The sequence below is a fragment of the Rhizobium rhizogenes NBRC 13257 genome (genome assembly GCF_000696095.1).
Classification (GTDB): domain Bacteria; phylum Pseudomonadota; class Alphaproteobacteria; order Rhizobiales; family Rhizobiaceae; genus Rhizobium; species Rhizobium rhizogenes.
In genome coordinates, this window is record NZ_BAYX01000003.1 from 230,687 (window position 1) to 461,372 (window position 230,686).

Sequence of the window (230,686 nt, forward strand, 5' to 3'; positions counted from 1 at the left end):
CCAGCGCCGACACGGCTTCATCGCAGACGATGAAGCTTGGCTCGACGGCCAGCGCACGCGCAATGCCGATGCGCTGGCGCTGCCCGCCGGAAAATTCGTGCGGCCGTCGGTCGAGGAAGCTCGGATCCAGTCCGACGAGATTGACGAGCTCGATCAAGCGCGGCACGCGGGCAGGTCCCTTGTGCAGTCCATGCGCATCGAGTGCTTCCGATAGAACCGCGCGGATGGTTTTGCGCGGATCGAGGCTGGCATAGGGATCCTGGAAGATGATCTGCATCTCCTTGCGCAGATCGCGCAGCCGGGCAGGCGAGACCGTGTTCAGATCCTGTCCGTTGAAGCGCATCACGTCGCTCTTGGATTCGATCAGTCGCAGGATGGCACGGCCGATCGTGCTCTTGCCGGAGCCGCTTTCGCCGACGAGGCCCAGCACCTCTCCGGGTGCAACGCTGAAACTGACATCGTGCAAAATCTTCAACGTCCGCTTGGAGAAGAGACCGCCTGGCCCGAGAGGGTAGCTCTTCTTGAGATTCTGAACGTCGAGAAGTGGAGCGGGGTTCATGCGGCCTCCGTCTGGGGGTTCTGCAGGCCGACAGGCGCCTCCGGCGCGCGCAGACAACGCACGGCGCGCTCGCTATCGGCGCTGGGATAGAGCGTTGGCCGGATTTCGGCGCATGCGGATATTGCGATCGGACAGCGGTCACGGAAGGCACAGCCCGAGGGGCGGGCGGAGGGCAGGGGCGGTGTGCCGGAAATCGCCGGAAGCCGGTCACCTCCAGTGGAATGCAGCCCTTCATGGGAAGAGGGCATGCTTTCAATCAGCGCGCGCGTGTAGGGATGATGCGGATCGTACAGGATCTGGTCGGCAGGGCCTTCTTCAACGATCTGGCCCGAATACATGACCGCTACGCGGTCCGCGATGTCGGCGACAATCCCGAGATTGTGGCTGATGAACAGCAGGCTGAGGCCACTCCGCTGATCCTGCCGCAGGCTGTGTAGCAGTTCGATGATCTCGGCCTGAATCGTTACGTCGAGCGCGGTCGTTGGCTCGTCGGCAATCAGAAGGCGCGGCTCGCAGGTCAGAGCCATGCCGATCATGACACGCTGGCGCATGCCGCCCGACATCTGATCTGGGTAGCTGTCGATCCGTCGTTCAGCGTCATTCATGCCCACCCGCTTCAGCAGTTCAATCGCATGCTTGCGGGCGTCGGCTTTGGACATCGGGCGGTGCGCGAGAATGGCCTCGACCATCTGGTCGCTGATCTTGTGGATCGGATTGAGCGAAGTCATCGGCTCTTGAAAGATCATGGCAATGTCATTGCCGCGGATCTCCTCGAGCGTGCGGGCATCCACAAAGCCCAGGTTAACCACATCGCCGGTTTTGCGGCGCAGTTGCAGCGTGCCCGACGCCTGCCGGATGGCTCCGGGCAGGAGACCCATCAGCGCAAGCGAAGATAGGGATTTCCCCGAACCGCTTTCGCCGACAAGTGCCGTACATTGATTGGCGCGCAAGGTCAGCGAGACGTCTTCGATCACAGCAACAGGCGTTTCAAACCGGGAGGTCTCAAGCCGCAGATTGCTGATCACGGCGACAATATCGGGATCGCGTATCGCCGGCGAGTCTGCGAGGGCCAGTGGCACCGAGACCTCATCCATGCAGCTGCTGGCGGCCCCCTTCGGGTCCAGCGTATCGCGCAGGCGGTCGCAGAAGAAGTTGATCGCATAAATCGTCAGCACCAATGCAGTGCAGGGTATCATGATGCCGATTGGATCCTGGTTCATGAACTGGCGAGCACCGCGGATCATCTGACCCCAGGACGGTGCGGGTGGCACCACGCCGAGGCCGAGGAATGAAAGGCCGCTTTCGATGGTAATCGCCGCGGCAGCCGTCAGCGAATACTGGACCGATACGGGGCCGGCGATGTTCGGCAGGATAGTGCCAAGCACGATACGGTATGACGGCGTGCCAAGCGCGCGCGAGGCCTCGACAAAATCGAGCGAGGTGACGCGCAGCGCTTCGGAAAAGGCGATGCGCGCAAATGTCGGAAAATAGAGTACGGACAGCACTGCCACCAAGGTGCCGGCACCGGGGCCGAACAGGGTAACGACCAGCAGTGCCAACAGGATCGGCGGGAAGCATAGGACGATGTCGGACAGCCGGGTCGTCACGAACTCCGATGGACCACGGAAATAGGCACCGATCAGGCCGAAAAGCGTGCCGACGATGCAGGCGATCGTGGTGGCGACAAAGGCGACGGTCAACGAGACCTGTCCGCCGTAAAGCACCCGGGCCAGCCGGTCACGGCCGAATTCGTCACGTCCCAACCAGTGTGTGAGATCCGGAGCGGCAAGACGGTAGCGTACGCCGATCTTGATGGGATCTTCCGCGGTGATCAGCGGGGCGGCGAACGGGATGATGATCAACGCAGCAAGAAGGACGCTGGGCATGATCATGCGCTTGGGAAAACGGGGGATTGAAATCATTGCAGGCGGATCCTCGGATCAAGCAGCGAGGATAGGATATCGATCACCATATTGATGCCGATGAAGATGGCGGCGACCGTCAAGATGATGGCGCGAACGGTGGGATAATCCCGCTGTTCGACCGCCGAAACGAGCAGGCCGCTGAGCCCTGGCCAGTTGTAGACGAATTCGACGAGGACGGTGGATCCGAGAAGAATACCAAGCTGTAGGCCGACTACGGTGATGATCGGTCCGAGCGCGTTGTAAAGAATGTGACGACGGACCACCCGTTTGCGGCGCAGGCCCTTTGCCACGGCAGTGCGGACCCAGTCATGACCACGCATTTCCAGAACGCTTACGCGCGTCATGCGAAAGACAATTGTGGCCAGGTGCAGGCCGACGGTCAGCGAAGGCAGTACCAGCATCTGCAGGTGTTGGAGAGGATCGCTTGGGAACACGACATAGCCGCCGGCTGGTAACCAACCCAGCAACTGCGCAAAGAAATAGATGAACAGGGTGCCGACGACGAAACCCGGCACGGAGGTAAGCAGTGCATTCACGGCCGAGGTCGCAATATCGAACTTGCCGCCAGCCCGCAAACCCGCCGCTGTGCCCGCCGGAATTGCCAGCATCAGTGCAAGGATGGCGCCCACAACGATGATCTCCAGCGTACGTGGCAGGCGCAGGGCGATGGCAGAGGAAATCGAGCCGTTGTCCACGATCGATGTACCGAAATCCAGCCGCGCGGTATTGTAGATAAAGGTCGCGTATTGGACCATGACGGGCTTATCCAAGCCCATATTGGAGCGGAGATTGGCAATGGCCTCCGGGGTCGCCGAGCCGCCGCCTGTCGATAGCAGCAGTTCCGCCGGATCGCCCGGCACAATGATCAAAAGCGAGAAAATGATTGTACCGATAACCAGCAGCATGGCAGCAGCGGCTGCTATGCGACGAGAGATGAAGGCCAGCATTCAGCACTCCTTATGCGAGTTTCGTTTCGTCGAGCGCGTAGCCTGATGAACCGCTGAGAAACCCGGGCAGCTGTTCGAACCCTTCGACCGATTGCTTCATGGCATAGGCCTGGATCCGCCAGTTCAGTGGAACCTGCGGCACCTCTTCGTAATAGGCGACCACGAGCTGCTGATAGATCGTCTTGCGCTTGGCTTGGTCGACTTCGTTGCGGCCCTGTTCCAAGAGCCCGTCGATGCGGGCGCTCTTGAAGCCGAAGGATTGCAGATAGGAGGGGTTGCCCGAGTACAACAGCGACCAGAGCGCATCGGGGTCGTTGTAGTTGCCCGACGTGCCGTGAACGGCAATGTTGTATTTGCCTTCCTTGCCCGCTGTGACGCGTGTGCCCCAATCGGGAAGGTCCAGCGTGGCATTGATGCCGATCGCGGCGAGATAGGCCTGAACTACGGATGCCGTATCCTGATGCATTCCGTAAGTGGCGGTTGCCAGCAGGCGGCACTCAAAGCCGTTCGGATATCCGGCCTCTGCCAACAATGCCTTGGCTTTCTCGACATCATATTTCCATTCATGCGCCGGATCGGCGAGATCGAATGGCGATCCCTGCGGGTTCGGCAGGCCGTAAAGCGGCACACCGCGTCCGGCAAACGCGGCATCAACGACATCCTGTCGTTCGATGGCATAGCCCACCGCCTGGCGCACCTTGGCATTGGCAAAAGGACCGTCGGTGACATTGAACAGCAGGAACATGAACGGCCCCAGCGTGGTCTTCATCTTCAGCGTTTTAGAAGCCTCGACCGCATCGAACTGTGTCCAGGGAAGATATTCGATCAGATCGACGTCGCCCGCCTCGAGTGCTGCATAACGAAGGTTCTCATCGGCATAGGCAATGAAGCGGATGCCGTCGACCTCGGGCTGATCCGCCATATAGAAGCCCTTGAAACGCGACAGCTCGATATAAACTCCTTTTTCGCTGGCCTTCATCGTAAACGGCCCGGCGCCGATCATCGCGCTTTCGGTACTCTTCTTCGAGATCACCGGGCAGCAATAGCTGGCCATCAGATCAAGGAAGATGGCGCTTGGCGCCTTCAGCGTGACCTGCACGGTCTTGTCATCCAAAGCGTTCACGGCCGCGATAATCTTCAGATCACTCTTCAGATAGGCGGTAGAGCCCTCCTTGGTAATCTCGTTCAGCGAATAGATCACATCGGTAGCGGTTACCGGACTACCGTCATGGAAGACGGCGTTCTGGCGCAATTTGAAGACGGCAGTGGTCGGATTGCTCCATGTCACGCTTTCGGCGAGCTCGGTGACCAGCTTGCCGGCCGCATCGTAGCCCATCAGTCCGCGAAACAGCATCAGTTTGACGGTATTGGCAGCGCCGCCCGTGTTGTCGAAAGGCTTGATGGTCGGCGGGAAGGTGGAGAGGCCGAATTTCAACACAGTGCCGGGTGTCTGGGCATGGGTGCCCTGCGGCAACGTAAGCGCGACAATACCTGCGCCCAGGCTGACCAGTACCCTGCGTCTCGTCGTTTTGCAGTTCAGGGAATCGGAAGGTGTCACAGTTGCCTCGAAATTGTTGGAGGGAAAGTGCGGCTTCGTTCTGTGTTGGACAGTCCAGCTTCGTTGAGGTTCGCTGTCCAATCGAAAATATTTTTATGGCATATAGATTTCTTTGCCATTCAAAGGGTGGATGGGAGCGCCTGAAAATTAGGCGATTGATTTATATGCACAAATCATAGCCAGCGGCGCATGGCCGGCAAGCGAAAGAGGTCGGCGGTCGTTTGCCGGAACCAACAAATTTCTTCTTGAATGAAGCTGGAAAACTCTAGCCTCCGCTGGTCCAGAAACCGGGGCGGTCACTCCTCTTGGGCATACGCTCTCTGGCAGGAGCGGGGCCATCCGGTTTCGTCCACCCTCGTCGCCGCTGCATGGCATGCATCCCCTCATAAGGCGGGGCTCATGGCCCGACTCATGCCGGCAACACTCGTCGCGCAAGCGGCGCAAAGAAACAGAATTGAATCAGAAGGACTGCAGACGGAGAAAAGACAATGAAGCGGTATTGAGCGGACAGGATTTGATCGATGTCGACATGAGTCAGGCGAAGTGGTTTCGCCCGGGCTTTGCTCCAATGGGTCGGTTTCAGCCGACTTCGCATGGGGACATTGGTTAAGCCGAGATTGGAGGGCGCCATCTCGCAAATGGTTTCCACAACCCGCGACCAACGTTGTGCGGCGTCTTCAGTGTGTGATCGCCGTTACCAGCCAGTCGTTATCGCGAAGGGGGGCCAGCATCGCGCGCGCATCGTCCAGTGCCTTGCTTTCGTTGAGCAGGCTCCATGATGCCTTGGGAGGTTCGAGGGCTAGCCTGTCGAGTTTGACGCTCAACTTTTGTGCCGTGCCCGGAGGGGTCCAGCCGCCCGTGTGGCGGAATCCACCGGGTTCCATCCGGTTGGCAGAGCCGGCATAGTCATGCAGCATTGTTTCAATCGGCTGTCCATGGATGAGAGAGTCGATTTCTTCGGGCGACCAGCCAAGCGCCGGGAGATGCGTTTCCAGCCGATGATGATTTGTATCGTTGCTGGCGCTCAATGTGGGCAGGGGGGCGAAGTTTCCGGCGAACACCACCAAGGCGGCAAGTCCGGGACTGATGAATTGCGGTTGCAGCCAGGACTGTGCGGCGCCTTCCGGGCCGAGATAAAAGGCTGCGTGAATGTCTTCGCGCCCAGCCAGTGCCGCATACCGGGCGACGGCCATGGCCGACAACTTTTCCCGGTCACCGATCTCCCATGCCGCCAACAGGTCCGAAACCTCCCGCTTCAAGGCTGGCGTGATGGCGCAACGAAAAGCGTGATGAAGCACTGCCATGTCGAATTCTCCCGTGAAAAGCCGCCGGACCAGGGGCCGGCGGCGAAAGAAAATATTATGATTTTCTGAAGTTAAGTCTACTGAGCGGTGCAATTTCCCAGAGTACCGTTGATGACGGTAACACCAGAGCCGGCCCTGGTGGCGAGGATCCGGAAACCTGCGGCTGCCACTCTACTGGCTGCAGCATTTGTCGTATCGTCTACTATTTGGGCTCTTGCGATGCTCCAGTGGCCAGGCTGGATGCTGTCGAAGGTGATATTCCAGGGGAAAGGCCTTGGGTGATCGAGGGGATTCGGACTGACCGGGGTGGGGATACCGGCATTGCCCACTGGAACCTGGGTGCCGACCAGCGGACCGATCAGCTCGCCAAGGTATACCTTGACGAAGCACTGGGCTGCGGGCGTTGCTGTACGCGCGGCATCATCGTTTGGATTGTGGAAGAATGAGAGCGTCGGTGGGGTTCCGCTGACACCGAAGCTCGCCAAAGTCCAATCGACAACTCCCGTTCCGGGATTGGCATTAACGCTGCGATAGACGGAATAAGCGTTCGCCGCACTTGCAGTGCCAAGCGCAACCAAGGCGACAAATGTCGCAGCAAGGATGCGGCTGCGTAGTTTGGTAATTTGCATAGCGGTTCTCCTTTTCACGATAGGGGGATGAACGTTCCCCGCGGCATACGGGGAGCGCTGACCGGCGACGCATGTCGCCGGACCTGCTAGGCGGTGAGCGAATTCGCGCCGTCCGCCGTGTCTGTGAGTGTTCGGGGAGGCGCGTTGAGGTCGCCTCCGGGCATTCAAGCGAAAGGCGCGTCGGCGCCCCGCACCATGGTCTTGCGCAGGATGTTCCCGGCGTCGGGGTGAGGTGCTGCTCGAGAGGATGAGGGTCCGGGCTGTCCGCCGCCCTGGTGGGGGGCGGCGGACATCATGTGGCTCATGCGGGTGAAGGGGTGTTGGGGCGGCGCTTCACCCGCATGGCCACACGAGGCTTATTCGAGTTCAACGCTCCACTTGCCGTTCGATTCGAGTTCGACGTCGCAGATGGTGTAGCCGCCGGTGAAGTCGCAGCCAGCGGCTGTCTTGCTCGACTGCGTGAAGTTCATGACGTTGCCTGGCGTATACAAACCGGTCTGGACGTAATATTTGAGGACCGGCTGGCAATCGGTATAGTTGCTCGGATTTGCGTGTACGAAGTTGGAGAGTACGATGCCGCCGTTGACGGAGACCGCTGAGCCGATGTTGTAGTAGGGCGGAGAGTCGGCGATCGGCGTTTCGATGCGGAAGGAGCCCGCCTGCACACCTTCCAGATGTTTCGGTCTGGAAAGACCAAGCGGAGCGACAGATGCTTCCGTCCAGTTGTTCGGCGAACTGCCTTTCGCCTTCGGAGTAAGATCGATGGGACGGCTGGCGGATGCAAAGCCGGAGGCGGCCCCGACTTGCGGCAGCGAGTGCGTCTGCTGGATGCCGGCATAATATTGCATGTTGACCTGGAAGGTCAGGATTGCGCCGGTATCATCATAGTTGCCGAGAGACAGTGAATAGAGGCTGTTCGAATAGACCGGCCCACCGCCGGAATAGATAGCCGGCTCCTGGAAGAAATAGAAATTCTGCGTCTGTTTCTGGTAGTTCTTCACGTTGATGGTCAGCAATGTAGACATGGTCAACAATCCTTTGCGTTGAGAGTGAAGCAAGGGTTCCGGCCGCGGCGAAAGCTGTGCTGATCTGGCTTTCCTGTGCCGGCGCCGTGACCAAAACCCTGATTAGGAAGATCTTTTGTATTGCCTTCTTAATCAACCTAAAGCTGTTGACTTGAGGTTGATAAACGCATTGGAATTACGCTCAGCGTAATGACTGTTCCGGAGGGATGGCTTCAAGCAGGTCGAGGAGGCGGGATCGGATCGTCGCGGGCCGGCTGCGCAGCGCGAGCACCCATTGCAGTTCGGTGGCGGAGATCGTGCTATCCCGGTGCCAGTCTATGGTACCGCGCCCGAGCAGGAGCCAGTCGAGCGAGACGTCGAGCACGCGGGCCAGTGCGGAGACGCTTTCCAAAGAGGTATGACCGCCATTCTGCCAGCGTGAGACGGCAGCGACTGACACATTAAGCTCGGCGGCGAGGGCATGCACTTTCCGGATCTTGCGTTGAGAGATCGCCTGTCGAATACGTCTGCCGCGAGCGGGGTCGTGAGCCATATAAATTCTTCCTATGGTTGGGTTTGGAACAGCCCAGCCATAGGGAATTTTAGATATATCAAATATTAGATGATGCTTATGGTTAGTGGAGGGAAAACAGTCTGGCGCAAGCCCTTTCTCTGCCCGCTATGACGACGTCAAACTGTCGATTTTTGATCCGTGCTGCAACACAGGAGGGTCGTGTGAAGATGCGCCTTGAGGCGGGGACGAGCGGCAATACTGCGCTGTCTTCGCGACCGCGAATCGAAATGGTCCTGTTTGGGTTCATGCGACTTGATCGCGCGGCCAAGGCGAACCTGCCACAAGTGGAAACGGGCCATAAGACCCGTTGATCAAAGACCCAGCAGATGATGCTTGGCGACCGTCGTGACTTCGCGCGTCAGGTCAACCAGCCGATCAGCGGCAAGGCGGTTCATCTGCCAATAGAGGAGGACGTCCAATGGCGTTTCCGGGATGAGCTCGACCAGCCGGCCGGACGCCAGGTGCTCACGCACGAGGGCCGCCGGGTTCATGCCCCATCCCATGCCGGAAAGGCTGGCTGCGACGAACCCTTGCGTCGACGGCAGCCAATGCGCCGGAGGGCTCAGATCTTCCCCGAACACCTGACGCATCCACCGGCTCTGGAGCCTGTCTTTTTGGTTGAAGGTCAGCGCGGGCGCTTTGCCAATGGCCTGTGCCGTGACACCCTGCGGGAAATGCCGGGCAATGAAATCCGGGCTTGCCGTTGCATGATAGCGCAGCGCACCGAGAGACATGCGCCGGCAGCCCGAAACCGGCTTTTCCAGACTGGTGACCGCGGCGACCACCTGACCCCGCCGCAGCCATTCGGCGGTATGGTCCTCGTCATCGATCGCGATGTTCAGCAGATATGGCGAGCGGTTGGCGAAGTTCGACATGGCCGTCAGGAACCATGTTCCGAGACTGTCGGCATTGGTCGCGATGTGCAGCGTCACCCTCGGTTCGGGTTCTGTCGGATCGACAAGGGAGGGTAAATGCCCGAATAGCTCGATTTCGAGCATGCCGACATTTTCCATGTGCCGGCAGAGCCATTCTCCCTTCTCGGTCGCGATGCAGGGATTGCCCCGTACGATCAGAACGATGCCGAGGCGCTCCTCGAGCTGTTTCACGCGTTGCGAGACGGCTGAGGGCGTCACATTGAGAAGGCCTGCGGCCTTCTCGAAGCTGCCTGTTTGAACGACCGTCGAAACGGCGCGGAGAGCGGAATAGTCGAGCATGGATTAGTTTTTCTTAATTGGGATTAGCAGCATTAATTACCCTAAACAAGCGACATGCGATAGCGGACAACTCACGATATCCAGGGAGCGTTCGAGGCATGAATTTTCCGGTTTTTGGGACAGGCCTGATGATGGGACTAAGCCTCATCGTCGCGATCGGTGCACAGAACGCCTTCGTGCTCCGCCAGGGGCTGCGCAATGAGCATATATTCGCCGTCTGCTTCGCCTGTGCATTGTCGGATGCCGTGCTGATCACGCTGGGCGTGAGCAGTTTCCGGCAGATCGCCGCCTTGCTGCCCTGGCTCGATCCGGTCATGCGCTATGGAGGAGCAGCGTTCCTGATCTGGTACGGAGCGAAAAGCCTCTATTCCGCTTTTCGCTCGTCAGGTGCTTTGGGGGTTCAGGACGCGGGTGCATCGAACTTTCGGGCGACCCTCCTCACCTGCCTTGCTCTCACCTGGCTCAATCCGCATGTCTACCTCGATACGGTCATGCTGCTCGGTACGATCTCGACGCGCTTTCCGGGATATGAGGTCTCCTTCGCGGCGGGCGCTGTAACCGGCTCGTTTCTGTTCTTCTTCTCGCTCGGCTATGGCGCGATCTGGCTGCGGCCGATCTTTTCGAGGCCGGCATCCTGGCGGATTCTGGAAACGGTCATCACGCTGACAATGTGGATGATTGCCCTGAATCTGTTGAGACAGACGTAACCGCATTCTGTGGTGGGCCTGTAACAGGACGGCGCGGCGTCAGCAGCCCGTCGTAAATTCTCCCTATAATTATCCGGCTAATTAGATTCGCCCGCCGATGAGCAGAGGTTTTTGCGCGAAGCCAGGAAATCGATGAAGGTGCGGACCTTGGCGGAAAGGTACTTTCTGCTGGGATAAACGGCGTGGAGGGTCGCGCTGAATTTGACGGCATCGGGCAAGACCAATTCCAGCCGGCCTTCGGCAATGTCGGTTTGCGTCATCCATACAGGCAGAAAGACAAGCCCCATGCCCTCAAGCGCCGCCAGATGCAGCATGATCTCGTTTTCACTTTGCATGACGGGGCGGAAGTTCACCGTCTCCGGCCCCTGCGGCCCCTTGAACGTCAAGCTGCCGCTCGCGTTTATGCCGCTATAAAGCAGCAGCGAGTGGCCATTGAGATCGGTCAGTGCGACCGGACGGCCGGTGCGCGACAGATAGGCGGGAGCCCCGACAAGATGAAAGCCGACCTCCATCAATGGGCGTGCGATAAGGCTGGGGTCTAGCCGCTCGGGTGTCGTCGCCCGTAGGGCAAGATCGAAGCCTTCATCCACGAGATTGACGATCCGGCCGCTGAGATCCATGTCGAAGCGCACATCAGGATAGCGCTGATGATACTCAGCAATCGTGCGGGCTATGAGCGTATTTGCAATCCAAACGGGAGCGCTGAATTTCAAGATCCCGCGCGGCATGACCGTGACGTTGCTGACGGCGGCTTCCACTTCGTCCAGCCCGTCGAGCATTTGCCTGGCTTGATTGAAATAGAGCATGCCGGTTTCGGTGATGCTGACATGGCGGCTGGTTCGGTTCAGCAGCCGGGTTCCGAGGCGGCTTTCCAGGTGCATCACATGCTTGCTCGCCATCGCCGGCGAGAGACCAAGACGATCCGCCGCAGCCGTGAAGCTCTTAAGCTCCGCCACCGTACAGAAGACCCGAAGGCTCGTTAACGTATCCATCGATCATCAACATATAGGAAATGTTCCTTCAATGTAAGGCGCATTGATCAACTTGTGTGAAAGGCTCAGTTTCGACGGACGAGAAGGAAAAACCTTCCTATCGGTTTTGCACCCGCTGCTTCGCAAGGATAGACTATGACGACCGAACTCCGCCTTCCGACCTATTTCGTCAGTCATGGCGGCGGTCCCTGGCCGTATATCACCGACGACTTCCGCCGTAATTTCGACAGGCTAGAGCAATCGCTGATCGAGATGCGGGCGGAGCTCGACAACGCACCCAAGGCGATCCTCGTGGTCTCGGGTCATTGGGAGGAGCCGGGCTTCACCATCTCATCCGGTGCCAGACCGGGTATGGTCTACGACTATCACGGTTTCCCGGAGTACCTCTATCAGATCAAATATGACGCGCCCGGTTCGCCCGCGCTTGCAAAGCGCGTGCTGGATCTTCTGCAGGCACGCGGTTTCGATGCCGGACTTGATCCGGCCCGCGGCTTTGACCACGGCACGTTCAGCATCATGAAGCCGCTCTATCCGGATGAGAATATTCCGGTCGTTCAGCTCTCACTGGATGCCAGCTACGATCCAGCGCTGCACCTTGAGGCCGGGCGCGCTCTGGCGCCGCTGCGTGACGAGGGCGTGCTGATCATCGGCAGCGGCCTCAGCTATCACAACCTGCGGGAAATGCGGGGCAGCAGCGGCCATGAGCCTTCCCGCCAATTCGACGCCTGGCTCCAGCAGACGCTGGTTCACTCCTTGCCGCATGAGCGGGCCGAGCGGCTGCTGGAATGGGAGAAAGCTCCCTTCGCCCGTGCCGCGCATCCACAGGAAGATCATCTCATCCCGCTGATGGTGGCGGTGGGTGCCGCCCGGGACGAACCCGGCGCCGTGACCTATCACCAGACTGACTTCGCGGGCGGGCTCACCGCATCCAGCTTCCGCTTCGGCAATGCGCCCGGAGCGCCTCTATCCAAAGGAGGAACCCAATGAGCGACACGACGTCGAGGCCGATTGTCTACTTCAAGAACAACTGCCCCTTCTGCCTGAAGGTGAAGCTGTTCCTGCTCGAAGCCGGCATGATGGACGATGTGGAGATCCGTGAATTCGAGCCGGGATCGAAGCAGGAGAAAGAGATTCGCGCCGAACTCGACACTCGCCTCGAGAAGGTGAGTTTCCCTTCAGCCCAGCTCGAACCCGGTCGCTATATCGCTGAGTCCGACGACATCATCGCGTTTCTGGCCGCTAGGTCGGGCCGAGAGCCCGCCAGCATGCCGGTGCTTAACAACTATGTTGAAGGCGCGCTCAAGCCAATGCTGAAGCTCTGGAAAGAGAATCTCGAGCTTAAAGCTGCCGCCGCCTGATCACCCGAACAGCCATCCAGGAGAAATACCATGCCCAACACGGCCAAATGGACGCCCCATATCCTCGCCATCTTGCGGATCGTGACCGCGCTGCTGTTCCTTGAACATGCGACGATGAAATTCTTCCAGTTCCCGGCGGCGATCCCGGGCGTGCCCTATCCGCTGCCCGCCATCATGCTGGTCGCCGGCGCAATCGAGATCGTGACCGGATTGTTGATGACGGTCGGATACTACGCCCGCATTGCAGCCTTCGTCGCCGCAGGCGAAATGGCCGCCGCCTATTGGATGGCCCATGCGCCACAGAGCTTCTGGCCGGCGCTCAATATGGGCGAGCCCGCCATCATGTTCTGCTTCATCTTCCTTTATCTCGCCTTTGCTGGTGCGGGCAGCTGGGCGCTCGATAATGTCTGGCGCCCGTCCACGAAAGAGGTGTCGCTCGCCAAAGGCGCGTGACCTTCAATCAATGCGCTCCCCTAGCCCGGGAAGAGAAATAGTCCCCGTCAAACCGATCAAACACACTCCCTGATGGGAGCCTTTAAAGGACGCCTCGATGAAACTGCTGCACATTGATTCCAGTGTTCTCGGTGATAACTCCGTCAGCCGCATTCTCTCGGCCGAGATCGTCGCCCGCCAGAAGGCACTGCACCCTTCGATCGATGTCATCTATCGCGATCTGGCCTTGGATGTTGCAAGCCACCTTTCGGGCGGTCACATCGCTGCCCGGCACGGTGCACCGATAGAAGAACAGGGCCTGCGTGGAGACATTGCCAAAGGCGACGAATATCTGACCGAGCTGCTCGGTGCCGATATCATTGTCATCGGAGCCCCGATGTATAATTTTTCGGTCTCTTCTCAATTGAAGGTTTGGATCGACCGTATCGTCGTCGCGGGTCGCACATTCACGTACAACGATACCGGCGAGGTTCGGGCCCTGGTCTCTCCGTCGAAGAAGATCTTCATTGCTTCCACACGCGGCAGTGCCTATGCGCCGGGCTCGCCTTATGCCGCATTTGAACATCATGAAAGCTACCTCAAGGGCGTTTTTGCCTTTCTCGGCCTGCATGATGTGACCATCGTTCGGGCAGAAGGCCTGGCATTCGGCCCTGAAGCCAGAGATGCGGCTATTTCCCAGGCTCGCGGCGAGATTTCGTCAATCTCTGCCTAGGCATCCGAGCCCGGCAATCATCGTCAAGCACGAAAATTCCCACGCAAATAGGCTGCCCCAACCGGGCAGCCTATTTGCATTCCTCTCTCGCCGAACAAGGGACAGACTTCAATTTTCGACGGATATGTTCTCAATTATGCACCGGAATTGATTCTATCCGGTATTCTGATCGAACCCGCCGACGACCCACGATAAGGACATGTGATGCAAGGAATAACGATCGCGCTGGCGCTTTTGGCCATGGTGGTGGTCAGCGGGACGGTGACCCGGATTCTGCCGATTGCGGTGCCTTTGCCGCTGATCCAGATCGGACTGGGGATGCTGGTCGCCGTCGTGACGGGCCGGGCGGTCGAGCTGGATCCGTCGATCTTCTTCCTGCTCTTCCTGCCTCCCGTGCTGTTTCTGGATGGCTGGCGCATCCCGAAGGAGGGACTGCTGCACGACAAGGGCATCATTCTCGAACTGGCGCTCGGCCTTGTGCTTTTCACCGTTCTCGGGGTCGGCATCTTCATTCACTGGATGATCCCATCTGTGCCGCTGCCCGTCGCTTTCGCGCTGGCGGCAATCCTGTCGCCCACCGATCCCATTGCCGTTTCGGCGATATCGGCGCGCGTTCCGATCCCGAAGCGATTGATGCACATCCTGGAAGGTGAATCTCTCCTCAATGACGCATCGGGCCTTGTCTGCATGCGTTTCGCCGTGGCTGCGGCGGTGACGGGAGCCTTCTCCGTCGGCGAGGCAGTCACCACATTTCTGTGGCTTGCACTGGGCGGGATCGCCATTGGTGTCGGTCTGACATGGGCCGTCACGCGCACGCGCGACCTTGTTTCCCGCAAACTCGGAGAGGACACCGGCTCCCATATCCTGATCAGCCTGCTGATCCCGTTCTGTGCCTATCTCGCCGCTGAGCATTTTCATTGTTCGGGCATTCTAGCTGCTGTCGCCGCCGGGATCACCATGAGCTTTGTCGAACGTCGCGGTCGGGCGCTCGCCATTACACGGGTCAGAACACAAACCGTCTGGGATACGGTCCAGTTCGCGATGAACGGCATGGTCTTCGTGCTTCTTGGACAGCAGTTTCCAAACATCGCTTCCAGCGCGGCGAAAGTCGTGCGCGAGACCGGTCACGGTCATCCGATCTGGCTGGTCATCTACGTCGCGGCCATCACGGCGGCGCTTGTGATCATGCGGCTGAGCTGGGTCTGGATTTCCCTTCGCTTCACGCTTTTTCGCGCGGCAAGGCGAGGGGAGACCATAAGGACACCGAGCTGGAGGCTCGTGGTTGCGACATCGCTTGCCGGCGTTCGCGGCGCGATTACCCTTGCTGGTATCCTGACGCTGCCTTTGGCACTGGACGACGGCAGCGCCTTTCCGGCGCGCGAGCTTGCGATCTTCCTTGCCGCAGGTGTCATCATCACCTCGCTGGTCCTGGCGAGCGTCTTTCTTCCCTTTCTGCTGAAGAATCTCGATCTGCCCCCCGAGCCGACACATCGGCAGGAGGAGGACGCGGCACGGATCGCAGCGGCAGAGGCGGCCATCAAGGCGATCCAGGCGGCCCAGCACCGAATGGGCGAAGGGCGGAGCGATGCCGATTTTTACTCGGAAGTCGGGGCAAGGCTCATGGAATTTTATCGCGAACGCATCGACGGGCGTTCCAAGACGGGCGATGAGGCCGAGCAAGTGCAGCGAATGGAGGATATCGAACGCGCCCTTCGGCTATCGGGGCTTCGTGCCGAACGCGATGCGATTTTTGGGATGGCCCGCGCGCGAAAACTTCCCGAGGCGACAGCCAAGACACTGGTTCGCGAAATAGATCTGCTCGAGGCACGTTTGGTATCCAGCACGTAGTTGCTTTCGGCCGGGTACTCACCGTCGCCTATGCCGCTTACAACGTGTTTGCTCTGCCCGTTGACCCGGTTCGGATACCCCAGGAATTTATCGCATCGCCAGCCCGTCCGTTGGCAAGATCGAACTCGTTGATCATCAGGCCGGGCAGAAAGAATGCATTGTGCGCCTGAGCCGCAAAGTTGCTCTCATAGTGTGAAGGGGTGAGCGCATAGGTGGCGAAGAGGCCGACGCTCCGGCCGCGGAAGTCCGTCCGCTCGAGAAAGCTCATGATGGGTGTTGCAACGGTATTCCACCACACCGGGCCTCCGACGAGGATCAGATCATAATCCGATACGTCAGGGGGATCGCCGAGCAACGCGGGAAGCGTACCGGTTTCAAGCTCGTATCTCGATCGCTCCGCCGCCTTGCGGATGTCGGAGGGGTAGGGGTCTGCCATTCTGATCTCGAAAAGCTGCGCGCCAACATGCGCCCGGAGCTTTTCCGCAACCGATCTGGTGTTCCCCGTATAGGAATAGTAGGCAAGCAGTATCCTGGGGGGGTCTGCTGCGAAGCTCCAGCTTGGAACGATCGCCATAGCGGCCATCGAGGTGAGCATAGTACGGCGAGAAAGCTGCATGCCCTTACTTCCTTTTCAGAGGCTCGTTGCGAGCGGCCGGCTCATCTCAATATTTTTTCAACATGAACCGCATCGATTGAACGTCGTTGAACACCTGCTCATGCCCTTGCGGATTGTGGCTCGCGATGAAGATGTGAGGGCATCGTCTCGTTGAGGAGCAGGGCGAGATTCGCGGGATCGCTTTCACCTTCGTCCGCAAATCTCATGAGTTCCCGCGCGGCGATGATCGCGGGTTGGTCGGAAAGCCTCAGATCGTGGTGGGAGCAGAAGTCTTCCAGCACTTTGCGCAATATTGCGATCTGCGATAGCTCGATGGCCAATTTCTTATCCTCCTGTTGGTTTCGACATTGCCGAACGTGCAGTGAATTTCGAACCGGAAGATAGGCCAAGCATGTCGCAGCTTTGTGCCGAAGATGTAGACGCATGTCGCGGAGCACGATGCGGCTCGGCCAAGGCACGAAGACAGGCTCATCTTGACAATGCCCGGGCCAACGCAGTGCCAAGCCCCACGTTTTTCAGGAGCTCTGCTCCGCTTTGGCCCTTGTCGTCACGGCGCGGGGCTCTTGCTGCGTCGCAGCATCGGAGCGCGCGTTAATTGCCATAAAGTTGCGACAGCTTGTTACAAATTGGCCCGTGCCGGGCACATCCCTGCGACAGCCGCCGTGTAGTTTGCCGCCTCCAAAGTCCCCAAGACGTCGACGGAGTTGAGCACGATGGTTCCGACCTCATACCCTTTGAAATGCAAAGTATCGGCCACGCGATCTAAGGGCGAGCCGACCGGCGGTCACTGCCGGCGCGACCGCTGATCGCCATCCCCGCCCATCAGATATGGAGTTCCATATGCGTATGCTATTCGTCCGCTTGGCTGCCGCTTCTATAACAACCTTGAGCCTGACCGCGTGCGAACGGGGCGAGGCTTCCGCTCCGCAGACCCCACCGCCGCCAGCCGTCGGCTTCATCACGGTTTCCCCCGAGGCGCTGCCGATGACCACGGAGCTTCCCGGCCGGGTGACCGCCACGAGAGTGGCAGAGGTCAGGCCGCGCGTTTCGGGGATCGTCACCGAACAGGTCTTTCAACAGGGCGCGACGGTAAGCCAGGGAGACGTGCTCTATAGAATCGACCCGGCGCCCTTCAAGGCCCAGGTCGACAGCGCCGAAGCCACTCTGCGCAGGGCACAGGCGACGCATCTGGATGCGAGGCAGACCGCCGAGCGGCAGGAACAGCTCCGCAAGTCGAATGTCACCAGCCGGCAGGATTATGATTCCGCCGTCGCCCGGCTGGCGCAGGCCGATGCGGATGTCGCCGTCGCAGAGGCAGGGCTCGTCTCGGCCAAGCTGAACCTGCAATATTCCGATGTGACGGCGCCGATCTCCGGCCGGATCGGGCGCGCCATGATCACCGAGGGTGCGCTGGTCTCGGCCAACGGCTCCGAGAACCTGGCGACGATCCAGCAACTGAACCCGATCTATGCCGACTTTACGCAACCCGCTGCCGATCTCATCCGTCTCCGTAAGGCGTTCGCCAATGGGAGCCTGACCGCGGGGTCCAACGAGGCCCGCGTCGGGTTACGCCTTGATGACGGGACGGAATACCCGCATCCCGGACGGCTGCTGTTCTCGGAGGCGGCCGTCGATGCGACCACCGGGCAAGTCACTCTTCGGGGCGAGTTTCCCAATCCCGACGGCGAACTGCTGCCCGGCATGTATGTACGCGTCGAGGTCGCGCAGGGAACCCGAAACGCAGGCCTTGCGGTCCCGCAACAGGCTGTCCAAAGGGACGCGGCCGGCAATGCAAGCCTTCTCGTCATCGCGAATGAAAACAAGCTTGAGCAGCGCAGCGTTGCGGTCGGCCGCGCGGTCGGCCAGCGCTGGATCATAGATCAGGGCATTCAAGCCGGAGACCGCGTCGTTGTCGACGGCTTCCAGCGGGCGCGCGCCGGCGCGACGGTAGCACCTCAGCCCTGGAGCGATTCCACCGTCGCCGCCGCCAAACCGACAGCGGAAACGGCCGAGCGTGCGGCCGTCCAAGCCAATTTGCCCCTGCAAAGATAAGGTGCCTCCATGGCCAATTTCTTCATCGACCGCCCGATCTTTGCCTGGGTCGTGGCAATTTTCATCACGCTTGCGGGCATCCTCACCCTGCCGCTCATGCCGATCGCGCGCTATCCGCAGGTCGCGCCGCCGCAGATCACGGTTTCGACGAACTACCCCGGCGCCACGCCGGAAGACATCTACCAGTCGGTCACCCGTCCCATTGAGGAGGAGCTGAACGGCGTTCCGGGGCTGCTCTATTTCGAATCCGTGTCGGAAGCGTCCGGCCGCATCGCGCTCAACGTCACCTTCGAGACGGGAACGAATGTCGGCGAGGCGCAGGTCGAGGTGCAGAACCGTATTGCCCGTGTCGAGCCGCGCCTGCCGAGCGCGGTGACGCAGCAGGGCATCAGGGTGGATCGTGCGGGAACCTCGTTCCTGATGATGGTCGTGCTACGCTCGGAGGATGGCAGGACGGACGCGGTCGGTCTCGGAGACTATCTGAGCAGAAACGTCATCGGCGAGCTGCGGCGCGTTCCGGGCGTCGGCAACGCTCAGCTCTTCGCCACGCAGCGCTCCATGCGCGTCTGGATGGACCCGGACAGGATGCTCGGCCTCAACCTGACGGCGGCCGATATCACCAATGCAATCACCGCGCAGAATGCCCAGGTCACGGCGGGGCGGGTCGGCGCCAGCCCGAATTTGCCCGGCCAGCAGACATCGGCCATCGTCAACGTCCAGGGGCAGTTGCGGTCGCCGCAGGAATTCGACGAGATCATTCTTCGCGCCAATCCAGACGGTTCCACGGTGCGGCTGCGCGATGTCGCGCGGGTCGAAGTCGGCGGAGAGAATTATAATTTTGCAAGCCGTCTCAACGGTCAGCCAAGCGCGAATGTCGGCATTCAGTTGACGCCGACCGGCAATGCGCTTGCCACGGCCGAGCAGGTCCGCGCGACCATGGAGGACCTCTCCCGTTATTTCCCGCCTGGCCTCAGCTACGAAGTGTCCTACGACACCACGCCTTTCGTCGAAGTTTCCATCGAAAAAGTCGTGCACACGCTGCTGGAGGCGATCGTCCTCGTCTTCATCGTCATGTTCCTCTTCCTGCAGAACATCCGCTACACCATCATTCCGACGCTCGTCGTCCCGGTCGCGCTTCTCGGCGCGTGCGCGGTGATGTACGCCGCCGGCTTCTCGATCAACGTGCTCACCATGTTTGCCATGGTGTTGGCGATCGGCATTCTCGTCGATGACGCGATCGTCGTGGTCGAGAATGTCGAGCGCATCATGGCCGAGGAAAAATTGTCGCCGAAGGAGGCGACGAAGAAGGCGATGTCGCAGATCACCGGGGCGATCATCGGCATTACCCTTGTCCTGACGGCGGTCTTCATTCCGATGGCGTTTTTCCCCGGCGCCGTCGGGGTCATCTACCAGCAGTTCAGCTTGACCATGGTGGTCTCCATCCTATTCTCGGGCCTGCTGGCGCTGACCTTCACGCCGGCGCTCTGCGCATCCTTCCTCAAACCCGTCTCCCACGGGCATGAACGCAAGACTTTCTTCTTCCGCGGGTTCAATCGCGGTTTCGACAGCCTGACGCGACGATATTCGGTCGGCGTCGGGGCAACGGTCAGACGCGCCGGCCGTTTCATGCTCATCTATGTTGCCCTGCTCGGCGGACTTGGATGGGCTTACCTGCAATTGCCGAACTCGTTTCTGCCGAACGAGGACCAGGGCTACCTGATCGCCGAACTGCAGGCGCCTGCCGAAGCAAGCACCGACAGGACGCGCGAGGCGATCAGGCAGATGGAAGGCATCCTTATGGAGGAAAGCGCCATCAGGAATGTCGTCGCCGTCTCGGGCTTTTCCTATTCTGGTTCTGGGCAAAATGCCGGTCTTGCCTTCATCACGCTGAAGGATTGGAGCGAGCGCGGCCCGAGCGATTCCGCCGCCGCGATCGCCGCGCGGGTGAATGCAAAATTTGCCGCGATTCGCGATGCCTCGGTGCGCGCGCTCTCGCCGCCGCCGATCCAGGGGCTCGGCACTTCGAACGGATTTGCCTATCGCCTTCAGGATCGATCAGGCGCGGGGCAGGCGGCGCTTGCCGCGGCCTCGGCGCAGTTGCTGAACGCAGCCCGGGCAAGTCCCGTGCTTGCCGGGGTGCGTGTCGAAGGCCTGCCGGATGCCGCGCAGATCAACCTGATGATCGACCGGGAAAAGGCAAATGCCTTCGGCGTCGGCTTCAGCGACATCAACGCCACGCTGTCGGCGAACTTCGGGTCTTCCTATATCAACGATTATCCGAATGCCGGCCGTATGCAGCGTGTGACCGTGCAAGCGGATGCCGTGCAGCGCATGCAGACCCAGGACCTGCTGAGGCTGAACGTCAGGAACAGTCACGGCAGCATGGTTCCGCTGTCCGCCTTCGCATCGATCGACTGGGTTCGCGGCCCATCGCAGGTGGTCGGCTACAATGGCTATCCCTCGATCCGTATCGGCGGGCAGGCGGCGGCTGGGTATTCCTCGGGAGACGCCATCGCCGAAATGAGGCGGCTGTCGCAGCAATTGCCGGCGGGCTTCGGCTTCGAATGGACCGGGCAATCCTTCCAGGAAATCCAGTCGGGATCGCAGGCGCCTTTCCTGATCGGCCTCAGCATTCTCTTCGTCTTCCTGCTGCTGGCGGCCCTCTACGAAAGCTGGTCGATCCCCCTGTCGGTCATGCTTGTCGTACCGCTCGGCGTGCTCGGCTCGGTCCTGGCGGTGATGCTGCGCGGGCTGCCGAACGATATCTATTTCCTCGTTGGTCTTATCGCCATCATCGGCCTTTCGGCCAAGAACGCCATCCTCATCGTCGAATTCGCAAAGGATCTCGTCGCCGAAGGACGCTCGGTGCGGGAGGCTGCGATCGAGGCTGCACGGATGAGGTTCCGGCCGATCCTGATGACCTCGCTTGCCTTCACACTGGGTGTCGTGCCGTTGGCGATCGCGACGGGCGCAAGTGCGGCAAGCCAGAACGCCATCGGAACCGGAGTGCTCGGCGGCATGATTTCCGCAACCTTGCTCGCAATCTTCTTCGTCCCGGTGTTCTTCGCCTTCGTCGTCGGCTTCCTCCGCAAGCCGGAGAAGAGTCCGCATCCGCGTGAACCGGAGCTTACCAACGCGGTCGGTTCCGGCATTCACGAAACTTGATGGCAATGCTTATCGAGTAGCGGCGTCCGTTCCGGTTGGAACGGACGCCGCAACCGGGCGGTCATTGTGAAACTTTGATACACTTTTTTCGATGCGGACGGGCCTGAGCTTTTGTAAAGTGGCTCAACATGGTGGAAACTGTATATGCAAAAAGCTGCGCATATCGCTGTCGTCGATGACCACGCGGATATAAGAAACCTTGTCGGCCAGTATCTTGAGCAGCAGGGCTACCGGGTAAGCGTGGCCGACAGCGGCGTGGCACTCAGACGGATTCTGGAGCGCAGTGCAGTCGATCTCGTCGTTCTCGACGTCATGATGCCGGGCGAGGATGGTCTTTCCGTATGCCGTCACCTGCGAGCGACGATGGATGTTCCGATCATATTCCTCACGGCGATGACCGAGGATACCGACCGCATCATCGGTCTCGAACTCGGCGCCGACGATTATCTCGTGAAGCCATTCAATCCACGCGAGCTGCTGGCGCGGATCAGGGCCGTCCTGCGCCGGGCAAACAGCGTGCCGCAGCAGCAGCGGGAAACGCTGAAAAAGGCAAAGGTCGTCCGCGTCGGGCACTGGCGCGTCAACATGGGGCGGCAGGAACTTTCCGGAGATGATGGCGTCGGCATTCCGCTCAGCACCGCGGAGTTCAGGCTTTTGAGAGTGTTCCTCGAACGTCCGGGCCTCGTTCTAAGCCGCGAGCAGCTTCTCGACCTGACCGTCGGCAGGACGGCCGATATTTTCGACAGAAGCATCGACAATCAGGTGAGCCGGCTGCGCAAGAAGATTGAGCCGGACCCGAAAAATCCGTCGGTCATCAAGACGCATTGGGGTGGCGGTTACAGCCTGTCGGTGGATGTGGGGTTCGAATGATCTACTGGTGGAGGAGAAGCCTTGCCGCGCAGTTCATAGGGTTCACGCTGCTTGCACTCGTGGTCTCGCAGGCCCTGACATTCGTGATCTCCTGGGACGAGCGAACCAAGGCGCTGCATGCGGCCATGAAAAGCGAGTTCTTCAGCCGGTGCGCCTCGGTCACGCGGCTGATGGAATCCGTGCCCGAGCCGCTACGCAACCAGGCTCTTTTCGCCAGTGAGACCAACTATTCCCGCTTCTGGCTCTCAACGGACGAGCCGACCGATGCCAAGGCGTGGCGTGCCCGCGCGGCGACGGAGCTGACCCGCCCGATTGAAAATTTCATCGATCTCACCGGAAAGTATGGTGTTCGCTCGAACCCCAAAGCAGGCAGCCTGATGTCCAAAGAGGTGATCGCGGCAGATGCGTCCATCAGATGGACCACGCCGCCGCCGGTTCTATGGAACTCGCCGCAACCTGCCAAGTTCGTCTACTTCGGCGATCACAACGGGTATGGGCTGGCGATCAAACTTGGAGATGGCGTCTGGCTGAACACGGCCTTCTACAAGCCCGACATCGACCAGTGGTGGAGTTTGAAATCACTCACTTCGCTGGCGATGACCGCACTTATCCTGTCGCTGATCGGGGTGTTCATCGCTAGCCGCATCGCCCGCCCGCTGAGACGTCTCGCGCTTTCGGCGGAAGCTTTGGGTAGGGGTGAAAACCTCCCGCCTCTGCCTGAAAACGGTCCCGACGACATCAGGCGCACCGCCGAGGCATTCAATAAAATGCAGGAGCGTCTTCATCGCTTTGTCGATGACCGCACCAGGATGCTGGCGGCGATCGGCCACGATCTCAGGACACCGCTGACCTCGCTGCGGCTCAGGACCGAATTCGTCAAGGACGCCGACATCCAGCAGAAGATGCTGTCGACGATCGACGAGCTTCAAAGCATGACCGAAGCCGCCATTTCCTTTGCGCGGGGAGAGTCCACGGCGGAGGAAACACGCGCCATAGAGCTCGAGGCGCTGGTCGGCAGCATCTGCGACGATCTTGCCGATCTCGGCCTGCCGGTGGAATATATCGAGGGGCCGAAGACGACCTACCGGTGCCGGCCGGATGGGCTGCGCCGCGCGGTGCGCAACCTAACCGAAAATGCGGCGCGCTATGGCGGCCACGCGAAAGTCTATATCCTTCATTCAGCCGCCACCATCGACATCGTCGTGGAAGACAATGGTCCGGGCATTCCCGAGAGCATGCGGGAGAAAGTGTTCGCGCCCTTCTTCCGCCTGGAGGCGTCCCGAAGCAGGGACACGGGCGGCGTTGGGCTGGGTCTGTCGATCGCCCGCGCCATTGCACGGCAGCACGGCGGCGATATTCAGCTCACTCCCAACGATCCCGGTCTCAAGGCGGTCATTTCCTTGCCACAGGAAGGCCAGGTGGAAACACCTGCAAGGGCGAGCAGGCGAAAGAGGCGTACACGCTCATTCAAACTGGCAGGTCAGGAAGGTTAGGCGCAAGCGCGCAAGTGCTTCTTGAGGGATGGCTCGCTTTGCCGGTATCTGATCATTGATCGGCCGCATGGATGTGGGTCGCGGCGATCCATTCCAGGGTTCGGGCTTCGGGATCGGCGTTCAGCGTGATGTCGGTCACGACGGCAGCGCTGTCGGCGCCGTTCTCGTACACGCCCGCGATGCGATCCAGGTTCAGGCCGCCGATGGCGACGAGCGGCAGTCCTCCGATCCGGTCCTTCCATTCGCGCAGACGGTCGAGGCCCTGTGGCGCCCATGGCATTTTCTTGAGGATGGTCGGATAGACCGGGCCGAGCGCGATATAGTCCGGGCTGGCGGCAAGGGCTGTCGCGAGTTCGGCCTCGTCATGCGTCGAAAGCCCGAGCTTCAGGCCCGCTTTGCGAATGGCGTTGAGATCAGCGACGGCCAGATCCTCCTGTCCGAGATGGATGAAGTCGCACCCTTCTTCGATGGCAAGCTGCCAGTAGTCATTGACGATGAGCTGGCATTGATGTGCCGCGCAGATCGCCTTTGCCCTTTGGATTTCGGCACGGATCTCCGACGGCGTGCGATCCTTGATGCGCAGTTGCACCAGCTTGACGCCGAGCGGCACCAGCCGGGCGATCCAGTCGGCGCTGTCGACGATGAGGTAGAAGGGGTCGAGCCTCATGCGAAGACTGCCTTTCCAATCACCGGTGTCGATGGCACCGCCATGTCACGCGGCTCCAGCATGCCAGCGGTAAAGGCCAGCCGGCCCGCATCGATCGCCTTGGCGAAGGCGCCGGCCATGGCGGCTGGGTCGCGGGCGCCGGCAACGGCGGTGTTCAAGAGCACCGCATCGAAGCCGAGCTCCATGACCGTCGTTGCGTGCGATGGCCGGCCGATACCGGCATCGACGATCAGCGGCACATCGGGGAAATGCGCCCGCATGGCCCGAAGAGCAGACAGATTGAGTGGCCCGGCCGCGCTGCCGATCGGCGCGCACCAGGGCATCAGGACCTTGCAACCCGCGTCCAGCAGCCTCTCGGCCACCACCAGATCGTCGGTCGTATAGGGAAAGACCTCGAACCCTTCGCTGGCGAGAATGCGTGCGGCTTCCACGAGCCCGAAGACATCCGGTTGTAGCGTGTCGTGATTGCCGATCACTTCGAGCTTGATCCAGTTGGTCTGGAACACCTCGCGTGCCATCTTGGCCGTCAGCACGGCTTCGGAAACCCCATGGCAGCCGGCGGTATTGGGAAGGACGCGGACGCCGAGTGTGCGGATCATCTCGAAGAACGCGCCGCCATTGCGCCCGCCGGCGGTCTCGCGGCGCAGCGACACCGTTACGATCTCTGTTGCCGATTGTCTGACGGCCTCAGCGAGAATAGCGGGAGAGGGGTAGCGGGCGGTGCCCAATAGAAGGCGCGACGCGACTTCGGTTCCATAGAGAGCAAGCATGGGTCAGCCTCCTTGCATCGGGGTCAGAATTTCGATCCTGTCATTGTCATTGAGGGCGTGGTCGGCGCGATCCTCGCGATGAACGAGTTCGCCGTTGACGGCGGTCGCAAGCCAGTCGCCCTCATAGTCCAGCGTGACCAGCAGCTCGGAAAGCGTCTTAACGGTGATGGTCTGGGGCTCGCCATTGACGATCAGTCTCATGGGAAAGGCGCTCCTATGGTGGTTCGGGAAAAGACAAGATTAGCGGCCTCAGCGGCCATGGCCGGCGCCAGCAGGAAGCCATGGCGATAAAGACCATTGAGGACGATCGCATTCCCCTCTCGCCTCACGCCCGGAAAATTATCGGGGAAGGCCGGGCGGATACCGGCGCCGGTTTCAACGACGGTGGCATCCGCAAACGCCGGATGCAGCGCATAGGCGGCGTTCAGCAATTCCATCAACGAGCGCGCCGCGATTGGCCCGTCGAACTCGGTCTCGATCATCGTTGCGCCGACCATGAAAAGGCCGTTGCCGCGAGGCACGATATAGACGGGAATACGCGGATGCAGCAGGCGAATGGGCCGCGCGAGCACAACCTCGCTGGTCTGGAGGTAGAGCATTTCGCCTCGCACGCCGCGCAGGTCTGGAGTTTGGGCGAGACGCGCGCCGCCTGTGCAGTCGACAATGTCGTCGAAACTCTGATCGGTCGGATGCTCGCTGACGAAGGTAACGCCCTGTGCGGCAAGTTTTTCTTGCAGCGCTCGCAACACTCGTCGCGGATCGAGATGAGCTTCGCGCGCAAAGAACAGGCCCTGCCGGAAGCGTCCGGCAAGCGCCGGTTCCAGCGCGGCTATGGCTTCTTCTTCCAGCCATTCATAACCCGTCGTGCGGCCGGCGAAGCGCTTCAGCTCGCCGTGATCGCGCGCCATCGCCACCACCAGCGTTCCATTTCTGTGTACCTCACCAGGCAGGATGGCGTCCCAGCGCTCGCTGGCGTCGAGGCCGCGTGAGAGCACGGCTTCCTCGGCGCTTTCACGCTCGCACCAGGGCGCCAGCATCCCGCCCGCAAGCCAGGATGCGGCGCGACCGAATTCTGAGCGAGGGTCGAAGACGGTCACCTCCGCACCACGGCCATGGAGCTCATGTGCGACCATGAGGCCGGCGACGCCGGCCCCTTTGACAAGGATACGCATCTCAGCCGGCCGAGGGCTCGATGGTATCGAGCGGCATATAGAGATCGCCACCCTCGCGGTATTTTGCCGCCATCGCCTCCAGACCTTCCTTCTGCGCCTCGGCGCGGATGTCGTGCGAGATCCGCATGGAGCAGAATTTCGGGCCGCACATGGAGCAGAAATGGGCGACCTTGTGTGCCTCCTTCGGCAGCGTCTCATCGTGGAAGCTGCGGGCGGTTTCCGGGTCCAGCGAGAGATTGAACTGATCCTCCCAGCGGAATTCGAAGCGGGCGCGCGACAGGGCGTCGTCGCGCAGCTGTGCGGCCGGATGCCCCTTGCCAAGATCGGCGGCATGGGCGGCGATCTTGTAGGTGATGACACCGGTCTTGACGTCGTTGCGATCCGGAAGACCCAGATGCTCCTTCGGCGTGACGTAGCAGAGCATGGCCGTTCCGAACCAGCCGATCATGGCAGCACCAATGCCGGAGGTGATGTGATCGTAGCCGGGTGCGATATCCGTTGTCAGCGGCCCGAGTGTATAGAAGGGTGCCTCGCCACAGACGGCGAGTTGCTTATCCATGTTCTCCTTGATCTTGTGCATCGGCACATGGCCGGGGCCTTCGATCATCACCTGGCAATCCTTAGCCCAGGCGATCTTGGTCAATTCGCCCAGCGTCTCCAACTCGGCAAACTGGGCCGCATCATTGGCATCTGCAATCGAGCCGGGACGCAGGCCGTCGCCGAGCGAGAAGGAGACGTCATAGGCGCGGCAGATGTCGCAGATCTCTTCGAAATGCTCGTAGAGGAAGCTCTCGCGATGATGATGGAGACACCACTTGGCCATGATCGAGCCACCGCGCGAGACGATGCCGGTGACGCGGTTGACGGTGAGCGGGATGTAGTGGAGCCGCACGCCGGCATGGATGGTGAAATAGTCGACGCCCTGTTCGGCCTGCTCGATCAGCGTGTCGCGGTAGACCTCCCAGGTCAGGTTCTCGGCAATGCCCTCGACCTTCTCCAGCGCCTGATAGAGCGGCACGGTGCCAATCGGCAACGGAGAATTGCGGATGATCCATTCGCGGATATTGTGGATGTTGCGGCCGGTCGAAAGGTCCATGACGGTATCGGCACCCCAGCGCGCCGCCCAGACCATTTTCTCGACCTCTTCGGCCATCGACGAGGTGACGGCCGAGTTGCCGATATTGGCGTTGATCTTCACCAGGAAATTCCGGCCAATGATCATCGGCTCTGCTTCCGGGTGGTTGATATTGGCGGGGATGATCGCGCGTCCCGCGGCCACTTCCTGGCGGACGAATTCTGCGGTCACATGATCCGGAATATGGGCTCCGAAGCTTTCGCCGTCGCGCACTATGGCCTCCGCCTGCGCCTTGCGGCCGAGGTTTTCGCGGATGGCGATGAATTCCATCTCTGGCGTGATGATGCCGGCGCGCGCATAGGCGAGCTGGGTGACGGCCTTGCCATCCTTGGCGCGCAACGGCTGGCGCAGCGTCGGGAATTCGGGTGTCAGCCTTTCGCCGCTGGCAAAGCCATTGTCTTCAGGGCGCACATGACGCCCCTGATAGGCTTCGACGTCGCCACGGGCGAGTACCCAGTCGCGACGGAGATCGGGAAGGCCCTGCTCGATGCGGATATCGGCACCCTCGATCGTGTAGGGGCCGGAAGAATCGTAGACGATGACGGGCGGCTCGCCCGATGTCGGGTGGAGGCCGATTTCGCGCATCGGCACGCGGATGTCGGGATGGATGTCTCCGGGAATGTAGATTTTCCGGGATGCCGGCAAGGGGCCGGTGGTGACTGTCGGGGTGATATTCTTTGCGGCGATATTCATGGTTTGAGGCTCCAAGTTGCGATTGGAGACCCAGTCCTCAGCCGGAATGATGAAAAGACGCCGGCTCAGGATTCCACGCGTGAATCCACAAGCCTTTCGAGCGCTTGCACCGTCCCTACGCCAGTATGAACTGGATCAGGTTCAACGGGTCACTGCGCCACAATCGGCAAAGCCGTATTGTCCAGCAGTATCTCAGCCCCTTGCCGGGACCCCCCTGGTGAATGTCTTGAAGGCTATGCCCTCGGTTCGGGTAATGTCAACCCTGCAAGCGAAGTGATAATTCCATGGCTTGGCCGCGAGGCGGTCCGGCCAAGTGGCATGGCTATGTTTTCGGCGCGCTCGTCGTTTCGCGGGTCACGAGTTCGAAGCCGACATTCAGGCGGGTCTCCATCGGTTGCCCGGTGGTGCCGTCCGGCTCCAGGATCGCAAGCAGCAATTCCCCGGTTTTCCGGCCGATCATTGCGGCATCGACGCGGATGGTCGACAGTGCCGGCACACACTGGTGGGCGATGTCGAAATCGCCGAAGCCGAGAATGGAAAGGTCGTCCGGCACGGCGATCTTGCGGCGATGACATTCCATCAGCGCGCCGACTGCGGATATGTCGGAAACCGCAAAGACGGCCTGAACGTCGGGCGCTTTTTTGAGAAGCGTGCTCAGCGCCTCCGCTCCGTGATCGTAGGACGAGGGCGCGGCATTCTGGCGAACGATGAAGTCGTCGGAGAGATCTGCCTCCCGAAGGGCCGAGGCAAATCCGAGCAGGCGACTTTCGCCTCGAAAATCGGTGGCGTCCGCGGTGACCGCCGATCCGATGGCACCGATGCGGCGATGGCCGAGGGAGATGAGATGCCGGGCCGCCAGGCGCCCGACCTCGTAGTTGGAAAAGCCGACCGCATGGTCGACCGGGTGTTCCGACACGTCCCAGATTTCCACGATCGGAATGCCCGCCCGCAACAGCATCTCGTTGGTCGCCTTGGTGTGGACCGCGCTGGCGATGACGATGGCGTCCGGACGTCGCGCCAGCATGGCGCGAACGATGCGTTCTTCTTCGGTCAGGCTGTACATGGTGTAGCCGATCAGAAGCTGGTAGTCGGCGGCGCGCAGCGCACCCGCAAGGCCCTGTGCGGTGTCGGCGAAGTTGGCGTTGGTCAGCGTCGGCAGGATCGCAGTGATGAAGTTGGTCCGACGCGAGGAAAGTGAGCTGGCGGTCCGGTCCGGCACATAGCCGAGCTGCTCGATCGCCGTCATCACGCGATTGCGCGTCGGCTCGGCGACCAGCGTTGGATCGGCCAGCACGCGCGAAACGGTCATCTTCGAAACGCCGGCAAGCCGCGAGACGTCGCTCATGGTCGCCTTGCGGGATATGTCTGAAGGATGCGCCACGGTTTCCCCTGTTTCTGGCTCACGCAATCCGCTGGTAGACGAGATGGTAGAACCGGCCGTCGCACATGCTCATCATCTCGTCGGTAATGGCGCGACCCTCCAGGCGAACGGGCGAGGCGAGCGCCTCTTCCACGGCTTCCATCGACGGATAATCGATTTCCTGGACCATGATGATCGGCGCGGCTCCGGGGTCGCCGCGCCCGGTTCGCATCACACGCACGGCCTGGGCATTCGGCATGCGCTTCCACACGGGTAACAGCTTTTCCTCGACGATGCGAAAGAATTCCTCTTCGCGGCCGGCATGGATTGCGCCCTCGAAAATCGCGGAGCGAGTGAACATGAATTTTCCTCCCTTAAAGCTCTGTCTGAACTGCTGCGTCTGATCCGACTTGCAATGATACCGGTAACATGCTCTATTGCAACTACCAACCGAAAAGGTGCGAACTGGATCGGGAGCGGTGGAGGAATGCAAGCATTATCGTTTTGAATTCCGTGGGAGCGGATTAATAGGCCCAAGGCTGCTGGCTTTGGCAGAGCAATTTTCCCATCCATTTTTCCTATGTTACCGCAAACATAGGTGCCGCGAATGGGGTAGTGGTTTCCACCGCGAAGGCTCCGGGGAGTGGGTAGCGGCGGAGTGTGACAAAGCACCAGATGGAGGAGTATCATGAACATTTCGAAATCCCTGCGTGGGATCATGGCGGCAGTCGGCATTGTGGCCGCGGGGCTGCTCGCGACGACACAGGCGCATGCGACGACGCTGAACGACATCGTCTCGCGCGGCAAGGTCCGCATTGGCGTCCTGACCGGTGCTCCGCCGATGGGCATGGTCGATGAAAAAGGCAATCCGGCCGGCTATGACGTCGACGTCGCCAATCTGATCGCCGGCTACCTTTCGCTGCCGGTAGAGCTGGTTCCGCTGACGCCGCCGTCGCGTATTCCGGCACTGCAGACCGGCAAGGTGGACTTCCTCGTCGCAACGCTTGCGCCGACCGGCGAGCGGGCGAAGACGGTGATGTTCACTCAGCCCTATAGCGCCTTCAACATGGACATCATTTCCGGTCCCGACCAGAAATTCACCCAGCTGTCCGATCTCCAAGGCAAGCGCGTTGCGGTGAACCGTGGTTCGTCGCAGGAAACGGCGCTGCGCAAGGCGGCGGTTCCCGGTCTCGAAATCGTTGTCTATGAGGACGATTCCACCAGCGCGCAGGCGCTGATCGCCGGCCAGACCGACGCGGCGGCCGTGCCGTCCACGGTTGGTGAGGCGATCATCAAGCAGCGCCCGGATGCGGGTCTGCAGGTCGGCTTCACTTTCTTCCAGCAGGGCAACTCCATGGCGACGAAGATCGATGATTTCGAACTGCGCCAGTGGCTGAATACCGCGATCTATCTCATGAAGGTCTCCGGTGATCTCGACAAGATCTCGATGAAGTGGACCGGCCGGCCGATGGCGCAGCTTCCGTCCTTCTGATCGGGTTTGTGCCCGTGCCCGCCGGCGGAACATTCGCCGGCGGGTCGCGAAACCTCAATGAGGTCCTTTCCATGTCCTATACGTTTCAATTCAGCGCGCTCGCGCAATATCAGGGTGAGTTCCTGAGCGGTCTGTGGCTGACCATCAGGCTTTCGGTTCTCTCCATCATCCTTGGCTCCGCCTTCGGCATCGTGCTTGCCTCTCTGCGCTCCGTCCGGGGCAAGTGGGTGCGGTTTCTGGTCGACGCCTATGTCGAGGTTATCCGCAACACGCCCTTTCTGGTCCAGCTTTTCATCGTCTATTTCGGTCTGCCGGGTATTGGCCTGAGGGTTGGTGCCGATACGGCGGCGCTGATCGGCATGACCATCAATCTCGCCGCCTATTCGACGGAAATCATTCGGGCGGGCATCGAGGCGGTGCACAAATCCCAGATCGAGGCGGGCGAGGCGCTTGGCTTCACGCGGTTCCAGATCTATCGCCATGTCATCATCGTGCCGGCCGTCGCCAAGGTCTATCCGGCGCTGTGCAGCCAGTTCGTGCTGATGATGCTGGCATCGAGCATCTGCTCGGCGATCTCGACCCATGAACTGGCCGCCTCGGCCGCCTTCGTGGAATCGCAGACCTACCGGTCCTTCGAAGTCTATATCGTCGTCACACTGATGTATCTGGCGCTGGCGCTTGTGCTGCGCGCCGGTCTCGCGCTCGTCGGAATGTGGCTCTTCGGCCGCCGCGTCGCACGCCGCACGATCACGGCCCTGCCGGAGGCACAGGCATGACACTCAGAACATTCGGCATCAATGAATTCACCTTCCTACTGCAATCGCTGCAATGGACCGTCGTTCTGACGATCATTGCGCTGATCGGCGGCGGGCTCCTGGGCTTTGCCGTCGCGCTCGCCCGCACCTCGTCGATCAAGGCCGTGCGTATCGCCGCCGGCACCTATATCCAGGTGATCCAGGGCATTCCGGTCCTGATGATCCTCTTCCTGTCCTATTACGGGCTGAGCCTTGCCGGCTTCGAACTGCCGCCGCTGATTGCCGCGGGTGCGTCGATGACGATCTATGCGTCTGGTTATCTGGCGGAGATCTGGCGAGGCTGTATCCAGGCCGTGCCCAAGCAGCAATGGGAGGCGTCAGAATCGCTCGCCATGACCCGGTTGCAGCAATATCGTTACGTCATCCTGCCGCAGGCGGTGCGGATTTCCCTGCCGCCGACCGTGGGCTTTGCTGTGCAGGTGGTCAAGAATACCTCGATCACCTCGATCATCGGCTTCGTCGAACTCGCCCGTGCCGGGCAACTCATCAACAATGCGACGTTCCAGCCGTTCCGCGTCTTCATCGCCGTGGCGGCTCTCTATTTCGTCGTCTGCTACCCATTGTCCCAGCTGTCGCGTTGGCTGGAAAGGAGGCTTCATGCCAAAAGTAATCGTTGAAAATGTTCACAAGAGCTTCGGTGCGCTCGAGGTTCTCAAAGGCGTGTCGCTGAGTGTTGGGCGTGGCGAGGTCTTCGCGCTGATCGGCCGTTCCGGCTCCGGAAAGAGCACGTTGCTTCGCTGCATGAACGGGCTGGAGAAGATCAATTCGGGCCGGATCGAGATTGCTGGCCATGCGCTCGGCGGCGATGCCAAGTCGCTCAGGGATCTCAGAACCGATGTCGGCATCGTCTTCCAGAGCTATAATCTGTTTCCGCACCTGACGGTCGGCGAAAACATCATGCTGGCGCCGCGCATCGTCAAGGACGTCAAGAAGGCGCAGACCCGCGAGATCGCCCGCGAAGTGCTGCAGCTCGTCGGCCTGTCGGAGAAGTTCGATGCCTATCCGGATCAGCTCTCCGGCGGCCAGCAGCAGCGCGTGGCCATCGCCCGCTCGCTTGCCATGCGGCCGAAGGTGATGCTCTTCGACGAGGTGACCTCCGCGCTCGACCCGGAACTGACCGAGGAAGTGCTGCTGGTCATGGAGCGACTGGCGCGCGACGGCATGACGATGATCCTCGTCACCCACGAGATGAGCTTTGCCCGGCGCGTCGCGACCCAAACCATTTTCATGCACAAGGGCACGATCTGGGAGCAGGGACCGTCGGCGGAGCTGTTCGCCAACCCGCAAACGCCGGAACTGCGCCAGTTCGTGAAATCTGACGTGAAATGACCCTCGTTCAAAGTTTGAGTTGATCCATGACCGTAGACATCCTGCAGCTCTGCCCACTGACGCCCTTTCTTGAGGCGGAGTTGGCCAAACGATTTGCCGTCCACCGCCTCTTCGAGATGGAGGACAAGGCAGGCTTCCTTGCGGCCAATGGTGATAGCATTCGCGCCGCCGTCACCGGCGGTCACCTCGGTATTCCCGCCGATCTGGCCGCCGTTCTTCCCAAACTCGAAATCGTCGCGATCAACGGCGTCGGCTTCGACAAGGTCGATCTGGCCGAGGCGAAGCGGCGGGGCATTCGTGTCTCCAACACGCCGGATGTACTGACGGCCGATGTCGCGGACCTGGCGCTTGGGCTGATCCTTGCCTTTGGTCGGCAATTGCCGCGTGCCGATGCCTATGTCCGGGCAGGCAAGTGGCTTTCGGCCGATATGGGGCTTTCGACGCGGGTCGCCGGCCGCCGCTACGGCATTTTCGGGCTCGGCCGTATCGGCATGGCGATTGCGAGGCGCCTCGAAGGTTTCGACGCCCGCATTTCCTACTCGGCCCGCTCGAAGCGGGATGTGCCCTACGACTATCATGAGACGCTCGCAGCGCTCGCTGCAAATTGCGATGTCCTCATTCTCGCGGCCGCCGCCACCGCCGAAACCAGGCATGTCGTCAACGCCGAAGTGCTCGATGCCCTCGGGCCGAACGGCACGCTCGTCAACGTGGCACGCGGCTCACTGGTCGATGAGCGGGCGCTGATCGTCGCCTTGCGGGGCCGGCGGATCGGCGGCGCGGCGCTTGATGTTTTCGAGGATGAGCCGCGCGTGCCGGAGGAGCTGTTCGGCATGGACAATGTGCTTCTGGCACCGCACCTCGGCAGCGCCACGCATGAGACCCGGCGGGCAATGGCCGATCTGGTGCTTGCCAATCTCGACGCCCATTTCGCCGGAACGCCGCTGCCGACAGCTGTCGTCTGAAGAGCTGAAGCTGGATATCAATGGAGAAAAGATGAGCGGACGCAACGTCGCTCAGTAGATCTGTGACCTTATCAGGGATTGAATTTCTTCAGCCATTCCAGCGTTGCCGGAACCAGATGGCTGTCGATCGTCTGCGGCCCGGTAAAGGCGTTGAAAACGTGATCCATGTCGAAAACGTCCAGACGTTCCTCGCCATTGTGATAGTCGAGAAGGACCTGGCCGGATGCCGGCTGGGGCGTGACCGTCGTATCCTTGCTGCCGACAATGACTTGCAGTGGGCCGGGATAATGCGCGATCGCCGCGATCGTGCTGGTGGTCGGCATTTCCTTGAAGAAGGACGCCTTCAGTGTGGTATCGACGCCCCAGGGCAACCTAGCGGTGATCTCCGTGTCCGGCGGGCTGGTCAATCCTTTCGCGACATTATCCGCGCCGAGGACGTTGCCGTAGGTGTAAAGCGGCGTCACCACCGGCGCCCATAAGGTCACGGACTTGACCTCCGGGCGCGCCCTCGCCACATGGGCGCCCACGAGGCCGCCCTGGCTCCAGCCGAGGATCGAGATCTTGGAGCCATCGACCTTGTCGCTGGCCTTCAGCCAATCCACTGCCGCGATGCCATCCTTGATCTGGCGGGAGAAGGTGGTATCCGCCCATTTGCCATCGCTCTCCCCGGATCCACGGAAGTCGATCCGCAGGCTTGCATAGCCGCTTTCGGCAAGAAGCCGGGCGCTGCGCGAAAAGACGCCGTCCTTGGTGTCCTTGATCGGCAGTTCGTCGCGCGAGCCACCAAAGCCGTGGAACATGACAACGACGGGCGCTTTGGGGTTGCTGTCGATCGTCGACAGAGTGCCGATTACCTTTTGCCCGTCGACGCTGAACGAAACCTTCGTCTCTGCGGCGGACGCGAAACTGGAGATAGCCGCCACGGCCAGACACACGAGCCCAAATTTGCTCGCCTTCGTCATTCCAAACATCTTAAATCCTCAACGGCCACGGTGTTGCAAATACCGATGAAGACTAGAGAAAAAGGCAGTGCGGTCAAGGACAGGCCGGGGTGTTGTTACGCCGCAGTCCCACCCGTCACTTGGCGGCTTTTCCGGCTCTCATGCAGTAGCCAGTCGCGGAATGCGATGACGCTGTGCTTTTGCGACTTGCGCTCCGAATAGACGGCCCAATAGGATTCGCTGGAGCGAACCGGCTTTCCGAGCGGCAAATGTAATTCGCCGCTCTCCAGTTCCCGCTCGACATATTGCACCGGCACCACTGCAAGCCCGAGACCGCTGACGGCGGCGTTGATCAGCATCTCGCTATGGGCAAAGCGGACCCCCTGGATGGCGCCGCTATAGCTCAGATTGGCGGCCCGCAGCCAGTTGAGCCAGAGGCTCGGCCTGCTGGCATTCTGAAGCGTGGGAAACCGGGCGAAATCGAGCCAGTCGAGCTTCGTCGTCGTCGGGATCAGCTTCGGGGAGGCGACGACGGCAAGCTCCTCGGGAAACAGCAAGGAGGCGCGTGCATTCCGCCAGGAGCCGACACCTCGCAGGATGGCGATATCGATCCGGCTATGGTCGAAATCCAGCTTGGGATCGACCAGCATGATCTCGATCGGCATATCGGGATTTCCCTGTACGAAGCCTTCGAGCCGGGGTGCGAGCCATCGTGCCGCAAGTGTGGGATAGGCGCCGATCATCAGCGATGCATCTGCCTTGCGCCCGCGCACGACATCAATGGAGACCTCCTCAAGTTTGTTGAGCGTCTGTTCGATCTCTTGGAAATATTTGACCCCCGGATCGGTCAGCACCAGCCGCGATCCGGAGCGCTCGAAGAGCCGGACGCCGAGATAGTGCTCCAAACTATGAACCTGACGGCTGACGCCGCTCTGGGTGATGGCAAGTTCCTCCCCTGCCTTCGTAAAGCTCATGTGGCGAGCCGCGGCCTCGAACGCCTGCAGGGCTGATAATGAAGGAAGGAAGCGACGCATGTTTCATTGGCTCGCAGAATTTCATCATGACAAATAGTCATGACGAACCTATTTTTTCAAGTTTTACATTCCGTAGCCCCATCCGTCATTAATGGTCGGTTGAATATGCAACGTGAGGGCTGAATGCTCGCGGCAAAGGCAAGGCTTCGCCAGCCGGAAATCTCGACTGACGGAAAAGCAGACGGGATGAGAACCGCCTTGTAGCCACGACAAGGCTTGCTCGCATCGGGACGACAACGACCACAAAAAGATAGAGGGGAATTTTATGATTACGCGTAGAGCATTTGGAAAACTCATTGGCGCAACTGCAATCGGAGCTTCGGCCGGTTTGGCTTCACTTCCGGCACGCGCGCAGACGGCAAGCTCGCTTGAGCGCGTCAAGGCTTCGGGCGTGCTGCGCATAGGCGGCATCGCCGATGGCGCGCCATATTATCAAAAGGGCCTGGCCGACGGGCAATGGCGCGGATTCTACGTCGATATCTGCCAGAAGCTGGCCGATGACCTCGGTCTGAAGCTGTCGATCCTCGAGACCACCTGGGGTAACTCCGTCCTCGATCTGCAGGCGGACAAGAGCGATGTGTTCTTCGGCCTGAACCCGACGCCAGAGCGCCAGAAGGTCATCGATTTTTCCGGCCCGGTGTTCAAGAACTCCTTCACCTTGATTGCCAAGAAATCGGTCACGGCGAAGACCTGGGATGAGTTCAACAACCCGGAAATGCGAATTGGCGTTGATGCCGGATCGTCGCATGACGCAGCTGTGACCCGTCACGCGCCCAATGCTCAGATTTCGCGTCTGAAGACTGCAAGCGACGTGACCGCTGCCCTTCAGGCCGGCCGCATCGACGCTCAGTGCCTCGTCATGGTCCTGGCGCTGACGCTGCGGGCTAAGAATCCCGCAATCGGCGAACTCGTCGTCCCGACCCCCGTGGATTTCACCACATCGAATGCCGGCTTCCGTCGGGAAGAAGATCAGTCCTGGCGTCAGCTCGTCGATCACTGGATTAGCGAGCACCGGGATAATGGCTTCATCAAAGCAGCAATCATCCGCAACATGGCACTGGTGGGCGTGACGGAAAGTAGTTTCCCGGCCGGATTCGAAATCTGACGCGTTACCATCGCGGCCCGCAGGGCATATCTCTGCGTGCTCCTTATTCTAAACGCGGGATTTCTCCATGTACGAATGGGATTTTTCCATACTCTGGGGCTACCGGTGGGTGCTGCTTCAGGGGCTCGGCGTCACGGTCGGCTTCACAGTTGCGATCGTCGTAGGCGGGCTGCTGATCGGCCTGGTGGCTGCGATGTGTCTTCTGTCACGCTTCCGGCTGGCAAGAGGCGTCTCGCTCGCCTTCATCGAGGTTTTTCGCTGTACTCCGATCCTCGTCCAGCTCATCTGGTTTTACTACGCGCTGCCGATCCTTGCCGGGATCGAGATGACGCCGATAACGGCCTCGTTGCTTGGCTTGTCGTGCTACGGCGGTTCGTTCTATGCCGAGATTATCCGCGGCGGCATCGTCTCCATCGATCTGGGTCAGTCGGAAGCGGCAGCGGCTCTCGGAATGACGCCCGGGCTCGCCATGCGGCGTATCATCCTGCCGCAAGCACTCAGGCGCATGGTGCCGGCGTTGATGAACCAGTCGATCATGCAGTTCAAGAACACCTCGCTGGTCTCCGTGCTTGCCGTGCCGGACTTGGTCTATCAGGGGCAGATGATCGCGCATGACAGTTACCGCCCGCTCGAATCCTACACGGCCGTCGCCGTCGCCTACTTCGTGATCCTGTTCCCGCTGACCCTATACGTGCGTCACCGCGAAAGAAAATTCGGAGCCAATCGATGAGCGATACTGTGCCAAAGATCGAAGTCACGGCTCTTCGCAAGAGCTTCGGCCCGCTGGAGGTCCTCAAGAACATCAACTTCAGCGTCGAGGCCGGTCGGGTTGTCGCGCTGATCGGTCCTTCCGGATCGGGAAAATCCACGCTGCTGCGCTGTATCAACCTTCTGGTCGTCCCGGACGATGGCGCCATCAGGGTCGGCAGCACTTCCTTTTTCTTCGGACAGGGACATCAGCCGCCACGGACGAAAGCGCTGGCGGACTTCCGGTCGCGGACCGGCATGGTGTTCCAGAATTTCAATCTCTTTCCCCATATGACCGTTCTGCAGAACGTGATGGAAGCGCCGGTCCATGTCCGCAAGCTTGATCGTGGCACCGCCCGCAGCCTTGCCATGGCCCAGCTGGAGAAGGTCGGGCTGGCGGATCGCGCCGAGCAGATGCCGAACACGCTCTCGGGAGGACAGAAGCAACGGGTTGCCATCGCACGCGCACTGGCGATGGAGCCTAAGGTGATGCTGTTCGACGAGGCAACCTCGGCTTTGGATCCTGAACTCGTCAGAGAAGTTCTCTCGACGATACAGAAGCTTGCCGCCGACGGCATGACGATGGTGATCGTCACCCACGAGATCGCCTTTGCCCGCGAAGTTGCGGACCGTCTTGTCTTCATGCGCGACGGCGTCGTCGTTGAGGATGGCCCGGCGCGGGAAACGATCGACCATCCAAAGATGGAGGCGACCAGAGCCTTCCTCAGTCATTTCCACCAGGGCAACGCATCGCACTAAGCCTCGATCCGCACACCGACCTTGGCCAGCAAAGGCTGCACGGTCGTGGATCAAACAGAATTCGGAGACCGGACATGGAACGTATCGAGCATCTTAGCGTCTACCTCATCGAAAGCCCCATCAAGATGGCACGGCTTCAAGGGGTGGGGAATGTCAAGGGCGCCGTCAAGCGGGTATTGGTCAAACTCACCTCGTCTTCGGGCATCATAGGCTGGGGCGAAGCCGCTCCTTGGGAGGTTTTTACCGGTACGGCGGAAGGCGCCTTTGCCGCCATCGATATCTATCTGCGCTCTCTGGTCATCGGCGCACCCATCAAGGAAATCCGCAAGCTGACGATCGCGATGGACCGGGCACTCGTCGGCCATGGCGAGGCCAAGCTTGCAATCGAAACCGCCATGTTCGACATCCTGGGCAAGTCCAGCGGTCTGTCGATCGCCGATCTTCTCGGAGGTCGCGTCCGTGATAAGATCCCGCTCTCCTTTTCGATCGCCGATCCGGATTTCGAAGCCGACATGGCGCGGATGCATGAGATGGTGCCGAAGGGCAATACCATCTTCAAGGTCAAGACCGGGGTAAAGCCGCATGCCGAGGACATGGCGCATCTGGAAGCGATGCGCGACGCCTTCGGCGACGGCATCGACCTGCGGCTCGACTACAATCAGGCGCTTCAGCCCTTCGGTGCGATTTCCATTCTGCGCGACGTCGACCGGTTTCGTCCCACCTTCATCGAACAGCCGGTGCCGCGCGATTGCCTGCAGGCAATGACCTCATTTGCCGATGCGCTCGACACGCCGATCCTGGCCGACGAGAGCTGCTTCAACCCTCGCGACCTGATGGTCATCATCCGCTTGGGTGCGGCAGATGCAATCTCCGTCAAACTGATGAAGGCGGGCGGTATTCTCAAGTCTCAGGCGCTGATGGCAATCGCTGATACCGCGCATATACCCGGCTATGGCGGCACGCTCTGGGAGGGAGGCGTCGCACTGGCAGCCGGCACCCAGTTCATAGCGGCGACACCGGGCGTTTCGCTGGGTTGCGAATTCTACATGCCGCATCACGTCCTGACGGAAGATGTTCTGGAGGAGCGTATTGCGAACGACAACGGGTGCGTGATCGTACCCGACGGTCCTGGGCTTGGCATCAGTGTCAGCGAGGCATCGCTTCGCGGCAATGCTCGCATTCTTGCCGAGCGATGAGAGGGGGAGACCCATCTCTCATCAAGCTCAGTGCGCGTCTCCTAAGATCGGCTGACCTAGCCGGACAGAAGAGACGTTGCAAGCATCGCCGCAAAATCAGGAAACCAGAATGCCGAACACCGCCCCAAAGCACATCGCCGTCATCGGATGTGGCATCGTTGGCGCCTGCAGCGCGCTCGCGCTGCTGAAGGACGGGCATCGTGTGACGATCATCGAGCCCGGCGAGCCAGGCGATAGGCAGGCGGCGAGCTATGGCAACGGAGCTTTCCTCAGTCCGGCCTCGATCATCCCCATGTCCGTTCCGGGCTTGTGGAAGAAAGTGCCGGCTTACCTTCTCGATCCTGAAGGGCCGCTGACCATCCGCTGGAAACATCTTCTGCCGCTTACGCCGTGGCTGCTGCGTTTCCTCAGTGCCGGCTCAACGCTCGCCAAGGTGCAGCGAACGGCGAAAATCCTGTCCTCGCTGCTGTCGGACGCGCCGATGCGCCATCGCGCCATCGCAGCCGATTGCGGACAGGCGGATATGATCCGGCAGGACGGCCTGCTCTATGTCTATCCCGACCGGGCAAGTTTTGAGGCTGATGCTTTCGCCTGGGGGCTGCGGCGCGACAATAGCGTTGCATGGCGGGAGCTGTCGGGCGAGGAGCTGCATGCTTTCGAACCCTCTCTCAATCGGCGCTATACATTTGCCGCGTTCGTTGAGGCTGGTGGGCATTGCGTGGATCCCGGCGCCTATGTTTCGTTGCTAGTGCAGCGCGCGCTTGGCAAAGGCGCTCGACTGGTGAAGGCAGGCGCAACCGGCTTCAGGATAAAGGACGGTCGCCTCACGGCTGTCGATACCGATGCCGGTCCGATCGAATGCGACGGCGCCGTCATCGCGGCGGGGATCCGGTCGAAAGCGCTGGCGAAAATGGTTGGCGATCGCATCCCGCTTGAAAGCGAGCGAGGCTATCACGTCGAGGTCGTCGATCCGAAGGCGGGGCTGCGCATTCCGATCATGCCGAGCGACGGCAAGATGGCCAATACCATGATGCCCGGCCGGCTGCGGGCATCGGGGCAGGTGGAGCTTGCCAGCGTCGATGCCGCACCGGACTGGAGGCGGGCGGATATCTTGCTGCGGCAGCTTCTCAGCACCTATCCGGATCTCGGGAACAGCTCGGAGGACCTGACTGTTTTGCGCTGGCAGGGCAATCGCCCCTCGACGCCCGACGGCCTGCCCGTCATCTCGCGCTCAAGCGCGACAGCGGACGTCATGCACGCCTTCGGCCACGGCCATGTCGGCTTGGCAGCCGGCCCGAAAACCGGAGAGCTGGTGGCAGCCTCATTTTCCAAGTGGGCGCCAACGATCGACATCGGGCCTTTTGCGGCGTCACGCTTCCGATAGCGCCTCGCCGTCAGCGATCGATGCGTGTCGACAAAATGATCGATGACAGCGTTTTCTCGACGCCATCCATCTCGCCGATCCTGTCGATCACCTTGTCCAGTTCGCTGATCGACGCGGCGGCGATAATCGCGATCAGATCGAAGCTGCCGCTGACGGAATAGACCGACCGGACGTGAGGGATCGTCTGCAATTCCTGCGTCACGCGGCCGAGCATTTTTGCCGTCAATGTGATCAGCACATGCGCTTTCACGAGGCCGCTTTCGAAGTCATCCGATAGACGAACACCGTAGCCCGCAATCACGCCATCGCGCTCAAGGCGCTCGATTTTCGCCTGCACGGTCGTGCGCGACAGCCCGAGTTTGCGGGCGAGCGTCGCCGTCGAAATCCGGGCATTTTCGCTGAGGAAGGACAGGAGCTGCCGGTCTTTTTCCGATAACGTCATTTTGATCAAATCCAACGGCATATTGTAGGAAACTATCGTTCATTTCTATCATTCCAGCGCTGTGAATCAACCAAGCTGTCGAGAATAAAAAAAGTATAAAAATTACGATCACTGTTTGGGAACTGATATGAAAAACATCGTTGTCATCGGCGCTGGCAAGATCGGATCGACGATTGCCCGCCTGCTTGTTCATTCCGGCGAATACCGCGTGACGGTCGTAGACCGCAGCGACGAACATCTTGCGCAAATCGAGACGAGTGCAGTGCTAAGCGTCGCCCAGGTCGACATTACGGACGCCTCGGCGCTCACCGCAGTTCTTTCCGGCAGCTTTGCCGTTCTCAGCGCCGCCCCCTTCCATCTGACGATAGCCATCGCGGAAGCCGCGGCAAAGGCCGGCGTTCACTATCTCGATCTGACCGAGGATGTCGCCTCGACCAGACGGGTCAAGGCCATTGCCCAAACTGCAAACACCGCCTTCATTCCGCAATGCGGACTTGCGCCGGGATTCATCTCGATCGTCGCCAACGACCTCGCCAGCCGTTTCGACAGCCTCGACAGCGTTCGCCTGCGTGTCGGCGCACTGCCGCAATACCCGTCCAATGCCCTGAACTATAATCTCACCTGGAGCACCGACGGTGTCATCAACGAGTATATCGAGCCATGCGAGGCGATCGTCGAGGGGAAGCTCGTTCAGGTTCCGGCGATGGAAGAGCGGGAAGAATTCTCACTGGATGGCGTTACCTACGAGGCCTTCAACACGTCCGGTGGGCTCGGCACCCTTTGCGAAACGCTGGAGGGCAAGGTCAGGACGCTGAACTATCGCACGATCCGCTATCCGGGGCATGCGGCGATCATGAAAGCGCTTCTGAACGACCTCGGCCTGCGTCATCGCCGCGAAGTCCTGAAGGACATCCTCGAGCATTCCTTGCCGTCCACCCTGCAGGACGTCGTCATCATTTTCGTCACCGTTTCCGGCTGGAGAAACGGCCGCCTCGTGCAGGAAACCTATGCGAACAAGGTCTATAGCGCGGTGGTTGCCGGCCGCCCGATGAGCGCCATCCAGATCACCACTGCGTCGAGCATTTGCGCGGTGCTCGACATGCTTAGCCACGGACATCTGCCCAATCGCGGTTTTGTCCGCCAGGAGGATATCGGGCTCGACCTGTTCCTGAAGAGCCAGTTCGGCCATTATTACGAGCAGGCGGCGGATACGCGGAAGATGGCAAGCTGAACGACAAGAAATTGCCGGTAGACGTTATCGGCGATTACATTGCAGGCACTGGCGAAGGGAAGACGGTCGTCTTCCCTTCGTAGTACGCGGTCACTGCACAAAATAGGGCTTGAGACGACCTGGGCATTTTCACTGGATCGCGGCGTCGAGCTTCTTCTTCCAATCGCCACTGTCCAGCTGCTTGCGCATAAATGCGTCCACGGCCGCCTTCAATGCGGGATCCTTGCGCAGCAGATAGGCATTGTCGAAATGGGTGAAGGGCTCCTTGACCGCAACAGGGCACAGCACGCCGGGATGCAGCTTGGATTGAATATCCACCTCTATGCCGTCGGTGATCATGACGTCGGCCTTGTCAGCCGCGATCTCGTCGAAGATTGCCTTGTTGTCCGCAAATTCCTCGATCGGCGCCTTGGAGAAATGCTCATGGGCGAACTTGTCGTTGGTGCCGCCCGGATTGACGATCACGCGCACGGAAGGCTGGTCGATCGCCTCCAGCGTTGCATATTTGTCCTTGTCTGCGCAGCGGGCGATCGGGCGCTTGCCGTCGCTGACGTTGGGCACGGAAAAATCGCCGACTTCGGCGCGCGCGGGATTGACCGTGATGCCGCCCAGCGCGACGTCGAACTTGCCGGCCTTGAAATCGTCCAGCATGGTCTTCCATGTCGTCATCACGAATTCCGGCTTGACGTTGAGGCTCGTCGCCAGATCCTTGCCCATGGCTATATCCGCACCGGTCAAGCTGCCGTCCGCGCCTTTGTAGCTGAAAGGCTTGTAGTCGCCCGTCGTGCCGATCTTGATCACGCCTGCCTTCTGGATCTCCGCCAGCGCGCCATCTTCGGCGACGGCCATGTTCGCTGTCAAATTCAGCGCCGCGAACATAGTCGCCAGGAAATACGCTCTCTTCATTGCTCTCTCTTTCTCTGCATGTGCCTCATGCAATCTCATGAAGCATTCATGAACTGGGAACATAACGTCATGCCAATTCCGCCGACTAATCGCGACGCACGGCGCGGCCTATTTTCTCCTCATCATAACAATTGAGCGCTCACGACGGGTGGGCGCAAGAGGAAGAACAATGAAAAAGCGTACACTTGGCAAAAGCGGTCTCGAAGTTTCGGCCATCGGCTTCGGCTGCATGGGCTTGAACTTCGGCTACGGTCATGCACTGGGCACGCAGGAAGGCGTCACGCTGATCCGCCAGGCGGTTGAGCGCGGCGTCACCTTCTTCGATACCGCGGAGGTCTACGGCCCGTTCACCAACGAGGAGATGGTCGGCGAGGCGCTGGCGCCGGTCCGCGATCAAGTGGTGATCGCAACGAAATTCGGCTTCGCGATCGATCCGGAGACCAGGAAGTCGAACGGCCTGGACAGTCGGCCGGAAAACATCCGCAAGGTAGCCGAAGCCTCGCTCAAGCGGCTGGGCGTCGAGGTCATCGATCTTCTCTACCAGCATCGCGTCGATCCCAACGTGCCGATCGAGGATGTTGCCGGTACGGTCAAGGAGCTGATCGCCGAGGGCAAGGTCAAGCATTTTGGTCTGTCGGAGCCCGGCGCGCAGACGGTTCGCCGCGCGCATGCCGTACAGCCGATCACGGCGCTGCAGAACGAATATTCGCTCTGGACCCGCGGACCGGAGACCAACGGTATCCTTGAGGCCTGCGAAGAGCTCGGCATCGGCCTGGTCGCCTACAGCCCACTCGGCAAGGGCTTCCTGACTGGTGCGATGGGCAAGGACACCAAGCTCAGCGAGAACGACTTCCGCAAGATCCTGCCGCGCTTCACGCCGGAGGCAATGGAGAAGAATCAGGCCTTGATCGACCTGCTCAAGACCATCGCCGAAGCAAAGAGTGCGACAACCGCCCAGATCGCCCTTGCCTGGCTCCTGGCGCAGAAGTCCTGGATCGTGCCGATCCCCGGCACCACGAAGCTGCACCGGCTGGAGGAAAACCTCGCTGCCGCCGATATCGAACTGACGTCGGACGATCTGACGCGGATCCAGCTTGCTGCAGCCGAGATCGGCGTTGAGGGCGAGCGCTATCCCGAGCACCTGCTGAAGACCGTCGGTCTCTGAGACGCCAGCAATCCCTATTGTGATCCGAGCCCGTGCGCCTGCCGCGCGGGCTCCATCCTTTTCAAGATTGAAGCATGCCGGGTTTGAGCACATCAACGGCACTGTCTTCCTCTCGATCGCACAGGAACTGTAACCCGATGCCCAACCAGGCGAAAACCGCAGTCAAGTTAACAACAGGAACTGCCGGCTCTCCCGTTGCAGATGCTCCAGACACGGGAAAGATCGTTGGGGCCGCAAGCCACGGATGGCGTGTGCTCGCGGTCCTGAGCGCGCTCATGGGCTTCGCATCGATCTCGACGGATCTCTATCTCCCCGCCATGCCGGCGATGGGCCGGGATCTCGGTGCCGACACGGGCGCCATCGAGTTGACGATTTCCGGCTTCCTCATCGGTTTCAGCCTCGGGCAGCTTCTCTGGGGTCCGGTCGGCGACCGTTACGGCCGTCGCCTGCCGGTGGCGATCGGGCTCGTGTTGTTCGTCATCGGTTCGGCCGGATGCGCCATGGCCGGCAGCGCCTCGACAATGATCGGCTGGCGTATCGTGCAGGCGGTCGGGGCCTGTGCCGGGGTCGTGCTGTCGCGGGCGATGGTGCGCGATCTCTACGAAGGCAGCCGTGCGGCGCAGATGATGTCGACGCTGATGACCGTGATGGCGATCGCGCCCTTGCTGGGGCCGGTCGTGGGTGGGCAGATCCTTGCGTTTGCCGGATGGCGGGCAATCTTCTGGACACTGGTAGGTGTTGGGCTGCTGACCCTTGCGGCGCTCTTCACGCTGCCGGAGACATTGCCGGCCGAGCGGCGTAACCTCCAGCCGCTTGGGCGCGCGATTATCGGATATGGTACGCTTCTGCGTCATCGCCGCCTGCTCGGCTATGCGGGCACCGGCGGCTTCCTCTATGGCGGCATCTACGCCTACATTGCCGGCACGCCCTTTGCCTATATCACCTATCATCATGTGCCGACCGGGCTTTATGGTCTGCTATTCGCCATCGGCATTGTCGGGATCATGATCGCCAATATCGCGAATTCGCGGCTGGTGTCCCGCTTCGGCGGCGACCGCCTGCTGCTCCATGGCAGTGCCGCCGCCGCGCTTTCCGGCGTCGTGCTTGCCATGGCGGCATGGACGGATTGGGGTGGGCTCTGGGGCCTGGTCGTGCCGCTCTTCCTGTTCATCTCCGCAACCGGCTTCATCGTCGCCAACTCGATTGCCGGCGCGCTGACCGATTTCCCGGAACGTGCCGGCACCGTGTCCGCCCTGGTCGGTGCGCTCCATTACGGCAGCGGCATCTTCGGCTCGGCACTGGTCGGCACCTTTGCCGACGGCACGCCCTGGCCAATGGGCTGGGTGATCGCCCTTGCCGGGATCGGCAGCTTCGTTTGCGCACGGTCGCTTGCCTCAAGCCGGAAGATCTGATCGACATCAATCCGCATCGCTATCGAGCGAAAACAAAAAATCAGCCGCGGGCGCTACTGCACCCGAGGCTGATCTTCTTCACGCTTCGTCGAATTGTGCCGTCAGCCGCCATACTCCCCGTCGGTGACCTTCTCCATCCAGTCGACGGCCTTGCCATCCAGCATTTCGACGATGGCGACATGCGACATCGCGCAATCAGGCGCGGCGCCGTGCCAGTGCTTTTCGCCGGGCTCGAACCAGACGATATCGCCGGGGCGGATGTCCTCGACAGGTCCGCCTTCCCGCTGAACCCGGCCGATACCGGACACCACCAGCAGCGTCTGGCCAAGCGGATGTGTGTGCCATGCGGTTCGCGCGCCCGGCTCGAAGGTGACGGTTCCTCCGCTCAGATTGCCGCTGCCGCTGAACGGTGCGTCGACGCGTACGGCCCCGGTGAAGTAGTCCTCGGGTCCCTTTCGCGAAGGCTGCGCGCCGCTGTGTTTGATCTGCATCTTCAGTTTCCTTGCAATGAAACGGCCGGCTGCGTTGATGGCTGCCAGCCTCCAAAAATCGCAAAACCAGTTTAGTCGCGGGACATTCCGACAATTAGCCACTATAAGTCGCATGTAGTCATGTCTGGAGTTCATGAATGCGACGCGAGGAACTGGTCGATCTCAATGCCTTTCTGATCGTGGCCGAGGAGCGGAGCTTTACCCGTGCCGCCGCCAAGCTCGGCACCTCCCAATCCGCATTGAGCCATACCATCCGGCGGCTGGAAACGCGGGTTGGCGTGCGCCTGTTGACCCGCACCACCCGCAGCCTCGCGCCGACCGAAGCCGGGGAGCGGCTGCTTGCCACGTTGAAGCCGGCGCTCGACAGTATCGGCACGGAACTCTCCTCGCTCGGCGAATTGCGCGAGAAGCCAGCCGGTACGATCCGCATCACCACCTCCGAACATGCCGCCAACACCGTCTTGTGGCCGACGCTTGAGAAATTTCTGCCTAATTATCCGGATATCCATGTCGAGCTCAGCATCGATTCCGGGTTCACCGATATCGTCACGGAGCGTTTCGATGCCGGGGTTCGGCTTGGCGAGGCGCTCGCCAAGGATATGATCGCGACACGCATCAGCCCCGATATCCGCATGATTGTGGTCGGCTCGCCCGCCTATTTCAAGCAGAGAAAAATCCCGCTTGTGCCGCAGGATCTGGCCGACCATCGATGCATCAATCTACGCCTGCGCAGCGCCGGTGGTCTTTACGCCTGGGAGTTGGAGAAGGATGGGCGCGAGGTGCGGGTGCGTGTCGAAGGACAGCTCGCCTTCAACAATGTCGAGATGATCGTCCGCGCGGCGACCGCCGGCTTCGGTCTGGCTTTCGTCATGGAGGACCATGTCAGGAAGCATCTTGCGGACGGCAGGTTGTTGTGCGTGCTCGATGACTGGTGTTCGCCCTTTCCAGGTTATCATCTCTATTACCCGAGCCGGCGCCAGCCCTCGGCCGCCTTCGCATTGCTGGTGGAGGCGCTGCGCTATCGGGACCGAGGGTAGGCTTGATTCGGACGATCTGGTATCCGGGTCAGCTTCCGCGTTCTTCGAATACTTTCCTCACAACCGGTGCTGTCGACATCGCGTTCGGCCAACCGGAATAGAATGCCAGATGCGTGACTACGCCGGAAATTTCCTGCTTCGTCAGGCCGTTGTTCATGCCGATATTGGTGTGGCCTGTAAGCTGGGCGACGCGGCCGGTAGCGACCAGGGCGCTGATCGTCACAAGGCTGCGGTCACGCGGCGCAAGCGCCGGGCGTAGCCACAGGTCCTTGAACAGGACGTCAGTCGTATATCCCGCCAGATCCTTGAAGTCCGGCCCCAATGCTTGATCGACCATCGCGACCCGCCGTGTTTCCGCCTCTTCGTTCAGGGGGAGGGTGGCATCCTGGGCCGGCGGAAGCTGGTCGGCGCCGATGCCGTGGCTCTGGAAGACATGCCTGGCGACCTTGAGCGCCGACATCGCATTCGGCCAGCCGGTATAGAAGGCGAGATGGGTGATGGTCTCGGAAATCTCGGCCGGCTTCACGCCGTTCTCCAAGGCCATACCCATATATTGCGGCAGCTCGCCCGACTGGCCGATGGCAATGAGCGCGGCCACTGTAACGAGGCTCCGGTCGCGTGGGTTGAGGTCCGTGCGCTTCCACAGATCGGCGGCAAGCCGTTCTCTAGCATAATGTTCCAGGGCAGGAGAGACGGCTTTCATTTCCTCGATCGATGTCGTCGGCATGTCGAACCTATTTGTTGATTGTTCTGATTGGGCCAAGGCCAGTGCAGGCAGTCCCATGATTACGGCGGTGGCCATAAGATGCTTCATCGACAAGTCCTTTCGTTGGGTGTCCGGATATCCTGCTCCGTCCGTTCCGCCGAGCAGTATAGCGCGCGCCCGATCCCGCGATTATATCGCCCGGACCGCATGGGCTTATGCGACCAGTTCATGAGTGGGCCGACAGCCTCACGGCCGCAGGTCTGCTGTTGGAGAAAGGACAGGCAGCAGAAGCTTTCCGCCGCCTGTCCGAAGGGTCGGTCAGCTCATCTCGGGTAGGTCGTGGATGAGTTTGTCGAGGGTAATGGGATAATGACGCACCCTGACGCCGGTTGCATTGTAGATGCCGTTGGCGATGGCGGCGGCGACGCCGCAAAGGCCGAGTTCGCCGACGCCCTTGGCCTTCATCGGCGATGACATTGGGTCGGTCTCGTCGAGGAAGATGACGTCTTGATGCGGGATGTCGGCATGGACAGGCACCTCGTAGCCCGCGAGATCATGGTTGACGAAGAAGCCCCTTGTCGTGTCGACGGCGAGTTCCTCCGTCAGTGCCCCGCCGACGCCCATCGTCATCGCGCCGATCACTTGGCTGCGCGCTGTGATCGGATTGAGGATGCGCCCCGCCGCGCAGACGGCCAGCATACGCCGGACGCGTGTCTCGCCGGTCGCCATATCGACGCCGACCTCGACGAAGTGGGCGCCGAAGGTCGATTGCTGGTGGGTCTTGTCGAGATCGCCGTATTCGATGCTATCCTCCCCGACCAGCCCGTCGCCGGCGGCTTCTGTGAGCGGAACGGATCGGTTGCCCGAGCGGACCTGCTCATCGGCAAAGACGATATCGGCCGAATTGAAGCCCAGCTTCTGGGCCACTGCTTCGCGCAGCTTCACGCAGGCGGCATAGACGCCCGAGGTGGAGTTGTTGGCGCCCCATTGCCCGCCGGAACCGGCGGAGACGGGGAAGGAGGAATCTCCCAGCCGGACCTCGACCTTGTGCATGGGCAGGCCCATCATCTCGGCAGCCGTCTGGGCGATGATGGTGTAGGTTCCGGTGCCGATGTCGGTCATGTCGGTCTCTACGGTGACGACGCCACGGCTATCGAGCCGGACGCGCGCGCCGGACTTCATCAGCAGGTTGTTGCGGAAACCGACGGCGACGCCCATTCCTATGAGCCAGCGTCCGTCGCGCCGGCTGCCGGGCCTGGCATTGCGGTCGTTCCACCCAAAGCGGTCGGCGCCGGTTTGCAGGCATTCGATCAATCGACGTTGCGAGAAAGGACGCTCCGGGTTTTCCGGATCGACCTGCGTGTCGTTGAGGATGCGGAACTGGACCGGATCGAGACCGAGCTTCTCCGCCATCTCGTCCATGGCGATCTCGAGCGCCATCAGGCCCGGTGCCTCGCCCGGCGCGCGCATGGCGTTGCCTTCCGGAAGGTTGAGAATGGAAAGGCGCGTTGCCGTCATCCGGTTGGCGCCGGCATAGAGCAGCCGCGTCTGCTGCACGGCGTTCTCAGGCCCGCCGCCCTCCAGATTGGCGGACCAGCCCTCATGGCCGATCGCGGTAATCTTGCCGTCCGGCGTTGCGCCGATCCGGATCCTCTGGATCGTTGCCGGGCGATGCGTGGTGTTGTTGAACATGAACGGCCGCGTCAGCGCCACCTTGACCGGCCGGCGGGCGGCACGCGCGCCGAGCGCGGCAAGGATCGCATCCGTGCGGACGAACAGCTTGCCGCCGAAGCCACCGCCGATGAAGGGCGAGATCAGGCGAACCTTGTCCGGTGCAATGCCGAGCGTCGTCGCCACGTCGCCCTTGCTCCAGTTGATCATCTGGTTCGAGGTCCACAGCGTCAGATCGTCGCCGGTCCACGCCGCGATCGAGGCATGCGGCTCCATCATCGCATGCGCGTGGTCGGGTGTGGTGTAGGTTTCATCCAGCTTGACGGGGGCTGCCGCGAAGGCCCCGGCAAAGTCGCCGACGGCGGTATCGGGTGTGCCCCGGTCCGATGTCCCCGCCCTATCCTTTGCCCCGGCAAGCACGTAGGAGGCAATTTCCGCTGCGTAGCCTATGCGAACGAGCTGCGCCGCCGCGCGGGCTTGTTCGAAGGTCTCGGCGACGACAAGGGCAACGGCCTGATGGTAGTGTTCGATATCAGGCCCGCCCAGCAATTTGGCAGTGTTGAAACGGCCCTTGCCGAGCTTGCCGGCATTGGCCGCCGTCACGATGGTAATGACGCCGGGTGCCGCGCGCGCTTCGGCGAGATCGTAGGACGTGATCCGCCCCTTGGCGATGGAGGAACCGACGACATAACCATAGGCCTGGTTGGGCACGACATCGTGCTGCTCATAGGCATAGCGGGCCGTGCCCGTTGTTTTCAGCTGGCCGTCGATACGCTCGATGGGCTGGCCGACGACCTTCAGCTGGTCGATCGGGTTTGTGGTGGCTGGTGTGTCGAATCTCATCTTCTTATCCCCTCGCTTCGGCAAGAACAGCGCCGAGCGTGCGCTCAACGAGCGTAACCTTGAAGGCGTTCTGTTCGGTGGGATGTGCGCCGGCGAGCAGCGTGTCCGTGACCGCTCTTGCGCCCTTCGGAAGATCGGCTTCTGCCGCCTCGATGCGCCAGGGCTTGTGCGCGATGCCGCCGACGGCAATTCGGCCGGTTCCATCCGGCTGCACGATCGCGCCGATCGAAACCAGCGCGAAGGCATAGGATGCGCGGTCGCGGACCTTGCGGTAGATATGCTTGCCGCCGATTGGCTTCGGTAGCGTCACGGCGGTGATCAGCTCGCCGGGCTCAAGTACTGTCTCCACATGCGGGGTGTCTCCTGGCAGGCGATGGAAATCGGCGATCGGGATGCGGCGTGTGGCGCCATCGGGCCGCACGGTTTCGACGGTCGCGTCCAGCGCGCGCATGGCGATTGCCATGTCGCTTGGATGCGTGGCGATGCAGGCGTCGCTGACGCCGATGACCGCATGCTGGCGGCTGAAGCCGCCAATGGCCGCGCAGCCGCTGCCGGGCTGGCGTTTGTTGCAGGGCTGGTTGGTGTCGTAGAAATAGGGACAGCGCGTGCGCTGAAGCAGGTTGCCCGCGGTCGTCGCCTTGTTGCGCAATTGGCCGGAGGCGCCGGCAAGCAGGGCGCGCGACAGGAGGCCGTAGTCGCGGCGGACCCGTTCGTCGGAGGCCAGATCCGTGTTGCGCACCAGCGCACCGATACGAAGCCCGCCTTCGGGCGTTGCCTCGATCTTGTCCAGCGCCAGGCCATTGACATCGATCAGATGTGTTGGCGTCTCGATCTGCAACTTCATCAGATCGAGCAGGTTGGTGCCGCCGGCGATGAATTTGGCACCCCTGGTGCCTGCCGCGGCCTTTGCTGCTGCCTCCACCGAGGAGGCGCGTTCGTAGCTGAAGGCTTTCATGCTTGTCTCCCCGCAACTTCGTTGATGGCATCGAGAATGTTGGAATAAGCGCCGCACCGACAGATATTGCCGCTCATGCGCTCGCGGATCTCGTCGGGGCTCACTCTGGCCTCGACGGTCAGGTCGCCGCTGACATGGCTCGGCACGTTGGCCCTGATCTCTTCGAGCACCGCGACGGCCGAACAGATCTGGCCGGGTGTGCAATAGCCGCACTGGAAGCCGTCATGCTTGACGAAGGCGGCCTGCATCGGATGGAGGTTGCCGGGTTTGCCGAGCCCCTCGATGGTGGTGATGGTGTCGCCCTCATGCATGACGGCAAGCGTCAGACAGGAGTTGATACGCCGGCCATCGACGATGACGGTGCAGGCGCCGCACTGGCCATGGTCGCAGCCCTTCTTGGTGCCGGTGAGATGCAGATGTTCCCGCAAGGCGTCCAACAGGCTGGTGCGTGTGTCGATATCGAGATCGCGAACCTCGCCGTTCACGGTGAAGGAGACCTTCGAGGAGAAGGGCGTTTCAGGGGTGGGCGTTTGAGCGCCCGCCACAGACGGTGCGGCGGTGATCGCCACGGACGCGGCAGTTGCCACCAGAAGGTCGCGTCGGGAGATTTCCAGGTCGACAGGATTGTGCATATCAAGCTCCATGTCATGATGAGGTGAAGCGCATAAAGCGCGGCTCATGCGGCAAACGCTGTTGCAACAGCTTCGACACTTGTCGGGTGCACCCGCTCGACCCAAGGGACCTGAACGGACTACTGACCCGACTTAAGAAGTAGGGTGCGGTAGCCCCGTCGATTAGGGATCGATTTTTGATAAGGCCTATGAACTGAGTTCATGAATGAACGGCATGTCGAAAAAAATGGCCCGTACGAGAAAATTTGAGAGGGAGATGTCGAAATCGGGTGGGGTCGAACGTCATTAGATCATAGTCGGTACGGCGGTTGCCGAGCCGAGGGTTGATCTCGTGGGCAGGGGAGTTGAGCGGATGAGCATTTCCTATCGTTGGGTGATCGTGGGCGCAGGTGCGCTGATGACCTGTGTCGCACTCGGCGCGATGTTTTCGCTGGCGATTTTCCAGGTGCCGATCGTGGCCGCCACCAATTGGTCGCATGCCGGCATCGCAAGCGCGATGACCCTCAATTTCCTGGTAATGGGTCTTGGCGGTTTCATGTGGGGAGCGGCGAGCGATCGTTTCGGACCCCGCATCGTTGTCTTGATCGGAGCAATATTGCTGGGGCTGGCGCTCGTGCTTGCGAGCCGGGCGACGTCGCTCCTGCAGTTTCAATTGACCTACGGCATTCTCGTCGGGCTGGCCGCCAGCGCCTTCTTTGCGCCGATGATCGCGACTACAACGGCGTGGTTCGATACAAATCGCAGTCTCGCTGTATCACTGGTCTCCGCCGGCATGGGCGTTGCGCCGATGACGATCTCGCCCTTCGCCCGCTGGCTGATTTCCGCTTATGACTGGCAGACGGCGATGATGCTGATCGGCATCCTCGCCTGGGTCCTGCTGGTGCCGGCAGCGCTTTTGGTGCGAGGCCCGCCCGTGAGCGCCAACGATCCCGTGGTCGATGCGGCGGCTGATGGTCCTCGCGTGCCGCTCGGACAGATATTCCGTTCGCCGCAGTTTCTTGTTCTCGGCGGCACCTTCTTTGCCTGCTGTGCCGCCCATTCGGGGCCGATCTTCCATATGGTGAGCTACGCGACGATCTGCGGTGTCGCGCCGATGGCGGCGGTCAGCATCTACAGCGTCGAGGGGCTGGCGGGGCTTGGCGGCCGGCTTCTCTATGGCACGCTCGCTGACCGGATCGGCGTCAAGCCGGTGCTGGTCGCCGGGCTGCTGGTCCAGGCCGTGGCACTTGCGACCTATCTCCTCGTCAGCCAGCTCGGCGAATTCTATGCGCTCGCCGTCATCTTCGGCAGCGCCTATGGCGGGGTCATGCCGCTCTATGCGGTGCTGGCGCGCGAATATTTCGGTCCACGCGTTATCGGCACCGTCTTTGGCGCGGCGACGATGCTGTCGAGCATCGGCATGGCGTTCGGCCCGCTGGCCGGCGGCTGGATCTTCGATACGTTCGGGAATTATTCCTGGCTGTTCATCGGGTCGTCCATGGTCGGGCTTGGGGCGGTGGCTATCGCGCTTGCCTTTCCGCCGATGCAACGCCTCAGGCTCCGGCCGGCGTGATTACGGGATCAAAAGGGCGGGCAGAGGGGCGCACAGAGCGGCCCTTCTGCCGCTTCGCTATTGCAGGTACGACGAATCAAAATCAGCCAGACGCTCCAGTCTTTTGGGGTCGAGGAGTTCGACCCATCCTTCATGAAATCTCATCGCGTTCAGCTCGCGTAATTGCCTGAGAACACGATTGAAATGAACTGCGGTCAAACCCAGTGCGTCGGCGATCAGCGATTGGGTCAGAGGACATTGATATGCCGTCTTCGTGCCTAGGCCGACGAGGTTCAATCGTGAGCTCAGCTCTAGGAAAAAATGGGCCACCCTGTCGATGGGTCGCCGCCGGCCGATGTCAACCAGATGCTGGACGAGAATGGCCTCGTCCCGCAAGGTGGACCAGAGTATCGACATGGCGAGGTGGCCGTTGCCGTGAAATGCTTCGGCCAGCTCTTCGAGATTTATCTCTCCGACCTCGACGCGAGTTATGGCGCAAAGGCTGTCATCGCAATTGGGAAGCAGAATTCGTCGGATGCCTATGAGGTCGCCGGGGACATGGAAATTGATGACCTGTCGCGTTCCATTGCGCATCAGCTTGTAGGAGCAGGCCCAGCCCGCATAGAGGATATATGCACTTTGGAGTGATTGCCCCTCATGGGTGATGTCACTTCCTTTCGCAAAGACGCGCTTGCGGATTTCGAGCGAGGCGAGAGCCGCCTTGTCTTCAGGCAAGAGCGCGATATGCGTCTCAAGCTTACGCGCGATCGGGCTTGTCAGGAGAGGAAGAGATCTCGGTTTGGTCCCGAGCAGAGATAGATCATGCAGCATGGACAATGCCTCTTAGGTTCGCGATTGATCACGATCGATGCACACACCCTTCGACGACATATTGTGCAGAAGCACTCCACTCACAAGTTTAGCCCGGATTAACAAATGGTAAGGGAGGCAAGGATCCCTGTATCTTCAATGGCATAGATTCTTCAATTTTTATAATATGTTAGAGATCCGCTTGCCTCTTCCACACTGTCTCACCGATCGCGCACTTCTTAGTGAAACAGACGTGATCGGACATATTGATTGAGATCATATCGAGGTCGCGCGAAACGGCTCATGACCGAGGCGTGCGAGAGTTTCTACAAACCGGCACACTTTTGGAAACATGGAACCATGCTGGTTTAAAAAGACCGGCAACAGCTCCTAATGGAGATTGAGATGTTCAAAACGCCCAAACCAACAATCGTATTCGCTCTCTTGGGAACGACCCTTGCGACTCTTGCGGTTTCAACCGTTCCTGTCTTTGCCGCAACCACCTGCGCGGGAGACCTTAAGCTCACCAGAACGGAATTGGACGGAACCCCGGCCAGTGTCCAAAAGGCTGAAGCCATGGGGCTCTATTCCTCAGCGATCAACGCGCGCTCCAATGGCCAGGACAGACAATGCGTGGGAGACCTGAATAAGGCCTCCGCAGTACTTGCCTCTGCCGCCCCTAACTGGGTCTGGACTGATGCCGGCAGCGTTGGCGTGGATCCGGCATCCACCTCAAGTGAGGGGCATCACGATGGCGGACATGACCATGGCCACAGGGCTCACTAGGTTCGCATCGTGAAATGCGTGCAAACCCATAAGACACAGCCTGTGACGTGAGTTGCCGAAATGCCGATTGGCCACTGGTTTGAAATTGGTGTTTGCGGATCATGTCGGCCACTTCGATGCCATTCAGTGTTGCTGATACAGACTGGATGGCATTGAAGCCCTAGCAGATAATCAAGGGCGAATATTTCACAACGCATCTGTTCAGCGTCGCATGGTCAACGGCAACGCTGCGCTCGGCCATAAACCTGGCCATGCCACCAGATCCCACAGTGTGATCGCTGCCCTGTCAGCATCACGATGGAGCTTGAGCCCCGCTTTGGGGTAATCCTGTCGTCTTTTGGCACCTTACACACAATTTTAGACGGCGGACGCAAGTTGCAGCCATTGCATTTTTCAATTTTTAGCCAACACTTCCTCTGCATCGGATGCATGACCTCTCGGGGAGGAAATCTGGAGGGCATCCATCGGCGCAGGTTTCCCGCGCCAGAAGGGCTGGGAGACCCACGCGCAATGTGAGTTTGGGGGGGCATGACGCGGGCACTGCCGTCATGTCCTAGGTGCAACTGGGAGGAATTAGGAATGGTAGCCACGTCTGTGGATCAGACTTCTGGTCGAGGGATGACCAGGGAAGAGAAGAAGGTGATCTTCGCCTCTTCGCTCGGAACTGTTTTCGAATGGTATGACTTCTATCTCTATGGTTCCCTGGCCGTCTTCATCGGCGCGGCCTTTTTCAGTGAATATCCGGAAGCGACCCGCAATATTTTCGCGTTGCTCGCCTTCGCGGCAGGCTTCCTGGTCCGGCCCTTCGGTGCGCTGGTCTTCGGACGGATCGGCGATCTCGTCGGCCGCAAATATACGTTTCTCGTCACCATCCTGATCATGGGCCTTTCGACCTTCCTGGTCGGTATCCTGCCCGGCTCGGCCAGCTGGGGTCTCGCTGCCCCGGTTATTCTGATTGCGCTGCGCATGCTGCAGGGCCTGGCGCTTGGTGGCGAATATGGTGGCGCGGCAACCTATGTCGCCGAGCATGCACCCAACGACCGGCGCGGTTTTTATACGTCCTGGATCCAGACGACGGCAACGCTCGGGCTCTTTCTGTCGCTGATCGTGATCCTGGTGGTGCAGAACTGGCTCGGCAAGGAAGCCTTTGCTGCCTGGGGATGGCGTATTCCCTTTATCCTGTCCTTCGTTCTCCTCGGCATCTCCGTCTGGATCCGGCTGTCGCTCAGTGAATCCCCGGCTTTCAAGAAGATGAAGGAAGAAGGCAAGGGCTCCAAGGCGCCGCTGTCGGAAGCTTTCGGACAATGGAAGAACGCCCGGATCGCGCTGCTGGCACTTCTCGGTCTCACGGCAGGCCAGGCCGTCGTCTGGTATGCGGGCCAGTTCTATTCGCTGTTCTTCCTGCAGAACGTGCTCAAGGTCGATGGTCAATCGGTCAACATCATGATCGCCATCGCGCTGCTGTTCGGCAGCGGTTTCTTCGTGTTCTTCGGCTGGCTGTCCGACAAGATCGGCCGCAAGCCGATCATCATGGCCGGACTTGCCCTGGCGATCCTCACCTATTTCCCGCTGTTCAAGGCATTGACCCATGCGGCCAATCCGGCGCTTGCCCAGGCGGAGCAAACCATCCGTGCCACCGTGACGGCGGCACCCGGCGATTGCACCTTCCAGTTCAACCCGGTCGGCACGGCGAAGTTCAACCACTCTTGCGATATTGCCACCTCGTTCTTGTCGAAGAGTTCGGTGCCCTACGCAGTCGTCGACGGTCCCGCCGGCCAGCCGGCGACGGTCAAGGTTGGTGACGCCATCGTGACTTCCTATGACGCTGTCGCCGCCGGGGCGACGGCTGCGGCAAAGAGCGCCGCCTTCACGCATGACCTGAACCTTGCCCTGCAGAAGGCGGGTTTCCCGCTGGCGCGCGATCCGGCCAAGGTGCCGGACGCCAAGCTGGATGGTTTCATCGCCGCAAACCCCGAGCTCAGCCTAAACGCGGCAACGGTCCGGGCCGGTGACAAGACGGTCACGCCGGTTGCCGATCTGATCAAGGCGAAGCTGCTCACAGCGGAACAGACCGCCGGCGCGACCGATATGCCGGTCTACACGGTGGCGAACGGCGGTGCCTTCAAGATGGTTGCCGATCCCGCCGCGATCAACTGGCCGCTCACCATCGCCATTCTGACCATTCTCGTCATTTACGTGACCATGGTCTATGGCCCTATTGCCGCGATATTGGTTGAGATGTTCCCGACCCGCATCCGCTATACCGGTATGTCCTTGCCCTATCATATCGGCAATGGCTGGTTCGGCGGCCTGCTGCCGGCAACGGTCTTTGCGATGAGCGCTGCCAAGGGCGATATTTATTACGGCCTTTGGTATCCGATTGCGATTGCGACGATGACCCTGGTCATCGGTCTTATCTTCATCCGCGACACCAAGGGCGTCGATCTCAACGCCATCAAGTAACGACGGAAGAAAAGCCCGGCGCGAGCGATCGCGCCGGGCTTTTTCTTTTGGTATTTCCATTTCCTGACGGCGCTGTCTCATCTTTGCCTACTCGCCTGAGGAGGAGGGACCGAAGCTGCGCGCTGGAACCAGGATCCTGACGGTGCAGCATGGAACAGGCGGCATCCAAAGACGGATCGCCCGCCACCGTCGCAGTCGTGTCGTCACATTTCGAAATAACATTTCCCATAAATTCCACCGGGTAGAAATATTCAGACACAATTTGGGGCTAGCTATCATCCTGTCGTTTCTAAGCAGGAGCCACTGAAACGACACGGTTCACCCCTAGCCGGTGCCGATCGATATCAATTTTGTCGCGGAGCATCATCTTCCATGCCTTTTCCGTATTTCTGGCGGCAAGAACAACTAAAGCATATCGTCGTGACGACCTTTCATGAAAAGGGGTATCGCGACTATGGCAAGAAGTGCATCGAGACATTTCTCAAATATTGGCCCAAGGATATCTCGCTTGTGGTCTATGCCGAGAATGTGCAGGTCGAGGAGAAGGATGAGCGGCTCCAGATTTTCGACCATAATGAGAGCCTGCCGCGCTTGCTCGAATTTCGCAAAGACTTTGGCGAGAACCCGCTGGCCAACGGAGTCCGTCTATCTACGAATAGTTTGGAACGGGACTACCGCTGGGATGCCGTTCGTTTTTCCAACAAGGTCTTCGCCGTCACCGATGCGATCCAGCGATATCGGACCGAGGCGGATCAGCTGATATGGCTCGATGCGGATACGGTTACTCACAGCGAAATTCCGCGTAGCCTGATCGATAGAATTGCCCCGAGGGGCAATCAGCTTGCCGCCTATCTGAACCGTAAAATATATCCGGAATGCGGATGGGTGGGATACAATCTTCGCCACCGCGAAATATTGACCTTCGTCGAGCGCTTCGAAAGCGCCTATTCGTCCGGCTATTTCCTGGCGCTGAAGGAAAGCCACGACAGTTTCGTCTTCTGGAAGATCGTCCAGCAAATGGAGCAGGATAAAGAAGCAAGCTTCAAGTTTCTGGGCTCGAACCGGACCAAGTCCCATGTCTTCATCAACAGCGTCCTTGGAGGTTATATGGATCACCTCAAGGGCGACAGGAAAGCCGCGGGGAAAAGCCGCAAGAGCGATCTCTCCTGGCGCCGGCGCGAGGCGTGGTGGAGCTGATTGGACGCGATAGGTCTCAAGTTTAAACTTGTTTTTCTGCCACGTATCGCATGAGACATCTCGTGGGTAAGGAGTAGCCTACCCACGATCAGATGCCGTGCAACACGATGTCAATTGTCAGACGTAGGCGGCCCGAGCGCCGAAATCCGTATTCTCGTCGAAATTCGTCGTGCCGATGCGATCGCTTTCGCCAGACAGCGGCGATTGCGCGTTGCTCTGCGACGAACTGGAACCGGAGGCTGTGCTCGCCTTCGCGGTTTGACCGGCGGCGCTCGACTGGCTGCTGGAGGATTTCTGCAGCTTGGCCAGTTTGGCCTCAAGGGTGGTCAGTTCCTTTTGAAGCGTGGCTGCTTCGTCCGGGTCTTTCGTGCTGGCGAGCTCCGCCTTCTTTGCCGCGATTTCCACCTGTATTTTCGTAGCGTCGTCTGCGGTAGACGAGCTCGATGATGTGGTGGACGATGTGCCAAACAAGGATGAGGCCGTGGAGGAGGATATTGCGGTAACCATTTTGATGTTGCCCATTGCTGTGTCGTGCGGATGTACAATTGTGGCAGCGGCTGGATTAAGCGGCCGTAAATGGCCTTTTGCGTACAACCCGGTGCCAATGGTAGAATAACGGCGTCGCAATCCGGAAATTCGGGCGGCTTTATTGTGATTTAAGGCGATAAAAGTCTATGAAATCATGATGATAAGATTTCTGGCGACGAAGCGCGCAATATCTCCCTTGGGGGAAACGGCCCGCTCCTGGAAATGTCGCGATAAGAAATTCCTTGATAATACCTTTGTTCAGCAATGTTCGGAAATGTCTGCGACAGGATCTGGTGCCGATTTGCTGCGGAGGATTGCTATATCCGCGCTACCGCCGACGTTTCGCCGGCAACACCCGCCGCCTGTCTGAGGGAAGCCGCGGGTGTCGTTGGCTATTGGTCCGTCCCTGACGGGACGGTCCGGATATCAGCTGCGCAAGGCTTTCATAAGCCGCCTGCGCTCGCGGTGCTGCGCAAGAGTTTGCAGAGACTGACAAGACCGGCATCGAAATTGCCCGAAGCCGTCACCTGACGACAGGCTATGAGCATGCGCCTCTGCTCGGCGTTGGACATGGTGCGGAACGCTGCAAGCGTGCTTCTGCTCGCTCCGATACCCTGGCCACTGCCCGATCCGGAGCCACCAAGGCCGCCGTTTCCGCTGCCAACGCTGCCAATGCCGCCGGAACCACCGGATCCGCCAGACCCTCCAGAGGATCCACCTGACCCACCCGAGCCGCCGGAACCACCTGTTCCGCCGCCTCCGGTCCCGCCGCCACCGCTGCCGGAGCCGCCGCCGATACCAACGCCGACACCCACACTCGCGCCGCCACCGCCGAGCGATACGCCGGCGCCGGCATTGACCCCGCCGGAACCTCCGACAGATGCGCCTACACCGGCATTGACGCCACTGGTGGTATTTGCAGACGCGCCGAGACCGGCGTTAACCCCGTTGGCGCCGCCAACCGATACTCCCGCTCCGGCATTGACGCCGCGGCTGGTCGATGCAGACGCGCCGACGCCGGCATTCACGCCATTGGTGCCGCCGATGGATGCGCCCGCACCGGTGTTGAGGCCGGTTGAATTCAAGCCAAGACCTGCTCCCGCCTTGATGCCGCCGACGGAAACGCCAAGGCCTACGCCGAGCCCGCGTCCGCTTGTGGATTGGCCTCCGCCATGATCTGTACCGCCACCGGGCTCTGCATAGGCCGTCGAGGCCAATAGTAACAATGCGGATGCGGCGACCGCTATCCGTGAAGATTGTATTCTCATGACTTGTCTCCGTTTCAGTTCAGGCCAGCAAAGCGGGCCAGTTTCTGATGCCGGAGCGCGCGCACCGTAGAGTTGGAATGAACGGACGAATTTTAGAGCCTTTCCTCCCAAGACTACACATTAGGATAGTCTTATTTTTTAACTCGGCAATAAAAATTTCACGGATGGCTTGTAGAGTACAAGCGATGCTGGCAATAGGCTGGGCGATTTTGAATATTGTAGTCGGCAACAATCTGCCGGCCGCAAATATGGTCGGTGTTTCTTTAGTTAAAAATAGTATTAATTAAACTTGAAGACCGCTCTATGTATTCTTGCTGATCGATAATCGCTCTATCAAAGGTAAACAACGTTCTGCGCCACAGACCGGTCATCTGTGTCAAGAACATCGACGAGACGGCACAGCTTTATGAGAACCAATCATGCCTTGCCCCTGCCGAAGACGCTGATCTTCGGCAGCCCGGACCCTGTCCGATCCCGACGCGGAAGCATTGCCGCGAGACGGGGTAAACATAGAGATCGTGCCGGATGCGGGCCGTTCCATGGCATGGGATAACCCCGCAGGCCTAGCGAATGCGATAGGCCGGACGGTCACTTGAGGTTCGCGCGGAGACTGGGAAGAGGCGCTGAACTAATGTCCGAATGCCGGCGCAAATTGCAGCGCTCCGCTCGGGATAGGGCCTCGAAGAACGAACCTCTGAACGTATTTCGTATCCAGGTCCTGATAGGTCAATCGCCCATCACTTTCGAAGCCCGCGTGCCTGTAGACATTCGGATTGCCGATGAGGGCGCATCCACTTGCGCCCATTCCATCCAGAAGCTCCAGCCCCTTGGCGATGAGCGCTTTGCCGATACCTTGGCGCTGTCTTTCAGGCGCGACCGATATCGGGCCGAGCCCGAACCAGCCATTGTCCACGCCATCGATCTTCACCCGCGAAAACGCGACGTGCCCCAAAATCTTGCCATCCTCCTCGGCGACCAGCGAGATCGCCAAGTCACCGGATGCGCGCAGCGTCCGGAGAATGTCCACCTCGGTATCGTCGCTGAAGGGCATCGGCTTGAAAGCGGTCCATGTCAGATCATGGATCGCATCCACATCTTCAGGCGTTTCGTGTCGGATAAGCATCTGTGTCAATCCTAAGCGCGCTCCGCCCAGATTTTCGAAAGTTCGACGATCGTCTTGACAGCCTTTTCCATGTCCTGGCTGCTGACCCATTCGAGCGGCGAATGGAAGGCGTGGCCGCCGGCGAAGATGTTGGCGCAGGGCAGGCCCATGAAGGACAGACGCGAGCCGTCGGTGCCGCCGCGAATACTGCCGCGCACGGGCGTCATGCCGGCACGCCGGACGGCTTCCATGGCATAATCGACGATCTCTGGATGCTGGTCGAGGATGGTCTTCATGTTGCGGTATTGCTGCTTGACCTTGAAGGTGTAGGTGGAGCCGGGATAGCCGGCCATCACATCCTTGACGATCGCCTCGAGCACGACTTCCTTGGTCGTCAGCCCCTCATCGTTGAAGTCGCGGATGATGAAGCCGAGGGATGCCTTTTCCATCGAGCCGGTCACGCCGGTCGGATGAACGAAACCGTCCCGGCCCGCCGTGGTTTCCGGCGCCGTATCCTTGGGCAGGCGGTCGATGATGGCGCCGGCGATCTTGATGGCGTTTTCCATCTTGTCCTTGGCGAAACCGGGATGGATGGCCACGCCCTGGATGGAAATCTCGACGCCATCGGCCGAGAAGGTCTCGTCCTCGACATGGCCGGCTGTTTCGCCATCCATGGTGTAGGCGAACGCAGCGCCGAGTTTTGCCAAATCCACCTTGTCGACCCCGCGACCGATTTCCTCGTCGGTGGTGAATAGGAGCTTGATGGTTCCATGCTTGATGTCGGGATTGTCGAGGAGGAACTGCGCCGCCGTCACGATCTCGGCCAACCCCGCCTTGTCGTCGGCGCCGAGCAGCGTCGTGCCGTCGGAGGTGATGATGTCGTTGCCGATCTGGTTGCCGAGCTCCGGATTGTCGCTGACGCGGATGATCTGCTGCGGATCGCCCGGAAGCTGGATGTCGCCGCCGTTATAGTTGCGCACGATCTGCGGCTTCACGTTCGTTCCCGTGAAGTCGGGTGCGGTGTCCATGTGCGAGCAAAAGCAGATGACCGGGACAGGCTTGTCGACGTTGGATGGAATGGTCGCATAGACATAGCCGTGCTCGTCGAGATGCGCGTCAGCGAGACCGATCGCCAGCAAATCCTCCACCAGGACACGGCCGAGGTTCTTCTGCTTCTCAGTGGAAGGCTGCGTCGATGAAGTGGGGTCGGATTGGGTGTCGATAACGACATAACGAAGGAAGCGATCGGTGACAGTGTCGGTCATGAATTCGGTCCAATCTGTGTGCGCCAGCCATGGACAGCTATAGCCTTCGGCGGTGGCGGGGTGAATCCATTTTTGCGTTATCGCTGCATTTTGTTGGTGCGGCGCCATGCGGTCAAAACAGAGCGATGCTCCCGTATTCGTCATGGACATATCTCTCCGACCGGACCCGGTCTTTGATCAAATGTGGCCGGTTCGCGGCGCGTTGTAACATCTCTCAACATAACGAGACCCAACACAATAATTGGATCTGGCATGTATTTCCTCGCGTCGGGTTCGATGGCCGCGCCGCAAATCATGGATGCCGCGATCGAACGCCGGCGACAACTTCGGTACCTCCAGCGAGGGATAGCCAATTGCTTCTGACAGCCCTTCATAGTCGCTCACGGATCGAGCCTCTTCTGCAGTCTGAAGCTGCGGAATGCGGACTTGCCTGCTTGGCGATGGTGGCGGGCTATCACGGCCATCGCGTGACGCTGTCGGAGCTTCGGCGACGCCACGCGGTGTCTTCGAAGGGCACGACGCTGAAGAGCCTCATCTCGGTTGCCGACGATCTCGGCTTTACCAGCCGGCCCCTGAAGCTGGAGATGGAGGACATCGGCAAGCTGAAGATGCCCTGCATTCTGCACTGGGACATGTCGCATTATGTTGTGCTGAGCCGGGTAACGCCAAGCCGGATCGAGGTTCATGACCCGGCGAGCGGCCAGCGGCGACTGTCCCATGCGGAAGCATCCAGGCATTTTACCGGCGTGGCGCTGGAACTGACGCCGGCCGCCACCTTCCGCAAGCGCAAGGTGGTCGAGCGGGTGCGCTTGGCTGATCTGTGGTCGAGGAGCGCCGGCTTCATTCCGAGCCTGCTGCAGATCCTGGCCCTCTCCGCCCTGCTGCAATTCTTTGCCCTGCTGTCGCCGCTCGTTAACCAGATGATCGTCGACGAGGCGATATCCAAGGGCGATCTCAGCCTTTTGAACGTGATCGTTATCGGCGCCGGATTATTGCTGCTGATCCAGAGTGCGACGACGCTGTTGCGCGGTTACGTGCAGATGCATTTCAACACCCTTTTGACCTTCCAGATGCGCGGAAACCTGTTGCGTCATGCACTGCGTCTGCCGGTGCCGTGGTTCGAGAAGCGGCGTCTCGGCGATATCCTGTCCCGTTTCAACTCCCTGCAGCCGGTGCAGGACCTTCTGACAGGCGGCCTCGTCTCTGGCGCTCTGGACGGGCTCATGGCCATCGTCACCCTGGCGGTGATGCTGATCTATGCACCTTATCTGGCAAGCGTGGTGCTGGTATCGCTGGCGCTTGTCGTGTGTGTCCGATTGGGCACCTTCCCCTGGCTGCGGAGCCTGACCAATGAGGGCATCCAATATCAGGCCAAGGTGGATGGCGTTTTTCTCGAAACCATCCGGGGTGCGAGAGCCTTCAAGCTGTTCGGCCGGGAGCTGGAGCGCCACGGTGTCTGGCAGAACGCCTATGCCGACAGCATTAACAACAATGTGCGCCTCCAGAAAGTCAGCCTCAAAGGAACGGCCGGCCTCTCCTTCCTGACGGGAGCGGAGATGCTGCTGGTGTTCTATCTGGGCGCTGGCGCCATCATCCGCGGAGAGATGACGCTTGGCATGCTGCTGGCGTTCCTGTCCTATCGCAGCCAATTCAGCACTGCGGCCCTGTCGCTCGTCGATCAATATTTCAAGTTCCGCATGACGGGCCTGCATCTGGAGCGCCTGGCCGATGCCGTGCACCAGGATCCCGAGCCGGACCTGGACGCCGAGGCGCGCAAGGATCGTCCGCTCGCCGGTGCGCTCGACGTTCGCAATCTTTCCTTCCGCTATGCCGAGCGCGAAGCCTGGGTGCTGAAGGATGTGTCCTTGAGCATCGAGCCGGGGCAATCCGTGGTGTTTGTCGGGCCTTCGGGTGGTGGCAAATCCACGCTTCTGAAGCTGCTGATGGGCCTCTATCCGCCGAGTGAAGGTGAAGTGCTTGTCGACGGTCTGCCGTTTAGCGCCCTGGGGATGCGGGCTTACCGCGCGCGGATCGGCGTGGTGATGCAGGACGATCAACTTTTCGCCGGCACGATCGCCGACAATATCGCCTTCTTCGATCCTGATATGGATCTTGCGCGGGTCGAAGCAGTTGCCGGGCTTGTCGGCCTTCACGACGAAATCCTGCGCATGCCGATGGGCTACATGACCCTGGTCGGCGATCTCGGATCGACCCTGTCGGGCGGTCAGCAACAGCGCGCGCTGCTGGCGCGGGCGCTCTACCGAAACCCCTCCATATTGTTCCTCGACGAGGGGACGGCCAATCTCGACGTTCTTGCCGAACGCCGCGTCATGCAGGCGCTGAGCAGGCTCGGCATTACCCAGGTGATGGTGGCTCATCGCCCCGGAGCCATTGAGGGTGCGGCACGCGTCTTCGCCGTGGAGAACGGGCATGTGCGCGAGCTGATGCGCGATGTGCCGGCACAGCCTTTGCAGGTGGTGCCATGAGCGAGACATTGTTCCGCACGCAAGCCATAGAACACCGCCGCCGGCTCCGTGGCGAGGTGATGATCGCGCAGCCGGTGAGCCATGGGGTGATGACGGCGATCCTCGGCGTCTTCGTGGTCGTCGGTGCGACCTATCTCATGACCGGCACCTATGCCCGCAAGGAGACCGTGCAGGGCTACATCGCCCCGACCGGCGGACTGGCGCAGCTCTACGCCACCAAGGGCGGTATCGTGACGCGGGTGCTCGTCCACGAAGGGGACGTGGTCACCCAGGGCCAGCCGATGGTCGAGCTATCGCTGGAAACAACCGGTGCCGACGGCCAGGTCGGTGAGAAGCTGCGCTCAGAGACGCAAGCCCGTATGCAGTCGATCGACACCCAGATCACGGCGGCGAAAGCCCGCTTCGACGAAGAGGGGCGGCGTCTGTCGGCGCGCGTCGAAGGGCTCGGCGGCGAATTGGCGAGCCAGGAACAGCGCCTGGAATCGGAACGCCGCCTGCAAGCCCTGCAAACCGACGATGCCGGCCGCTATGCGCAGCTTCAGATCAAGGGCAGCGGCACGCGCTTCGAGCTGTCGCGCCGCCAGCAGCAGATCCTTGCCCAGGAAAGCGTCATCCACGAGCTGGAGCGGCAGAAGGAGCAGCGGCAGGGCGATCTCAACGATGCCCGGTCGCAACTGGCAGGCCTGCCTGCCGAGCGCGATGACAAGCTGGCGCAACTGCAAGGTCTTCGTAGCGAGTTGGAGCAGTCCCTGGCGCAATTGCAGGTCAACCGCGCCTACGTCATGGTCGCGCCGGTAGCCGGTCGGGTCGCGGCACTTCAGGCGCAGCCGGGGCAGACGGCCGTGGCACAGTCGCCGCTTGCGGCCCTGGTGCCGGCCGGCAGCAATCTCGAGGCCAACCTTTTGGTGCCGCCGCGCGCCGCGGGCCTGATCCAGCCGGGGCAGGAAGTGCGGCTCCGGGTCGACGCCTTCCCGTATCAGCGCTTCGGCGTGGTGTCGGGCCATGTCGTGCAGGTATCCCGCGCCACCTATCGTGAGGGTGAGCTTCTGGCTCCCATCGCATTCAAAGATCCCGTCTACCGCGTAACCGTCAGTCTGGAGCGCACCAGCATCGCCGCCTACGGCGAAGAGCGCCCGCTGACCCCCGGTATGACCCTCATCGGCGATGTCATAACGGATCGCCGGCACTTCACCGACTGGGTACTGGACCCCTTAAAGGCCATAGGCAGCCGGTGACAACAAGAGGAGGGGAGGACCATCCCGGTCAACCTCTCAAACCTAACCCAATAGGAGACTAACATGAGCAACATCACTGAAATCAATGCCGACATGCTCGATCTCGTCAGCGGCGGCGCTTCCACGGTCGCTTCGACGGTCACCATTGGCGCCGACGGCGCCGTCAGCGGCAGCTACACCTTCGGCAGCCGCTCGGGCACCTTCTCGGCAACGCTGCCGGCAGAAGTCGTGCAGAAGGCTGGGACGTTCTCCTTCAGCAACGCCTCCGGCTCGTTCAGCTTTGACAGCTCGTTCGCCGCTTAATCCGGCTTAGTCGGATGAATTCCGGCAGCTGGTTTCCAGCTGCCGGTCTTTTATTTCAAAGGTCGCCAATCTTGCGACTGGAGCGACCATTTGCTGTTTGTTCGCAAACCTCAGCGCGCGTTATATTTTGCGTCGACTTCGTCGATGGCCTTCACATTGCCGGCCGAGCGGCCGTTCGTATCGAAGGTCTGCGCTAGGAAAGCGTCGGCAATCGCCTTGGCAAGTTCGGTGCCGATGACGCGGGCGCCCATGGTGATGATCTGCGCATTGTTGGAGAGCGCGGCGCGCTCCGCCGAATAGGTGTCGTGGGTCAGCGCCGCGCGAATGCCCGGCACCTTGTTGGCCGAGATGCTGACGCCGATGCCGGTGCCGCAGACGAGGATGGCCTTGTCGTAGGTGCCGTCGATGACGCCCGAGGCGACACGGTCGGCAAGGTTTGCATAGAATGCGTCCGGGCCGGCGTCCGTGCGCGAAACTTCGCTCACGTCGTAACGGTCCTTCAGATGATCGGCGAGAACCTTTGCAAGGCCTTCGCCTGCGCTGTCTCCTGCGATGGCAAGTTTCATTTCGTGTCTCCTCTAAGTTTGGCGGCGCATTTGGCGAGAATGTCGAGGTAACCTTCGACATTCCAGGCCGAACGGCCGATGAAAAGCCCGTCGATATGCGGGCATGAGATGAGTTCTTCGCAATTGTCGGGATTGACCGATCCGCCGTAGAGGCACGGAATCCGGCGGCCAAGCACCTTCTCGGCGACGGCAATGATCTCGGCCTGGCGAGCATCGGCATAGGAGGGCTCGGCGGGAATGCCCTTCTCGCCGATGGCCCAAACAGGTTCGTAGGCGAGCAGTATTTGAGCTTGTTTCTGGGAGCCGGAGAGTTTGGAGAGCGCGCCGACAACCTGTTCGCTCAGGATTTCCGCAGCGCGGCCGCTTTCCCGGTCGCTCAACGTCTCGCCGATGCAGATGAGTGGGATCAGGCCATGGCGGACGGCCGCCTCGGTCTTCAGGCCGACGGTCTCATTGGTCTCGCCGAAATGTTCGCGGCGCTCGGAGTGGCCAAGCTCGACGATATCGAGATTGCAATCCCTCAGCATCAGAGGAGAGACTTCGCCTGTCCATGCACCCTGATCGGCCCAATGCATGTTTTGCGCGCCAACTTTGACCGAGGTGTCCGACAGGATCGACTTGACCTCGCGGACAGCGGTGAATGGCGGGATGATGAAGCGCTGGATCGCGGGGTCGCGCAGGGCATCCGCGTCCCGCAACGCCTCGGCGAAGCCGCGGGCTTCCGCCAGCGTCTTGTTCATTTTCCAGCTGGTGCCAATCCAGTAGCGCGGTGATGCTGTCATTTCAGATCCTAGGTCGAGGCAATGGTGAGAGTGATGCCGTCACGGCTCAATTGTTCGAGAATGGCGGCGTCGGGGGCACGATCGGTGATGACCGCGTCGAAATCTGAGAGATCAGCCATCACATGCAGGGCGGTGTGGCCGATGCGCTGGTGACTGACCAGCAGGCAGGTCTTGGCCGCAGAGGCAATCATCGCCCGTTTCGTTCGCACGATGTTGTCGTCCATATGATAGACGAGCCCGCCGGACACGGCCGGCGTCGAGACGAAGGCGATATCGGCGCGCAGGCGAAACAGCGCCTCTTCTGTCACCACGCCTAGGAAGGCATTGAACTTGGCGGAATAGATGCCACCGAGCGCGATGAGGGTAATGCCGCTTTCGTTCTTCAGCCGGTCGATGATCGCAGCATTGTTGGTGATCAGCGTCAGGGGCCGCTTCTGGAGCAGCATTTCTCCGAGGACGGCCGCCATCGAGCCGTCGTTGACCATGACCGTCATGCCGGGCTCGACAAGTTCGAGCGCGGCGCGCGCCATGGCGAGCTTTTCCTCATGCCCCTGGCGCTCGCGGAAACGGAAATCGCTTTCGAACTGCGTGCCGGCGTCGATCGTCGCCCCGCCGCGAACCTTGCGCAGGACGCCGGCCTGTTCGAGATCGTCCAGATCGCGGTGAATGGTCATCTTCGACACGACGAAACGATCGGCCAGGTCGTCGAGGTCGACGGTCTTGTGCTCCACCAGCAGGTTGATGATCGATTGTTGACGCTCTTCCCGTTTCACCTTGCGCTCCGGTCTTGGGCAGGATTGAACGTATCAAACATAACATTAATATCACATAATTCAACATAAAGATTGTTATGTTGAGATGAATTTATGTTTCTTGATTGTGGTGAGTTCAGCTCTTCAGCAGTGCCTGCGCCGTGTGCTCGTCAGTGATCAACCCATAAAGACAGTGGCTGTTGAGGACCGCGCGGATGGCGTCCACTTTCGGCAGGCCGCCGGACAGGGCGACGAGCTTTTCCTTCTTCGATCGAGGTAAAGAGGCGGAAAGAGTTCTGGCTGACAGCATCGTTTCCAGGATGCGTCCGTCGGCATCGAAGAAATGCCCGAGGATTTCGCCGATCCCACCCATGGCGGCGATCTCCTTGATCTCGCGCGGCTCCACCATGCCCGACAGGACGAGTTGGGCGTCGATATCGACGGTACCGAGACCGACAAGCTTGAGTTCGGCATTGTTGGCGAGGTCGAAGACTTCCTTCACGCCACGCTGCGCCAGTAGCACGTCGCGGTCCTCCCTTGTGTTGGCGAAGAACGGCACCGGCATCACATAGGCCTGCGTCCCTGTCTTTTCTGCGATGCGATGCATCACGTCATAAGGGTTGGCCGCATAATTCCGTGTCAGTCCGCCGAGCAGCGAGACGAAGCGCACCCCCTTGGCATTGACGCGCGACATGTGATGAACGGCGGAAGACAGCGTTCGACCGTGCCCCAAACCGATAATCTTGTGCTTGCCGCTTTCGACTTCCCGACGCAGGAAGCTGGCGCCGGCTTGTCCCAGGGCGCGAAACTCGAAACCCTCTTCGCCGAGATCGGGAGCGACCTCGCAATATTGCAGGCCGAATCTTGCTGCGAGCTTTGTTTCGAGCTCGACGCATTCGACGATATCGCCATCGATGGTGACCTTGACGACGCCGTCGGCAACGGCCCTTGCGATCAGACGATGTGCCTTCACCGAGGGTACGCCCAGGCGCTTGGCGACTTCGGACTGGGTAAGGCCGCCAGCATAGTGTAGCCAGGCTGCGCGCACCGCAAGCGACTCGTCGGCATCCGTCATCGATCGTCCCTTTTCCATTCGCTCATGCATCTACCGCAAGACAGCTTGATCGACGCTTGCGGCTAGATATGCAAGTCGTCAATGCCGGTGTCGATATGCGGTGCCCAGAAAGCGATGCTCTCGGCAATCTGCGAGATGACCTGACGGTCGTTGGGCTCACGCTCCTTGAAGGACAGTTCGAGGCAGATTTCATTGTCCTGTGCGCCGCCTTCGGCAAAGGCTGCGAGCAGGGGAGCAGGCTGGATGCGGCCCTTGGCGTTGAACTCCGCCGTGAACGGCCGGTGACCTCCCTTGTCCATCAGGCTCTGCTTGATGTGAATGATCGGGGAAATCTTCGGAACCGCGCGCGCCCAGGCATAGGGGTCGTAGTCATCGGGATTGGTCGAGGTGACGTCGCCATGATCGATATCCGCCATCATCCACATCGGCACGGCGAGATTGGCAGCCGTCAGGCGGGATTGCAGCTTCAGGCAGGCGTCGATGGTCTCGCCGAATTCGCGCCCGATGCTCATAGGCTCCCAGAAGACGTAGGAAAGACCCGCCGACTTGGCATGCTCGGCCACCTCAGCCCAGCAATCGATGGCGATCTTGATCAGTTCCTCGCGCCGGGCCGGATCGTCATAGTCCTTGTAGGTGAAGATCGCGAATTGCGTGCCGACCGAATGGCCGCCGAGATCGGCGGTGATGTCGGCGAAGGTCTTGAACCAGTCGACATAATAGCGCCGGACGTCGGCATCTGGATGGCCGAAATGGTTCAGGCGGCCGTAAGGCCCGGTCATGCCGGATGTCACGCGAACGCCGGTGCGCCGAAGGGCTGCCTGCATCGTCCGGGTGAGGCGACGGATGACGGGCGCCTGCCAGCTCGGATTGATGAACTCGTGCGTCAGCTGGAGATCGCGGATATTGAGGTCCCGCGCCACCATTTCGATCAGGTCGTCGGGATCGGCGAAGCGGTTCACCAGCGGATTGGTGTTGAGGGAAAGCGTCAACGGCATAGAGGTCTGCTCCTTGAAGGGCGGATGGTTCAGGCGGCGAGCGCCAGTTCGCTCTCGAACCAGGCCGAGAAATTCGCTTTTTCCTGCGCCGTCATATGCAGTCCTTCCTTGGTGCGCCGCATGAGAACGTCCTCCGCCGACTGCGCCCATTCGGAAGCTGCGAGATAGCGGGCCTCGGCCTCATAGAGATTGCCGCCGAAATGACGCCCGAGGTCGGCAAGCGATGTGGCGTCGCCAACGACCAATTTGGTTCGCGCACCGTAAAGGTGGCCGTAATGGTTCACGAGCTGGCGCGGCATCCACGGATAGGCGCTGCGCAGGTTGTCGGAAAAGGCGATGTAGTCGGCATTCGCAATATCGCCGCCCGGCAGCGCCGCCGCGCGCGTCCAGTCGCCGCCCATCTTCGGGAAGAACTTGGCGAGCTTCTGCAAGGCGTGTTCGGAAAGCTTGCGGAAGGTGGTGATCTTGCCGCCGAAGACGTTGAGGAGGGGCGCACCAGCGGTCTCGTCGAGATCGAAGACATAGTCGCGAGTGACCGCCGAGGGATTGCCCTGGCCGTCATCGAACAGCGGGCGAACGCCGGAGAAGCTTTCGATCACGTCGGAGCGGCGCAGCTTCTCCTTGAAGTAGCGGTTCACGGCGGAAATCAGATAGTCGATTTCCTGCTCGTCGGCCTTCACCTCTTCCGGCTTGCCGTCATAGGGAATGTCGGTCGTGCCGATCAGGGCCATATCGCCCTCATAGGGATTGATGAAGATGACACGCTTGTCGTGGTTCTGGACCAGATAGGCCTGCTGCCCGCTCCAGAATTTCGGAACGATGATGTGGCTGCCCTTGACGAGCCTGACATTGCGGCGGCTGTTGGAGCCGGCAACGCGGCCGATGATGTCGTTGACCCATGGGCCAGCGGCATTCACCAGCACCCGCGCCCGCACGGTGCGCAGCTCGCCGGACCGCTGATCGCGCATCTGGACGACCCAACAGCCCTCTTCGCGTCGTGCGCTGACGCAGGCCGTGCGTGTCAGGATCTGCGCACCCTTGCCGGCGGCATCAAGCGCATTGAGCAGGACAAGCCGCGCATCATCGACCCAGCAGTCGGAATATTCGAAGCCCTTGGTATATTGGTCGAGGATGGGTGCGCCTTCCGGATCGCGGCGAAGGTCGAGCGAGCGCGTGCCGGGCAGCCGCTTGCGGCCGCCGAGATGGTCGTAGAGGAAAAGGCCGAGACGAACGAGCCAGGCTGGGCGATCCGTCGGGCTATGCGGCAGAACGAAGCGCATTGGCCAGATGATGTGGCTTGCGGAATTCAGCAGCACTTCGCGCTCGATCAGCGCCTCGCGGACCAGGCGGAATTCGTAATATTCGAGATAGCGCAGGCCGCCATGCACGAGTTTCCCGGAGCGCGACGAGGTTCCCTCGGCCAGATCGCCCTTTTCGCACAGCATGACGGAAAGGCCCCGACCCGCGGCATCGCGCGCGATCCCGGCGCCATTGATGCCGCCGCCGATCACGAAGAGATCCAAGATTTCGGATTCAGTCATTTCATGCTCCTTGGGATGCTTCCTGCATCGTCACGTCATTTGCTTTAACGGGCGCACGCTCGCCGCTCAGGGCGCGACGAGCGTGTCCCAGGCAGGCGCGATCGCCTGCCGAACCTGTACGTAGGCTGAGAACAATCGGTCATAGCGGCGAGCCTGGTCGGCATCCGGTGCCTCGGCGTCGCCGAGCAGCGGCGTCACCCATTCGGCGATGCAGTCGTCCATATTCGAATAGGCGCCGATGGCGACCGCCGCCATCATGGCGACGCCGGCTGCTCCCGCTTCCTCGCGGCGTGAGACTCGGACAGGCGCGTTGACGGCGGCCGACAGGGAGCCGCGCAGCGCACGCGAGCGTGCTGCACCTCCGGTGATCCGCAATTCGGCGGGCATGCTGCCCATGGCGGCGTAACAGTCACGGGTCGCCATGCCGAGCCCCTCGACGACGGCCCGCAGCATGTCCGCAAAGCCGTGCCGCGTTGAAAGGCCGGTAAAGCCGGCGCGTGCATGGGCATTGACGAAGGGGCCGCGCTCTCCCGCCTCGGAAATATAGGGGTGATAGAGCAGCGCCCCCGGCTTGCTCTCGCCAAACCAGGCGTCGATCCGCGAGATGAGATCCGAAGGCGCGACTGGCTTACCCGCCTCCGACATCAGTTCGGCGGCGACCTGCAGGATCCAGTCGATATTGATCGTCGCGCCCATGTTCGTTTGGACCTGCGTGACGATGCCGGGGATGGGCAGGGCGATCACATAGCCCGTTCCCTCGGCATTGAGCTGGACATCGGATACCGGTTTTGCGCGCATGTGCACGCCCGTCGATCCGATGGTCGAGCAAGCCGCGTTTTCGCCACCGCTGCGAACGCCGGCGCCGAGCGCGGTCATCACCATATCGACATAGCCGAGGCAGACAGGCGTGCCGGCCAGTAATCCCGTTGCCATCGCCGCGTCGGGCGATAGCGGGTGGGTGATCTCCGTTCCCTCAATGATCTCGGGCAAAAGGGATCGCCGATGGTTGAGCCCGAGCGTGTCGATGACGACGGGATCATACTGGCGGGTGCGAAAATTGCCGAAGGTGAAGCTTGCTTCCGACGGATCGGTCGCCCGAACGCCGGTGAGGTTGAGATAGAGCCAGTCCTTGCAATGCAGCGCCGTCTCGGCCCGATCGAGGGCCTCCGGCGTGAAGCGATCCATATGGGCAAGCTGCGCGCCTTGCTGGCAGGTGCTGAGGCCAGTGCCCGTTGCCTCGAAGCGTGCACGGCTCTCGGGGTGGCCGCCGAGACGAGTCACGGTCGCAGCGGCGCGGGCGTCGAGCCAAAGCCAGGCATCGCCGACCGGTGCATTGCCGGAGCCGACGAGCCAGGTCCCATCCCCTTGACCCGTCACGGCGATAGCGGCGGTGCGGCCGGCAAGATTTGGCACCTTGTCGCTCAAGCCCCGCAAGGCACTGACGCAATCGGCCCAGGTGCGGCTGAGAGATTGCGTGGCGGAGCCGTCTTCGCCCATCGCATAGTGATTGCGCGCCGATGCCGACGCGATCTGGCGGCCGGGCAGCTCGAAAGCCACGGCTTTCAGGACCGAGGTTCCCGCGTCGATGCCGATGATGATCTTGTCGCTCTTAGACATCGTGGATCAGTCCTGCCGCGATGTGGCAAGCCCTCGCGTGCGATGCATCCGTCAAAAACATTCTGCTCCTCCCTCCCAGATCGACATCGGACAGACATTCGGTCGAGATCGGGCGGACGTTCACCATGGTGCGATTGTCAGACCCCATGCGTCGGGCTCCCGTCATCCACGCCATTCTACCCCCACCGCTCACGCTCTCAGAGCACTCTTCATTCCGGGCAGGCGAGCCGTCCCGATTCACGCGCTCAGATCATCTTTAAATTATAACATAGAGATATCATAGATGTGTAATATTTTTCTAGCAATGTAATTTTTTTCATATAAAATAAGCGGTGTCAACCTCGGGGAGGCAGGTAGATCGTTGCCGGCGCATGGCGTGCGGCCGCGATCGCAAGAATATCGCGATCAAGATGTAGCTGATTGCTCGGTCCGCAATCGATTTTTTAAAACCATGAACATTCAATGGCTTAATCGCGATTGATTTTACGCGATTTTCGATCCGCAAGACCGCTCTTCCCGAGGTTGGCGCCTTCAGTGGTTGCCAGCTGGAGTTTTGTGAAGTGCTCTCCTACTGAGCCGGCAGCCGCAAAATGAAATTCCGGAGCGATAGAGGCCTGTTGACAGGACTGTTAAATTATAACATAGATTGCGAAGTTAATAACGCGCTTATATCATTATCCGTGTGGATTGGGTGGTACGGCGACGGCAGGTGGCGGAGGAAACGAGCGCCTGCACTGAGGAGGCTCCTATGAACACTCTCTTCCCAGGCCATGGTTTGGTCTTGCGCCGGCAGCGCTTCGGGCAGCCCTTATGCGTTTCCATACGCGATGCTCGGCCGGGTCGCCGATAGATTTTCATCGAGATCGCACCCGCGCCGTCCTCCTTTCTTTCCAGCAAACGGGCAATCCGGCCAAAAGCGCCGAAGGTCTTTCGAATATGAATACACAGACGGAATACGCAGCTTTCAAATCCGGCGGCACAAGGCTCACGATACTGGCGAGCGTTGCGGCGGCCGTGATCGTCATCGGCGCGATTGCCGCCGATACAAAGGTGGTGAAGATCGGTTCCGCGCATGACGTGCGCGAGCAGTCCTTCTCGCCCGAAACCTTTGGTGCCCAGGAATTCCCGAAGATCCAGGCGGATGTCGAGAAGCGCGCGGTCGATGCCGCGACGCTGTCGGGCGCCATCATTGCCGATAAAAAGGCGGCGGGTGAGAAATACGGCGTGGCGACGAGCACCGGCGCGGTCGTGCCTGTCTCCCTCTCCGGCACTTTCGGCGCCCGCAAGGCCAACTATAACGAGATCAAGGTCGATGGACTGCCGGCCGACGTCACCGTCCGCGTCCAGACCGGTCCGGCGATCAACGGCACCGACCTGCGCGACGCCTCCGGCGCCATCCAGTTCGGCCAGTTCACCAATCAGATCGAGTATCAGGATGCCGGTTCGGCGATCAACAACGAGATGAAGAAGGCTGTCCTCTCGGGCTTCGATGCCGAGACGCTGACGGGCAAGACCGCGACCGTCGTCGGTGTCTTCAAGCTCATCAACCCGAAGAACTGGCTCGTCACTCCCGTCAAGGTCGATGTCAAATGATTGAGGCGGCGCAGAATCAGGGCGCAAACGGCGAGGTTGTTCTTGCCGCCCGCAACATCAGCAAATCCTACGGCAATGTTCATGCCCTGAAGGGCGTGAATTTCGACATCCATCGCGGCCAGGTCACCACTTTGTTCGGCGAGAATGGGGCGGGCAAGTCGACGCTGATGAAAATTCTATCCGGCGTCGTCCAGCCGACCGGTGGCGAGATTGTCCTCGATGGCAGCCCGATTGCGTTTTATTCGTCCACGCATGCGCGGGCTTGCGGGATTTCCATCATCCATCAGGAATTGAGCCTCGCGCCCAATCTCAGCGTCCGCGACAACATCTTCATGGGTCGCGAGATCATCAAGGGCGGCGTCGTCGATTTCGCCGAGGAGGAGCGCCAGACGCGCGCCCTCATGGAGGAACTGGAAGAGCACATCGACCCGCTGACCCTGGTGGAGGATCTGCGCCTCGGCCAGCAGCAGATCGTCGAGATCGCCCGTGCGCTTTCGGTCAATTCGCGCATCCTGATCATGGACGAGCCGACCTCGGCGCTGAGCGCCACCGAAGTGGAGGTTCTCTTCAAGGTCATCCGCGACCTGACGGGCCGCGGCGTGTCGATCGTCTATATTTCCCATCATCTCGAAGAAGCGTTGCAGATCACCAATCACGCCGTCGTGCTGCGCGACGGCGCCATGACCGCCTATGCCGAGCGCAAGGACATCGATCTCGAATGGATCGTGCGCAACATGGTCGGCGATAATTTCGATCTCGGAAGCCCACCCACCGGTCACATCATCGGCGATGTCGCGCTGACCATCGACAATCTGACTGTCCCCGGCCCCTCGGGCGCTGCCTATAACGCGGTCGACCATATGTCGCTGCAGGTCCGTGAGGGCGAAATCGTCTGCATCTATGGCCTGATGGGCGCTGGCCGCACCGAACTGCTCGAATGTGTCGCCGGACGCCTGCGATCGAGCGGCGGCCGGGTTCTGCTCGGCGGTCGCGACGTTGCGCGTCTCAGCATCGCTGGCCGCATTACCAATGGCCTCGTCCTGGTGCCGGAGGATCGTCAGCGCGATGGCCTCGTCCAGACCATGACGGTCGGCGCCAATCTGTCGCTCGCCAGCATCGGCGCCTTCACCAAAGGGCTCTTCACCTCCGGCGGACGCGAACGGGAACTGGTGGGTGAATCGATCCGCAAGGTCCACATCAAGACCGATGGCGGCGAGGCTGTGATCGGTTCGCTTTCGGGCGGTAACCAGCAAAAGGTCGTCATCGGCAAGATGCTTGCCACCAACCCTCAGGTCATCCTGCTCGACGAACCGAGCCGCGGCATCGATATCGGCGCCAAGGCGGAAGTGTTCAAGCTGCTCGCCGAACGCGCCAAGCAGGGCCTGGCGGTGATCTATTCGACGTCGGAAGTCGCCGAATGCCTCAGCATCGCCCATCGCATCATCGTCATGCACCGCGGCAAGATATCCGCCGAATTCGGTCCCGACGTCACCAAAGAAAAGATCATGGCCGCCTCTGGCGAAGCAGTGGTCGCGCACTAGCCGCATTCATGGAGCACTGATTATGTCAGTCACGAATATCACTGAGAAGAAAACCATTTCGAACGGCCAGCGGCGGAACTTCAGTCTCGTGCGGTTGATCCTGGAAGGTCGCGCCTTCTTCGCGCTGATCGTCATCATCGCGGTCTTCTCCTTCCTGTCGCCCTATTATTTCTCGCTCAGCAACTTCCTGACCATGGCCTCGCATGTCGCGATTTTCGGCATCCTGGCAATCGGCATGCTGCTGGTGATCCTCAATGGCGGCATCGATCTCTCGGTCGGCTCGACACTCGGCCTTGCCGGCTGCATCGCCGGCTTCCTGATGCAGGGCGTCACGCTCTCGAGCTTCGGCGTCATCCTCTATCCGCCGGTCTGGGCTGTTGTCGTCATCACCTGCGCCGTCGGCGCCATCGTCGGCGCGGTGAACGGCGTGCTCATCGCCTACCTGAAGGTTCCGGCCTTCGTCGCCTCGCTCGGCGTGCTCTATGTCGCGCGCGGCATCGCGCTGTTGATGACCAACGGCCTTACCTACAACAATCTCGGTGGCCGTCCAGAGCTTAGCAATACCGGTTTTGACTGGCTGGGCTTCAACCGCCTGGCCGGCATCCCGATCGGCGTCATCGTGCTTGCGGCCCTGGCGATCATCTGTGGCCTGGTGTTGAGCAAGACCGCCTTCGGCCGCTGGCTCTATGCTTCCGGCGGCAACGAGCGCGCGGCGGATCTTTCGGGCGTACCGGTCAAGCGCGTCAAGATCCTCGTCTACGTGTTTTCCGGCGTCTGCGCCGCAATCGCCGGTCTGGTCCTGTCCTCGCAGCTTACCTCGGCTGGCCCGACCGCCGGCACCACCTATGAATTGACGGCGATCGCAGCCGTCGTCATCGGTGGGGCGGCGCTCACCGGCGGACGCGGCACAGTGCGCGGCACCATGCTCGGCGCCTTCGTCATCGGCTTCCTTTCGGACGGTCTCGTGATCATCGGTGTGTCCGCCTATTGGCAGACCGTCTTCACCGGCGCCGTGATCGTTCTGGCGGTCCTTATGAACAGCATTCAATACGGACGTCGGGTCAAAGCGAGCTGACGGTCGAACTAAACTTGTCCACGACGGCGGATCTGGTTCGAACAGCCAGCCGATTGCGGAAAGCACGACCGGTTCGCCGGTAACATCAGAGCTCATCAAAAAGGGAGAGAGACTATGTTTAAGAAAGGCATGCGCTTAATTCTGGCGGCTGTTGCCGTTGCCCCGATCTTCGCAAGCTCCGCCTGGGCAGCCGGCCAGATGACGATCATCGTCAACGATCCGTCCAACCCCTATTGGCTGACGGAAGGCAATGTCGCCAAGGCAACAGCCGAAAAGCTCGGCTATACCGCCTCGGTCAGCGCCCATAAGGGCGACACCAACACCGAGAGCAACCTGATCGACACCGCGATCACCAACAAGTCGGTTGCCATCATCCTCGATCCGGCAAATGCCGATGGTTCGGTCGGTGCGGTGAAAAAGGCCGTGGCTGCCGGTATCCCGGTCTTCCTGGTCAATGCCGAGATCAACCAGGAAGGTCTCGCCAAGGCGCAGCTCGTCTCCAACAACGCCCAGGGTGCAGCAATCGGTGCGCAGCAATGGGTGGAAGCCGTTGGCGACAAGGGCAAGTATGCCGAACTGTTCGGCGCTCCCTCTGACAACAATGCTGCAACCCGTTCCAACGGTTATGAAACGGTGCTGACGCAGTATCCGGATCTGCAGAAGGTCGCAAAGGAAGTTGCCAACTGGGACCGTACCCAGGGCCACAACAAGATGCAGTCCATGCTGCAGGCCCATCCGGATATCATCGGCGTGATCTCCGGCAATGACGAAATGGCACTCGGTGCAATCGCAGCACTGAAGGAAGCCGGCAAGCTTGCCAACATCAAGGTCGGCGGCTTCGATGGTTCTCCGGATGCAGTCGCCGCCATCAAGGCTGGTGAACTTCAGTACACGGTTCTTCAGCCGGTTGCCGTCTTCTCGGAAGAGGCGGTCAAGCAGGCCGATAGCTTCATCAAGACCGGCAAGACCGGTGCCTCGAGTGAAAAGCAGCTCTTCGATTGCCTGCTGATCACGAAGGACAATGTCGACAAGTACACGGGCCCGTTCGTTCTGTCCCAATAACAAGGCGGGGGACGCCGAAAGCGGCGTCCCCCATCATTTGCCGTTTCGCAGATGTAGCAAAGGATTGTTCCATCTCCACTTTTTGCCTTCGCTCGGCATTCGCAGTACGAAGCTGATACCCCCAGAGTCAGCATCAGAGGCCACAGTGACACAGAAGACGAATATCGGAGCATTCCTGTCCGACGAACTGCCAAGCGACAGCCGGCATAGCCGCCAACTCGCCCGCCGGCAGATGATCGCCGAAGCCGTGATGGCGGAGGGCTCCATGCGCATCGAGGATCTCACCGATCGCTTCGGCATCAGCCTGATGACGGCGCACCGCGACGTCGACGAACTGGTGAGCCGAGGGCTTTTCCGAAAGACGCGCGGCATCGTTACGGCGGCGGCCACCAGCCTGATCGAATCGAGCGACGTCTATCGCGCGAACCGCCAGTCGGCGGAAAAGAAGATGATTGCCACAGCGGCGATGCAGTTCGTCGAGCCGGGGCAGGCGATCTTCCTCGACGATTCCACCACCGTGCTGCAAATGGCGGCGAATCTACCGGCCAAGGTTCCGCTGACCGCGATCACCAATTCGCTGACGCTGATGAACGCGCTGAAGGACATGCATGACGTCACGCTTCTGGCTCTCGGCGGCCAGTACTACAATTGGTGCAATGCCTTCATGGGGCGCATGACGATCAATGAGATCAACAGGCTCAGGGCGGATGTCGCCTTCATCTCCATGTCCGCCATCACCGATGACATCGTCTTTCATCAGTCCCCGGAAATCGTCGATATCAAGCGGGCGATGTTCGATAGCGCCGCCAAACGTATTCTTCTCACCGATCACACGAAATTCGAGCGGCGCGCTTTGCACAGCTTTGCGGCCTTGAGCGAGTTCGATGTGGTCATCGTCGATGAGAAGACGCCGGCCGATCATCTCGATCGGATGCGAAACAAGAATATCAATGTGGTCGTCGCCAGGAGCGACGGAGATCGGTCATGAGGGCAAAGCCTGAGCGGCCCTTCTATCAGTCGGAGTAATCAGAATGCCGAGTCTGCTCGGAATCGATAGCGGTCTCACCGTCACCAAGGCCGTCATTTTCGATGTCGACGGCACACAGCTTGCCGTGGCGCGGCGGCGGGTGACGCAATTCATGCCCAAGGCCCGCCATATCGAGCGGGACATGGATGAACTCTGGATCGCCACCGCCGATGCGATCGCGGAGGCGATCAGCCTCAGCGGGCGTCCGGCGAGCGACATCCAGGCGATCGCGGCAACGGCCCATGGCGATGGCATCTATCTGCTCGACCGGTCGAGCAAGCCGCTCGGCCGCGCCATCCTGTCGCTGGACAGCCGGGCAGGCGCTATTGTCGACCGCTGGCTGGAAAGCCCGGTCGCGGATGAGGCCCTCAACCTCACCGGTCAGCTTCCGCATGTCTCCGCGCCTTCGGCGCTTCTCGCCTGGATCAAGGAGAAGGAGCCCGCCCGTTTCGCGGATATAGGCCATATCCTGAGCTGCAAGGATTGGCTGCGCTTCTGCCTGACCGGCGTGATCGGCACCGACCGGACGGAGGCGAGCACGTCCTTCACCAACGTCAAGGACCAGGGTTATTCTGAGGATGCACTGAAGCTCTTCGGGCTCGATAAACTCAAAGGCGCCCTTCCGCTTGCATCGCGTTCCGACGAAGTCATCGGCCGTGTCACCAGCGCTGTCGCAATCCGAACCGGCCTTGCCGAGGGAACGCCGGTGGTTGCCGGGCTCCACGATGTCACGGCATCGGCTCTGGGTGCCGGGGGCTATGCGTCCGGCGTGGTCGCGGTGATTGCCGGGACCTATTCGATCAATGAAACGCTGTCTTCGGAGCCGCGCGTCGACAAGCGGTGGTTCTGCCGCAATGCGATCGCGCCCGGCCAATGGAACAACATGTCGATCTCACCGGCATCGACGGCGAATTATGACTGGTTTCTCGATAAACTCTGCGCTGGCGAACGTGCGGGTACCGAGTCGGCGGGACAGTCCATTCATGCGCTGCTCGCACCCGAGATCGAAGCGGCCTTCAACCGGCCCTCGACGGCGCTCTTCCACCCCTATCTCTTTGGCTCTCCCTATGGCGCCTCGGCGAGTGCTGGCTTCTTCGGCCTCGGCGGCTGGCATGATCGCGGCGATATGCTGCGCGCCGTGCTGGAGGGCATTGCCTTCAATCACAAGATCCATGTCGACGCGTTGAGCGACGGCTTTTCCTTCAGCGAGGCGAGGCTTGCCGGCGGGATTTCTCGCAATCCGGTTGTTGTCCAGATGTTTGCCGACGTGCTCGGGATGCCGGTGACGGTAACCGAAACGGACGAGGCGGCGGCCTGGGGTGCGGCGCTGTGTGCCGGCGCCGGCATCGGTCTTTACGCCGATCCGCAGAGCGATCCCCGTGATGTCGGCGCGATTGCGAAGACCTGCCATCCCGATGCGAGCCGCAGTGCCGATTATCGGCGCCGATATGACGTCTTCCGGGAAATTGCCGATGCGATGACGCCGCTTTGGCCCAGGATCGGCAGCCTCGTGCCGGCGGAAGCCCAAGACTAGACATGCAGCAGGACAATCATGCCATGACCGATACCGCCGCCGACCTGGAACAGCGCCTTTCGACACTGAAGGACGGGGACATCGATGTCGTTATCCTCGGTGCGGGCATCAATGGCGCCGGACTGTTTCGCGATCTCTCCGTCCAGGGCGTCAATTGTCTCATCGTCGACAAGTCCGATTTCGGCTCGGGCACCAGCGCCGCGCCGTCGCGGCTCATTCACGGCGGCCTGAAATATCTGGAGACGGGCGAGTTCGGGCTGGTGGCGCAGTCGACGCTGGAGCGCAATCTGCTTCTCAAGAACGCGCCGCATTGCGTCGAGGCGCTGCCGACATTCGTGCCGATCTTCTCCTGGACGCGCGGCATCTGGGCGGCGCTCCGGACGCTGACGGGGTCGACCACCGCGCCGAGAAGCCGCGGCGCCGTTCTCATCAAGATCGGGCTCGCGCTTTACGATTTCTTCGGCTCCCGCAGCCGCGTCATGCCGCGCCACAGGTTCATCTTCAAGAAACGGGCATTGAAGGAAATGCCGCATGTCACGCCGAAAATCGTCGCCGGCGGCATCTATTATGACGCCAAGATCAGCCGTCCCGAGCGGCTCGTCTACGAGCTGATCAAGGATGGGTTGGAGGCCAACGGCAATGCGATTGCAGCGAACTCCACGACGCTGATCTCGTCATCGGACGGAACGCTGACCTTCCGGCGCTCCGACGACGGCACTTTTTCCGTGACGCCGAAGCTCGTTGTCAATGCCGGCGGCCCGTGGATCGACCATATCAACGAAGCGCTCGGGGCGCCGTCGCACCTGATCGGCGGCACGAAGGGGTCGCATATTCTGCTTGATCATCCCGAGCTCGTGCGCAGCCTGAACGGCCATATGATCTATTTCGAAGCGGATGACGGGCGCATTTGCCTGGTCTACGGCTATCTCGGCCTGGCGCTGGTCGGCTCGACGGACATTCCGAGCGCCGACCCCGACAATGTTCGCTGTGAAGAGCCGGAACTTGAATATTTCCTGGAAAGCCTGAGATCGCTTCTGCCGGGGCTTCGCTTCGGGCCGGAGCAGGTGGTCTATACCTATAGCGGCATCCGCCCGCTGCCGGCCTCCGACGCCTCTTCGCCGGGGCTGATCAGCCGTGATCATTCCGCGCCGGTGATGGAGCCGCAGCCAGGCCGTCCGTTTGCGATCATTTCGCTGGTGGGCGGCAAGTGGACCACCTTCCGAGGCTTCGCCGAGGAGGTCGCTGACACCGTTCTGGCGCGCTTTAAGCGCGTCAGGAGCCAGTCGACGCAGCAATTGGCGATCGGCGGCGGACGCAATTTCCCTGCTGATCCCGCTGCAAGAGCGGAGTGGGTGCGCGCGGTCGCCGGAAAGACCGGCGTGGACCCGAAACGGGTCGAAGAGCTTCTGGCGCGCTACGGCACCACGGCTTCGGCGATCCTGGGCTGTGTATCAACCTATAGCGACACGGAACGCCTGTCTGGCGCGTCCCACTATAGCCATCTGGAAATCGACTGGATCACGCGGCAGGAAATGGTCGTGCATCTCTCGGACATCGTCTTCCGCCGCACGACGCTTGCGATCGAAGGGGCGTTGACGATGGAAGGCCTGCGCCAGATCGCCATGATCGCCGGTGCGGCCCTCGGATGGAACGGGCAAAAGCTGCGGACGGAGATCGACGATGTGGTTACATCGCTGGCGAAGTTCCACGGCCTGCGCTTGTCCGACACGACCGGGCGCCAGCCGGCGGAAGCGCGGATCTGAGCGGATCCGGCTTCTGGCTGCGGCCGTTCTTTATGAGAAAACTGGGTCCAGCGAGCCGGCCTTGTAGCGCTTCGCCATGTCCGAGACCGGGAGCGGCTTGATTCGGGTCGCGTGACCGGCCGTTCCGAACTGCTCGAACCGCTCCTTGCAGAGCTTCGTCAAGGCGGCCATGGCCGGCTTCATATATTTGCGCGGATCGAATTCGCTCGGGTCTTCCTGCAGCACACGGCGAATCTGGCCGGTCATCGCCATGCGGCCATCCGTGTCGATGTTGATCTTGCGCACGCCGTTCTTGATGCCGCGCTGGATTTCCTCGACCGGCACGCCCCAGGTCGGCTTCATCTGGCCGCCATACTTGTTGATGATCTCCTGGAGATCCTCAGGGACCGACGAGGAGCCGTGCATCACCAGATGGGTGTTCGGAAGCTTGCGGTGGATCGCCTCGATGACCTCCATCGCCAGCACCGATCCATCCGGCCTGCGGGTAAACTTGTAGGCGCCGTGCGAGGTGCCCATGGCGATCGCCAGCGCATCGACCTTGGTCTCGCGCACGAATTTGACCGCTTCGTCGGGGTTGGTCAGGAGCTGATCGTGCGAAAGCTTGCCCTCGGCGCCGTGGCCGTCCTCGGCTTCGCCCATGCCTGTCTCCAGCGAGCCCAGCACGCCGAGTTCGCCTTCGACGGAAATGCCGCCGAGATGCGCCATCTCGGTGACCGTCTTGGTGACACCGACATTGTAGTCCCAGTCGGCCGGCGTCTTCGCATCCGCCTTGAGCGAGCCATCCATCATCACCGACGTGAAGCCGGCCTGAATGGCCGTCATACAGCTCGAAGCGTCGTTGCCATGGTCGAGATGCACGCAGACCGGAATGTGGGGATAGATCTCGACGACCGCATCCATCATATGCTTCAGCATGATGTCGTTGGCATAGGCTCTGGCGCCGCGCGACGCCTGAATGATGACAGGCGCATCGGCGGCATCGGCCGCTTCCATGATCGCCAGCGCCTGTTCCATGTTGTTGATGTTGAAAGCGGGCACGCCATAGCCATTTTCCGCAGCGTGATCGAGCAACTGTCTCAGCGTAATGCGTGCCATTCAACTCCCCTTTGGTCACAGTAAGTAGCGATGTTCATTCCAAACATCGCCTGAAATATCGGCGTTTTCGACGGCATGAGAACGGTGATTTCGCAAACTGACGACACCCTATAGGCGCTTGCTTAGAGGTCTTCAGACAATTCCCCACATACGAAATCCCACTCAGGCGCACATCAACATATCCAGATAGATAACAATGTAAAATGACAAAATCACATTATTTGTGACATTTTGTTTCGATGCGCCAGCTGGTGCTCCATTGAAACTTTGTTTGCCCCCATCAGACGAGGCGTTGTGTAACTATCCTGATGCTTCGACTGGCCGGCCACGCCTTGCACTTACCTCCAGTCTGACGCGGAGAGGCAAGTCGAACGCCGTGGATGGTGGAGAGAGCATGGATCTGCAAAAGATCAAAACGCTGATCGAATTTGTCGGTCGATCGCACATTTCCGAACTGGTGGTAAGCCAGGACGGCACGACCGTGCGGATCTCGAACGGCATTTCCAGGCAGGCGACTGCGACGGAAGATTTGACCGTTGCGCGGCAGCAACCCGCGCGCTCACCCGTCGTCAAGGATGCCGTAGCGGGTGAAGGCGATAAAGGTGGCCTGATGGTGGTTGCGCCTGTGTTCGGGCTGCTGCATCGCTCGCCAAGTCCCGGTGCGCCGCCCTTCGTCAAGGTGGGCGATGTCGTCGAAGCGGGCCAGAGCCTCTGCATCATCGAGGCGATGAAAGTCTTCAATACGGTGTCGGCGCACAAAACGGGGCCGATTCTGCGTATCCTGGCCGATGACGGTCAGGAAGTGGACGCCGGGCAGCCGCTGATGGAGATCGGCTGATGTCGTCGGGCGAAAGTAAACGTCGGTTCGACACGGTGCTGATCGCCAATCGCGGCGAGATCGCGCTGCGCATTCAGCGGGCATGCCGTGAGCTGGGCCTCCGTTCGGTGATGATCTGCTCGGAAGCGGATCGGGATGCGCCTTATGGGGCGACAGCCGATGAATTCGTCTGCATCGGGCCTTCGGCGCCGGGTCAAACCTATCTCAATCAGACAGCCATCCTGCTTGCCGCGCGAACCACGGGTGCAGAGGCCATCCATCCGGGATACGGGTTCCTGTCGGAGAATGCGGGCTTTGCCCAAGCCGTGGAGAATGCCGGCCTGGTGTTCATCGGGCCGCCCGCTTCGGCGATCCGCATGATGGGTGACAAGATTGCCGCTAAGCGGGCGATGATCGAGGCCGGCGTGCCCTGCGTGCCTGGCCCGGATACGGCACTTCCCGAAGATATCGGTACGATCCAGAATATCGCCCGCGACATCGGCTATCCGGTGATCGTGAAGGCGGCGGGCGGCGGCGGAGGACGCGGCATGCGCGTCGTCCATGACGCGTCGGCGCTGGAAGACGCCGTGTCGGTGACGCGGGAAGAAGCCAGAAGAGCCTTCGGCACGCCGGAGCTCTATCTCGAGAAGTTCCTCGAACATCCCAGGCATGTCGAGATCCAGGTTCTTTGCGACAACCATGGCAATGCCGTGTGGCTCGGTCACCGCGATTGCTCGACGCAGCGACGCCATCAAAAGGTGGTGGAGGAAGCGCCGGCGCCCGGCATACCGGCTGAGATCGCGGCGGCTGTCGGCGAGCGTTGCGTCGAGGCTTGCCGCCGGATCGGCTACCGGGGCGTCGGAACATTCGAGTTTCTCTATGAGAACGGCGCATTCTATTTCATCGAAATGAATACGCGTCTTCAGGTCGAACATCCGGTCACGGAAATGACCTCGGGCATCGATATCGTCTGCGAGCAGCTTCGCGTCGCTCAAGGGCTGCCGCTTAAGATTTCCCAGGCTGATGTTCAGACATCGGGCCACTCCTTCGAATGCCGCATCAATGCGGAGGATCCGTTCACCTTTGCCGCGTCTCCGGGCAGGATCACCAATGCACGGTTTCCGGCAGGTCCCGGTGTCCGTGTCGATAGCCATGTGGCCACCGGCTACAAGGTGTCGCCCCATTACGACTCCCTGATCGCGAAGCTGATCGTGCATGCGCCGACGCGCGACCAGGCGATCCGCCGCATGCAGATCGCGCTGGCGGATACGAGGATCGAGGGGATCGCGACCAATCTCGCGCTCCATCGGGAAATTTTCGAGGACCCGGCTTTCAGAGCCGGCGGAACGGATATCCATCATGTTGAGCATTGGCTGAGCGAGCGGAAGCAATGATGAAGCGAGCAAGGCGGACAGCCAAGGCGATGACCGAAGACTTTACCGATCCAGCAGTCATGCAGGAAATCGCCGCCTGGCTGGAAAGTGCCGGCGCAAGTGCGATCGAGATCGAGACGGAGGACGGTCGTCACGTTCGGATCGTTATGGACCAAGCGGCCTCTTTGCGCGCCGACGACGGCCCGCGCGACACGGTTGCGACGTCGCCGGCGAGTGTCAGCGCCGCCAAAGCGCCGTTCGCTGGACATTTTCTCGACGCTCACCCGGCTCGTGGCACGCCTGCAGCGGCGCAAGATACCGCTGTTGCCGCCGGGGATATCGTCGGCTTCGTAAAGGTGGGACCACTCCTGCTGCCGGTTCGCACGCCCGAGGACGGCACATTAAACGAATGCCCGGTCAAGGCCGGCGATCTCGTCGGCTATGGCGACACCATTTTTTCGATCGAGCCAGCACAATGACCGACATGCAAGCAACAGCTCTCTCAACACCGGGGCTCTTCTCTCCTGCCCTTACCGCTGCTCCTAAAATCTCCGTCATCGGCACCAGCGCCTATCTGGTGGAAGCACCGGGGGATTTCGATCTTGCGACGCAGCGGCGGATCTGGGCTTTGGCAAAGGCGGTGGAGACATGGTCCGAGGTTCGCGAAGTCGTCCCCGGTGTCACCAACCTTCTGGTGATCCTCAGGCGGACGCCGGAGGAGCCGGACCAGGTGGAGGCCCGACTGAGGCAGGAATGGGATCGTGTCCGCGGTATCGATCTTGCCGGCAAGACGATTGATATCCCGGTCACATATGGCGGTGAGCATGCGACGGATCTCGCGGCCGTTTGTGATTTCTCCGGCCTCAGCGACCGTGAGGTCGTCCGGCTGCATTCGGAAGGCAGCTACACCGTTTTCGCACTCGGAAGCGCTCCGGGCTTTGGCTATCTGCACGGCCTTGATCCGCGCATCTACATGCCGCGCAAGACGGTCCCGTCGTTGAGAATGCTCAAGGGCACGGTAACGATCGGCGGCATGCAGACAGGTGTTTCGGTGCTGACGGGGCCGAACGGTTGGAATTCCATCGGTTTCGCGGAGCTTTCCGTATTCGATCCCGCGGGGACGCCGCCGGCGCTGCTGGCCCCCGGCGACAGGGTTCGCTTCCTGCCCGAAAGGATCGAGCTGTGATCGAAATTCTTCAGACCGGACCCTTGAACACCGTGCAGGACCTCGGCCGCTTTGGCTACCGGAACATCGGCGTCACGTCGAGTGGTGCGATGGACAGGCTGGCACTCACCGTCGGCAATCTGCTGCTTGGCAATGAGGAAGGGGCGGCGGCCCTTGAGATCCAGACCTTCCCATTTTGTCTTCGGTTCGAGAAAGACACGGTTGTTGCCGTCACCGGCGCGGATTGCGACGCGCGCCTCGATGGGCGCCCGCTGCCGCCCTGGTGGGCCATGCCGGTATCGGCGGGACAGGTGCTGGAGCTCGGTACGCCCCTCCAGTCTGCTCGCGCCTACCTTTGCCTTGCTGGCGGACTGGACGTCGAGCCGGTGATGGGCTCGCGCAGCACCTCGTTGCGCGGCGGATTTGGTGGGTTGGAGGGCCGCTTTCTGGCGGCGAATGATCGCTTGAGTGTCGCCGATACGGAGATCGGTGCGGTGCCGGATGGTGGGTTTGGTGCTGTGCCGCCCGAAACGGCGCTTGCGGCGCATTTTCCGGCTCCGGAAGACGGCGTGCTTCCCGTCCGGGCCATTCCGGCCGGAGAATATGCCCTTTTCGGCGACGAGGCGGAACGCTTCTGGACGCAGATATGGAAGATTTCGTCCCAGAGCGACCGCACCGGCTACCGGCTTTCGGGCGACCCGATCATGCTTGCCTCGCCCGTGGAGATGCGCTCGCACGGCGTTGTTCCGGGCGTCGTGCAGATGCCGCCGGCGGGAGAGCCGATCATCCAGATGAGTGACGCCAATACGGCCGGTGGCTATCCCAAGATCGCCGGCGTGGCGGAGGTCGATCTCTGGCGGCTGGGTCAGGCGCGCATTGGCAGCCGCATCCGGTTCATTCGCTCCGATGTCGCCGAGGCGCGCGCTGCCGAACAGGCGGTAAAATCCTATCTCGACGACATCAGACGTACGGTACCGATGCTCTCCCAGGCGCTTGCGGTGATGTCGCGCCGATAGCGTTCAAATAGAGCAAGGCAAGACAGGAGAGGAAACGATGAAGATCGATCTCAACTCGGACATGGGCGAGGGTTTCGGACCCTACCGGCTCTGTGACGACGAGGCGCTGATGGACGTGGTCTCGTCGGCGAATATCGCATGCGGTTTCCACGCAGGCGACCCGGAGACCATGGCCCGCATGGTGCGGCTGGCGAAGGCTCGCGGCGTCGGTGTCGGCGCGCATCCGGGCTTTCCCGACCGCCTCGGTTTCGGGCGCAGGGAAATGCCGGTCGAAGCGGACGAGATGCGCCAGCAGGTCCTCTACCAGCTGGGTGCGCTGACGGCGATCGCCAGGGGTGAGGGGGTTCCGGTTGCCCATATCGGCTTCCACGCTGCCATGGGCAATATGATCAACCGCGATGCAGCACTTGCCGACCTGATCATGCAAGCGATCAGCTCTGTCGATCCCGATCTCATCGTCTTCTCCATGCCCGACACGGAGATAGAGCGGGCGGCGAAACGCGCGGGATTGAGGACGCTGACGCTCTTCCTCGCGGATCGGGCCTATGATGCTGCCGGCCAGCTCGTATCGCGCAAGCTGCCGAATTCCGTCATCAAGGAAGAAGCCAAGGTCCGCGCCCGTGTGCGGCAATTCCTGGAGAGCGGAACGGTCACGACCATCGACAACCGGACGATCGAGGTGCGGGCGCGCTCGATCCTGGTCCATAGCGACACGCCGGGCTCGCTCGACCTGGCAAGGATCGTCCGCAGCGAGATCGAGGCGACCGGAGCGACGATCGCGCCTGCCCGCGACGTTCTTGCCTGAACAGCCCGGCCGCAACCCAACATTTCAACGATCACCGAAAGCAGCAAAACAATGCCGACCCTAGCCGATCGCCTCAAGACTGTTTCCATATCCGCCTCCGCCGCCATGACACAGCGCGCCCGAGACCTTGCGTCGAAGGGCATCAATGTCGTTTCCCTGTCGTCCGGCGAGCCGGATTTCCCAACGCCATCCCATGCGATCGAGGCGGCCCATGCCGCGGCTCTCGCCGGCGATACCAAATACCCGCCGCTCGACGGCACGCTTGCCCTGAGAACGGCCATTGCGCGCAAGTTCAAGCGGGAAAACGGACTGGACTATGAGCCCAGCCAGATCGTCGTCGCCGGCGGTGGCAAGCAGGTGATCTTCAACGCCATTCTCGCCACCTGCAATCCGGGAGACGAGGTGGTGATCCCCGCGCCGGGCTGGATCAGCTATGCCGACATCGTCCGCTTCGCGGGTGGCGTGCCTGTCCCCGTTGCATGCAAGCAGGAGAACGGTTTCAAGCTGCGTGCCGAGGATCTGGAGGCGGTGATCACGCCACAGACGAAATGGCTGTTCCTGAATTTTCCGAACAATCCGACGGGTGCTGCCTGCTCGCGGGCCGAAATGGCTGAGATCGCCGCGGTCATGCTGCGCCATCCGGACGTGTGGATCATGACCGACGACATCTATGAGCATCTGATCTACGACGATTTCGAATTCTGCACGATCGCCGAAGTCGAGCCACGCCTTTACGACAGGGTGCTGACCGTCAACGGCGTGTCCAAGGCTTATGCCATGACGGGATGGCGGCTGGGCTTCTGCGGCGGACCAAAGGATCTGATCTCCGCCATCAGCAACGTCAACGGCCAGAACAGTGGCGGAACCTCTACGATCACCCAGGCTGCCGCAGTGGCGGTGCTGGACGGCCCGCAGGACCTTCTGAAGGAGAGAGCGGCGATCTATAAGCAGCGCCGAGACTTCGTGCTCGACAGGCTCGCCGGTATCGACGGGCTGACATGCCACAAGCCGGAAGGGGCGTTCTATATTTTCCCCAGCGTTGCCGGTCTTATCGGCAAGACCAGCAAATCCGGCCGCAAAATAGAAAACGATGCTGACTTCGTCATGGGACTTGTCGAAGAGCAACATGTGGCGACCGTGCAGGGCGGGGCCTACGGCATGAGCCCGTTCTTCCGCATCTCCTACGCCACCAGCATGGAGAAGCTCGCCGAGGGCTGCGCGCGTATCGCGCAGTTCTGCCATGACCTGAAATAGTATGATGAGGCAGACAGGGCGGCGACGGGCATTTACTGCTTCAGCCGCTCGGTCAGCTCCCGGAGAATGTCCTGCACGGCGGCGGCGGGATCGGAGAGCGATGCGTGTTCGGACACGCAGAGCGACAGCGTCTCCTCGATCTTCGGCGAGATGCTCCGGGAAACGATCGGCCCCGTTCCCTCGGACACGATGCGGTCGGCGACTGCCTTGGGCATGATGGTCGCGCCGAGACCGGTGCCGACGGCACGCGCCAGCGTCCGGATGACCTCGACCTCGCCGATCACCGTCAGATTGGTGCGGCTTCGCGAGAAGGCGGTCTCCACCGCCCGGCGCACGAAATTGTAGGGCGGCGGCAACAGAAACGGCAGGGATTCGAGCGCTGAAATCGCAATCGGGGTGTCGCTGGCTTCGATGCCGAATTTCTCGTGCGCGACAAGGTAGAAATCCTCCCGGAGAAGGGGGGAGAACCGCAGGCCTTTCATCGGGCCGGCGCCGTGGATCAGCGCGATTTCAAGCCGGTTGTTCATCAGCATCTGGCTGTATGTCTGCCCGACGCTCTCGGTGAGGTGAAGCATGATGCCCGGATGGCGACGCCTTGTTTCCGCCAAAAGCTCGAAGGAGAGCGTTGCGGCACCGCTGAACGGCGTGAGGCCGACGGAGACCCGGCCCGCGAGGTGCTTGCCCGCCGCGACCACATCGGCGTGAGCCTGTTCCATCTGACGCAGGATGATCTGGGCGTGCCGATAAAGCTCGGCGCCGGCATCCGTCATGACGACGCCTTGCTGGCTTCGTATGAGGAGCTTCGTTCCGAAGTGTTCCTCGAGTGCGGCGAGCTGCTGGCTGAGTGCTGGCTGCGCGATGTGGAGTATATCGGCAGCTCTTGTGATGCTGCCGGTATCAACGATCACAACGAACGATTTGAAACGCCTGATATCCATTCGAGATTGATGCTCACCATTGCAGCCGACCGGCATGTTACAGCCTGACTGTTAGTTTACAACAGCTCCCCTCCCAAGCACTTTTTACGCGGAAAACGCTGTGGCGGAAGCGCCGCTCACTGGCCTTCGGCTATGAAAACATGTGGATTCATCCAATGGAATCAATGTCCCGATGCAGCTCAATACCCCTCATAAGATAGGCTTATCCCTCCAAAGATAATCGGAATTATCGCGCGACGGAAAGGTCGGCTAAGGTTCCGCAAACAAAAGGGAACAGTGATGCCATTCTCCGATTATAAGACCGCACTGGTCACGGGTGCCTCCTCCGGAATTGGGGCGGCTATCGTCGAGCGCCTTTGTGCCGAGGGGCTTGAGGTGCATGCGGTTGCGCGCAATGGCGATCTTTTGCAGAAGCTGGCGGAGCGCACCGGCTGCGTCGCCCATGTGATCGACGTCACTGACCGGGCGGCGCTTGCGGATCTGACAAAACGCGTTCCGTTCGACATACTCGTCAACAATGCCGGCGTCGATCGTCCCAAGAAATTCCTGGAAGCTGAAGACGGCGACATTGATCTCCTTGTCGACGTCAACCTGCGCGCGGTCCTTCATCTCTGCCGCATGGTGGTGCCGGGGATGGTGGCGCGCGACCGCGGTCATGTCATCAATATCTCGTCGATCGCCGGCGCCTATAATTTCGGCGGCAATTCCTCCTATCATGCGACGAAGGCGGGCGTCAGCATGCTGTCGAACCAGCTGCGTCTCGATGCCTTCGGCAAGCGGGTGCGCGTGACGGAAATCTGCCCCGGCCGCGTCGCCACCGATATCTTCGCGCATGTGCATGGTGACAGCCCCGAGATACGCGAACGCTTCATCGATGGTTTCGAACTCCCCCAGGCGAAAGATATCGCCGATGCTATCGCCTTTGCGATCGCAGCACCAGTCGCCGTGAACATCGGCCATATGGAAATCACGCCGACCCTTCAGGTGATGGGTGGCTTGCAGACGGCAAAGCCCCAGTCTCCGAAGCCCCTGTCTTCCAAGCAAGGGGAATGAGGCGGTGGGCAAGCTCGATCTCTCCGCGATCCTGAGCAATCCAGAATATGTCTCGATGCTGCTGCACGGCGTCGAGATGACCTTTGTTGTCGCCATCGGTTCCTGGCTTCTGGCGATGACCCTTGCCATGCTCCTTCTCGGCCTGCGATACGCTCCTGGCCCGATCGGCAATGCCGTCGTCACCGCCTATGTTTCCTATCACCGGAACGTCCCGACGCTGGTGCAGCTGATGCTCTGGTATTTCGGCATTTTCGCCTTGATGCCGCAGCCGGTCACCGATTGGCTGAACGATCACAATGCCGAGGCGACCTTCGCGATCATTGGGCTAGGCCTGTGTCAGGCCGCCTATTTCAGCGAGGATCTTCGCTCCGGCCTGCGCTCGGTGAACCCCGGTCAAATGGAAGCGGCGCGTGCGCTCGGGCATGGATATATTTCCGCCATGCGCTTCGTGATGATCCCGCAGGGGATCAGAAATGCGCTGCCCGCGCTGATCAATCATAGCGTTTCTCTGTTCCAGAACAGCAGTCTGGCGGTCGCGATCGGCGTTGCGGAACTGACCTATGCCGTCAAGGAAGTGGAGAACCTCAGCTTCCTGACTTTTGAGACCTATCTGCTGGCGACGGTACTCTACCTTGCCTTCTCGCTGATGATCATGACTGCCGGGGGATACGTCACCCGGAGAACCGATCCGGTCAGGAGTGGACGGGCATGATTGGCGACATCATCCAGATCATCCACGACTACTGGCTGCTGCTGCTCGTCGGACAATATCCGAACGGCCCGATCGGCGGGCTTGCCGCGACGCTGATCCTCTCGATCCTGGCAATCGCCTTTGCTTTTCCCTTCAGCATTCTCCTGGCCCTTGCCCGGCTTTCGAAGTCGCCGCTTCTGAATTGGCCGGTCACGGCGCTGGTTTATTTCACGCGCGGCGTGCCGCTGCTGATGCTCATCCTCTGGGGCTATTTCCTCGTTCCCCTCATGACGGGCGCCGACGTTCCGAGCTTCGTCACCATGCTTGTGACGCTGGTCGTCTATCAGGGCGTCTTCCTGAGCGAAGTCGTGCGCGGCGGTATTCTTGCCCTCGGGCACGGCCAGCTGGAGGCGGCACGCGCGCTTGGACACAGCTATTTCGGCGCCATGCGCTACGTCGTCCTGCCGCAGGCGCTGTACAACGTCATCCCGAGCATCCTTTCGGTTCTGGTGTCGACGATAAAGGACACGACGCTCGGATACGTGATCAACGTGCCGGACCTCACCTTCGCGGCCAACCAGATCAACAACCAGCTCCTGACCCAGCCATTCCAGGTCTTCTTCATCCTGGCGGCCGTCTACTACGTGATCTGCTGGTCGTTGACCCAGGTGGCATCGGTTCTGGAGCGTCGGATCACCCGCAAGCGCGCCGGCACGGCTGCACAGAAGCCCGAGAACGTCCTGCAACTTAAAGCTCTTACGGATCAGTCGCTATGACCCTCGCCCAGTCCTCCCAGAATCCGCCCATGATCCGGCTGTCCGCGGTGCGCAAGTCCTATGGCCATTTCGAAGTCCTCAAGGGGATTGATGCCGAGGTGGCGCGCGGCGAGGTCGTCGTCGTCTGTGGCCCGTCCGGTTCGGGAAAATCCACCTTGATCCGGACGGTGAACCGTCTCGAGGAAATCGCCAGCGGATCGATCACCTGCGACGGCAATGACATGCACGGCTCGGTGCCCGCCAGCGAGATGAACCGCCGACGCAGCCGCATCGGTTTCGTGTTCCAGAATTTCAACCTGTTTCCGCATCTGTCGGTTCTCGACAACATCGCGATGTCGCCGATCCGGGTGAAGGGTGTTGCGCGTGATGTCGCCCGCAACAAGGCAAAGCAGCTTCTCGACAGGGTGGGGCTGGCCGACAAGGCAGGCGCTTTTCCCGCCCAGCTTTCCGGCGGGCAGCAGCAGCGGGTCGCGATTGCGCGTGCTTTGGCCATGGAGCCGCCGGTGATGCTCTTCGACGAGCCGACAAGCGCGCTGGATCCGGAAATGGTCGGCGAGGTGCTCGCGGTCATGAAGAGCCTGGCAGCCGACGGCATGACGATGATGTGCGTCACCCATGAGATGGGATTTGCCCGCGATGTGGCCGATCGCGTCTGGTTCATGGATGACGGGCTGATCCTCGAGGCGGCGCCACCGAAAGAATTCTTTTCCAACCCGCAACATGCGCGTGCTCAGCGGTTTCTCGCTGATTTGCGGCATTGAATTTCGTCCAACCCACAGGAGACTTTGCAATGAACATGACGTCATGGACCCTAAGCATCGCGCTCGCAGCAACAGCGCTAGCCGGGTCGGCGAATGCGGATCAGCTGGCTGATATTATGACGGCGAAGGTGATCCGTTGCGGAACCTTTGCCGATGTTCCTCCTTTTGCATCTCCGGATCCGAAAACGCGTGAGATGGTCGGCTTCGACGTCGATCTCTGCGGCGCGATCGCCCAAGCACTCGGCGTCAAGCCGGAGATCAAGCCGGTTTCCGTCGAAGCGCGCGTTCCCGAAGTCAAGCTCGGTCATGTCGATATCGCGGTTGCCAATCTCGCCTACACCGTCAGTCGCTCCGAGCAGATCCAGTTCAGTGACCCTTATTACCTGGCTAAGGAAATGCTGATCGTCAAGGTCGGCGATGCCGGCCAGAAGAAGGCCGATTTTGCCGGCGTTCGCCTGGCATCGACCAAGGGCTCGACCTCGGAACTCTCCATCCGCCTCAACAAGTCGCAGCCGCTGACCTTCCAGGATACCGGGTCGGCCTATCTTGCCGTCCAGCAGGGCAAGGCACGCGGCATGGTCGCCAACACGATGACGACGACGAAGATCGTCAATGAATCGAAGACCAAGGGCGCCGAGATGCGGATGATCGACGAGCCGATGCTTTATCAGCCGATCGGCATCGGCATGAAAAAGGACGAGCCGGCGCTGACCGCGAAGATCAACGAAGTCCTGGTCTCGCTCGACAAGTCCGGTGAGATCAACAAGATCTGGGACAAGTGGCTCGGCCCGAATACCGAGTACAAGATGACCCGCACGGACAAGGTCGTCCCGATCACCGAACTGAAGTTCGATCCGATCCCGTAATTTTGCGAACGGGGCGCGAATGCCCCGGCGCTCTTGGCGATGCAGCCGGCTTCTTGCCGCGCCGTATCGCGACCGCACGACGTTTTCAGCCTGCCCGATGAAGCAGGCGTGCAATTGCTAATTTGTCTGGAGGACCATGAAGTGGTGATACTGAAGCAGAAGATCGATCGTCCCAGCCAGGAAGAGATCGCGGCCATCGCGAAATTTTCGCCGGCGACCCTTCACGAAGCGCAAGGGCGTCGCGGCGCTCTGTCTTCCCGGATCAAGCCGATCGACTACCGGATGAAGCTCTGCGGACCCGCCTTTACCGTCAAATGCGCGCCGCGTGACAACATCATGCTTCAAGTGGCGATCAACTACGCCCAGCCCGGCGACATCATCGTCGTCTCTGCCGGCGAATATGAAGAGGCCGGCTCATTTGGCGACGTGCTCGCCAATGCCTGCCTCGCCAAGGGCATCGGCGGACTGGTGACCGACACGGGCGTGCGTGACACTCTGCAACTGCGCGATCTGGGTTTCCCAGTGTTTTCGCTGAGTGTCTGCATCAAGGGCACTGTCAAGGAAACGCTCGGCGCCACCAACGAGCCGATCCTGATCGGCGACGAGATCGTCCATCCGGGCGACATCATCGTCGGTGATGCCGATGGCCTGGTTGTGGTGCGCAAGTCGGAGGCATTCGAGGTGGCGAAGCTGTCACAGGCCAGGGAAGATGCCGAAGCGGGCTACATCGCAGCCTACAAGGCCGGAAAGTCGGTGGTCGAGGTCAGCAATCTCGAAGCCGTGCTGAAGGCCAAGGGCCTGGTGATCGAAGGCTGAAAAGCCAAGGCCTGCCGTTCGCCAGGCGCGCGGCAGGCCTCATTCTTTTTTGATGTGGGATGGAGGCGTGCGAGCGCGCCAGACCTTACACGACCTAAGCGTTGGTTCCCGGCAGCCCGAAAGCCTGTTGGAAATATCGCCTGAAGGCCAGCATCTGTGGCGAGAATTCGCTGTTGGCTCGCCATGCCAGCCCGACATCCATCGGTGGAACGGGGTCCTGGATATTGACCGTTTCGATACGCCGGCCTTCCAGCGACCAGGGCCTGTGGACCATATCGGAGAGGATGGCGACGCCGAGGCTGTTGGCGACCATCGATCGAACAGCCTCGATGGAGCTCGTCCGCAGCAGGACCTTTGGCTGATAGGGGGTGCCGCTCCAATATTTCAGCGAGGAATGTGCCGCCTCATCAACGGTCAGCATGATGTAGGGTTCTGTGGCGATCTCGCGAAGGCCGACGCCGTCGCGTCTCAACAGATTATGTTGCGCCGGCACCCAAAGGCGGCGAACGGAACTTAGAAGCGTCTCCGTGGTCAGCATCGGGTTCAGGATATTCGAGGTCAGCAGCACGGAAATATCGTAGCGGTTGGACAGCAGCCCTTCCTCGATGGTCTCGCGATTGACCTCGTAGAGCTGGATACGCAGCCGCGGATACAGGCGTCGCATCCGCTCGATATGGAGAGGCAGGAAGTATCCGATCACCGTATAGGTCGCGGCGACGACCAGATCGCCTTCGATATCGCTGCTGACGAGATTGAGATGGGTGGCCTCGTCAACCTTCGCCAATATTTCATAGGCATGGGAGAGAAACTGCCGACCGGCGGCCGTTAATTCCATTCCCTGCGGCGTTCTGTTGAACAGCATGACGCCCACGGTCAGTTCGAGATCCTTGATCGCCGCCGTCACGGCGGACTGCGAGATCGAAAGGTTCATCGCGGCATGGGAGATCTGACCGTATTCGGCGGTTGCGACGAAGTATCGAAGCTGGCGCAGGCTGAGGCTCAACGTCTTTTCCTCTATCGGTTAATCTGAAAAATTCTCGAACTAAATCAGATATCGCCGCCGTAACTGCTGGCGGACAACGATGTAATTCAATGCAGTCTGACTAACAAGCTGAATTTATTTGAATAATTCTGCCAGCTTTTTGTGCGGCAATATCAATTTATCAGATAATGCCATATTGAAAATTGTATTTTTCAAATTCCGTTTTTCCTCCTAGCGTTTTGTTGCGGTCGCAGCTCCGAATATGCATGAGGAAATACGCTTGAAAGAAGTCGTCGACATTAATTGTGATATGGGAGAGGCCTTCGGCCGGTGGCGTATCGGCGATACGCGCGACGAACATCTCATCCCGCTCATCAGTTCCGCCAATATCGCTACCGGCTTTCATGCCGGCGATCCGAACCTCATGGATGAGACGGTGCGATTGGCCGCCGAACACGGGATCGGTGTCGGCGCGCATCCGGGCTACAACGATCTGCAGGGCTTCGGCCGGCGGAAAATCAACGGGACCAGCAAGGAAATCGTCAACGACCTGATCTATCAGGTGGGCGCGCTGCGGGAATTTGCCCGCCGTCATGGCGTGCCGGTTCAGCATGTGAAACCGCATGGCGCTCTCTATATGGAGATGGCGGCCAACGCCGAGCTCTCTCGGATTTTCATCCAGTATATGCACACGGTAGCTCCGAGTACGCCCATCTTCTGCATGGCAGCCTCGGCAACGCATATAGCCGCCCAGGAAGTCGGACAGCCGACGGTGCGCGAGTTTTATGCGGACCGCGACTATGGCGACAATGGCTGGATTGTTTTCACCCGCGACGCGGGACGCCCTGATCCCAAGGCCATTGCGAGGAAGGTTCTGCGTGCCTGCACCGAAGGCAAGGTCCGCACGGTGACCGGCGCCGACATCGATATCGAGTTCGAATCCATCTGTTTCCACTCGGACACGCTGGGAGCGCTGGAGATTGCCCGTGAGATAAGAGCGGCCCTCGTCGGTGCGGGGGTCCGGATAGCACCCGTTTCCCAATTCCTGAACAATGAGATAGCGCGGAGGCCACATGAGTAAGCTTGAGATCAAATCGCCCCTTCCGGGAACATTCTACAGGGCTTCCTCTCCGGACACGCCAGTCTTCAAGGCAGATGGCGATGCCGTTTCGGCCGCCGACACGATCGGCCTTATCGAGGTCATGAAGACCTTCCAGCAAATTCCGGCCGGCCTCGACGGCAAGAACATCAAATTTCTCGTCGAGAATGAAGAGCCTGTCATGGCCGGGCAGGTCATCGCCGAGGTCGAAGCATGACCATCCGGTCCGTGCTCATCGCCAATCGCGGCGAAATCGCCGTGCGGATCATCAAGGCGGCAAAGGCACTCGGCATCCGCACGGTCCAGGTCCATAGCGCCGCGGACGCGGATATGCTGGCGGTCAGGCTTGCGGACGAGGCCATCGATATCGGGTCGCCGGCGCCGAAAAAATCCTACCTGAACATCGAAGCGGTGATAGCCGCCGCAAAGGCATCCGGCGTCGACGCCGTGCATCCGGGCTACGGCTTCCTGTCCGAAAACGGTGATTTCGCCGATGCCGTCGAGGCGGCAGGCATGGTCTTTATCGGCCCCTCCGGCGATGCGATCCGCACGCTCGGCGACAAGGTGGCGGCGCGACAGGTGGCGGCAAAAGCCGGCGTTCCGACGGTGCCTGGAAGCGACGGGCGGGTCGCCGGCCTTGACGAGGCGAGGACGCTTGCGGCAACGATCGGCTTTCCGGTGATGATCAAGGCGGCGGCCGGTGGCGGTGGGCGTGGCATTCGCATCGTCGCCGACATTGCCGAGCTGGAGCAACAATTTCCGCTTGCCTCGGCCGAGGCGCTCGCCGCCTTCGGTGATGGTGGCCTCTATATGGAAAAGGTCATCACCCGCGCCCGGCATGTCGAGGTGCAGATCTTCGGAGACGGGCAGAATTTCGTGCATTTCTTCGAACGCGAATGCTCGCTGCAGCGCCGACGCCAGAAAGTCTGGGAAGAGGCGCCTGCCTTCCTGCTGCCCGCCAATGTACGCGAGCGGCTTTGCGGAAGCGCCGTGGCGCTCGCCCGCGAGGTCGGCTATCGCGGCGCCGGCACGGTCGAATATCTCTACGACGACGAGACGGGCGATTTCTATTTCATAGAGGTCAACACCCGCATCCAGGTGGAACATCCGGTGACCGAGATGATCACCGGTTTCGATCTGGTGCAGGAAATGTTCAAGGTGGCGGGTGGCGCGGCCCTTTCGGTATCTCAGGACGATATCAGGCCGAGCGGCCATGCGATCGAGTGCCGTATCAACGCCGAGGATCCGTTCAAGGCGTTCCAACCGTCGCCGGGAACGATCACGAAACTCTCCGTTCCCGAGGGCGAGGGCATAAGATTCGATACGATGCTCTATGAGGGCTACACGATCCCGCCCTTCTACGATTCCCTGCTCGGCAAGCTGATCGTGCATGCCGAGACGCGTGAGGCCTGTCTTACAAAGTTGGACATCGCGCTTCAGGCGCTCGTCATCGAAGGCGTGCCGACCACGGTGCCGTTGCACCTGGCACTGACGCGTGACGCGAGCGTTGCCAAGGGCGCATTCCATACCCGCTTTCTCGAACACTGGCTGGAGAACGATTTCGTTGCTCTGGCCGGCCGGACCCAGGAGGTTGACTGATGCCTGCACGCTATACATTCGGAGGTGACGAACATCTCTTCGTCGAATGCAGCGATGAGATGTCGCTCGAGGCCTTCTTCAAGAGCCTGTCGATGGCAACCGGCGTTCGGGACAGTGCCATCAAGGGCGTCACTGAGATCTGCCCGGCCAATGCCTCCTTTCAGGTCAAGTTCAACCCGGATCTGATCAAGCCCGATGATCTTCTCAAGGAGGTGCGGGCGATCGAAGGAGCGGCCGAAAAGGCCGAACCGGTGATCAAGACGCGCATCGTCGAGATACCGGTCTTCTACAACGACCCCTGGACGCACGAGACCCTGATGCGCTTTCGTGAGCGCCATCAGGAGCCGTCCGGCACCGATCTCGATTATGCCGCGGGGATCAACGGCTACGGCGCGGTCGACGATTTCATCGCGGCCCATGCCGGCTCGCCCTGGTTCGTCTCCATGGTCGGTTTCGTTGCCGGCCTGCCGTTCATGTACCAGATGGTCGAGCGCCAGCGGCAGATCGAGGTTCCGAAATACCTGCGCCCCCGCACCGATACGCCACGGCTGACGGTCGGCCATGGCGGCTGCTTCGGCTGCATCTATTCGGTGCGCGGCGCGGGTGGCTACCAGATGTTCGGCATCACACCGATGCCGATCTTCGACCCGACGCAGACGACGAGCTATCTGCGCGACTTCATGGTGTTCTTCCGCCCGGGCGATATCGTCAAGTTTAAGCCGATCGATCGTGACGGCTACGACAAGGCGGTCGAGGAGGTGGACAAGGGCCTCTTCAGCCCGCCGATCCGCGAGGTCAGCTTCGATCTCAGGCAATATCAGACCGATATCGACGGCTACAATGCCAAGCTGGAGGGCGTGCTCTATGGCCATTAAGGTTCTTCATCATGGCCTGGCGACCACCGTCCAGGATCTGGGCCGGCCGGGCTATTTCCACCTCGGCATTCCCGTTGGCGGCGCGATGGATCGCTATGCCATGCGCGCCGCAAACCGCCTCGTCGGCAATGACGAGGGTGCTGCCGGCCTGGAGGCTGTGTTCATGGGGCCGCAGCTGGAATTCTTGCATGACGCGGTGATCGCGGTGACTGGTGCCGACATGCCGGCCAAGATCGACGGCGTTTCCCAGCCGGGATGGACCGCATTGAAGATCAAGGCCGGCCAGGTCTTGAGTTTCGATTTCCTGAAGTCCGGCGCGCGCATCTATATCGCGGTGTCGGGCGGCATCGACGTGCCCGTGGCGCTCGGCAGCCGTTCGACCTATCCGATCGGTGCGCTCGGCGGCTACAAGGGTAGAGCGCTAGCGGTGGGCGACGAGCTCCCGCTCGGACAAGGCTCCGTGGTACAGGAGGGCCGGTCAGTCGAAGAAGGCCTGCGCCGCAGGCCCGGCACGCCCGCTGAGCTGCGGGTCCTGCCCGGGCTCTACTGGGACCGCCTGACCGACGAGGCCAAGACGAGCTTCTTTGCCGATCCATGGAAAGTTGCGCCCGAAGCCGACCGCATGGGCTATCGCTTCCGTGGTGGCCGCAAGCTCGAATTCGTTGAGCGCAAGCAACCCTTCGGCGCCGGCTCGGATCCCTCCAACATCGTCGATAGTTGCTATCCCTACGGTTCGATCCAGGTGCCCGGCGGCACCGAACCGATCATTCTGCACCGCGATGCCGTCTCCGGTGGCGGTTACTTCATGCTCGGCGCAGTGATCTCCGCCGACATGGATCTGATCGGACAGTTGCAGCCGCATACGCCGACCCGGTTCGTCAAGGTGACGATGGAAGAGGCGCTCGCGGCAAGGGCCGAGCGGCAGGCGCTGATCGAGCGCATGCGCGCTTGCCTGATGTGAGGGGAAAAGCGATGGCCGTCTTCTCCGCCCTGCGTCCACGACAGAGCACGCAGCCGTTCAGCGGCCGCCGGCTCCTACTCGAGAACGCGCGTCAGATAGGCGGCCGTCACGCTCGGGCCGGGAATGATCGCAACGATCTTCATTTGGGCGATCATGCGTTTCACCGAGGCGTCAAGGTGGCTTTCCATCATAGCGGCGGCGGCGCTCACGGCGCCGCGCAGCAGCAGTTCCGTCACCAGGCGAAGCTCGGTGATGACAGCGGGATCGCCCGGCAGGCCAAGTCGCCGCAACAGCCGCTCGGTTGCCGTCACCGGCAGAAGATTATTGCGGATGGATTCCTTCAATCGCTCATTCGGCGTCGCCAGAATGCAGATATCGATGAAATCCGCATAAATGGCTTCCAGAGCCTTGAGATGATCGGCGATGTCGTGCCTTTCCAGTTCGGACAGGCGCTGAAAAAGCTCGCTCAGCCTGCTGCGATCAACACATCCGGCCCCGGCGATCAGCGCCTGGGGTTCGAGCATGCCGCGCAGCACGAAATGATCCTTGATCATCTGCGCCGTCAGCGGACCGGCGATCCAATGGGACGATTGGTTCTTGCGCACGAGACCGCGCTCGCGCAGGCGCGTCAGCACATCGCGCACCACGGTGCGGCTGACGTTGAAATGATTGGCCAGCTCGATCTCGATGATACGGTATTGCCCGAAGACGACGCAGCCGGCCACGTCGGCCTCGACGGTGTTGTAGATCCGCTCCCAGGAGGAGCGGCTTTGCAGCGCTTCGTCGGCATGGCGCGGGATGGTCAGGCCCAGCGTCTTGATGTCGGTGCGGTTCGGTTCGATGCCCTGATCGGCAGGCCCAACGAGATAGCCACGGCCATTGAAGCGATGCACGAGCCCTTCGCTTTCAAGGGCCTGGAGGGCCCGTTGAACAGGCGCGCGCGAAATCTGAAGAATCTCAGCGATCGGACCCTCGAGAAGCACGACGCCAAGCGGCAGTGTGCTGTCCTCGATGTTGCTGCGCAGAACATCCTCCGCGATCTCATAGCGCTTCTGCGCGTTGGGTCGTGCGCCGTATTCTGTCATCTCAGTCAATGTGCCCACACCATTCCGATGCCTCACTCTTACGCTATTTATAGCGGTAAAGTAGCTCAAAAATAAATGGTTATTGAATACAAAGTCTGATTTTTATTCGGTGCTTATGCGAGTGGATGGCGCGATCGGATTGCGGCGCCGTGCCGGTATGTGCCCGATTTTACGGAATCTCTGCACGAAGGTCGCGGTCCGTCGACTCTTCGGCGGGTGCTGTACGCGCTGAATTCTAGCGAATTCACCGGCTGTGGTGCGTGTGTCTTGGTCTGTCGCAGCGCCTGTGGTTCAGCGTTCGCAGTTTTAACCATTGCCGCATTTCATTTTGTCAAAAAAAGTCTATTGAATACAAAAATCATTTATGCAATGCTTCAAAACATCAAGGCGCTCGTCAGAAGCGCTACAGGTGGAACTCGTTGAAACGCCAAGGAACATCTCTTTGAGGCGCATGTGATGCATGCGTGACGGCTGACGTCCAACGCTCGGATCGATCCGGTTCCGAGCCGCGGCGGAGCTTTGCCCAAAGGATGGTCCTTGCCTGGAACTGGTAGGAATTCGGTGTCGACCGTTCTTCAACTCAAGCAAGTCGCCAAGTCCTATGGCGGCGTACCGGCGCTGGCCTCGGTGGATTTTTCCCTGCCAGGTGACGCCTATATCTCGCTGCTTGGCCCCAGCGGCTCCGGCAAGACGACGCTGCTGCGCGTCATCGCCGGTTTCGAGGAGCCGGATTCCGGTTCGATCCTGTTTCAGGGCGAACGTCTCGACGGGGTTGAGCCGCATGCGCGCGGCATCGGTTTCGTCTTCCAGAACTTTGCTCTTTTTCCCCATCTCTCGGTCACCGATAACGTCGCCTTCGGGCCGCGCAACAGGAAGGTCGATCCGGTCACGGATGCGAGCGTCGTCAATGCAAGGGTCCGCGACATGCTGGCTCTCGTCGGGCTCAAGGGCTTGGAGGATCGCGCCGTCACGCAGATATCGGGCGGCCAGCGCCAGCGCGTTGCATTGGCGCGCACCCTGGTGACGGAGCCGAAGATGGTGCTTTTGGACGAGCCGCTTGGTGCGCTCGATGCCAATTTGCGCAGCCGCATGCGAACCGAGCTGAAGACGATCCGTGAACGCTGCGGAGTCACCTTTCTGCATGTGACGGGCAGTGAGTCCGAAGCGCTGGCGATGGGCGACATGGTTCTGGTGCTCGATCAGGGCCGCATTGCGCAGGCGGCGACCTCCGACGTGATCTACAATCGTCCGGCCTCGGCGGCTGTGGCGCGCTTTCTCAATTGCTACAATCTGTTTGCCGGCGATGTCGTCGACGATCACTTCGTCAGCCAGACCGGACGTTTCCCGCTGAACGCTTCGCTGAGGAAAGCGCCGCAGCCGGGCTATGCCATCCGCCATGATCGCGTTGCCATCCGCCCTTTCGATGCGGCGATTTCCACTGAAGAAATCCGCATCGACGGCGATTTCATCGCCAGCGAATATTCTGGCGCGGCCATCAATTCCTTCTTCGCGCTCGATGATGGGCGCGTCTTCGAGGTCGAGTCGCATCTCAGCCATTCGCGCCCGCCCGCCTTTGTCGAAAAGAGCCGCTACGCGCTGGTCTGGAAAAAGGAGGACGCCCTTGTCTTCGGCTGACATGCGCTTCCTGCACCGACCCCACGGATCTGCCCAGGAGAACGAGAGATGACCATGGTCGTAACGAGCGAGGATGCCGTGCAGGAGACGACGGTCACGCGCCGTCCATCGAGAAAGGCTCTGTGGCTGCTGGCGCCGGGCGTGCTCTGGATGCTGCTCTTCCTGGTGCTGCCGCTTTTGATGATGGTCTATGTCTCCTTCTGGACCCAGACGACCTTCAAGATCGAGCCTACGCTGACCCTGCAAAGCTGGATCACATTTCTCACGAGTCCGACCTATCTCGGTGCGCTCTGGACCACCGTCCGCATCTGGCTTCTCGTGCTGCTGTCGACCCTCGTCGTCGGCTATCCGGCAGCGCTCTTCGTCGGCCTTCTCGTCAAGAACAAGACATTGCAGACCGTCCTTCTCGTCCTTTGCGTGATCCCCTTCTGGACGTCGTTCCTGATCCGCGTTCTTGCCTGGCGGCCGATGCTCGGCACCGAAGGCGCGATCAACATGATCCTGATGAACCTCGGCATCATCCATCAGCCCATCGAGGTGCTGCTGTTTTCCGAGCTGTCGGTGATCATCGGCATGACGCAGATCTATTGCGTCTTCATGGTCGGTCCGATCGCCTTCATGCTCGGCCGCATTGACGCTTCCGTCATCGAGGCCGCCCAGGATCTCGGTGCTGGTTTCTGGCGCATCTTCCGCACGATCATCTTGCCGCTTTCCCTGCCGGGCGTCGTCGTCGGCGCGATCTTCGTGTCGGTCATGGTGCTCGGCGAATTCGCCACTTCGGCGGCGCTGTCGGGCCGCAAGGTCAACCTGTTGGGCAACATCATCGTTACCCAGGTCGGCTCGTTGAAGTGGGCCTTTGCGGCGGTGGCCGGCGTCGTGCTGACGATCATCATGGGGGCGGTTGTCGCCGTGCTTCTCAAGATCGTTGATCTGAGAAAGGAGCTTTGATCATGAACGCAAGCGGCATCAAGCTCGGCCTCGGCGTCTACACTACTCTCTTCCTCGTCTTTCTCTACGGACCGCTAGTGGTTCTGGCGATCCTGTCGTTCCAGACCGGCCCGGAGGGCGGCCCGCAGTTCCCGATCATCGAATGGTCGACCTATTGGTATCGGCATCTGTTCGGCCTGACGCCGCCTTCGCGCATCGCGCCGCTGCCAATCGATCAGTCCCTGATCCGCTCGCTGGTGCTTGCGGTGATGACCATGATCGTCTCCACGGTGCTCGGCGTGACCTCCGCCCAGGCCTTCCGGCGCAAATTCCGCGGCTCCGGTGTCGTCTTCTACCTGATCGTTCTCGGCATGATGGTGCCAGGCGTTCTGGTGGGGCTCGGCATGGCGCTGGTTGCCAATACATTCGGCATCGATCGGCATTGGTGGAGCACGGCATTCGTCCTCCACGTCGTCTATACCTTCCCCTTCGCCTTCCTGGTGATGTTGGCGATCTTCAACAGGTTCGATCCAAGCATGGAGGAAGCCTCCTGGTCGCTCGGCGTGACGCCGGCGCGGACATTCCGCAAGGTCACCTTTCCGCTGATTTTTCCCGGCGTGCTCTCGGCCATGCTGTTTGCCTTCACGCTCTCCTATGATGAATTCTCGCGCACCTTGTTTGCGTCCGGTCGTGAATTGACGCTGCCGCTGGCGATCTACGGCACCTTCTCGGTCGAGGTTCATCCCAACGTCTTCGCCTTCGGCGTCCTGACGACCCTGTTTTCCTTCGCGCTGCTTGGCACCTACGCCACCCTCATGGGGCTGTCGGTTCGTCGCGCCAGGCGCATCCGTGTTCAGGAGGACGCATGATGACGAGAAAACCTTCGGCGATTGTCACGGGTGCGGGTTCCGGCATCGGCCGGGCGATCGCGCATAGGCTTGCCGCTGACGGCTATGCGGTGCTGGTGAATGATCTGTCGCTCGATCGCGCGCAGGCTGTTGCGAACGAAATCGGCAAGGCGGGCGGCTTGGCCAGTGCCGCCGCTAGCGACGTTTCCCGGCCCGAGGATGTGGCCGCGATCCATGCCGCTGCCGTGGCGCGACATGGTGAGGTCGATCTCCTCGTCAACAATGCGGGCATCGTGCATCAGGCATCCTTCGAAAACCTCGCGCTTGAGGATTTCGACCGGATGTTCGCCGTGCATGTGCGCGGCACGTTCCTGATGACCAAGGCGGTTCTGTCGTCGATGCTTGAACGCGGCGAGGGCGGCATCATCAATGTCGCCTCCCAACTCGGTCAGATCGGTGGCATCGAGCTGGTTCACTATTCCGGCGCCAAGGCGGCGATCATTGGCATGACCAAGGCGCTCGCCCGTGAGGTTTCCAGCCGCGGGGTGCGCGTCAATGCCGTCGCCCCCGGGCCAATCAACACGCCGCTGGTGCTGGGCCTTTCGGACGAATGGCGCGAGCGCAAAAAACGTGAACTGCCGCTCGGCCGGTTCGGCGAACCGGAGGAGGTGGCCGCGACAGTTGCCTTCCTCGCATCTCCCGCCGCCAGCCTTTTTGTCGGCCAGACGCTGGGGCCGAACTCCGGCGATGTGATGCTCTGAAAGGAAGATGGATATGACAACGACTGAAAAACGCATCGTGATCGTCACCGGCGCCGGCATCGGGATCGGCCAGGCGACGGCGAAGGCCTTCGCGGCTCTTGGGGATCATGTCGTCGTGACGGATATCTTGACGGCGGAAGGCGAGGAAACTGTCCGCGACATCGTCGCCTCCGGCGGGTCGGCCGAGTTCCAATTCTATGATGTCCGCTCGACGGAGGCCACCAATGCGCTGGTCGTGGATCTGGAGGCGCGGTTCGGCAGGATCGATGTCATCGTCGCAAATGCGGGCATTGCCCATCGCACGCCGCTCGAAAACCTCAGCGACGACAAGTGGGATCTGACATTCGATATCGATCTGAAGGGCATTTTCCGGCTGGTGCGTGCAGCCGCAACCGGCATGAAGCGCCGCAAGTCGGGGAGCATCGTTGCACTCTCTTCCATCATGGGCGTCGCCTATGGCTGGGATGAGCATGTGCATTATTCCGCCGCGAAATCGGGTGTCGTCGGGCTCGTCCGAGGGCTGGCGGTGGAACTCGCCAGGGACGGCGTGCGGGTCAATGGCGTCGCGCCTGGCTACATCCGCACCGCGCAACTGCTCTCCGAAGAAAATTCGCTGGGTGCCGAAGGTGCCGAGAAGGTTCCGGAATTGGTCCCCTTGGGTCGAATCGGCGCTCCCGATGATATCGCCGACGTCATCGCATTCCTTGCGTCGAATGGCGCGAGATACATGACCGGCCAGGTTCTGGTCGTGGATGGCGGCCTCCTCGTGGGCCGTTACTGAATCGCGGAGATCCCGGCGGCAACCTGCCGCCGAGCAGCTGGCGATACGACAATGAAAGAAGCCCACAGCGGCTTCAGGGAACAGCAAACAACACTGGAGAACAGAAATGTCCAAAATGGAAATGAATAGACGCTCTCTGTTGAAGCATTCCGCCGGCGTGATGGCTCTTGCCGCCATCGGTGGCGGGACGTCCTTGCTCTCGTCGCGCGCCGCCTTTGCGCAGGCCGCCAATCTTGCCGGCGAGCAGCTGCGCACCATCGGCCTGTCGGTCACCGTACAGGAGCGCATCCTCGCCGACTTCCGCAAGGCAAGCGGTGTCGGCCAGACCTCCGGCACGGCGGCGACCTTCCCGGATGCGCAGACGAAGATCCTGTCCGGCTCCAAGGATTACGATTGCTGGGAGATCATCGCCGAGCGCCTGCCGTCGATCGTCATGACCAACAATGTCGAGCCGGTCCCGGCGGCCTCGCTGAAGAACTGGGCCAATATCCGCGACACCTTCACCAAGCCTTCCGACAAGTGGGGCGACAAGCAGCAGATCGTCGGCCAGATCTGGGCCGATGACGCCCAGACCACGCTGAACATGGTTCCGGCGGTCTATAACTATGACTCCATCGGCTACAATCCGGATGTTCTCAGCGCCGAGGAAGCCAATAGCTGGGCGGCACTCTTCGATCCCAAATGGAAGGGCAAGTCGGGCCTCAACACCGATCCGCTGATTGCCTTCGGCCAGGCCATCATGGCGATGAACACGCTCGGACTTCTGAGCGTGAAGAACCCCGGTAATCCGAGCACGGCGGAAATCGACGAAGCCGCGAAGTTCCTCGTTTCCAAGAAGAAGGACGGCCAGTTCCGTGCGCTTTGGGGTGATTTCGGCGAACTGGTCAATCTGATGGCCTCCGGCGAGATGGTTGTCTGCGACGCCTGGCAGCCGGCCGTCATGGCCGTCAAGGCGCAGGGCAAGCCCTGCAAATACGCCGTGCCGAAGGAAGGCTATCGCGGCTGGGCGATCGGCCCGTCGATGATCGCTGGTACGACCAACAAGGAGGCCGTCATCGCCTACGCCGATTACTGGCTCTCGGGGGAGCCGGGTATCACCGTCTCCGAGCAGGGCTATTACTCGCCGTCCACCAACATCAAGAACGTCATGGCACCCGACAAATATGCCTTCTGGTACGAGGGCAAGCCCTGGGTCGGTGCGGCGGAGCGCGGCATCAAGGAAGGCGATCTGCGCGACGGCGGCTCGCTGGAAGAACGCGCCAAGAACGTCGCCTATTGGCACCAGTGGCCCGACGAATACGACCATCTCGTCCAGAAGTGGGACGAGTTCCTGAACGCCTGACGCAATGCCGGAGCGGCCTACCGCTCCGGACCTGAAACGCGAGGAGACCGGCTGGCGGTCTTCTCGCCCGCGCCTGGAGAATGGTTATGATTTACGACCTGGAACTCATCAATGTCGGCAAGGTCTACGACAACGGCACGCCGGCCGTCGCCGATTTCAATCTGACGGTCACCAAGGGCGAATTCATCGCCTTCCTGGGTCCGTCTGGCTGCGGCAAGACGACGACGCTGCGCATGATCGCCGGCTTCGAGACGATTTCCTCCGGCGACATGATGATCAAAGGCGAGCGGATGAACGATGTCCGACCGCAGAACCGGCCGACGTCGATGATCTTTCAGAATTACGCACTCTTTCCGCACATGACCGTTCGCCGCAATGTCGGCTACGGCCTTGAGGTCAAGGGTATCGCAAAACCTGAGCGCGATGCCCGCGTCGACCGGATTCTGGCGACGCTCGGGCTGGAGGATATTGCGGAGCGTAAGCCGGACAAGCTTTCGGGTGGCCAGCGCCAACGCATCGCGCTTGCCCGCGGTCTCGTCGTAGAGCCCGACGTTCTGCTGCTGGACGAGCCGCTCGGAGCCCTTGACGCCAATCTGCGCAAGGCGATCCAGAACGAGCTGAAGCTTCTGCAAAAGAGGCTTGGTGTGACCTTCGTCTTTGTCACTCATGCCCAATCCGAGGCGCTGGCGCTTTCCGACCGGATCGTGGTGATGAACCAGGGCCGGGTCGAGCAGATCAGCCCGCCGCATCAACTCTATACCCGGCCGAACACGCCATTTGTCGCGCAATTCATCGGCCGCAACACGATCTTTCATGGCGAGGTCGCCGGCATCGAAGGGGAGAACACTGTCGTGACTACCCCGCTCGGCCTGTTGTCGGGTCGCCCCAACGGCGCGGTTGCCGGTAAGGGGAAGGTCGAAATCGTCATCCCGTCCGAGGCGATCGAGGTGCATGCCAGCGAAGGCGCGGACCGCCAGCGAATCGCCAGTGCTTTCGGCGGCAATGTCGTCGGTGCCCGGATCGAGCGTTTCGACGTCGTCGGCCATATCTCACACCTGACCGCCAGTCTTCCCGACGGACGCTCGCTCGCGCTTGAGGCGCATGTCGACAAATACCGGCCCGGCACCTTTGCGGTCGGCGCCGGCGTGTTGCTCGCCTGGAACCCGGCGGAAGCAACCGTCATTCCCGCTTACTAAAACCATAGAAACCCAAGGAGGTACTTCCCATGGCGAAAGAAATTCTCTGCAGTTTTGGCGTCGACGTTGATGCCGTGGCCGGTTGGCTTGGCTCGTATGGCGGCGAGGATTCGCCGGACGATATTTCCCGCGGCCTTTTTGCCGGGGAAGTCGGCAGCCCGCGGCTGGTCAAGCTGTTCGAGCGCTTCGGCATCAAGACGACCTGGTTTATTCCCGGCCATTCGATCGAGACCTTTCCCGAGCAGATGCAGGCCGTGGCCGACGCCGGCCATGAAATCGGCATCCATGGCTACAGCCACGAAAATCCGATCGCGATGACGCGCGAGCAGGAGACCGAAATCCTCGATAAATGCATCGAGCTTGTCACCAAGCTTTCCGGCAAGCGCCCGACCGGCTATGTCGCGCCCTGGTGGGAATTCTCCAACGTCACCAACGAGCTGTTGCTCGAGCGCGGCATCAAATACGACCACTCGCTGATGCATAAGGATTTCACGCCGTATTATGTGCGTGTCGGCGATAGCTGGACGAAGATCGACTATTCGAAGAAGCCGTCCGATTGGATGGTGCCGTTGAAGCGCGGACAGGAAACCGACCTGATCGAAATTCCCGCCTCCTGGTATCTCGACGACCTTCCGCCGATGATGTTCATCAAGAAGGCCCCGAACAGCCATGGCTTCGTCAATCCGCACGATATCGAGCAGATGTGGCGCGATCAGTTCGACTGGGTTTATCGCGAGATGGACTATGCCGTCTTCCCGATTACCATCCATCCCGACGTTGCCGGGCGCCCGCAGGTGTTGATGATGCTCGAGCGGCTCTATGCCCATATGATCAAGCATCCCGGTGTGAAATTCGTTACCATGAACGAAATCGCCGACGACTTCGCCGCGCGCTTTCCGCGCAAGAAGTAACAAGCGGCAAGGCTCGTCAGGAGGTAGACACCATCATGTGCTCGCTCTGCGGTGTTCTCGGCGGCAATGAACACTGGACCGACGCTGCGGCGCGGCCGGGGGTGTTTACGCGCAATGACAGCCGTCTCGACCGGCGGCGGGAGCGGGCCAACCGTGTCGCCGCCGCCAATCGCATGCTTTCGGCCTTCGGCCTTGTTCTGTCGGATTGGCAGGGCGCCTCGTTCGTCCTTTCCACCAAGACCGGCAAGAGCGAAATCGTCGAGGATCTGGGGCATCTCTGGCCGGCGGCCGAGCGGCTTGTCGGCCGCCCCTGCGATCCGCTCGATCCCGGCCTGATCGCCCGTATGGAGGCCAGCCGTGACGCATGACGAGCCCGGCTTCGTGACCGTCAACCTCCTCACCGGCTTTCTGGGGTCGGGAAAGACGACGCTGCTCAGACGGCTGCTTGCGGAGGACGCCTTTGCCGATGCCGCCGTGCTGATCAACGAGTTCGGAGAGATCGGCCTCGATCATCACCTGATCGAGCGGATCGACGACGAGATCGTGCTGCTGCGCTCTGGATGCGTGTGCTGTACCGTTCGCGGCGAGCTCGCAGACGCGCTCAAGGATCTCTATTCCAAGCGCGAACGGGGGCTGGTCCCGCCGTTCCGGCGCGTCATCATCGAGAGCACCGGGCTGGCCGATCCCTTTCCGGTCCTCTCGACCATCAAGGCGGATCCGATCCTCAGGCATCATTTCCGGCCCGGAAGCGTCGTGACGGCGGTGGATGCCGTCAACGGGCAGCGTCAGCTCGATACCTATATCGAATCCAACCGGCAGGCGGCGATTGCCGACCGGCTTGTCATCACCAAGACCGATCTCGCCACGGACAGCGAGAGATCTGCGCTTGAAAGCCGCCTGCGGCGCATCAATCCCGATGCGCTCCTCGTCTGTGCTGGGGATGACGATCTGGATTTGTCCTCGCTGTTACAGGACGCTGCCACGATGCGCGGCGATCATGTCCAGTCGCCGAGCGGTTTTTATTGCGAGGAGCCGGTCTGGCTTACCAATGCCGACGGCGCTCCGCATCGCGCCGCGATCTCTTCCGTCACGATGACGGTGGACCGCCCGATCGACTGGACGGCATTCGGCATATGGCTGACCATGCTGCTCAATCGCCATGGCGAGCGGGTCCTGCGGGTCAAGGGTATTCTCAATCTTGTGGGCGAGGAACGGCCGGTTGCCATTCATGGCGTGCAGCACCTTGTCCACACGCCGGTTCACATGGAAGCTTGGCCGTCTGATGATCGGAGCTCCCGCCTGGTTTTCATTCTGGACGGGCTCGACGGAGAGGTGTTGAAACGGTCCTTCGAGGCTTTTACGCTGGCGGGCGTGGTAAGCGATGGGGTAACCAGGCCACGTCTGGCCATCCCGGCGGAATAGGATAAATCATTCCTGCATGAACAAGCATCAGTCTCCGGCAAAGGCCACTTCCGCACCCGCGCTGCATCTGGCCGGCCGGCCGAAATTGCGCATTCTCGGGACAGCCATTTCGCTGCTCGAGGAACTGCGCATTCGGGCTCAGGACGATCTCGGCATCGAGGTAACATTCGACAACAATGATTTCCTCACCACCCAGTACAAGGCGGCGAAGGAGCCCGAGACCTACGACATCTATGATCAGTGCTTCCACAATCTCGATATCGTCTGGCATTGGCGCGCGATCCAGCCGGTCGATACGAAGCGCATCGTCCTGTGGGACGAGATCAACGATCTGACCAAGACCGGCCATATCGGCCCCAACCCGCGGCTGGGGCTCGGCGATGTGCCGGCGCGCAAGCTGTATGTGCAGCCGAACCTGGCGCTCGGCGACACGCCCTCCCGTTTCATCTCCATGCTGCCGACCACCCATAATTTCGACAGTTTCGCCTACCGAACTGACCTCGTGGACAATGCCGTCGCCATGCATTCCTGGGGCGCGCTTTTCGATGAGCGATGGGCGGGCCGGGTCGCTCTGGTGGACGAACCGGCCATCGGCATTTTCGATGCCGCATTGGCCGCGCAGGCCGCCGGCCTGATGTCCTTCGACGATATCGGCAACATGTCGATTACGGAAATCGACCAGTTGATCGACCTATTGGAAGAGCGGAAGAAGGCGGGCTTCTTCCGTGGCTTCTGGCAGACGGCGGAGGATGCGGCCCGCCTGATGATGGCTGGTGATACCGCAGTTCAAAGCATGTGGTCGCCGGGCATCGGCATATTGAATTCCAAGGGCGTTCCGGTCGAACAGGCGGTGCCGGCGGAGGGTTATCGCGCCTGGCACGGTGGTCTATGCCTTTCGAAGAGCCTGAGTGGGCGCCTGCTTGATGTCGCCTATGATTATCTGAACTGGTGGCTCTCGGGCTGGCCGGGGGCGGTCGTTGCCCGCCAGGGCTATTATATCTCCACCCCGCAGCGCTCCCGCCAGTACATGACGTCGTCGGAATGGGATTACTGGTATGAGGGTCTTGCCGCCGCCGAAGATCTGCCCGGCCCTGATGGTCTGACGCGGATAAAGGCGGGCTCGGTCAGAAGCGGCGGATCCTATTGGCAGCGTGCCAATTGCATTGCGGTCTGGAATACCACTATGGATGAGCACAATTATCTCGTCCGCCGATGGATGCAGCTCGTCGGTCGATAAGGAGAAGAGGGTCATGGCATATTCACATCTGGGCAAATCGATCGCACAGCTGTCCGTTCTGCTGCAATCGGGAGCGCTCGATCCCGTCGCGCTGGCCGAGGAGAGCCTGGACGCGATCCGGTCCCATAAGGATCAGGCCATCTTTATCAGCCTGCTTGAGGAGCGGGCGCGCGAAGAGGCTGCTTCCGCCTCGAAGCGGCTGCGAGACGGACGGTCGCGCGGGCTTCTCGACGGTATTCCCATCGCCTGGAAGGATCTCTTCGCCATCCGCGGGCTGCCGACGACGGCAGGATCCACCGTTCTCGCGCGTGAAGCCCCTGCAAGCGAGGACGCCGATATCGTCCAGGCGCTGGCGGAGGCTGGCATGGTGAGTGTCGGCCGGGTCAATATGAGCGAGTTTGCCTTTTCCGGCCTTGGCCTCAACCCGCATTATGGCACGTCGCTCAACCCGCTATCCAAGGATGTCGAGCGCGTGCCGGGCGGCTCCTCGTCGGGTTCGGCCGTTGCCGTAGCTGCCGGCCTCGTGCCGGTATCGATTGGAACGGACACGGGTGGGTCGGTGCGTATTCCATCCGCCTTCAATGGTCTGGTCGGCTACAAGGCAAGCCGTGGTCGCTACAGCATGGCTGGCGTTTTTCCCCTGGCGACTAGTCTCGATTCGCTCGGTCCTCTCTGCCGCAGCGTTCAGGACGCTATCTGGGTCGATGCGGCGATGCGGCGGCTTACTGCGCCTCAGATCGTTCGCGCCAGCCTGAAGGATATTTCGCTGGTCGTGCCCGAAACGATTGTCATGGACGATATCGAAGATGGCGTTCGCCAGGCCTTTGACGCCGCTATCCTGAGATTGCAGCAAGCCGGCGTACGGGTGCGCCGGGCGGCATTCCCGACCTTCAGCGGCGTCTTCGACTTGATGGCGAAGCATGGTCCGATGGTGACGGCCGAGGCTTACGCACTCCACTATGATCGGCTTTCCGGGCCTGACGCCACGGCCATGGATCGCCGCGTGGTGGCCCGCACATCGCTGGGACAGAAGATTGGCCTGATCGATTATATCGCGCTGCTGAAGGGGCGAGAACGGCTGATCGAGGAATTTGCGACGGCCACCGCGCCGAATGAGTTCATCGCCTATCCAACGGTCGCCCATGTGGCGCCGCCGCTTGCGCCTCTGCGCGATGATGATGATCTTTTCGTAAAGACGAATGCAAAGACCCTGCGCAACACGTTGATCGGCAATTTCCTTGATGGTTGCGGCGTATCTCTGCCTTGTGGTACTGGCGATGGCGGCATGCCGGTTGGCTTCCTATTGTCGGCTAAGAGGGATAGGGATGAAACACTGTTGGCGGCTGCTCTTGCCGTCGAGCAGGTCGTTCGTTCCAGCCCCTGATCGGTTAAGCGACGAAGCAGCTATCGCTTGCGTAAGGGAACAGCAGTTGCTTAAATCTTGGTGCGCAAATCTATTAAAATTATCGTCTTTTTGATTTCCGCAACTTGCAAACTTGCTTTACCACCGCAATCATAAGGAATGATCATCAGTCAAACTCGTTTTCAACCGCCGAGTGCCGGCAATGAACATGTCAGGCGCCGCGGCCTGTTGGCGCTGCTGCAGCGTTCGGGGCTAAGGCGGCTAACCACGATTGTCGCCCCGGCTGGATATGGCAAGACCTCGCTTGCCGCGCAGTGGTACGAGATGTTCAAGAGCCAGGGTGCTCAGGCGGTCTGGATTCCCCTTGATCCCGAGGATGGTGACCAGAGCCGCTTCCTTCTGGCCTTGCTGGAATCGCTTCAGAAACTGCTTCCCGACGAAAGGAAGGGGTCCGATGCCAACAGCATGCCGGTTGCTTCGCTTCTCTCGGCGCTGGTCACGCGGCTGCGCCGGATAAGGGAGCCGATCGTTCTCTTCCTCGACGACTATCACTTCGCCCAGAACGATGCCACCGAATCACTGATGGCAAAATTGCTGGCGGCGAGCGACCTAGGGCATGTGAAGTTCGTACTGATTTCGCGCAGCCCGCCCCGATTTCCGACATCTGCCCTGCGGCTCAACAGCGAATTGAAGCAGATCGGCGTCGCCGATCTCAGCTTTTCCGACATGGAGGCCCAGGAGTTTTTTGGTAGCCGGGCAAAGAAGCTGACAAGCGAGCAGATCAGCGAGCTTAACCAGCGCACGGAAGGCTGGGCGGTGGCGCTGCAGATGGTCCGGGTTCTGGTCAACGACAATATGGACAGCAGTGCCATCCTTTCGTCGTTCGATGGCAGCAATGCCGAGATGGGTCGTTATCTCTCGGAGCAGGTCTTTTCCAGTCTGCCGGAGGACATCCAGCATTTCTTGACCGAAAGTGCGGCACTTCCCGCCGTCAGTCGCCCACTTATCGGCGCTGTATCGGCTCAGGACAACGCGGTGGCATTGTTCAACCGGCTCGGCGACCACGCACTGCCCATCGCCGTTCTCGATGGGCAGGGAACTTGGATCCGGTATCATCCGGTGTTCAACAGCTACCTCAAGGAAGAGGCGGAGCGTCTCGGCATCGATACGAGACAGATATTGCGAAAGGCGGCGCACTGGTTCGAGTCTGGCGGTGATTGCGATGCGGCTGTGCGTCACGCGCTCCTGGCGGCGGATGCGACGCTTGCCGCCCAGATCATTGAAAGAGCGGGCGGCTGGCGGCGCGTCTATGCGAAGACACGCGGCGGCACGGCGCTGTTCCAGACGCTGATCGCCAAGGCGGCCGATATCAATCTGGCGGACTTCCCCCTGACGACATTGGGGTTGTCGGTGATCAACGCCAAGGCCGGCCAGCTCGATGCCGCCAACCACTATCTTGCGCTCGCCGAGCGCGCCGCAGCCACGATGGGCGAAAAGCTGGCGCAGGATCTCCGCGTCGTTCGCGTGCTGCTGTCGCTCTATACGGATAGATGGGCGACGACGGCGGATCTCTCGGCGCTCGAGGCGGATCTGTCTCAGGACAGCGGCATGGAGCCGATCCATCGGGCGCTGGCACTCAACATGCTGTCCTACAATTTCCTGATCCGCACGGATTTGGAGCGCGCTTTGCACTATGGCCAGCTTTCCATCCGTTCCTTCCGTGATGCGGGTGCCGATTTCGGCGCCATGCACCTTTATACTCATATCGGACAGGCCGCCTTCTTCAGCGGCGATAGCGCCAGCGCTGCCGATGCCTATCGAAGCCTCATCACCGAAGCGCAGGCCAATATCGGCAAGGGCTGCGATCTTGATGCTATCAGCCACGTCTTGCAGAGCGAGTTGCTTTCGATGAACGGCGACCGCCAGGCTGCCGCCGCCGTGCTTGCCTGGGCGCTGCCGCATCTGGAGCGGCATGACACATGGTTTGACCTTCTCGCGGCCGGCATCATGGCGCAACAGCGCATCTTGCGGCTGAACGGGGAGATCATGGCGGCCCATGCGGCGATCGACAGTGCGCGCTCAGCCGCCAAGCGGCGTGGTTTCGATCGCTTGATCCGGTTGATCGACGGTGAACGGGCGGCGCTTCTTCTTGCCTCGGGCGACATTAACGAGGCGGTGCGCTATGCCGAGGTCAGCGGTTTCGGTGCCGAGAGTATCAGTTCTGATACTGCCAACGATTTTGCCGTCAATCTGCGTGGCAATGTGCCCGCCTTGTTATGGACGCGGATCTATCTCGCACAGGGCGAGATTGCCCGCGCGCGCAGTACCTTCGATCGCCTGATCAAGTGCCAGTCGCGGGAATTGCATGTGCCGCGGCGCATCGAGTTGGGTTTCCTCGATATACGCCTGTTGCTCGCCGAAGGCGACGAGGCGACAGCCGCAGCCAGGCTTTCCGAGATGATGTTGTCATTGCCTGTGGCGGACTACCGCGCCATTCTGCTGATCGAAGGCCCGGAGTTCGGCCGCCGCTTGTGTCAGCTGGCCGCCAGCCGAGGCGTGCCAGATGTCGTGATGCAGCGGCTGGAGCGCCTGCAGGATGTCGTGGCGGGGGCAAGCGCCCAGGACAGCGATCTGCTCTCCGTGCCGACCGCCGCGACCGGCGGGCTGACCGACCGCGAGCGCAGCGTCCTCCGGTTGCTAAGTGCCGGTCTCAGCAACAAGGAAATCGGTCGCAAGCTCGACCTCAGCAACAACACGGTCAAGTTCCACCTGCGCAATATCTACGCCAAGCTCAACGTCACGACCCGAACGGCGGCGGTGACCATGGCGCGCGATACCGGCATCCTTCTCTGACCCAACCCTACCCGAATGGGTAGGGTTGGCAAACCCAACCCACCCTTCTGACAGGCTACCTGCCTCCGGGGATCCCGCCTAGTCTACCCGCAACGTCAATCATGAGGGTGACTGAGACGATGACCATTGAGGAAATTTCCGTCGATCCCGTGACTCAGGAAATCATCGAGGGCAAGCTGACGGCCGTCGTTGACGAAATGGGGATCGTCATGGCGCGCACCAGCATGAGCCCGGTGATCTATGAGGTTCTCGATTTTGCCTGTGGGCTTCTCACCTCCGAGGGCGAACTCGTCGCGCAGATGAACGGCATCACGCTGTTTACCGGAACCTTCGGTGTCCAGGTGAAGGCGCTGATCGAGAAATCCGCCGGCAATCTCGCCGATGGTGACGTCCTTCTCTCCAATGATCCCTATGCCGGCGGCACCCATGCCTGCGATTTCGCCATCGTCAAGCCGCTGTTCGTCGATGGCGAGATTCTCGGCTACGCCATCAATGTCGCTCATTATCTCGATGTCGGCGGCTCTGTACCGGGCAGCCTGGCTCCGAATGCCACCTCCGTTTTCCAGGAGGGAATACGTCTGCCGGGCGTCAAGATCGCGCGCTCCGACGTGTTTTCGAACGATATCCTCAGTATCATTTGCGAGAATGTACGCCTGCCGGAAATCGCTCTCGGCGACCTCAATGCGCAGGTGGCGACGGTTCGGGTCGCTGCGCGGCGTCTCACCGAACTTGCGGCGAAATACGGCTCCGATGTCGTCAGGGCCGCCTTTGCCAACCTGTTGACGGCCAGCGAAAAGCGCAGTCGGGCAGCGATTGCCGCTCTTCCCGACGGCCGCTACGAAGCGAGCGATATCATCGATGGCGATGGCATCACTGACGCGCCGATCCCCGTGCAGGTGGCGGTCACCATCGACGGTGACAGCATCATCGCTGATTTTACCGGTTGTCCGCCGGCCGTGCCTGGCCCCATCAACTGCGCGCGCGGCGCCTTGCAGTCTGCAGTCAGAACCATCGTCAAGGCGTTGGTCGGGCCGCAGGAGCCGTCCAACGAGGGATGGTTCCGGCCGCTGACCGTGATTGCGCCGCCCGGAACGATCTTCACCGCGGAAAAGCCTTCGCCGACCGGCTGGTACTATGAGGGGTCGGTGCATGCGTCCGAGCTTGTGTGGAAGGCACTTGCGCCCCTGGTGCCGTCGCGCTTCTCCGCCGGTTCCTATTCCAGCCTCTGCGTCGTCTACATCTCCGGCAAGGATCGCAACGGCCAGCCCTTTATCCACATCGAGCCGCAGCATGGCGGCTGGGGCGCGAGCGAAGAGGCCGACGGCGCCGGCGCGCTGATAGCGCTGACGGATGGAGATACCTATAATTATTCCGTCGAAGCCATCGAGGCGCGGTTTCCCTTGCGGGTCAAGAGTTACGGATACAATATCAATGCCGGCACTGGTGCCGGTCGCAGGCGGGGGGGATTTGGTATCGTGCGCGAGTATGAAATCCTTAGTAAGGATGCATCCGCCTATGGCAGCTTCGGTCGTACCCGCACCCGCCCCTGGGGTATGGATGGCGGCGGCAGCGGAACGGTGAATGCGCTGCAGATCGCATCCGCCAGCGATGGCAGGGTGCGGACTTACGGCAGGATTGCCCATATCGATCTCAATGCCGGCGATATCCTGCGCGTCATCACCGGCGGCGGAGGAGGGTGGGGCGACGCGCGTCAGCGCGAACCGCATCTGATTGAGCGCGATTTGCGCAACGGCTTCATTACCGAAGCACAGGCCGTGAAGCTTTACGGTTACCAAACGAAAGTGGCAGTATGATCAGGCTGGCAACGGATGTCGGTGGCACGTTCACCGACCTCGTCGGATATGATGAGCGCAGCGGTGAATTGTTTACGGCCAAAAGCCTGACGACCGTGCCCGACCAGTCTATTGGCGTGCTCGACGCGATCGCCTCTGCGGAAACCAAGGACGGGCTTCGCACGAGGGATGTTACGTTTTTTGCCCATGGCGGCACGACGGTCATCAATGCCATTACCGAGCGCAAGGGTGTGCGAACCGCGTTGGTGACGACCGCGGGCTTTCGCGACGTTCTGGAAATCGGCCGTGGCAACCGTCCCGATCTCTACAATCTGCGATTCCGCAGCCCTGCCCCCTTTGTTCCCCGGAGCTTACGCTTCGAGGTGCGGGAACGGCTCGACGCTTCGGGAAAGATCATCACGCCGCTGCACGTCGAAGACCTCAAGCCGATCATCGCCCAGTGCAAGGCGGAAAGGATCGAAGCGGTCGCGATTCTCTTCCTCCACAGCTACACAAATCCCGAGCACGAGATTCTTTGCGCCGATATTCTGGCCGCGGCCCTGCCGGATGCGACCGTCTGCGCCAGCTATGAAGTCTCGCGTCAATGGCGCGAATATGAACGTTCGAACACCGTCGTGCTCAATGCCTATGTCCAGCCGATCATCCGCCGCTACTTTGCGCGGCTGGAAGATGCGTTGATGCGGCGCGACCTGACATGCCCCTATTATGCGATGCAGTCGAACGGCGGCATCGCCACTTTCGAACAGGCGGTCAGCAGTCCGTTGAGCCTGGTCGAGTCCGGGCCGGCGGGCGGTGTCGCCGGCGCGGCGCGGATCGGCAATGCTCTCGGCGAGAGCGAAGTCCTGTCTCTGGACGTCGGCGGCACGACCGCCAAATGCTCGCTAATCCACGGCGGGCGCCCGACGCTGAACGTCGAATATAAGCTCGAGCATACCCGCATCGAGCCGGGTCATCCCATTCAGGTGCCGGTGGTCGATATTGTCGAGATTGGTTCCGGCGGCGGTTCGATTGCCTGGCTCGACGAACGCGGCGTCCTGCGTGTCGGCCCGGAAAGCGCCGGTTCCATGCCAGGCCCGGCCTGTTACGGTCGCGGCGGCACGAGACCGACGCTGTCGGATGCCATTCTGACGATCGGGGTCTTCGATCCCACCAATTTTGCCGGCGGCTCCATGCACCTCGACAAGCAGAAGGCCGCCGAAGCGATCGCCACCATCGCAACGCCTCTCGGCTTGAGCATCGAGGATGCCGCGATCGCAATTATCGATATCGCCCACGCAAGCATGATCAATGCGCTGAAACTGGTGACGGTCCAGCGCGGGCATGATCCGCGCGAAGTGGCCTTCGTCATCAGCGGCGGTGCCGGCCCGGCGCTTGCAACCAGGCTTGGACGGGATCTGAGCGTCAAGTCGACGGTCGTCCCGCTCCATCCCGGTCTTTTTTCCGCCTGGGGCATGCTTGCCGCCGAACCACGCGCCGATTTTCGCCATACCTGGTTCTCGGCCTTGACCGCAGAGGCGATCAAGGCGTTGCTGGCGCGCTTCGACAAGCTCGAACAGGAAGCGATCGCCTATTTCGCCAAGGGCCACGACGCCGATATCCGCTTCACCTATCAGGTTGAGGCGCGGTATCGCGGGCAGGAACATGGGGTTTTTGCCCAGTTCTACCGTGGCGATGATCGCGAGGTCTTTGCCGAGCGCTTTCATGCCGTCCACGAGCGCGCCTATTCATTCCGCCTGCCGCACGCGGCCATCGAGATCACCACGCTGCATCTCGAAGCGGTTCTGAACGGCCCGGTAATCGCACTGCCGGCCTTGTCCAAAAACGGACGGAGTCTCGAAGCTGCGTTGACAGGGCAGCGTAATGTATATTTTGGTGCTGTTCTCGGCTGGGTTTCTTGCCCGGTCTATGAGCGCAGCTTGCTGGCGCCCGGTCAGTCGATCGAGGGTCCGATGATTGTCGAGGAGGCAACGGCGACGACGCTCGTACAGGAGAAACAGCAGCTGAGCGTCGCCGATAACGGCGTCCTGATCATTCGCGAAAGCGTCTCCGAGGCAGGCTAGTGGCTATATCCATTCAGATCGAAAAGGTCAGCAGGGAATACGGGCCGGTCAAGGCTCTCGACGATGTAACGCTTGATATCGCCGCCGGTGAATTTTTCACGCTGCTCGGGTCGTCGGGTTGCGGAAAGAGTTCGCTGTTGAAGCTTATCGGCGGTTTCGACAGACAGACCTCCGGCCGTATTTCTTTCGATGGCAAGGATATGAGCGACGTGCCGGCCAATAGGCGTCCGGTCAACACCGTTTTCCAGAGCCTTGCGCTTTTCCCGCACATGACGGTCGCGCAGAATGTCGGCTACGGCTTACGGCTGCGTGGGGTGTCGGGAAGTGCGCTGGCGGCCAGGATCAACGATGCTCTCGATCTGGTCGAACTCTCCGGTTTCGGTCCGCGTGATGTCAATCTTCTTTCCGGCGGTCAACGCCAGCGTGTCGCCCTTGCACGGGCCTTGGTCATGGAGCCCGGTATCCTGCTACTCGACGAGCCGCTGACCGGCCTCGACGAGCGCTTGCGCCAGCAGATGCGCGACGAATTCGGACGGTTGCACAAGCGCACCGGCGCGACCTTCGTCCTCGTCACTCACAATCAGGATGAAGCGCTCTGCCTCTCGGATCGCATGGCCGTGATGCACAAGGGGCGCATCGAACAGGTGGGTGCGCCTGCCAGCTTCTTCGAGGCCCCGGCCAATGCTTTCGTCGCCCGTTTCGTCGGCATCGATACGCTGGTGCGTCCGGAGGAGATCACGACGTCCGAAGGACAGACCCACGCGGTCATTGCCGGACAAAGGGTGCCGGTGCGTGTCGCCGGTCCGACGGACCCGCTTCAGTCTGTCGTCGCCATCCGCGCGGACAGGCTGTTTCTCGCGGCTGCGGATGCGCCAGGGACGCTGATGCTGACCGTGGTCGAAACGACGTTCCGCGGCTTGTATCACGAACTCAAGCTCGCTTTCTGGGATGGCCAGACGTTGACGATGGCGATTGAAGAAGAGACGGGATTGGGCGGGCTTGAGGCCGGAAGATCCGTTCGGGTCGGTTTGAAGCAGGATGCCGCTGTTCTGATTTCCAATGCAGGACTATTGCCTACGAGCTGAATGGCTGCTTTGTGGTGTGTTGAGAGTAAGTAGTGATTCAACCTAGCCACGAAGGGGAGTGACAATGGCAAAGCATGGTGGAATATTTTCATCGGCACGGCACAGCAATGTGCAGAGACGCGAGTTTCTGAAGCTTATGGGAGCGGGAAGTGTCGCCCTTTCTGCCGGTAGTCTTGGGTTGGCCTCGAGCGCTGCTGCGCAGGATGCCGCGACGGTCGCTTTCTGGGCAACCGCGACGCTGGATATCGGCGACAAATGGAAGGCTTTCGCCACCCAGAACGGCGTAGCGCCCGAGTTCACCGACAACGGCAACGACATCGGCCCCGTCATTGCGCGTCTTGCCGCCGGCAATGCCAATGATCTCTTCGACGTCGGCGGCTTCCAGGGCGGTGCCGAAAAGGAACTGGCGCGCCAGGGTGTCATCATCCCCTGGGATCTGACGAAGATCCCGAATTACGAGAGCGTCTGGCAGTGGGCCAAGGATATTCCTTACCTCAAGCATGACGGCAAGCAATACAGCATCCCGACGGTCGTCAATGCCGACTCGATCATTTATCGTCCCGACAAGCTCGGCAAGGTCGATAGCTACGGCGTAATCTTCGATCCCAAGCTCAAGGGTCGCGTGGCCATGGAGGATGCCTGGATCAACAGCGCCATCTTCACCGCGATGTATCTGAAGGAAAGCGAAAACAAGCCGATCGTCGAGCCGGGCAATCTGACCGAATCCGAACTCGGCCTGGTCATGGAATTCCTGATCAAGCACAAGAAGGACGGCCAGTTCCGCACCTTCTGGAATGGCTGGGAGCAGGGCGTCCAGCTGGTGGCCGATCAGGAAGTCGACGCCATGACCGGCTGGGAGCCGATCGTTTACGAAGGGCGCAAGCGTGGCCTTCAGGTCGAATATGCCGCGCCTGTCGAAGGCTATGAGGCCTGGGGCAACAATACGGTGCTCCTCAAGGGCGCCGGCGATCGCGGCGTTAGCGATGCCGCGCATAAATTCGTCAACGGCCTGCTCGGCGGTTTTTATGGTTGCGAACTCGGCCAGGCCCGTGGCTATCTGGTGCCGACCGACAACAACCTGGCCTATGCCAAGGCCCATCCGGACGAATACAAGGCGGATGAGGTCGAGAAGCTGGCCGAGCACGTCAAGGCCAAGTTTGCCGGCAAGGTTTATTGGCAGAACACCCGGCCGGATAATTTCCAGCTTTACGAAGAGTGGTGGCAGAAGCTACGGAATGCCTGAGTTTTAGAAAATTGGGCAGCGGCGACGTCTCTTGGTCGCCGCTGCCGTCCATTCCTGAAGGGCCTCCATGTCCAAAGCACGCTTGCCGATTTCGTCGATGCTGATGGCGCCGCCGCTATTGGCGATTCTGGCGTTCGGACTGGTGCCTCTGATCGTCGTCGTCGTCTGGAGTTTCTGGAGCTGGGATCCGGTGACATACTGGATCAAGCCGGACCTGAGCCTTACAGGCTATGCCGGCATCCTTGAGGCCGGGCGTTGGACGGTCGTCGTCTCGACCTTGATCAAGGCGTTCGGCACGGCGTTACTATGCCTGCTCATCGCCTATCCCACCAGCTATGCGATCCACTTTCTGGCCGGGCGCCGGCTGAACGTCATCCTCCTCGCGCTGATCACCATTCCTTTTTTCACATCCTATCTGATCCGGTCCTTTTCCTGGCGGCTCGTGCTCGGGCGCACCGGAATTATCAACGAGTGGCTGCAGGGTATCGGGATCATCGATGCGCCGCTCGACTGGCTGCTGTTTAGCAATTTCGCCGTCATCGTCGGGCTGGTTGCATCCTATCTGCCGTTCGCGATCTTCCCGCTGCTCTTGTCCATGCGCCGGGTGGATCCGACCTATCTGGCGGCTGCGCAGGATCTCGGCGCCGGCTTCTGGAAGAGCCTGACGACGATCCTTTTGCCCCTGACAAAATCGGGCATTTTCGCCGGTTTCCTGTTCGTCTTCGTCATGGTGGTGGGCTCATCCACGGAAGTGCAGATGCTGGGCGGGGCGGGTGCATCGATCGTGTCGGTGATGATCAACGACGTCATGCGCGTTGCCAATTATCCGATGGCTTTCGCCATTTCGACCATCGTGCTCGTCGTGATCTTCGGCCTCGTGCTGGTCGGCAACCGCATCTTCGGCCTTGCATCGCTGTTCGAGGACCAGTCGCCATGATGCTGCGCGAAGGTCTTGCCAACCGGGTTCTGCTTTGGGTCGTCACGATCGCCGGCCTGCTCGTGATCTATGCGCCGCCGCTCTATCTGCTGGCGATCTCGTTCAATCCTGCCCTGCAGCCAGGCCTGCCGAATATCTCCGAACTCAGCCTCAAATGGTACGCATCGCTGCCACAGGAGGCGGCGCTGATCGGCGCCTTGGAGCAATCGCTGATCATCGCCACGGTGACGGCGGTTCTCGCAACCCTCATGTCGCTGCTGGCGGCGCTCGCCTATTTCGAATTGCGGGCGCGCCGGACAGCATGGTTTTTGACGGTGATCCTGCCGATGTTCGTGCCGGGTGTGATCCAGGGGCTGGCTCTGTCGGCGGTGTTTGCGCGCGCGGGCGTCAAGGCATCGATGCTGACGGTCATCGCGGGCCATTTGCTATGGGCCATGCCGTTCGCCTTTATCGTCATTCTGACCAGCTTTGCGGCCGTGCGGCAATCCTATCTCGTTGCGGCGGCCGATCTGGGTGCGGACTGGTGGCATCGGTTTTTCGATATCATCCTTCCGCTAATCCGCCCCGGCTTGATCAGCGCCTTCATCTTTTCCTTCCTGCTGTCGCTCAACGAATTCACGCGCGCCTTTTATCTGGCGGGACGGCAGAACACATTGCCGGTGGTGCTGTTCGGCAAGATGAACTCCGGCGCGTCGCCGGTGATCTACGCCATGTCCGGCGCCATATTTCTGATCTCGGTCCTGTGCGTCGCACTGATCGCGCTCCGCTTCCTGTGGCAGGCCCGGATAGAGGATTCTGCGCAGCGCAGCGGCTGAGTTCGCCAACATATTGGCGGGTGCCGAGGCTCCCATGCCGGTTCGCCAAAAACGGCAAGCCGCGACCATTTCTCCATCGATAGCTCTCTCGCCCTGACCTTCGAAGTCTCGGCATGATCCCGCTCGACTTGTCTCTCACACGGGCCGAACTCCCGTGGAGCGGAGGCTTTTTCGTGCGATCGGCGCCCGACATATCGCATCTTCATTTGGTAACTTGACATTTGTCGATATCGAGTCGAATATTGTCAAACATGCCAATCGAGGAGGCGGTGAGGATCGTTGGATCCCCTGTGCCGGATTGGGCTTGAGGAGGCGAAGTGGTGGAATTCCTGCTTGAAGTAGAAGGGCTCCAGAAGTCCTTTGGTGGCGTCGCGGCATTGCGCGATGGTCGTTTTCAGCTGCGGGCGGGCTCGGTGCATGCGCTTTGCGGCGGCAATGGCGCCGGCAAGTCGACCTTCCTCAAGATCCTGATGGGCATTCATGCTCGGGACGCCGGCCTGATCCGTCGTCGTGGCAAGGAGGTCGACTATGCGAGCCCCGCCGAAGCGCTGGCGGCCGGCATCGCCATCATCGAGCAGGAGCTTAGCCCTATCCCGCATATGACGGTGGCCGAAAACATCTATCTCGGCCGCGAGCCGTCGGTCCGTTTCGGCGGCATCGATTTCAAGACCATGAACCGTAGCGCCCAGGCCCTGCTCGATCGGCTGGAGTTCAATATCCGCGCCACGCAATTCATGATGAACCTCTCCGTCGCGCAGGTGCAGCTGGTGGAAATCGCCAAGGCGCTCAGCCACGATGCGGAAGTGATCTTCATGGATGAGCCGACCTCCGCCATCGGCGAGAAAGAGGCGCAGCAGCTGTTTTCGACGATCGAGCGCCTGAAGGCCGAAGGCAAGGGTATCGTCTATGTCTCGCACAGGTTGTCGGAGATCTTTCAGATCGCCGATTCCTACACGGCGTTCCGCGATGGATCCTATGTCGGCAGCGGTACCATCGCCGATATCGACAGGGCCGGTCTGATCCGCATGATCGTCGGCCGCGAACTCGGCGAGGAATATATCAAGACCAACACGCCGACCGCGACTGCCGGCTTCGAAGTCTCCGGCCTGACGGCGCCCGGCAAGATCGACGATATCTCTTTCGTGGCGCACAAGGGGGAGATCTTCGGCATCTACGGTCTGATGGGCTCGGGGCGAACCGAGATCTTCGATTGCATTTTCGGCCTCGATGCACCGACGAGCGGCAATATGAAGCTTGCCGGACAATCCATATCGGTCAGAAAGCCGGCCGAGGCGATGCAGCATGGCATCGCCTTTGTGACCGAGGACCGCAAGCTGACGGGGCTCAATCTCTGCGACAGCGTGCGCAACAATATCTGCCTTGCCAGCCTGCCGGAAATGAGCCCGCAATTTTCGATGGACCGTCGCGCCGAAGCTGCCGCCAGCGCGGCGATGATCGAGCGCTTCGGCATCAAGGCGGCGCGCGACAGCATGGCGGTTTCGGGCCTGTCTGGTGGCAACCAGCAGAAAGTCGTGCTTGGCAAATGGTTCCTGCGCAAACCGAAGGTGCTTTTGCTGGACGAGCCGACCCGCGGCGTCGATGTCGGCGCCAAGCGCGAGATCTACCGCATTATCTGCGACTTCGCCGCCGAAGGCGGCACGGTCATCATGATCTCGTCCGAGATCGATGAGGTTCTCGGCATGTCCGACCGCATCCTGGTGATGCGTCAGGGGCGCTCCGCCGGGATCCTTGAACGGAAAGAGGCCGACGCCCAAGCGCTCGTCCACCTGTCGACATGACCACGACAGGCAACGACGAGCGACAGGGTCGCGTCCGGCAACAAGAGGTGTTTCATATGTCCGCCACAGACAATAATCGGTCCAGTGCATGGTTCAGTTCGGACCGGCGCCGGCTCATCGTGCAGGAATACGGGATCTTCCTGGCGTTCCTGCTGCTTGCCGTCATTCTGTCCGTTTCAAACGAATATTTCCTGACGCCGGGCAATATATCGAACGTGCTGCTGCAGACCTCGATCAACGGCGTCCTGGCGATCGGCATGACCTTCGTCATCCTGACGCGGGGTATCGATCTCTCGGTCGGCTCCGTCGTCGCACTTACCGGCATCATCAGTGCGAGCTTTGCGACCACCTCCGCGACGGCGGGCATTGTGGGCGCACCCTATCCGCCTTACGTGGCGCTCGCCGTCGGGCTGCTGGTCGGCGTCGCATGCGGTGCGGTGGTGGGATTGATCGTCTCGCGCTTTGCCGTTCCGGCCTTTGTCGCAACGCTCGGCATGCTCTCGGCAGCTCGCGGCCTGACGCTCATCTATGGGGGCGGCAAGCCGGTTCCGGCATTGACCCCCGATTTCCGCTGGATCGGCACCGGGACGGCTTTTTCCATCCCGATGCCCGTCATCCTACTTGCCATCGTCTTCGCGGTCTCCTGGTGGGTGCTCAATCGCACGCGATTTGGCCGGTATATCTATGCCGTCGGCGGCAATCCGCATGCGGCCAACACGTCGGGCATCAACGTCACCCGGCTGCGCTTCCTCGTCTATGTGATTTCTGGCGGTCTTGCCGGCCTCGCGGGCATGATCCTTTCCGCGCGCACCGGCTCCGCGCTGCCCCAGGCCGGCATTGCCTATGAACTCGATGCAATCGCTGCCGTCGTTATCGGGGGCACCAGCCTCTCCGGCGGTGTCGGGCGCATCACCGGTACGCTCATCGGGGCGCTGATCATCGGCGTCATGAACAACGGCCTCGATCTGATGGGGATCCAGTCCTACTACCAGCAGGTCCTCAAGGGCGCGCTCATCGTGGGGGCGGTGATGCTCGACCAGAAACGAAATCTGGGCAGTTGAGCCCGAAGACATTCGGGTGCCGTGCACCTGGAAACCAAACGGCGCGCCACAATGGTCGCCGGAATTCCAACGGAGGAGATTTACAATGAAGAAATTACTGATTGCCCTTGCTGCCGCGACCGCGCTGCTGGCTTCACCGTCCCTGGCGCAGGACAAGAAACTGAAGATTGGTGCTGCCCCTTACGGCCTCAACGCCGAATTTATGCAGATCTGGTCCGCCGCGCTCCAGCAGCACCCAGCCGTCAAGAGCGGCGAAGTCGAGCTGACGATCTTCGACGGCCGTTACGACGCTCTCGTTCAGCAGGAGCAGTTCAACACGATGATCACGCAGAAATTCGACGCCATCATCTTCGTGCCGATCGATATTGAAGCGGGCGCGACGGCGGTTCAGGCGGCGCATGATGCCGGTATCCCGGTCGTGGGCTCCAATACAAGGGTGAATTCCGACCTGTTGTCCGCCTATGTCGGTTCCGACGATACGATTTCCGGCTACATGGAAGCCAAGACCGTGCTCGACAAGATCGGCTGCAAGGGCAACGTGGTAATCCTCGAAGGCCCGATCGGCCAGTCGGCGCAGATTTCCCGCCTTGAAGGCAACAAGAAGGCGCTTGCCGAGTGCCCCAACGTCAAGGTCATCGAGGACCAGACCGCGAACTGGTCGCGTGCCGAGGCGCAGACGCTGATGGAAAACTGGCTGACCTCGCATCCGGGCCAGATCAACGGCGTGATCGGCCAGAACGATGAAATGGCGCTCGGCGCGATCGAAGCGATCAAGGCGGCAAAGCTCAATGTCGGAGATTTCGCCATCGCAGGCATCGACGGCATCACCGATGCGCTTCACGCCGTCAAACAGGGCACCATGACGTCCATCCTGCAGGACGCCACCGCGCAGGCGCAGGGTGCGCTGGATCTCGCCATCTTCAACGCCAAGAAGGGCGCCTACAAGCCGGAATCCCCGATCTGGGCCGAGTATCCGAAAATGCCGTTCAATGACGGCAAGGACAAGAACTACAATGTTCCGTGGACCCCGGTGACCACAGAGAACGTCGATAAGCTGCTTGAAACCCGTAAGTGAAATCGATCCGGTGGGGCGGCATGTTCGCCCCACTCCACCCTATCGAGGCTTGAACAAGATGACCGATAAAGCTCCAGACATTGATTTGAATTTCCCGCTCTCCGGCAAAGTCGCGGTCGTGACAGGCGGTGGATCCGGCATTGGCGCCGCGGTCGCGGCTGCCTTTGCGTCCAAGGGCGCGAAAGTTGCGGTTCTGGATATCAATGCCGATATTGCCACGGCAAAGGCCGCCGAACTCGGCGGCGATGCCAAGCCGTTCGCCTGCGATGTTGCAGATAGCGCCTCCGTCAATAAGGCCATCGCCGATGTCGTGTCGCACTTCGGCCATATCGACATTGCGGTGAACAGCGCCGGCGTGGTCTTTCTCGCGCCCGCCGAAGACCTGTCGGAAGACCATTGGGACAAGACGATCAACATCAATCTCAAAGGCACCTACCTGGTGACCCAGGCGGTTGGCCGGGCGATGATCGCTGCCGGCAAGGGTGGCAAGATCATCAACCTTGCATCGCAGGCCGGCACTGTCGCGATCGAGGAGCACGTCGCCTATTGCGCCTCCAAATTCGGTGTCATCGGCATGTCGAAGACCTTCGCCGCCGAATGGGGCAAGCACGGCATCTGCGTCAACACCATCTCCCCGACCATCGTCCTGACCGAACTCGGCAAAAAGGCCTGGTCCGGCGAAAAGGGCGAGGCGGCGAAAAGGCGCATTCCCGTGGGCCGTTTCGCATTCCCGGAGGAGATCGCGGCGGCGGCCGTTTTCCTCTCCTCTTCGGGAGCAGACATGATCAATGGCGCCGATCTCTTGATCGATGGCGGCTACACAATTCTCTGAGCGCAGGCGCTCGGGCATCCCACAGGAGACATTATGCAACGGTTCATCAACAATCCCGATGAAGTCGTCGAAGACACCGTAAAGGGCTTCGTCAAGGCACATTCGGGGACCGTACGCCTTGCCGAAAACCCGCGTGTGGTCGTCGCGAAAAACGCGCCCCAGGCCGGCAAGGTCGGCGTTATCACCGGCGGCGGTTCCGGCCATGAGCCCGCTTTCATCGGCTATGCTGGCAAGAACATGCTCGACGCCGTCGCCGTCGGCGAGCTCTTCTCTTCGCCGACGGCCAAGAGCTTCTACGACGCCGTTCGCGAAGCCAATGGCGGGCGCGGCGTGATCTGCCTTTACGGCAATTACGCGGGCGACAACATGAACGTGAAGATGGCGATCAAGCTTGCGGCCAAGGATGGCATCGAGGTTGCAACCGTCGTTGCCAATGACGATGTCTGCTCGGCCCCGCCTGAGGAGCGCGAGAAGCGCCGCGGCGTCGCCGGCGAAATCTTCATGTGGAAGATCGGCAGCGCCAAGGCTTCGACGGGCGCCAGTCTCGAAGAAGTACGCGCCATTTCCCAGAGGGCGATCGACAATTGCCGCTCCGTCGGCATCGGTCTCGGCCCCTGCACGCTGCCGGCCGTCGGCCATCCGAATTTCAAGATAGAGCCCGGCACCATGGAAGTGGGTATCGGCCATCACGGTGAGCCTGGGGTTCGCGTGGAGCCGCTGAAAACGGCCGAGGAAATCGCCAAAACCATGAGCCAGATCGTTCTGGACGATCACAATCTTGCTGCCGGTACCGAGGTGGCGGTGCTGGTTTCGGGCCTCGGCGCCACGCCGGTCAACGAGCTCTACATTCTGAACGATACGATTGAAACGCAGATCACCGCGCGTGGCCTCAAGATCTACAAGACTTACGTCGGCAACTATTTCACCTCGCTCGAGATGGTCGGCGCGACACTGACGGTGCTGGCTCTCGACGACGAGATGAAAGAGCTTCTCGACGTCGAAGTCCATTGCACGACATTGCTTTGAGGGAGACAGGTCCATGCAGACATTTAGCAACGCAACGGCTGGCGACATCGTCCTGGCAATGGCCGACCGGATCGTCGAAAATCGCGCCTATCTCAGCGAGATCGACGGTAAGATTGGCGACGGAGACCACGGCGTCAACATGGCCAAGGGCTTCGGCATGGCCGCGGAGCGCATGAAGGGCAAGTATCTGTCGCTTGCCGCATCGCTCGATACGTTGGGCACCGTCCTGATGACCGAGATCGGTGGCTCGATGGGGCCGCTCTACGGTGTGATGTTCATAGAGTTTGCCGAGAAGCTGGAGGGTGTCGACGCCATAGATGGCGCAACCTATAGCCGGATGCTGCATGCGGGCCTTGAAGGCATTCAGGCAATCGGTTCGGCGAAGGTCGGAGACAAGACGCTCCTCGACACGCTCGTTCCGGCAATCGAAGCCTTCGATGGCGCGATTGCTGCTGGAAAGTCGTTTGTCGATGCGCTCGATGCTCTGGTGGCGGCGGCCGACGCGGGCCGGGATTCGACGCTCAATCTGGTGGCGAAGATCGGCCGTGCGAGCCGTCTTGGCGAACGCTCGCTGGGCGTGCTGGATGCCGGAGCGACCTCTTGCGCGATCATATTGAAAGAACTCTCTTTCGGAGCGCGTGATCGGCTTCAATAGGTATCGTGATCTCAAGGCCTTTGTTCGCCCACAGATGGACCTCCCAAGGCTGCGCGATCCCTTTATTGTCAAAGGGGTCGCGCGCCGCCCCTTTCTCTGAAGAAGCATTTGCAAACGTGCTCTATTGCTTCCATCTTCGGACGACAAAAGGGAACCGCGGACAGTCATGACAGGTAAGACATCTTCAGTCGGAAAAACCGGTGTGGGCAAGGCGGGCGTGCCGGAAACATCCGACGTCATGCCGCTGCGCTACGGCGACGATCCCTACGTCTGGGCCTGCTGGCTCTATTATGAGGATGGCAGGACGCAGGGCGATATCGCGGAGATCATGGGCATTTCGCGCGCGACGGTGAACAGCTATCTGGCCGATGCGCGCAGCCGGGGGATTGTGAACATCTCCCTTGAGCCTTCACGGCTGAGCTCGCTTTCGATCGCCATGGAGCTGAAACGTCATTTCGGTTTGCACGACTGTCTGGTCGTCCCCAGCGACGACGGAACGCGGCCGTTGATCGATCGTCTCGGGACAGCGGGTGCTCAGGCCATTGCCAAGCTCTTGAAATCGGGCGATACGCTGGCAGTCGCCTGGGGGCGAACGGTCCTGGCGATCGCCGAGCAGGCTTCCGTGCCCAATCTGCAGGATGTCACCATTGTCCAGGCGACCGGCGGCACGCGGGCGCGCTTTGCCTACACGCCCGAACTCTGTGCGGCGGCTTTTGCCAATGCGGTCGGCGGAAAGCTGATCAATATCACCGCGCCGGCCATCGTCTCGACCGGAGAGGTGCGCGACATCCTGCTGCGGGAGCCGCTGGTGGAAGACCAGTTCGCAACGCTTTCCAAAGCCAACAAGGCGCTATTCGGCATCTCGTCGCTGCGCCCGAATTCGACAATCCACAGCAGCGGATTCTTTGAATCCGTCTCGCTCCAGGACTATCTCGCGAAGAACGCCGTCGGGGTCGTCGCCGGCCGCTTCATCGATCCGAAGGGAGAGCCGGTTGCCGGTCCGCTCGACGACCGGACCATCGGCATATCCCTCGACATGCTGAAGGCGATCGGGCTGCGCATCGCGGTTGCCGGCGGCTTCGACAAGGTGCCCGCGATCCTTGCGGCGCTGCGTGGCGGCTATATCAATGTGCTGATCACCGACGCCGCCACCGGCCGGGGCATCCTCAATGCCGACGGCGTAACGGAGATCGACCAGAAGATTTCGCAGCGCTCCAGAACCGACAATACCGTGCCACTACCCAGCAGCTTTCGCACCCACATCAAGAAGTTCCTGAACAATCCTGATGATGTCGTCGATGAGATGCTTGACGGTATCGTCAAGGCGCATGCCGGCCATGTCGCGCCCATCAAGGGATCCAATCGAGCACTCGTTGCGCGGACAGGACCAAGGCCGGGGAAGGTCGGGCTCGTCATCGGCGGCGGCACCGGCCATGAACCCTGCTTCGTCGGCTATGTTGGCAAGGGCCTCGCCGATGCGGTTGCCGTCGGCAACATCTTTTCGTCACCGCCGCCCACGCCGATCCTTCAATGCGCCAGGGCGGCGTCCGGCGGTGAGGGCGTACTTTTCGTCTATGGCAACTATGCCGGCGACGTGATGAACTTCGAGATGGCCGCCGAGATGGCACAGGAGGAGCGGATCGATGTCCGCACCATCCTCACCACGGACGATATCGCCTCCTCTCCCGTGGAGGACAGGGAAGGCCGCCGTGGCGTTGCGGGAAACTTCTTCATCTTCAAGATTGCCGGAGCCGCCTGTGATCGGGGGCTGTCGCTTGATGCCTGCGAGGCCGCGACGCGCAAGGCCAATGATCGAACCTATACGATGGGTGTTGCGCTTGAGCCCTGCTCGCTGCCCCAGACACGGCGGCACAATTTCGAGATCGGTCCCGATGATATCGAGTTCGGCATGGGCATCCACGGCGAGCGGGGCGTCATCCGCGAGAAGATGATGACTGCGGATGAAATCACCGACCGGGTGATGGACCGCATTTTCGCGGAAATGAAGCCGACGCCCGGCGACCGTGTCGCGGTGTTGATCAATTCCTTCGGGGCAACGCCGCTGATGGAGCTCTACATTCTGTTCAGGCGCGTCGAACAGCGGCTGAGCGCGAAGGACATCAGGATAGAAGCGAGCTGGGTGGGGCATTACTGCACGTCGCTCGACATGGTCGGCGCGTCCATATCGATTTTGCACCTCGATCAGGAATTGACCGAGCTGCTGTACCATCCTTGCGATACCGCCGCCTTGAAGGTGGGATGAAGATGCGAGACGCGAGTCGGAGAAAACCGGCCGCGATCTCCTGGACTGGGAGGAAGATTATGCCGGAAAACGCGGCGCGACATTTGAGCAGCATGTTTCAGCGCATATCCATAGCGATCACCGCGGAGAAGGATCATCTCTCGGAGCTCGACGGCGCGATCGGAGATGCCGACCATGGGATCACCATGGCGCTCGGCTTCATGGCCGTGAATGCCGAGCTGACAAAACTCGACCTGGAGCGAACGCTTCCCTCTGAGGTTTTTACGGTTGCCGCCTCCGCTTTTCTGGATGCCGTCGGCGCCTCCACCGGCCCGCTCTATGCGACCGCATTCCGAAAGGCGGCGCAAGCCCTCAAGCAGGACGAGTCCCTTTCGGACGCTGGCCAGGTTGCAATCGTCGAAGCGATGACGACCGGGATAAAAGAGCGCGGCAAGGGCCAACGCGGCGACAAGACCATGCTGGACGCCTGGATTCCCGCCACGGAAGCGGCCGTCAATGCCCGGGCAAGGCAATGCGGGACGCGGGAGCTTTGGAACAGCATTGTCGAGGCTGCGGAAACCGGCGCGAATTCGACCCGCTCGATGATTGCCGCGCGCGGCAGGGCGGCAAGGCTCGGAGAGCGCTCGCTCGGGCATGTCGATCCAGGCGCGGCATCGGCTGTGATCATCCTGCGCGCCATGGGGGATAGTTTTTCCTCGAGCGGCTGACCTGACGGGTCATTTTGACCAGCGCCGGCTTGTCGAGTTTGGCCATGGTTTGGTCACACGGCATTCACCCATGGAAATATGCGGAACATATCCGCGCCAACAGCCGGCGCTAGAGAACGGTTCACACATGACGCGACAGCTTTCCCCGGAGTATCCGCGTTGCCGAACCGCGACCAAACCTATTACAGGCATCTTTGCCTGTTGATCATCCTGCTTCTTCCCCTTGCGGGCTGCATGACCGTATCGCGCCCGCAATACCGCGCCGACCAATCCTCTGCTGCGGAGGTTCCGGGGTTTCCGGGGGTAAGATCCTATCTCGATGAAGGCTCCAGCTCATGGGAAGACGCCTTTGACTGGCAACCGGCCGCCGCACAAGGAGACGTCAACTACCTGATGATCTCGGGAGGCGGGGCTGGAGGCGCCTTCAGTGCCGGCGTGCTATCGGCATGGACAAAGACAGGCAAACGCCCACGCTTCGATATCGTCAGCGGCGTCAGCACCGGCGCGCTCATCGCTCCCTTCGCCTTTCTTGGATCATCCTATGACGATCTGATCGCGCATCTCTATACGAGCGGCGTCGCAAAAAACCTCGTCGACCGCAGGCTGCTGCCAAACCAGATGCTCGGAAAGAGCCTTTTGCGCGGACGGACGCTTCGCAGCATGGTGGATCAGTACATCACGCAGGACGTCCTCGACGCGGTTGCGAGAGAACATCGAAACGGGCGCAGGCTCCTAGTTCTCACCTCCAATCTCGACTCGCAAAGAGCGGTGGTCTGGAACATGGGCGCGATCGCGGCAAGCGGCCGGCCGGGTGCCCTTCAGCTATTCCGGGGCGTGCTTGTCGCGTCTGCAAGCATTCCCGGCGTATATCCGCCGGTGTTGATCAAAGTGCAGGCGGGAGACCGGCATTTTCAGGAGCTCCATTCCGATGGCGGCTCTTCCTCGCAAATTCTCACCTTTCCGAGCACGGTGCTGGCCTCTGCGTCCCATGCACCTCGGTCGAAGCCTCGGAAACTCAATATTTTCGTGCTCGTCAACAATGCGCTCATGCCCGAATTTTCCAACACCTCGGAACGGACATTGCCCGTCATGGCGCGAGCATACGCCACGCTGATCAAAGCACAGGAGCGCGACGCGCTGATGGCGCTATACGGCTGGGCACGCCGAACCGGCGCGACATTTCATGCTGCCTCAATCGATTGCCAAATTCCCTATGACATCGCTGACCCCTTCAATGATCGTTATATGCGGGCCGTATTCACTTTGGGTGCACGCGAGACATTGAACGGAACCCTTTGGAACGACGTTCCGCTCTTTACCACCGCCACGTCGAATCCCGAGTGCCAATCGGTGCCCACTCAATTGTCAAAGCTTTAGGTAAATCACTGAAATAAAAATGGAAATTTTCTCCGTGAGTTGGGAGATCCGAATGCTATGCGTCAAAATGTTATGATGCTGATTTTAAAGGAAAATTCGGCAGTAGGATTTCCTTATGCTTCCGTCAAAGCTGACCCAAGCAATATGAACATGCCAATCTCGATTGATGGGTCGTCGGTGGACGAAAGGCAGACGTTACGATGCCAGGTTCAAATCCTGCCCCGCAACCAGTTCAATCATAACGCAATCAATCAATTGCCCTGCGGACAGGCAGAAAGATATTGATTGTTTATCAGGAGCATCTGACATTTGCGAGACACGGATCTACGGTTCAGATTCTCTCAAGACCGAAGATTTTGTGAGCCAATGTTGGCCTGCCATTGATCGCGAAGCAGCGACATTAGCAACAAGTCATGTCGGCTGTCGTCACTCACGCGAAGCGCTCCGCGCATTGTGCCTTCTTGGAGGAAGCCGATTTTGCTATAGACGGCTTTTGCACGTGCATTCGAAGGGAGCAGGTCGAGCCAGAAGCGTGCTACATCGTGGATCGAGAAGACCAGACGGCAAATCTGATGCAGAAATGCCGTTCCATGGCCGAGGCCGATCGCGGCCATGGCGATGCGGTGAAGCTGGGCGTTCCCCATATCGTCGTCGTCCAGGCGGACCACTGCGAAACCGACTGGTTCCGCTCCGAGGCGGCACAGAAGATAGTTCGTATTTGGCGCAGCGAGCCGTCGGTGATGTTCGGCTGCGTCATAGCTGCCAACCAGCGCGGCATATCCGGGAAGGCGCTCTACCGACATGATGAAAGGAATGTCCGCTTCGGTGGCATGTGCGATGGAGAGGGGCAATTGAGAAACGCAAGCGTCCATGTCCTCACGGTTTCCGTTCAGCACGTAAGTGGACCAATGCTTTCGAGCGGCGCCTCGCGCCAACCTTCCGTTCGGGTCAGATAGGCCACACTGCGATATCCCGCCGCTGCAATCGCGGCGAGTGACTGGTCAAGACCCACCCCCACGGTCTGCACGCCATGGCTGTCGTCGCCCAGCGTTACCGGAATTCCCGTCTTCCGCGCGCGTTCGAGAATTTGTGGAAGCGGGTAGACCGGCCCATAACCGTTGCGAAAGGCCGCGCAGTTGACATCGAGCGCCGAACCATTGGCCTGGATGGCGTCCAGCGTCCTATCGATAGAGCGGACGACCCGGTCGGAGAAGACAAAGCCGGGTGGATCGTATTTTCGAACGAGATCCAGATGCGCGATGATATCTGGTTTCAATCGCTCAACCATATCTGTCACCTGACCGAAATAGGCCAAGCGCAGTTCCTCCGGACCACCGAGATCGGCAGCCAATGCCGCCGTGTCGTTTGCAGAGTAGTCGAGCCACCGGCCACAGATATCGTGAACGCTGCCGACAATGTAATCGAAAAGGATAAGCGTCACGTAGCTCGGTCATCGCTTCCAACCAGCCTTCAGGCGGCAAGGTCTCGGTCTCGAAGCCAATCAGCAATTCTATCTGTCCGGCTCGCGCCTCGCGCAGTTCGAAGGCACGCTTGATGTAACCCTCGAATGCCGCGGAGGGTATTGCGCCTGACTGTTACAACCCCATTTTGAGTTAGCCGTGGCGCGAACAACGCCAAATTCGCTCGACAGCCTGTGCTCAATAACAACGAAGCCATCTAACTGATCGTATGGTCGCTGATCGACTGCCTAAGCCTGCGAACGTCGCGGACGGGCGGAGCCCCGAATCGCCGCAGATATTCGCGGCTGAATTGAGAGGCGCTCTCATAACCGACCGCATAGGCGACGTCGGAGGCACTATGGTCGCCGGCGAGCAGCAACTGGCGCGCCTCCTGAAGGCGTATCTGCTTCTGATACTGGATCGGGCTCAATCCAGTCAGCGCGAGAAAGTGGCGATGCAGGCTCGCACGGCTCATGCCAGCAGCTTCGCACAGAGCCTCGATCCGCAGCCGCGTATTACCGCGGTCGCGGATCCATTCGACCGCGCGGCGGATGCCGCCGATCGCGCCTTCCGGACGGGCGATGTGGCGCAACAGTCGCCCCTGCGGGCCCTGCAGGAGACGATAAAGCAATTCGCGTTCGGCCATCGGCGCGAGCGCCGGGATGTCCGCAGGCGTGTCGAGCAACGCCAGCAGTCGCAGCAGCGTGTCGCGCAGCGGCGGAATCATCGGATTGATCGCGATGCCGCTGCCTGGCGCGTCCGCGTCGCGCACCGCCGGCATCGTCGATGCGACCTCGGCCAGAAGTGCCGGATCAAGGACTAACGAAATCGCTACATAAGGACTGCCGTCGTCAGCGTCATGGATCTGGCCGCTCAAAGGCAGATCGAGTGCGCTGACCAGATATTGAGACGCGTCGTAGCGCAGGAGGTCGTCGTGGATGGCCACCTCTTTCGATCCCTGCAGAATGAAGCAGATCATCGAGCGGTAGAGACACGGTGACGTTCCTGAGGTCGTTTGTCCTACGCCGATTTCCAGGCGCGGGATCGGCGTCAGGGTCATTCCGGTCCGCCCGTGGCGGAGCGCGATATCGCGAAGGGGATTTAGGTTGTCAGTCATGCCAAGGAGTATGACATCAATCTTCACGCATGCAAAGACCCTGAGACAATCAGGCAAGCAATTGAGAGCATTAGGTGGGGCGTCGGACACAGCAATCGCCTATCTGACTAGCAGCGAAAGCGGCGCCTAAGCGGCGTGCCGTCTGGAAAATCAAATCACAAGGAACGTAGCCATGTCTCAGAAGATCGCACTCATTACTGGTGCCAGCCGCGGCCTCGGTCGCAACATGGCGCTGCATCTCGCCAAGCGTGGTGTGGGCGTCATCGGTACCTACCGAAACAGCGCCGCAGAAGCCCAGACGCTGGTTGACGAGATCGAAGCCCTGGGCGGAAAGGCAGCGATGCTGGTGCTCGACGTCACCGACACGGCAAGCTTTTCTAACTTCACGCAAGCGGTCACCGACGCGCTGCGGACGACCTTTGGCGTAGACCGGTTCGATTATCTGGTGAACAACGGGGGCGAGGGCATTTATGTCATGGTCGCCGACGCGAGCGAGGACCAGTTCGACCAGATGGTCGACATGCACCTGCGCGGGCCGCTGTTCCTGACCCAGAAACTGCTGCCGCTGATCGTCGACGGCGGGCGCATCCTCAACGTGTCCTCAGGCTTTGTTCGCACGACGATGGCAGGCTACGGCCTCTACGGCGCCGCCAAGGCGGCGATGCAGACGCTGACCAAGTTCATGGCGGTCGAACTGGGCGCACGCCAGATCCGCGTCAACGCGATCGCGCCGGGCGCCATCGCCACCGACTTCGGCGGCGGCAGGGTGCGCGACGACAAGCATATCAACGACTTCGTTGCCGGTAACATAGCGCTCGGCCGCGTCGGCCAGCCCGACGATATCGGTGGCGCGGTCGCCGCAATCCTGTCCGATGATCTCGGTTGGGCCAATGGCACGACGTTCGACGTGTCGGGCGGCCAGTCGCTCTGATCTCTGTTCCAGCACATCGAGACACCGTCATGACCGAGCAAAACCTCACTCTTGTCAGCCACCCGCTGTGCCCATTCGTCCAGCGTGCCGCGATCGTCCTCCTCGAAAAGGGGGTGGCGTTCGACCGGGTCAACGTCGATCTATCGGCCAAGCCTGACTGGTTTCTGGCCCTGTCGCCGACCGGCAAGGTGCCGGTGCTAAAGGTACGCCAGCCGAACGGTGAGGAGGCGATCCTCTTCGAAAGTGTGGTGATCTGCGAATATCTGAACGAGAAGCAGGGCGGCGCGGCGATGTATCCCGACGATGCATTGCTGCGTGCCCGGCATCGCGCCTGGATCGAATTCGCCACCCAGACCTTTGCGGAGGGCTGGCAGTTCCTCCACGCCAAGGACATGGCGACCGCCGACGCTAAGCGGGCCGCCTTCCGTGATCGGCTGAGCAAGATCGAGGCCGAACTGGGCGACGGCCCGTATTTCGCCGGCGCGAACTTTGGCCTGGTCGATGCCGTCTACGCACCGCTGTTCCGCTATTTCGGGATCATCGATCCGGAAGTGGCGGACCCGATCTTTGCTGGCCTGCCACGTGTGACGGCGTGGCGCGCGGCACTTGCCGAGCGATCCAGCGTCAAGAACGCCGTGATCGACACCTATCCCGACCTGTTTCGCGACCACCTGCGCCAGCAAGGCGCGATGATCGCGGCTTAACAACCATAATTCCAAGGAGTGATATCATGACCGACCCATCCAATAGCGCGCTGATCCTGATTGAATATGTCAACGACTGGCTCTCCCCGACCGGCGGCATTTATCCGGTGTTTCAGGACCGGGAGCAGGTCGACACCGCTATCGCCAATTCGAAGATCATCCTCAAAGAGGCCCGCCGTCGCGGCCTGCACGTGATCCACGCAGCGCTGAAGTTCGAGCCGACCTTCAAGGTGCTGGGCGAGGCCAAGTACGGCCTGCGTAAGATGACGCGCGACCATGGCGCGTTCCTGGGCGAGCAGGCCGATTTCTTCCCCGGCTTCGCGCCGGCGGAAGGCGAGCATGTCGTTCGCGAGCGCGCCGGCGGCAGCAGCGTCTTCGTCGGAACCACGCTCGACGGCTACCTGCGCAACAATGGCATCTTCGACATCTACCTCGCTGGCTTCTCGCTGCGCCAGTGCGTCGAGTCTTCGATGCGCAATGCCCATGACCTCGGCTACCACACCAATGTCATCTACGACGCGTCAGCCGGCTATACCCGCAAGCAACAGGACGACTTCGTGGCCGAGATCGCACCCTTCTACGCCAACGCGATCACCACGCAGGAATTCGTGTCGCATGAGTGAAATACCACCGCCCGGCCCTTTCAGGGTCGGGCCTTGGTTTATCAAAGCTTCGGAGGCAATACGATGATTGGATTGATGGTCGAACTCGCAGTCACGCCTGACAGCGGTGCAGCATTCGAACGTGCCTTCGCCGTTCAGGCGGCTGCGGTACAGGCCAACGAACCGGGCAACCGCCTGTACGAACTGTTCAAGTCGACCAATCTGTCCGACAGCTACACGCTCGTTGAAATCTACAAGGATGATGCCGCGCTTCAGGCGCACCGCGCATCGCCGCACATGGCGGCCAATCGACCGCTGACCGCGCCCTTTCTGGCGGGGCTGTCATTTGGCACTAAATTGTAAGAATGCGCCAGTTCATTCAAGGTTCGGCATCTAAAGGGTTAGACCTGCGCTTGGCAGCCATCGGCGAAGAGTTCGGCGCCGTTGACGAAGCTCGCATCGTCAGAGGCGAGGAACAGGGTCGCCTTTGCGATTTCCTCGGATTCGCCGACGCGGCCGAGCGGGATGCGCGAGGCGAGATAGTCGAGCAGGCCCTGCTGCTGTTCCTTGTCGTCACCGACAAGTTCGACGAGGCCGGGAGTGCGTGTCGCGCCGGGCGAAACGACGTTGACGCGAATGCCGGTGCCCTTCAGGTCAAGTGCCCAAGAGCGGGCGAGGTTGCGGACTGCCGCCTTCGAGGCGGAGTAGACGGAGAAGGCAGCCGTGCCTTCGGTGCCAGCGGTCGAGCCGGTCAGCACGACCGAGGAGCCCTTGCCCAAAAGCGGAAGCGCTTTCTGGACGGTAAAGATGACGGCCTTCACGTTGCGGCCGAAGGTGTCGTCGACCTGCTCTTCGGTGATCTGGCCGAGCGGAAGCATCGTGCCGCCGCCGGCGTTGACGACGAGAGTGTCGAGACGGCCATGCTCCACCTTCACCTGGGCGAAAAGCTTGTCGAGATCCTCATTCTTCGCAGAGTCGGCCTGTACGCCGACCGCGCCACGACCGATCGCGGCCACTGCCTTGTCGAGTGCATCCTTGCGGCGGCCGGTGATGTAGACGCGTGCGCCCTCGGCGGCGAAAAGCTTGGCGGTCGAAAGGCCGATGCCGCTGGTTGCTCCGGTGACGACGGCGATCTTGTTTTCAAGTCTTTTGGTCATTTTACTCTCCTGATGCTGGGCGCGCGAAAGGGTTCAGCCCGAATGCGCGGCCTGTTGAAGTTCAGAAACTGTTCGGGAGGTGGCGTTGGCTGTTGGTCTCGTCGCCGTCCGATGAGGAGAAGTTAGTTCGTCAGGCCGGCGGCGAGAAGCCGCTCAGGATGGAGACATTATCCATATGCATGGATGGTCTCCGTCGCCACATTGCGTCGCGCGTCGACCGCTTCGAATACCTTCGTCGCCCACTCCGTGAAGGCGCGAAGCCGCGGGTTTGGAAATCGGTCGGCGGGGTAGACTAGGTGCAGCGGATGATTGTCGGGCTTCCACTCAGGCAACAGTTCGACCAGCGCCCCGCTCTCGAAATGCGGTCTTGCGAGGAAGCCGAAGCTCTGGCCGATCCCCAGCCCTGACAGCAGCGCGTTCAGATGCGCGGTGCTCTCGTTGACCGAAATACCGGCGGAGGTCGGGAGATATTCGCTTCGCTCATCTCCGCGCTGGAACCGCAATGGAAACCTCTTTCCCGATGATGCGGAGAAGTAGCTGACGATCCGATGCGCCTGAATATCATCGGGCCGCTGCGGCAACTCCAGGCCATCCAGATAAGCGGGCGACGCGCAAATCACGTAATCCAGTTCGCACAACTTTCGCGCCTTCATCGACGAGTCACTAAGCGATCCGCCGCGAATGACGCAATCGATCCCCTCACTGACGACGTCGGCGGGGCGATCGCTGACGCCGAGCATGAGATCGATATCGGGATACTGGCTCTGAAAATCGGAGAGCGAGGGGATGAGGATCTGATTTGCCAGCACTGAGCCGATGTCCACGCGCAGCTTTCCTTTGGGCGCGCTGCGGGAGCCGGCGACAGTGCCGTCCATGTCATCGAGATCGGCGAGGAGCTTGAGCGCACGCTCGTGATAGGCGACGCCTTCGGTGGTCATTGTGACGGACCGCGTGGTGCGCTCTACCAGCTTTGTCCCGAGATGAGCCTCAAGATCCTGCACGAGCTTGCTGACCGAGGACCGAGGCAGGTTCATGGTATCCGCCGCCTTGGCGAAAGAGCCGGCTTCGGCGACGCGGACAAATGTTTTAATTGCGAGTATCTGATCCACGGGAAGCCTGCATGATCGCGTTCGTTGAGATAGAAACTACACCCGACAGATGACACAGGCCATGCAAGTTATTGCTCCAGCTGGATGATTTTGCGACGTTTATAGGCTTATGCGCTAAGCCTGCGAGGCAATACACCGGGTTTGGGATCGTATACTGCTTTCGGCTCGGCATGGCCGGTCCCGACGCTATCGCTTATGGGTCAAACCCCAATTTTTCAGACGCTTAGGTTCGTGTCGGTGTCGTTGGTTCACATCCTATCAAGGCGACGAATTGTTTTTTTAAAAGACTAATCCTGTCCTGGGCTCAAGGTTTGGAGAGACTTGCTCCATGTCGCACGCTGGCGCCGAGCGGGCTTGGTAGTCGCGATCAACGCCGGTTGTGGACCACGGGTATCCGTCTTGTTGAACGAGCGGCAGCTATGCCGCGAGCAACCTTAGAATACTTGGAGCCCCAATCGGACAGAAGGGCCATGTCCTCGCACTTAGCCACTCTCACGGGATCGGCGTAGGGTCGAGGCTCTCTCAAACCTCGACCGGCGCCCTTTCTTCTTTCTGTTTGGACGTGGTGATCGGTATGGTGAAATCCAAGACCATCCGTCCCTCAACCTTGCCGGCCTTGAGCTTGGCAAAGATCGCGTTGATGTCGTTCAAGGGCACCTTGGTGATATCCGCCTTCACCTTGCCCTCGACTGCAAAGGCAATGGCCTCGTCGAGGTCACGGCGTGTCCCGACGATCGAACCTCGTAAAGTGATACGCTTGAGCACAACGTCGAAGATCGGCGTCGGGAATTCCCCCGGCGGCAGGCCGACGAGGGCGATTGTGCCTTTGCGGCGCACCATCTGGAGTGCCTGGGAGAAGGCGGGTGGCGAGACGGCTGTTACCAGAATGCCGTGGGCACCGCCGCCCGTCGCCTTCAGGACATCGGCAATTGCGTCCGGTGACCGGGCATCTATCACGACATCGGCACCGGTTGCGCGTGCCAAAGTGAGTTTCTCTGGTGTGACATCGAGTGCCACGATCTTAAGGCCCATCGCCTTGGCATATTGGATTGCGACATGGCCGAGGCCACCGATGCCGGAAATTGCCACCCATTCTCCCGGACGGGCCTCGGTCTCCTTCAATCCTTTATAGGTGGTGACGCCAGCGCACAGGATCGGTGCGATCTGCGCAAAATCAACGTTAGCCGGAAGCCGCGCGGTGAACGCTGCCGAGGCGATGACATATTCGGCAAAGCCGCCATCACAGCTGTAGCCGGTATCATGCTGGTGCTCGCACAAGGTCTCCCAGCCTGTTTCGCAATATTCGCACCGCATGCAGGCGTCATGCAGCCAAGCGACGCCGACCGGATCGCCCAGTTTGAAATCTGTCACGCCCTGGCCAAGCGCTGCGACGATACCGGCAACTTCATGGCCAGGAATGAATGGCGGCGATGGTTTCACGGGCCAGTCGCCATCAGCGGCGTGGAGGTCCGTATGGCAGACACCGCAGGCAATGACCTTGACGAGAAGCTCACCGGGCCCAGGAACCGGTACGGGCACGCTTTCAATCACAAGCGGCTCACCAAAACGGTGCACGACCGCCGCCATCATCGTCTTTGTAATCATCGCCCGTCTCCTTCATCCGTTTCTACGTTGATGAGGTGAGACTAGGCGCGCCGACAATGGCCGCTATGACATAGATCAAAGCTTGATACGCAGTCCGGTGACAACTTCATGAGAATAGGCCCAGTGGATCTCCGAGCTCCTGGGACCTCGCGCAACGAGCAAGGAAGTCATCATGACATATGCAACTACGAATCCTTACACCGGCGAAGTACTGAAGGTTTTTCCGAACGCCACCGACGCCGAAGTCAAGCTGGCCATCGATAACGCTCACGCCACGTTCCTGTCCTGGAAGGAAACAGCATTCGCCGAACGCGCCAAGGTGATGCAAAGCGCAGCGCACATCCTGCGTAACGACATTCAGGCCTACGCCGAATTGCTGACGATCGAGATGGGCAAGCTACTTTCAGAAGCTAAAGCGGAAGTCGAGCTGTCGGCCGATATTTTCGAATATTACGCCAGAAATGCCGAGAAACTACTGGCGCCCCAGAGACTGGCTGTGACCAATCCTGCCGAGGGCGAAGCGATGATCGTGCATGATCCACTAGGCGTGCTGCTTGCGATCGAGCCCTGGAATTTCCCCTATTACCAGATCGCCCGCATCATCGCGCCGCAATTGTCCGCGGGCAACACGATGCTGCTCAAACATGCCTCCAATGTTCCCCAGAGTGCTGCCGCCTTTGAAAAACTGATGTGGGAGGCTGGCTTGCCGAATGGGGCTTTCAAGAACCTCTATGCGACGCGCTCGCAGGTCGAACTTATTCTCAATGATCCGCGCGTTCATGGCGTCGCACTCACTGGGTCGGAGGGCGCTGGGGCAATCGTCGCGGCGCAGGCGGGCAAGGCTCTGAAGAAATCCACAATGGAACTCGGCGGCGCTGACGCCTTCGTGGTGCTGGCCGACGCTGATCTGGAGAAGACGACAAAGTGGGCGGTCTTCGGCCGTCATTGGAACGGCGGTCAGGTCTGCGTTTCCTCCAAGCGAATGATCATCGTCGACAAGGTCTACGATCAGTTCCTCGAACGCTACTCGGTTGGCGTGGCGCGTTTGCGTGCGGGCGATCCCTTCGACCCCGCGACCACTCTGGCTCCGTTGTCCTCGCAGGCCGCAGCCGATGAGATCAAGGACAAGATCCGGCAGGCGGTTAGCCATGGCGCAAAGGCGACCGAGGTTGGTCCCAAGGTTCCGAACAGAGGCGCCTTCGTTCAGCCGACGATATTGACCGAGATTGCCGACGACAGTCCGGCCCGCTACTGGGAATTCTTTGGCCCGGTCTCGATGCTGTTCCGTGCCAAGGACGAAGATGATGCCGTGCGCATCGCCAATGACTCACCGTTCGGTCTGGGCGGTTCAGTCTTCACGTCCGACCCCAAGCATGGTGTGGAAGTGGCCAAGAAGATTTCGACCGGCATGGTGTTCGTCAACCATCCGACGATGGTCAAGGCCGACCTCCCATTTGGCGGCATACGTCGTTCCGGCTACGGCCGTGAACTGCTCGGCCTGGGCATCAAGGAGTTCGTCAATCATAAGCTGATCGATGTCGTCGACATCGACGCAGAGTTTTGATCTCAGTTGGCAGACAGCTCTCGGAATTGCGGTGTCATCGGTACTGCAATTCTGAGAAGTCCTTGGAATATTCGAGTTGGATCAGGATCGGCTCGAGCTTACAATAACATCAGCAGCCACGCTGGACAGTTGTATCACTCGCGCACGACAATTGTGCCGGGAGGAGATCGTCAACGAGGCGGTCGAACTGGCAAGCAATCCCCAAAACCTGCCCTATCACTGAAATCGACCAGCGTTTCTGGCTTGTCCACCGGTCTGTTGCGATGACATAAGATCCTTATCACCATCGTTGCCGCACGTAAAAAAGGGCAGCTTTTTTGTCGACCCATGCTCCTCAAGGAACCGACTTCCTAAGCCGGTCCCTTGATAAAGCATCACTTCAGGACAAACGGTACCCATTGCTGTCATAGGGCCATTTCCAATTGCTGATTTCCGGCATGTCCTCGCCGTATTGGCGGATATAGCGACCGTGTTCTTCGAGCTTGTCGCGGAAAAGGTTGATCACATCCATCGCCTTCTCCCTCAGACCCGGCACACGCTCGATCGCCTCGATGGCAAGATGGTAGCGGTCGAGCTCGTTGAGAACGGTCATGTCGAACGGCGTCGTCGTCGTTCCCTCCTCGATGAAGCCGCGGACATGGATATTGCCGTGGTTGGTGCGCCGGTAGGTCAGGCGGTGGATCAGATAAGGGTAGCCGTGATAGGCGAAGATGACCGGCCGATCCGGTGTGAACAACTTGTCGAAGACCGCGTCGGCGAGACCATGCGGGTGCTGTTCCTTTGACTGCAGCGCCATCAGGTCGACAACGTTGACCACGCGGATCGACAGTTCCGGAATGTTCTGGCGGAGAAGATCGACGGCGGCGAGCATTTCCATGGTGGGGACATCGCCGGCGCAGGCCATGACGACATCGGGTTCGACCGCGCCCTGTTCGTTTCCAGCCCACTCCCAGATGCCAATACCGGCCTCGCAATGCTTGATGGCTTCATCCATCGACAGCCATTGCGGCTCCGGCTGTTTGCCGGCAACGATCACGTTGATGCGGTCATAAGTCTTCAGGCAATGGTCGCCGGTCCAAAGCAATGTGTTGGCATCCGGCGGCAGGTAGATGCGCACGGTATCGGCTCTTTTGTTGGCGACTAGATCGATGAAGCCGGGGTCCTGGTGGCTGAAGCCATTATGGTCCTGCCGCCAGACATGCGACGTCAGCAGGTAGTTCAGCGAGGAAATCGGCTTTCGCCACGGCAGCTCTCGCGACACCTTTAGCCACTTGGCGTGCTGATTGAACATGGAATCAATAATATGGATGAATGCTTCATAGCAGGAGAATAGGCCGTGGCGGCCGGTCAACAGATAGCCCTCTAGCCAACCCTGGCACAGATGCTCGCTAAGCACCTCCATCACCCGTCCGTCAGGCGCAAGGCTCACGTCATAGGGCTTTATTTCCTCCATCCACACGCGGTCGGTCACTTCGAAGACGCTACCGAGGCGGTTGGACTCCGTCTCATCGGGGCCGAAGATGCGGAAATTGGTATGATCGCTATTGAGGGTCAGGATATCGCGCAGATAATGGCCGAGGACTTCGGTCGATTGCGCCATTGTTCTGCCGCGCTCTTTGACGGCGACCGCATAGGCGCGGATATTAGGCACAATAAGCTCTCGGCGCAAAAGGCCGCCATTGGCATGGGGATTGGCGCCCATGCGGCGCTTGGCCGTCGGTGCCAGTGCGCGCAGCTCCTCTTTCAAGCGCCCGTCCGTGTCGAAGAGATCCTGCGGATCATAGCTTCGCATCCAGTCTTCCAGGATCTGCCGGTGGCTGGCATCCTTGCGGCAATTGGAAACCGGCACTTGATGCGCTCGCCAGAAGCCCTCGACCTTCTTGCCGTCCACTTCCTTCGGTCCGGTCCAACCCTTTGGACTTCTGAACACGATCATCGGCCAGCGCGGGCAGAAATTGCCCGGCATGCCGGTGCGGGCCTCGGCCTGGATGGCGCGGATGCGATCGAAGACCTGTTCGAAGGTAGCGGCCATAGCCTGATGCATCTGATGCGGGTCCGATCCTTCGACGAAGAAGGGTTCGTAGCCGTAGCCGATGAAGAGGTGACGCAGATCCTCTTCGGTGTCGCGGCCAAGGATGGTGGGATTGGCGATCTTGTAGCCATTGAGATGCAGGATCGGCAGCACCGCGCCATCGCGGGCCGGATTGAGAAACTTGTTGGAGTGCCAGCTGGCGGCAAGCGGGCCGGTTTCCGCTTCACCGTCGCCAATGACACAGGCGGCGATCAGATCAGGATTGTCGAAGACGGCGCCGTAGGCATGCACCAGAGCATAGCCGAGTTCGCCGCCTTCATGGATCGATCCGGGTGTTTCAGGCGCCGCGTGGCTCGGAATGCCGCCGGGAAAGGAGAACTGGCGGAACAGCTTGTGCATGCCGGACGTATCCGTGGAAATATCCGGATAGATCTCGCTATAGGTGCCTTCGAGATAGGTGTTGGCGACCATGCCCGGGCCACCATGGCCGGGGCCGCAAATATAGATGATATCGAGATCGCGATTGCGGATGATCCGGTTGAGATGAGCATATATGAAGTTGAGCCCTGGGGTCGTGCCCCAATGGCCAAGCAGGCGCGGCTTGATATGCTCGGCTTTCAGCGGCTCGCGCAGCAGCGGATTGTCGAGCAGGTAGATCTGGCCGACGGAGAGGTAATTGGCAGCTCGCCAATAGCGGTTGATGAGATCGAGCTCGGTGTCGTCGAGCGGATGCGTAAACGTGGCGGCTGGCTGCTTTTCCATGGGACTGCTCCAATTCGATATGGTCGTTCGTCAGATTACTGCGAACGACACGATGGGCTGTTGATCTGGATCACTCGGCCGCCAGAACCGAGAAGGCTTCATTGGCAATGATCTGCTCCTCGTCCGTTGCAATGACGAACGCTGCGACAGAGCTGGCCGATGTGCTGACGATGGTTGCGTTGGCTGCATTTGCCTCGCTATCAAGGGCAAGGCCCATCCACCGCAGGCGGTCGCAGATCGCGGCACGGATTTCCGGCTGATGCTCGCCGATCCCCGCGGTGAAGACGATGCCGTCCAGGCCGCCGAGCGTTGCCGTCATGCGGCCGATTTCGCCGGCAATGCGCAGGGTAAAAAGATCGATCGCTTCCCGCGCCGCCACGCGCTCGTCCTTTAGCAGATCGCGCGTGTCGCCGCTGATACCCGAAACGCCGAGCAGGCCGGAGCGATGATAGAACATGTCCTCAATGTTTCGCAGGGTCCGGCCTTTCGGCCCGAGAAGATGCAACACCACGCCGGGATCGAGAGCGCCGCAGCGTGTTGCCATCGGAATGCCGTCGAGCGTTGAAAACCCCATGCTACAGTCGCGGCTTTTACCGCCATCGAGGGCGCAGAGGCTGGCGCCGCTGCCAAGATGTGCGACAATCACTTTACCTGCCGCAATCTTCGGCGCGCGTCGCCCCAATTCCGCGGCGATGAAAGCATAGGAAAGACCATGAAAACCGTAGCGCTTGATCCCGTGATCGTGCAAGGCGCGGGGCAGGGCAAATCGGCGAACGAGGTCACTTTGGGTTGCGTGGAAGGCTGTGTCGAAGGAGGCCGTCTGTGCGAGCGTCGGCCGCAGGTGTTGGACTGCGCGGATCAGGCGGAGCGCCTGGGGCTGATGCAAAGGGGCAAGCGCGGTCAACCCGTCTATATCGCTGATGCTGGCCTCGTCGAGACGAACTGGGCCTGCGAACCGATCGCCGCCATGAACAACGCGATGGCCGGCGGCACGCACGGCATCCATGTCGAAATGCCTGCCGAGCACTTCAAATGTTTCGGAGATGACATTCCGCAGATCCACCCCGTCTTCGGCATGCAGGGAAGTGTCGAAGACGGCTGGTCCTTCTGTCAGGTGAAACGACAACGGACGCCTGCCGAAGTCGATCAAGCCCTTACCGATACGACGTGCCTCGTTCGCATTGCACTGGAATAGACCGATCTTGATGGTTGAAGAGCCCGTGTTGAACGTAAGCAGCAGGTTCGCGTCCGTCATGATGTTTCCTTCGGTTTGGAAATCAGTTTCCCAACGATAAGCCGAGAGTGATCGGCTACGGCGGAACATTGAGCCGGGTTTTCCACACGGCCTAGAGTGCTTGAGAACTGGCATCGTATCTACGGCTGGCAGGCGCGGATGGCATTGACCCATATCAAGCTGTCCGATGCTCGCGATTCGTCTTCGATCAGCAGTCTTGACCAAGATCAAGGCGGAGCATTCGCTGTGGTTTAAACTCACACCAATCGAAGTGGTTCAAACACGAGGTGTGATCATGCAAGTAAAAACCATTCTGAGTGTCATCGGTGTCGATCAGAACGATGACGATCTGCGTTCCGCAATCGAACTTTGCAGCGCAGTCGAGGCGCATCTTTCCGTGCTGATCACGGTGCTCGCCATTCCTCCCATTGGCGGAAATGGTGAGGTAGTCTCGACCGTATGGGTTGAGGAACGTGAGCGTGAGATGGAAGTGCTCGACCGGAAGGTCGCAAGTGCGAAGACTTTGCTGCAGTCGAGCGGCATCTCGTTTGATGTGGACAGCCTGTTTACCGAATCTGGATGGGCGGATAACGAAATCGGCGAACGGGCACGCTATGTCGATCTGACATTGATCGGCGGCGGCCTGCTGGCTAAGGACGATATGCGGTGGCCAATACTGAACGGCGCACTGTTTCAGTCGCCGTCTCCGATCTTCGTCGTGCCAAAAGGATATTCAGCCTCGCTTCGTCCAAGCACGGTGCTTGTTGCCTGGGACTCCCGCAATGAGGCGAGCCAGGCAGTCCGTGCTGCGATGGAACAGTTGACGGGAGCGGTAAATGTGTGTGTCGCCATTGTCGATCCGTACGCCTCGATCCGCAGCAATGGCGAGGAGCCGGGCGCTGATGTCGCTGCCTTCCTTGCGCGCCATGGAGTTCGGGTATCGGTCGATGTTCTGGCAAGCGGTGGTCGTTCTGTCGCCGACGTCTTGCGGCAACACGCTACGGATATCGGGGCCGAACTGATTGTCATGGGTGCTTACGGACATTCGCGCATGCGGGAATGGATTTTTGGAGGTGTGACGCGCTCGATGCTCGAAACGACTCCGATCCCCCTGCTGATGACGCGATGACATCAAGCCGGGTGCGCCGTCTTGCGCTCTCCAGTTCGGTGTTTTTCGGCGCATGAAAGGATGGGAGATGGTTGGTACCTATGTGATTGCGGCGTTGCGGCCTGATCAGATCGCACAAGCCTATCCTCTCATTCAAGCAGTTGTCCCAACTCTTGACATGCAAGCATGGCATCGGATGGCATCCAATGCTCGCCGCCACGAAGAGATTCTCGTGGTCATCAACTCGCGCGAATATATACAGGGGCTCAGTATATTCCGGCATGGCGATCATCCGGTCGTGGGATCGCTTCTTGACGTCATCTTTCTCATTGTCGCGAGTTCGGCCGATGAACGCGGGGTCACGGGTATGTTGTACTCGGCGATCAGATCGCGGGCTAGAGAGCTTAAATGCGCGCGGATTCGATTCTGGAGCCAGAATTCACAGAATTGGTCGCGGATGCGGGATGAGGCGCAATTCAACCGCGTGGATCATGGGCTGATGGTGTACTCCAACGACCAAGACTGATGAGATCTAGGTTCCGAAATGATTCTTGTCACACCTTGCCGGTGAACACGTAGCCGACACCGCGTATGGATTTGATCAATTGCGGACGCGCGGGATCCGTTTCGATCTTCTTGCGCAATCGTGCGATCTGGGCGTCGATCGTTCGGTCAAAGGCTTCCAGATTGCGCCCGCGTGTGAGGTCCATCAGCAATTCGCGGCTGAGAACACGTCCAGCATGCCGCGCGAAAACGACAAGAATATCGAATTCACCGGTGGTGAGCTCGATCTCATGCCCCTCCGCCGCCAGGAGTTGCCGCTTGCCGGTATCGAGTTGCCAACCCTCGAAGCGGATGACGTCGTCCGGATTCTTGTCGGGGCTCCTGATTGCCGGTTGGCGGCGGCGAAGGATCGATTTCAGGCGCGCGTGTACTTCGCGAAGATGAAAGGGCTTGGCGATATAATCGTCGGCGCCGACCTCGATCCCAACAATCCTGTCCACAACGTCGTCGCGGCCGGTGAGCATGATGATCGGCACATCCGATTGCGCACGAATCTCGCGGGCGAGATCCAGTCCGTCCTTCCCGCCGGGCAGAACCCAGTCCAGCAGGATGGCATCGAAATTCTCTTGTTGCAAACAGGCCCGCATTTCCAAGCCGTTCGACGCCGTGCTTACGGCATATCCCTCGTCCTCGAAATACCGTGTCAGCATTTGCCGGATTCTTGGGTCGTCGTCTACAACCAGAACATGTTCGCGCCGCTGTTGATCCGGGGCCATTGCAAATCGGTTCCAGTAAAGACGGGCTGCGCCCTGTGACAATCCGTTACAAAACTGCACCGTTTCTAACACGCCCGGCATTCGGCTGTCACCCGGAAGCAGTCATCTATCCGACATCGAAAAGGTATTTGAGAGGGATTGTCATGCTGTCGGCAAATCATGCAGTACAGGCTCAGAACTACAATGAAATTGCTGTCGTTTGCGGCGCAGACCCGATCTGTCTGCAATCGCTCTTCAGGAAGCTGCCGGTGGAACAGCTCGAGACCGGTAGGTCGTTGTTTTTCGAAGGCGATCCGGCAAAACATCTTTTTGAGCTGGTCGAGGGTGTTCTGCGCATCGTCAAGATCATGGCGGACGGCAGGCGCGTCATCACCGGCTTTCTGTTTCCCGGCGACCTTGTCGGCGTGTCGCTCAGAAACCATTATCTCTATAGCGCCGAAGCTGTGACCCCGGCTAAGCTTCGTCGCTTCTCCCGCAAAACTTTTGAGGATATCGTCAGCGGTTCGCCAGAGTTGAGGCCGCAGCTATTTGCCCGGCTTTGCGACGAAATGGCCGCGGCTCAGGATCAGATGGTGTTGTTGTCGTGCAAGAATGCCGAGGAGAGGCTCTGCAGTTTCCTGTTGCAACAGCTTCGGCGCAAGCAGGAGCAAGACCGTTCGGCCAGCGTTGTGGATCTGCCGATGACCCGCCTCGATATCGCCGACTATCTCGGCCTGACGATCGAAACGATCTCCAGGACCGTGACGAAATTGACGAACAGGGGCATTATCAACCCAGTAGGTCGTCATTCCATCCACATTGCAAAACCGGGAATGCTCGCGCATCTTGCGGGCGATGGGGAGGAGTGCCACGACGGTAATTCGTCTGTCGTAGTTTTTGACAGTGCGCGCCGGCGCCACTAACCGGACACAAATGGAAGTGACATGAACGAGCAGCCGCCACGGCAACAAGTTGCCGAGAATAGACTGGATGAGATCGCTGAAGTCCTCGACAGTGCGAACATTATCGTTCATGGATTCGATGGTGTGATCAGCCGATGGACGACAGGCTGCGAACGGCTCTACGGCTGGAGCCGGCAGGAAGCAATCGGTCAAGTGGTTCACGAACTGCTGGCAACCGTCTTCCCGGAACCTCTCGACAAAATACGCGACAAGATTGCGCGACAGGTTGATTGGCAAGGAGAGCTCATTCATCACGGCAGGGACGGCAAGCCTATTGTTGTTGCCAGCCGGTGGGTTGTGGCGTCCTCTGTGGACCCGGCTCGGCCGGTCATTGTCCAGACCAATACCGATATCAGTGACTTGAAACGAATTCAGGCGGATCTGGCTGAGCGAGAGGCACATTTGCGGTCGATCCTCGCGACTGTCCCTGAATCGATGGTTGTCATCGACGAAGGCGGTACGATCGCCTCCTTCAGTTCCGCTGCCGAGAAGCTGTTCGGATATTCGGCGGAAGAGGTTTATGGAAAGAATGTTCGTATGCTGATGCCCTCGCCGGATCGCGAGGCACATGACGGTTACCTCTCGCACTATCTGACGACCGGCGAACGGCGCATCATCGGCTATGGTCGCGTCGTCAGCGGACAACGCAAGGATGGCACGGTCTTCCCGATGGAGCTGTCGGTCGGCGAAGCCATCGCCAATGGCAAACGCATCTTTACCGGATTTGTGCGTGACCTGACCAGCCGTCACAAGATCGAAGAGGAGTTGCGGCAATCACAAAAGATGGAAGCCGTCGGCCAACTGACCGGTGGACTGGCGCACGACTTCAACAATCTGCTCACTGTCATCAGCGGCAATCTGGAAATGATCGAAGCAAGACTTCAAGATCCGAAGCTGCTTTCACTGGTTTTGGAGGCGCAGGCTGCGGCAGATGACGGCGCTAAGCTGACCGGCCAGCTCCTGGCGTTCGGCCGCCGCCAGCCGCTCAATCCAAAGCTCGTGGACATCGGACAGCTCGTGTCCAGCTTTTCCGATCTTCTGCGGCGCACGCTTGGCGAGACGATCGAATTGCGAACGGTCGTTACCGGCTCCATGAACGAGGCGCTTGTCGACGGATCCCAATTGCAGAACGCTCTTCTCAACCTTGTGCTCAACGCGCGGGACGCAATGCCACGCGGCGGCTTCCTCTCCATCGAGATTTCTCCGGTACGGCTCGATGCTGATTATGCTCAGATGTATCCGCAGGTCCGCACCGGCGAGTATGTGCTGATTTCCGTGACCGATACCGGCGTTGGAATGTCGAGCGAGACCCAGGAACATGCTTTCGAACCTTTCTTCACTACGAAAGGCATGGGGGCGGGGACGGGCCTTGGCCTCAGCATGGTCTATGGCTTTGCCAAGCAATCTGGAGGTCATGTCCAACTTTACAGCGAGATTGGGCAGGGGACGAGCATCCGGATCTTCTTACCAGCGCTAAAGGCACGGGCAGCAAAGGAGCCGCCACGCGCGGCAGAGGATAAGAAGCTCCAGATTCCCAAGGGTTTCGAACGCATCCTCGTTGTCGAGGACGACGCGCGGGTTCGCCGCGTCGCCGTCTCTCGGCTTCTTGATGCGGGCTATAGCGTCATCGAGGCGACGAATGGCGCCGAAGCTCTAGCGGCTTTCCAGGAAAATCCGGACATCGCCCTGCTGTTCACTGATGTCGTGATGCCTGGCGGCATGGCCGGTGACGAACTGGCGCACAAAGTTCGGGCATTGCGGCCGGAAATCAAGGTGCTTTTTACATCCGGCTATGCCGAGCCTACGATCGCCGGCCGAGAGTTGGCGGAGGCGGGCAGCTGGTTGAAGAAGCCCTATACCGCCCGGGAATTGGCCATTCGCCTGCGCGAACTCCTCGATTGATCTTCTTAAATTTTTGAGAGGCTGCACGGCAGCGCCGTGACATGCCTTGTTGGTTGTTAATTGGCGGCCGGGCTGCGTGTCCGACCGCCTGCACATTATCCGCGCTTGTTCTTTTTGGCGTTATCGTCGACGAGTTCGTACCACATCGCGTTGAGGACAGCGAAGGCGGCGGCAAGCGGGAAGCCGAGGAGCCAGGCGAAATACCACATGTTCTTTCTCCTTGTACGGGGTTCAGTAGGCGTGTCCGTTTTTGTCGTTGACCGTCTGGGCGTCGACCTTGCCCCACAGCACCCGATAGACCCAGGTGGTGTAGAGAAGGATGATCGGGAGGAAGATCAGCACTGCGACGAGCATGACGAATAGTGTCATGTGGCTTGAGGACGCGTCCCAGACCGTGAGGCTGGAGCGCGGGTCGAGCGAAGAAGGCAGGATAAACGGGAACATCGAGACGCCGACCGTCGAGATGATGCCGAAGATGGCGAGCTTGCTGAAGAGCAGCGGCGCGAGCTCGCGGCGGGCAAGCATCGACAGTAGCGTGGCGACGGCACCAATGAAGCCGAAGATTGGAGCGGCCATCATCCACGGATGGCTACCGTAATTTGCGAACCAGGCACCGGCGCTATGGTCGACTGTCTTCAAGAGCGGATTGGACGGACCGATCGAATTGATCTGGCTGGTAATGCGATAACCGTCGACTCCATACCAAAGAGCGAGGCCGCCAAGGGCAAAAAGCACGACCGTCGCAAGCGCTGCCAGACTGCCATAACGGCGTGCTCTTTCCGCGACATTGCCACTCGTCTTTAGTTGCAGCCACGCGGCGCCGTGCATGGTGAGCATGGCGACGGAGAGAAGGCCGCAAAGCAGAGCATAGGGATTGAGCAGGCCGAAGAACGAGCCTTCGTAGTAGATCCGCATATCGTCGGCGAAACGGAAGGGCACGCCCTGCAGCACATTGCCGACCGCCACGCCGAAGATCAGCGCGGGAACGAAGCCGCCGATGAACAGCGCGCAATCCCAGCCTGCCTTCCAGCGGGCGCTCTCGTGCTTGGATCGGTATTTGAACGCCACCGGCCTGAGGATGAGCGCGAAGAGGATCGCGAACATCGCCAGATAGAAACCGGAGAAGGAGACCGCGTAAAGCGGCGGCCAGGCGGCGAAAATGGCGCCACCGCCTAGCAGCAGCCAGACCTGGTTACCCTCCCAGGTCGGGCCGATCGAATTGATGGCAATGCGCCGCTCGGTGTCCGTCTTGGAGACGAACGGAAGCAACGTGCCGACACCGAGGTCGAAGCCGCCGGTCACGGCAAAGCCGATCAGCAGCACTCCGAGCAGCAGCCACCAGATGATGCGAAGAGTCTCGTAGTCGATCAATTCATGAAGGATCATGGTGGTTACTCCGCAGCAGGGATGAGGGTTTCTGAAATCAGATCGGCTTCCGGTTCGTCGTCTGGTTCCGGACCCTTGCGAATGCCCTTCACCATCAGGCTCATTTCGATGACGATCAGCGCCGTATAGATCGCCGCAAAGCCGAGCAGGGTGATCAGGACACTGCCGGCCCCGAGATTGGAAACGGCAGCAGCAGTCGGCAATACGCCTTCGATGACCCACGGCTGACGGCCGAATTCTGCGACGATCCAGCCGAATTCGATGGCGACCCAGGGAAGTGGAATGGCAAAGACAGCGATGCGCAGCAGCAATGGATAGCGATCGAGCTGACGGCGGGCCGAAAGCCAGAAGAAGATCGCTGTCAGCAGAATGAAGAACATGCCGAGACCGACCATGATGCGGAAGGACCAGAAGAGCGTCGGCACATGGGGAATGGTATCGCGCGCAGCCTGAGCGATCTGCGCCTCCGTCGCCTGCCGGGGATCGTCGACATAGCGCTTCAGCAGCAGAGCATAGCCGAGTTCATGGCCGATATCCTCGAAAGAGGAGCGTGCCTGCTCGGCGGCTGGGTCCTGTGTTGCGGCACTGGCGGCGGTCGATTGGGCGGCGCGGATCTTCATCAGCGCATCATAGGCTTTGATGCCGTCGCGGATGCGGGTCTCCGCCTGCTTTTCGAGCTGGTTGATACCGGGAATTTCCGTCGTCAGCGAGCGGGTGCCGATCAGGCCCATGGCCCAGGGGATATGCACGGCATAATGGGTTTCCCGTGCCTGCTGATCCGGAAAGCCGAAGGCGGTGAAGGCGGCAGGCGCCGGCTCGGTTTCCCACATGGCCTCGATCGCCGCGAGCTTCATCTTCTGATGTTCGGTCGACAGATAACCGCTCTCGTCGCCGAGAACGACGACCGAAAGGGCCGAAGCCAGGCCGAAGGAGGCGGCAACCGTCATCGAGCGCTTGGCGATCTCGATATGCCGGCCTTTCAGCATATACCAGGCGGAGACGCCAAGCACGAAGATGGAAGCGCAGACATAGCCGGCCGATACGGTGTGAACGAATTTCGCCTGGGCGACCGGATTGAAGACCACATCGTAGAAACTGGTGATCTCCATACGCATGGTCTGCGGGTTGAGCGCCGAGCCGACCGGGTTCTGCATCCACCCATTGGCGATCAAGATCCACAGGGCCGAGAAATTGGAGCCGAGCGCGACGGCCCAGGTCGCCACCAGATGTCCGACCTTGGAGAGTTTTTCCCAGCCGAAGAAGAACAGGCCGACGAAGGTTGCCTCCAGGAAGAAGGCCATCAGCCCTTCGATCGCCAGCGGCGCACCGAAGATGTCTCCGACATAATAGCTGTAATAGCTCCAGTTCATGCCGAACTGGAACTCCATGACGATGCCGGTGGCGACGCCGAGCACAAAATTGATGCCGAACAGCGTCCCCCAGAACTTCGTCATCTGCCGCCAGATCTGGCGGCCAGTCATGACATAGGTCGTCTCCATGATGGCAAGAAGCACGGAAAGGCCGAGTGTCAGCGGCACGAAAAGAAAGTGATAGAGCGCCGTCATGGCGAACTGCAGGCGCGATAGCGCGACGATATCGAGTTCCATAGTCTTTCTCCAACGCCCCAGAGGGTGGTTGATGCACCGCAACTTTGAACGGCCACGGTTACGATTGATCGGTCAGTCGTCTCAGTCCTGCCTCAACCTGGCGAGCGCTGTGTTGAATTCGGTTTCTCCTCGCCGCGCGGTTACGACGATGTGGCCCTTGTCGAGAACGACGATCCGATCGGCGATCTCGGCTTCCCGGCGAATATGTGTGGCGATCACCAGCGAACGGCCGCGGCTACGACTGGCAAGGCGCCGCATGACATCCCGTCCGGTTTCGCGGTCGAGACCTTCGGTCGGCTCATCGAGCAGCCAGAGTTTCGTGCCGCGCAGGAACAGACGAGCAAGCGCCAAGCGACGGGATTGTCCGCCGGACAGGCCTAGCCCGCCTTCGCCGAGGCGCGTGTCGATCCCTTTCGGCAGGGCTTGCACATCCGCGAGCAGGCCCGCATCCGCAAGCGCACTGTAGAGCATATCGTCGTTTGCTTCCGAGGCGGCAAGACGCAAGTTGTCTCGCAGGCTGTCCTGGAAAAGCTCGGTGCGCTGTGTCAGCGTCGACGCCATCACAGTTTCAACCGTGCCGCTTTCGGCGGCGAGTTCGCCGGCGAGAATGGCAAACAGGGTCGATTTTCCTGCTCCGCTTGGGCCGATCACCGCCAGATGCTCGCCCAGCGCCAGCGAAAGCGAGATGTCTTCAAGCGAAGCCACTGCCGCTCCCTCATATCGGGCGGAAACGCTGGAGAGACGGACGGCCAGACCGTCCGGCGGCATCTGATGTGCGGGGGAGTGAGAAACCTGTACCAGACGCGGTGAAAGGCGGCGGGCAGCAAGCATGGTGCGGCCGAGTTCCAGTGCTCCGCGACGCAGCACTGCAAAGGGTTCGAGCGCAGCGAGCGCCATCAACAGGCCACAGGCGGTGACTGGTGCACCGATAATGCCGCGTTCGGCCAACGAGGTGACCGTCAGTAAAGTGCCGGACAGCAACGCGGCTGAAGCGAGGCCGAAACCGACTGTAACTCCGCTTTCAATCCGGTTCAGTATGTCGTCTGCCTTGCTCAGGCGGTGATCGGCGGCGGCAATCGCCGTACATTGCGCCTGCAACCTGTTGGCCATGACGAGTTCCATCTGTCCTGCAATGAGATCAACAGCACGCGAGCGCAGCGCCTCGATTGCGTGCGCCCGTCGCCGTGCGGGTTTCAGAGCCAAGCGTCCCGCAAGAGCCGGAATGCCGAGACCGGCAGCAATGAGCCATAGGCCGGCGAGCAGGCCGAAGGGGACCGAGAGCAGCATCAGCGCGATGCTGACCGCTAGGCCCGAGACAATGGCGACAGTGGCCGGCACCAGAACGCGCAAATAAAGGGAATCGAGCGCGTCGATATCCGCCGTCAGCCGGAAAAGGAGCTTGGCCGGCCTGTGCATCAATATCGTTGCTGCCCCGGGTGCTGCCCAACCACGAAACAGATTTTCGCGTAGCGCCGCAAGCAGGCCGAGCGTCGCATCATGGGTCGTCAGCCGTTCGCCGTAGCGGGCGCCGGTGCGAAGGATCGCCAACAGCCTGATACCGGCCGAAGGGGCAAAGACATCGAAGGTGATCGCTGTTGCCGTCAGGCCGGCAAGCGAAGCAGCTGTAATGAACCAACCCGAGAGCCCGAGCAAAGCGATACCGGCAAGCACAGTGAGAGCTGACAGCAGTGCGCCGAGCAACAATGCGCGTTTGCGCCCCGCCAGGAAAAACCGACAAATGGGATAAAGAGCGGAGAATGTCGACGTCATGCCGCTTTCTCCCGAACCGATGCGTCGATATGGATCACCCGACCCATTCTTGCGGCCAGAACCGGATCATGGGTGGCAACAACGAGCGTCCGTCCGCGAGCAACCGCCAACAATGCATCAGTGATATCGCGTGCGGTTTCGGTGTCGAGATGCGCGGTCGGCTCGTCCGCGAGGATGATGTCGATATGCGGGGTTGCGGCGGCACGGGCAATCGCCAACCGGAGGGCCTCGCCCCCCGATAGGCCCGCCCCGCTTTCGCCGATCGACGCCGTGCCGCGCTGGGTTGCGACCCGCCGCAGACAGGCGAGATCGATCGCTTGTTGTACTGTATGCGGACTGACTTCGGGGCGACCAAGCGTGATGTTGCTGTTCATCGTGCCGGCAAAAATATGCGGCCGCTGCCCTATCCAGGCCATGCGTCGCCGCAGCTTCGCAGCGGAGATATCGTCAAGCCGCCGGCCGCCGATATGGATCGTGCCACTCTCTGAAGGAGCAAGGCCAGCAATCAACGACAGCATGGTCGTCTTGCCCGCACCGCTTTCTCCCAAGAGAGCCACATGCTCACCGGCTGCGATTGCCAGGCTGAAATCATCGAAAACAGGCATTCGTTCGGGCTGATGCCGGAAACGGAGCCGACTGATATTGATTGACGGCAATGTACGATCACGGCTGGTTTCCGCCGCCTTTTCATCGCGCCAGCCTGGCAGCATCACGCCGGTGCTGGACAGCGCGTTGAGAGCGTCCAAGGCAGCTTCTCCGGCTGCCCGGTCGTGCCAGACTGCCGATAGTTCTCGCAGAGGCTCGAAGAAACTCGGAGCCAGCAGGAGAATGAACAGACCGGGGGTCAGACTCAATTTGCCGGACCATGTCCCGACATCGATCGCGCCGAGCAGATTGAAGCCGACATAGACTGCTATTGCGGCAACGCCCAGCGCGGCAAACAGCTCCAACACTGCGGAGGATAGGAAGGCTATTCTGAGCACGGCCATGGTGCGGATTTTGAGCTGTTCGGCATCGGCCCGCAGCCGCAAGGCGGTAAGATCGACAGCGCCGAGCGCGCGAATGGTGGCAAGGCCGCGCAGTCGGTCGAGGAGAAAAGCATTCAGCCCGCCGGTCTCGGCCAGTTGCTTTTCGCTTGCCTCCTTGGCTCGCCAGCCGATCAAGGCCATAAACACAGGGATCAGCGGCGCCGTGAAGAGCAGAATGAGGGCTGCGACCCACGAGACGGGCGCAACGCAGACGAGTATGGTCAGTGGGACGGTGCTTGCCTTTAGCCGCGCCGGCCGGAAACGAGCAAGATAGGGCACGATGGTTTCAGCCTGCTCGGCGATCAGGCTGGCGGCAAAACCGGACGCTGGACGATTGCTGTCCAGTGGCGATCGGGCGGCGAGTGCTGTAACGGCAATCTCGCGCCGCCGGGTCAATTCTACGCGCGCCGCCCGAAAGGCCAAACGTCCGCCTATGGCATCGAGCCCAGCACGCAAGGCGCCAAGAAGAAAGACGAGCAGCGCCGGCACGACCGTTTCCGCAACGCCGCGCCCGTCGGCAAGCGCGCCTACGCCCAGAGCGAGCAGAGCCGCTTGAGGAATCCAGAGAAGGGCTGCCAAGGTCTGCACGAGGGCAGCGCGTGCCAACTTGGCGGGCATTACTTTTCGTGAGCTGTCTTTCGTAGAATCGGACAGGGTCGAAGTACTGGCGATGCCGATATCCGGTTCTTGTCCATTTTCTGGTATTGCTGCCGTATCGAAGAAAGGACTGGTCATTGCCCTTGCCTCTTGTCGATGGGGCTGGTGTTTGTGCGCCTGCGGCCGAGCGAGACGACACGGTCCTTCGCTTCGAGAAGCTTCGTCACCTTGGCCCCGAGCGACAACAATGTCGCAAGCCGGTCGGTTTCCAGCAGCCGTACCTCGTCGTACCAGTTGGTGAGCTGTTCGATCAGGCCGTGCATTTCGCTCATGCGCCCCTGGGCATAGCGCTCATCATCGCTTGCCGGGTGCTGCATCAGGATTTCCCGCAGCACGGTAAGGGTCGGGTCGACCTCGCGCTTCTTACGCTCTTCGGCGAGCGTTCGCAGGATCTGCCAGACATCGTCAGGTGTGGTGAAGAAGTCGCGGCGATCATCTGGCCTGTGCTTGAGTAGGACCAGGTTCCAGGCCTGTAGCTCGCGCAGGCTCATCGATACGTTCGAGCGCGAGATACCGAGCGCATCAACGATTTCTTCCGCGCAAAGCGGCTGCGGGGACACGTAAAGCAGGGCATAGATCTGCCCGACCGTGCGATTGATGCCCCAGCGAGAGCCCATCTCGCCGAAATGAAGAACGAAGGATTGGACGAGAGGCGGCAGATTCATGGCGATTTCCGTTGATACAGTGATTTCAGAAATTTCTGAAATCACTGTATTCCAGTTAAGCACTTTAGCAATTGCGATGTCGCCCATGCGTCAATCTGCGCCGTTGAGGTGTTGATCTAGGTGTTTTCTAGATGGTCTTGGCCGGTCTCGCTTTGACCTAGGTCAACCTCGGAAAATATCAGAGGGACGTGTGCTGCAAGGCATTCGCTTCACCAAAGCCGCGACGATATCTCCGTCGTCTCGAACAAGCAGACGATGTTGCGTGAAGTATCTAGGCGGTTGAAACAGTCAAGGCGGAGTGACGGACTGATCGTCTGCTCTCCCGCCTCGCTGCCTCCCTTAAACCCGCAAAGATAGCTCCGGCTGGACTAGTGCGCCCGGCGCAGGCATGGCAACGCCAAGGTAGGGATCGATCCATGTGATCTGATCGGTAACAGATTTGACGCCGGGCACATTCTCCGCTGCGACCTTCGCAGCCAGCCGTTCGCGCTCATCGAAGATACTTCCGGACAGTTCCACCACGCCATTGAGAACTTTGACTTTTATGTAGCCGTTCTGGCTCCAGCTCTGCTGCGATAATTCCGCAATAACCGCCTCTGCGATCGTCTCGTCGCTGACGTGTACCGTTTGTTTCGGCAGCATCTTGGCCAATGCCTGCAACAAGTCCGATCGGCAGACAATCCCGATGACCTTGCCTTTTACGACGACAGGCAGGCGCTTGATTCCATGCTTTTCCATGAGGTCGACAGCTTCGATGAGCGGGGCGTTGGGTGCGATGGTGACAACCTCAGATGTCATCACTTCCTCGATGCTGCGGCCATGCGAAAGAACATACTCATCGGCAAGCTTGCCGGGGCTGCTCAGAAAATCGAGCAGCCAGAACCGGTTGCGTTCAGTGTGCAATTCCCCGCGGCGAAGGAAATCGCCTTCACTGACAATGCCGACAAGGTTGCCGCTGGCATCGACAACGGGGAGACCGCTGACGCGACGATCGAGCATAATCCTTGCCGCGTCCACGACAGACGTTTCCGGGCTGACGGTGATGGCCGGTGCGTTCATGACCGCTTGAATAAGCATGCTCGTCTCCTGCTCTGATCCTGTGTATTTGGGGAAAAGGCTCTGCGCCTTTTCGTTTTTCGCCACACAAGGGTAGCAAGCCGTTCGTCATCCCACTTTGATCGGCGTCAATTTGACGGTGCTGCGTGAGGTATTTTGGGTAGGAACCGTTCGGTTCTTGACTGCATCGGGGCGCATCTCTGCACGCAGGGAAGGTGAGGAGAGGGAGATGGATTTGGGCCGGTGCGATAAAAGCCCGAACGGGAAGGCTATGAGGGGATAGACATCATCATAGCCGCGACCGCCATCAGGGCAACCGTGGTCCAGCCAACACATGCGGCGGTCTTGCCCATCGTATATGCGCCCATGACCTTCGAGTTGGCCGCCAGCAACAAGATGACGATGAGCAGGGGCACTGCGAGCAGGCCGTTGAACACGGCGCTCCAGAACAGAGCGTTCATCGGTGTGATCGGCGAATACTGGATAACCAGGGCCAAAAGCACGCTAATGGCGATCACCGTGTAGAAACCTCTGGCATCGTTGGGCGCGCGTTCAAGTCCGAATTTCCAGCCCATGGCCTCTGCAAATGCATAGCCGGCGGAGCCTGCGAGAACAGGGACGCCGATGAGGCCAACGCCTAAAATTCCGAGCGCGAAGATAAGCGCGGCAAACGGTCCGGCGAGCGGCCGTAGCGCGCTTGCCGCTTGCGCGGCGGTGTCGATATGCGTGATGCCGGCGACGTTCAGCGTAACGGCCGTTGCCAATATGATGAAGAAGGCCGTGAGGTTGGAGTAGAGCATGCCGCTCCAGGTATCCCAGCCAATCCGCCGGAGTTCTTTGGGGGCCGCCGCACTATCTGTGGATAACGGCGTCGCATTGGGGTTCGCATTCATATCCTCGACCTCTTCCGATGCCTGCCAGAAGAAGAGATAGGGACTGATCGTCGTGCCGAAGACGCCGACGACTACGGCGGCGTAGGCGGGTGTCGGGGTGATCGCCGGCCATATCGTTCTCAAGGCGACTTGCTGCCAGTCGATATGGACGGTGAATAGGACAGCCGCGTAAGCTAGTAGCGAAATCGTCAGCCATTTCAGAAACGCGACGTAGCGGTGGTATGGAATGAAGACCTGAAGTGCAAGCGTCCCAAAGACGAAGAACATCGTCATCAGGTGACGGTTCACGCCCGTGACCAACTCCGCGACTTCGCCCATGGCCGCAACATCGGCGGCGATATTTAGAATATTGGCGATCAGAAGCGAGAACACCACCGCATATAGGACGAGCGGCGGGAAGGTTTCCTTGATGTTTGCAGCCAAGCCCCGCCCGGTCACCCGCCCAATCCGCGCGCAGGTCAACTGCACGACGGCCATCATCGGAAACGACACGGGCATGGTCCAGAGCATGTTCAGGCCGAACTGAGCGCCTGCCTGGGAATAGGTAGCGATACCGCTGGGATCATCGTCGGCAACGCCAGTGATAAGACCCGGCCCGACGCTGGCAAGCGGGTGCTCCCGCAGGCGTGCGAGACGACCTAACAATCGCGAACGCCACGAATGATGTTCATCGGCGATCAGTTCCTGGGTCATCTGGCACCGTTGGACGTGGTGGAAAAACTGATGACGTTGGACGGCAGGAGTGTTGTCTGGTCAATATATCCGCCAACACCTTGAATACCTTCCACAAGTATCCGTATTGCCAGGCGCTGGATATTGGAATCGAGCTTCCCCTGCACTTGCACCTGTCTATCCTTTACGGTGACTTCGACTTGATCGTTTCCGAACCCGAGATCTGTCGCCAATCGTGCCGTCACGGCGAGCCTTATAGTGTCATCCTCGCTCTCGATATTTTGACCGGGCGCGTCAATGATGGGGTTGAGCAGATCACGTCGGCTGACAATGCCGACAAGGCGGTGATCGTTGATGACTGGAACCCGTTTGATCCTGTGAGCTAACATCAGGGTACCGATCCGCCCGACATCGGTATCAGGGGGAACGCTTATAACATTGCGATTCATCGCTTCGCCGACCGACCAACTGTGGATTTGAACGAAAGTGTTTAGACCATGCCGACCGTCATGCTCCCTTGCGTCGTTCACTGACGACACCCAATTGTCACCGACGCGTCGCATGAGATCCCCTTCGGTCAGGATTCCACACACTTCGCCGTCATCGCCGATGACTGGAAGGCCGCTGATATTTTTGGCGCGCATGAGCAAGGCCGCGTTTCGAACATTCAACGCAGGTATGACCGCAATGACGTTCTTGGTCATGATGTCCTTGGCCTGCATTGTTACCCCTTCTTCGTTCACCATCTGCATTTTAGAAGCCGCGCTGGCCATGAACGCGCAGCGATGCAGTGAAATGAGCTTACAGGCGCTTCGAGACTGTCTCGATCTTCTGAGTGCTTATCAGGCGTGTTTTCGGGCTTCTTCCAGATCGATCGACTGCTCTTGCGCGCAGGCCAGCAATTCCTCCGCATATGTCTCGGCGGACTGCGTATCAGTCCCGCATAATCTGGCGTCATGGCATTTTCGATCTATGGCGTGTCGCATCGCTTTCATGAGATCGGCTCGTGCTCCGACGTCATGAAGACGCATAAGACGGGTGAGTGCCGTCAGCGCGATCAGTTCAAGAACCATCATGCGGCCCTCTACCTCACCGAGGGAGGGAATGGCTTTAGAGGCTGCGCCACCCAGGCTGTCGCGTCTGGCTCTTAGCATTTGCTTATTCCTTCTTGGGTTTGGTTGCAGGAAGCAGTCTGCGGATATTCGCTACCGCGGCATTGATCAGAATCAATGAGGAGAGGAATCTTCCCAATCCGGTGAAGGGCGACGCGGTGATCTGTGTTTCAGGATAATTGCGCCTTGGAGGCAGGTCTGGTCGCGATATTCGCGAACTGCTTATATGGGTCATCCTCTGATTTGGACGGCCCAAGGGCGCGCAATGCATTCAGGATGACTGCGACATCGATGACTTCCTGAAGCAAGGCACCGTGCAGCGGAGGCAAATAGCCGAATGCTGCGGCGATCATGCCGGCAACTGAAAGGCCAAGTCCCGCAACCACGCTCTGCCGGGCGATCGCAACGGTCCGGCGGGCGACAACCAGCGCGCTTGCCAAAGGATCGAGCCGGTCCACGAGCAGGACGACACCTGCCGCCTCCGAGGAGGCCGCCGCTCCACGCGCGCCTAAAGCAACACCCACATCGGCCGCCGCGAGCGCCGGCGCGTCATTGACGCCGTCACCCACCATCATTACCGGACCGAAGCTTTTGGCCGCGATAACGGCCTCCACTTTCGAAGCAGGTGTCTGTTCGCCGAGCACCTGTTCGATGCCGAGGATGTTGCCGACGTGCGAGGCAACATCCAGACGATCGCCGGAGGCAAGAACGATTTTCGCAATTCCGGCACTGCGCAATCGCTGCAGAACGCTGATCGCTTCCGCGCGCACCGGATCGGCCATGATGATATTTCCTGCGACAACACCGTCGATTGCGACTGTCACCGCGGCTTCACCAGATCGATGGTGATCTTCAAAGGCGTGGGAAGCGCCAGGAGCACTTCGGCTTTTCACAAAGCGGCTACCGCCGATCACGACGCGGCGTCCGTCCACCATTCCTTCAAGCCCCGTTCCACCGACTTCTTCGACATTGGTCGGTGGGGAGAGCAGTAGATTGCGCTCATGCGCCGCTGCGATCAAAGCAGCTGCCATGACGTGGCTCGATGCTTGATCCAACGAGGCGGCAAGACGCAACAACTCGTCCTTGTCGACCCAATCGCCGCAGCCAACCGCCACGACTTGGGCTTTGCCGTGCGTGAGAGTGCCAGTCTTGTCGAGGATGGCAACCCGCACTCGGCTTAAGGCTTCAAGAGCGCTACCGTCTTTCACCAGACAGCCTATCGAGGCACAGCGCGAGATACCCGACATGAGCGCGACCGGTACGGCCAGGATAAGCGGGCAGGGCGTGGCGATGACGAGAACAGCAAGAGCACGTCGCGGATCGTCGGACAGCAGCCAGGCCGTCGACGCTATCACTACTGTCATGAGCAGAAACACCAAGCCATAGCGGTCCGCAAGACGCGCCATGGGCGCCTTGCTCTTTTGCGCCGTCTCGACGAGGCGTACGACCGCAGCATATGTGCTCTCAGAGGCAGGGCGAAGTGCCTTGACAGTAAAGACGGGACCTATCGATGCACTGCCGCTTAGAACCTCTTCGCCGGCCCGACGACCCACAGGCAGTGGCTCTCCCGTTAACGCAGATTCGTCAAGAATAGCCCGGGCAGACAGGAGAATACCATCGACAGGCAACACTTCGCCTTGGCGGATCATGATATGATCACCAGCAACTATCTTCTCGATAGGAGTTAGTTCCAACCGATCGCCAACATAGCGAAATGCAGTTCGTGCCATCCGTCCCATCAGCATTGTCATCTCACGGGCGGCGCGGCCGGATGCATATCCCTCCAGCATCTGCCCTCCCGCATACATCAGCGCAACGACGTTGGCTGCGAGGCTCTCGCCATATGAAAGGGCAAAGGCCATCGACAAAGCGGCGACGATATCCAATCCGAGATCGCCGCGACGCAAGGAACGGAAGGTCTGCAGCAACAACGCGCTCAGGATCGGCAAGGTGGCGAGTGCCCAGACAAATGAGGCAAGCGCGACGCTGTCGATTACTGCGAAGGTCAGGCCTGCCAAAAGCCCAGATGATGCGATCAGCACCAATGATGACCCATCGGTTTTTAGCAGGGAAACTACCGTGCTGGTCACGCTGGCGAATATCATGATCGGCTCCGCTAATTGGGTGCGTGAAAAGGCTGGCTTCGGGCCGATATTCAGACGCGCTTCATGCGAGCCATTAGAGCCGATCCCACCGCAGCGGACATTGATCTGTCTCAATTTTCAAGGTTGGCAACCCGGACGCAAACGACAGGCCCATGATGGATCCATGAGCTTCTGTTAGCCTTGAAGGCCTGTTCCATTCCTTGATCTCAATCAATGATGTGGACTTTGATCAACCCTATCTTTCTCCCAGCGACGGATCCCAAAAGAGATGGTCACGGACGAACCTTCGCTCATCCAAGGACGAAGCTTCGCGGATGAGCTGAGGCTCAAACTGAGCGTGAACGCCGTTAGGTGTGTGAAAAGTCTAATGGCGGTTGCTCTTTCAAGACAGAAGAGAGGATACGAAAATCATGAGCATGGATTGTACACGAACGGGCGAAGCGCTCCTTGCGGGTGCCGGGTGTCCACCTCCCTATCATCAAAACTGCAACTTTCGCCTCGACCGAGCCGGCAGCAACGAATGGGAAATCACGGTTCTGTCGCCCAGCGCCCAAGCATGGGTTCGTGACGAAATATGCTATCCTCTCGGCCAATCTCTGGGTGACAGCTTCAGGGTGGATATACTGAGCGCGAACCAGTTTATGAAGCAGGCGCAGGCGCGGGGATTTCGAAGCGAATTTGTCGGCACGGGCGGCAAGGATCTCTTTTGAGAGGTGGGGACATGTACAAGACGATCGTCTGTGCCGTAGGCCTTGGATCCAAGGAGAGAGCCGAGCATTTGGTGCGTACGGCCTATGCGCTTCTTAACACCGGCGGAATTTTGCATGTCGCTCACACTGTCGAGCGTTTCCCATCCCTTGTGCAGCAACGACCGGACGACTGGGCTGTCTCTATTATTAGCGAGGCGGAAGAAAAGATGTCGCAGCTTTGCAAGCAGCTTTCCGTGCCAGCGCTTGTCCATGTCCGTACCGGCCGTGCCGCCGATACGATCCTTGCGATTGCCGCCGAAATGAGTGCTGATCTGATCGTCGTGGCCGCTCATACGCCCGACGTGTTGGATCATGTCTTTGGCTCGACGGTCGACCACATTGTCCATCACGCAAAATGCTCCGTCCACATCGATCGGATTTTGCCTGCGGCGAAACAATAGATATACAGCCTGTGAAATGCTGGACCGAGACGGCGGCATTTTTGCGAAATATCAAAGTCTCGGTTCGGGCGATTTGATAGTCGTTCGATTTGCAATCACTCCAGTCTACATCGGTTCTCGCGTGGTTGCTGATATTCTCGCATCCGGAGACCATACGTTTCCAGTTATTTGGAGATGGGCGCAAAACGAATTTTGCTCGACTACATTTTCGAAAAGCGTGACTCATTCGAATGGTTCTGTGGCCTTCTACCCGTAACTATCCCAATCCACCTTTTCACCATATGGGCACCTCTGGATACTGTCGTCGCCCGCGAAGCGAGCCGCCCCGGCAGAGAACGGCTTGGTGACCGAGTTCTGCAAACATACAAAGCTTTACAATGCAATTTGCCTTTCCTAGGGGAGATCATCGAGAACAACGATGCCATTGAAGTTGTCGCAAGGAGAATCGACCGCATGATCCCCACGTCCGCTGGCTTGCAAGTTCGGTAACCCTTTGAGGTTAGTTCATGGACGCGCGTTTTTTGGCAGGGGAATGTTACGGCCCTGGTCGGCAATCAAATGCCGTTGAACCGTAAGTTCTGCTCGCGATCCAGAGATTTCGGAATTGCCGCAACTATCTCGTTGATGAGATCGATGTCGCCGACGAGCACGACAGTCTTCATGCTGCGAGGGATGGCCGTGTAGAGTATCATGCGGTCCAGCAGTTTCGATTGAACGACCGGAACGATCACCCCCTTGAATGCCGATCCCTGGGCCGTATGAACAGGCCAAACAGCGATTTTTCACAGAAATCCACAGCAACGTAAACGGCGGTTTTGCGGAAAAGCAACACTTGCGAAACCGCACGTTAGTTCCATAATTAGGCATTACGTTTCAATTCATTGATTTCGTTGAAATAGCAGACGTGTTTTGGGGATCGGCGGTTCACATCCCTTTCGAGAGCACCATTTAGAGATTGGCGTTTCACACCATCGAGAAAGCGCCATTGGGCGATGTGCGGAAAATGAACCTAATCAAAGCTGCGCAGCCATGTCTAAAGCGATCGAGTTTGACAAACTTTGCCAAATTCAGCTAACTTAGATGCAGTATGGAGGCTTGAATGGCTACGATGAATGTATCGTTACCGGACCCAATGAAAGATTGGGTCGAGGCGCAAGCCAAGACCGGGCGATATTCCAACGCCAGTGACTATGTGCGCGACCTGATTCGAAGGGACCAAGTGCGCAGTGATAAGATTGCCGCCATGCAACGCTTCGTCGATGACGGTCTCAAAAGTGGTGTTGGTGGCCGGTCGAAGGACGAACTCTTTGCCACGGCAATCGCACATGGGGAGATGACGCGCGGCGACAGATAATGCGTTTTAGCCTTTTTGTCGAAGCGGAAGAGGACATTATTGCGATCGCCGAGCAAGGCGTCCGCTTATTCGGATCCGCGCATGCTAAGCGATATCATGACGAACTATTCTCGCTTCTTGACCTGATTGCCGCTAATCCACGAATGGCGCGTGAGCGAGAAGAGATTTCGCCGCCGGTCAGAATCCATCCGTTCAAAGCCCATCTCGTTGTCTATCGGATCGAAGAAGACGGAGCCATTTTCGTGATCCGAATACGTCATGGACATGAAGACTGGGCGAGCGATTCTGTTTAGGCCTCGCCGATTGAGCGAATAAGCACAGTTGTATTGGTGCGAAGGGCATGTGCAAATCTGGTTGTACCTTCAGGCTTCACATTTTGGCCGCCGCTCCATTAACATAATGGCTTCCATGAAACACATCGGTCTCCTTAGCTTGCCGATGGCATCTTCGGGCCTAGCTTCCTGTTCGGCCGAAGTAAAGCATCGTGAGGCAAGTGCGAAGCGTGTCAATTTTCCAGACAAAGCATTATAAAATCCGCGAAGGTTACTTCTATTTTGAAGAAATTCTCGAGAAATAGCAATTGTATGATCTATTGGTTGATGTATTTGTGGAAAAGTAATTGATTTAAATCAACAAGTTTGCGTTATTGTTGATGTAAACATGGTTGTTGCCAAAATAGCCGGGGATTCTATGACAGGCCCTGCAAGTTTAATCGTTGATCAACTGGCGTCCTGCTTGCTCGGGAACCCGTCGACTGTTGTCGATTGGGAGCCGGTACTGACGCTCGCAAATGATAGTTTGCTCACTCCTGCAATGTGGTCATCCATATCAGAACGAGGACAGCTGGGCTTGCTGCCAGAAGAAGTAGCTTCGTTCCTTTGCTTCATTCATCGATGCAATGTTGAGCGAAATGAAAGGCTTCGCGCGCAATTGGAGGAAGTGGTTGCGGCGATGAATGCGGCAGGAATAACACCGACGCTCACCAAGGGGGCTGCGCTACTGGCGCTAGCGAAAACAGAGCGGCCAACAGCTCGTATCATGCGAGATCTCGATCTCGTGGTGGGAGATGATGAAAGGCAAACCGCGGAGAAGTGTTTGGTTCAACTGGGATATGCGCCAATTGAAGCTTTCGGTTGGGGACGATCCAAAGACGTTGGCGCTGTCGACTTGCACTATCCACCCGGCCGCTACCCCCGATACTGGCCTTCCGACACTACACTCGCGCAGCACAAGCGGGAGATCGATGTCGGTCGCGGAAGAGCACACATACTTTCAGCCACTCTTCAGGCACAGCATTGGATTGTCCACGACATGTTGAAGGATGGACATCTCTGGCGTTTTCACATCGATCTGCGAAACCTCTTCGAACTATACCTGCTTTCGAAATCACAGGATAAGATTGATTGGACAGAAATGGATATCCTGCTTTCGGATCCGTTAGGTCGCGCAATGCTGAATGCGCAGATATTGGCGCTCAACGCTGTTTTTGAGGCCAACATCGCGGCGGCCCGGACAATCCCTTCATGGCTTGGTGTGCACCATCATTTACGGCGCAACGAATACCATCCTCAGGTGGGAGGTGTGATCCGGTCTTTTGGACGTATCGCTTGGGGTATTCGTGTTGCGCAGATCCATTGGCGATTTCGGGGCCCTTGGCATGAATTGCCTGCGCGTATTATTCGCAAGGGGCAGAAAGTCATTGCGGCGCAAGTATCACAAGAAATTTAAAGCTCTCTTATGGTCTCGACGGCATCGTCCAAACGGGAGAATTCCATTTCAAATGCCTGCGATGTGTTGACCAATTCACGCAGTGCACCGAATGCGGCATCGGTCAATCGATGACCAGGCGCGGCCGCTTCCGCAAGCAGTCTTTGAAACGCAGCCAACGGATGTATCCTCGATAGCGAACACTGGCGCCCCGGATTTTGTCGAATAAAGATAATTGTCCTGGTCTTCATCGACCAATTATCATCGCTCTCGACTTCGCCAGGAAGAAATTTGACGATCTTCCCGTCTGGGCGAATGTGAACGGGAAGCGAGGCAAGCTGCGGGCAAAAGTCTTGTAAGAGCAGCCAGCTTCCATCCTTTACAGCGACCGGAAACGGGATGCCACGAAGCCGATTTGTCTCGTCGATAATGACAATATCGTCCCCGAGGATCGCGCATTCTTCTTCCGCGGCCAAAGCGAGGGCGAGCGTTGTTTTTCCCGCGCCGGAGGCGCCGGCGATCAGCAGTTGCGAGTCTCCGAAACGCAGGAGAGCGGCGTGCAACGCAAGCATGAAGTCTGTTTGCAGCAATGCGTCTGTCAGAAATGCCTTTACCGCGGGCACTATTTCCGCCTGAGCAAATATGCCCCGATATTCGCCATCCGCCATAAGTTCGTATCGATAAGAATTGACCTTAATGGTGAGGTAATGATGTCCCCACTGTGACTTCAGCGGTACGACGAGGCCCCGAAAAAGCTCTTTCAATTCCCCGGATAAGACTTTCGGGCACTCGATCAACCATCTGGTTCCATTCAAATGGAGGGCAAAGACTGAAGTCGAACTGGCGCACGTATCGAGGATACCCAACTCGATATATCGGTCGAGTAAATTTCCAGCATCTTCGCTTGTCAGCCCGAACTCGGATGAAAATTTGGTCAGCAAATGCCTGCGGCTCATGCCTGCAGTGCTGTTGAAGACACGTTGCCATGCCCAAGCCGCGAGCTTGTCTATTTCATAGAGATGCTGCTCCCGGCTGTTGAATAATGCAAAAGCATCACCCAATTGCGTAATCGAAATCCTTCGGCCGGGCAGCAGCATTATATTCATAGGCGGGTCGATCAGCGATTCACGTCTTCCTTACCGGAGTGACCTGGCACGCCATCTCCGCCGCCATTGCCAAACCCATTGTTGCCATTACCCGACTTGGCGATAGCCCCTGAAGTCATTGTAGTGGAGAGCAGGAAGGTCAAAACGGGCGGTGCCAAAGCGGCGTACTTTCCGCAACCTTCGACGAACTCGCGCCGGCTTGGGCCAACTTTTTCTCTTTGATCTTCTCTGTCCATAAAAACCTCCCCAAAACACGCGGGATGAAAGTATTTTCATCCCGTCTGAGCATAATTTATTCCTTGCAGGCAGTTTAATAAACGAGACTTACCACAATAAGTATACTGACACAGTATGTAGTTTCGTGCAATATCGCAATAAACATGTCCGTAACGGATTTAGAATATTAAACAATCGGCTTATTATGATTATAATTTCAGATATATTCTGAAGTGGAACGTAATTATGTTTCATAATGTCTTGTTAAAAGCCAAGATCATTATTTGAATGCAGATTCATGGCCAAATATTCCGAAGAATAATTAGTTATACAGACAGTCGCAGCGCATCCCTGGCATCTGGTGAGCTATGGATGAGCAGACCTAGCTTTGTGAAACAACTGACCACTTAGCGAATGGCGAAGGATCTTAGATCAGCAATTGCGAAAATGGACGCGGCTGCAAGTTTCCGGATGCACGGCTAACGACTCGCCACGCGTAAGCCCTTAAAAAAGAAGCACAATAGCAGAGCGGTCGACATGGACCGATTATATCACGAACGTGCAATGCGGCCCGATAGGGCGTTCTTTAAGGGGGAAATAAGATGGTATCTACTCGTTCGACAATACAGATCAGCAAGCCTCAACATTCTGCTAATGACGCGTATCGCGCAGTTGAGCGCGAGGAAGTGCTTGCTGTGGCTTTTCGAGATTTCGTGCATGCGACGCTTGTTGCAGGTTGGAAGGAGCCCGAGGTCGCGTTGACTTTGGCCGACATCGCCGACGACTACGTGATGGCTCTCGCCGGAAGGGTTACAGAAATCTAGTGATGCGTGAGCGTCCGCGCGCCAGAGTGGTGAGCGCAAGCGGATGCCGGTAACTCTTCGGCCAAGCCGCCGGCGGCGCCACTCGACAAGAAGGTGGCTCGCCGGCGGCATGACTTTTATCGGATAGCGGCCAAGTTCGTCGCAAGGCCTTGTTCTATCCAGGATTGCCGTACGAAGAAGGACAATACGATGAAGATCAGACAACATCTCTGGTTTCGACGCGATATGGAATCTGCGATCGAACTCTACACGTCGTTAATCCCAGGCTCCTCGATCGGCTGGATTTCGAACATTCCTGCCGACAACCCGAACGGGCCGGCCGGCTGCGTAAAAGTAGCGGGAATCACCCTTTGCAATCATTCTTACATGGCATTCGAAGCGGGGCCACTCGCACCGTTCGATCATGACTCCTCAATAACCGTCTTGTGTGAGACGCAGGCGGAGATTGAGAGCCTGTATGATACGTTGAAGGAGGGTGCCTCGACGGAGCAGGGCGGCATTTTGCAAGACCGCTGGGGCTTGCGCTGGAAAATCCTGCCTAGGCAGCTTGGCGATCGTGTACCGGCACCAGCCAAGACTGAGCATGTAGGCGAGGACCAACTCCATAAGGCGAAGTTCGATATCGCTGGGTTGGAAGCGACGGCAAAAGGCTGAACACCGCTTATGCGACGCTCGCAGCACCTCACGTCAGTCGCAGATCCAGGCTCGGGTGCAATTTCTTCAGATTCGGCAGTGATTTCATCTGCCAGGGGACCTGTGAGGAGCCGCGCACCGTCAGATGGAGATGCGGATGCTTGCGCGCCTCGATCGTGAGCTTGGCAAGCAGATTGATACCGGACGAATTCAAGAATTGCAGGCCGGTCAGATCGAAAACAGCCTTGCCACTCTTATCTTCAAGCGCTTTCATAGCCAGATTGTAAATCGGCGCATAGGCGTCAGGCCCCGCCAATCGCATGGTTCCATCAAAATAAACGGCAGTGCCTTCGGACCAAACGCGGAACGCTTCTTCTCTGATTTCCATGGCATTTCTCCCGCGGGTTTAGGACAGCGCAATTGCCATCGCAGCGTAAGTCTCAAGTTTCGTTCGTTTATGCGGACCGTCATCCTCGAAGCGCCAGGCGAGATGCGCTTGGTAGTCGCTCATGAGGGTCAATAATCCCAAACCAGACGTGTTGCCGCTTGCAGCAACACTTGCTTCGATCTGCTGAATGAGGAGTTCGCCCGGATCTCCTGTCGTCACACCCGACAGGAAGCGTTGAAATCTCACTGCCGTTTCCTCATCGACAAAGTTCGATACTCGCATTCTAAAGCTGTCGGTTTCCACCAGTGCCTCGATGACGATGTCGCCTTGCGTGCGAAACTTAATAGCATTCTCGATTAGCTCGTTCGTCAGATAACCAATATCATGCCTGACTACTTTATATCGCTGTATCGAAAGTCGACAGCTGAGTGCGATCATCTCCGCAATGAAATCTGATGTTATGGCAGAATGCTTCCAGGCAAGATGGAGCGGCCCGTCGAGGAGACGAAGCCGTAGCGCGTGGCTCGTGTCGAATGAGACAAGATGCTCTCTGCCGTAAAGTACAGTTGTCATGCTCTCACCTGTGCTTCATCACGACGAGCGTAATGTCATCGTGTATTTTTTGTGTGCTGATATAGCCCATCAGATGATCGAGAATCCCTTTCAGCACTTCTTCCGAGGTTCCGCCGTGCAGGCGTCGCGCATCTTCGCAAAGCCGTTCGAAACCAAATAACTCGCCGCTGGGATTTTCTGCCTCGGTGACACCGTCGGTGTGCAGAACGATCATATCACCCTTCTGAAAGGATATTTCCCGGGTCTCGATGAATGGTGATATGTCGGGCTCAAGACCGACAGGAAGGCCGAGATCGCCAGTATCGATACGCTCTAGCTCGCCGTTCCGGCGAACGACGATCATGTCCTCATGCTGGCCTGATACCGTTAAGCGTTCGCCATCGTAATCGAGAAAGGACAATGTCAGATGTTTATCGGTCTCCGTCCGCTCGATGTTCTTGAAGATCGCGCGGTTAAGGTCGGTCAGGAATTTCGCAGGGGTCATCTCGCCGGTCTCCTGCAGGGCACGGGCGATTGACTGTACCATGAGCATGAGCACGCCGCTCTCCAGCCCATGGCCTGTCACATCTCCGATACCTATCTTCAGATTGTTCCCGTTCTGCAAAACATCATAGTAGTCTCCGCCGACCTCATCGGCGGGGCGCATATAGGCGGCAATCTCCAAATGCTCGATTGCCATAAGCTCTTTAGCGCGCGGAAGGACCATGAGCTGTATTTGCCGCGCTACGTCCAATTCGGCACCAAGACGCGAGTTTTCGCTCTTCAGCTGACCATTGAGGACGGAGATCTCTTCCTTGGCCGCTTCGATCTCCGTAGTGCGCTCTACGACCAGTTTCTCAAGATTTTCAGTGTGGAAGCTGATCTCTTCCGCCATGCGGTTAAATGCGAAGCCCGCTTCAGCGACTTCATCCTTGGTTGGAATATCGACCCTTACAGAGTAATCCTTTGCCTGTATTCGTTTTGCGGCATCTGCCAACGCGCTGATGCCGCTCGTGATGCGCTTCGAGGCGGCAAACACAGCAGCCGTGACGATCATAAGTGACACGAGAACCGCGAGGATCTGATAGAGCAAGATGCGGTTGGTAGCGCGCGATATCTGGTCTTTGGCGGCTATCAGCGATGCATAGATCTCGCGCTCCGGCACGACGATGCCGAGTGACATGACCTCGCGCTGGACAGGGCCATTGACCCAGAGATTGGTCGGACGCAACTGTTTCACCACAACAAGGTAGGGAACATCTTCACCTTGCTCGTTAAGCGAAATGTGTTGGATGGCGCCATCGGCGTCGAGCGGCAAGGTCGAAATGGCCTTTTGCGTGCTGTTACGCAGAGAGCGGTCAAGACCGGTCACGCCCTTGTTGGCTAAATCACTCGCTGAGCGAAGGCCGATGATCTTTTCACCAACGGGATTGATGGCAACAACGTTTCCATTCGACATGGTCAAAAAACCGAAGCCGCTTTGGGCGACTTTCACGTTCTCAACGATCTCGGCGAGCTGATTGAGGGTAATATCAGCCCCCGCCGCGCCTGCCACGTTATGTCGATCGGCTGTCCAAAGTGGATGGAAGAAACTGACGATCTGTTTTCCTGTGATCGCGTCGGTATAGGGAGCGGTCTGCGTGATATCGTCGGCAACCGGTCGGGACGTGGGATTCAAGGCCCATTGCTGCCAGGATTCGTAGAGGCCGGGAAAGAAGAAATTCCAGAAGTCCGCACTGTTGTGGCCGGGATAGAGCCGATCGAATGTTTGCGCTTGCGCCGTGTATGGCGCAGTCCTGAAAAGCGGGCGCTCTTTCGGGCCGATATAGTACATCTGCAGCTTCGATGCGCCGTTATTGAGGAGAGACGGGGCAACAAGATCAAGCACAGCGCTCGTATCGATATCCGCCTGGACTTGCGGCAAGGGATGGTGGTCCTTGTCCAGCAAATAGCCCCACACGCTGACGACTGAAGGGGATCCGGGAAGATTTTGCGCCCATTGGCCGGTCGTGTCGTACGTTACGGTCACGGCGCCCGGGGAGGCCTTCGCCATAGCCGCACCTATGTCATTGTTCCGGGTCGGTTGATCGATCTGCCCCTGAAGCACACCTGTCAGTGCCTTAACGTCGGAGTGGACTTGATCGAGCAACAGAGCGACCTGGGAGGCGGTAGAGTTCGTGTAGGAGCGAATGTAGTCTTGGCTCGCTTTTTCGAGGCCTTCGCCGACCTCAGCGGTGGCATTGCGAGAAAGACGCTGAACGTTCCAAAGCGCCAGCCCCCCGCTGACAAGCAGGTCGAAGAGGACTGCTCCCCCGACCACGATCAGAAACTTGGCTCGAAACGAGCGCAGGCCGAGCCTTTGTTCTGTGATGGGCGACCACATCATAGCGGCTTCTGCCCTGATGCTGCCCAAATGGGCCAGCCGGCATAACCTCTTGGATGAAGAGCGGCGAAAATATGATCTGCGAAGCCCTGTTTGAAACGCTTGATGAACGCGGGTGAATCGCCCCGTTTGACCGCCATTTCGTCGGCGTAGACGTTTTGCCACGCCGCAATGATGTCAGCAAATTCCTGAGGGTCGCCATCGAGATTGGTCACCATGAAACTTTCCAATTTGACGGCCGTGAAGCCGGCATCCAGCAACATGCGACGGCCCTTTGGGCCCATTTCGACGTCCATGTCGAAATATTCGAAGAGCTTCGCGACCTCGTTGTATGTCCACTGGATGGTGTCAGCTCGTGGTTCGCCGAGACAATGAGAATTCTTCTCGTTGGTAATGTAGACCCTGCCGCCCGGTTTGCATATCCGATAGAGCTCTCGTAGCAACACATCCGGACGGTCGAAGATTTGCAGCGAGTGACGGCATGTCACAAAATCGAATTGATTGCTTTCGAACAGCATCTGCGATGCGTCGCCATAGGTGTATTCGATGTCTTGCACATCGAAATCTTCTGCCACCGTGCGTGCGTAGTCGAGACTTAACATGGAATGGTCGAGGGCAACGATTCTCGATGGCCGGAATTCCTTTCTTAACAGCATCGCGAAATCGCCTATGCCGCAGCAAATGTCGGCAATGATCATGCCTTCACGAAGCCCGTGACGCGGTAGGATCTCTCGCTCATGTCGCCAGGTCATCTTGGTTTGCGTCCTGAGGATCGGGATGAAGCTCTGGTTCTCAACGAATGTCTGACCGGGATAAAAAGCCGAGTCGTAGATCTCGACTGCAATATTCGGTGAAAGGTCGCTTAAGTGGTGAAACAACCGCGATGCCCATGCAACGACGCTTGAGGCGATCACCACAAGCTTAAGCTCCGGCCGCGAGCGGGAGGCATCGACCAATACGTGCGTTAAAGCGCGAAAAGCCGTATTGTTCATATGGGTCACACGCTTGAGATTGATGTAGAAAACGCCCTTGACGGTCTCGATTCCGTTTCTCAGCAACGCGAGGTCGTCGGCAAGCTCGGCCACAGAGTGTGGTCTGAGCACCCCCGCGAAAGAGAACTCCTGATTGTTGATGTCGAACCGTGCCGTGAAGCCGGCGGAAATATCCTGGCTCAATTAAGTAGCCTCTCGAGCGGCAGATCGACAATAAAGGTCAGGGCGCTAGTGCCCAGATCCCTGGCTTTTATGTCTGCATCGTAATTAACCGCCAGGCCGAACAAGATCGCTCGATCGGCGGGCGCTGCATCATTGGCAATGACATCGAGATAGCTTGCAAGCGCCTGCTCGCCTTGTAGTTCCTGAACGATTTCATGGTAGAATCGGCGCTTCTGGGGCGAACACGGAAAGGTCAGCTCTATGCGCTCCGTTTCGCGGTAGCGATAGAACCGGTAAACGAATTCGCCATCGTACTCATTCGAATGAAACGACATTTCCAAAAGCTCGTTGAGAGCCGATGAAAGCAGATTTGCGTGTCGGATGGGATCGCGGCGGTCATGGCTGACCATTCGGGCGACATAATTGGAGCATTGATCGCAATGCAACCAGTCCGCGGTAAAGGCGGCCATATTCATTTTCAGATCGAGGAGTGGCTCGAACCCAATATCCGTTGGCGTCTCTTTTATGTTCAATCGAGATCTCCTTGAGGAAATGGCCTTGCAAACGGTCAGGGTCCAGCGCGAACCCCGTCGAAGGAAACAGTTGGGTGTGTGCGGCTCCTTTGCGCTATGAAGTCGGCCAATCGGTCAGCGCCCATCGGTGGGCTGAGAAAATAGCCTTGCAAACGGTCGCAGCCCTCGCTCTGGAGCCACGTAGCTTGTTGCGCTGTCTCCACGCCCTCGGCCGTGACGCGCATATCCAGGCCGTGCGCCAAGGCAATGACGGAGCGGACAATGGTTTGGCTTTTGCCATCCCTCAGGAGATCCTTTATAAAATACTTGTCGATCTTGATGTTATCGAACGGAAAATTCTTGAGGTAGCTCAAGGACGAATACTCGGTCCCAAAATCATCGAGTGAAATCTGGATGCCGAGCACGTTGAGCGTGTTCAGCGTATCGAGATTGTTGATGGTGCGTTCCAGCAAGACGCTTTCGGTGATCTCAAGTTCCAGACGTTCGGAGGGGAACCCGACAACATCGAGCGTTTGCGCGACGCGGTCGGTAAAGCCCGGCGTCAGAAATTCGGCTGGCGACAGATTGACGGCTACGGTGTAGTGCACCGGCCATGTAAGCGCTTCGCGGCACGCTTGCTCAAGTATCCATTCGCCGATCTCGCTCATCAAACCATCGGCCTCTGCCATCGGGATAAAGGCTATTGGCGGAATGATCCCCAAACTGGGATGTCGCCAGCGCAATAGTGCCTCAAAGCCGACGACCGTAAACGGCGGCTCCACCAATGGCTGATACTCGAGGAAGAATTCATCGCGCTGGAGTGCCACACGTAAACTGCGTCGCAACAGTTCCCTTTGCTCCAACACCACAAGCATGCCTGGATCGAACGTTCGTGCCCGTCGGCGCCCATCCTTCTTGGCGGCATAGAGGGCGACGTCGGCAGCTTTCATCAACTGCTCCCCCTCATTACCGTCACGAGGTGCAATTGCTACCCCGATGCTTGCGCCGACGAACAGCGAGATGCCGTCAACGACGAACGGCTTCTTGAATTCGGCAACCAATGCCTCTGCCAGTCTTTCGGCCTCCATTGGCTGCTGCGCGGCGACCTGGATGATGGCGAACTCATCGCCGGCGAGACGGTATGCCACTTCATCGTGAGCAAGGGTTCGGCTTATCCTTTCGGCAGCAAGCCGAAGCACGATGTCACCGGCACCATGCCCCATGGTATCGTTGACGGGTTTGAAGTCGTCCAGATCGATCTGCATCAGCGCGAGACCTGCTTCGTCACCGGTCGGCAGAAGCCTGTCCAGCTCCTGGCTAAATTGGCGGCGATTGGGCAACCCAGTTAGAACGTCATGCGTGGCCTGATGGAGGAGCCGTGCCCGCTCCTGGTCTTCGGGTAATGTCGCTCTGTTGGTGCCGCTGCTGTCGATTTCGATAACAGCAAGACCGTCTCGAGTATGGAATAGCAGCAAATCTTGGCCTGCGGACATCGAGGGGTTGAGCCGTACACGTCGCGAATGCCCGGTATCGACCACGAACTGAACCAAGTCCGCGAACGCGGGATTTGCCAAAGAGGGATAGATCTCCCACAACGTCATGGCCGTCAGGGAAGCAGTGCCTGTCCGGTCCTTGAGCTCCTCCGAGCAGTCAATAAGCTTGAAATCCAGGCCCCAGAGCGAGAACAGCGCCTCAGGACGATCGTCAAATTCAGACTTTTGTGGAACCAGCAGCGGCCAATTCGCACGGTTTTCGGGCATGGGGCTAGTCTCCTCCCAACCTCAGCAGCCTATGTCGTATCAGAGCCTACGCGTCTTGTTGCAATCACAGCGAACGCGCCATTGCGCGTTTATTACTTTACACATGAGCGGCGCCTCATTCTCAATCAATATATTACAGGATGTTTGATTAGAAAATAGCCAATAAATGCGGCCACATATACTGCCAAAGGTTCGTTGCTCCGGAAGACGGACTGAGCATCATCATCGAAATATCCCTCAACGGTCCACTGCGACTTTTCAGACCCGGTCGGAACGGCGCTCCAATCTATAAAGTCTATAGTCTATGAAGGTGGGAGGGCGGCAACCTGTTGCTGCCTAGGCCTCTGCCAGGAAAGGCAAGCATTTTGTTCAAGAGGGGCTGGCATTTGCGGACGTCGCTGGATTTCGGCGGGACCACATGAGGCTTGCCAAGCTTGTCTTCCTTGGTCTCTGCGAGGTCGGTCCGCCCCGCACACCAAAGCCTATCTGGGCGGCATATCTCGTTCAACGTGTCAGTGTGTTCTGACATTGAAATGCAGCAAGATCCTGGATGTGCTGGAAGATGCCACAATCTCGGGAGGAAATTGCCTGGACATTAACCGGCAGCAGGGAGATACTTGAACTGTAGCCCGCTGTTAGCCGGAGTCGAAATGCCGCTAACGCGGCGAGCGTATTTGAGGGCCGGGCTCTGGAGAGGCCACATTGTCGGACTTTCGGCGCGAAGAACGAGCTGCAGCCAACGCTATCAAAGCCAAAGATGGCATGCGAAGCGAGGAAACTGCACCGCCGCATGGTGAGCGCCGTCGTTTCCCACGGCAGGCAGCAGCAACTGAAGAAGGGCAACCGGCTTCGTCGGCACTGAAGCCATTGCTGTTTTCCACGCGAGATCTGGCGCCGATAGATCAATTTGCTGCTTGGCAGGCCTATGTGGCCCCCCTGATGGACATTCAGCGTCCGGATGTTTCCTCCCAGGATACGGAGTTCGTTGCCGATCACGCGTCGTGGAATCTCGGAGGAATGCTGGTCGTCCAACAAAATGCACCTCCCCACAGCTACATGCGCTCGCAGGCGAAGGTGAGATCGGATCTCATCGACCATTGGCATGTCTCGATATTGCGCAACGGCCATATGTGGACTGAAGTCGATGGGCATGTCTCGGAGGGTGAGCCGGGAAATGTAGAGTTGCGATCCCTGGGGCACCCTTTTCGGGGTCGATCAACCCAGTCGCGGAGCCTGTCGCTTTATTTGCCTCGCGAACTATTTTTTGACATTCCCGGCTCCACGGAGATCAAGAACAACACCGCATTGTCCGGCACCTACACCAAATTGCTGATAGAATATCTGGACAGTCTCGAGGAAAACCTTTCACGCTTTGCCGCAAAGGATCTTCCCCATGTGGTACAGACGACGCGCGATATGATTTTGACCTGTGTTTCGTCGTCGGCCGTTGATGCGACTGTCTCGGAGCAGCACAGCAACTGGGCTTTGATGGAACGCATGCGGCGTCTCGTGCAGCGCAATTTGATGTCGCCCGATCTCACGACGGAGTGGCTATGTCGGGAACTCGGCGTTTCGCGCACCCGCCTCTACCAACTGCTCGAGCCGGATGGCGGAATTCATCACTACATTCAGCGGCGCCGTCTTCTGTCTGCTCATGCGGCCCTCAGCGATATCACCAATCGGCAGCAAATCGGCGATATTGCCTTTGCCGTTGGGTTTTCGTCTGCCGCCCACTTCAGCCGGGCCTTCAGCAAAGAATTTGGCTATAGTCCTCGTGAGGCACGGAACCTGACTGTTCCGCCTTATCTTGGGCATGTAGCTGCACCGACGTCTGAGATCGAAGATGATCACTCCTTCGACAAGTGGCTGAGAATGCTCGGCCATAGCCGCTAACCCGGGTTAGTCGACATCGGGCGGACTCTGGCATCGACATGTTGCAGTTCAAGCCGCGCCCACGCATGCGTTCAGCGGCTTGATCGGTGGGTTAATTTCCTCCTCACAAAGCGTCCGAGCACAATTGGCAACATTCGTTGTCGATTGCCGCTGCGCCGATTTTGATCCGCCAGGACTCCCGCGCCGTCAATGCCATCAGAATAACAGTAGCCGGGCTCCTAGTTCTCAACGCACCCGGCCAACAAAGGAGATCAATTTTCAGCGCGGTATCCGCTCAAGGGGAGATTAACTACAAAGTTTTTCCCGAGAACTACATAAATCACACGGATAATATTCGACTGTCTCCTGTATTTGTTTGTTTTAACTATGCCAATTTGAGAAAAATAATATGGACGAAATGTAAAGTTTTTGAATTCCCGGATAACGACAGTTAGAAGAAATATATTTAAGTTATAATTAGCGATGCAAAAATTGATTAACTATCGCTGACGCTAGAAGGCAAGAAGTTAAAAGTTCTTTTTGCCTGAATATGTTGAGCGTAAAACAAAATAGTGGGGAGAGTTTTATGAGCATGACCTTCAGATCTTCACATCTATCTCTGATGCATACCGCAAGACGCGTAATTCTTGTTGCCGGAGGCGCAGGATTTCTCGGATCGCATCTTTGTGAGCGTCTGTTACTTGAAGGTCACGAAGTGATCTGTGTGGACGATTTCTCGACGGGGCGGATGGAGAATATGCGGCATCTGCTGCGCTTCGATACTTTCAGTTTTATCCGCCATGATATTATCGGGTCGATCGATCTGCCCGTTGACGAGATTTACAATCTAGCTTGCCCGGCTTCACCGCAGCATTATCAGGCAGACCCGATCCATACCTTGAAAACATGCGTATTCGGATCGTTAAACCTTCTAGAGCTGGCCGCCCATCATCAGGCAAGGATATTCCAGGCTTCCACTTCGGAAATCTATGGAGATCCCCAGGTCCATCCGCAGCCTGAAGGCTATTGGGGCCATGTTAATTCCTTCGGTCCGCGCTCCTGCTATGATGAAGGCAAGCGTTCTGCAGAGACGCTTTTCTACGATTTCCATAAGAAATATGGCGTCGATATCAGAATTGCGCGCATCTTCAATACTTACGGGCCGCGCATGCGTCCTGACGATGGCCGCGTCGTTTCCAATTTCATCGTCCAAGCGCTCAAGGGGCAGGATATCACCATCTACGGCGATGGTTCGCAGACGCGCTCCTTCTGTTATGTCGATGATCTGATCGAGGGTTTCACTCGGCTGATGCGCAGCCAGCCGGCAATTCACACGCCGGTCAACCTTGGCAATCCGACCGAGTTTAGTATCCGCAATCTCGCGGAACAGGTCGTCGCGATGACGGGATCACCATCGAAAATTGTCTATCAGCCACTGCCGGTCGATGATCCTCGCCAGCGCCGACCCGATATTACGGTCGCAAAACGGGAATTGAAGTGGGAGCCGTCTGTCGCATTGGCGGACGGTCTGAAGTCGACGGTTTCCTATTTCGAACGTCAACTCGTTCGCCCCAATGGCGAGCTTGTCGAGGTGGCGTGATGTCCATGCGAAACATACTCGTCGTAGGTGGTGCCGGCTTCATCGGCAGCCACACCGCCAAGCTTTTGCGCAAGCAAGGCTATGAGCCGATTGTTTATGACAATCTCTCGACAGGCCATGAAGAGTCGGTACGCTGGGGTCCTCTTGAAAAGGGGGATATTCTCGACACGCAACGTCTCGTCGAGGTTCTCACAAAATACAGCCCTGATGCGGTGATACATTTCGCGGCCTCGGCCTATGTGGGTGAGTCCGTTGAAGATCCAGCGAAATACTACGCCAACAATGTGAACGGCACTCATTCGTTACTGGAAGCATGTCGCCGCTCGGGTACGGACAAGCTAATCTTCTCATCGAGCTGCGCGATCTACGGCATTCCGGATCATCTACCGATCCGCGAGCACCAGATCCCGCAGCCGATAAATCCTTACGGCAGAACAAAGCTGATTGCGGAACATATGCTTGCTGACTATTCGGCGGCCTACGGGCTGCATTATGCAGCACTCCGCTATTTCAACGCGTCAGGCGCCGATCCGGAGCAAGAACTCGGCGAGTGGCATGATCCTGAGACACATCTGATCCCTCGTGCACTGCTTGCCGCAAGCGGCTCTATCGACTTTCTTCAAGTCTACGGCGACGACTACGACACGCCGGACGGCACATGCATCCGCGACTACATCCATGTCATGGATCTTGCGCGCGCTCACATACTAGCCGTTGAATATCTGATGAGAGGTGGCGCCAATCTCGCCGTTAACCTGGGTACTGGCCACGGAACATCCATTAAGGAGATTCTGACCGCGATCAGGCGAATTTCCCGATGCCCGGTGCCGGTCGAAATGCGTGCCCGTCGGGCAGGCGATCCACCTGCGCTCTATGCAGCTTCGGGTCTTGCAGCCGAGAAACTCGGCTTTCAGCCTCTTTATTCAAACATTGAAACGATCATCCGAACTGCCGCTCCTTTCTTCGGATTGGAGGTGCACGAATGAGTGTGCGCGAGATACAAGCTCAAGCAATACGAGACGAACCGCTGATGGTGCCAGTCCTGGCCGGTTATCGGCGCGCTGAATATCTTGCCGGCACCGCTTTATGGCTTGCCGCGGTTGTCTACTTCTGGCGCTGGTGGTTTGTCCCCGCGCACCATGTTTATCTTGTCGGATCCATTTTGGTGACCTCGGTGCTGGCCTGGGTCACAATCATTCCGGTCTATTTTATTGTCGTCTTTTACCGCGCGCGGAAACCAGGCGGACGGCTGCGTTTGCCTGCCGGGGGCCGCGTGGCAATGGTGGTGACGAAGGCACCATCGGAGCCTTTCGAAATCGTGGCTAAGACATTGTCCGCCATGTTGGCGCAAAAAGTGCCGCACGACACCTGGCTTGCCGATGAAGATCCTTCGCCCGCGACACTGGACTGGTGCCACAAACAAGGCGTTCATGTTTCCACTCGTAAGGGTCGTGAGGATTATCACCGCCAGACATGGCCGCGCCGTACTCGTTGCAAGGAAGGCAATCTCGCCTTCTTTTATGATCACTATGGCTATGCGCGCTATGATTTCGTCGCTCAGCTTGATGCCGATCATGTGCCGGAACCTGACTATCTTTATCAGATGCTGCGTCCCTTCGCCGACCCGGCGGTTGGCTATGTCTCCGCGCCCAGCATATGTGACCATAACGCCCATGAAAGTTGGTCAGCGCGTGGTCGTCTCTATGCCGAAGCCAGCATGCATGGATCGCTGCAGGCAGGCTTCAATGGCGGGCTGGCACCGCTTTGCATCGGCTCGCACTACGCCGTTCGAACCGCAGCCCTCAAGGATATAGGTGGGCTTGGTCCTGAACTTGCCGAGGATCACTCGACCACGTTGATGATGAACGCGCACGGTTGGCGCGGTGTTCATGCACTCGACGCCATCGCTCATGGCGATGGTCCGCGCACCTTCACAGATCTCATTACGCAAGAGTTCCAATGGTCGCGCAGCCTGATGATGATTCTGCTGCAATATTCGCCGAAGCTGGTCGGACATCTGCCATTGCGGCTGAAGATGCAGTTCCTGTTCTCGCAGCTTTGGTACTGTCTCTTCTCGCTCTTCATGGCGTTGATGTTTTTTCTGCCCGTGGCCGCGCTTATAAGCGGAAGGATTTTCGTTGATGTGTCCTATCCTGACTTTCTGCTTCATTTCGTGCCACAGTCGGTGTTGCTGATCCTGCTTGCCTATCGGTGGCGCAAAACCGGCACCTTCCGGCCGATCGATGCCAAGATTCTCAGTTGGGAAATGACATTGTTTCTGTTCGCCCGCTGGCCGTGGGCACTTGCGGGAACTCTGGCGGCGATGCGCGACTGGGCAATGGGATCTTTCGTGGATTTTCGGGTCACGCCGAAGGGCACGTCTGATGTCGATCCACTCCCTTCCAGGGTTCTCGCGCCTTATATCTTGCTGTCGCTGATCTCAGTTCTGCCGGTACTGTTCGTCGCCAATGCCAGAGACACCGGCGGCTTCTACATTTTCGCCACGGTGAACGCAGCCATCTATACGCTGCTCGTCTTGGTTATCGTTCTGCAGCATGCTCGCGAAAACATCGTGTGCATGGCCAGCCGCTTTTATCGTCCGGCGCTCGCCGGAAGCCTGCTCACCCTGATCGTTTTGCCATGTGTTGCCACCATCGAGCGCGGCCGTAGCGGGATCGAGTCGCTGACCTGGGACACGAGCGGCTACACGCTGTTCGAATACCGTTTTTCGGTCGCAGGCGCCGGAATAGGCGGACATGACCTGCACAGGATCGTGTTCAATCCCCGTTGGCGCACGAGTGGCGCTAACACAAATTGATAACAGGAAAGGGCGCCATTGGCGCGAACGCAAATGAAAATAGCTGTTATCGGAACCGGATATGTAGGCTTGGTTAGCGGCACATGCTTTGCCGAATGGGGCAACACTGTTGTCTGTGTGGATAAAAATGCGCGGAAGATTGCAGACCTCCAGCAGGGCAGAATGCCGATCTACGAGCCCGAACTCGACGAATTGGTCGAGCGCAACTACGCCTCGGGACGGCTTGACTTCACCTGCAACCTGGCCGAGGCGGTAGACGGAGCCGCGGTCGTCTTCATAGCCGTCGGCACGCCGCCACGCGCCGATCATGGAGATGCGGACCTTTCCTTCGTCTATATGGCAGCGCGCGAACTTGCGCCGTTGATCGCGGACAACACGGTTGTGGTGGTCAAATCGACCGTGCCCGTCGGCACGGGGGACGTGGTGCAGAAGATCATCGGTTCTGTCCGCAAAGCCGGCACGTTCTCTGTTGCCTCCAATCCGGAATTCTTACGCGAAGGCGTCGCGGTCAGCGACTTCCTTGCGCCGGACCGCGTTGTGATCGGCGTCGAGGACGAGCGTGCGTCCAAGCGTCTTATCGAACTCTATGACGGTCCGATCGCGTCGCAGAACACGCCGGTTCTCATCACCATGCGGCGCACCTCGGAACTGATCAAATATGCCGCGAACGCATTTCTGGCGACCAAGATCACCTTCATCAATGAACTGGCCGATCTTTGCGAACAGGTGGGTAGCGACGTAAACGAGCTGGCGCTCGGCATTGGGCTCGACAAGCGTATTGGGACAAGCTTTCTCACCGCCGGGCCTGGCTATGGCGGCTCCTGTTTTCCAAAGGATACGCTGGCGCTTCTGCGGACAGCGCAGGATCATGGGGTAGCTCTTCGCATTGTGGAGGAGACCGTCAGCGCCAATGAGGCACGTAAGCGACGCATGGCGCTGAAAGTGATGGAAGCACTTGGCAACGACATAGACGGCCTGACCATCGCCATCTTCGGCCTCACGTTCAAACCCGATACCGACGACATGCGCGATGCGCCCTCTGTGCCACTCATAGAAGCGTTGCAACGTTTCGGCGGCCGCATCCGCGCCTATGACCCTGTCGGCATGGAGAATGCTGCGAAAATCCTCAACGACGTCGAATTCTGTGACGACCCCTATGAATGCGCGAGAGGCGCCGCCGCCGTTGTCGTCATCACGGAATGGGAAACCATCAAGAAGATCGATCTGGCTCAACTCAAGCAGAACATGCGTCAGCCAATTCTCATAGATCTTAGAAACGCTTTGAATGCCGATGCGGCCGAACAGCTTGGGTTTCGCGTTTCATCCATCGGCCGGTCGGCCAGGACAGAGAGCGATATTCAAAACACCGCGAGGCGGAGGAACAGTACCCTACGGGCGGTCAACATAACAACGGCAAAAGCTGCCTCGGTTGCTGTGCGGGAGGAACAAAAATGACGCCATCGAACAACAAAACCACCCACCTTGCTTGTGCGACAGCGCTGGCCTTCGCCACTGCGTTCGGGCTTGCCGCGTCGAGCAATGCCGCCGCCGCCAAGGTCGATGTCAAGCTGCCTACAAGCGCCCGGCCCATGACGGCGGGTGAACTCTATGTGCTTTATCGTGACAAGACTTGGCAGTGGTCCGATGGCGCGGGACGAATGCAGGATGCAGATCGCCGGTTTTTCGCCTGGATCGATGGAGCAGGAGGTCAGTCCTGGGCCGAGGGCCGTTGGACAGTAACCGATACGGGTCGCCTATGTTTCGTGGCGGCTTGGCATGCGACAAACGGCAAGTTCCCGGCAAAAACCTGCTTTGTCCATCAAATTAGCAATGGAACCATCTACCAAAGGCATGAGCCGGATGGGTCCTGGTTCGTATTTCGTCATGCCGTCGCCCAAAAAGCCGATGAGGCGGAGAAGCTGGTCGCTGATGACCTGGTTTCGCAGCGACTAGATGTCGTGAAAGCCACCTTGAGCGCGGGCAAAACCGAGCAGAAGAAGGAGACACTCCAATGAAAACCATATCCAAACTGACGGCAGCTATGCTTTGCACTGCCGCTATTTGCGGAGCAGCTTACACTGCCAGTGATGTTCTGGAGGCAAAGGCCGAGAACCAAAGCCTGTTCCATGATAAGAGGCCGATCATCACCCCGCAATCGCTTGCTTCGGGTGCCTATGATCCGAATGGGGATTTTGCCAACGACCATAATCCCAAGATCGAGCATCTCTTCCTAGCCTGGGAAGATGTCGATCTCGCAACTCTCAGCACGGCGGATGCTTATGCGCGCACCCGCGGGCGCGCATTGCTGATTACGATTGAGCCCTGGTCCTGGGCGCGCGACTGGCGCGTTGCGCCCGAGGATCTTTTGAGCGGGATTCTAGCCGGTCGCTACGATGCCAACATGGCAGCGGTGTGTTCGGCGGCAGCTAAGCTCCAGAGCCCAGTTACCATCCGCTGGGCCCAGGAAATGGATGAAAAGAACGGGCAGTTCACTTGGGCTTACTGGAAACCAGAAGGCTATGTGAAGGCCTATCGGCATGCCATCACGGTCTGCCGCCAATATCTTCCATCCGCAAAATATATGTGGTCCCCAATGGGGAAGGAGGGACTTGAAGCCTACTACCCCGGCGATCGATATGTTGATGTCGTCGGTCTTTCGGTCTTCGGCTACCAACCATTCGATCAGAAAAAAATCGGACGGGACTCAACTTTTGTGGAAGCGACCAAGCCGGGCTACGACCGCGTTAAGGCCTTTGGAAAGCCGATCGTCATCGCCGAACTGGGCTATCAGGGGAATGACGCTTACAATCGCGCCTGGGCTGAAGAAGCCGCCAAGCCGCATGCCGAATTCCCGGACATGACAGCGGTCGTATATTTCAACGACCGTGAAGTCTATCCGTGGCCGGATGGCTTGGGTCGGCCGGATTGGCGTGTTGTTGCCAGCCCCCTCGTGAACTGATCACCGCAGTAAACAGCTGAAGTGGAAACAAAAATGTCTTCGTTCCGTTTCGTCATTTTGAATGCTGCGCTTGCGACGTTGCTGTTATTCGGGACAGCCAGTGCAGCAACACAACAACAGGCCGATCGGGTGATCGCCCGCGCGGCCAGTAAGGCAATGCCAATGAGCGCCGTCGAAGTACGTAGGCTCTATGTTGGGCGCTCGTGGGTATGGAAAAATGGTGCGGGTTTTTTCTCGAAGAACCGGAATCATTTCATCGCATGGTCGCATACAGGTGCCCAAAAGTCTTACGCAAAGGGCCGCTGGTATACGTCCAACAGGGGTAAACTCTGCATGAATGCCCTTTGGCATAGCAGGAAATTTGCCACACAGAATGTCTCCTGCTTTATGCATCGTGAGAAAGCAGGGGTCATCTATCAGAAACGGGCATCGGGCGGAAAATGGTATGTGTTCCGGCACAATCCGCTCAAGCATGATGATGAGGTCCGCAAACTGCGGCGGGGTGACTATGTCAGCAAACACCTGCCCGGTTGAAAATCGGACGCTGGAATAGGGGCTATAGCGAAGTGCGGAAGCGAATTGTCTATCATCAATTCGTGCAACCGCTGTCTAAGATAGCAGCCCCTATTTCCGTCTCTTGAACGATCCGCAAGAGCCTATATTTGCATCAAAATGTATTGCGCGCACGACAGTGCGATGTTCTTCCAAATCCGCTTGGCGTGCAAATATAGGGTGCACCCTTGAAATACTCCTCTGCGGAAACATTGACTTTCGCTGCGCGCGGGTTCCCGTTGTAGAAGAACGTGTGATTTCTCTCATATTTTTTCATATATAATTCTATGGTTTTCTTTTCCGGTCGCTTCAAATCAGCTGCATTTACGCTGCCAAGTAGAGTTGTGGAAATTGCCAGCGCGCCGAAAGAAGCTAGTGCCAATTTTAATAGGCGATGATTAGGGCGCTCACTATATATGTGTCGATTCAACTTCATCAGTTACTTCCTGTGATTGTTGCTCTGTGTCATTTATGGCGAAAATTGTTTAATTTTTCGTCATAAGTTGCTTGATAATATTAAGGATTTCTGCTTAATTATTTGTTGCAATTTCAGGCCAAGGTCTGCAACAATGCCATCCTTAAGGGCGTTCATTTTGCGTAACTTGCGATCGCTGCCCAGAACCTTCGGTCGGGCGCCTTTTGTTTTCGCGAACTTGTCTGCCGATGCGTTGCCTTCAGGCAGAACGCACTTCTCAAAATACAACACGGTAGCTTTCCACGTGTTTCTCTGCCCCTTTCTAAGGGGGCCATGCAATCAGATTCAGGCCATTTTTGGGTGTTCCGATACCGATTTAGGTATCCGGGAAAGGAACTGTTCTCTACGCCAAGATTATTTTCCGCCCTAACTGTCTGGTCTCGCTCATGTATTGGATGCTTATTCAGTACTTGGAGAGCATACGGTAATTAAGACTGGACAACTTTCAGCGTACTATTGAAAGGCCGTCACAATGATGTGGAGCAAAGCTGATGTTTCTTCAGAACAGCCAACGTTTGTAGAAAGACGTCGGTGGCCGCGTATATCCCAGGTGCCGCTCTGTAGCGGAACCCAAGGCGTGCCGCAGCTGGTGTCCCTGCCGTTTTCGACTCGAGATCTGGGCTCGGATCAACAGTTTCCTGCGTGGCAGGATCGCATGGCGCCGCTCATAGATATGCGCTTGCCGGAGAATGCAAAAGTTGATGACTGTTTTCCGGTCAATCAAACCGTCTGGAATCTTGAAGGGGTGCTGCTTATCCAGCAAGCCACACCGGCTTTCAGCTACGAGCGCTCGGCCGAGAAAGTACGCTTTAGCTCCGTAGATCACTGGCAGATTACGTTCCTGCGCACCGGAAGAACATGGACTGGCGTCAATGGGCGGGTTGCGGAAAACGAGCCTGGCATGATGGAAATCCGCACACTCGGTTATCCTTTTTACGGACGTACTCTGAGCGCGGAATCGGTCACCCTGATCCTGCCTTATGATCTGTTTGCCGATCGAGGCGGATTGCCGGGCGCTAGCAACAATGTTGTTTTCAGCGGTGCGCGCGTGAAGCTTCTCTCCGATTACGTCGCCTTCCTCGAGGCGAATCTTGATCGTTTAACAAGGGATGATCTGCAGGGTGTAAGAAGCCAACTTCGGGAGATGGTGTACCATTGCGTCGCGCCGCTTATGGATTGCCATATGGTCAACGACCAAACTTCGCAGATCGGACTGATGACTCGAGCCCGGCGCTTTATCCAAAACAATCTGGGTTCGGAGGATCTGACGCCTGAAACTTTGAGCCGTGAACTGGCGATTTCGCGCACCCGACTCTATGAGCTATTCCAAACATCGGGTGGCGTTTTGAACTATATCCGCAAAAGACGGCTTTTGGCGGCCCGCTCGGCGATTGCCGATCCTGCCAATAACCGAAAAATTATCGATATCGCTAGCAAATTTGGTTTCGATTCTGCGGCTAATTTCAGCCGCGCATTCACCCATGAATTCGGCTATAGCCCCAGCGAAGTGCGCAAGCATATGGGAGAGCTCAGGATCGAACACCCGCCACATACGGAGGAGCTGCCGACCTTCGATAGCTGGCTGAGCACACTTGGCCTTTGACGACCCATGGAGGCGATCGCCTTCTGGTTCGGGCAGTCCGCTTCGAACTCACGAATGGGTTGGGGTCGAGGGTTCAAATCCCTTCGCGTGCTTTATGTCATTGGCATTCCATCAAGAGCCGGCGCGGCGTCGGGGCTAGCGCCAATCGCGCGAAGATGCCGCAGCATGGTCGCCAACCACAATCCCATTCAGCTCCGTTCGAAGTGAGGCTACGTTGGCTGCATGGCGGCTACCGCCCGTTTGCTGCCAAGAACACTGTCTCGCTGGCTTTCTGCTGGTCGCATGTTTGTCGGCGTTTTTACGAACTGGCCGCTGCCAGACCCGCACCCATTGCCACCGAGCCGCTACGGCGCATTGCCGAGCTCTACAGAAGCGAAGACGAGATACGCGGCCGGACACAAGATGATCGTTGTGCCATCAGACAGGACCGTGAGTATCGCGTGCAGACGTCAAAGATAATGATCGACATCGCAACGCTCAATCGGCTCGTAGCAGGTTAATTCCCAAACACGCTCTAAGTTTACGATGCCCTACTGGCTGTTCGGGGACATCACCATCTGTTCGGGCCGGATCGTGACTTCGAGAACATCGTCGGGCCGGAGCGGGGTGTCTTCCTGAGCGGCAATCTGCATCGTTTGCTCACCGTTCTTACGGTAGATGACAAGCGATGGGCCGCCCTCACCGCCGCGCATCTGCGCCTTGACCGCACCTGTATAGAGCAGCTTCTCACTTGAGGCGCGAATCCTGCCCGCAAGTTTCGCGATCTCGATCGAGGTATCACGCAAGGCGTCGTTCAGCTGCGTGTTGTGTTGTTCGTCCTGAACTTCGATGTTGCGGGCAAGCTCGTCCCTGTCGTGCTCAGCCTGCACAAGCCTTGCCTCGGTGTCGCCCTGCTGGCTGCGAATTTCGGCGAGCGACCGGCGTTCGTCATCGACCCGGTTGGCCATGACGAGGCCCTTGGATGCGGATATATTCATCCGGTCGACGGCACCCTGTTGAAGTGTGATGCTTTCCTCGTTCCGCTCCTGCCTATCCTGAAGCGCCTTTATGGTGCCTTCAGCATTTTTCACGGAAATCTGCAGGAATGTGCGCTGTTTTGCATAATTGGCGAGACGCATCTTCAGGTCGCTTTCTTCGAAGGAAGCGATTTCGTCCAGCGTCTTGCGCTGCAGCGGCGCGGAATAAATACTGGTAAGGTCGATGTCAGGCGTCCTGTTCAGTTCTGCCCTCAAGCTGATGGCACGCGCCTTCTGCCGGGCGAGGTCGATCCAGAGGCTCTCGTTTTCACTCTTGAGATCCGGAGCGGTCATCAGGGGATTTTCGGTTCGGAAGCGCAAGGCGTCGTAGCCGCCGGCAAGCGCGATAGCATGCCTGACGGTCAATCCCGGCCGATAGGGCACGGCGCCCGGACGCGACACGTCGCCTGAAATATAGAAAGGCCGGAGCTCGACTATTTCCACGGAAACGTCGGCGGACTGGATCCGCCCGTCTTTCGTCAGGCCATCGGTCAGCGCCACGCGCAGATCGTGGATCGTTAGACCTTCACCGTGTAGTTCGCCCAGAAACGGGACGGAGATGTTGCCATCGATATTGACGGTCACGCGACGCGCGAAGTCGGCGACACCGAATACGCTGAGCTGCAGAATGTCGCCGGGACCGAGCTTGTAGGCATCTCGCTCGTCAGAAAAGCCTTTTTGAGGCAACAGCGAAAGCGCGGCGACAATGCTGAGCGCCGAAAGACTGATGATCTTCATTGTGTGATCCCCTTTTCTTGAACTGCGTTATCAACCTCGGGCTGTTTCACCTGTATCCAGTCGACGAGAAGATTTGCTGGCAGGTGCGTCGATGCGTCCGGAGATCCGGGCCACGAACCGCCGACAGCCAGATTGACGAGAAGGTACATCGGCTTGTGCATGTCCGGCGGTGTCGGGGTCGAGAAGATGATCTGGTCGTCCAGAGACCAGACGAGGCTATCCTTCGTCCAGGTGACACCATAGACATGGAAATTGTCGGACAGATCGGCGGTGACAAGCTCCGTGCCTTTTTGCGCCGATCGCGCACCGGCTGGAATGTGAAGGCTGCTGTGCGCGGTTACGTGCAGCCTGCGTGTATCCTGACCAAGTACCTCGAAAACGTCGATTTCCGGTGGCCATGTTTTGTCCGCGGGAAGCAGCCAGAATGCCGGCCACAAGCCTTTTCCACTTGGCATCCGGGCACGAATCTCCACTCGACCATAGGTGAACGAAAAGCGGCCAGCCGTCGTTAGCATGCCCGAGGCATATTCAAATCCTGCCGTGTGAATACGAAGGCTTTCGGGAATTTTCGACGCGCGTATAGCCAGAATGCCGTTGTCGATCGTGAATGGCGCCAGCGCCTGCACGGCGGCATTGTCGCCACTCGGTCGCGGATCGACATAATATTGCATTTCCCTGTTGCTGGCATTGTTGCGCGCCCCCCATGGGTAGAGAGGTTTCCATGTTCCCTTGCCGCCAGCTCGAAAGTCCAGCGTTGAAAAGTCGTCCTTGAAGATCGTCTTCCAGCCGGCGACGGAGGTCTGCGCAGGCTCCTGCTTGACGGCGGCCGCCTGTGCCGAGCCGAGGAAAGCCAGAAACGCCAGCGTGGCTGCTGCTATTCCCTGTAAGCTGACGATCCGCCATGACGCAGTCACCGTCAGCATGCCCAGCCGGCACATCAACGCGACCATTGCGGCCAGCATCAGCAGACTGGCTGCGACATTGCCCCAGGCCTGTCCATCAATGCCCGCCAGACTGTTGCCGATTGTCATCGTGACCAACAGCGTGCCGAAGCCGACGGCGAACAGTTTCATGGAATCCAGGCCCGGTGATTGAGACCGCACGATGATCATAGGCACGATCCAGACCATGGCGCCCAATGATACGCAGGAAACCGCGAGAGCGATCGTTGCAGGCACGGCTTCCGTATAGGCGGGGAAGATCGCGGCAATCACACGATCGCTGACGAAGACCGCGCAAAGGGCGACAAGACTGAGCGCGAGCGTGACGACGAAGACCTCCCTCTCGACGACAGCTGAATCTTTTTGGAGCGATTGGCCACTCATGCGCGCCAGCATCTTCGGATAGCGGACCTGTGCGATGGCCGCCATGATGCCGAGCCCGATCATGGCTAGGCTCGCTCCAAAGGACAGCAGCCCGAGATCGTGCGGTGAAGACAGAACCGACGATATCCATCTGTTGGCGCTGAGATAGAAGGTCCATGACGCGTTGAAGGCGAAAAGCGGCAAGGCGGCTTGTGCCATCGAGGCAAGGGGCGGGCGTTTCTTCAGCCGAGGCAGCGGACGGGCCAGCAGCACCGCACAAAGCGTGTAATAGATCGCGACCGCGGCAAACGAACCGTCGACCCCACCCAGGACTAGACCCGCCAGACGCGGCACGGTCATGGCAATCTGCAGAATGAGCGCCAAGACAGTGAATTCCCAGACCTTCGACGCGGCGCGAAACAGAGTTGCCGGCCCATTGGCAATCATGCCCATGATGCCGCCGGTGATGGCGAATGTTGCTCCGAGAATTGGCAGATCCACCCCAAACCCGTCGACGAGCAGCACAACGGAAATGCTGGCCGCCAGGGCGATCGCCCCAACGATCCAGAGCGTGACGAGGATCTCGAGACCGGCGTGTTCGGCAATTGCGTTCGACTTCCCCGGAATTCGCTTGTCAGCCAGTTGTGACATCCCGAGATCGGCGCGGCTGGCATAGGTAAACAGGCTGGTGAGAAGGGCGAAAGTCCCGAATTGGACAGGATCGAGCAAGCGGGCTGCCATCAGGGTTGTGCCGCTGCCGAGCATGGTCAGCAGTAAAGTACCAACAGCGTATGTAATCGGCCAACCGAACCAGGCGAGATGAGGCGACATTCGTAACCGGTGAAACACGGCCGGCACATGGCTGGTGGCGAAGCCGGAGATATCCGGCGTGGTATCTGTGTCGAAGGCGGTCGTCATGATGCCACCGGGTTGCGTAAGGAGCCGGTTTCCACGCTGACAGCGCAAAGCAATCCACCAATACGCGCGAATACAAAAATCATGAGCTGCTGTTCTCCTGCGGAGCGGGAATATCACTGTGGACCGTGGCGGGCTGCGACGAAGAATGGAGCTCACCGGCGAGCACGATGAAAAAGGCAAGCGTCAGAAGGCCGGGAGTGGCAAACAGGCTGACTTCAGCAATACCGATGATCATCACGAGCAGGACGACCTGATCGCGGACGGCGTCGGGCCTCGTCACCATTCGTTTGATCGCGATGCCGAGGAAGACGAATGCCGGCAGTGATCCGAGGAAGCCCATGCAGAGGAGCGTCTGAACATACATGTTGTGGGCATTGACAGGGTCGCCGGCAAAGTTGCGCCCTACGCTGCCCATCATGAGTGCTTCTGTGCCGTTGAAACCCCAACCCAACAGCGGCTTGCGCGCGATGAGATCGGATGCCACGGCCCACAGTTCCGTGCGTCCGGTCAGCGTCACAATCTCTGTCGCGGAGCCGGAGCGTGCCAGGGAGCCCAGGAATGGCGACATGCTCGGAAGCCCGCCAATCGCAATAAACGGCAGCGCGATGGCTCCGATCACGAGGGCGATGCCGGCCATTGGCCTGAGATAGTGCCTTTCACGCAGTTCAATGATGATGCAAGCTGCCATGGCGGCGGCGGCACTTGTACGGCTTTCGGCCGCGATCAATGCCCCAAAGCCCGCGATCAGCGCCGCGATAAAAACCCAGCGGTTGAGGATTCCACGGCGATAGCAGATGATTGCGAAGGTCACCAGCACCGCTGCCTGCTCACCCAAAACGTTGGGATGTCCGGAAAGACCACGAAGACGGAAATCTGCCTCGAAAGCCGATGGCGGCAGCCAAGCCGCATCGGGAAAGACGATTGCGGCCACCAGTCCCGACACGACGAAAGCCAAAAGAGTGAACGTGGCCAAACGCAAGGTCGCCTGAAGCCCGAGGACCGAGACGCTAAGGCACGCCAGCATCAGATAGGCTACAAACCCCAACGCGTTGGCCACGGTATAGGCAGGTGTCAGCGACCAGGCGCCCGAAGCAATTGCCAGCAGGCCGTAGAGGGCACCAAGAGCGATAGTCGGCTCGCGGACATAGGGAAGCAGACGTTGAAAGTTCGCAAGGCAAACGAGCGGTATCAGCATCCAGGTGGCAAGCTTCAGCCCGTTCTGCCAATCCAGTCCCGTCTCACCCGATGCGCGCTGGCGTAGGCTGAGGCTCAGGCCGAAAATGACGAAGACGAGCAATGAGGCCACGGCCCACCGTCTGCCAAGGGCGGCGGCGATGAGAACCAGAGCGAATCCGGCCGCGCCGATGATGCCGAACGGCGCCAGAGCTGCGGCCGGATTTTGAGGCATTGTGAAGCATAAGCCGAGCCAGGTTAAGCCAATCGCAAGGGGGATGGCAAAAACCAGGCCCGGCTCAGCCCAACGGACTGCTGAACTGTGGGCGGGTACAGTCATATTTTCAACAGCCGTTTTGCATCGCGACGGATCGCGGACGCATTCATGCCGGCGCCTGCAAGAAACGCCATACCAAGAGAGCCTGCCGCATAGAGGGGCAAGATCGGGAAGACCGGCCTGACAGGAACCGTTGCCGGCGAGAGGACCTCCGCATCGGGCTTCAGAGCCTCCAGCGTCGGCGCTCGGGTCTTCAGCCGGGTTTGTGCGTCTGCCAGAACTTGGGCATCGTTGTCGGCTTCGCGACGCAATTGATCGAGGCGCAGGCCTGCCTTGCGTCGCTCGACCATGTTCAGCCGGATCTTGTCGATCTCTGCGGAGAGAAGTTGTTCACGCTCAGCCCAATTGTCGGCTTCCACGCGAACGCTGGCGACGATTCGGTCGCGCTCAACCTGAGCCTGCTCCAGAATGTTGCGCGATTCCGTCGACATCACCGCAAGCCGAGACATGCTTTCAGTGAGGCTTTGGTTCAGGCGCTGTATGGTTGGCGATGCCAGAACTTCAGGTGCACTGTCCAAGGTGCCCTTGGATTTCATGACTTCGAGACTATCCGCACGGGTCCGTGAGTCGATACTGCGCGCCCGTGCAGTTGCAAGCTCTGTACTGAGGGCGCTCAATTGAGCCTCGAGCGAGATTTCGGCGCCCTGGTCGATAAGGCCCGATTTCTCAAGGAAAGCCTCCATCTCGGAAGCCGATGTATTCGCCCGGTCGCGTGCCTGACGCACATGGTCCTCGAGAAGCTTGTTCATGCCGTCGACGTTTTCGATCTTGCGCTTGACCTGGGCGTCAAGATAGGCGGATACGAGCGACTTGGTCAGCGTGGCCGCCTTCAGCGGGTCATTTGAGCGAAAGCCGACATTGACCGTGTAGGACAAACGGTTACGATTGACGACCAGCTTGGCCCATAGATTACTCCTCAGCTTGGAGGCCTCCGGCGTATCCGCGGAGGACACATTGCCTGCCATCACGTCCTTCGCAGAGAGTGCAGGCGTATTGCGTGCCAAGGTTTCCGGCAGAATACTGTCCAGCATGCTGATGACAGTACTATGAATCTTGCTGGCCAATCCCTGCTTCACCTTGAACTCGTCGTCCATGGCGAGTTGGTTGGCGTCGATCACGTTTTGGGCAAGGGCTACTGAATTGAAGGCGTCGAGAGCGGAGATGATGGAATTTTCGTCCAGAGGCTGCCGCATGGCCTGGGCATAGTCGGTTTGGCCCTCGTTATCGGTCGGACGCAGCACCAGGGTTGCCGTCGATTCATAGACGCGCGGCAGCATCGGCCAGGCAAACAGCGCGATTGCAATGACGGCCGTTCCTCCGAGGAGAAACCGACGAAGCGAATAACGGGGGGCCGGGTTTCCCGGCGCGTCGTGGGTCGTATCGGGGCTGAGCGCATGGTTCTCCGTCGCGGGAGCGACAAGCGTGATCGGCGAAACAGGATCGGCTGCATTTTGTTTTGTCATTGCGTTTCATTGCCTCCTTCAATTGTCTCAGTTGCGAACAAAGGCATACATTCTGCCGCGCAGGGATCCGGAGATCATGCGGAAGCCGGTGTAGAGTGTTGTGACCACTAGAAACTGGTTGAAGGACAGAAAGCCCGCCTTCAGGAAATGTAGCCTGAAGCGCACTTCGTTGGTGACATAGCGCCAACCACCACGGCGTTCGTTCAATCCCATTCCCGTTCGCGACTTGATCAGGACCTTTGGAATGACGTGAAAACGTACCCCGGCCAGCACCAGTCGTATCCAGAGGTCATAATCTTCCAGAAGGCCGAATTTCGAATTGTAGCCTTCGGCGGAGCGCAGGAAGTGCGCTCTGATTGCCACTGATGGATGAACGATGATGTTGCGCCAGCGCAGAGCCTGCACGACAGCATCATGAACCGTCGGTGCCACGCGCAAGCGGGTCGATGAGGGGTTCTCGTGATAGAATTCCTCGGCCCAGCTTGCGACGAGGCCGATCTCGGGGTGGGTTTCAAGAAATTCGACCTCAACCTGGATCCGGTCGGGAAGACAGATATCGTCGCTGTCCATACGCATGATCACCGACCGGGTGCAGACGCCAAGCCCGGCATTAAGTGCACGGGCGAGCCCCCCATTTTGTTGCAGCCGCAACACCGTGAACTCCCACGGCGCATCCAACGTGGCAAAAGTCGCGATTACTTTTTCTTGAGCCTCGTCGATCGCACCGTCAATAACGAGTACGATCTGATCCGCCGGGCGCGTCTGGATGCGCAGGCTTTCAAGGCTCGCATAGAGATTGCTGGCCTCTTCCCGCGCATAGGTTGCCATGAGAATCGATACGCCGGCTATTTCTGAACGGTTGCCACCATCGAAGGCAGCAGCATCGGACATAACGACGTTCTTCATGGCTATCGCGCTCCCTTGCGGGACAGAAGAACACCTACAGTCCGCATGAGAATTTTGAAGTCCATGAAGAGTGTATGCTGCAGTACATACTCGCAATCGAGTTCGACCCGTCGCTCATAGCTGAGATCATTGCGCCCGCTGACCTGCCATAGGCCGGTAATGCCAGGCAGCACGCTGGCGTATTCGCTGACATGCCGGTTGTAGTGGCTGAGCTCCGCACTGGTAACCGGGCGTGGTCCGACAAGGCTCATATCTCCCCGTAGGACATTGATCAGTTGTGGAAGTTCATCAAGGCTGGTCGCGCGCAGGAATTTCCCCGTCGGCGTGATGCGCGGATCGAATAAAAGTTTTTGGTCGCGAACCCATTCAGCTTTGGCCTGTGGGTGGTACGACAAATATTCCTGCAGGCAGCCGTCTGCATCAAGCATCATCGTGCGGAACTTCAGACAATCGAACGGCGTGATGTCCTTGCCGACACGCACATGCCTATAGATGATCGGGCCACCATCAAGTGCGACCAGCAGGCCGATAACGGCGAATAGCGGAGCGGTGACTAAGAGCAGGACAAGCGAGGCGCAGATATCAAATGCCCGCTTAATATATGCGTTGAACGCTCTTTGTTGCGGCAGATATCTCACTGCCGGCATTGGCCGAAGCGATCTAATGTCTTGGCTGAGTTTCGGCGGCTGGTTCACGGGATGCTCCTCTATGGGTCTGGTTACGGCAGAGATTGTCGGCCGATCCGTGTTTCCTCAGGCAGAGCACATCATTTGTGGCGCAAGGTTTGCAAGGAAACAGAGGAGGTAATCCTAATGAATATCGCTCATACGAACTAATGCGAGTTATAACGTGAATATTGTTTATCGAAAAAAGAAGTATAATTACAATATAATGACACTTTATTCGATGTCACGATGGCCATTATGAGTAGCAACGAATATTTATGTGTTGCGAAAGTATTTGACAACATAAATAAAGTATTTATTAATTTATATGCGCGCCATCGTTGTAAGACGAACGCAAATAAGAACGAAAATTGGGGTTTTGCATCTTTCTCGTCGGGAAAGGGGGGTATTTCTATGCTCAGCCCGGCTTATATATTTGATTCTAGTCGGTTATTTCGAGAAGGCACTCGGCTTATTCTCGGGTCGTCGTCTTTTGAGGTGGTTGGAATGGGGGAAACCCTGGAGGATCTCCATGAATTGCCGAGGATGGAGTCTCTCGCAGTATGTGTGATTGGCACGGTTGCCAACGTGGCGATCCTGGATTTTGTGACGGCCGTGCTGTCGATCAATCCAAAAGTGCGCGTCGTCGTGCTTGCCGATACTTATAACCACGCTGAGGCGACAGCCATCCTTGACCGGGGTGCGAAAGGCTATCTCCATAAAGGCCTCTCGTCGGAGAGTTTTATAAAAGCTTTGCAGCTGATCTCTGAGGAATGTTCGGTGATCTCGGGCTGGTCCGTTTCGAGCGCGGGCGGCCGGGACGATCCGCGAACGCCCGCGTTACCGGCTGACAAGCCCGACTTGCGACTTCTGGCGCTCGACGATGCGAAATCATTTGCGCTTAAACAACTTGCGCTGGGTGACGCGATCATCTGCCCGGATGCTGGCTCGGATGTTTTCGACGTTCACGAACATGACGCGCACATGGCCGCGGCGCCAGTTCAGACAACAAGGATCGTCAACGGCGTCCGCAATCTCTCCCCAAGGGAAAAATCGATCCTAAAACTGGTCATGGGTGGAGAGTCGAACAAGCAGATCGCGCGCAGGCTGGAAATCACCGAAAGCACCGTCAAGGTCCATATCAAGACCATACTGCGCAAGATTGACGTCAGGAACCGCACTCAGGCGGCAATATGGGCAATGGCGGATCCAGATTTTCTTGAGTCCCGCCAGCACACGTAAACGGCATGCATGCTCTCAAGTGGTCAGTTTATGCATGCCGCAATCTCTCGGCCATCCATCCGGCAGCTCTGCTGATCGCTTTAAAGTTTCATAGCAAGCGCGACGCGCGGAATATCCGATGCATCGAGAATGAACTGGACAGGCGCGTAGGCGCGTGTCCGCGCGAGCAGCGCGGCGGCCTGTCGCTCCTGTCCTTCGCCGAATTCGAAAGCCAGCCAGCCACCAGGCTTCAGAAATTCGAATGCCTCCCGGATGAGGCGTTGCTGGATCGAAATCCCGTATGGGCCGCCGTCGAAGGCTTCGCGAGGTTCATTTTCCAGGAGATGCGCGCGGTCCGCCTCGAGGCGGCCGGTCGAAATATAGGGCGGGTTGCAGACGATGAGGTCGACGCGACCTTCCAGCCCGATGCTTCTGATATTTTCGAACATGTCACCCTGAACGACACTCATCCTGTCCTGTAGGCCAAACCGTATGACATTGCGCCAAGCCACATCGACCGTCTCTGGCGTCAGGTCGCACGACCAGACCTGGGCGTCAGCAATATTCATTGCGATTGCAATTCCCAGATTGCCGCAGCCGCAACACATGTCGACGACGATTGGGGTGACGGTGCCCTGACTGAGACGGTCGATGCACACCGTTCCCAGCAATTCCGTCTCCTTGCGTGGCACAAGAACGTTCGGCCCGAGCTCGAAGTCGAGGTTCATGAAGGTTACTATGGTCTCTTTCTCTGTGGGCATCGTGGGAAAGTCCTCGGTCTGTCGGGTGAAGTAAGGTTTGACGTTCGTCGTCTGCGTATCGTTCGCTCTCGCATTGTCTGTCACGATCTTGATCCCTCTTGTCCTGGCAGGCGGCTCAACGCGCCCCTTTGCCTCGCCCACATTTAGCTGAGCGGATGTTCCCATTGGAGGCTGGGTGCGTAAAGGCAATGGAGCTGGGGCATGCGGGTTACCTACCTTCGGCTGAGGGTGGGTGTGTCTACCCCTTCCAGTCGGGGTAGTCCGATTGCTCCATTGCTTCCCCCGGTCCGCACCGACAAGCTTATGGACGACGGGAACGTTGCAGAGGCGTTTCCAATGCCTTCGTCCCGCGGGGAGTTTGTATGTGCGGCATTCTGGGATATTTCGGAAATGGCATGGTACCGGCTGATGCCGCAAGCCTGCTAGAGCGGATGGCGGGATCTCTCCAGCACCGTGGTCCCGACGAAGATGGCGTATTCACCAGCGTCGGCGTTGGATTAGGACATCGTCGTCTTTCCATTGTGGGTTTGGTGGATGGCCAGCAGCCGATGTCGAATGTCGACGGCTCTATTTCAATCAGTTTCAACGGCGAGATTTTCAACCACGTCGAACTACGCCAATCCCTGGAAGCCAAGGGATACGTCTTCCGGACTACGTCCGACACCGAAGTCATCATTCATCTCTATCAGGATATAGGCCCCGATTGCGTTTATTTGCTGAACGGCGATTTCGCTTTTGCGATTTGGGACGCCACCAGGCAGCGCATGCTGATCGCGCGCGATCGTATGGGTGTACGTCCGGTTTTCTACGTCGAACATTCGCGGATGTTGTTTTTCGCCTCCGAGATCAAGGCCCTGCTGAAGGTGCCGGGGATTGATGCAGAGATTGATCCTTTCGCGTTGGATCAAGTGTTCACCATGTGGGCGCCGGTGCCTCCGCGCACCATGTTCAAAGGTGTCTCGGAATTGCCGGCGGGTCATCTCATGATCGTCGACACCAACGGCGTTTCGATACGCCAGTACTGGGATGTTTCGTTTCCGGATGCCGGCGACATGGCGGATGAGCGCGATGAAGCCGATATCGCTGAAGAACTGCTTGCCTTGCTTGACGATGCGACTGCGATCCGCATGAGAGCGGATGTTCCGGTGGGCGCCTATCTGTCTGGAGGGCTCGATTCATCGATCATTTGCGCTCTGGCCAAGCCCTATGCGACAGCGGGTCTGAGGACGTTTTCCGTAACCTTCGACACTGCTGAGCATGACGAGAGCCATTTTCAGAACGAGATGGTCCAGGCGCTTGGCACGCGGCATTCGGCCGTTGCCTGCGGGCCAGATCAGATAGCCGGCATCTTTCCTTCGGTAATCGCCCAAACGGAAAAACCTGTCATTCGCACGGCACCAGCGCCTCTCCATCTCCTGTCACGTCATGTCCGCGAGGAAGGGATGAAGGTCGTGTTGACAGGTGAAGGTGCGGATGAGGTTTTCGCAGGTTACGATATTTTCAAGGAAGCCCGCGTTCGCAGCTTCTGCGCCAGGCAACCGGCCTCGTCCCGCCGCCCGCTTCTGTTCCGGCGGCTTTATCCTTATTTACCCGGCTTGAGCCAGCAGACACCGGAAGCACTTGCCGCCTTTTTCGGCGCTGGCAATGCCAATTTAGACGATCCATTGTTCTCGCATCGTCCACGGTATCGCAGCACGGCGGCAGCGAAAATCTTCTTTTCCTGCGACCTCAAGGCAAGGCTTGCCGGCTATGATGCGACCGACGAGGTGCTTTCCCGGCTACCTAGGGATTTTGCGCGTTGGCATCCGCAGCACCGGGCGCAGTACCTGGAAACGAAGTTCCTGCTCCCCGACTATATTCTGTCCAGCCAGGGCGACCGCATGTCGATGGCCCATGGCGTCGAAGGGCGGTTTCCGTTCCTGGATCATCGCCTGGTGGAGTTTGCGTCGCGGATTTCTCCGGGAATGAAGCTCAAGGGTTTCGTCGAAAAGCATATCCTGCGCAGAGCAACAGCCGGCCTTTTACCGCCATCGATCGGAAACCGGACCAAGCAGCCTTACCGCGCGCCCGACAGCCGTTCGTTCTTTGCCGGGCAGGAACCGGCCTATGTCGAACGCCTTTTTTCGCCGCGGGCGCTGCAGGAAACGGGTTTGTTCAATCCGGCGGCCGCCGAAAAGCTGCTTGCGAAATGCAGGCGGCAAACCGACGGCTTTCGGGACAATACGGCCTTCGTCGGCATCCTGTCGACGCAGCTATGGAATGAAACATTCGTAACGCGATCGGCCGGGGATAGGGGCGATCGCGAAATGACAGCCGTGATCTGAAGGGAGAAAACACTATGATTCCGCTGAAAGAGCAAATCCGGGCCTTTGTCGTCGAGAGCTTTCTGTTTGGAGACACGACAAGGACGATCGCCGACGACGCGTCGTTGATCGAGAACGACATCATCGATTCCACCGGCATTCTCGAGCTGGTCACTTTCGTCGAAGATAGCTTCGGCATCACCGTCGGCGATGCGGAAATCCTACCAGCCAACTTCGACTCGATTTCCAAGGTCGCAGCTTTCATCGCCAGCAAGAGATCGGCAACCGGTCCAATTGCAGCGGTAGCCTGAAAACACGGATGGGAGGAGACAATGCGCGTTGAGAATTTCCTGCGATACAGCGCCAGACGATGGGGAGACAAGTTGGCTCTTGTGACAAGGGACATGAGCCTGAGTTTCACCGATCTTGACGCGCTTTCGGATCATCTGGCGGCGGACCTGCAAATCAGGGGCCTGCGGCCGGGTGATCGCACGATGATCTTCATGGATAACTGCTGGGAGGCGGTTGTTTCGATCTTTGCCGTTCTGAAAGCTGGGGGTGTCTTCAGTCCGGTCAATCCTTCGACCAAGGCGGACAAGCTCGCATTTATGCTGCGCAATTGCCGCGCGCGCGCGGTGATTACGCAGGCAAGACTGGCCGGCGTTCTCGAACAGGCTCTAGCGGAAGAAACCAATGTGGAGGTGGCGATCATATCAGGAGATCCTGGATCGCTTCTGCCCGGCGCCTCGCGCTTCTCTGACGGTATTGCCGGATTGGCACGACCGGTTGGGCATGTCGGGATCGACATGGATCTGGCGATGCTGATCTACACCTCTGGTTCAACGGGACGGCCAAAGGGCGTGATGATGACGCATCGAAATATCGAAGCGGCCGCGACATCGATCACCGCCTATCTGAGAAATACCGCCGATGATGTGATCCTGAATGTTCTGCCGATCGCCTTCGACTATGGGCTTTATCAGATCCTGATGGCGATCAAGGTCGGCGCAACTATCGTTCTGGAGAAATCCTTCGCCTTCCCTCAAGCCATTTTCGATATCATGCGTCGGGAGAAGGTCACGGGATTCCCACTGGTTCCAACCATGGCCGCGTTGATTCTGAACATGCGGGATATGGTTCCCGGTTCTCTGCCGGCTCTTCGCTATATCACCAACACTGCTGCTGCGCTTCCGCCCGAGCACATCGAGCGTCTGCGGGCGCTGTTTCCGGATGTGATGATATTTTCGATGTACGGTTTGACCGAATGCAAGCGCTGCACCTGGCTGCCGCCGTTGCAACTTGATGTCCGTCCGGGTTCGGTCGGCATCGCCATACCGAATACACAGGCCTATGTGGTGGACAATCAGGGCCGAAAGGTTGCGCACGGTGTCGTAGGAGAACTCGTCATTCGTGGTCCGCACGTCATGCAGGGCTATTGGGAGAATGAGGAGGCAACCGCGAAGGTGTTGCGACGCGGGCCAAATCCGTGGGAGCGCGTCCTCTACACTGGCGACCTGTTTCGAGCCGATGCCGATGGTTTCCTCTATTTCGTCGGCCGCAAGGACGACATCATCAAGACACGCGGCGAGAAAGTAGCGCCAAAGGAAGTCGAGGCTGCCATTCACGCCTGTCCGGGTGTGGCGGAAGTCGTCGTCTTCGGCAGGCAGGATCCGATTCTGGGGCAGGCGATTCATGCCGTCGTCGTTGCCTACGATCCCTCTCTCAACGAGCAGATGGTCATTCGTCACTGCCAGAGAAATCTTGAGGATTTCATGGTGCCGCGTTCCGTCTCTTTCCGCACGGAGTTGCCCAAGACCGACACTGGAAAGGTGAGCCGCAGGCTCGCTGCAGAAGAATTCGAGCATTCAATGGAGCTGGCAGAATGAACCCAAGTCCTCTCTCCATCCATAGCGCGCTGTCCTCGGACGCTTTGCGCATAGACGCCGCGGCCGAGGTCGATCGTATCGCGCAGGCAATGCGCGATCAGGTGCGCAACAAGATGCGTCGCCGAGGGCTTGTCATAGGTCTGTCCGGAGGCGTGGATTCCAGCGTCTGCGCAGCTCTTGCCGCCTATGCGCTCGGCGCACAAAACGTCTTTGCTATTTTCATGCCGGAAAACGATTCCGACCCGGAAAGTCTTTCGCTTGGGCAAGAGGTTGCCAAGGCCTTTTCACTGGAAGGAGCGATCGAGGATATCGGTTCTGCTCTTGCGGCGATGGGCTGTTACGAGCGGCGCGACGACTTTATCCGGCAAGTCGAACCAGCTTACGGTTCGGGTTGGTCTTGCAAGGTGGTGATCTCCAGTCCGCTAGCCGGCGAAGGATATGCCCTCTCGACGCTCGTGCTTCAGGCGCCGGATGGGTCGCAGACGCGGCACCGCATGCCGGCTTCCGTCTATCTCGGTATTGTTGCCGCCACCAATATGAAGCAGCGAACCCGCAAGCAGATGGAATACTACCACGCGGATCGCCTGAACTATGCAGTCTTGGGAACACCGAACCGGCTCGAATACGATCAGGGCTTCTTCGTGAAGAATGGTGACGGAGCAGCCGACCTGAAGCCGATCGCGCATCTGTATAAGTCGCAGGTCTATCAGATCGCCGAATATCTTGGCGTGCCGGAAGAAGTTCGCCGCAGACCCCCGACAACCGATACATGGTCGCTCACTCAAACCCAGGAGGAGTTTTACTTCGCATTGCCCTACGATCGCATGGATCTGTGCCTCCATGCTCTGAACGAGGGGCTCGGGGTGGAGGAGACAGCTAAAGCTACGCAGTTGACGACCGATCAAGTAGAGCGAGTGTGGCTGGATATTCATTCCAAGAGAAAGGCTACGCGGCCGTTGCATCTGGCGCCGCTGCTGGTGCAGCCCGTATTTTAAGGTGGATGACGGGGGGAAGTCATGAATGACGAAAACAGGACAAGAGACGACATCAGGGGCCGTCGTCTTGAGAAGCTGAGATTCTGGCGCAGAGCGTGTGCGGAGGAAAGCGAAACGCTCAAACTCTACAATGCCGAGATGGAGGGCAATCCGCTTATCTTCCTGCATGGTGATTTCGAGATGGGCGGATTCTATGTTCGCCGTCTAGCTGCCGAGTGCGGCTATCCCATTGCGGCCCTTGCGTCACATGGACTTGAGGATCCGGGATTGCGCCCAAGCATCGAATGGATGGCAAAGGAGCGTCTGAAAGACATTCTCGCCTTCCGTCCCGCCGGGCCCTACAGGCTTGGCGGCTATTGCAACGGCGCACTGGTCGCCTACGAATGCGCCAGACTGCTCAAGGAGCAAGGCCGCGAGGTCGAACTCATCTTGATGATCGAGCCGCCATCGTTGAATACGTGGCCTTTCTACAGGCGTTTGCACGGGGCCATCGCCGCGACCCTTGCCACGGTGGAAAGGCGCTCGCTGGCGGTGCAGAAATCGTTCGGCCACCTGATGAACGCGTTCTGGAATATCGGCCGAACCGTCCGTCTGCCGTCCGGCGATATCGTGCGGCTCGCGCGCAATCTCGCGACACACCACCTGAAGCATGTTGCCAAGACCGAAAATTTGGTGGGAGCCGAGGAGCGTCGTATCCGAGAGACGAACGCGGCGCTGCGCAGTGTTTATCTGGCTGCAACCGCATCTTATCTGCCACCACCGACGACAACTCCGATCGTGGTTCTTTCGACGGGAATCGATCACGGTGGGCGGCGCTGCGGGCTCTATGACGGAACCCAGTGGTCGCGCCTGGCCAGCAGTTTTCTCCATATTCAGCTGTCGGGCCATCATTTGACATGTCTGTCGGAGCATGCCAGCGAATTGGCTGCAAATCTGGCTAGGGTTCTGCAGGGTCCATTGTGTGTTTCGTCACGGATACCGGCGTACAATGATAGGCTGAAGCTCGCAGTCGCTCACCGGACGTAACGGCGATCAGGGATCTCGCGGCAATATCGGCACCGCGTCACCGCCGCCATCTCCTGCTTGACGACGAATTGGCGTTCTCATTCTCTGGTAAGAGCACGGCAGACACTTTCGGCAAATTCCAATGCCGATTCGGCAATCATCAGCAAGCGATGTGAGGGAATGCCCTCGGCGCCAACGGGTGTCGTAATTGTTGGAATGCCGGCTGCGATCGTCTCGATCACCTTGATCTTGACACCTGATCCAAGCCGCAAGGGAACGACGGCAATCTCCGCCTGGGCAAACAGTTCCATGGGAGATTCGATAAACCCTGTCACATGGATCGACGGCCCTGACAGGGCCAGTACCTCGTCCGACGGATGCGCCCCAATGATCCAAAGATGGGCTTCCGGATTGCGCTGGTGAATTTGCGGCAGGATATCGCGCGCCATCCAGACGACGGCGTCGATGTTTTCCTGCCGTGACATGTTTCCGAAGAAGATCATGCGCCCGGGCACGATCGTGGCTGCGGTACGCATTTGAGGGTCCAGCGCCACCGTGGTCATTGGCGGTACGCATTTTACCGGCGTCGACGGGTGTGCATCGCGGATAAGTGCTGCATCGTCCTCGGAGAGAGTTTCAATCCCTGCGGCGCTGGACCACACACCACGCTCCCATGCCCGGGTCTTCGCTGCTTCCATCCGGTAGAAGAATTTCTTCAGTCCGCCGGCATTGTCGGCCTGTCGTCCATAAAGTTTTGACACCACATCATGCTGCCGAACGATGAATCGCGCCAACTGGCGGCGCGACAGCACGGCCGAGCCCTGAGAGAAATCGCTGTAAAAGTCCGTATAGGCTGGATCGGAAAGGCGCCGGGCGACTTCACGTCTTGCTGCAAGCCGACGAACCGACACGAACATCGGCAGATGTGGCATCAGCAGACCGGCTGCGACCCGCATACTCCTGGTGATGTGCATCGGGATCTTGTCGCCAACGTTGGCGGGCCAAGGGGGCAAAGCGCGGCCGGCGTCAAGTTCTTCCAGCTCATTGATAAAATATAAAACATCGATCCTGGCGAAGGACTTGGAAAATTCCTCGATTTTCGCAAAGGCAATCTTCTGTCCCGAGGAGCTCGAATTAGGATGTGGCGCAAAGCCGCAAATATAAAGGAGTCGTCGCTCTTTCATAATAATACTTTCGCCCTGTAACCGTTTCTATAAATAACGATTTCGGTCGTTGCGCAATGCTCTGGTGAAAATCTTGCGAATACGAGCGGAAAAACCATCTTCGTCTCCGAAGATTTCCCGATGTCACTCATATCTATTCGTAAAATCGATATTTTACACTGTTGGTAAAGAACCATAGAGGGATTTGCCCCTCACCGATCAAACTATCAAGTTGGTCCCACCGTTGTTCGCGACAAGATTGACTATCTGGAGCCCTGAGATGTGAGCGGATCGCGCTCGTCGGCGGGCGTTCAGATTTGAGCATTGATTGATTTATGAGAGAACTGCTTGCGGGGGCACAGCCACACCCGATTCCTGCGATTGGCCGAGCGCCAGATACCGAAGTCGGCAGCATAAGTAGTCTTTAGCGCTTTTGGCGGGATTTGAACCACCGACTGATCGTGATCCGTGAGGCGATTGAAGGAATTGCAAGAGGAGAGTACCCGGGCTCCAAACATTTGCGGACCAGATTTTCAAGATGACCTTGTTAACCACGCACCTTAATTGCGCCTACACGATCGGCAGGTAGATTGAGGATGCAGCGCATTGCGGACATGATGTCTCCTGCAGTCACGCCGACATGATCCCTCCAATTTATATCTCGCTCGGACTTTTTATGTCGCTCAACCGCGCAACTGGGCAGGCGCGTGCCCAGACGTTTTCCGTGTTCGTCGTGACCACCTGTTTCCTGTTGATCGCGCTCGTGCTGACAGGCCTTGTAGCACACGTCGTTACGACGATGACGCACTCGGCAAATGAAATGGACGATGCCCGGGCCGGCCGTGCTGCACAAGCCGGGGTCGCTGCATTGATCTCACGTCTCAGTGGAACCACAACGGACAACGCCGTATGGGACGATGCCTACAATGCGATCGGTTCCGCGGCTGCCACAGACTGGGCCTATACGAACTGGGGCAAGACCAGCGCGAATTATCCTCTTTATGATGGCGCGATCGTGATCGGTCCGGACGGAGCCACTATCTCCGCCTATGCGAAGGGCAAACCCTTCCAGCCTCGGGATCTTTTCGGAGAAGCGTTCGATCGTCAAATCGAGGCCGCCGCCGATCCAAGGCAAGAACCCATCATAAATTTTATGAAGACGGAAAGCGGCATAGCCCTTGTGGCGTCTCAGGCGATCCAGCCTTTCACGGCCGGAGCAGCCCTCCCGAAGCTCAGTGTATTGAGCTACTATAAAGAACTGACGTCTGACGTTCTCGACACGTTGTCAGATGAGCACGAACTTGAGGGATTGCATCTTGCACCTGCGCCTACGCAAGGTCTCCTCAGTACGCCCGTCAAAGATATGAACGGCGCCACGATTGCATATCTCGTCTGGCCCAGCGTGGCACCCGGCACCGCAGTGCTGCACAACGTCTATCCCTATATAGTGGCAGCCGTCGTCATCCTTCTTCTTTTCCTGGGGGGCGTCCTTTTTGCCGGTGCGTCCGAGGCACGACGCCTGCGCGCGCTTGCGGAGGCTGCCCGTTTCGAAGCCAGCCACGATAGTCTGAGCGGCTTGCTCAACCGGCATGGGCTTCTGGACGCTCTCGATCACCCGGGCAATTCCGACAATAGGTCGATGTCGCTCTACCTGATCGATCTCGACGGCTTCAAAGCAGTCAACGATGCGTGGGGACATGCCGTCGGCGATGACTTGATCCGCATCATCGCCAAAGTGCTGCCGACCTGCCATCACGAAATCATTGCTGCGGCAAGGCTCGGCGGCGACGAGTTCGCGCTGGTGCAGATTGGGTCCGCCACACCCGAAGAAGTGGAAAAAGCAATTCTCGGGCTATTTATAGAGCCCTTCAAACTCGACGGGCGGACAATCGAGGCCGGAGCTAGCATCGGATCCGCAGTCGGTACCTCAAGCATCGCACCGCTGGAGCTTCTGCGCAGGGCCGACATGGCCTTGTATCGCGCCAAGGAAGACGGAAAGGGCCACGCCGTCGAATATGACGCTGAGCTTGACCGGGATCGCCAGCGGATTGCCGAACTGGAGAGCGAATTGAGAAGTGCCATCAACAACGGCACGATCGAACCGGCGTTTCAGCCCCTGGTTTCTGCGTCGACAGGTGTGATCACCGGCCTTGAAGCTTTGGCGCGCTGGCCTAGCCCGGCAGGCAATATCAGCCCCGAGGTTTTCATACCGCTTGCCGAAAAGTCTGGTCTGATCGACGCTCTCGGGATCCACATGCTGCGGCGATCGATTGCTCACGCAAAGAACTGGAACGGCTTGACACTGTCGGTCAACGTGTCGCCAATTCAATTGTGCAATCCGGACTTTGGCGCACAGGTGATCGCTGTCCTGAAGGATTTCGCTTTCGATCCCGCTCGCCTTACTTTGGAGATAACCGAAGGCGTCCTCATCACCAATCCCGATCAGGCTCGCCGCTCGATCGACCAACTCAAGAGTATTGGTATAAAGTTCGCGCTCGATGACTTCGGATGCGGTTATGCAAGCATCGGCGCGCTGCGGCAGTTCGGGTTCGACCGTATGAAGATCGATCGTTCACTTGTATCCGGGGTCAAGGAAGCAGGAAATGGAGCCGATGTTCTGCGTGCAACGATCTCCCTGGCTACGGCCTTGGGGATCCCCGTAACCGCCGAGGGTATTGAAACCGCTGAACAGGCAGAGGTGTTGCGCAATGCGGGGTGCGATCAGCTGCAAGGATACATGGTCGGCAGACCGGTATCGGCGGATGAAATTTCGCGAAAATTGTTCCAGGCGGATTCACGATCGGAACGTGTGCGAGCGTAAGAATCCGCGGATAATTTCAACCTGCGGCAATGTTCATGTCGCCTTGTGAAAGGCATTGACAGAAGGCGACGCTACCAAACCAAGATCTTCGGGAAAGACCCGCCGCCGAATCTCTCGTCGGCACAGGGGTTGATCTGCTCGGGAGTTGATCGGCTGACTCTGCTGTGGTTCAGTCGCTAAGCGTCTTGGCGAGGAGAACGTTGCGATGAGGAAAGCGACAGCAGTCACGGAGAACAGTGATCCGAAGGAAGGCGAGGGCGGCACTCCCTCTCAGCTGATCGATGCGAGGATAGAGGAGCTGGGCGATTGGCGGGGCGATACGCTCGCGCGGGTCCGCGCTCTCATCAAGCAGGCCGACCCCGAAGTGGTCGAGGAGTGGAAGTGGAGAGGTGTTCCGGTGTGGTCGCACGACGGAATCATCTGCACCGGTGAAACCTACAAGAACGTGGTGAAGATGACTTTTGCCAAGGGCGCTTCGTTGGAGGATACTTCGGGCCTCTTCAACGCCAGCCTCGAAGGCAATACCCGGCGTGCCATCGATTTCCAGGAGGGCGCCAAGATTGATGAAGGGGCGTTGAAGGCGCTCATTCGCGCCGCCGTGGCGCTGAATACGTCGGTGCTAGCTGCTGCTCGCGTCCGTTCCCGAAAGACTCCGAAGAGTGCCTGACGAGCGTCGTGAGATGACGGCAATCCGTCACTCTCTATGCCCGGTGGCGATATAGCGGGCAGCTTCAGACCATGGGGATGTGCGGTCGAAAGCCGAGGGCAGACGCGGATGCTCTACGACCGCCCCGTCAGCTTTATCCCCTGCTATAGCCTTTGCCTTCGTCACGGTGACACACTATACCGCTTACCTAAATAAGGCGCGGGTGCATGCCGTCGTCATTCGCGAACGAGATTTTTCCACCAGAAGGAAAAGCGATGGATAGCGTTGAGGGCGGCGAGCGTTCCGCCAAGTCGGGTCTATTTTCCGATCTACGATGGGTGACGTGGGTTCTTGCCGCCTATTTCCTCGTGCAGGCCATCGTTCGCATCGCTTTGCCGAACTCGTTGCGTGTCGACGAGGCGCAGCAATTCGTCGTCGCGCAATGGCTCGACTGGGGCTATGACGCGCAGCCTCCTCTCTACAATTGGATTCAGCAAGGCGTGTTTGCTGTTTTCGGCACCACATTGGCGTCGCTGGTGGTTTTGAAGAACGTTCTGCTCTTCCTTGTGTACTACACCTACCATCGGGTGGCCCGATTACTGCTTGCCGACAAGGGGCTGGCGGCGATCGCCACCCTGTCGCTGCTGACGATGCCGCAGATGTTCTGGCAGGCGCAGCGGGACCTGACCCATACGGTCGGAACGCTGCTGGCAATCTGCCTGTTTCTCCACAGTGTCGTCTCGACGCTGCGAAAGCCCAGCTTCATATCCTATGCCTCTATGGGGGTGTGGGTCGGCGTGGGGATGCTGACGAAATACAATTTTATCCTGATCGTCCTTGCGACCTTTGTCGCCGTCCTCAGGCATCCCGATGGGCTGAAGAGAGTTCTCGACAAACGGCTGCCGCTGACGATCCTGCTGGCAATCCTCGTCTTCCTGCCCCACGGCCTCTGGATGACCTCGCACATGAGCGCGGTCATCGATCAGACCACGCGGACCATGTCCGAACAGGGAGAGGGCGGCAAGCTTTCCGACATTGGAAACGGGCTCAAGGAGCTGTTCGGGACCGGTATCGTCATTATCTTGCCGACCGCCGTCATCTTCCTCATTTTTTTCCGCAAGGCGTTCCTGCGGAGTTTTCGTGCAAGAGGTGAATGGTCGGATTTCGTGGGCACGATACTCGTCGCGACGCTCTCCATATTGCTGTTGATGATCCTCGTGGTTACGCTGACGGAATTCCGGGATCGCTGGCTGCTGCCGTTCCTTTTCCTGACGCCGCTTTATTTCTGCCTGAAGCTCGAGGCATCAGGGGTCGGATCCGCCGAGGTATTCCGGAAATTTCTTTATGTGCCGCTCACGATGATGGTGGTGCTGCCGCTCGTCATCGCGGGAAGCGTGATCCTCCCGAAATTCTTCGGCTCTTATGAGCATCTGAACACGCCCTACACCCCGTTTCTCGAGCAGGTCGTGGCGGCCGAGGGACGAAAGCCGGCGGCGGTGGTGACAACGACGTGGCAGAAAGCCGGCAATGTCCGCATCAACATGCCGGATACGCCCGTCATCTCGATCGCCTATCCGCTGTTCGACATCGATCATGCCAGCATAGGCCATCAGCCTCTGCTGCTGGTCTGGAACGAGCGGGATGGCAAGCCGTCGACCATGCCCGTCTCGTTGACGGCGTGGCTGAAAGAGAAATACGGAGAGGCCCTGTCCAATCCGGAACAGCACGACATGGCCGTGCCTTACTATTATGGCCGCGAACCCGACCGCTATCATTTCGGCTATGCCTGGGTCTATCCAAACGGGAAATAGCGGCCAACGGTAATATGCCGGCCACTCCGTCGAGACGAAAGTGGCCGGGAACGCGGAGTTCTCCGCGTCAGGCGATCAGCTTCTCGCCGTTCAGGTGGCGCTCCAGGAAGGGCAGGCTGTCCTGTCCCCAATAGAGTTCGCCGTCATAGCGGAAAGTGGGAAAACCGAAGACGCCGGCGGCTTTTGCTGTGTCATAGTTCGAGCGCCAGAGTTCCTGCACGTCGCCTTGCTGCGCCCGTGCCTCGAGTGCCGCTCCGTCGAAGCCTGCGGTGTCGGCAATCGCCTTGCGCACGTCAGCATTGCCGATGTCCTCGGCGCGTGACCAGAAGGCTTCTTGCAGGGCCTTCGTCAGCCCGATCCAGTCCTTGCCGTCAAGCTGTGCGGCAATCACCGTCAGGCCCGCGGGCGTCGGATCGGAAAGGCCGGTCCTGTTGTCCAGATCGAGGCTCTTGCCGCGCAGTGCTGCCCAACGCTTCAGGTCCTTGAACCAATAGGCACGCCGTGGCTCCGGCCGGTTGCGCGAAAAGATAGCGCCGTTTTCTTCGACCAGAGGGATGATATAGGGCCGGATGTCGGCGCCGAAGCGCGCGGCAAGCGCGGTGAAGGGTTCAAGCCCGATAAAGGCCCAGGGGGACCCGATGCCGAAGAAATAGTCGATCGTCTTTGTCATTTTCCATTCCTGCTTTGAAGTCCACGGGACACGACTGCCCCGTCAAAAACCGTCAACGCGCAATCCCTGGCAACCAGCACCGCATTCGGATCGCGATCGACGGCAACCGTGGCAAGCGCTCCTTCATAAAGAAGCGCAAGATGCGCAGCCGGTTGTTCCGATATCGCACCGGCGCGCAGCATGATCGATTTGAAAATCGCGCGCACGGCGCTCTTGTGTTCGCGGGCGACGAAAACCACGCGCTCGGAATCGCCGTGTTCGGCGACCGCCAGTGCAAAGGCGCATCCCCGGAATTCCGGGCTGTCGGCCTTTTCGAACAGCCTGTCGAAGATGGTGGCCAGCTGGTCCCTGGGCTCTCCGATTGTTCTCGTCACCTCGTCGAGCGAGCTCATCACGCGGTCGTGGCGCTGGCTCAGATAGGCGGCAACCAGATGATCCTTGGAGGGAAAGTGACGATAGAGGGTCGCCTTGGCGATGCTGGCCTCTTCGACGATCCTGTCGATGCCGACAGCGCGGATTCCCTCCTTGTAGAAGAGGGCCCCGGCAACATTCACGATCTGCTCGGATATGGACGTTGTCATGATGCTATGGTCGATCAGCCGGTTTTGAGAATGGATCGGGAGACAAGCGTGGGAGAAAGCTCCGGCGGGCGTTGCGTCTTTGCGCTTTGTTCAAGTGCAGCGCGTCCGAGGATGGAAATGGCCGTATCCTCCTGCGGGGCGTGCACGAGGACGGACTGGATATCGCGGAAGTGTCGCTCAATGCCCACATCCGCGCTGAGGCCGGGATTGCCGAGTGCGCCGACGGCAAGCTGCACGGCCTGGCGAATTTGCCGGCCGGCCAGAAGACGGGCACGGATCAGCCTTTCCGGGCTGTCGAGGCCGTAATCCAGGGCGTCGAAGATGATCTGTCTTGCACCGGAGACCTGAAGGTCGATCTCTCCGGCAAGCGTGACGAAGCGTTCCGTGCGGGCAATCGGATAGCCGAGATTGGACGGCACGCGCTCATGGGCGAAGCGGACGAAGGCTTCCTGGGCCGCCTCTGCCGCGCCGAGGTAAATGGCGGTGAGCGCCAGGGTCATGCTGGCATGGGCGCGATTGTCCTGCGTGCCTGCGGCAATATCCGTCAGATCAAGCACATCCTCGCGTGGGATCTCGACATTGGTGAACTCCACATCATGCGAACCGCTGGCGCGCATGCCGAGGCTCCGCCAGTTCTCGATGACGTTAATTCCCGGCAAGCCGGAGGGGACCACGAAGGTGCCCACGCGCTGCGGCTCCTCGTCGGTGCGAGCCCAGACGAGAAAATGCGTCAGTCCGAGAGCGCCGGTGACGAAGCGTTTCTTGCCGGTGATGGACCAGCCATGCGGCGAGCGCCGCGCCAGCGTATCCGGCAAGCCGCCGCGCGCGGGCGATCCGAGATCGGGCTCCACACGTGCCGCATTGAGCAGGATGGGGCGCTCCTTCGCCTCATTAAGCAGACGGCGATAGAGGCCTTCCGGCCATCGGTTGCGGCTGGCCTCGCCGAGATGCGTGAAGATCGTCATCGCGCTGATCAACGCCACCGAAGGATCTCCGCGCCCCAGTGCCGCGAGAATCCGGCCGGTCTCGGCAAGAGAGGCGCCGGTGCCCCCGAAGCGCGTCCCGACTGTGCTTTCGAGGAGGCCGCTCTTGTGCACTGCCTGGATACCCACCCAGGGAAAGGCGCCTGTCGCGTCCGCGGCAGGTGCCGCGTCGGACAGGGTACGGGTAAGATCCGTCAAATCGATCGTGCTATGGGACACTCTGATGAGCCCTTTCCGATTGAAGAAATGCGCGATGCTTCATGCGTGCTTGCTTACCGCACGTTGAATTTGGTCTTGATGCTGGTGGTGACGAACGAAGCTGCCGCCATTCAGGGCGACAGGCTTAATCCTCTGATGTCGCCGTCCTCAGGCAACATTTCGCTGCTGCGCGGCTCGCCCGTCTATTCCGGACCTGACCAGTGGCAGGATATAGCGGCCATAGTCGATGGCATCGTTGAGGTTATCGTAGCCGCGGATCGAGATCAGATCGGCGCCAAGGTCGATATAGTCGAGGATCGAGTCGGCGATGGTCTGCGGGGATCCCACGAGCGCCGTTGAGGCACCCCGCGCATTCGTTGCCGTCACGGTCGGGTACCAGAGCGCCCGGTCATGTACCTCGCCGCGTGCGGCGATATCGAGCAGGCGCTGCGAGCCGACATTTTGCGGCGGCGGTGCCGATGCCGGGGCCTTGCCGAGACCCTTGGCGCGGTTTTCTTGTAGAGATTCCAGCACGCGATGCGCCTTGGCCCAGGCCAGTTCATCGGTTTCGGCGACGATCGGCCGGAACGTCACCCAGATGCGCGGGCGATCGGTGCGCCCTGCGCGTTTGGCCTCGGCGTTGATGCGGTCGATCTGCTCCTTCGTCTCGGCCAGAGGCTCGCCCCAAAGGCCGAAAATGTCCGCGAGAGCGCCGCCGATCCGGTAGGCTTCATCGGACGAGCCGCCGACCGAAACCGGGATCTTGCCGTTTACCGGGCGGACCTGGTTGCTGAACTGCTTGAACTGGTAGTAGCGCCCGTCGAAGTCGAAGGGCTCAGGCGATTCCCAGGCGCGCCTGAGGATGCGGATATATTCCTCGAGCCGCTCGTAGCGCTGCTCCTTGGTCAGGAAATCGCCTTCGCGCGCCTGCTCGACATCGCTGCCGCCGGCGATGAAGTGGACGACGACCCGGCCTTCGCTCAGCTGATCGAGTGTGGCCAGCGCCTTTGCCGCCACCGTCGGATAGAGTGTGTTCGGGCGCAGCGCGATGATGATCTTGATGTTCTTCGTATGGGCCGCGATGGTCGCGCCGATCGTGAACGGATCGAATGAGGAGGAGTCGTAAGGGACCAAGGTATAATTGAAGCCGTAGTCGTCAAGTGAGCGCGCATATCGCACCAGAAAGCGCGGATCTATTGCAGGCTGCGGCAGTGGATTTATTTCGGTGGAGGGGTTGGTGAACGTAACGCTTATGAATTCAGCAGACATACTTCTTCCTCGCCTGTCTCATCAATCGATCATGCCCGAAGCTTAGTTCGCGGTGATGCCGACTAGAAAGACCAGTCTTTCTGTTGTCTAGTAATTTTATAGAAATTATTTTCACAAGATGTGGCGCCTGGAAATGACCTCATTGCGTATGGAATATCGGAAGGAGATGCTCGCCTTGGGCGAGCAATATCTTGCTCGACATAAATCGAAGCTGGCAATTTTTTGCCGGAAGCGCCGGTCGCCAGGATAAGAGGCAATGTCGGATCGATTTGATGCCATCTTCCCGTCGAAGGCGAAGCAGACATGATTTCAGGATGTTAATATCCATGTAAGGCGCAAGGGGGCCGTTTCTTGCCGTCGTGCAACCATCGCGATGGCAACTGGCACGCCTCTTGCTCTCAATTTACTAATCCGACTGTCGGATTGGTGTTTTTGGGAGGAAAACATGAGACATTTGAAGTGCCGGCTGTTGCTGGCCGCCGTTGCCCTTATGGTAGCAACATCCGTGAACGCCGCCGATAAGGTCCGGCTCGGCAATCTTAAATTCGCCCATTACGGTGCGATCTCCTACATGAAGGAGCTGGCTCCGAAATACGATCTGGAAATCGAGGAGCGGTTCTTCGCCAAGGGTATCGACATCCTGCCCGCCATCGTGGCCGGCGAGGTAGATGTTGCCGCGAGTGCCGTTGATGCGGCGATTGCCGGCCGCGCCAAGGGTGTGCCGATCTACGCCGTCGCCGGCTTTGCCAAGGGCGGTGCGCGCATCGTGGCGGGAACCAAATCGGGGATCACCTCGATTGCCGAGTTCAAGGGCAAGAAGGTTGGTGTTGCCCGCGGCGGTGCCCAGGAACTGGTGCTGCTTGCCGAACTCGACAAGGTCGGCCTTACCTGGTCGGAAAAGCCCGGCAAGGATGTCCAGATCCTCTATATGGCCTATGCCGACCTCAATCAGGCGCTGATGGCCGGTGATATCGACGCGATGAGCCAGTCGGAGCCGCAGGCAAGCCAAGCCATCAACAAGGCCTTCGGCGTCGAGATCCTCAAGCCCTACGACACGCCGATGGGAATGCCCGTTCGCTCACTGGTCTTCTCGGAAGAGTTCTACAAGAAGAGTGACGTTGCCGAGCGCACCATGAAGCTCTTTGTTGAAGCAACCAAGACCTTCATCGACAAGCCGGACCTGGCGGAGAAATATGTCATCAACGACATGTTCAAGGGCCAGATCACGCCTGAGGACTTCAAGGACGCCATCGGGAACTCGCCCTACAGCTACGAGATCACGCCCGAACACGTCCAGATCACCACCGACCTGATGATGAAGTACGGCGTCGGCAAGCTCGTCAATCCGCCGAAGGCGACCGATTGGGTGAAGACGGACCTTCTGGAGGACGCCCTGAAATGATCAAGCGGCTGTTGCAAAACCTCGCCGTTCCGGTCGTCTTGCTGACCATATGGCAATTGATGTCGATCTTCGGCCTGGTCAGGCCGGAGATCCTGCCGTCTCCTGTGGCGATCATGGAGCGGCTGTGGCTCTATCTCATGCCCGAGGAAACCTTCCAGGAGGCCGGCGGTATCGGTGCCTGGATCATGTCGAGCGAGCTTCTGGGCGATCTGCTGGCGAGCCTGCAGCGCGTCGTTCTGGGCTTTGCCGTCGGGGCGGGGCTTGCGCTTCCCCTCGGATTGCTGATGGGCACGGATAAGACGATCGAGCGATATCTGAACCCGGTCATCCAGTTCCTGCGGCCGATCCCGCCGATCGCCTATATTCCGCTGGCGATCCTCTGGTTCGGTCTCGGCAATCCGCCAGCGATCTTCCTGATTGCCATCGGAGCCTTCTTCCCGGTGCTGATCAACACGATCAGTGGCGTTCGCAACGTCGACAGCATCTATGTCCGCGCCGCCACCAATCTCGGCGCCGACAGGCTTACCCTGTTCCGGCGCGTCATCCTGCCGGCCGCCACGCCCTATATCCTCACCGGTATGCGGATCGGTATCGGCACGGCCTTCATCGTCGTCATCGTCGCTGAAATGATCGCGGTGAACAGCGGCCTTGGATACCGGATTCTCGAGGCCCGGGAATATATGTGGTCGGACAAAGTGATTGCCGGGATGATCGCGATCGGGCTGCTCGGCCTTGCCATCGATATTGGCGTCAACCGGCTGAACAGCCACCTGTTGCGCTGGCATCGCGGGATCGAGTCCTAGCCGGAGCTATGAGCCTGACAGTCTTTAATCTGCCAGTCCGCCTGCCCCGATGGATGGGACGCGGACCGGCCCGATGGCGTTGATCCGTCAATGTCCGCAATGGGAGGAATTTTATGTCGATCATCCCCGTAAACCTTGCCTCGTTGGCCGGTGCTACCTCTGCGCCTCAGATTTTTGCGCGCGGCGTAAATAAGATCTTCGGCAAGGAGCCGGCTACCGTCACGGCGCTGAAAGACATTGATCTCGAAATCAATGCTGGCGAATTCGTCTGCCTTCTCGGCCCTTCCGGCTGTGGCAAGTCCACCCTGCTCAACGCCATCGCTGGCTTCTCCCTGCCGACTGCCGGGACGTTGGAAGTCTCCGGCAAAGCCGTCACGGCCCCCGGTCCCGATCGTGGCATGGTGTTTCAGGAATATGCGCTGTTTCCCTGGATGACGGTCGAGCGCAATATCGCCTTCGGACTGGAAATACGCGGGCTAGCGAAGCAACAGATCGCCGAGACCGTTACGCAGCTTCTGGACCTCTTGGGGCTGAAGGAATTCCGCCAGCGCTTCCCCAAGGATCTTTCCGGCGGCATGCGCCAGCGCGTGGCGATTGCCCGCGTTCTGGCGCTCGATCCTCCGATCATGCTGATGGATGAGCCGTTCGGCGCCCTCGATGCGCTGACACGGCGCTCGCTGCAGGATGAACTTCTGCGCATCTGGCAGGCGGTCGGCAAGACCATCGTTTTTGTCACACATTCCATTGAGGAAGCCATCTATCTCGGTTCGCGCGTCGTCATCCTCACCTATCGGCCGGGCACGATCAAAAGGGATATCCGTATCGAATTGCCCTATCCGCGGGACACCAATTCCGTCGAATTCAACGAGATCAAGCGGGAACTGGCGCAGATAGTCCACGCAGAGCAGGACCGTTTTGCATCGGACGAGCGCCAGGGTCTTACCCTGGACTGATGGATCGAAATGTCGCGCGATCAAGGGCGTACACGGATACTACTTTGCCGCGCGACCGATCCTGCTATGATCAGGAGATTGGGGTACAGTTTGGGGGAGCATCATTGCGATGGAAATACCTGATACTCGCATTTGTGTTCGCGCTACTCGGTGTCGGCATACCGGGGCTTGTTCAGGACGCCACGCGGAAATATGGGCTGCGTGAGGCGGCGGCGCAGTCGCATGAGCGGCTCAGACTTATCTCGGCCACGCTTTCGGCCCGCATTGAGCGGTTTCGCTATCTGCCCGATGTCGTGGCACGCTCCAGCGAAATCGAGGATCTGTTCCGCGCCGGAATGGCCGAGGCCAAGCGGCCGGACATCAATCGCTTCCTGGCCCGCCTGTCGAACGCATCCGGCGCGGTGGCGCTCTACGTCACCGATACGAAGGGATTGACGATCGCCGCCAGCAACTATGATACGCTCGACAGTTTCGTTGGCCATGATTACAGCTACCGGCCGTATTTTCGCGATGCGATGGCCAATGGCAACGGTAGTTACTACGCTATCGGCACGACCACAGGGCAACCTGGCTATTTCCTCTCCGTCCCGATCAAGGTCGAGGACAAGGTCGTCGGCGTCTCCATCGTCAAGATCGATCTCCTGCCCGTCGAGAAGCAGTGGCGGGATGCATCCGAGCATGTTGCCATGGCGGATAGCGAAGGCATCATCTTCCTGTCGTCGCAGCCGGATTGGCGATACACGGCCACATCGCCGATTTCGCCCACGGCCTTGGCGCAGCTGAAGCTGGAACGCCGCTATGGCGACGCGGCGCTCACGCCAAAGATCAGGGTTCAGCAATCATCGGGTTTCGATCTGGCGACGGTTGAAAACGACGACACATCGGAACAGCGCCTGCAGGTTGCCGCACCATTCGGCGAAAAGGGCTGGACGCTAATCTATTTCGCGGATCTCACCGACATCAGGCGCCAGGAGGACATCGTCGCCATTGCCACGGCGCTTGCGGGCCTGCTGGTTTTGGCCGGCATTACCATCGCCGTGCAAAGGCGACGCGGCCGGCAGGCGGCAAGGCGCGCCTTCGAGCAACTTGAACACCGTGTTGCCGAGCGCACCCAGCAATTGAAGCTGAGCCATGACCGGCTGGAGCTGGAGATTGCCGAGCGCAAAGAGGCCGAGCGGCAGTTGAGCGTTACCCGCAGCAACCTTTCGCAGGCCGAAAAACTCGCGCTGATGGGCCAGGCCTTTGCCGGACTCGCACATGAAATCAATCAGCCGCTGGCGGCGCTGTCGACCTACATCGCCTCGACCAGACTGCTGCTTAAACGCCGGCAATATGCGCCCATCGGGGAAAACATCGATACGATGAACGAGGTCATCGGCCGGATCTCCGATCTTACCGATCAATTGAAGCGCCTGGCGCGCCGAAGCGACGACGACTTCGCGGATGTCGACCTCGGAGCCATCATACGGCGAAATTTGAAACTGCTGAAGTTCCGCTTTTCCGATCTCGGCATCGAGGTCTCGCAGGAGATCGGCTCCGGGCTCAAGGTCCAGGGGAGCGCCGCGCAACTTGAGCAGGTCATCCTCAACCTGCTCAGCAATGCGATCGATGCCGTCAGGGGCCGGAAAGAGCCCTGCATCCATGTCAGCGGTGCTGCGGAAGGAGCGTGCTGCGTAATTGCCGTCGACGATAATGGTCCAGGGATTGCAGCCGATACGGGTACGCAATTGTTCGAGCCGTTCTATACGACCAAATTGCCCGGCGAGGGCCTCGGTCTTGGCCTGGCGACGGCCCATCGCATCGCGAGCGATCACGGCGGCACATTGTCTTTCGATCAGTCGCCGCTCGGTGGGGCCAGATTCATCTTGCGCCTCAGGCAGAACGGCAAGAGCGCCTTGCGAAGGGAAGGGGAGGTAGCATGACGGATGCATTGCCGGGCGTATTGCTGATCGAGGATGATGCCGCGCTGCGGCGCTCGCTCGCCCAATGGCTGTCGCTCAACGAACTCTCGGTGACAGAGGCCGCTGACGGCAATGAAGCGCTCAAGGTTCTTCGCTCGGATACGATCGATGTCGTGATTTCGGACGTGCGAATGCCTGGTATCTCCGGCCTGGAGCTGCTTGCCGTCATCAGAAAAACCTGGCCGGAGCTGCCGGTGATCATCCTGAGCGGTCATGGAGACGTTCCCATGGCGGTTGCCGCCATTCAGGCAGGGGCGTTCAATTTTCTGACGAAGCCCTACGTGCCGGAGCAGTTGATCGGCACGCTTCAGAATGCGCTTGAACAGACCCGCCTGCGCCGGCGGGTCGTCTCTTTGGAACAGAGCAACGCAATCCAGGCAAGGCTCGAGCGGCAATTGCTGGGCGCCGATCAGGCGACCACCCGCCTGAAGTCCACCATCGAGCAGCTTGCTCCCTATCACGTCGACGTGCTGATCAAGGGCGAAACCGGTTCGGGCAAGGAGGTCGTGGCTCGGCTGCTGCACGAGTGCAGCCCGCGTCAGGCTGGTCCCTTTGTGGCAATCAATTGTGCCGCATTGCCGCTCGATATTGTCGAAAGTGAGCTGTTTGGTCACGAGACCGGGGCATTTACCGGCGCTTCGGGCATCCGCATCGGCAAGTTCGAATTCGCGAAAGGCGGTACGATCTTCCTGGATGAGATCGAAAGCATGCCGCTTTCCATACAGGCGAAACTCCTGCGCGCCCTCCAGGAGCGCACGGTCACCCGCCTTGGCTCGAACCGGGACATACCAATCGACATACGGATCCTGTCCGCGACCAAGGAGGATCTTCGCGATCTCGCCTCGCGGGGCCTTTTTCGCGAGGATCTCTATTATCGGCTGGCGGCGGCGGATATCGCTATTCCTCCCTTACGGGATCGCGGTCACGATGCGCTGCTGCTGTTTGAGCATTTCATGTTGTCTATGGCGGAACGCCTCGAGCGGAAGGCGTTGTCTTTGACGGATGAGGAGACGCGCTTCCTTCTTGCCTATGCGTGGCCCGGCAATGTGCGGGAGCTCAAGCACCTGGCAGAGCGCCGTGCGCTGGGGCTGGATTGGCGCCCCGACACGGATCAGCAGGACGATCTGACGGTTGAGAATTCCTCCCTGGCCGATCTTGTCGATCAGTTCGAGCTCAACCTCATCGAACAGGCTTTGAGGAATGCCGACGGCAGGACCAGCCTTGCCGCGGAACGGCTGCAGCTTCCCCACAGAACGCTGAATGAGAAGTTGAAAAGACTGAGCACGAAGAACAGAAGCGACCGAGCGTGATGGTCATGGCGTCCGTCGCCGTGCGTTCAGGCTGGCCCGGTACTCTCTCGGATCTTCATTTGCGGGTGCACCTCGATCGAGTGTGGTGCGTCACTCGTTCCGTCGATGACAGCCAGCAATTGGCGGGCTGCGAGTATGCCGATCTCCTGATTGTCGACCTTCATCGTCGTCAGCCGCGGGGACAGGCGTGACGAGATCGTCAGGTCGTCGAAACCGGTGATCGAGAAATCCGCGGGCGCGTTCAATCCCATTTCGGCGGCTGCGGTCAATGCGCCAAGGGCGATGTTGTCGTTTCCGCATATGATGGCCGTCGGTCGCGATCGTGCCGATTGCTTCATGAGGCGGGCGAAGCTCGACGCACCGAAA

At 59.4% G+C, this 230,686-nt stretch carries 209 protein-coding genes, 1 pseudogene and 1 riboswitch (2 of these 211 cut by a window edge); of the genes and pseudogenes, 123 read left to right on the forward strand and 87 right to left on the reverse strand.

What is annotated here, in order from left to right:
• The 9 genes from RRH01S_RS07980 to RRH01S_RS08025 all read right to left on the reverse strand — a co-directional run.
• On the reverse strand, positions 1-559 hold the 5' portion of the coding sequence (locus tag RRH01S_RS07980) for an ABC transporter ATP-binding protein (protein ID WP_034522418.1). It extends 410 nt beyond the left edge of the window; the window shows 559 of its 969 coding nt (coding positions 1-559); it begins with the start codon at positions 557-559; the stop codon falls past the left edge of the window.
• On the reverse strand, positions 556-2,481 hold the full coding sequence (locus RRH01S_RS07985; RefSeq protein ID WP_034522417.1) for a dipeptide/oligopeptide/nickel ABC transporter permease/ATP-binding protein: 1,926 nt from the start codon (positions 2,479-2,481) through the stop codon (positions 556-558). Before RRH01S_RS07985 ends, RRH01S_RS07980 begins: the two co-directional genes overlap by 4 nt.
• Positions 2,478-3,431 (reverse strand): ABC transporter permease, encoded by a 954-nt coding sequence (locus RRH01S_RS07990; protein ID WP_042470757.1) that lies wholly within the window; start codon positions 3,429-3,431, stop codon positions 2,478-2,480. Before RRH01S_RS07990 ends, RRH01S_RS07985 begins: the two co-directional genes overlap by 4 nt.
• A gap of 10 nt (positions 3,432-3,441) precedes the next feature.
• Entirely contained in the window at positions 3,442-4,989 is a 1,548-nt protein-coding gene (locus RRH01S_RS07995; RefSeq protein WP_051696905.1) for an ABC transporter substrate-binding protein, read from the reverse strand.
• 677 nt (positions 4,990-5,666) lie between these two features.
• Entirely contained in the window at positions 5,667-6,293 is a 627-nt protein-coding gene (locus RRH01S_RS08000) for a hypothetical protein (protein ID WP_012649260.1), read from the reverse strand.
• A gap of 77 nt (positions 6,294-6,370) precedes the next feature.
• Positions 6,371-6,922, reverse strand: coding sequence for a hypothetical protein (locus RRH01S_RS08005; protein WP_012649261.1), 552 nt, complete (start codon positions 6,920-6,922; stop codon positions 6,371-6,373).
• A 356-nt stretch (positions 6,923-7,278) separates the two neighbouring features.
• Entirely contained in the window at positions 7,279-7,947 is a 669-nt protein-coding gene (locus RRH01S_RS08010) for a hypothetical protein (protein WP_007689219.1), read from the reverse strand.
• 181 nt (positions 7,948-8,128) lie between these two features.
• On the reverse strand, positions 8,129-8,479 hold the full coding sequence (locus tag RRH01S_RS08015; RefSeq protein WP_012649262.1) for a helix-turn-helix domain-containing protein: 351 nt from the start codon (positions 8,477-8,479) through the stop codon (positions 8,129-8,131).
• 332 nt (positions 8,480-8,811) lie between these two features.
• Positions 8,812-9,714 (reverse strand): LysR family transcriptional regulator ArgP, encoded by a 903-nt coding sequence (locus RRH01S_RS08025; RefSeq protein ID WP_012649263.1) that lies wholly within the window; start codon positions 9,712-9,714, stop codon positions 8,812-8,814.
• 98 nt (positions 9,715-9,812) lie between these two features.
• Here RRH01S_RS08025 and RRH01S_RS08030 point away from each other — a divergent pair, with 98 nt between their 5' ends.
• Positions 9,813-10,421 carry a LysE/ArgO family amino acid transporter gene (locus tag RRH01S_RS08030; RefSeq protein ID WP_007689224.1) on the forward strand — a complete coding sequence of 203 codons (609 nt, stop codon included), beginning with the start codon at positions 9,813-9,815 and terminating at the stop codon, positions 10,419-10,421.
• Between the two features lie 77 nt (positions 10,422-10,498).
• Here the strand turns inward: RRH01S_RS08030 and RRH01S_RS08035 are convergent, their stop codons facing one another.
• The gene (locus tag RRH01S_RS08035) at positions 10,499-11,413 is read right to left on the reverse strand and encodes a LysR family transcriptional regulator (RefSeq protein WP_012649264.1); all 915 of its coding nucleotides are present in this window, start codon (positions 11,411-11,413) and stop codon (positions 10,499-10,501) included.
• 135 nt (positions 11,414-11,548) lie between these two features.
• Here RRH01S_RS08035 and RRH01S_RS08040 point away from each other — a divergent pair, with 135 nt between their 5' ends.
• The 5 genes from RRH01S_RS08040 to RRH01S_RS08060 all read left to right on the forward strand — a co-directional run bounded on the left by RRH01S_RS08040 (position 11,549) and on the right by RRH01S_RS08060 (position 15,784).
• Complete coding sequence (locus tag RRH01S_RS08040; protein WP_034522413.1) at positions 11,549-12,400, forward strand: DODA-type extradiol aromatic ring-opening family dioxygenase; 852 nt, start codon at positions 11,549-11,551, stop codon at positions 12,398-12,400.
• Complete coding sequence (locus RRH01S_RS08045; RefSeq protein WP_007689227.1) at positions 12,397-12,771, forward strand: glutathione S-transferase N-terminal domain-containing protein; 375 nt, start codon at positions 12,397-12,399, stop codon at positions 12,769-12,771. Before RRH01S_RS08040 ends, RRH01S_RS08045 begins: the two co-directional genes overlap by 4 nt.
• A 30-nt stretch (positions 12,772-12,801) precedes the next feature.
• Positions 12,802-13,224 carry a DoxX family protein gene (locus RRH01S_RS08050; RefSeq protein WP_012649266.1) on the forward strand — a complete coding sequence of 141 codons (423 nt, stop codon included), beginning with the start codon at positions 12,802-12,804 and terminating at the stop codon, positions 13,222-13,224.
• Between the two features lie 97 nt (positions 13,225-13,321).
• Complete coding sequence (locus RRH01S_RS08055) at positions 13,322-13,936, forward strand: FMN-dependent NADH-azoreductase (protein WP_007689229.1); 615 nt, start codon at positions 13,322-13,324, stop codon at positions 13,934-13,936.
• Positions 13,937-14,140: 204 nt separating this feature from the next.
• On the forward strand, positions 14,141-15,784 hold the full coding sequence (locus RRH01S_RS08060; protein ID WP_042470764.1) for a Na+/H+ antiporter: 1,644 nt from the start codon (positions 14,141-14,143) through the stop codon (positions 15,782-15,784).
• Positions 15,785-15,821: 37 nt separating this feature from the next.
• Here the strand turns inward: RRH01S_RS08060 and RRH01S_RS08065 are convergent, their stop codons facing one another.
• Positions 15,822-16,400, reverse strand: a complete 579-nt coding sequence (locus RRH01S_RS08065; RefSeq protein WP_042470767.1) for a flavodoxin — start codon at positions 16,398-16,400, stop codon at positions 15,822-15,824.
• A 98-nt stretch (positions 16,401-16,498) separates the two neighbouring features.
• Complete coding sequence (locus tag RRH01S_RS08070; protein ID WP_007689232.1) at positions 16,499-16,720, reverse strand: hypothetical protein; 222 nt, start codon at positions 16,718-16,720, stop codon at positions 16,499-16,501.
• Positions 16,721-17,240: 520 nt separating this feature from the next.
• Between RRH01S_RS08070 and RRH01S_RS08075 the strand changes: the two genes are divergently transcribed.
• The 4 genes from RRH01S_RS08075 (at position 17,241) to RRH01S_RS08090 (ending at position 23,980) form a co-directional block, all read left to right on the forward strand.
• Positions 17,241-18,452, forward strand: coding sequence for an efflux RND transporter periplasmic adaptor subunit (locus RRH01S_RS08075; protein ID WP_042470770.1), 1,212 nt, complete (start codon positions 17,241-17,243; stop codon positions 18,450-18,452).
• A 9-nt stretch (positions 18,453-18,461) separates the two neighbouring features.
• Positions 18,462-21,617: a multidrug efflux RND transporter permease subunit gene (locus RRH01S_RS08080; RefSeq protein ID WP_012649270.1), complete on the forward strand. Its 3,156-nt coding sequence runs from the start codon at positions 18,462-18,464 to the stop codon at positions 21,615-21,617.
• A gap of 144 nt (positions 21,618-21,761) precedes the next feature.
• The gene (locus RRH01S_RS08085) at positions 21,762-22,487 is read left to right on the forward strand and encodes a response regulator (protein ID WP_042470773.1); all 726 of its coding nucleotides are present in this window, start codon (positions 21,762-21,764) and stop codon (positions 22,485-22,487) included.
• Positions 22,484-23,980: an ATP-binding protein gene (locus RRH01S_RS08090; RefSeq protein ID WP_042470778.1), complete on the forward strand. Its 1,497-nt coding sequence runs from the start codon at positions 22,484-22,486 to the stop codon at positions 23,978-23,980. Before RRH01S_RS08085 ends, RRH01S_RS08090 begins: the two co-directional genes overlap by 4 nt.
• Before the next feature lie 52 nt (positions 23,981-24,032).
• On the opposite strand, the gene RRH01S_RS08095 is transcribed toward RRH01S_RS08090, so the two are convergent.
• The 7 genes from RRH01S_RS08095 to RRH01S_RS08125 all read right to left on the reverse strand — a co-directional run bounded on the left by RRH01S_RS08095 (position 24,033) and on the right by RRH01S_RS08125 (position 30,138).
• Entirely contained in the window at positions 24,033-24,647 is a 615-nt protein-coding gene (locus RRH01S_RS08095) for a thiamine phosphate synthase (RefSeq protein WP_042470781.1), read from the reverse strand.
• Positions 24,644-25,417: a thiazole synthase gene (locus RRH01S_RS08100; protein WP_042470785.1), complete on the reverse strand. Its 774-nt coding sequence runs from the start codon at positions 25,415-25,417 to the stop codon at positions 24,644-24,646. Before RRH01S_RS08100 ends, RRH01S_RS08095 begins: the two co-directional genes overlap by 4 nt.
• Positions 25,418-25,420: 3 nt before the next feature.
• Positions 25,421-25,618, reverse strand: coding sequence for a sulfur carrier protein ThiS (gene thiS, locus RRH01S_RS08105; RefSeq protein WP_007689242.1), 198 nt, complete (start codon positions 25,616-25,618; stop codon positions 25,421-25,423).
• Complete coding sequence (gene thiO / locus RRH01S_RS08110; protein ID WP_042470789.1) at positions 25,615-26,589, reverse strand: glycine oxidase ThiO; 975 nt, start codon at positions 26,587-26,589, stop codon at positions 25,615-25,617. Before thiO ends, thiS begins: the two co-directional genes overlap by 4 nt.
• 1 nt (position 26,590) lies before the next feature.
• Positions 26,591-28,417 (reverse strand): phosphomethylpyrimidine synthase ThiC, encoded by a 1,827-nt coding sequence (thiC, locus tag RRH01S_RS08115; protein ID WP_042470791.1) that lies wholly within the window; start codon positions 28,415-28,417, stop codon positions 26,591-26,593.
• A 94-nt stretch (positions 28,418-28,511) separates the two neighbouring features.
• A riboswitch (TPP riboswitch) is annotated at positions 28,512-28,643 on the reverse strand.
• 96 nt (positions 28,644-28,739) lie between these two features.
• Positions 28,740-29,762 (reverse strand): LacI family DNA-binding transcriptional regulator, encoded by a 1,023-nt coding sequence (locus RRH01S_RS08120; RefSeq protein ID WP_042471161.1) that lies wholly within the window; start codon positions 29,760-29,762, stop codon positions 28,740-28,742.
• 55 nt (positions 29,763-29,817) lie between these two features.
• Positions 29,818-30,138 (reverse strand): EthD domain-containing protein, encoded by a 321-nt coding sequence (locus RRH01S_RS08125; RefSeq protein ID WP_042470795.1) that lies wholly within the window; start codon positions 30,136-30,138, stop codon positions 29,818-29,820.
• 327 nt (positions 30,139-30,465) lie between these two features.
• On the opposite strand from RRH01S_RS08125, the gene RRH01S_RS08130 reads away from it, so the two are divergent.
• The 5 genes from RRH01S_RS08130 (at position 30,466) to RRH01S_RS08150 (ending at position 34,375) form a co-directional block, all read left to right on the forward strand.
• The gene (locus RRH01S_RS08130) at positions 30,466-31,269 is read left to right on the forward strand and encodes a transporter substrate-binding domain-containing protein (RefSeq protein ID WP_007689251.1); all 804 of its coding nucleotides are present in this window, start codon (positions 30,466-30,468) and stop codon (positions 31,267-31,269) included.
• 71 nt (positions 31,270-31,340) lie between these two features.
• Positions 31,341-32,045, forward strand: coding sequence for an amino acid ABC transporter permease (locus RRH01S_RS08135; protein WP_007689253.1), 705 nt, complete (start codon positions 31,341-31,343; stop codon positions 32,043-32,045).
• A complete protein-coding gene (locus RRH01S_RS08140; protein WP_042471164.1) occupies positions 32,042-32,701 on the forward strand; it encodes an amino acid ABC transporter permease in 660 nt (219 codons plus the stop codon). The genes RRH01S_RS08135 and RRH01S_RS08140 overlap by 4 nt, the downstream gene beginning before the upstream one ends.
• Positions 32,682-33,413, forward strand: a complete 732-nt coding sequence (locus tag RRH01S_RS08145; protein WP_042470799.1) for an amino acid ABC transporter ATP-binding protein — start codon at positions 32,682-32,684, stop codon at positions 33,411-33,413. Before RRH01S_RS08140 ends, RRH01S_RS08145 begins: the two co-directional genes overlap by 20 nt.
• 26 nt (positions 33,414-33,439) lie before the next feature.
• A complete protein-coding gene (locus RRH01S_RS08150; protein WP_042470803.1) occupies positions 33,440-34,375 on the forward strand; it encodes a 2-hydroxyacid dehydrogenase in 936 nt (311 codons plus the stop codon).
• A 71-nt stretch (positions 34,376-34,446) separates the two neighbouring features.
• On the opposite strand, the gene RRH01S_RS08155 is transcribed toward RRH01S_RS08150, so the two are convergent.
• Complete coding sequence (locus RRH01S_RS08155) at positions 34,447-35,337, reverse strand: alpha/beta hydrolase family protein (RefSeq protein ID WP_234711664.1); 891 nt, start codon at positions 35,335-35,337, stop codon at positions 34,447-34,449.
• A 95-nt stretch (positions 35,338-35,432) separates the two neighbouring features.
• Positions 35,433-36,350 (reverse strand): LysR substrate-binding domain-containing protein, encoded by a 918-nt coding sequence (locus tag RRH01S_RS08160; RefSeq protein ID WP_042470808.1) that lies wholly within the window; start codon positions 36,348-36,350, stop codon positions 35,433-35,435.
• 328 nt (positions 36,351-36,678) lie between these two features.
• On the opposite strand from RRH01S_RS08160, the gene RRH01S_RS08165 reads away from it, so the two are divergent.
• The 5 genes from RRH01S_RS08165 (at position 36,679) to RRH01S_RS08185 (ending at position 41,541) form a co-directional block, all read left to right on the forward strand.
• On the forward strand, positions 36,679-37,455 hold the full coding sequence (locus tag RRH01S_RS08165) for a transporter substrate-binding domain-containing protein (RefSeq protein ID WP_306464980.1): 777 nt from the start codon (positions 36,679-36,681) through the stop codon (positions 37,453-37,455).
• Between the two features lie 67 nt (positions 37,456-37,522).
• Positions 37,523-38,185, forward strand: a complete 663-nt coding sequence (locus RRH01S_RS08170; RefSeq protein WP_042470816.1) for an amino acid ABC transporter permease — start codon at positions 37,523-37,525, stop codon at positions 38,183-38,185.
• Positions 38,182-38,961 (forward strand): amino acid ABC transporter ATP-binding protein, encoded by a 780-nt coding sequence (locus RRH01S_RS08175; RefSeq protein ID WP_042470819.1) that lies wholly within the window; start codon positions 38,182-38,184, stop codon positions 38,959-38,961. The genes RRH01S_RS08170 and RRH01S_RS08175 overlap by 4 nt, the downstream gene beginning before the upstream one ends.
• A 74-nt stretch (positions 38,962-39,035) precedes the next feature.
• Positions 39,036-40,157 (forward strand): enolase C-terminal domain-like protein, encoded by a 1,122-nt coding sequence (locus tag RRH01S_RS08180; protein WP_042470822.1) that lies wholly within the window; start codon positions 39,036-39,038, stop codon positions 40,155-40,157.
• 109 nt (positions 40,158-40,266) lie between these two features.
• On the forward strand, positions 40,267-41,541 hold the full coding sequence (locus RRH01S_RS08185; protein ID WP_042470825.1) for an NAD(P)/FAD-dependent oxidoreductase: 1,275 nt from the start codon (positions 40,267-40,269) through the stop codon (positions 41,539-41,541).
• 10 nt (positions 41,542-41,551) lie between these two features.
• Here RRH01S_RS08185 and RRH01S_RS08190 read toward each other — a convergent pair whose 3' ends face one another.
• Positions 41,552-41,983 (reverse strand): Lrp/AsnC family transcriptional regulator, encoded by a 432-nt coding sequence (locus RRH01S_RS08190; protein ID WP_042471167.1) that lies wholly within the window; start codon positions 41,981-41,983, stop codon positions 41,552-41,554.
• Positions 41,984-42,110: 127 nt separating this feature from the next.
• Between RRH01S_RS08190 and RRH01S_RS08195 the strand changes: the two genes are divergently transcribed.
• A complete protein-coding gene (locus tag RRH01S_RS08195) occupies positions 42,111-43,214 on the forward strand; it encodes a saccharopine dehydrogenase family protein (protein ID WP_042470828.1) in 1,104 nt (367 codons plus the stop codon).
• Between the two features lie 129 nt (positions 43,215-43,343).
• On the opposite strand, the gene RRH01S_RS08200 is transcribed toward RRH01S_RS08195, so the two are convergent.
• Positions 43,344-44,120 (reverse strand): transporter substrate-binding domain-containing protein, encoded by a 777-nt coding sequence (locus RRH01S_RS08200; protein ID WP_042470831.1) that lies wholly within the window; start codon positions 44,118-44,120, stop codon positions 43,344-43,346.
• A 169-nt stretch (positions 44,121-44,289) separates the two neighbouring features.
• Here RRH01S_RS08200 and RRH01S_RS08205 point away from each other — a divergent pair, with 169 nt between their 5' ends.
• Together RRH01S_RS08205 and RRH01S_RS08210 are read left to right on the forward strand one after the other, a co-directional pair.
• Complete coding sequence (locus RRH01S_RS08205; protein ID WP_042470835.1) at positions 44,290-45,285, forward strand: aldo/keto reductase; 996 nt, start codon at positions 44,290-44,292, stop codon at positions 45,283-45,285.
• A gap of 251 nt (positions 45,286-45,536) precedes the next feature.
• A complete protein-coding gene (locus RRH01S_RS08210) occupies positions 45,537-46,697 on the forward strand; it encodes a multidrug effflux MFS transporter (RefSeq protein WP_234711666.1) in 1,161 nt (386 codons plus the stop codon).
• Positions 46,698-46,798: 101 nt separating this feature from the next.
• Here RRH01S_RS08210 and RRH01S_RS08215 read toward each other — a convergent pair whose 3' ends face one another.
• Positions 46,799-47,188, reverse strand: coding sequence for a (R)-mandelonitrile lyase (locus RRH01S_RS08215; protein WP_042470842.1), 390 nt, complete (start codon positions 47,186-47,188; stop codon positions 46,799-46,801).
• A gap of 137 nt (positions 47,189-47,325) precedes the next feature.
• Here RRH01S_RS08215 and RRH01S_RS08220 point away from each other — a divergent pair, with 137 nt between their 5' ends.
• Complete coding sequence (locus tag RRH01S_RS08220; protein ID WP_042470844.1) at positions 47,326-48,225, forward strand: LysR family transcriptional regulator; 900 nt, start codon at positions 47,326-47,328, stop codon at positions 48,223-48,225.
• 28 nt (positions 48,226-48,253) lie between these two features.
• Here the strand turns inward: RRH01S_RS08220 and RRH01S_RS08225 are convergent, their stop codons facing one another.
• The 4 genes from RRH01S_RS08225 to paoA all read right to left on the reverse strand — a co-directional run bounded on the left by RRH01S_RS08225 (position 48,254) and on the right by paoA (position 53,032).
• On the reverse strand, positions 48,254-49,039 hold the full coding sequence (locus tag RRH01S_RS08225; protein WP_042470846.1) for a carboxymuconolactone decarboxylase family protein: 786 nt from the start codon (positions 49,037-49,039) through the stop codon (positions 48,254-48,256).
• A gap of 210 nt (positions 49,040-49,249) precedes the next feature.
• Entirely contained in the window at positions 49,250-51,445 is a 2,196-nt protein-coding gene (gene paoC, locus RRH01S_RS08230; RefSeq protein WP_042470849.1) for an aldehyde oxidoreductase molybdenum-binding subunit PaoC, read from the reverse strand.
• Between the two features lie 4 nt (positions 51,446-51,449).
• Positions 51,450-52,400 carry an FAD binding domain-containing protein gene (locus RRH01S_RS08235; protein WP_042470852.1) on the reverse strand — a complete coding sequence of 317 codons (951 nt, stop codon included), beginning with the start codon at positions 52,398-52,400 and terminating at the stop codon, positions 51,450-51,452.
• Positions 52,397-53,032 (reverse strand): aldehyde dehydrogenase iron-sulfur subunit PaoA, encoded by a 636-nt coding sequence (gene paoA, locus RRH01S_RS08240; protein WP_012649291.1) that lies wholly within the window; start codon positions 53,030-53,032, stop codon positions 52,397-52,399. The genes RRH01S_RS08235 and paoA overlap by 4 nt, the downstream gene beginning before the upstream one ends.
• A 352-nt stretch (positions 53,033-53,384) precedes the next feature.
• Here paoA and RRH01S_RS08245 point away from each other — a divergent pair, with 352 nt between their 5' ends.
• Positions 53,385-54,584 (forward strand): MFS transporter, encoded by a 1,200-nt coding sequence (locus tag RRH01S_RS08245; protein WP_042470855.1) that lies wholly within the window; start codon positions 53,385-53,387, stop codon positions 54,582-54,584.
• Positions 54,585-54,641: 57 nt separating this feature from the next.
• Here RRH01S_RS08245 and RRH01S_RS08250 read toward each other — a convergent pair whose 3' ends face one another.
• Positions 54,642-55,394 (reverse strand): Crp/Fnr family transcriptional regulator, encoded by a 753-nt coding sequence (locus RRH01S_RS08250; protein WP_042470857.1) that lies wholly within the window; start codon positions 55,392-55,394, stop codon positions 54,642-54,644.
• A 1,344-nt stretch (positions 55,395-56,738) separates the two neighbouring features.
• Between RRH01S_RS08250 and RRH01S_RS08260 the strand changes: the two genes are divergently transcribed.
• A complete protein-coding gene (locus RRH01S_RS08260; protein ID WP_042470860.1) occupies positions 56,739-58,622 on the forward strand; it encodes an MFS transporter in 1,884 nt (627 codons plus the stop codon).
• A 420-nt stretch (positions 58,623-59,042) separates the two neighbouring features.
• On the forward strand, positions 59,043-59,819 hold the full coding sequence (locus tag RRH01S_RS08265) for a hypothetical protein (RefSeq protein WP_229202666.1): 777 nt from the start codon (positions 59,043-59,045) through the stop codon (positions 59,817-59,819).
• A gap of 117 nt (positions 59,820-59,936) precedes the next feature.
• Here RRH01S_RS08265 and RRH01S_RS08270 read toward each other — a convergent pair whose 3' ends face one another.
• The 4 genes from RRH01S_RS08270 to pepT form a co-directional block, all read right to left on the reverse strand.
• Positions 59,937-60,224, reverse strand: coding sequence for a hypothetical protein (locus tag RRH01S_RS08270; RefSeq protein ID WP_229202667.1), 288 nt, complete (start codon positions 60,222-60,224; stop codon positions 59,937-59,939).
• A gap of 566 nt (positions 60,225-60,790) precedes the next feature.
• A complete protein-coding gene (locus RRH01S_RS08275) occupies positions 60,791-61,615 on the reverse strand; it encodes a hypothetical protein (RefSeq protein WP_037221985.1) in 825 nt (274 codons plus the stop codon).
• Between the two features lie 628 nt (positions 61,616-62,243).
• The gene (locus RRH01S_RS08280; protein ID WP_042470864.1) at positions 62,244-62,738 is read right to left on the reverse strand and encodes a GNAT family N-acetyltransferase; all 495 of its coding nucleotides are present in this window, start codon (positions 62,736-62,738) and stop codon (positions 62,244-62,246) included.
• Between the two features lie 11 nt (positions 62,739-62,749).
• Complete coding sequence (gene pepT / locus RRH01S_RS08285; RefSeq protein ID WP_037222095.1) at positions 62,750-63,982, reverse strand: peptidase T; 1,233 nt, start codon at positions 63,980-63,982, stop codon at positions 62,750-62,752.
• A 353-nt stretch (positions 63,983-64,335) separates the two neighbouring features.
• On the opposite strand from pepT, the gene RRH01S_RS08290 reads away from it, so the two are divergent.
• From RRH01S_RS08290 to RRH01S_RS08300, 3 genes are all read left to right on the forward strand, one after another.
• Entirely contained in the window at positions 64,336-66,468 is a 2,133-nt protein-coding gene (locus tag RRH01S_RS08290) for a peptidase domain-containing ABC transporter (protein ID WP_042470867.1), read from the forward strand.
• Complete coding sequence (locus tag RRH01S_RS08295; RefSeq protein WP_042470868.1) at positions 66,465-67,703, forward strand: HlyD family secretion protein; 1,239 nt, start codon at positions 66,465-66,467, stop codon at positions 67,701-67,703. The genes RRH01S_RS08290 and RRH01S_RS08295 overlap by 4 nt, the downstream gene beginning before the upstream one ends.
• Positions 67,704-67,766: 63 nt before the next feature.
• Positions 67,767-68,006: a Blp family class II bacteriocin gene (locus RRH01S_RS08300; RefSeq protein ID WP_007689312.1), complete on the forward strand. Its 240-nt coding sequence runs from the start codon at positions 67,767-67,769 to the stop codon at positions 68,004-68,006.
• Between the two features lie 110 nt (positions 68,007-68,116).
• Here RRH01S_RS08300 and derI read toward each other — a convergent pair whose 3' ends face one another.
• The 7 genes from derI to RRH01S_RS08335 form a co-directional block, all read right to left on the reverse strand.
• A complete protein-coding gene (gene derI / locus RRH01S_RS08305; RefSeq protein ID WP_007689314.1) occupies positions 68,117-68,572 on the reverse strand; it encodes a D-erythrulose-4-phosphate isomerase in 456 nt (151 codons plus the stop codon).
• Positions 68,569-69,354, reverse strand: coding sequence for a triose-phosphate isomerase (locus tag RRH01S_RS08310; RefSeq protein ID WP_007689316.1), 786 nt, complete (start codon positions 69,352-69,354; stop codon positions 68,569-68,571). The genes derI and RRH01S_RS08310 overlap by 4 nt, the downstream gene beginning before the upstream one ends.
• 8 nt (positions 69,355-69,362) lie before the next feature.
• Positions 69,363-70,127 (reverse strand): DeoR/GlpR family DNA-binding transcription regulator, encoded by a 765-nt coding sequence (locus RRH01S_RS08315; protein WP_007689318.1) that lies wholly within the window; start codon positions 70,125-70,127, stop codon positions 69,363-69,365.
• A 115-nt stretch (positions 70,128-70,242) separates the two neighbouring features.
• Positions 70,243-71,181 carry a sugar-binding transcriptional regulator gene (locus tag RRH01S_RS08320; protein WP_012649303.1) on the reverse strand — a complete coding sequence of 313 codons (939 nt, stop codon included), beginning with the start codon at positions 71,179-71,181 and terminating at the stop codon, positions 70,243-70,245.
• A gap of 62 nt (positions 71,182-71,243) precedes the next feature.
• Positions 71,244-72,176 carry a sugar phosphate isomerase/epimerase family protein gene (locus RRH01S_RS08325; protein WP_042470873.1) on the reverse strand — a complete coding sequence of 311 codons (933 nt, stop codon included), beginning with the start codon at positions 72,174-72,176 and terminating at the stop codon, positions 71,244-71,246.
• A gap of 29 nt (positions 72,177-72,205) precedes the next feature.
• A complete protein-coding gene (locus RRH01S_RS08330; RefSeq protein ID WP_034522383.1) occupies positions 72,206-73,717 on the reverse strand; it encodes a glycerol-3-phosphate dehydrogenase in 1,512 nt (503 codons plus the stop codon).
• Positions 73,718-73,783: 66 nt separating this feature from the next.
• On the reverse strand, positions 73,784-75,334 hold the full coding sequence (locus tag RRH01S_RS08335; protein WP_042470877.1) for an FGGY-family carbohydrate kinase: 1,551 nt from the start codon (positions 75,332-75,334) through the stop codon (positions 73,784-73,786).
• A 936-nt stretch (positions 75,335-76,270) separates the two neighbouring features.
• Between RRH01S_RS08335 and RRH01S_RS08340 the strand changes: the two genes are divergently transcribed.
• The 7 genes from RRH01S_RS08340 (at position 76,271) to RRH01S_RS08370 (ending at position 84,929) form a co-directional block, all read left to right on the forward strand.
• A complete protein-coding gene (locus tag RRH01S_RS08340) occupies positions 76,271-76,927 on the forward strand; it encodes a DUF2291 domain-containing protein (RefSeq protein ID WP_042471170.1) in 657 nt (218 codons plus the stop codon).
• Entirely contained in the window at positions 76,924-78,468 is a 1,545-nt protein-coding gene (locus RRH01S_RS08345; protein ID WP_034522379.1) for a sugar ABC transporter ATP-binding protein, read from the forward strand. Before RRH01S_RS08340 ends, RRH01S_RS08345 begins: the two co-directional genes overlap by 4 nt.
• Positions 78,469-78,490: 22 nt before the next feature.
• On the forward strand, positions 78,491-79,543 hold the full coding sequence (locus tag RRH01S_RS08350; RefSeq protein WP_042470880.1) for an ABC transporter permease: 1,053 nt from the start codon (positions 78,491-78,493) through the stop codon (positions 79,541-79,543).
• A 114-nt stretch (positions 79,544-79,657) separates the two neighbouring features.
• A complete protein-coding gene (locus RRH01S_RS08355) occupies positions 79,658-80,605 on the forward strand; it encodes a D-ribose ABC transporter substrate-binding protein (protein WP_007689334.1) in 948 nt (315 codons plus the stop codon).
• 145 nt (positions 80,606-80,750) lie between these two features.
• Positions 80,751-81,593 (forward strand): DeoR/GlpR family DNA-binding transcription regulator, encoded by an 843-nt coding sequence (locus RRH01S_RS08360; protein ID WP_042470887.1) that lies wholly within the window; start codon positions 80,751-80,753, stop codon positions 81,591-81,593.
• Positions 81,594-81,636: 43 nt separating this feature from the next.
• Positions 81,637-83,166 carry an FGGY-family carbohydrate kinase gene (locus RRH01S_RS08365; RefSeq protein ID WP_037221995.1) on the forward strand — a complete coding sequence of 510 codons (1,530 nt, stop codon included), beginning with the start codon at positions 81,637-81,639 and terminating at the stop codon, positions 83,164-83,166.
• A gap of 23 nt (positions 83,167-83,189) precedes the next feature.
• Complete coding sequence (locus RRH01S_RS08370) at positions 83,190-84,929, forward strand: glycerol-3-phosphate dehydrogenase/oxidase (RefSeq protein WP_037222100.1); 1,740 nt, start codon at positions 83,190-83,192, stop codon at positions 84,927-84,929.
• A 30-nt stretch (positions 84,930-84,959) separates the two neighbouring features.
• Here the strand turns inward: RRH01S_RS08370 and fba are convergent, their stop codons facing one another.
• Positions 84,960-86,024, reverse strand: a complete 1,065-nt coding sequence (fba, locus tag RRH01S_RS08375) for a class II fructose-bisphosphate aldolase (protein WP_037221997.1) — start codon at positions 86,022-86,024, stop codon at positions 84,960-84,962.
• A 394-nt stretch (positions 86,025-86,418) separates the two neighbouring features.
• Between fba and accB the strand changes: the two genes are divergently transcribed.
• Genes accB through RRH01S_RS08410 form a run of 7 tightly spaced genes read left to right on the forward strand, consistent with a single transcriptional unit; the run spans position 86,419 to position 92,454 of the window.
• Positions 86,419-86,862, forward strand: a complete 444-nt coding sequence (accB, locus tag RRH01S_RS08380) for an acetyl-CoA carboxylase biotin carboxyl carrier protein (RefSeq protein ID WP_037221999.1) — start codon at positions 86,419-86,421, stop codon at positions 86,860-86,862.
• Positions 86,862-88,235, forward strand: coding sequence for an acetyl-CoA carboxylase biotin carboxylase subunit (gene accC / locus RRH01S_RS08385; protein WP_042470890.1), 1,374 nt, complete (start codon positions 86,862-86,864; stop codon positions 88,233-88,235). Before accB ends, accC begins: the two co-directional genes overlap by 1 nt.
• The gene (locus RRH01S_RS08390; protein ID WP_229202668.1) at positions 88,235-88,693 is read left to right on the forward strand and encodes a hypothetical protein; all 459 of its coding nucleotides are present in this window, start codon (positions 88,235-88,237) and stop codon (positions 88,691-88,693) included. Before accC ends, RRH01S_RS08390 begins: the two co-directional genes overlap by 1 nt.
• Complete coding sequence (gene pxpB / locus RRH01S_RS08395) at positions 88,690-89,400, forward strand: 5-oxoprolinase subunit PxpB (RefSeq protein ID WP_037222005.1); 711 nt, start codon at positions 88,690-88,692, stop codon at positions 89,398-89,400. Before RRH01S_RS08390 ends, pxpB begins: the two co-directional genes overlap by 4 nt.
• The gene (locus RRH01S_RS08400) at positions 89,397-90,395 is read left to right on the forward strand and encodes a 5-oxoprolinase subunit C family protein (protein WP_042470897.1); all 999 of its coding nucleotides are present in this window, start codon (positions 89,397-89,399) and stop codon (positions 90,393-90,395) included. The genes pxpB and RRH01S_RS08400 overlap by 4 nt, the downstream gene beginning before the upstream one ends.
• A 37-nt stretch (positions 90,396-90,432) precedes the next feature.
• On the forward strand, positions 90,433-91,200 hold the full coding sequence (locus tag RRH01S_RS08405) for a 5-oxoprolinase subunit PxpA (protein WP_042470900.1): 768 nt from the start codon (positions 90,433-90,435) through the stop codon (positions 91,198-91,200).
• 51 nt (positions 91,201-91,251) lie between these two features.
• Positions 91,252-92,454: a pyridoxal phosphate-dependent aminotransferase gene (locus tag RRH01S_RS08410; protein ID WP_042470903.1), complete on the forward strand. Its 1,203-nt coding sequence runs from the start codon at positions 91,252-91,254 to the stop codon at positions 92,452-92,454.
• Positions 92,455-92,486: 32 nt separating this feature from the next.
• Here the strand turns inward: RRH01S_RS08410 and nac are convergent, their stop codons facing one another.
• Positions 92,487-93,392 (reverse strand): nitrogen assimilation transcriptional regulator NAC, encoded by a 906-nt coding sequence (gene nac, locus RRH01S_RS08415; protein WP_012649320.1) that lies wholly within the window; start codon positions 93,390-93,392, stop codon positions 92,487-92,489.
• Between the two features lie 279 nt (positions 93,393-93,671).
• Between nac and RRH01S_RS08420 the strand changes: the two genes are divergently transcribed.
• From RRH01S_RS08420 to RRH01S_RS08445, 6 genes are all read left to right on the forward strand, one after another.
• Positions 93,672-94,445 carry an SDR family oxidoreductase gene (locus tag RRH01S_RS08420; RefSeq protein WP_042470908.1) on the forward strand — a complete coding sequence of 258 codons (774 nt, stop codon included), beginning with the start codon at positions 93,672-93,674 and terminating at the stop codon, positions 94,443-94,445.
• A gap of 4 nt (positions 94,446-94,449) precedes the next feature.
• A complete protein-coding gene (locus RRH01S_RS08425) occupies positions 94,450-95,157 on the forward strand; it encodes an amino acid ABC transporter permease (RefSeq protein ID WP_012649322.1) in 708 nt (235 codons plus the stop codon).
• Positions 95,154-95,912: an amino acid ABC transporter permease gene (locus RRH01S_RS08430; protein ID WP_012649323.1), complete on the forward strand. Its 759-nt coding sequence runs from the start codon at positions 95,154-95,156 to the stop codon at positions 95,910-95,912. The genes RRH01S_RS08425 and RRH01S_RS08430 overlap by 4 nt, the downstream gene beginning before the upstream one ends.
• Positions 95,909-96,673, forward strand: a complete 765-nt coding sequence (locus tag RRH01S_RS08435) for an amino acid ABC transporter ATP-binding protein (RefSeq protein ID WP_007689376.1) — start codon at positions 95,909-95,911, stop codon at positions 96,671-96,673. Before RRH01S_RS08430 ends, RRH01S_RS08435 begins: the two co-directional genes overlap by 4 nt.
• A gap of 29 nt (positions 96,674-96,702) precedes the next feature.
• Complete coding sequence (locus tag RRH01S_RS08440) at positions 96,703-97,539, forward strand: ABC transporter substrate-binding protein (protein ID WP_012649324.1); 837 nt, start codon at positions 96,703-96,705, stop codon at positions 97,537-97,539.
• 141 nt (positions 97,540-97,680) lie between these two features.
• Positions 97,681-98,355 (forward strand): 4-carboxy-4-hydroxy-2-oxoadipate aldolase/oxaloacetate decarboxylase, encoded by a 675-nt coding sequence (locus RRH01S_RS08445; protein ID WP_034522376.1) that lies wholly within the window; start codon positions 97,681-97,683, stop codon positions 98,353-98,355.
• 94 nt (positions 98,356-98,449) lie between these two features.
• On the opposite strand, the gene RRH01S_RS08450 is transcribed toward RRH01S_RS08445, so the two are convergent.
• On the reverse strand, positions 98,450-99,358 hold the full coding sequence (locus tag RRH01S_RS08450; protein ID WP_012649326.1) for a LysR family transcriptional regulator: 909 nt from the start codon (positions 99,356-99,358) through the stop codon (positions 98,450-98,452).
• Between the two features lie 259 nt (positions 99,359-99,617).
• Here RRH01S_RS08450 and RRH01S_RS08455 point away from each other — a divergent pair, with 259 nt between their 5' ends.
• From RRH01S_RS08455 to RRH01S_RS08475, 5 genes are read left to right on the forward strand one after another with little or no spacing between them, the layout of a single operon-like run.
• Positions 99,618-100,418, forward strand: a complete 801-nt coding sequence (locus RRH01S_RS08455; RefSeq protein WP_037222015.1) for a 5-oxoprolinase subunit PxpA — start codon at positions 99,618-99,620, stop codon at positions 100,416-100,418.
• Entirely contained in the window at positions 100,411-100,653 is a 243-nt protein-coding gene (locus RRH01S_RS08460; protein WP_012649328.1) for an acetyl-CoA carboxylase, read from the forward strand. Before RRH01S_RS08455 ends, RRH01S_RS08460 begins: the two co-directional genes overlap by 8 nt.
• A complete protein-coding gene (locus RRH01S_RS08465) occupies positions 100,650-102,035 on the forward strand; it encodes an acetyl-CoA carboxylase biotin carboxylase subunit (protein WP_012649329.1) in 1,386 nt (461 codons plus the stop codon). Before RRH01S_RS08460 ends, RRH01S_RS08465 begins: the two co-directional genes overlap by 4 nt.
• Positions 102,035-102,910, forward strand: coding sequence for a 5-oxoprolinase subunit B family protein (locus RRH01S_RS08470; RefSeq protein WP_042470913.1), 876 nt, complete (start codon positions 102,035-102,037; stop codon positions 102,908-102,910). The genes RRH01S_RS08465 and RRH01S_RS08470 overlap by 1 nt, the downstream gene beginning before the upstream one ends.
• The gene (locus RRH01S_RS08475) at positions 102,900-103,871 is read left to right on the forward strand and encodes a 5-oxoprolinase subunit C family protein (protein ID WP_042470916.1); all 972 of its coding nucleotides are present in this window, start codon (positions 102,900-102,902) and stop codon (positions 103,869-103,871) included. Before RRH01S_RS08470 ends, RRH01S_RS08475 begins: the two co-directional genes overlap by 11 nt.
• Before the next feature lie 74 nt (positions 103,872-103,945).
• Here RRH01S_RS08475 and RRH01S_RS08480 read toward each other — a convergent pair whose 3' ends face one another.
• A complete protein-coding gene (locus RRH01S_RS08480) occupies positions 103,946-104,956 on the reverse strand; it encodes a GntR family transcriptional regulator (protein ID WP_042470919.1) in 1,011 nt (336 codons plus the stop codon).
• 561 nt (positions 104,957-105,517) lie between these two features.
• Here RRH01S_RS08480 and RRH01S_RS08485 point away from each other — a divergent pair.
• From RRH01S_RS08485 to RRH01S_RS08625, 28 genes are all read left to right on the forward strand, one after another.
• On the forward strand, positions 105,518-106,591 hold the full coding sequence (locus RRH01S_RS08485; RefSeq protein ID WP_042470923.1) for an ABC transporter ATP-binding protein: 1,074 nt from the start codon (positions 105,518-105,520) through the stop codon (positions 106,589-106,591).
• A gap of 48 nt (positions 106,592-106,639) precedes the next feature.
• Positions 106,640-107,539: an ABC transporter permease gene (locus RRH01S_RS08490; protein WP_374188747.1), complete on the forward strand. Its 900-nt coding sequence runs from the start codon at positions 106,640-106,642 to the stop codon at positions 107,537-107,539.
• 2 nt (positions 107,540-107,541) lie between these two features.
• A complete protein-coding gene (locus tag RRH01S_RS08495) occupies positions 107,542-108,387 on the forward strand; it encodes an ABC transporter permease (RefSeq protein WP_012649335.1) in 846 nt (281 codons plus the stop codon).
• Complete coding sequence (locus RRH01S_RS08500) at positions 108,387-109,127, forward strand: SDR family NAD(P)-dependent oxidoreductase (protein ID WP_034522644.1); 741 nt, start codon at positions 108,387-108,389, stop codon at positions 109,125-109,127. Before RRH01S_RS08495 ends, RRH01S_RS08500 begins: the two co-directional genes overlap by 1 nt.
• 13 nt (positions 109,128-109,140) lie before the next feature.
• Positions 109,141-109,908, forward strand: a complete 768-nt coding sequence (locus tag RRH01S_RS08505; protein ID WP_034522641.1) for an SDR family NAD(P)-dependent oxidoreductase — start codon at positions 109,141-109,143, stop codon at positions 109,906-109,908.
• A gap of 106 nt (positions 109,909-110,014) precedes the next feature.
• Positions 110,015-111,250 carry an ABC transporter substrate-binding protein gene (locus RRH01S_RS08510; RefSeq protein WP_037222021.1) on the forward strand — a complete coding sequence of 412 codons (1,236 nt, stop codon included), beginning with the start codon at positions 110,015-110,017 and terminating at the stop codon, positions 111,248-111,250.
• A gap of 86 nt (positions 111,251-111,336) precedes the next feature.
• On the forward strand, positions 111,337-112,446 hold the full coding sequence (locus RRH01S_RS08515; RefSeq protein ID WP_007689410.1) for an ABC transporter ATP-binding protein: 1,110 nt from the start codon (positions 111,337-111,339) through the stop codon (positions 112,444-112,446).
• A gap of 29 nt (positions 112,447-112,475) precedes the next feature.
• Positions 112,476-113,357, forward strand: a complete 882-nt coding sequence (locus tag RRH01S_RS08520) for a polysaccharide deacetylase family protein (protein WP_007689414.1) — start codon at positions 112,476-112,478, stop codon at positions 113,355-113,357.
• Positions 113,358-113,392: 35 nt separating this feature from the next.
• A complete protein-coding gene (locus RRH01S_RS08525) occupies positions 113,393-113,725 on the forward strand; it encodes a hypothetical protein (RefSeq protein WP_012649340.1) in 333 nt (110 codons plus the stop codon).
• The gene (locus tag RRH01S_RS08530; protein ID WP_041723220.1) at positions 113,715-114,779 is read left to right on the forward strand and encodes a CobW family GTP-binding protein; all 1,065 of its coding nucleotides are present in this window, start codon (positions 113,715-113,717) and stop codon (positions 114,777-114,779) included. Before RRH01S_RS08525 ends, RRH01S_RS08530 begins: the two co-directional genes overlap by 11 nt.
• 16 nt (positions 114,780-114,795) lie before the next feature.
• Positions 114,796-116,016, forward strand: coding sequence for an ABC transporter substrate-binding protein (locus tag RRH01S_RS08535; protein WP_012649342.1), 1,221 nt, complete (start codon positions 114,796-114,798; stop codon positions 116,014-116,016).
• 13 nt (positions 116,017-116,029) lie between these two features.
• On the forward strand, positions 116,030-117,400 hold the full coding sequence (locus RRH01S_RS08540) for an amidase (RefSeq protein ID WP_012649343.1): 1,371 nt from the start codon (positions 116,030-116,032) through the stop codon (positions 117,398-117,400).
• A gap of 138 nt (positions 117,401-117,538) precedes the next feature.
• Positions 117,539-120,232, forward strand: a complete 2,694-nt coding sequence (locus RRH01S_RS08545) for a LuxR C-terminal-related transcriptional regulator (protein ID WP_007689423.1) — start codon at positions 117,539-117,541, stop codon at positions 120,230-120,232.
• Positions 120,233-120,351: 119 nt separating this feature from the next.
• Positions 120,352-122,046 carry a hydantoinase B/oxoprolinase family protein gene (locus RRH01S_RS08550; RefSeq protein WP_007689425.1) on the forward strand — a complete coding sequence of 565 codons (1,695 nt, stop codon included), beginning with the start codon at positions 120,352-120,354 and terminating at the stop codon, positions 122,044-122,046.
• Positions 122,043-124,106 (forward strand): hydantoinase/oxoprolinase family protein, encoded by a 2,064-nt coding sequence (locus RRH01S_RS08555; RefSeq protein WP_042470932.1) that lies wholly within the window; start codon positions 122,043-122,045, stop codon positions 124,104-124,106. The genes RRH01S_RS08550 and RRH01S_RS08555 overlap by 4 nt, the downstream gene beginning before the upstream one ends.
• On the forward strand, positions 124,106-125,191 hold the full coding sequence (locus tag RRH01S_RS08560; protein WP_034522358.1) for an ABC transporter ATP-binding protein: 1,086 nt from the start codon (positions 124,106-124,108) through the stop codon (positions 125,189-125,191). Before RRH01S_RS08555 ends, RRH01S_RS08560 begins: the two co-directional genes overlap by 1 nt.
• A gap of 64 nt (positions 125,192-125,255) precedes the next feature.
• Positions 125,256-126,434, forward strand: a complete 1,179-nt coding sequence (locus RRH01S_RS08565; protein ID WP_034522357.1) for an ABC transporter substrate-binding protein — start codon at positions 125,256-125,258, stop codon at positions 126,432-126,434.
• A gap of 67 nt (positions 126,435-126,501) precedes the next feature.
• Complete coding sequence (locus RRH01S_RS08570; protein ID WP_034522355.1) at positions 126,502-127,371, forward strand: ABC transporter permease; 870 nt, start codon at positions 126,502-126,504, stop codon at positions 127,369-127,371.
• Positions 127,368-128,186, forward strand: coding sequence for an ABC transporter permease (locus tag RRH01S_RS08575; RefSeq protein ID WP_034522354.1), 819 nt, complete (start codon positions 127,368-127,370; stop codon positions 128,184-128,186). The genes RRH01S_RS08570 and RRH01S_RS08575 overlap by 4 nt, the downstream gene beginning before the upstream one ends.
• A gap of 320 nt (positions 128,187-128,506) precedes the next feature.
• A complete protein-coding gene (locus tag RRH01S_RS08580; RefSeq protein ID WP_037222035.1) occupies positions 128,507-129,985 on the forward strand; it encodes a sugar ABC transporter ATP-binding protein in 1,479 nt (492 codons plus the stop codon).
• Between the two features lie 56 nt (positions 129,986-130,041).
• Positions 130,042-131,046 carry an ABC transporter permease gene (locus RRH01S_RS08585; protein ID WP_042471177.1) on the forward strand — a complete coding sequence of 335 codons (1,005 nt, stop codon included), beginning with the start codon at positions 130,042-130,044 and terminating at the stop codon, positions 131,044-131,046.
• An 85-nt stretch (positions 131,047-131,131) separates the two neighbouring features.
• Positions 131,132-132,121: a substrate-binding domain-containing protein gene (locus RRH01S_RS08590; RefSeq protein WP_007689441.1), complete on the forward strand. Its 990-nt coding sequence runs from the start codon at positions 131,132-131,134 to the stop codon at positions 132,119-132,121.
• A gap of 58 nt (positions 132,122-132,179) precedes the next feature.
• Positions 132,180-132,953, forward strand: a complete 774-nt coding sequence (locus RRH01S_RS08595) for an SDR family oxidoreductase (RefSeq protein ID WP_012649348.1) — start codon at positions 132,180-132,182, stop codon at positions 132,951-132,953.
• A gap of 33 nt (positions 132,954-132,986) precedes the next feature.
• Positions 132,987-133,979, forward strand: a complete 993-nt coding sequence (locus RRH01S_RS08600) for a dihydroxyacetone kinase subunit DhaK (RefSeq protein ID WP_042470937.1) — start codon at positions 132,987-132,989, stop codon at positions 133,977-133,979.
• 13 nt (positions 133,980-133,992) lie between these two features.
• On the forward strand, positions 133,993-134,634 hold the full coding sequence (gene dhaL / locus RRH01S_RS08605) for a dihydroxyacetone kinase subunit DhaL (protein WP_042470940.1): 642 nt from the start codon (positions 133,993-133,995) through the stop codon (positions 134,632-134,634).
• 166 nt (positions 134,635-134,800) lie between these two features.
• On the forward strand, positions 134,801-136,897 hold the full coding sequence (locus RRH01S_RS33395) for a bifunctional sugar-binding transcriptional regulator/dihydroxyacetone kinase subunit DhaK (protein ID WP_080705419.1): 2,097 nt from the start codon (positions 134,801-134,803) through the stop codon (positions 136,895-136,897).
• A 59-nt stretch (positions 136,898-136,956) separates the two neighbouring features.
• Entirely contained in the window at positions 136,957-137,604 is a 648-nt protein-coding gene (dhaL, locus tag RRH01S_RS08620; protein ID WP_012649352.1) for a dihydroxyacetone kinase subunit DhaL, read from the forward strand.
• Positions 137,605-137,763: 159 nt separating this feature from the next.
• On the forward strand, positions 137,764-138,981 hold the full coding sequence (locus RRH01S_RS08625) for a patatin-like phospholipase family protein (protein ID WP_080705420.1): 1,218 nt from the start codon (positions 137,764-137,766) through the stop codon (positions 138,979-138,981).
• 341 nt (positions 138,982-139,322) lie between these two features.
• On the opposite strand, the gene RRH01S_RS08630 is transcribed toward RRH01S_RS08625, so the two are convergent.
• From RRH01S_RS08630 to RRH01S_RS08640, 3 genes are all read right to left on the reverse strand, one after another.
• Positions 139,323-139,853, reverse strand: coding sequence for a GNAT family N-acetyltransferase (locus RRH01S_RS08630; RefSeq protein WP_012649354.1), 531 nt, complete (start codon positions 139,851-139,853; stop codon positions 139,323-139,325).
• A gap of 17 nt (positions 139,854-139,870) precedes the next feature.
• A complete protein-coding gene (locus tag RRH01S_RS08635; protein WP_012649355.1) occupies positions 139,871-140,422 on the reverse strand; it encodes a histidinol-phosphatase HisJ family protein in 552 nt (183 codons plus the stop codon).
• A gap of 236 nt (positions 140,423-140,658) precedes the next feature.
• Positions 140,659-141,558: an AraC family transcriptional regulator gene (locus tag RRH01S_RS08640; protein WP_034522342.1), complete on the reverse strand. Its 900-nt coding sequence runs from the start codon at positions 141,556-141,558 to the stop codon at positions 140,659-140,661.
• 172 nt (positions 141,559-141,730) lie between these two features.
• Here RRH01S_RS08640 and RRH01S_RS08645 point away from each other — a divergent pair, with 172 nt between their 5' ends.
• The 4 genes from RRH01S_RS08645 to RRH01S_RS08660 all read left to right on the forward strand — a co-directional run bounded on the left by RRH01S_RS08645 (position 141,731) and on the right by RRH01S_RS08660 (position 144,158).
• A complete protein-coding gene (locus tag RRH01S_RS08645) occupies positions 141,731-142,489 on the forward strand; it encodes an SDR family NAD(P)-dependent oxidoreductase (RefSeq protein WP_012649357.1) in 759 nt (252 codons plus the stop codon).
• 29 nt (positions 142,490-142,518) lie between these two features.
• A complete protein-coding gene (locus tag RRH01S_RS08650) occupies positions 142,519-143,193 on the forward strand; it encodes a glutathione S-transferase family protein (RefSeq protein WP_012649358.1) in 675 nt (224 codons plus the stop codon).
• A 26-nt stretch (positions 143,194-143,219) separates the two neighbouring features.
• Positions 143,220-143,816, forward strand: a complete 597-nt coding sequence (locus RRH01S_RS08655) for a cysteine hydrolase family protein (RefSeq protein ID WP_042470945.1) — start codon at positions 143,220-143,222, stop codon at positions 143,814-143,816.
• A 63-nt stretch (positions 143,817-143,879) separates the two neighbouring features.
• On the forward strand, positions 143,880-144,158 hold the full coding sequence (locus RRH01S_RS08660) for a putative quinol monooxygenase (RefSeq protein WP_012649360.1): 279 nt from the start codon (positions 143,880-143,882) through the stop codon (positions 144,156-144,158).
• Between the two features lie 38 nt (positions 144,159-144,196).
• Here RRH01S_RS08660 and RRH01S_RS08665 read toward each other — a convergent pair whose 3' ends face one another.
• The 3 genes from RRH01S_RS08665 to adhP form a co-directional block, all read right to left on the reverse strand.
• Positions 144,197-144,952, reverse strand: a complete 756-nt coding sequence (locus RRH01S_RS08665; protein WP_042470948.1) for an SDR family NAD(P)-dependent oxidoreductase — start codon at positions 144,950-144,952, stop codon at positions 144,197-144,199.
• A 167-nt stretch (positions 144,953-145,119) separates the two neighbouring features.
• A complete protein-coding gene (locus RRH01S_RS08670) occupies positions 145,120-146,061 on the reverse strand; it encodes a LysR family transcriptional regulator (protein ID WP_012649362.1) in 942 nt (313 codons plus the stop codon).
• 522 nt (positions 146,062-146,583) lie between these two features.
• Positions 146,584-147,666 carry an alcohol dehydrogenase AdhP gene (gene adhP / locus RRH01S_RS08675; protein ID WP_012649376.1) on the reverse strand — a complete coding sequence of 361 codons (1,083 nt, stop codon included), beginning with the start codon at positions 147,664-147,666 and terminating at the stop codon, positions 146,584-146,586.
• A gap of 172 nt (positions 147,667-147,838) precedes the next feature.
• Here adhP and RRH01S_RS08680 point away from each other — a divergent pair, with 172 nt between their 5' ends.
• Positions 147,839-149,230, forward strand: a complete 1,392-nt coding sequence (locus RRH01S_RS08680) for an NAD-dependent succinate-semialdehyde dehydrogenase (RefSeq protein WP_037222067.1) — start codon at positions 147,839-147,841, stop codon at positions 149,228-149,230.
• Positions 149,231-149,609: 379 nt separating this feature from the next.
• Here the strand turns inward: RRH01S_RS08680 and RRH01S_RS08685 are convergent, their stop codons facing one another.
• Positions 149,610-152,024: a phosphoketolase family protein gene (locus tag RRH01S_RS08685; protein ID WP_037222068.1), complete on the reverse strand. Its 2,415-nt coding sequence runs from the start codon at positions 152,022-152,024 to the stop codon at positions 149,610-149,612.
• A 70-nt stretch (positions 152,025-152,094) separates the two neighbouring features.
• Positions 152,095-153,279 carry an acetate/propionate family kinase gene (locus RRH01S_RS08690; RefSeq protein ID WP_037222126.1) on the reverse strand — a complete coding sequence of 395 codons (1,185 nt, stop codon included), beginning with the start codon at positions 153,277-153,279 and terminating at the stop codon, positions 152,095-152,097.
• Between the two features lie 196 nt (positions 153,280-153,475).
• Here RRH01S_RS08690 and RRH01S_RS08695 point away from each other — a divergent pair, with 196 nt between their 5' ends.
• Positions 153,476-154,387 carry a universal stress protein gene (locus tag RRH01S_RS08695; protein WP_374188748.1) on the forward strand — a complete coding sequence of 304 codons (912 nt, stop codon included), beginning with the start codon at positions 153,476-153,478 and terminating at the stop codon, positions 154,385-154,387.
• 67 nt (positions 154,388-154,454) lie between these two features.
• Positions 154,455-154,892 (forward strand): hypothetical protein, encoded by a 438-nt coding sequence (locus tag RRH01S_RS08700; protein ID WP_037222070.1) that lies wholly within the window; start codon positions 154,455-154,457, stop codon positions 154,890-154,892.
• A gap of 28 nt (positions 154,893-154,920) precedes the next feature.
• Here RRH01S_RS08700 and RRH01S_RS08705 read toward each other — a convergent pair whose 3' ends face one another.
• Positions 154,921-155,646, reverse strand: a complete 726-nt coding sequence (locus RRH01S_RS08705) for a response regulator (protein ID WP_012649381.1) — start codon at positions 155,644-155,646, stop codon at positions 154,921-154,923.
• 143 nt (positions 155,647-155,789) lie between these two features.
• Between RRH01S_RS08705 and RRH01S_RS08710 the strand changes: the two genes are divergently transcribed.
• Together RRH01S_RS08710 and RRH01S_RS08715 are read left to right on the forward strand one after the other, a co-directional pair.
• Positions 155,790-156,548 (forward strand): Crp/Fnr family transcriptional regulator, encoded by a 759-nt coding sequence (locus RRH01S_RS08710; RefSeq protein ID WP_037222072.1) that lies wholly within the window; start codon positions 155,790-155,792, stop codon positions 156,546-156,548.
• A 21-nt stretch (positions 156,549-156,569) separates the two neighbouring features.
• On the forward strand, positions 156,570-158,489 hold the full coding sequence (locus RRH01S_RS08715; RefSeq protein WP_037222075.1) for a hybrid sensor histidine kinase/response regulator: 1,920 nt from the start codon (positions 156,570-156,572) through the stop codon (positions 158,487-158,489).
• Positions 158,490-158,584: 95 nt separating this feature from the next.
• On the opposite strand, the gene cydX is transcribed toward RRH01S_RS08715, so the two are convergent.
• From cydX to RRH01S_RS08770, 11 genes are all read right to left on the reverse strand, one after another.
• Positions 158,585-158,698, reverse strand: a complete 114-nt coding sequence (gene cydX / locus RRH01S_RS33400) for a cytochrome bd-I oxidase subunit CydX (protein ID WP_012649384.1) — start codon at positions 158,696-158,698, stop codon at positions 158,585-158,587.
• A 22-nt stretch (positions 158,699-158,720) separates the two neighbouring features.
• Positions 158,721-159,875, reverse strand: coding sequence for a cytochrome d ubiquinol oxidase subunit II (cydB, locus tag RRH01S_RS08725; RefSeq protein WP_012649385.1), 1,155 nt, complete (start codon positions 159,873-159,875; stop codon positions 158,721-158,723).
• 5 nt (positions 159,876-159,880) lie between these two features.
• On the reverse strand, positions 159,881-161,482 hold the full coding sequence (locus RRH01S_RS08730; RefSeq protein WP_012649386.1) for a cytochrome ubiquinol oxidase subunit I: 1,602 nt from the start codon (positions 161,480-161,482) through the stop codon (positions 159,881-159,883).
• Positions 161,483-161,563: 81 nt separating this feature from the next.
• On the reverse strand, positions 161,564-163,252 hold the full coding sequence (locus RRH01S_RS08735) for an amino acid ABC transporter ATP-binding/permease protein (RefSeq protein WP_042470954.1): 1,689 nt from the start codon (positions 163,250-163,252) through the stop codon (positions 161,564-161,566).
• The gene (gene cydD, locus RRH01S_RS08740; protein WP_012649388.1) at positions 163,249-165,015 is read right to left on the reverse strand and encodes a thiol reductant ABC exporter subunit CydD; all 1,767 of its coding nucleotides are present in this window, start codon (positions 165,013-165,015) and stop codon (positions 163,249-163,251) included. Before cydD ends, RRH01S_RS08735 begins: the two co-directional genes overlap by 4 nt.
• Positions 165,012-165,602, reverse strand: a complete 591-nt coding sequence (locus tag RRH01S_RS08745) for a GbsR/MarR family transcriptional regulator (protein ID WP_034522330.1) — start codon at positions 165,600-165,602, stop codon at positions 165,012-165,014. The genes cydD and RRH01S_RS08745 overlap by 4 nt, the downstream gene beginning before the upstream one ends.
• 339 nt (positions 165,603-165,941) lie before the next feature.
• Positions 165,942-166,679, reverse strand: coding sequence for a CBS domain-containing protein (locus tag RRH01S_RS08750; RefSeq protein ID WP_012649390.1), 738 nt, complete (start codon positions 166,677-166,679; stop codon positions 165,942-165,944).
• 248 nt (positions 166,680-166,927) lie between these two features.
• On the reverse strand, positions 166,928-168,244 hold the full coding sequence (locus RRH01S_RS08755) for an NRAMP family divalent metal transporter (RefSeq protein WP_042470958.1): 1,317 nt from the start codon (positions 168,242-168,244) through the stop codon (positions 166,928-166,930).
• Positions 168,241-168,996: a CBS domain-containing protein gene (locus RRH01S_RS08760; RefSeq protein WP_051696904.1), complete on the reverse strand. Its 756-nt coding sequence runs from the start codon at positions 168,994-168,996 to the stop codon at positions 168,241-168,243. Before RRH01S_RS08760 ends, RRH01S_RS08755 begins: the two co-directional genes overlap by 4 nt.
• A 69-nt stretch (positions 168,997-169,065) precedes the next feature.
• Positions 169,066-169,377 carry a hypothetical protein gene (locus tag RRH01S_RS08765; RefSeq protein ID WP_012649393.1) on the reverse strand — a complete coding sequence of 104 codons (312 nt, stop codon included), beginning with the start codon at positions 169,375-169,377 and terminating at the stop codon, positions 169,066-169,068.
• A gap of 128 nt (positions 169,378-169,505) precedes the next feature.
• A complete protein-coding gene (locus tag RRH01S_RS08770; protein WP_042471196.1) occupies positions 169,506-171,440 on the reverse strand; it encodes a heavy metal translocating P-type ATPase in 1,935 nt (644 codons plus the stop codon).
• 410 nt (positions 171,441-171,850) lie between these two features.
• On the opposite strand from RRH01S_RS08770, the gene RRH01S_RS08775 reads away from it, so the two are divergent.
• Positions 171,851-172,150 carry a hypothetical protein gene (locus tag RRH01S_RS08775; protein ID WP_037222128.1) on the forward strand — a complete coding sequence of 100 codons (300 nt, stop codon included), beginning with the start codon at positions 171,851-171,853 and terminating at the stop codon, positions 172,148-172,150.
• Positions 172,151-172,161: 11 nt separating this feature from the next.
• Complete coding sequence (locus RRH01S_RS08780; protein WP_034522328.1) at positions 172,162-172,590, forward strand: universal stress protein; 429 nt, start codon at positions 172,162-172,164, stop codon at positions 172,588-172,590.
• Positions 172,591-173,144: 554 nt separating this feature from the next.
• Here the strand turns inward: RRH01S_RS08780 and RRH01S_RS33925 are convergent.
• Positions 173,145-173,369: an ATP-binding domain-containing protein gene (locus RRH01S_RS33925; protein ID WP_110924608.1), complete on the reverse strand. Its 225-nt coding sequence runs from the start codon at positions 173,367-173,369 to the stop codon at positions 173,145-173,147.
• 320 nt (positions 173,370-173,689) lie between these two features.
• On the opposite strand from RRH01S_RS33925, the gene RRH01S_RS08790 reads away from it, so the two are divergent.
• From RRH01S_RS08790 to RRH01S_RS08800, 3 genes are all read left to right on the forward strand, one after another.
• Entirely contained in the window at positions 173,690-173,944 is a 255-nt protein-coding gene (locus RRH01S_RS08790) for a type II toxin-antitoxin system ParD family antitoxin (protein ID WP_012649398.1), read from the forward strand.
• Entirely contained in the window at positions 173,944-174,237 is a 294-nt protein-coding gene (locus RRH01S_RS08795) for a type II toxin-antitoxin system RelE/ParE family toxin (RefSeq protein WP_037222627.1), read from the forward strand. The genes RRH01S_RS08790 and RRH01S_RS08795 overlap by 1 nt, the downstream gene beginning before the upstream one ends.
• Positions 174,238-174,604: 367 nt before the next feature.
• A complete protein-coding gene (locus RRH01S_RS08800; protein ID WP_234711668.1) occupies positions 174,605-175,672 on the forward strand; it encodes a nucleotidyltransferase family protein in 1,068 nt (355 codons plus the stop codon).
• Here the strand turns inward: RRH01S_RS08800 and RRH01S_RS08805 are convergent.
• The gene (locus tag RRH01S_RS08805; protein WP_234711669.1) at positions 175,669-176,757 is read right to left on the reverse strand and encodes a transporter; all 1,089 of its coding nucleotides are present in this window, start codon (positions 176,755-176,757) and stop codon (positions 175,669-175,671) included. The two genes, RRH01S_RS08800 and RRH01S_RS08805, sit on opposite strands and share 4 nt — an antisense overlap.
• A gap of 11 nt (positions 176,758-176,768) precedes the next feature.
• Complete coding sequence (locus RRH01S_RS33405; RefSeq protein ID WP_007689697.1) at positions 176,769-176,993, reverse strand: hypothetical protein; 225 nt, start codon at positions 176,991-176,993, stop codon at positions 176,769-176,771.
• 582 nt (positions 176,994-177,575) lie between these two features.
• On the opposite strand from RRH01S_RS33405, the gene RRH01S_RS08810 reads away from it, so the two are divergent.
• The gene (locus RRH01S_RS08810; protein WP_007689698.1) at positions 177,576-177,797 is read left to right on the forward strand and encodes a hypothetical protein; all 222 of its coding nucleotides are present in this window, start codon (positions 177,576-177,578) and stop codon (positions 177,795-177,797) included.
• A 189-nt stretch (positions 177,798-177,986) separates the two neighbouring features.
• Positions 177,987-178,451, forward strand: a complete 465-nt coding sequence (locus RRH01S_RS08815; RefSeq protein ID WP_012649402.1) for a VOC family protein — start codon at positions 177,987-177,989, stop codon at positions 178,449-178,451.
• A gap of 28 nt (positions 178,452-178,479) precedes the next feature.
• Here the strand turns inward: RRH01S_RS08815 and RRH01S_RS08820 are convergent, their stop codons facing one another.
• Genes RRH01S_RS08820 through RRH01S_RS08845 form a run of 6 tightly spaced genes read right to left on the reverse strand, consistent with a single transcriptional unit; the run spans position 178,480 to position 185,179 of the window.
• Positions 178,480-178,818 (reverse strand): slr1659 superfamily regulator, encoded by a 339-nt coding sequence (locus RRH01S_RS08820; RefSeq protein ID WP_007689700.1) that lies wholly within the window; start codon positions 178,816-178,818, stop codon positions 178,480-178,482.
• Positions 178,819-178,836: 18 nt separating this feature from the next.
• Positions 178,837-179,391 carry a slr1658 superfamily regulator gene (locus RRH01S_RS08825; protein ID WP_007689701.1) on the reverse strand — a complete coding sequence of 185 codons (555 nt, stop codon included), beginning with the start codon at positions 179,389-179,391 and terminating at the stop codon, positions 178,837-178,839.
• Positions 179,392-179,395: 4 nt separating this feature from the next.
• Positions 179,396-181,756: a SpoIIE family protein phosphatase gene (locus RRH01S_RS08830; protein WP_034522323.1), complete on the reverse strand. Its 2,361-nt coding sequence runs from the start codon at positions 181,754-181,756 to the stop codon at positions 179,396-179,398.
• Entirely contained in the window at positions 181,753-182,928 is a 1,176-nt protein-coding gene (locus RRH01S_RS08835) for a class I SAM-dependent methyltransferase (RefSeq protein ID WP_007689703.1), read from the reverse strand. The genes RRH01S_RS08830 and RRH01S_RS08835 overlap by 4 nt, the downstream gene beginning before the upstream one ends.
• Positions 182,925-183,440 (reverse strand): hypothetical protein, encoded by a 516-nt coding sequence (locus RRH01S_RS08840; RefSeq protein WP_012649405.1) that lies wholly within the window; start codon positions 183,438-183,440, stop codon positions 182,925-182,927. The genes RRH01S_RS08835 and RRH01S_RS08840 overlap by 4 nt, the downstream gene beginning before the upstream one ends.
• A gap of 35 nt (positions 183,441-183,475) precedes the next feature.
• A complete protein-coding gene (locus tag RRH01S_RS08845; protein WP_042470970.1) occupies positions 183,476-185,179 on the reverse strand; it encodes a putative bifunctional diguanylate cyclase/phosphodiesterase in 1,704 nt (567 codons plus the stop codon).
• A 762-nt stretch (positions 185,180-185,941) separates the two neighbouring features.
• Here RRH01S_RS08845 and RRH01S_RS08850 point away from each other — a divergent pair.
• The 8 genes from RRH01S_RS08850 to RRH01S_RS08885 all read left to right on the forward strand — a co-directional run bounded on the left by RRH01S_RS08850 (position 185,942) and on the right by RRH01S_RS08885 (position 194,962).
• On the forward strand, positions 185,942-187,072 hold the full coding sequence (locus RRH01S_RS08850; protein WP_012649408.1) for a helix-turn-helix domain-containing protein: 1,131 nt from the start codon (positions 185,942-185,944) through the stop codon (positions 187,070-187,072).
• 565 nt (positions 187,073-187,637) lie between these two features.
• Positions 187,638-188,651, forward strand: a complete 1,014-nt coding sequence (locus RRH01S_RS08855) for a UDP-glucuronic acid decarboxylase family protein (RefSeq protein WP_007689710.1) — start codon at positions 187,638-187,640, stop codon at positions 188,649-188,651.
• A complete protein-coding gene (galE, locus tag RRH01S_RS08860; RefSeq protein WP_012649409.1) occupies positions 188,651-189,637 on the forward strand; it encodes a UDP-glucose 4-epimerase GalE in 987 nt (328 codons plus the stop codon). The genes RRH01S_RS08855 and galE overlap by 1 nt, the downstream gene beginning before the upstream one ends.
• Positions 189,634-191,469, forward strand: a complete 1,836-nt coding sequence (locus RRH01S_RS08865) for a glycosyltransferase family 2 protein (RefSeq protein WP_042470973.1) — start codon at positions 189,634-189,636, stop codon at positions 191,467-191,469. The genes galE and RRH01S_RS08865 overlap by 4 nt, the downstream gene beginning before the upstream one ends.
• 33 nt (positions 191,470-191,502) lie before the next feature.
• The gene (locus tag RRH01S_RS08870; protein WP_037222635.1) at positions 191,503-192,924 is read left to right on the forward strand and encodes a UDP-glucose dehydrogenase family protein; all 1,422 of its coding nucleotides are present in this window, start codon (positions 191,503-191,505) and stop codon (positions 192,922-192,924) included.
• Positions 192,921-193,484, forward strand: coding sequence for a DUF995 domain-containing protein (locus RRH01S_RS08875; protein ID WP_012649412.1), 564 nt, complete (start codon positions 192,921-192,923; stop codon positions 193,482-193,484). Before RRH01S_RS08870 ends, RRH01S_RS08875 begins: the two co-directional genes overlap by 4 nt.
• Positions 193,481-194,428 carry a glycoside hydrolase family 26 protein gene (locus RRH01S_RS08880; RefSeq protein WP_012649413.1) on the forward strand — a complete coding sequence of 316 codons (948 nt, stop codon included), beginning with the start codon at positions 193,481-193,483 and terminating at the stop codon, positions 194,426-194,428. Before RRH01S_RS08875 ends, RRH01S_RS08880 begins: the two co-directional genes overlap by 4 nt.
• A 33-nt stretch (positions 194,429-194,461) precedes the next feature.
• Positions 194,462-194,962 (forward strand): DUF995 domain-containing protein, encoded by a 501-nt coding sequence (locus tag RRH01S_RS08885; protein ID WP_012649414.1) that lies wholly within the window; start codon positions 194,462-194,464, stop codon positions 194,960-194,962.
• A gap of 133 nt (positions 194,963-195,095) precedes the next feature.
• Here the strand turns inward: RRH01S_RS08885 and RRH01S_RS34165 are convergent, their stop codons facing one another.
• The gene (locus tag RRH01S_RS34165; protein WP_131596064.1) at positions 195,096-195,416 is read right to left on the reverse strand and encodes a hypothetical protein; all 321 of its coding nucleotides are present in this window, start codon (positions 195,414-195,416) and stop codon (positions 195,096-195,098) included.
• A 511-nt stretch (positions 195,417-195,927) separates the two neighbouring features.
• Between RRH01S_RS34165 and RRH01S_RS08895 the strand changes: the two genes are divergently transcribed.
• On the forward strand, positions 195,928-197,058 hold the full coding sequence (locus RRH01S_RS08895; RefSeq protein ID WP_012649415.1) for a helix-turn-helix domain-containing protein: 1,131 nt from the start codon (positions 195,928-195,930) through the stop codon (positions 197,056-197,058).
• Between the two features lie 221 nt (positions 197,059-197,279).
• Positions 197,280-197,489, forward strand: a pseudogene (locus RRH01S_RS33410) (IS66 family transposase); the annotation flags it as partial.
• Positions 197,490-197,588: 99 nt separating this feature from the next.
• Here RRH01S_RS33410 and RRH01S_RS08900 read toward each other — a convergent pair.
• The 6 genes from RRH01S_RS08900 to RRH01S_RS08925 form a co-directional block, all read right to left on the reverse strand.
• Positions 197,589-198,812 (reverse strand): polysaccharide biosynthesis/export family protein, encoded by a 1,224-nt coding sequence (locus RRH01S_RS08900; protein WP_012649417.1) that lies wholly within the window; start codon positions 198,810-198,812, stop codon positions 197,589-197,591.
• Positions 198,809-201,034 carry a family 16 glycosylhydrolase gene (locus RRH01S_RS33140; RefSeq protein WP_049783236.1) on the reverse strand — a complete coding sequence of 742 codons (2,226 nt, stop codon included), beginning with the start codon at positions 201,032-201,034 and terminating at the stop codon, positions 198,809-198,811. Before RRH01S_RS33140 ends, RRH01S_RS08900 begins: the two co-directional genes overlap by 4 nt.
• Before the next feature lie 79 nt (positions 201,035-201,113).
• Entirely contained in the window at positions 201,114-202,442 is a 1,329-nt protein-coding gene (locus RRH01S_RS08910; protein WP_229202674.1) for an O-antigen ligase family protein, read from the reverse strand.
• A gap of 101 nt (positions 202,443-202,543) precedes the next feature.
• Positions 202,544-204,007, reverse strand: coding sequence for a GumC family protein (locus RRH01S_RS08915; RefSeq protein ID WP_037222639.1), 1,464 nt, complete (start codon positions 204,005-204,007; stop codon positions 202,544-202,546).
• A 27-nt stretch (positions 204,008-204,034) separates the two neighbouring features.
• Positions 204,035-204,913, reverse strand: a complete 879-nt coding sequence (locus RRH01S_RS08920; RefSeq protein WP_012649421.1) for a glycosyltransferase — start codon at positions 204,911-204,913, stop codon at positions 204,035-204,037.
• Positions 204,914-204,915: 2 nt separating this feature from the next.
• Positions 204,916-205,608: a sugar transferase gene (locus RRH01S_RS08925; RefSeq protein ID WP_012649422.1), complete on the reverse strand. Its 693-nt coding sequence runs from the start codon at positions 205,606-205,608 to the stop codon at positions 204,916-204,918.
• Between the two features lie 228 nt (positions 205,609-205,836).
• Between RRH01S_RS08925 and RRH01S_RS08930 the strand changes: the two genes are divergently transcribed.
• A complete protein-coding gene (locus RRH01S_RS08930; RefSeq protein ID WP_229202675.1) occupies positions 205,837-206,820 on the forward strand; it encodes a response regulator transcription factor in 984 nt (327 codons plus the stop codon).
• Positions 206,821-206,900: 80 nt separating this feature from the next.
• On the opposite strand, the gene RRH01S_RS08935 is transcribed toward RRH01S_RS08930, so the two are convergent.
• Entirely contained in the window at positions 206,901-207,644 is a 744-nt protein-coding gene (locus RRH01S_RS08935) for a N5-glutamine methyltransferase family protein (protein WP_007690569.1), read from the reverse strand.
• Positions 207,645-207,922: 278 nt separating this feature from the next.
• Here RRH01S_RS08935 and asnB point away from each other — a divergent pair, with 278 nt between their 5' ends.
• Genes asnB through RRH01S_RS08960 form a run of 5 tightly spaced genes read left to right on the forward strand, consistent with a single transcriptional unit; the run spans position 207,923 to position 213,770 of the window.
• Positions 207,923-209,884: an asparagine synthase (glutamine-hydrolyzing) gene (asnB, locus tag RRH01S_RS08940; protein ID WP_042470977.1), complete on the forward strand. Its 1,962-nt coding sequence runs from the start codon at positions 207,923-207,925 to the stop codon at positions 209,882-209,884.
• 14 nt (positions 209,885-209,898) lie between these two features.
• Positions 209,899-210,174, forward strand: a complete 276-nt coding sequence (locus RRH01S_RS08945) for an acyl carrier protein (protein WP_007690557.1) — start codon at positions 209,899-209,901, stop codon at positions 210,172-210,174.
• Positions 210,175-210,195: 21 nt separating this feature from the next.
• Complete coding sequence (locus RRH01S_RS08950; protein WP_042470982.1) at positions 210,196-211,749, forward strand: class I adenylate-forming enzyme family protein; 1,554 nt, start codon at positions 210,196-210,198, stop codon at positions 211,747-211,749.
• Positions 211,746-212,744, forward strand: a complete 999-nt coding sequence (gene nadE, locus RRH01S_RS08955) for an NAD(+) synthase (RefSeq protein WP_012649426.1) — start codon at positions 211,746-211,748, stop codon at positions 212,742-212,744. Before RRH01S_RS08950 ends, nadE begins: the two co-directional genes overlap by 4 nt.
• Positions 212,745-212,765: 21 nt before the next feature.
• Positions 212,766-213,770, forward strand: a complete 1,005-nt coding sequence (locus RRH01S_RS08960) for a thioesterase domain-containing protein (RefSeq protein WP_012649427.1) — start codon at positions 212,766-212,768, stop codon at positions 213,768-213,770.
• Between the two features lie 77 nt (positions 213,771-213,847).
• On the opposite strand, the gene RRH01S_RS08965 is transcribed toward RRH01S_RS08960, so the two are convergent.
• Positions 213,848-214,561 carry a glycosyltransferase family 4 protein gene (locus RRH01S_RS08965; protein WP_229202676.1) on the reverse strand — a complete coding sequence of 238 codons (714 nt, stop codon included), beginning with the start codon at positions 214,559-214,561 and terminating at the stop codon, positions 213,848-213,850.
• A 1,027-nt stretch (positions 214,562-215,588) separates the two neighbouring features.
• On the opposite strand from RRH01S_RS08965, the gene RRH01S_RS08970 reads away from it, so the two are divergent.
• From RRH01S_RS08970 to RRH01S_RS08980, 3 genes are all read left to right on the forward strand, one after another.
• Positions 215,589-217,733: a bifunctional diguanylate cyclase/phosphodiesterase gene (locus RRH01S_RS08970; RefSeq protein ID WP_012649429.1), complete on the forward strand. Its 2,145-nt coding sequence runs from the start codon at positions 215,589-215,591 to the stop codon at positions 217,731-217,733.
• A gap of 205 nt (positions 217,734-217,938) precedes the next feature.
• Positions 217,939-218,400: a DUF1801 domain-containing protein gene (locus tag RRH01S_RS08975; protein WP_012649430.1), complete on the forward strand. Its 462-nt coding sequence runs from the start codon at positions 217,939-217,941 to the stop codon at positions 218,398-218,400.
• Between the two features lie 254 nt (positions 218,401-218,654).
• Entirely contained in the window at positions 218,655-220,190 is a 1,536-nt protein-coding gene (locus RRH01S_RS08980) for a glycosyltransferase family 39 protein (protein WP_234711670.1), read from the forward strand.
• Between the two features lie 67 nt (positions 220,191-220,257).
• Here RRH01S_RS08980 and RRH01S_RS08985 read toward each other — a convergent pair whose 3' ends face one another.
• The 4 genes from RRH01S_RS08985 to RRH01S_RS09000 all read right to left on the reverse strand — a co-directional run bounded on the left by RRH01S_RS08985 (position 220,258) and on the right by RRH01S_RS09000 (position 223,891).
• Positions 220,258-220,860, reverse strand: a complete 603-nt coding sequence (locus tag RRH01S_RS08985; RefSeq protein ID WP_042470985.1) for a 2-hydroxychromene-2-carboxylate isomerase — start codon at positions 220,858-220,860, stop codon at positions 220,258-220,260.
• Entirely contained in the window at positions 220,857-221,441 is a 585-nt protein-coding gene (locus tag RRH01S_RS08990) for a TetR/AcrR family transcriptional regulator (RefSeq protein WP_007690547.1), read from the reverse strand. The genes RRH01S_RS08985 and RRH01S_RS08990 overlap by 4 nt, the downstream gene beginning before the upstream one ends.
• Positions 221,442-221,455: 14 nt before the next feature.
• The gene (locus RRH01S_RS08995) at positions 221,456-222,643 is read right to left on the reverse strand and encodes an acyl-CoA dehydrogenase family protein (RefSeq protein WP_012649433.1); all 1,188 of its coding nucleotides are present in this window, start codon (positions 222,641-222,643) and stop codon (positions 221,456-221,458) included.
• Between the two features lie 147 nt (positions 222,644-222,790).
• On the reverse strand, positions 222,791-223,891 hold the full coding sequence (locus RRH01S_RS09000) for an LLM class flavin-dependent oxidoreductase (RefSeq protein ID WP_007690545.1): 1,101 nt from the start codon (positions 223,889-223,891) through the stop codon (positions 222,791-222,793).
• A 445-nt stretch (positions 223,892-224,336) separates the two neighbouring features.
• Here RRH01S_RS09000 and RRH01S_RS09005 point away from each other — a divergent pair, with 445 nt between their 5' ends.
• The 5 genes from RRH01S_RS09005 to RRH01S_RS09025 all read left to right on the forward strand — a co-directional run bounded on the left by RRH01S_RS09005 (position 224,337) and on the right by RRH01S_RS09025 (position 230,320).
• Positions 224,337-225,293, forward strand: coding sequence for an ABC transporter substrate-binding protein (locus RRH01S_RS09005; protein WP_012649435.1), 957 nt, complete (start codon positions 224,337-224,339; stop codon positions 225,291-225,293).
• Positions 225,290-226,096, forward strand: a complete 807-nt coding sequence (locus RRH01S_RS09010; RefSeq protein ID WP_012649436.1) for an ABC transporter permease — start codon at positions 225,290-225,292, stop codon at positions 226,094-226,096. The genes RRH01S_RS09005 and RRH01S_RS09010 overlap by 4 nt, the downstream gene beginning before the upstream one ends.
• Positions 226,097-226,209: 113 nt before the next feature.
• A complete protein-coding gene (locus tag RRH01S_RS09015) occupies positions 226,210-227,049 on the forward strand; it encodes an ABC transporter ATP-binding protein (protein WP_012649437.1) in 840 nt (279 codons plus the stop codon).
• Positions 227,050-227,153: 104 nt separating this feature from the next.
• On the forward strand, positions 227,154-228,971 hold the full coding sequence (locus RRH01S_RS09020; RefSeq protein WP_037222646.1) for a sensor histidine kinase: 1,818 nt from the start codon (positions 227,154-227,156) through the stop codon (positions 228,969-228,971).
• Entirely contained in the window at positions 228,968-230,320 is a 1,353-nt protein-coding gene (locus tag RRH01S_RS09025) for a sigma-54-dependent transcriptional regulator (RefSeq protein WP_012649439.1), read from the forward strand. The genes RRH01S_RS09020 and RRH01S_RS09025 overlap by 4 nt, the downstream gene beginning before the upstream one ends.
• A 26-nt stretch (positions 230,321-230,346) precedes the next feature.
• Here the strand turns inward: RRH01S_RS09025 and RRH01S_RS09030 are convergent, their stop codons facing one another.
• Positions 230,347-230,686, reverse strand: partial view of a LacI family DNA-binding transcriptional regulator gene (locus RRH01S_RS09030; protein WP_012649440.1) — the 3' portion only. 731 nt of this gene lie beyond the right edge of the window; only the last 340 of its 1,071 coding nucleotides appear in the window; its start codon lies off the right edge, out of view — the gene reads right to left on this strand; its stop codon occupies positions 230,347-230,349.

Bases quoted from the DNA above. Each gene is read 5' to 3' on its own strand.
- RRH01S_RS07985 (WP_034522417.1), bottom strand. From the start codon at position 2,481: ATGATTTCAATCCCCCGTTTTCCCAAGCGCATGATCATGCCCAGCGTC.
- RRH01S_RS07990 (WP_042470757.1), bottom strand. From the start codon at position 3,431: ATGCTGGCCTTCATCTCTCGTCGCATAGCAGCCGCTGCTGCCATGCTG.
- RRH01S_RS08000 (WP_012649260.1), bottom strand. From the start codon at position 6,293: ATGGCAGTGCTTCATCACGCTTTTCGTTGCGCCATCACGCCAGCCTTG.
- RRH01S_RS08005 (WP_012649261.1), bottom strand. From the start codon at position 6,922: ATGCAAATTACCAAACTACGCAGCCGCATCCTTGCTGCGACATTTGTC.
- RRH01S_RS08010 (WP_007689219.1), bottom strand. From the start codon at position 7,947: ATGTCTACATTGCTGACCATCAACGTGAAGAACTACCAGAAACAGACG.
- RRH01S_RS08015 (WP_012649262.1), bottom strand. From the start codon at position 8,479: ATGGCTCACGACCCCGCTCGCGGCAGACGTATTCGACAGGCGATCTCT.
- RRH01S_RS08025 (WP_012649263.1), bottom strand. From the start codon at position 9,714: ATGCTCGACTATTCCGCTCTCCGCGCCGTTTCGACGGTCGTTCAAACA.
- RRH01S_RS08030 (WP_007689224.1), top strand. From the start codon at position 9,813: ATGAATTTTCCGGTTTTTGGGACAGGCCTGATGATGGGACTAAGCCTC.
- RRH01S_RS08035 (WP_012649264.1), bottom strand. From the start codon at position 11,413: ATGGATACGTTAACGAGCCTTCGGGTCTTCTGTACGGTGGCGGAGCTT.
- RRH01S_RS08040 (WP_034522413.1), top strand. From the start codon at position 11,549: ATGACGACCGAACTCCGCCTTCCGACCTATTTCGTCAGTCATGGCGGC.
- RRH01S_RS08045 (WP_007689227.1), top strand. From the start codon at position 12,397: ATGAGCGACACGACGTCGAGGCCGATTGTCTACTTCAAGAACAACTGC.
- RRH01S_RS08050 (WP_012649266.1), top strand. From the start codon at position 12,802: ATGCCCAACACGGCCAAATGGACGCCCCATATCCTCGCCATCTTGCGG.
- RRH01S_RS08055 (WP_007689229.1), top strand. From the start codon at position 13,322: ATGAAACTGCTGCACATTGATTCCAGTGTTCTCGGTGATAACTCCGTC.
- RRH01S_RS08060 (WP_042470764.1), top strand. From the start codon at position 14,141: ATGCAAGGAATAACGATCGCGCTGGCGCTTTTGGCCATGGTGGTGGTC.
- RRH01S_RS08065 (WP_042470767.1), bottom strand. From the start codon at position 16,400: ATGCAGCTTTCTCGCCGTACTATGCTCACCTCGATGGCCGCTATGGCG.
- RRH01S_RS08075 (WP_042470770.1), top strand. From the start codon at position 17,241: ATGCGTATGCTATTCGTCCGCTTGGCTGCCGCTTCTATAACAACCTTG.
- RRH01S_RS08080 (WP_012649270.1), top strand. From the start codon at position 18,462: ATGGCCAATTTCTTCATCGACCGCCCGATCTTTGCCTGGGTCGTGGCA.
- RRH01S_RS08085 (WP_042470773.1), top strand. From the start codon at position 21,762: ATGCAAAAAGCTGCGCATATCGCTGTCGTCGATGACCACGCGGATATA.
- RRH01S_RS08090 (WP_042470778.1), top strand. From the start codon at position 22,484: ATGATCTACTGGTGGAGGAGAAGCCTTGCCGCGCAGTTCATAGGGTTC.
- RRH01S_RS08095 (WP_042470781.1), bottom strand. From the start codon at position 24,647: ATGAGGCTCGACCCCTTCTACCTCATCGTCGACAGCGCCGACTGGATC.
- RRH01S_RS08100 (WP_042470785.1), bottom strand. From the start codon at position 25,417: ATGCTTGCTCTCTATGGAACCGAAGTCGCGTCGCGCCTTCTATTGGGC.
- thiS (WP_007689242.1), bottom strand. From the start codon at position 25,618: ATGAGACTGATCGTCAATGGCGAGCCCCAGACCATCACCGTTAAGACG.
- thiO (WP_042470789.1), bottom strand. From the start codon at position 26,589: ATGCGTATCCTTGTCAAAGGGGCCGGCGTCGCCGGCCTCATGGTCGCA.
- thiC (WP_042470791.1), bottom strand. From the start codon at position 28,417: ATGAATATCGCCGCAAAGAATATCACCCCGACAGTCACCACCGGCCCC.
- RRH01S_RS08120 (WP_042471161.1), bottom strand. From the start codon at position 29,762: ATGAGCGACGTCTCGCGGCTTGCCGGCGTTTCGAAGATGACCGTTTCG.
- RRH01S_RS08125 (WP_042470795.1), bottom strand. From the start codon at position 30,138: ATGTTCACTCGCTCCGCGATTTTCGAGGGCGCAATCCATGCCGGCCGC.
- RRH01S_RS08130 (WP_007689251.1), top strand. From the start codon at position 30,466: ATGAACATTTCGAAATCCCTGCGTGGGATCATGGCGGCAGTCGGCATT.
- RRH01S_RS08135 (WP_007689253.1), top strand. From the start codon at position 31,341: ATGTCCTATACGTTTCAATTCAGCGCGCTCGCGCAATATCAGGGTGAG.
- RRH01S_RS08140 (WP_042471164.1), top strand. From the start codon at position 32,042: ATGACACTCAGAACATTCGGCATCAATGAATTCACCTTCCTACTGCAA.
- RRH01S_RS08145 (WP_042470799.1), top strand. From the start codon at position 32,682: ATGCCAAAAGTAATCGTTGAAAATGTTCACAAGAGCTTCGGTGCGCTC.
- RRH01S_RS08150 (WP_042470803.1), top strand. From the start codon at position 33,440: ATGACCGTAGACATCCTGCAGCTCTGCCCACTGACGCCCTTTCTTGAG.
- RRH01S_RS08155 (WP_234711664.1), bottom strand. From the start codon at position 35,337: ATGACGAAGGCGAGCAAATTTGGGCTCGTGTGTCTGGCCGTGGCGGCT.
- RRH01S_RS08160 (WP_042470808.1), bottom strand. From the start codon at position 36,350: ATGCGTCGCTTCCTTCCTTCATTATCAGCCCTGCAGGCGTTCGAGGCC.
- RRH01S_RS08170 (WP_042470816.1), top strand. From the start codon at position 37,523: ATGTACGAATGGGATTTTTCCATACTCTGGGGCTACCGGTGGGTGCTG.
- RRH01S_RS08175 (WP_042470819.1), top strand. From the start codon at position 38,182: ATGAGCGATACTGTGCCAAAGATCGAAGTCACGGCTCTTCGCAAGAGC.
- RRH01S_RS08180 (WP_042470822.1), top strand. From the start codon at position 39,036: ATGGAACGTATCGAGCATCTTAGCGTCTACCTCATCGAAAGCCCCATC.
- RRH01S_RS08185 (WP_042470825.1), top strand. From the start codon at position 40,267: ATGCCGAACACCGCCCCAAAGCACATCGCCGTCATCGGATGTGGCATC.
- RRH01S_RS08190 (WP_042471167.1), bottom strand. From the start codon at position 41,983: ATGACGTTATCGGAAAAAGACCGGCAGCTCCTGTCCTTCCTCAGCGAA.
- RRH01S_RS08195 (WP_042470828.1), top strand. From the start codon at position 42,111: ATGAAAAACATCGTTGTCATCGGCGCTGGCAAGATCGGATCGACGATT.
- RRH01S_RS08200 (WP_042470831.1), bottom strand. From the start codon at position 44,120: ATGAAGAGAGCGTATTTCCTGGCGACTATGTTCGCGGCGCTGAATTTG.
- RRH01S_RS08205 (WP_042470835.1), top strand. From the start codon at position 44,290: ATGAAAAAGCGTACACTTGGCAAAAGCGGTCTCGAAGTTTCGGCCATC.
- RRH01S_RS08215 (WP_042470842.1), bottom strand. From the start codon at position 47,188: ATGCAGATCAAACACAGCGGCGCGCAGCCTTCGCGAAAGGGACCCGAG.
- RRH01S_RS08220 (WP_042470844.1), top strand. From the start codon at position 47,326: ATGCGACGCGAGGAACTGGTCGATCTCAATGCCTTTCTGATCGTGGCC.
- RRH01S_RS08225 (WP_042470846.1), bottom strand. From the start codon at position 49,039: ATGAAGCATCTTATGGCCACCGCCGTAATCATGGGACTGCCTGCACTG.
- paoC (WP_042470849.1), bottom strand. From the start codon at position 51,445: ATGAGATTCGACACACCAGCCACCACAAACCCGATCGACCAGCTGAAG.
- RRH01S_RS08235 (WP_042470852.1), bottom strand. From the start codon at position 52,400: ATGAAAGCCTTCAGCTACGAACGCGCCTCCTCGGTGGAGGCAGCAGCA.
- paoA (WP_012649291.1), bottom strand. From the start codon at position 53,032: ATGCACAATCCTGTCGACCTGGAAATCTCCCGACGCGACCTTCTGGTG.
- RRH01S_RS08245 (WP_042470855.1), top strand. From the start codon at position 53,385: ATGAGCATTTCCTATCGTTGGGTGATCGTGGGCGCAGGTGCGCTGATG.
- RRH01S_RS08250 (WP_042470857.1), bottom strand. From the start codon at position 55,394: ATGCTGCATGATCTATCTCTGCTCGGGACCAAACCGAGATCTCTTCCT.
- RRH01S_RS08260 (WP_042470860.1), top strand. From the start codon at position 56,739: ATGGTAGCCACGTCTGTGGATCAGACTTCTGGTCGAGGGATGACCAGG.
- RRH01S_RS08275 (WP_037221985.1), bottom strand. From the start codon at position 61,615: ATGAGAATACAATCTTCACGGATAGCGGTCGCCGCATCCGCATTGTTA.
- RRH01S_RS08280 (WP_042470864.1), bottom strand. From the start codon at position 62,738: ATGCTTATCCGACACGAAACGCCTGAAGATGTGGATGCGATCCATGAT.
- pepT (WP_037222095.1), bottom strand. From the start codon at position 63,982: ATGACCGACACTGTCACCGATCGCTTCCTTCGTTATGTCGTTATCGAC.
- RRH01S_RS08295 (WP_042470868.1), top strand. From the start codon at position 66,465: ATGAGCGAGACATTGTTCCGCACGCAAGCCATAGAACACCGCCGCCGG.
- RRH01S_RS08300 (WP_007689312.1), top strand. From the start codon at position 67,767: ATGAGCAACATCACTGAAATCAATGCCGACATGCTCGATCTCGTCAGC.
- derI (WP_007689314.1), bottom strand. From the start codon at position 68,572: ATGAAACTTGCCATCGCAGGAGACAGCGCAGGCGAAGGCCTTGCAAAG.
- RRH01S_RS08310 (WP_007689316.1), bottom strand. From the start codon at position 69,354: ATGACAGCATCACCGCGCTACTGGATTGGCACCAGCTGGAAAATGAAC.
- RRH01S_RS08320 (WP_012649303.1), bottom strand. From the start codon at position 71,181: ATGACGGATGCCGACGAGTCGCTTGCGGTGCGCGCAGCCTGGCTACAC.
- RRH01S_RS08325 (WP_042470873.1), bottom strand. From the start codon at position 72,176: ATGCCGTTGACGCTTTCCCTCAACACCAATCCGCTGGTGAACCGCTTC.
- RRH01S_RS08330 (WP_034522383.1), bottom strand. From the start codon at position 73,717: ATGACTGAATCCGAAATCTTGGATCTCTTCGTGATCGGCGGCGGCATC.
- RRH01S_RS08335 (WP_042470877.1), bottom strand. From the start codon at position 75,334: ATGTCTAAGAGCGACAAGATCATCATCGGCATCGACGCGGGAACCTCG.
- RRH01S_RS08340 (WP_042471170.1), top strand. From the start codon at position 76,271: ATGAATACACAGACGGAATACGCAGCTTTCAAATCCGGCGGCACAAGG.
- RRH01S_RS08345 (WP_034522379.1), top strand. From the start codon at position 76,924: ATGATTGAGGCGGCGCAGAATCAGGGCGCAAACGGCGAGGTTGTTCTT.
- RRH01S_RS08350 (WP_042470880.1), top strand. From the start codon at position 78,491: ATGTCAGTCACGAATATCACTGAGAAGAAAACCATTTCGAACGGCCAG.
- RRH01S_RS08355 (WP_007689334.1), top strand. From the start codon at position 79,658: ATGTTTAAGAAAGGCATGCGCTTAATTCTGGCGGCTGTTGCCGTTGCC.
- RRH01S_RS08365 (WP_037221995.1), top strand. From the start codon at position 81,637: ATGCCGAGTCTGCTCGGAATCGATAGCGGTCTCACCGTCACCAAGGCC.
- RRH01S_RS08370 (WP_037222100.1), top strand. From the start codon at position 83,190: ATGACCGATACCGCCGCCGACCTGGAACAGCGCCTTTCGACACTGAAG.
- fba (WP_037221997.1), bottom strand. From the start codon at position 86,024: ATGGCACGCATTACGCTGAGACAGTTGCTCGATCACGCTGCGGAAAAT.
- accB (WP_037221999.1), top strand. From the start codon at position 86,419: ATGGATCTGCAAAAGATCAAAACGCTGATCGAATTTGTCGGTCGATCG.
- accC (WP_042470890.1), top strand. From the start codon at position 86,862: ATGTCGTCGGGCGAAAGTAAACGTCGGTTCGACACGGTGCTGATCGCC.
- RRH01S_RS08390 (WP_229202668.1), top strand. From the start codon at position 88,235: ATGAAGCGAGCAAGGCGGACAGCCAAGGCGATGACCGAAGACTTTACC.
- pxpB (WP_037222005.1), top strand. From the start codon at position 88,690: ATGACCGACATGCAAGCAACAGCTCTCTCAACACCGGGGCTCTTCTCT.
- RRH01S_RS08405 (WP_042470900.1), top strand. From the start codon at position 90,433: ATGAAGATCGATCTCAACTCGGACATGGGCGAGGGTTTCGGACCCTAC.
- RRH01S_RS08410 (WP_042470903.1), top strand. From the start codon at position 91,252: ATGCCGACCCTAGCCGATCGCCTCAAGACTGTTTCCATATCCGCCTCC.
- nac (WP_012649320.1), bottom strand. From the start codon at position 93,392: ATGGATATCAGGCGTTTCAAATCGTTCGTTGTGATCGTTGATACCGGC.
- RRH01S_RS08420 (WP_042470908.1), top strand. From the start codon at position 93,672: ATGCCATTCTCCGATTATAAGACCGCACTGGTCACGGGTGCCTCCTCC.
- RRH01S_RS08430 (WP_012649323.1), top strand. From the start codon at position 95,154: ATGATTGGCGACATCATCCAGATCATCCACGACTACTGGCTGCTGCTG.
- RRH01S_RS08435 (WP_007689376.1), top strand. From the start codon at position 95,909: ATGACCCTCGCCCAGTCCTCCCAGAATCCGCCCATGATCCGGCTGTCC.
- RRH01S_RS08440 (WP_012649324.1), top strand. From the start codon at position 96,703: ATGAACATGACGTCATGGACCCTAAGCATCGCGCTCGCAGCAACAGCG.
- RRH01S_RS08460 (WP_012649328.1), top strand. From the start codon at position 100,411: ATGAGTAAGCTTGAGATCAAATCGCCCCTTCCGGGAACATTCTACAGG.
- RRH01S_RS08465 (WP_012649329.1), top strand. From the start codon at position 100,650: ATGACCATCCGGTCCGTGCTCATCGCCAATCGCGGCGAAATCGCCGTG.
- RRH01S_RS08470 (WP_042470913.1), top strand. From the start codon at position 102,035: ATGCCTGCACGCTATACATTCGGAGGTGACGAACATCTCTTCGTCGAA.
- RRH01S_RS08475 (WP_042470916.1), top strand. From the start codon at position 102,900: ATGGCCATTAAGGTTCTTCATCATGGCCTGGCGACCACCGTCCAGGAT.
- RRH01S_RS08480 (WP_042470919.1), bottom strand. From the start codon at position 104,956: ATGACAGAATACGGCGCACGACCCAACGCGCAGAAGCGCTATGAGATC.
- RRH01S_RS08490 (WP_374188747.1), top strand. From the start codon at position 106,640: ATGACCATGGTCGTAACGAGCGAGGATGCCGTGCAGGAGACGACGGTC.
- RRH01S_RS08495 (WP_012649335.1), top strand. From the start codon at position 107,542: ATGAACGCAAGCGGCATCAAGCTCGGCCTCGGCGTCTACACTACTCTC.
- RRH01S_RS08500 (WP_034522644.1), top strand. From the start codon at position 108,387: ATGACGAGAAAACCTTCGGCGATTGTCACGGGTGCGGGTTCCGGCATC.
- RRH01S_RS08505 (WP_034522641.1), top strand. From the start codon at position 109,141: ATGACAACGACTGAAAAACGCATCGTGATCGTCACCGGCGCCGGCATC.
- RRH01S_RS08510 (WP_037222021.1), top strand. From the start codon at position 110,015: ATGTCCAAAATGGAAATGAATAGACGCTCTCTGTTGAAGCATTCCGCC.
- RRH01S_RS08515 (WP_007689410.1), top strand. From the start codon at position 111,337: ATGATTTACGACCTGGAACTCATCAATGTCGGCAAGGTCTACGACAAC.
- RRH01S_RS08520 (WP_007689414.1), top strand. From the start codon at position 112,476: ATGGCGAAAGAAATTCTCTGCAGTTTTGGCGTCGACGTTGATGCCGTG.
- RRH01S_RS08525 (WP_012649340.1), top strand. From the start codon at position 113,393: ATGTGCTCGCTCTGCGGTGTTCTCGGCGGCAATGAACACTGGACCGAC.
- RRH01S_RS08535 (WP_012649342.1), top strand. From the start codon at position 114,796: ATGAACAAGCATCAGTCTCCGGCAAAGGCCACTTCCGCACCCGCGCTG.
- RRH01S_RS08540 (WP_012649343.1), top strand. From the start codon at position 116,030: ATGGCATATTCACATCTGGGCAAATCGATCGCACAGCTGTCCGTTCTG.
- RRH01S_RS08545 (WP_007689423.1), top strand. From the start codon at position 117,539: ATGATCATCAGTCAAACTCGTTTTCAACCGCCGAGTGCCGGCAATGAA.
- RRH01S_RS08550 (WP_007689425.1), top strand. From the start codon at position 120,352: ATGACCATTGAGGAAATTTCCGTCGATCCCGTGACTCAGGAAATCATC.
- RRH01S_RS08555 (WP_042470932.1), top strand. From the start codon at position 122,043: ATGATCAGGCTGGCAACGGATGTCGGTGGCACGTTCACCGACCTCGTC.
- RRH01S_RS08565 (WP_034522357.1), top strand. From the start codon at position 125,256: ATGGCAAAGCATGGTGGAATATTTTCATCGGCACGGCACAGCAATGTG.
- RRH01S_RS08570 (WP_034522355.1), top strand. From the start codon at position 126,502: ATGTCCAAAGCACGCTTGCCGATTTCGTCGATGCTGATGGCGCCGCCG.
- RRH01S_RS08575 (WP_034522354.1), top strand. From the start codon at position 127,368: ATGATGCTGCGCGAAGGTCTTGCCAACCGGGTTCTGCTTTGGGTCGTC.
- RRH01S_RS08585 (WP_042471177.1), top strand. From the start codon at position 130,042: ATGTCCGCCACAGACAATAATCGGTCCAGTGCATGGTTCAGTTCGGAC.
- RRH01S_RS08590 (WP_007689441.1), top strand. From the start codon at position 131,132: ATGAAGAAATTACTGATTGCCCTTGCTGCCGCGACCGCGCTGCTGGCT.
- RRH01S_RS08595 (WP_012649348.1), top strand. From the start codon at position 132,180: ATGACCGATAAAGCTCCAGACATTGATTTGAATTTCCCGCTCTCCGGC.
- RRH01S_RS08600 (WP_042470937.1), top strand. From the start codon at position 132,987: ATGCAACGGTTCATCAACAATCCCGATGAAGTCGTCGAAGACACCGTA.
- dhaL (WP_042470940.1), top strand. From the start codon at position 133,993: ATGCAGACATTTAGCAACGCAACGGCTGGCGACATCGTCCTGGCAATG.
- RRH01S_RS33395 (WP_080705419.1), top strand. From the start codon at position 134,801: ATGACAGGTAAGACATCTTCAGTCGGAAAAACCGGTGTGGGCAAGGCG.
- dhaL (WP_012649352.1), top strand. From the start codon at position 136,957: ATGCCGGAAAACGCGGCGCGACATTTGAGCAGCATGTTTCAGCGCATA.
- RRH01S_RS08630 (WP_012649354.1), bottom strand. From the start codon at position 139,853: ATGGACGCTTGCGTTTCTCAATTGCCCCTCTCCATCGCACATGCCACC.
- RRH01S_RS08640 (WP_034522342.1), bottom strand. From the start codon at position 141,558: ATGACTGACAACCTAAATCCCCTTCGCGATATCGCGCTCCGCCACGGG.
- RRH01S_RS08645 (WP_012649357.1), top strand. From the start codon at position 141,731: ATGTCTCAGAAGATCGCACTCATTACTGGTGCCAGCCGCGGCCTCGGT.
- RRH01S_RS08650 (WP_012649358.1), top strand. From the start codon at position 142,519: ATGACCGAGCAAAACCTCACTCTTGTCAGCCACCCGCTGTGCCCATTC.
- RRH01S_RS08655 (WP_042470945.1), top strand. From the start codon at position 143,220: ATGACCGACCCATCCAATAGCGCGCTGATCCTGATTGAATATGTCAAC.
- RRH01S_RS08660 (WP_012649360.1), top strand. From the start codon at position 143,880: ATGATTGGATTGATGGTCGAACTCGCAGTCACGCCTGACAGCGGTGCA.
- RRH01S_RS08665 (WP_042470948.1), bottom strand. From the start codon at position 144,952: ATGACCAAAAGACTTGAAAACAAGATCGCCGTCGTCACCGGAGCAACC.
- adhP (WP_012649376.1), bottom strand. From the start codon at position 147,666: ATGATTACAAAGACGATGATGGCGGCGGTCGTGCACCGTTTTGGTGAG.
- RRH01S_RS08680 (WP_037222067.1), top strand. From the start codon at position 147,839: ATGACATATGCAACTACGAATCCTTACACCGGCGAAGTACTGAAGGTT.
- RRH01S_RS08685 (WP_037222068.1), bottom strand. From the start codon at position 152,024: ATGGAAAAGCAGCCAGCCGCCACGTTTACGCATCCGCTCGACGACACC.
- RRH01S_RS08690 (WP_037222126.1), bottom strand. From the start codon at position 153,279: ATGACGGACGCGAACCTGCTGCTTACGTTCAACACGGGCTCTTCAACC.
- RRH01S_RS08700 (WP_037222070.1), top strand. From the start codon at position 154,455: ATGGTTGGTACCTATGTGATTGCGGCGTTGCGGCCTGATCAGATCGCA.
- RRH01S_RS08705 (WP_012649381.1), bottom strand. From the start codon at position 155,646: ATGGCCCCGGATCAACAGCGGCGCGAACATGTTCTGGTTGTAGACGAC.
- RRH01S_RS08710 (WP_037222072.1), top strand. From the start codon at position 155,790: ATGCTGTCGGCAAATCATGCAGTACAGGCTCAGAACTACAATGAAATT.
- RRH01S_RS08715 (WP_037222075.1), top strand. From the start codon at position 156,570: ATGAACGAGCAGCCGCCACGGCAACAAGTTGCCGAGAATAGACTGGAT.
- cydX (WP_012649384.1), bottom strand. From the start codon at position 158,698: ATGTGGTATTTCGCCTGGCTCCTCGGCTTCCCGCTTGCCGCCGCCTTC.
- cydB (WP_012649385.1), bottom strand. From the start codon at position 159,875: ATGATCCTTCATGAATTGATCGACTACGAGACTCTTCGCATCATCTGG.
- RRH01S_RS08730 (WP_012649386.1), bottom strand. From the start codon at position 161,482: ATGGAACTCGATATCGTCGCGCTATCGCGCCTGCAGTTCGCCATGACG.
- RRH01S_RS08735 (WP_042470954.1), bottom strand. From the start codon at position 163,252: ATGACGTCGACATTCTCCGCTCTTTATCCCATTTGTCGGTTTTTCCTG.
- cydD (WP_012649388.1), bottom strand. From the start codon at position 165,015: ATGACCAGTCCTTTCTTCGATACGGCAGCAATACCAGAAAATGGACAA.
- RRH01S_RS08745 (WP_034522330.1), bottom strand. From the start codon at position 165,602: ATGAATCTGCCGCCTCTCGTCCAATCCTTCGTTCTTCATTTCGGCGAG.
- RRH01S_RS08750 (WP_012649390.1), bottom strand. From the start codon at position 166,679: ATGCTTATTCAAGCGGTCATGAACGCACCGGCCATCACCGTCAGCCCG.
- RRH01S_RS08755 (WP_042470958.1), bottom strand. From the start codon at position 168,244: ATGACCCAGGAACTGATCGCCGATGAACATCATTCGTGGCGTTCGCGA.
- RRH01S_RS08760 (WP_051696904.1), bottom strand. From the start codon at position 168,996: ATGGCCAGCGCGGCTTCTAAAATGCAGATGGTGAACGAAGAAGGGGTA.
- RRH01S_RS08765 (WP_012649393.1), bottom strand. From the start codon at position 169,377: ATGCTAAGAGCCAGACGCGACAGCCTGGGTGGCGCAGCCTCTAAAGCC.
- RRH01S_RS08770 (WP_042471196.1), bottom strand. From the start codon at position 171,440: ATGATATTCGCCAGCGTGACCAGCACGGTAGTTTCCCTGCTAAAAACC.
- RRH01S_RS08775 (WP_037222128.1), top strand. From the start codon at position 171,851: ATGAGCATGGATTGTACACGAACGGGCGAAGCGCTCCTTGCGGGTGCC.
- RRH01S_RS08780 (WP_034522328.1), top strand. From the start codon at position 172,162: ATGTACAAGACGATCGTCTGTGCCGTAGGCCTTGGATCCAAGGAGAGA.
- RRH01S_RS08790 (WP_012649398.1), top strand. From the start codon at position 173,690: ATGGCTACGATGAATGTATCGTTACCGGACCCAATGAAAGATTGGGTC.
- RRH01S_RS08795 (WP_037222627.1), top strand. From the start codon at position 173,944: ATGCGTTTTAGCCTTTTTGTCGAAGCGGAAGAGGACATTATTGCGATC.
- RRH01S_RS08800 (WP_234711668.1), top strand. From the start codon at position 174,605: ATGGTTGTTGCCAAAATAGCCGGGGATTCTATGACAGGCCCTGCAAGT.
- RRH01S_RS08805 (WP_234711669.1), bottom strand. From the start codon at position 176,757: ATGAATATAATGCTGCTGCCCGGCCGAAGGATTTCGATTACGCAATTG.
- RRH01S_RS33405 (WP_007689697.1), bottom strand. From the start codon at position 176,993: ATGGACAGAGAAGATCAAAGAGAAAAAGTTGGCCCAAGCCGGCGCGAG.
- RRH01S_RS08810 (WP_007689698.1), top strand. From the start codon at position 177,576: ATGGTATCTACTCGTTCGACAATACAGATCAGCAAGCCTCAACATTCT.
- RRH01S_RS08815 (WP_012649402.1), top strand. From the start codon at position 177,987: ATGAAGATCAGACAACATCTCTGGTTTCGACGCGATATGGAATCTGCG.
- RRH01S_RS08820 (WP_007689700.1), bottom strand. From the start codon at position 178,818: ATGGAAATCAGAGAAGAAGCGTTCCGCGTTTGGTCCGAAGGCACTGCC.
- RRH01S_RS08825 (WP_007689701.1), bottom strand. From the start codon at position 179,391: ATGACAACTGTACTTTACGGCAGAGAGCATCTTGTCTCATTCGACACG.
- RRH01S_RS08830 (WP_034522323.1), bottom strand. From the start codon at position 181,756: ATGATGTGGTCGCCCATCACAGAACAAAGGCTCGGCCTGCGCTCGTTT.
- RRH01S_RS08845 (WP_042470970.1), bottom strand. From the start codon at position 185,179: ATGCCCGAAAACCGTGCGAATTGGCCGCTGCTGGTTCCACAAAAGTCT.
- RRH01S_RS08850 (WP_012649408.1), top strand. From the start codon at position 185,942: ATGCGAAGCGAGGAAACTGCACCGCCGCATGGTGAGCGCCGTCGTTTC.
- RRH01S_RS08855 (WP_007689710.1), top strand. From the start codon at position 187,638: ATGAGCATGACCTTCAGATCTTCACATCTATCTCTGATGCATACCGCA.
- galE (WP_012649409.1), top strand. From the start codon at position 188,651: ATGTCCATGCGAAACATACTCGTCGTAGGTGGTGCCGGCTTCATCGGC.
- RRH01S_RS08865 (WP_042470973.1), top strand. From the start codon at position 189,634: ATGAGTGTGCGCGAGATACAAGCTCAAGCAATACGAGACGAACCGCTG.
- RRH01S_RS08870 (WP_037222635.1), top strand. From the start codon at position 191,503: ATGAAAATAGCTGTTATCGGAACCGGATATGTAGGCTTGGTTAGCGGC.
- RRH01S_RS08875 (WP_012649412.1), top strand. From the start codon at position 192,921: ATGACGCCATCGAACAACAAAACCACCCACCTTGCTTGTGCGACAGCG.
- RRH01S_RS08880 (WP_012649413.1), top strand. From the start codon at position 193,481: ATGAAAACCATATCCAAACTGACGGCAGCTATGCTTTGCACTGCCGCT.
- RRH01S_RS08885 (WP_012649414.1), top strand. From the start codon at position 194,462: ATGTCTTCGTTCCGTTTCGTCATTTTGAATGCTGCGCTTGCGACGTTG.
- RRH01S_RS34165 (WP_131596064.1), bottom strand. From the start codon at position 195,416: ATGAAGTTGAATCGACACATATATAGTGAGCGCCCTAATCATCGCCTA.
- RRH01S_RS08895 (WP_012649415.1), top strand. From the start codon at position 195,928: ATGATGTGGAGCAAAGCTGATGTTTCTTCAGAACAGCCAACGTTTGTA.
- RRH01S_RS08900 (WP_012649417.1), bottom strand. From the start codon at position 198,812: ATGAAGATCATCAGTCTTTCGGCGCTCAGCATTGTCGCCGCGCTTTCG.
- RRH01S_RS33140 (WP_049783236.1), bottom strand. From the start codon at position 201,034: ATGACGACCGCCTTCGACACAGATACCACGCCGGATATCTCCGGCTTC.
- RRH01S_RS08910 (WP_229202674.1), bottom strand. From the start codon at position 202,442: ATGCCTCAAAATCCGGCCGCAGCTCTGGCGCCGTTCGGCATCATCGGC.
- RRH01S_RS08915 (WP_037222639.1), bottom strand. From the start codon at position 204,007: ATGACAAAACAAAATGCAGCCGATCCTGTTTCGCCGATCACGCTTGTC.
- RRH01S_RS08920 (WP_012649421.1), bottom strand. From the start codon at position 204,913: ATGAAGAACGTCGTTATGTCCGATGCTGCTGCCTTCGATGGTGGCAAC.
- RRH01S_RS08930 (WP_229202675.1), top strand. From the start codon at position 205,837: ATGAGTAGCAACGAATATTTATGTGTTGCGAAAGTATTTGACAACATA.
- asnB (WP_042470977.1), top strand. From the start codon at position 207,923: ATGTGCGGCATTCTGGGATATTTCGGAAATGGCATGGTACCGGCTGAT.
- RRH01S_RS08945 (WP_007690557.1), top strand. From the start codon at position 209,899: ATGATTCCGCTGAAAGAGCAAATCCGGGCCTTTGTCGTCGAGAGCTTT.
- RRH01S_RS08950 (WP_042470982.1), top strand. From the start codon at position 210,196: ATGCGCGTTGAGAATTTCCTGCGATACAGCGCCAGACGATGGGGAGAC.
- nadE (WP_012649426.1), top strand. From the start codon at position 211,746: ATGAACCCAAGTCCTCTCTCCATCCATAGCGCGCTGTCCTCGGACGCT.
- RRH01S_RS08960 (WP_012649427.1), top strand. From the start codon at position 212,766: ATGAATGACGAAAACAGGACAAGAGACGACATCAGGGGCCGTCGTCTT.
- RRH01S_RS08970 (WP_012649429.1), top strand. From the start codon at position 215,589: ATGTCGCTCAACCGCGCAACTGGGCAGGCGCGTGCCCAGACGTTTTCC.
- RRH01S_RS08975 (WP_012649430.1), top strand. From the start codon at position 217,939: ATGAGGAAAGCGACAGCAGTCACGGAGAACAGTGATCCGAAGGAAGGC.
- RRH01S_RS08980 (WP_234711670.1), top strand. From the start codon at position 218,655: ATGGATAGCGTTGAGGGCGGCGAGCGTTCCGCCAAGTCGGGTCTATTT.
- RRH01S_RS08985 (WP_042470985.1), bottom strand. From the start codon at position 220,860: ATGACAAAGACGATCGACTATTTCTTCGGCATCGGGTCCCCCTGGGCC.
- RRH01S_RS08990 (WP_007690547.1), bottom strand. From the start codon at position 221,441: ATGACAACGTCCATATCCGAGCAGATCGTGAATGTTGCCGGGGCCCTC.
- RRH01S_RS09000 (WP_007690545.1), bottom strand. From the start codon at position 223,891: ATGTCTGCTGAATTCATAAGCGTTACGTTCACCAACCCCTCCACCGAA.
- RRH01S_RS09005 (WP_012649435.1), top strand. From the start codon at position 224,337: ATGAGACATTTGAAGTGCCGGCTGTTGCTGGCCGCCGTTGCCCTTATG.
- RRH01S_RS09010 (WP_012649436.1), top strand. From the start codon at position 225,290: ATGATCAAGCGGCTGTTGCAAAACCTCGCCGTTCCGGTCGTCTTGCTG.
- RRH01S_RS09015 (WP_012649437.1), top strand. From the start codon at position 226,210: ATGTCGATCATCCCCGTAAACCTTGCCTCGTTGGCCGGTGCTACCTCT.
- RRH01S_RS09025 (WP_012649439.1), top strand. From the start codon at position 228,968: ATGACGGATGCATTGCCGGGCGTATTGCTGATCGAGGATGATGCCGCG.